Source organism: Frankia sp. CpI1-P (assembly GCF_001421075.1).
In the GTDB taxonomy this organism is placed as follows: domain Bacteria; phylum Actinomycetota; class Actinomycetes; order Frankiales; family Frankiaceae; genus Frankia; species Frankia torreyi.
Genome location: NZ_LJJX01000003.1, coordinates 99,844 through 267,509, shown reverse-complemented (window position 1 = coordinate 267,509; position 167,666 = coordinate 99,844). Strand labels below are relative to the sequence as shown.

Annotated in this window: 101 protein-coding genes, 67 pseudogenes and 1 riboswitch; of the genes and pseudogenes, 81 read left to right on the top strand and 87 right to left on the bottom strand. The window is 74.0% G+C overall.

Going from position 1 to position 167,666, the window contains the following annotated elements:
- Nucleotides 1-383, bottom strand: a 383-nt coding sequence (locus FF86_RS03700; protein WP_304438094.1) for a TCP-1/cpn60 chaperonin family protein, incomplete at its 3' end; no start/stop codon positions are given.
- 179 nt (nucleotides 384-562) lie between these two features.
- Entirely contained in the window at nucleotides 563-787 is a 225-nt protein-coding gene (locus FF86_RS34600) for a hypothetical protein (RefSeq protein WP_173667250.1), read from the bottom strand.
- Between the two features lie 157 nt (nucleotides 788-944).
- Here FF86_RS34600 and FF86_RS03695 point away from each other — a divergent pair.
- A partial coding sequence (locus FF86_RS03695) for a cation diffusion facilitator family transporter (RefSeq protein ID WP_396229746.1) occupies nucleotides 945-1,765 on the top strand: 821 nt, incomplete at its 5' end.
- A 598-nt stretch (nucleotides 1,766-2,363) separates the two neighbouring features.
- Here FF86_RS03695 and FF86_RS03685 read toward each other — a convergent pair.
- Both FF86_RS03685 and FF86_RS03680 read right to left on the bottom strand, forming a co-directional pair.
- Complete coding sequence (locus FF86_RS03685) at nucleotides 2,364-2,831, bottom strand: universal stress protein (RefSeq protein WP_044888222.1); 468 nt, start codon at nucleotides 2,829-2,831, stop codon at nucleotides 2,364-2,366.
- Nucleotides 2,832-2,937: 106 nt separating this feature from the next.
- Entirely contained in the window at nucleotides 2,938-3,807 is an 870-nt protein-coding gene (locus tag FF86_RS03680; RefSeq protein WP_199865534.1) for an SAM-dependent methyltransferase, read from the bottom strand.
- Between the two features lie 1,262 nt (nucleotides 3,808-5,069).
- Between FF86_RS03680 and FF86_RS39615 the strand changes: the two are divergent.
- The 3 pseudogenes from FF86_RS39615 to FF86_RS39610 form a co-directional block, all read left to right on the top strand.
- A pseudogene (locus FF86_RS39615) lies at nucleotides 5,070-5,288 on the top strand (6-phosphofructokinase); the annotation flags it as partial.
- Nucleotides 5,289-5,318: 30 nt separating this feature from the next.
- Nucleotides 5,319-5,988 (top strand): annotated as a pseudogene (locus FF86_RS03670) (TetR/AcrR family transcriptional regulator); the annotation flags it as partial.
- 1 nt (nucleotide 5,989) lies between these two features.
- Nucleotides 5,990-6,095: pseudogene (locus tag FF86_RS39610) on the top strand (TetR family transcriptional regulator); the annotation flags it as partial.
- A gap of 42 nt (nucleotides 6,096-6,137) precedes the next feature.
- Here FF86_RS39610 and FF86_RS03665 read toward each other — a convergent pair.
- Nucleotides 6,138-7,244: epoxide hydrolase family protein (locus tag FF86_RS03665; RefSeq protein ID WP_242418104.1), on the bottom strand; the 1,107-nt coding region annotated here is incomplete at its 3' end.
- Nucleotides 7,245-7,862: 618 nt separating this feature from the next.
- On the opposite strand from FF86_RS03665, the pseudogene FF86_RS03660 reads away from it, so the two are divergent.
- The 5 genes and pseudogenes from FF86_RS03660 to FF86_RS03645 form a co-directional block, all read left to right on the top strand.
- Nucleotides 7,863-8,851: pseudogene (locus FF86_RS03660) on the top strand (phosphotransferase family protein); the annotation flags it as partial.
- A gap of 541 nt (nucleotides 8,852-9,392) precedes the next feature.
- Nucleotides 9,393-9,674 (top strand): annotated as a pseudogene (locus FF86_RS64950) (nonspecific lipid-transfer protein); the annotation flags it as partial.
- Nucleotide 9,675: 1 nt separating this feature from the next.
- On the top strand, nucleotides 9,676-10,154 hold a 479-nt coding region (locus FF86_RS64945; RefSeq protein WP_396229745.1), incomplete at its 5' end, for a thiolase C-terminal domain-containing protein.
- Nucleotides 10,151-10,612: a Zn-ribbon domain-containing OB-fold protein gene (locus FF86_RS03650; protein ID WP_044888218.1), complete on the top strand. Its 462-nt coding sequence runs from the start codon at nucleotides 10,151-10,153 to the stop codon at nucleotides 10,610-10,612. The genes FF86_RS64945 and FF86_RS03650, both read left to right, overlap by 4 nt.
- A 75-nt stretch (nucleotides 10,613-10,687) precedes the next feature.
- Nucleotides 10,688-11,809, top strand: a complete 1,122-nt coding sequence (locus FF86_RS03645) for a hypothetical protein (protein ID WP_055864163.1) — start codon at nucleotides 10,688-10,690, stop codon at nucleotides 11,807-11,809.
- A gap of 3,682 nt (nucleotides 11,810-15,491) precedes the next feature.
- Here the strand turns inward: FF86_RS03645 and FF86_RS39605 are convergent.
- The 3 genes and pseudogenes from FF86_RS39605 to FF86_RS03630 all read right to left on the bottom strand — a co-directional run.
- A pseudogene (locus FF86_RS39605) lies at nucleotides 15,492-17,798 on the bottom strand (hypothetical protein); the annotation flags it as partial.
- Between the two features lie 552 nt (nucleotides 17,799-18,350).
- Nucleotides 18,351-19,972 (bottom strand): CHAT domain-containing protein (locus FF86_RS03635; protein ID WP_242418103.1); only part of this gene is annotated, 1,622 nt, incomplete at its 3' end.
- 694 nt (nucleotides 19,973-20,666) lie between these two features.
- On the bottom strand, nucleotides 20,667-22,229 hold the full coding sequence (locus tag FF86_RS03630) for a hypothetical protein (RefSeq protein WP_044888214.1): 1,563 nt from the start codon (nucleotides 22,227-22,229) through the stop codon (nucleotides 20,667-20,669).
- A gap of 161 nt (nucleotides 22,230-22,390) precedes the next feature.
- Here FF86_RS03630 and FF86_RS03625 point away from each other — a divergent pair, with 161 nt between their 5' ends.
- The 6 genes and pseudogenes from FF86_RS03625 to FF86_RS03605 all read left to right on the top strand — a co-directional run bounded on the left by FF86_RS03625 (nucleotide 22,391) and on the right by FF86_RS03605 (nucleotide 30,132).
- Complete coding sequence (locus FF86_RS03625; RefSeq protein WP_044888213.1) at nucleotides 22,391-23,329, top strand: NADP-dependent oxidoreductase; 939 nt, start codon at nucleotides 22,391-22,393, stop codon at nucleotides 23,327-23,329.
- A 1,323-nt stretch (nucleotides 23,330-24,652) separates the two neighbouring features.
- Nucleotides 24,653-25,036 (top strand): hypothetical protein (locus tag FF86_RS03620; protein WP_206778887.1); only part of this gene is annotated, 384 nt, incomplete at its 5' end.
- 705 nt (nucleotides 25,037-25,741) lie between these two features.
- Nucleotides 25,742-26,518: an ABC transporter ATP-binding protein gene (locus tag FF86_RS03615; RefSeq protein ID WP_063870326.1), complete on the top strand. Its 777-nt coding sequence runs from the start codon at nucleotides 25,742-25,744 to the stop codon at nucleotides 26,516-26,518.
- Between the two features lie 1,007 nt (nucleotides 26,519-27,525).
- Nucleotides 27,526-28,488 (top strand): annotated as a pseudogene (locus FF86_RS39600) (FtsX-like permease family protein); the annotation flags it as partial.
- A gap of 288 nt (nucleotides 28,489-28,776) precedes the next feature.
- A complete protein-coding gene (locus FF86_RS39595) occupies nucleotides 28,777-29,118 on the top strand; it encodes an ABC transporter permease (RefSeq protein WP_313954299.1) in 342 nt (113 codons plus the stop codon).
- A 129-nt stretch (nucleotides 29,119-29,247) separates the two neighbouring features.
- Complete coding sequence (locus FF86_RS03605) at nucleotides 29,248-30,132, top strand: YhjD/YihY/BrkB family envelope integrity protein (RefSeq protein ID WP_044886817.1); 885 nt, start codon at nucleotides 29,248-29,250, stop codon at nucleotides 30,130-30,132.
- Nucleotides 30,133-30,414: 282 nt separating this feature from the next.
- Here FF86_RS03605 and FF86_RS03600 read toward each other — a convergent pair whose 3' ends face one another.
- Nucleotides 30,415-30,636 carry a hypothetical protein gene (locus tag FF86_RS03600; protein WP_152989835.1) on the bottom strand — a complete coding sequence of 74 codons (222 nt, stop codon included), beginning with the start codon at nucleotides 30,634-30,636 and terminating at the stop codon, nucleotides 30,415-30,417.
- A gap of 392 nt (nucleotides 30,637-31,028) precedes the next feature.
- On the opposite strand from FF86_RS03600, the gene FF86_RS03595 reads away from it, so the two are divergent.
- Nucleotides 31,029-31,592 carry an SRPBCC domain-containing protein gene (locus FF86_RS03595; RefSeq protein ID WP_199865452.1) on the top strand — a complete coding sequence of 188 codons (564 nt, stop codon included), beginning with the start codon at nucleotides 31,029-31,031 and terminating at the stop codon, nucleotides 31,590-31,592.
- Nucleotides 31,593-31,655: 63 nt separating this feature from the next.
- Here the strand turns inward: FF86_RS03595 and FF86_RS34125 are convergent, their stop codons facing one another.
- The 7 genes and pseudogenes from FF86_RS34125 to FF86_RS03570 form a co-directional block, all read right to left on the bottom strand.
- On the bottom strand, nucleotides 31,656-31,811 hold the full coding sequence (locus FF86_RS34125; protein WP_157866927.1) for a hypothetical protein: 156 nt from the start codon (nucleotides 31,809-31,811) through the stop codon (nucleotides 31,656-31,658).
- A 52-nt stretch (nucleotides 31,812-31,863) separates the two neighbouring features.
- Complete coding sequence (locus FF86_RS03590; RefSeq protein WP_242418102.1) at nucleotides 31,864-33,297, bottom strand: ATP-binding protein; 1,434 nt, start codon at nucleotides 33,295-33,297, stop codon at nucleotides 31,864-31,866.
- Nucleotides 33,298-34,486: 1,189 nt separating this feature from the next.
- The coding region (locus FF86_RS03585; RefSeq protein WP_242418101.1) for a type I polyketide synthase at nucleotides 34,487-40,450 on the bottom strand (5,964 nt) is incomplete at its 3' end.
- A 57-nt stretch (nucleotides 40,451-40,507) separates the two neighbouring features.
- Nucleotides 40,508-40,672, bottom strand: a pseudogene (locus FF86_RS39585) (2-nitropropane dioxygenase); the annotation flags it as partial.
- Nucleotide 40,673: 1 nt separating this feature from the next.
- A partial coding sequence (locus FF86_RS03580) for a PfaD family polyunsaturated fatty acid/polyketide biosynthesis protein (RefSeq protein WP_242418100.1) occupies nucleotides 40,674-42,232 on the bottom strand: 1,559 nt, incomplete at its 3' end.
- Nucleotides 42,229-43,572, bottom strand: coding sequence for an SDR family oxidoreductase (locus tag FF86_RS03575; protein WP_236705663.1), 1,344 nt, complete (start codon nucleotides 43,570-43,572; stop codon nucleotides 42,229-42,231). The genes FF86_RS03580 and FF86_RS03575, both read right to left, overlap by 4 nt.
- Nucleotides 43,573-44,075: 503 nt before the next feature.
- A pseudogene (locus tag FF86_RS03570) lies at nucleotides 44,076-44,455 on the bottom strand (molybdopterin-binding protein); the annotation flags it as partial.
- Nucleotides 44,456-45,061: 606 nt separating this feature from the next.
- Between FF86_RS03570 and FF86_RS03565 the strand changes: the two are divergent.
- Both FF86_RS03565 and FF86_RS39580 read left to right on the top strand, forming a co-directional pair.
- A pseudogene (locus tag FF86_RS03565) lies at nucleotides 45,062-46,126 on the top strand (acyl-CoA dehydrogenase family protein); the annotation flags it as partial.
- A gap of 1 nt (nucleotide 46,127) precedes the next feature.
- A pseudogene (locus tag FF86_RS39580) lies at nucleotides 46,128-46,378 on the top strand (acyl-CoA dehydrogenase); the annotation flags it as partial.
- Nucleotides 46,379-46,693: 315 nt separating this feature from the next.
- Here FF86_RS39580 and FF86_RS03560 read toward each other — a convergent pair.
- From FF86_RS03560 to FF86_RS39565, 4 genes and pseudogenes are all read right to left on the bottom strand, one after another.
- A complete protein-coding gene (locus FF86_RS03560; protein ID WP_044886810.1) occupies nucleotides 46,694-47,173 on the bottom strand; it encodes a helix-turn-helix domain-containing protein in 480 nt (159 codons plus the stop codon).
- A gap of 62 nt (nucleotides 47,174-47,235) precedes the next feature.
- Nucleotides 47,236-47,395 (bottom strand): annotated as a pseudogene (locus FF86_RS39575) (RNA-guided endonuclease TnpB family protein); the annotation flags it as partial.
- A 1-nt stretch (nucleotide 47,396) separates the two neighbouring features.
- Nucleotides 47,397-48,092, bottom strand: a pseudogene (locus FF86_RS39570) (RNA-guided endonuclease InsQ/TnpB family protein); the annotation flags it as partial.
- A 1-nt stretch (nucleotide 48,093) separates the two neighbouring features.
- A pseudogene (locus FF86_RS39565) lies at nucleotides 48,094-48,440 on the bottom strand (helix-turn-helix domain-containing protein); the annotation flags it as partial.
- Nucleotides 48,441-48,610: 170 nt separating this feature from the next.
- Between FF86_RS39565 and FF86_RS03550 the strand changes: the two are divergent.
- The 7 genes and pseudogenes from FF86_RS03550 to FF86_RS64940 form a co-directional block, all read left to right on the top strand.
- Nucleotides 48,611-49,115: nuclear transport factor 2 family protein (locus FF86_RS03550; protein ID WP_255355688.1), on the top strand; the 505-nt coding region annotated here is incomplete at its 5' end.
- A gap of 173 nt (nucleotides 49,116-49,288) precedes the next feature.
- Nucleotides 49,289-49,777, top strand: a pseudogene (locus FF86_RS39560) (cytochrome P450); the annotation flags it as partial.
- Nucleotide 49,778: 1 nt separating this feature from the next.
- Nucleotides 49,779-50,641: cytochrome P450 (locus FF86_RS39555; protein ID WP_242418099.1), on the top strand; the 863-nt coding region annotated here is incomplete at its 5' end.
- Nucleotides 50,642-50,706: 65 nt separating this feature from the next.
- Nucleotides 50,707-51,084, top strand: a pseudogene (locus tag FF86_RS39550) (TIGR01458 family HAD-type hydrolase); the annotation flags it as partial.
- A 1-nt stretch (nucleotide 51,085) separates the two neighbouring features.
- Nucleotides 51,086-51,224: pseudogene (locus FF86_RS39545) on the top strand (TIGR01458 family HAD-type hydrolase); the annotation flags it as partial.
- 1 nt (nucleotide 51,225) lies between these two features.
- Nucleotides 51,226-51,492, top strand: a 267-nt coding sequence (locus FF86_RS39540; RefSeq protein WP_242418098.1) for an HAD hydrolase-like protein, incomplete at its 5' end; no start/stop codon positions are given.
- A gap of 446 nt (nucleotides 51,493-51,938) precedes the next feature.
- Nucleotides 51,939-52,331 (top strand): annotated as a pseudogene (locus FF86_RS64940) (arsenate reductase ArsC); the annotation flags it as partial.
- A gap of 241 nt (nucleotides 52,332-52,572) precedes the next feature.
- On the opposite strand, the gene FF86_RS03525 reads toward FF86_RS64940, so the two are convergent.
- Together FF86_RS03525 and FF86_RS03515 are read right to left on the bottom strand one after the other, a co-directional pair.
- Nucleotides 52,573-53,055, bottom strand: a complete 483-nt coding sequence (locus FF86_RS03525) for a polyketide cyclase (protein WP_044886805.1) — start codon at nucleotides 53,053-53,055, stop codon at nucleotides 52,573-52,575.
- Between the two features lie 735 nt (nucleotides 53,056-53,790).
- The gene (locus FF86_RS03515) at nucleotides 53,791-54,270 is read right to left on the bottom strand and encodes an MOSC domain-containing protein (protein WP_044886803.1); all 480 of its coding nucleotides are present in this window, start codon (nucleotides 54,268-54,270) and stop codon (nucleotides 53,791-53,793) included.
- A gap of 124 nt (nucleotides 54,271-54,394) precedes the next feature.
- On the opposite strand from FF86_RS03515, the gene FF86_RS03510 reads away from it, so the two are divergent.
- Nucleotides 54,395-55,174 (top strand): enoyl-CoA hydratase, encoded by a 780-nt coding sequence (locus FF86_RS03510; RefSeq protein WP_044886802.1) that lies wholly within the window; start codon nucleotides 54,395-54,397, stop codon nucleotides 55,172-55,174.
- A 10-nt stretch (nucleotides 55,175-55,184) separates the two neighbouring features.
- Here the strand turns inward: FF86_RS03510 and FF86_RS03505 are convergent.
- The 11 genes and pseudogenes from FF86_RS03505 to FF86_RS03475 form a co-directional block, all read right to left on the bottom strand.
- Nucleotides 55,185-56,358: pseudogene (locus tag FF86_RS03505) on the bottom strand (AMP-binding protein); the annotation flags it as partial.
- Between the two features lies 1 nt (nucleotide 56,359).
- Nucleotides 56,360-56,732: AMP-binding protein (locus tag FF86_RS39530; protein ID WP_242418097.1), on the bottom strand; the 373-nt coding region annotated here is incomplete at its 3' end.
- Between the two features lie 105 nt (nucleotides 56,733-56,837).
- Nucleotides 56,838-57,769: pseudogene (locus FF86_RS39525) on the bottom strand (putative bifunctional diguanylate cyclase/phosphodiesterase); the annotation flags it as partial.
- A gap of 1 nt (nucleotide 57,770) precedes the next feature.
- Nucleotides 57,771-59,051, bottom strand: a 1,281-nt coding sequence (locus tag FF86_RS39520) for a GGDEF domain-containing protein (protein ID WP_242418096.1), incomplete at its 3' end; no start/stop codon positions are given.
- 56 nt (nucleotides 59,052-59,107) lie between these two features.
- Nucleotides 59,108-59,786: pseudogene (locus tag FF86_RS03495) on the bottom strand (SAM-dependent methyltransferase); the annotation flags it as partial.
- Nucleotide 59,787: 1 nt separating this feature from the next.
- The coding region (locus tag FF86_RS61820; protein WP_396229754.1) for an SAM-dependent methyltransferase at nucleotides 59,788-59,926 on the bottom strand (139 nt) is incomplete at its 3' end.
- A gap of 726 nt (nucleotides 59,927-60,652) precedes the next feature.
- On the bottom strand, nucleotides 60,653-60,778 hold the full coding sequence (locus FF86_RS61815) for a hypothetical protein (RefSeq protein WP_255355687.1): 126 nt from the start codon (nucleotides 60,776-60,778) through the stop codon (nucleotides 60,653-60,655).
- A gap of 995 nt (nucleotides 60,779-61,773) precedes the next feature.
- A pseudogene (locus FF86_RS03490) lies at nucleotides 61,774-62,785 on the bottom strand (NAD(P)-dependent alcohol dehydrogenase); the annotation flags it as partial.
- A 205-nt stretch (nucleotides 62,786-62,990) separates the two neighbouring features.
- Nucleotides 62,991-63,791, bottom strand: a complete 801-nt coding sequence (locus FF86_RS63580; RefSeq protein WP_044886798.1) for a DUF1918 domain-containing protein — start codon at nucleotides 63,789-63,791, stop codon at nucleotides 62,991-62,993.
- A gap of 84 nt (nucleotides 63,792-63,875) precedes the next feature.
- The gene (locus FF86_RS03480) at nucleotides 63,876-64,592 is read right to left on the bottom strand and encodes a TetR/AcrR family transcriptional regulator (RefSeq protein ID WP_044886797.1); all 717 of its coding nucleotides are present in this window, start codon (nucleotides 64,590-64,592) and stop codon (nucleotides 63,876-63,878) included.
- Nucleotides 64,593-64,601: 9 nt separating this feature from the next.
- Nucleotides 64,602-66,116 (bottom strand): glycosyltransferase 87 family protein, encoded by a 1,515-nt coding sequence (locus FF86_RS03475; protein WP_044886796.1) that lies wholly within the window; start codon nucleotides 66,114-66,116, stop codon nucleotides 64,602-64,604.
- A 147-nt stretch (nucleotides 66,117-66,263) separates the two neighbouring features.
- Between FF86_RS03475 and FF86_RS03470 the strand changes: the two genes are divergently transcribed.
- The gene (locus FF86_RS03470) at nucleotides 66,264-67,472 is read left to right on the top strand and encodes a molybdopterin-dependent oxidoreductase (RefSeq protein WP_199865454.1); all 1,209 of its coding nucleotides are present in this window, start codon (nucleotides 66,264-66,266) and stop codon (nucleotides 67,470-67,472) included.
- Nucleotides 67,469-68,035: a hypothetical protein gene (locus FF86_RS31435; protein WP_095211974.1), complete on the top strand. Its 567-nt coding sequence runs from the start codon at nucleotides 67,469-67,471 to the stop codon at nucleotides 68,033-68,035. The genes FF86_RS03470 and FF86_RS31435 overlap by 4 nt, the downstream gene beginning before the upstream one ends.
- A 684-nt stretch (nucleotides 68,036-68,719) precedes the next feature.
- On the opposite strand, the gene FF86_RS03460 is transcribed toward FF86_RS31435, so the two are convergent.
- Together FF86_RS03460 and FF86_RS03455 are read right to left on the bottom strand one after the other, a co-directional pair.
- On the bottom strand, nucleotides 68,720-69,409 hold the full coding sequence (locus FF86_RS03460; protein WP_044886825.1) for a DUF2064 domain-containing protein: 690 nt from the start codon (nucleotides 69,407-69,409) through the stop codon (nucleotides 68,720-68,722).
- 11 nt (nucleotides 69,410-69,420) lie between these two features.
- The gene (locus tag FF86_RS03455) at nucleotides 69,421-70,122 is read right to left on the bottom strand and encodes a glycosyltransferase family 2 protein (protein WP_044886795.1); all 702 of its coding nucleotides are present in this window, start codon (nucleotides 70,120-70,122) and stop codon (nucleotides 69,421-69,423) included.
- A gap of 244 nt (nucleotides 70,123-70,366) precedes the next feature.
- Between FF86_RS03455 and FF86_RS03450 the strand changes: the two genes are divergently transcribed.
- From FF86_RS03450 to FF86_RS03440, 3 genes are all read left to right on the top strand, one after another.
- Nucleotides 70,367-71,128, top strand: a complete 762-nt coding sequence (locus FF86_RS03450) for a response regulator transcription factor (protein WP_044886794.1) — start codon at nucleotides 70,367-70,369, stop codon at nucleotides 71,126-71,128.
- A 31-nt stretch (nucleotides 71,129-71,159) separates the two neighbouring features.
- The gene (locus FF86_RS03445) at nucleotides 71,160-72,299 is read left to right on the top strand and encodes a sensor histidine kinase KdpD (RefSeq protein ID WP_044886793.1); all 1,140 of its coding nucleotides are present in this window, start codon (nucleotides 71,160-71,162) and stop codon (nucleotides 72,297-72,299) included.
- Nucleotides 72,300-72,374: 75 nt separating this feature from the next.
- The gene (locus FF86_RS03440) at nucleotides 72,375-73,418 is read left to right on the top strand and encodes an NAD-dependent epimerase/dehydratase family protein (protein ID WP_044886792.1); all 1,044 of its coding nucleotides are present in this window, start codon (nucleotides 72,375-72,377) and stop codon (nucleotides 73,416-73,418) included.
- Here the strand turns inward: FF86_RS03440 and FF86_RS03435 are convergent.
- Together FF86_RS03435 and FF86_RS03430 are read right to left on the bottom strand one after the other, a co-directional pair.
- Entirely contained in the window at nucleotides 73,323-74,489 is a 1,167-nt protein-coding gene (locus tag FF86_RS03435) for a sulfite exporter TauE/SafE family protein (RefSeq protein ID WP_044886791.1), read from the bottom strand. The genes FF86_RS03440 and FF86_RS03435 overlap by 96 nt on opposite strands.
- 149 nt (nucleotides 74,490-74,638) lie before the next feature.
- On the bottom strand, nucleotides 74,639-75,253 hold the full coding sequence (locus FF86_RS03430; RefSeq protein WP_044886790.1) for a pentapeptide repeat-containing protein: 615 nt from the start codon (nucleotides 75,251-75,253) through the stop codon (nucleotides 74,639-74,641).
- Between the two features lie 325 nt (nucleotides 75,254-75,578).
- On the opposite strand from FF86_RS03430, the pseudogene FF86_RS39500 reads away from it, so the two are divergent.
- The 3 genes and pseudogenes from FF86_RS39500 to FF86_RS39490 all read left to right on the top strand — a co-directional run.
- Nucleotides 75,579-75,704, top strand: a pseudogene (locus FF86_RS39500) (FAD-dependent oxidoreductase); the annotation flags it as partial.
- A 1-nt stretch (nucleotide 75,705) separates the two neighbouring features.
- Nucleotides 75,706-76,051, top strand: a pseudogene (locus FF86_RS39495) (NAD(P)/FAD-dependent oxidoreductase); the annotation flags it as partial.
- A 1-nt stretch (nucleotide 76,052) separates the two neighbouring features.
- On the top strand, nucleotides 76,053-76,997 hold a 945-nt coding region (locus FF86_RS39490), incomplete at its 5' end, for an NAD(P)/FAD-dependent oxidoreductase (RefSeq protein ID WP_242418095.1).
- A gap of 158 nt (nucleotides 76,998-77,155) precedes the next feature.
- On the opposite strand, the gene FF86_RS03420 is transcribed toward FF86_RS39490, so the two are convergent.
- On the bottom strand, nucleotides 77,156-77,617 hold the full coding sequence (locus FF86_RS03420; RefSeq protein ID WP_063870330.1) for a MarR family winged helix-turn-helix transcriptional regulator: 462 nt from the start codon (nucleotides 77,615-77,617) through the stop codon (nucleotides 77,156-77,158).
- Nucleotides 77,618-78,155: 538 nt separating this feature from the next.
- Between FF86_RS03420 and FF86_RS39485 the strand changes: the two genes are divergently transcribed.
- The 3 genes and pseudogenes from FF86_RS39485 to FF86_RS03410 all read left to right on the top strand — a co-directional run.
- On the top strand, nucleotides 78,156-78,518 hold a 363-nt coding region (locus tag FF86_RS39485), incomplete at its 5' end, for a protein-tyrosine phosphatase family protein (RefSeq protein ID WP_304438093.1).
- Between the two features lie 444 nt (nucleotides 78,519-78,962).
- Nucleotides 78,963-79,015, top strand: a pseudogene (locus FF86_RS61805) (PPOX class F420-dependent oxidoreductase); the annotation flags it as partial.
- Between the two features lies 1 nt (nucleotide 79,016).
- On the top strand, nucleotides 79,017-79,352 hold a 336-nt coding region (locus FF86_RS03410), incomplete at its 5' end, for a PPOX class F420-dependent oxidoreductase (protein WP_242418094.1).
- Between the two features lie 62 nt (nucleotides 79,353-79,414).
- Here the strand turns inward: FF86_RS03410 and FF86_RS64935 are convergent.
- The 4 pseudogenes from FF86_RS64935 to FF86_RS64920 all read right to left on the bottom strand — a co-directional run.
- Nucleotides 79,415-79,861, bottom strand: a pseudogene (locus tag FF86_RS64935) (aldo/keto reductase); the annotation flags it as partial.
- A gap of 1 nt (nucleotide 79,862) precedes the next feature.
- Nucleotides 79,863-80,185: pseudogene (locus tag FF86_RS64930) on the bottom strand (aldo/keto reductase); the annotation flags it as partial.
- A 1-nt stretch (nucleotide 80,186) separates the two neighbouring features.
- A pseudogene (locus FF86_RS64925) lies at nucleotides 80,187-80,329 on the bottom strand (aldo/keto reductase); the annotation flags it as partial.
- A gap of 1 nt (nucleotide 80,330) precedes the next feature.
- A pseudogene (locus FF86_RS64920) lies at nucleotides 80,331-80,485 on the bottom strand (aldo/keto reductase); the annotation flags it as partial.
- A gap of 169 nt (nucleotides 80,486-80,654) precedes the next feature.
- Here FF86_RS64920 and FF86_RS03400 point away from each other — a divergent pair.
- From FF86_RS03400 to FF86_RS03380, 5 genes are all read left to right on the top strand, one after another.
- On the top strand, nucleotides 80,655-81,575 hold the full coding sequence (locus tag FF86_RS03400) for a helix-turn-helix domain-containing protein (protein WP_199865647.1): 921 nt from the start codon (nucleotides 80,655-80,657) through the stop codon (nucleotides 81,573-81,575).
- 163 nt (nucleotides 81,576-81,738) lie between these two features.
- Nucleotides 81,739-82,251: a hypothetical protein gene (locus FF86_RS03395; protein ID WP_044886784.1), complete on the top strand. Its 513-nt coding sequence runs from the start codon at nucleotides 81,739-81,741 to the stop codon at nucleotides 82,249-82,251.
- A 969-nt stretch (nucleotides 82,252-83,220) separates the two neighbouring features.
- Nucleotides 83,221-84,060, top strand: coding sequence for a class I SAM-dependent methyltransferase (locus FF86_RS03390; protein WP_044886783.1), 840 nt, complete (start codon nucleotides 83,221-83,223; stop codon nucleotides 84,058-84,060).
- A complete protein-coding gene (locus tag FF86_RS34120) occupies nucleotides 84,027-85,118 on the top strand; it encodes a phosphotransferase family protein (protein ID WP_157866926.1) in 1,092 nt (363 codons plus the stop codon). The genes FF86_RS03390 and FF86_RS34120 overlap by 34 nt, the downstream gene beginning before the upstream one ends.
- Before the next feature lie 68 nt (nucleotides 85,119-85,186).
- On the top strand, nucleotides 85,187-85,507 hold the full coding sequence (locus FF86_RS03380; RefSeq protein WP_199865451.1) for a zf-TFIIB domain-containing protein: 321 nt from the start codon (nucleotides 85,187-85,189) through the stop codon (nucleotides 85,505-85,507).
- A 47-nt stretch (nucleotides 85,508-85,554) separates the two neighbouring features.
- On the opposite strand, the gene FF86_RS03375 is transcribed toward FF86_RS03380, so the two are convergent.
- Nucleotides 85,555-86,625 carry a winged helix DNA-binding domain-containing protein gene (locus FF86_RS03375; RefSeq protein ID WP_044886781.1) on the bottom strand — a complete coding sequence of 357 codons (1,071 nt, stop codon included), beginning with the start codon at nucleotides 86,623-86,625 and terminating at the stop codon, nucleotides 85,555-85,557.
- Nucleotides 86,626-86,691: 66 nt separating this feature from the next.
- Here FF86_RS03375 and FF86_RS39480 point away from each other — a divergent pair.
- The 3 genes and pseudogenes from FF86_RS39480 to FF86_RS39470 all read left to right on the top strand — a co-directional run.
- Nucleotides 86,692-86,777 (top strand): annotated as a pseudogene (locus FF86_RS39480) (nitroreductase family deazaflavin-dependent oxidoreductase); the annotation flags it as partial.
- Between the two features lies 1 nt (nucleotide 86,778).
- Nucleotides 86,779-86,953, top strand: a pseudogene (locus FF86_RS39475) (nitroreductase/quinone reductase family protein); the annotation flags it as partial.
- Nucleotide 86,954: 1 nt separating this feature from the next.
- The coding region (locus FF86_RS39470) for a nitroreductase/quinone reductase family protein (protein ID WP_242418117.1) at nucleotides 86,955-87,132 on the top strand (178 nt) is incomplete at its 5' end.
- Between the two features lie 27 nt (nucleotides 87,133-87,159).
- Here FF86_RS39470 and FF86_RS03365 read toward each other — a convergent pair.
- The 3 genes and pseudogenes from FF86_RS03365 to FF86_RS03360 form a co-directional block, all read right to left on the bottom strand.
- Nucleotides 87,160-88,005, bottom strand: a complete 846-nt coding sequence (locus FF86_RS03365; protein WP_044886779.1) for an ABC transporter permease — start codon at nucleotides 88,003-88,005, stop codon at nucleotides 87,160-87,162.
- 95 nt (nucleotides 88,006-88,100) lie between these two features.
- A pseudogene (locus tag FF86_RS61800) lies at nucleotides 88,101-88,208 on the bottom strand (hypothetical protein); the annotation flags it as partial.
- Between the two features lies 1 nt (nucleotide 88,209).
- A partial coding sequence (locus tag FF86_RS03360; RefSeq protein WP_242418093.1) for a TIGR03564 family F420-dependent LLM class oxidoreductase occupies nucleotides 88,210-89,036 on the bottom strand: 827 nt, incomplete at its 3' end.
- 58 nt (nucleotides 89,037-89,094) lie between these two features.
- Here FF86_RS03360 and FF86_RS63935 point away from each other — a divergent pair.
- The 11 genes and pseudogenes from FF86_RS63935 to FF86_RS39440 form a co-directional block, all read left to right on the top strand.
- A pseudogene (locus tag FF86_RS63935) lies at nucleotides 89,095-89,201 on the top strand (transcriptional regulator); the annotation flags it as partial.
- Between the two features lies 1 nt (nucleotide 89,202).
- A partial coding sequence (locus FF86_RS31100; protein WP_242418092.1) for a helix-turn-helix domain-containing protein occupies nucleotides 89,203-89,850 on the top strand: 648 nt, incomplete at its 5' end.
- A gap of 800 nt (nucleotides 89,851-90,650) precedes the next feature.
- Nucleotides 90,651-91,026 (top strand): hypothetical protein (locus FF86_RS64915; RefSeq protein ID WP_396229744.1); only part of this gene is annotated, 376 nt, incomplete at its 5' end.
- A gap of 56 nt (nucleotides 91,027-91,082) precedes the next feature.
- Nucleotides 91,083-91,581: pseudogene (locus FF86_RS39465) on the top strand (aminopeptidase N); the annotation flags it as partial.
- A 1-nt stretch (nucleotide 91,582) separates the two neighbouring features.
- Nucleotides 91,583-93,267, top strand: a pseudogene (locus FF86_RS39460) (M1 family aminopeptidase); the annotation flags it as partial.
- Nucleotide 93,268: 1 nt separating this feature from the next.
- Nucleotides 93,269-93,344: pseudogene (locus FF86_RS39455) on the top strand (hypothetical protein); the annotation flags it as partial.
- Nucleotide 93,345: 1 nt separating this feature from the next.
- Nucleotides 93,346-93,731 (top strand): ERAP1-like C-terminal domain-containing protein (locus tag FF86_RS39450; RefSeq protein ID WP_242418091.1); only part of this gene is annotated, 386 nt, incomplete at its 5' end.
- A 130-nt stretch (nucleotides 93,732-93,861) separates the two neighbouring features.
- Nucleotides 93,862-94,434 (top strand): DUF6529 family protein, encoded by a 573-nt coding sequence (locus tag FF86_RS03335; protein ID WP_044886775.1) that lies wholly within the window; start codon nucleotides 93,862-93,864, stop codon nucleotides 94,432-94,434.
- 36 nt (nucleotides 94,435-94,470) lie between these two features.
- Nucleotides 94,471-94,958 (top strand): annotated as a pseudogene (locus FF86_RS03330) (Rieske (2Fe-2S) protein); the annotation flags it as partial.
- A gap of 1 nt (nucleotide 94,959) precedes the next feature.
- Nucleotides 94,960-95,028: pseudogene (locus tag FF86_RS39445) on the top strand (Rieske (2Fe-2S) protein); the annotation flags it as partial.
- Between the two features lie 147 nt (nucleotides 95,029-95,175).
- Nucleotides 95,176-95,468, top strand: a pseudogene (locus FF86_RS39440) (FHA domain-containing protein); the annotation flags it as partial.
- A 752-nt stretch (nucleotides 95,469-96,220) separates the two neighbouring features.
- Here FF86_RS39440 and FF86_RS64910 read toward each other — a convergent pair.
- The 17 genes and pseudogenes from FF86_RS64910 to FF86_RS39400 all read right to left on the bottom strand — a co-directional run.
- Nucleotides 96,221-96,354 (bottom strand): annotated as a pseudogene (locus FF86_RS64910) (type II toxin-antitoxin system RelE/ParE family toxin); the annotation flags it as partial.
- 1 nt (nucleotide 96,355) lies between these two features.
- Nucleotides 96,356-96,475: pseudogene (locus FF86_RS64905) on the bottom strand (type II toxin-antitoxin system RelE/ParE family toxin); the annotation flags it as partial.
- A 14-nt stretch (nucleotides 96,476-96,489) separates the two neighbouring features.
- On the bottom strand, nucleotides 96,490-96,759 hold the full coding sequence (locus tag FF86_RS31425; RefSeq protein WP_201784165.1) for a type II toxin-antitoxin system Phd/YefM family antitoxin: 270 nt from the start codon (nucleotides 96,757-96,759) through the stop codon (nucleotides 96,490-96,492).
- 1,764 nt (nucleotides 96,760-98,523) lie between these two features.
- Nucleotides 98,524-99,843, bottom strand: coding sequence for a glycosyltransferase family 2 protein (locus FF86_RS03310; protein ID WP_242418116.1), 1,320 nt, complete (start codon nucleotides 99,841-99,843; stop codon nucleotides 98,524-98,526).
- An 873-nt stretch (nucleotides 99,844-100,716) separates the two neighbouring features.
- Nucleotides 100,717-101,439: an SCO family protein gene (locus FF86_RS03305; RefSeq protein WP_236705657.1), complete on the bottom strand. Its 723-nt coding sequence runs from the start codon at nucleotides 101,437-101,439 to the stop codon at nucleotides 100,717-100,719.
- The gene (locus FF86_RS03300) at nucleotides 101,429-101,956 is read right to left on the bottom strand and encodes a hypothetical protein (RefSeq protein ID WP_236705674.1); all 528 of its coding nucleotides are present in this window, start codon (nucleotides 101,954-101,956) and stop codon (nucleotides 101,429-101,431) included. Before FF86_RS03300 ends, FF86_RS03305 begins: the two co-directional genes overlap by 11 nt.
- A 2-nt stretch (nucleotides 101,957-101,958) precedes the next feature.
- Nucleotides 101,959-102,091, bottom strand: a pseudogene (locus tag FF86_RS39435) (galactose oxidase-like domain-containing protein); the annotation flags it as partial.
- A 1-nt stretch (nucleotide 102,092) separates the two neighbouring features.
- The coding region (locus FF86_RS39430; RefSeq protein WP_242418115.1) for a galactose oxidase-like domain-containing protein at nucleotides 102,093-102,195 on the bottom strand (103 nt) is incomplete at its 3' end.
- 257 nt (nucleotides 102,196-102,452) lie between these two features.
- Nucleotides 102,453-103,794 (bottom strand): PA14 domain-containing protein (locus tag FF86_RS39425; RefSeq protein WP_255355686.1); only part of this gene is annotated, 1,342 nt, incomplete at its 3' end.
- A 4-nt stretch (nucleotides 103,795-103,798) separates the two neighbouring features.
- Nucleotides 103,799-103,990, bottom strand: a pseudogene (locus tag FF86_RS39420) (PA14 domain-containing protein); the annotation flags it as partial.
- 1 nt (nucleotide 103,991) lies between these two features.
- The coding region (locus FF86_RS39415; protein WP_242418090.1) for a PA14 domain-containing protein at nucleotides 103,992-104,760 on the bottom strand (769 nt) is incomplete at its 3' end.
- A complete protein-coding gene (locus tag FF86_RS03290; protein ID WP_044884326.1) occupies nucleotides 104,747-106,177 on the bottom strand; it encodes a glycosyltransferase family 2 protein in 1,431 nt (476 codons plus the stop codon). The genes FF86_RS03290 and FF86_RS39415, both read right to left, overlap by 14 nt.
- A 558-nt stretch (nucleotides 106,178-106,735) precedes the next feature.
- Nucleotides 106,736-108,963: pseudogene (locus FF86_RS03285) on the bottom strand (FAD-binding and (Fe-S)-binding domain-containing protein); the annotation flags it as partial.
- 1 nt (nucleotide 108,964) lies between these two features.
- A partial coding sequence (locus FF86_RS39410) for an FAD-binding oxidoreductase (protein WP_242418089.1) occupies nucleotides 108,965-109,715 on the bottom strand: 751 nt, incomplete at its 3' end.
- A 123-nt stretch (nucleotides 109,716-109,838) separates the two neighbouring features.
- Nucleotides 109,839-111,836: pseudogene (locus FF86_RS03280) on the bottom strand (HelD family protein); the annotation flags it as partial.
- A 1-nt stretch (nucleotide 111,837) separates the two neighbouring features.
- The coding region (locus FF86_RS39405) for a UvrD-helicase domain-containing protein (RefSeq protein WP_396229743.1) at nucleotides 111,838-112,547 on the bottom strand (710 nt) is incomplete at its 3' end.
- Nucleotides 112,548-113,025: 478 nt separating this feature from the next.
- Nucleotides 113,026-113,519: pseudogene (locus FF86_RS39400) on the bottom strand (hypothetical protein); the annotation flags it as partial.
- 167 nt (nucleotides 113,520-113,686) lie between these two features.
- On the opposite strand from FF86_RS39400, the pseudogene FF86_RS39395 reads away from it, so the two are divergent.
- The 8 genes and pseudogenes from FF86_RS39395 to FF86_RS64890 all read left to right on the top strand — a co-directional run.
- Nucleotides 113,687-114,434, top strand: a pseudogene (locus tag FF86_RS39395) (hypothetical protein); the annotation flags it as partial.
- A 1-nt stretch (nucleotide 114,435) separates the two neighbouring features.
- The coding region (locus FF86_RS39390; RefSeq protein WP_242418088.1) for a nitroreductase family protein at nucleotides 114,436-114,973 on the top strand (538 nt) is incomplete at its 5' end.
- A 10-nt stretch (nucleotides 114,974-114,983) separates the two neighbouring features.
- Entirely contained in the window at nucleotides 114,984-116,201 is a 1,218-nt protein-coding gene (locus tag FF86_RS03265) for an acyl-CoA dehydrogenase family protein (RefSeq protein WP_044884331.1), read from the top strand.
- A gap of 2,091 nt (nucleotides 116,202-118,292) precedes the next feature.
- A pseudogene (locus tag FF86_RS39385) lies at nucleotides 118,293-119,761 on the top strand (serine/threonine-protein kinase); the annotation flags it as partial.
- A gap of 1 nt (nucleotide 119,762) precedes the next feature.
- Nucleotides 119,763-120,397, top strand: a pseudogene (locus FF86_RS64900) (serine/threonine protein kinase); the annotation flags it as partial.
- A gap of 1 nt (nucleotide 120,398) precedes the next feature.
- The coding region (locus tag FF86_RS39375) for a TolB family protein (protein WP_396229742.1) at nucleotides 120,399-120,629 on the top strand (231 nt) is incomplete at its 5' end.
- A 1,126-nt stretch (nucleotides 120,630-121,755) separates the two neighbouring features.
- Nucleotides 121,756-121,832: pseudogene (locus tag FF86_RS64895) on the top strand (hypothetical protein); the annotation flags it as partial.
- Between the two features lies 1 nt (nucleotide 121,833).
- Nucleotides 121,834-122,010 (top strand): annotated as a pseudogene (locus FF86_RS64890) (hypothetical protein); the annotation flags it as partial.
- Between the two features lie 221 nt (nucleotides 122,011-122,231).
- Here the strand turns inward: FF86_RS64890 and FF86_RS39370 are convergent.
- The 7 genes and pseudogenes from FF86_RS39370 to FF86_RS03230 all read right to left on the bottom strand — a co-directional run.
- Nucleotides 122,232-123,515 (bottom strand): annotated as a pseudogene (locus tag FF86_RS39370) (ABC transporter permease); the annotation flags it as partial.
- A gap of 1 nt (nucleotide 123,516) precedes the next feature.
- Nucleotides 123,517-124,667: pseudogene (locus tag FF86_RS39365) on the bottom strand (FHA domain-containing protein); the annotation flags it as partial.
- A 930-nt stretch (nucleotides 124,668-125,597) separates the two neighbouring features.
- Nucleotides 125,598-125,831: pseudogene (locus FF86_RS39360) on the bottom strand (DUF2993 domain-containing protein); the annotation flags it as partial.
- 1 nt (nucleotide 125,832) lies between these two features.
- The coding region (locus tag FF86_RS61785) for a DUF2993 domain-containing protein (RefSeq protein WP_255355692.1) at nucleotides 125,833-126,656 on the bottom strand (824 nt) is incomplete at its 3' end.
- A 712-nt stretch (nucleotides 126,657-127,368) separates the two neighbouring features.
- The gene (locus FF86_RS03235; RefSeq protein ID WP_044884336.1) at nucleotides 127,369-128,103 is read right to left on the bottom strand and encodes an SDR family oxidoreductase; all 735 of its coding nucleotides are present in this window, start codon (nucleotides 128,101-128,103) and stop codon (nucleotides 127,369-127,371) included.
- 68 nt (nucleotides 128,104-128,171) lie between these two features.
- A complete protein-coding gene (locus FF86_RS34595) occupies nucleotides 128,172-128,327 on the bottom strand; it encodes a hypothetical protein (RefSeq protein WP_173667251.1) in 156 nt (51 codons plus the stop codon).
- A 220-nt stretch (nucleotides 128,328-128,547) separates the two neighbouring features.
- Nucleotides 128,548-130,266: an FAD-binding oxidoreductase gene (locus FF86_RS03230; protein WP_044884337.1), complete on the bottom strand. Its 1,719-nt coding sequence runs from the start codon at nucleotides 130,264-130,266 to the stop codon at nucleotides 128,548-128,550.
- A 98-nt stretch (nucleotides 130,267-130,364) separates the two neighbouring features.
- Here FF86_RS03230 and FF86_RS03225 point away from each other — a divergent pair, with 98 nt between their 5' ends.
- Both FF86_RS03225 and FF86_RS31420 read left to right on the top strand, forming a co-directional pair.
- Nucleotides 130,365-131,174 (top strand): TetR/AcrR family transcriptional regulator, encoded by an 810-nt coding sequence (locus FF86_RS03225; protein ID WP_236705654.1) that lies wholly within the window; start codon nucleotides 130,365-130,367, stop codon nucleotides 131,172-131,174.
- Entirely contained in the window at nucleotides 131,171-132,853 is a 1,683-nt protein-coding gene (locus FF86_RS31420) for a glycerol-3-phosphate dehydrogenase/oxidase (protein ID WP_082121758.1), read from the top strand. Before FF86_RS03225 ends, FF86_RS31420 begins: the two co-directional genes overlap by 4 nt.
- Before the next feature lie 932 nt (nucleotides 132,854-133,785).
- On the opposite strand, the gene FF86_RS64885 is transcribed toward FF86_RS31420, so the two are convergent.
- From FF86_RS64885 to FF86_RS64880, 6 genes and pseudogenes are all read right to left on the bottom strand, one after another.
- On the bottom strand, nucleotides 133,786-134,552 hold a 767-nt coding region (locus FF86_RS64885), incomplete at its 3' end, for an ATP-binding protein (RefSeq protein ID WP_396229752.1).
- 1,082 nt (nucleotides 134,553-135,634) lie between these two features.
- A pseudogene (locus FF86_RS39350) lies at nucleotides 135,635-135,795 on the bottom strand (acyl-CoA dehydrogenase); the annotation flags it as partial.
- Nucleotide 135,796: 1 nt separating this feature from the next.
- The coding region (locus tag FF86_RS03215; RefSeq protein WP_242418087.1) for an acyl-CoA dehydrogenase family protein at nucleotides 135,797-136,837 on the bottom strand (1,041 nt) is incomplete at its 3' end.
- 98 nt (nucleotides 136,838-136,935) lie between these two features.
- Nucleotides 136,936-137,284: pseudogene (locus FF86_RS39345) on the bottom strand (acyl-CoA dehydrogenase family protein); the annotation flags it as partial.
- Nucleotide 137,285: 1 nt separating this feature from the next.
- Nucleotides 137,286-137,562, bottom strand: a pseudogene (locus FF86_RS39340) (acyl-CoA dehydrogenase); the annotation flags it as partial.
- Nucleotides 137,563-137,584: 22 nt separating this feature from the next.
- Nucleotides 137,585-138,114, bottom strand: a 530-nt coding sequence (locus FF86_RS64880; RefSeq protein ID WP_396229741.1) for an acyl-CoA dehydrogenase family protein, incomplete at its 3' end; no start/stop codon positions are given.
- 286 nt (nucleotides 138,115-138,400) lie between these two features.
- Here FF86_RS64880 and FF86_RS39325 point away from each other — a divergent pair.
- The 4 genes and pseudogenes from FF86_RS39325 to FF86_RS34590 form a co-directional block, all read left to right on the top strand.
- Nucleotides 138,401-139,476 (top strand): annotated as a pseudogene (locus tag FF86_RS39325) (glycerol-3-phosphate dehydrogenase/oxidase); the annotation flags it as partial.
- Between the two features lies 1 nt (nucleotide 139,477).
- Nucleotides 139,478-139,821: pseudogene (locus tag FF86_RS39320) on the top strand (glycerol-3-phosphate dehydrogenase C-terminal domain-containing protein); the annotation flags it as partial.
- Nucleotide 139,822: 1 nt separating this feature from the next.
- Nucleotides 139,823-140,179, top strand: a 357-nt coding sequence (locus tag FF86_RS39315) for a glycerol-3-phosphate dehydrogenase C-terminal domain-containing protein (RefSeq protein ID WP_304438092.1), incomplete at its 5' end; no start/stop codon positions are given.
- Nucleotides 140,180-140,217: 38 nt separating this feature from the next.
- Nucleotides 140,218-140,361 carry a GPGG-motif small membrane protein gene (locus FF86_RS34590; protein WP_165699166.1) on the top strand — a complete coding sequence of 48 codons (144 nt, stop codon included), beginning with the start codon at nucleotides 140,218-140,220 and terminating at the stop codon, nucleotides 140,359-140,361.
- 51 nt (nucleotides 140,362-140,412) lie between these two features.
- On the opposite strand, the gene FF86_RS03200 is transcribed toward FF86_RS34590, so the two are convergent.
- Entirely contained in the window at nucleotides 140,413-141,942 is a 1,530-nt protein-coding gene (locus tag FF86_RS03200; RefSeq protein WP_044884342.1) for an NAD(P)/FAD-dependent oxidoreductase, read from the bottom strand.
- Nucleotides 141,943-142,252: 310 nt separating this feature from the next.
- Here FF86_RS03200 and FF86_RS39310 point away from each other — a divergent pair.
- From FF86_RS39310 to FF86_RS39295, 3 pseudogenes are all read left to right on the top strand, one after another.
- Nucleotides 142,253-142,610 (top strand): annotated as a pseudogene (locus tag FF86_RS39310) (NAD(P)-binding domain-containing protein); the annotation flags it as partial.
- Nucleotides 142,611-142,639: 29 nt separating this feature from the next.
- Nucleotides 142,640-143,011: pseudogene (locus tag FF86_RS39300) on the top strand (6-phosphogluconate dehydrogenase (decarboxylating)); the annotation flags it as partial.
- 1 nt (nucleotide 143,012) lies between these two features.
- Nucleotides 143,013-143,278 (top strand): annotated as a pseudogene (locus tag FF86_RS39295) (6-phosphogluconate dehydrogenase (decarboxylating)); the annotation flags it as partial.
- 52 nt (nucleotides 143,279-143,330) lie between these two features.
- Here FF86_RS39295 and FF86_RS03190 read toward each other — a convergent pair.
- Nucleotides 143,331-144,107: a L,D-transpeptidase family protein gene (locus FF86_RS03190; protein ID WP_052681010.1), complete on the bottom strand. Its 777-nt coding sequence runs from the start codon at nucleotides 144,105-144,107 to the stop codon at nucleotides 143,331-143,333.
- Between the two features lie 1,976 nt (nucleotides 144,108-146,083).
- On the opposite strand from FF86_RS03190, the gene FF86_RS39285 reads away from it, so the two are divergent.
- The 8 genes and pseudogenes from FF86_RS39285 to tenA form a co-directional block, all read left to right on the top strand.
- Nucleotides 146,084-148,221 (top strand): ATP-binding protein (locus tag FF86_RS39285; protein WP_242418085.1); only part of this gene is annotated, 2,138 nt, incomplete at its 5' end.
- Nucleotides 148,222-148,468: 247 nt separating this feature from the next.
- Complete coding sequence (locus FF86_RS03180) at nucleotides 148,469-150,874, top strand: hypothetical protein (RefSeq protein ID WP_242418126.1); 2,406 nt, start codon at nucleotides 148,469-148,471, stop codon at nucleotides 150,872-150,874.
- A gap of 94 nt (nucleotides 150,875-150,968) precedes the next feature.
- Nucleotides 150,969-151,451, top strand: a pseudogene (locus FF86_RS64875) (type IV toxin-antitoxin system AbiEi family antitoxin domain-containing protein); the annotation flags it as partial.
- Nucleotides 151,452-151,998: 547 nt separating this feature from the next.
- A riboswitch (TPP riboswitch) is annotated at nucleotides 151,999-152,123 on the top strand.
- Nucleotides 152,124-152,562: 439 nt separating this feature from the next.
- A complete protein-coding gene (locus FF86_RS03170) occupies nucleotides 152,563-153,387 on the top strand; it encodes an ABC transporter ATP-binding protein (RefSeq protein WP_055406793.1) in 825 nt (274 codons plus the stop codon).
- Nucleotides 153,384-154,157: an ABC transporter permease gene (locus FF86_RS03165; protein WP_242418084.1), complete on the top strand. Its 774-nt coding sequence runs from the start codon at nucleotides 153,384-153,386 to the stop codon at nucleotides 154,155-154,157. The genes FF86_RS03170 and FF86_RS03165 overlap by 4 nt, the downstream gene beginning before the upstream one ends.
- Nucleotides 154,154-154,496, top strand: a pseudogene (locus FF86_RS39280) (ABC transporter substrate-binding protein); the annotation flags it as partial. The gene FF86_RS03165 and the pseudogene FF86_RS39280, both read left to right, overlap by 4 nt.
- A gap of 18 nt (nucleotides 154,497-154,514) precedes the next feature.
- Nucleotides 154,515-155,071: pseudogene (locus tag FF86_RS39270) on the top strand (ABC transporter substrate-binding protein); the annotation flags it as partial.
- 191 nt (nucleotides 155,072-155,262) lie between these two features.
- A partial coding sequence (gene tenA / locus FF86_RS03155) for a thiaminase II (protein ID WP_206778886.1) occupies nucleotides 155,263-155,948 on the top strand: 686 nt, incomplete at its 5' end.
- Between the two features lie 376 nt (nucleotides 155,949-156,324).
- Here the strand turns inward: tenA and FF86_RS03150 are convergent.
- The 9 genes and pseudogenes from FF86_RS03150 to FF86_RS03125 form a co-directional block, all read right to left on the bottom strand.
- Nucleotides 156,325-158,023: class I SAM-dependent methyltransferase (locus FF86_RS03150; protein ID WP_242418083.1), on the bottom strand; the 1,699-nt coding region annotated here is incomplete at its 3' end.
- A gap of 52 nt (nucleotides 158,024-158,075) precedes the next feature.
- Nucleotides 158,076-159,266, bottom strand: a complete 1,191-nt coding sequence (locus tag FF86_RS03145; protein WP_044884349.1) for a glycosyltransferase — start codon at nucleotides 159,264-159,266, stop codon at nucleotides 158,076-158,078.
- Between the two features lie 10 nt (nucleotides 159,267-159,276).
- A pseudogene (locus tag FF86_RS39265) lies at nucleotides 159,277-159,585 on the bottom strand (alpha/beta fold hydrolase); the annotation flags it as partial.
- Nucleotide 159,586: 1 nt separating this feature from the next.
- Nucleotides 159,587-160,179, bottom strand: a 593-nt coding sequence (locus tag FF86_RS03140; RefSeq protein WP_242418082.1) for an alpha/beta fold hydrolase, incomplete at its 3' end; no start/stop codon positions are given.
- A 113-nt stretch (nucleotides 160,180-160,292) separates the two neighbouring features.
- On the bottom strand, nucleotides 160,293-160,637 hold the full coding sequence (locus tag FF86_RS03135) for a phosphopantetheine-binding protein (protein WP_044884351.1): 345 nt from the start codon (nucleotides 160,635-160,637) through the stop codon (nucleotides 160,293-160,295).
- A gap of 12 nt (nucleotides 160,638-160,649) precedes the next feature.
- On the bottom strand, nucleotides 160,650-161,630 hold the full coding sequence (locus tag FF86_RS39260) for a 4'-phosphopantetheinyl transferase family protein (RefSeq protein WP_396229751.1): 981 nt from the start codon (nucleotides 161,628-161,630) through the stop codon (nucleotides 160,650-160,652).
- Nucleotides 161,631-162,095: 465 nt separating this feature from the next.
- Nucleotides 162,096-163,522, bottom strand: a pseudogene (locus FF86_RS39255) (beta-ketoacyl synthase); the annotation flags it as partial.
- 1 nt (nucleotide 163,523) lies between these two features.
- Nucleotides 163,524-165,851 (bottom strand): beta-ketoacyl synthase N-terminal-like domain-containing protein (locus FF86_RS39250; RefSeq protein ID WP_304438091.1); only part of this gene is annotated, 2,328 nt, incomplete at its 3' end.
- The coding region (locus FF86_RS03125; RefSeq protein WP_044884353.1) for an SDR family NAD(P)-dependent oxidoreductase at nucleotides 165,844-167,666 on the bottom strand (1,823 nt) is incomplete at its 5' end. The genes FF86_RS39250 and FF86_RS03125, both read right to left, overlap by 8 nt.

Genomic DNA, 167,666 nt, shown 5'->3' with positions numbered 1-167,666 from the left:
TCGGAGACCCGCTCGACCGCGACCTCGATGCCCTTCTTCAGGCCCAGCGGGTTCGCGCCGGCGGCCACGTTGCGCAGACCCTCCCGCACCAGCGCCTGAGCCAGGATCGTCGCGGTCGTGGTGCCGTCACCCGCGACGTCGTTGGTCTTCTTCGCGACTTCCTTGACGAGCTCCGCACCGATCTTCTCGTACGGATCCTCGAGCTCGATCTCCTTGGCGATGCTCACACCGTCGTTGGTGATCGTGGGAACGCCCCACTTCTTCTCCAGAACGACGTTGCGACCCTTCGGACCGAGCGTGACCTTGACCGCATCGGCCAGCTGGTTCATGCCGCGCTCCAGGCCGCGCCGAGCCTCCTCATCGAAGGCAATGATCTTTGACATGGGGATAAATCCTCCTGAGGCTCATGCCTGCGGGGAGGAGTGCCGGCCGCCAGCGGGGCCAAGCAACGAAAACGATGGGCCACGTCGTGGCCCAGGCACCCGTCGCGCCAGAGGTTGGCACTCGACCTTACCGAGTGCTAATCCCTGTATAGCCCTCGGCGTCTCGGAAAGCAACGTCGCTACCACACCGCGAGGTCGTTCCACCGCTCAGGGTTGACCCGCCACGGCGGCCGGTGCGATGAGGTGGCAGGTGCGACAGTGCCGCGTTGATCGTTTGCGGTTACGGTACGGGCATGGAATCCGGTCTTGGCCATGACCACGGCGGGCATCGCCACGACCACGGCGGACACCGCCACGATCACGAGCGCCGGAGTGGACACGAGCGCCGGGACGGACACGAGCATGGCGCGATCGGGCGGTGGGCACGGCTTCGCGACGGCATCTCGGACGTGGTCGGTGGACACAGCCATGACAGCGCCGACCAGATCGACGATGCGCTGGAGGCGGACGCCGCCGGCCGGCGCGCTCTGCTGATCAGCCTGGCCGGTCTCGGTGCGACCNCAGGCCTGCAGGCCGTGGTGGTGGCGCTGTCCGGGTCGGTCGCGCTGCTCGGCGACACCCTGCACAACGTCGCCGACGCGCTGACCGCCGTGCCGTTGCTCATCGCGTTCGCCGTCGCACGCCGTCCGGCCACGGCCCGGTTCACCTACGGTTTCGGCCGCGCCGAGGATCTCGCCGGCCTCGCCGTCCTCGCGATGATCACGCTGTCGTGCGCGCTCGCCACCTGGGCATCGATCTACCGTCTGGTCCACCCCGAGCACGTCGACCATCTGGGGGCGGTCGCCGCGGCCGCGGTCGTCGGCTTCGTCGGCAACGAGATCGTGGCCCGCTACCGCATCCGCGTCGGTCACCAGATCGGTTCCGCCGCGCTCGTCGCCGACGGGCTGCACGCCCGCACGGACGGCTTCACCAGCCTCGCGGTCCTGTTCGGTGCCGCCGGGGTCGCCGCGGGGTGGCGCTGGGCCGACCCCGTGGTCGGCCTGGCGATCACCGCGGCGATCCTCGGGGTCCTGCGGTCCGCCGTCCGGGTCGTCGGCGCCCGGCTCATGGACGCCGTCGACCCGGACGTGGTCACCGAGGCGACCGACACCCTGCTGCACACCGAGGGCGTCGAGGCCGTCCGCGAGCTGCGCCTGCGCTGGATCGGGCACACCCTGCGCGCCGAGGCCGACATCACCGTCGACCCCGACCTCACCCTGGCCGCCGCCCATGACGTCGCCCACGCCGCCGAGGCGCACCTGCTGCGCCACATCCGCCGCCTGTCCGCAGCCACGATCCACACCAGCCCCGCCCGCCACCACCCCACGGCCGCCACCGCGTGAGTCCCAAGGACGTTCGTTCAGCAGGAGTCAGGGTTGGCAGGGCCGCGGGGGGGTGAAACGGGCGGCGACGGACCAGCATGGGTCTCCATGCCGAACCACTCGGACGCCAGGCGGCGGGAGTCGTGGTCACCGAGCCATTGCAAGGCGTAGGTCTCACCGACGAACCGGAAGCACCCCGCGTCCCAGTCGTCGAGCTCGTCGGCCAGGTCGTCCGGCGCCACGAAGGTGTCCGTGAACGGTAGGCCCGACTGTGGCAGGGACAGAAACAGCAGTGCCCCATGGCGGCCCTCGGACCAGCGGCGCCACNACAGAGCGCCGCCCGTCTGCGTCCGATAGACCTCGGGAAGGACGAGCAGCAACCCGACTTCGTCCTGGGCAAGCCAGATCCGCGCCACCCGATGCCTGAACCGTTCCAGCCTCGGGTCAGCCGGGATCGGCTCGCGCCGCGGGCGCCACGGCACGGTCAGCCGAACCTCCTCTCCGGAAGACCCACATCGTGCCCCAGTATCTTCCGCACCGGAGGCCTGGAAGGGGGTTCCGCCGAACCGCGCCAAGGGACTCACACCAACCATCCCCTGATCACCACCGGATACGCGCCCTAGTCATCGACGTCTGTGGGGACCACCAGGACGGGCCGGCGAGTCCAGTGGAGCGTCCGGTGGGAGACCGAGCCGGTGAGCAGCCGTTCCAGGGCGACGCTGACGCCGCCGTGACGGGTGCCGATGACGATCGCGTAGGCATCGACACTGTCGGCAACGGCAAGCAGCTCGGTCGCGGGATCGCCGGCCCGGACGTGGAACCGCCAGTGCACGGGGGTCGCCGCGAGCGTGCGGTCCGCCAGCGCGCGGGTCACCCTGGTCTGGGCGTCCTCCTCGGCTCTGAGGAACTGCTCGCACGCGTGCCGACCGGGCACGGTGGAGACCATCGTGCGGATCTGCGCAGGGCTGAGGGGCTGGACGTGGACGACGTCGAGCTCGGCGTCCAGCCGCGCGGCGAGGTCGGCCGCCGAGCCGAGCGCGGCGGGAGCGGCATCCCCGGTGTCGACCCCGACCACGACGTGCTGCATACCTACAGGGTTTCCCCCAGCGGTGTGGCTCAGGCCCCCGCGGCTCCATCAATCGCCACCGAGCGCCATGGAGTGCCTCCGAGCGCCGTCGAAGTCCGCGGGGAGGCTACGGCTTCCGGGCGATTCCGCCGTACACGCTGACCTGGGCGTCGGTGAGGCCGGGCGGGTCGGGGGCGGCCGGGCGCCAGCGGTGGACCAGCTCGACGCCCGGATCGATCAGCTCCAGCCCGCCGAACAGACCTTCGACCTCGGTGCGGCTGCGCAGCCGCACGGTGATCCCCTGTTTCTCGTAGGCGACGGCGAGGTCCTGCGTGGCCGGGTCGTGGTCGGCGGTGCCGTTGGTGAGGATCAGGTAACTGCCCGACGGCAGCGCGTCGACGAGACTGCGGATGATGCCATGCGGATCGTCCGAGTCCGGAACGAAGTGGAACACCGCGATCATCGACAGGGCGACGGGCTGGCTCAGATCGAGGGTCTCGCGCAGCTCGGGAGCGGCCAGGATGCTCTGTGGGTCGTGGAGATCGGCGTCGAGGTAGGCGGTCCGGCCCTGGGGGGTACTGGCCAGCAGCGCGCGGGCGTGGGCCAGGACGATCGGATCATTGTCCGTGTAGACGACCCGCGCCTGTGGGGTGACGGCCTGGGCGATCTCGTGCACGTTCGGGCTGGTGGGGATGCCGGTGCCGACGTCGAGGAACTGCCGGATCCCGGCCTCGCCGGCGAGGTGGCGGATCGCCCGCACCATGAACGCGCGGTTCTGCCGGGCCGCGAGGGAGGCGTTCGGGAAGGCGGCGCTCGCCTGCTCCGCAGCCACCCGGTCGGCGGGGAAGTTGTCCTTCCCGCCGAGGAAGTAGTCGTAGATGCGGGCCGTATGCGGCTGGTCCGTCTTCAGATCGATCGACGGATGCTCCTCGGCCAGGGACCTCCACCACGGCCCGACCTCGGACTCCCCGCCACCCTCGTCCGGTTCCACCGTCACCAGCCCAGCCCTCCCGAATCGGGATGATCCTCGCGAATCACCCTAGCTTCAACGGGTTACGCCCGCATCCGAGGTCGGGCGGGATCCACGTCGGAGGTCTCAGCGGTCCCATGCGCTCCCAGGCGCTCCCAGCGGCCCGGGGGGCACATCGGCGGCCCAACCGGTGACGGACATCTGTCATGGTGCCATCCCGTTGTGTGATCGCCAGCCCCGAAACCGGCACGGAAGTGCCACCGGAGCACGACAACGAGTCAGCCGGGTCGACCCGCGCGCCGGTCGACCTCACCCGAGGTCCCAGGGCTCGCACGAACGGAATCTGGCAGTCTTCTGCCAGAATTCGCAGGACTCCGCTGCGGCGAACGGATAGCGTGCGGACGCGTGGCCACCACACCTCCGTCGGCGCCCCGCGCTTCCACCCGAGGTTCCCGATGAGCACCCTGCGCGGCGAGCCGCGCGTCGCCGATCTGTCNGCCGATCTGTCCGCCGGCCTGCCGCCGGAGCGCGAGCAGGTCGTCGCGTCCTGCCCACCCGTGCCGGCCTGGACCGAGAACCTGTTGTTCACCCCCTACGACCCGACCCACAACATCGGCATGTGGCTGCATCTGGGCACCGTGGCCGACGCCTNGGAGCTGTGGGAGGACCGCGCGCTCGTCACGTTGCCGGACGGCGAGGGCGTGCTGTCGATGTGGGCGTACCACCGCACCGATCCGGCCCGCCGCCCGGCCGGTGCCAACCTGCGCTTCGAGTGCCTGCAGCCGTTCCGGCGCTGGCGGGTCACCTTCGACGGCTTCTGCCTGCGCACGCCGCAGGAGAGCATGCGCACCGGCCTCGTCCGCGACGGCGAGAAGGTCCGCCTGCAGCTCGACCTGGAGATCGAGTGCGCGACACCCGTCTGGGACGCGCACACCGCGGCCGCGGCGGCGACCGGCCGCGGCGGCATGGACCAGCAGCAGTGGGCGAAGGAGCACTACGAGCAGCTCTACCGGGCCCGCGGCACGGTGCGGTGGGGCCGGCGCGAGGTCGCCTTCGACGGCACCGGCTGGCGCGACCACTCCCGCGGCCCCCGCGGGGACGACTCGGTCAACGGCTGGGGCGGGCACGTCATCGCCGGCTGCCTGTTCCCGGGCAGCGGCCGCGCGTTCGGGCTGTCCCGCTACTGGTCGACCAATGGGACGGTGACGCTGGAGGGCGGCTACGTCGTCGAGGCCGGCGCACTGACACATGTCCGGGTGGTCGACGTGCCCCGGCTCGACGGGCTGGTNGCCAGCGGGGAGGTGCTGCCCTTCGGCCTCGCCTGGCAGGATCGGCGCCTGGAGCTGACCGCCACCACCCGGACCGGGCTGTGGACCACGTTTGCCGGCGGCCTTCCCTACGGCGTTGCCTCCCCCGGGCGGGCGTACGCTATCAACTGGGCGTCCTGCGACTGGGACGGCGACGTGGGCTACGTCTACGTCGAGCGTTCGGACCTGCGGGCCGGCTAGCCCGCCTGCGCGCCGGGCTCCGCGGCCGGGGTGGTGAACGCCGGGCCGGCGGCCACAGGGCAGGCCAGCCCGCCGCTTGCCGGGCATCAGGTCGTCGCCGGTAGCAGGTCGCCGCCTGGTAGAGGTCGCCGCCTGGTAGAGGTCGTCGGAGACGAGGGGGGACGCCCGGTGGACGGCACGCCGGTGCGCGGTAGCGCGCAGCCGGTGCGGGCCCGCCCCGCGGCATGGTCCGAGCACAAGGCCCGGGTTCGGCAGGCGCTCGTCGACGCCGCGCTGGAACTGTTCGCCGAGCAGGGCTACGAGTCCACCTCCACCGAGCAGGTCGCCGCGCGCGCCGGCGTCTCCGCCCGTACCTTCTTCCGCTACTTCGCGACGAAGGAGTCCGTGCTCTTCTTCGGCGAGGACGACTACATCCGTTCCTTCGTCGGCGTGTACCTGGCCCAGCCGGAGTCGCTGAGCGAGTTCCAGGCGATGCGGGCTGCCTTCGTCACGCTCGCGCCCGGCGTGGCCCGCCTGCGGGAGCGGATCAGGCTCTACCACGTCGCCGTCGCCTCGTCGTTCCTGCTGCGCGGCAAGGAACACGACAACCAGCAGGGCAATCGGGCGCTCGTCGCCCGGGCGGTCGCCACGCGGCGCGGCCTCGCGCAGCCCGACGAAAGCTGCGAGCTGCTGGCCGCGATCGGGATCCTGGCCGAACAGCNCGCGATGCAGCGTTGGCTGCAGGGTGCACCGTCCCGCAGCCTCGGGTCCTACGTCACCGCCGAGTTCGCGACGCTAGCCGATCTCATGGGCCCCGTCGCGCAGTAAGCGGAAGAACGCTCGGACGTCCTCGGCGAACAGCTCCGGTTNCTCCAGGGCGGCGAAGTGACCGCCGCGCGGCAGTTCGCTCCAGTAGCGCAGGTCGTAGTGCGCCTCGACGCAGCGCCGGGGCGGCGTCACGATCTCCCGCGGGAAGACCGCGACCCCGGTCGGCACGGTGACCGGCCGGTCCGGGGGGCCGAACAGGCCGGCCCGCATCGACTCGCGGTAGAGGCGCACCGACGAACCGATCGTGCCGGTGACCCAGTAGGTGGTGATGTTGGTGAGCAGATCGTCGCGGCTGATCGCCTTCTCCACGTCGCCGTCGCAGTCGCTCCACGCCCGGAACTTCTCGACGATCCAGCCGGCCAGGCCCGCGGGCGAATCGGCCAGGCCGTGGGCCAGCGTCTGCGGCTTGGTGCCCTGGATGGCCTGATAGCCGGTCTCGGTCTGGGTGAACCGCACGACCCTCTCCAGCGCGGCGCGCTCGGCGGCGCTCAGCGCCGCCATCATGGCCTCGTCGGGCGGCGGCGCCAGGACCAGGTTGAGATGGATGGCCAGCAGCCGGTCCGGATGGTGCGCGCCCAGGAGGCTGGCGGCGATCCCACCCCAGTCGCCGCCTTGGGCGGCGAAACGCGGATAGCCCAGTCGGGCCATCAGCTCGACGAGTGCGTCGGCCACCCGACGGATGTGCCAGCCACCCTCGCGGGTCGGCCCGGACCAGCCGTATCCCGGCAGGGACGGGCAGACCACGTGGAACGCCTCGGCCGGGTCGCCGCCGTAGGCCGGCGGGTCCGCCAACCGGTCGATGACGTCGAGGAACTCGATGACCGATCCGGGCCAGCCGTGGATGAGCAGCAGCGGAACGGCGCCGGGATGCGGCGACCGGGCGTGAATGGCATGGATGGGCGTCCCGTCGACCGTGGTCAGAACGTGCGGCCACCGATTGATCCGGGCCTCGGCGGCCCGCCAGTCGAAACCGTCTCCCCAGTATTCACACAGGTCCCGCAGGTAGGCCAGATCGGTGCCGTACTCCCAGCCCGTCCCGGGAATCTGATCGGTCCAGCGGGTGCGCCGCAACCGGTCACCCAGATCGTCGAGAACGGCCTGATCCGTGCGGACCGTGAACGGCTGCGGCGAGGAATCGACCGGCGGCATCGCGGCGCACCTCCTGTTTCCCCAATACTGACCGACAGGCACCACTGGCCAGCCGTGAAGGCGTGCCGGATCACCACCCGTCGATCTCTTTCTGGCATTTGACTGCCATGGTCGACGAGAGGACCGGACTCGGACTGACCAGACTATGGATCATCCCAACCCGTCGCGCAAGGGTTCGGATCAGCAGCCCTCTGCCGAGGTCAGGGCCGGGTAACCCGAGCCCCGACGCATCGACGATCAGGCATTGACTCTGACAGTTCACTGCCATACAGTGCGTCGGCATCATCGCCGACCGTCGGGTCCGCCGCGATCCCGCCGCCCGCCGGTCGGCGCAGGTGATGACCGTTCCCGCGACCAGTCGAACGGCGGACGTTCCGCGTCCGGCGCGACATCCGCGGGCGCCGGTGGCTCCTTTGTGGTGCTCGGCGAGAAATCCCGCCGGGCACGTATTCGTCCCGCCGCGAGGAGGACACGTTGCCGGAGTTGACGAACGCCAGCTACATCGAATCCGGGCTGCCGACCCGGGACCGTCAGCGCGATCCGGAAAAGACGCGGCAGGCGCTGGAGTCCTGGTTTTCGACGGCCCTGCCGCACCGGTCCGATCTGCACGTCACCGAGGTGACGCTACCCAGGACCGCCGGGGTGGCCAACGAGACGTTGCTGTGCGAGACGAGCTGGACCGAGGCCGGGGTGGCCCGCTCGGCGGGCTACGTCGTGCGGGTCAACTCCCCCGACTTCCTCTACAAGGACGCCGACCTCACCGTCCACGCCGAGATGTACCGGGTGCTGGGCCGCGAGCCGGGCATTCCGGTCCCCGCGGTCGTCGGCCTGGAGACGGACACCGGCGTCCTCGGCGAGGCCTTCTTCGTCATGGAACGCGTCGAGGGTCGCGTGCCCGGGGACACCCCGCCGTTCCACACCACCGGCTGGGTGCACGACCTGGTCCCCAGCGAGCGCGCCGTGCTGTGGCGCAATGCGGTCGAGGTCATGGCCCGACTGCACCAGGTCGATCCGGCGAAGGTGGCGTTCCTCGACCGTCCGCACCTCGGCCCCGACGGCCTGCGGCAGGATCTCGCGCACTGGTTCGACGTGGCGGCCTGGGTGGCACGGGGGCGCGTCGATCCGGTGATCGCCGCGGCCGAGCGGTGGCTGCGCGCGCACCTCCCCCCCACCGGCATCACCGCCCTGGCCTGGGGCGACTCCCGGCTGCCGAACCTGATGTTCAGCGGGCTCGACGTGGCGGCGGTGTTCGACTGGGACATGGTGTGCCTGGCCGGCGCCGAATCGGACCTCGCCTGGTGGACGGTCATGGACTACAGCAGCACGGAGTCGGTCGGCGTCGAGCGATTACCGGGCATCGGCAGCCCGGCGCAGACCGTGCGCCGATGGCAGGAGCTCGTCGGCCGCGACGCCGCGAATCTGGACTTCCACCTCGTCTACGCGTCGTACCGGCTGGCGGTGATCCTGCGGCGACTGGGCGACCTGTACGGGGCGACGGGTGCGATGGCGCCGGAGACGATCGAGGAGCTGCGCAGCAACAACTTCGGGCAGCAGTACCTCGTTCAGATCCTCGACCTTCCCCACCCGCACTCGATCACGATGACCTGNCCGGGCCTGGAGATCTGAGCCCAGCGCGGCGACACCAGGGCTGGACCCCGCCGGCACACGCGGCTACNATTCTGGCAGTCCAATGTCAGAAACTCGCGGCGAGGCAGCGGCCTCGGCGTTGCGTCGGGACGCGGGAACGCGGCGGGAGGGACAGTGAGTCGTTCATTAGGGGGCGCGGCCGTCGTCGGGATCGGGCGGTCGCCGTTCGTGCGCTCCTCGGGGCGCACCACGCTGTCGATGGCCGCGCAGGCCGCCCGGGAGGCGCTCGCCGACTGTGGGCTCACCGCCGCGGACGTCGACGGCTTCACCTGTTACTCGACGGGCGACAGCGCCGGCCCGAGTCAGGTCGCCCACGCCATCGGGGTCGACGACCTCGGGTGGAGCCTGAGCGTCCTGGGCGGCGGCAACATCGTCACCTCGACCGTCGCGGGGGCCGCCGCAGCGGTGCTGACCGGCCAGGCGGAGGTGGTCGTCGTCTACCGGGTGCTCGGCTCGCAGACCCGGTACGGCCGGGCGCTGGAACGGGTCGAGGTCGACGGNGAGGGGCAGTTCGCGGGGCCGCACGGCTACCTCGTGCCGCCCCAGTGGTTCGCGATGTTCTGCCGTCGCCACCAGTACGAGTACGGATCCACCGCGGCGGACCTGGGCGCCATCGCGGTGCAGGAACGCGACCACGCGGTGCGCAACCCGCACGCGGTGGCCCGCTCCCCCATCACCCTCGACGACTACCTGAACAGCCGGTGGATCAGCGAGCCGTTCCGGCTGTTCGACTGCTGTTACGAGATCGACGGCGCGGTGGCGATCGTGGTGACCAGCGCCGAGNGGGCCGCGGACCTGCCGCACCGTCCCGTCCACCTGCTCGGCGCGGCCGACAGCAATCGCTTCGGCGGCTCGGTCGACCAGTGGGACGACCTGAGCTGCATGTACTCCCGGGACACCGCGCCCCGGCTGTGGTCGCGCACCGGCCTGCGCCCCGCCGACATCGACGTCGCCTGCATGTACGACTGCTTCACGTTCACCGTGATGGCGACCTTCGAGGACTTCGGGTTCTGCGCCAAGGGCGAGGTCGGCGACTACTTCCGGGCCGGCCGGGCCACCTACGGCGGCGACGTCGTCGTCAACCCGCACGGCGGCCTGCTGTCCGAGGGCTACATCCACGGCCTGAACCACCATTACGAGGCGGTCCTGCAACTGCGCGGGGACGCCGGGGACCGCCAGGTGAGCGGCGCCGAGACGGCGCTGGTCACCTCCGGGGCGGGCCCCTTCGGTGGCGCCCTCGTCTACGGAACGGCGGCGGCATGACCACGACGCACGAGGAGCGCCCGAGCGTGGGGGCCGATCCGCTCAGCCTTCCGCCGCAGCCGGTGCCGGACGCGGTGACCGCGCCCTTCTGGGCGGCCCTGGCCGAGGGCCGGCTGGCCATGTGCCGCTGCGAGCACTGCGGGCTGTGGCTGCAACCACCGCTCGAACGGTGCCGGCGGTGCGCGGGGCCGACCCGGTTCACCGACGTCGCCGGCACCGGCGCCGTCTACTCGTTCATCGTCCAGCACCGGGCGACCGTGCCCGGCTATCTCGACAACCTGCCCTACGTGGTGGCTCTCGTCGAACTCGACGAGCAGGCCGGCCTGCGCCTGCCCGCCCGGATCGTCGGCATCGACCCCGCGGAGGTGCGCTGCGGCCTGCGGGTGCGGGCGGAGTTCACCGAGCTGCCCGGCGGGGACTTCACCGTCGCCGTCTTCCGCCCGGTGGACGGCCCCTGACCACGGGCGGCCCGGCTCATCACGCCGATTCCGGCACCGGGCCGCGGGATTTCCGCCCACGGTAGGCTGCGCGATGTGGCGGGGGGATTGTGGGCACGGATAAAAAGCGGCTTCGCCGCGGACGCCGAGCATGTGACGACGTGTTTTCTACCCGCGCCGGGATCGGCGCCGATCTGGCCGGCGCAGGGCTATCTGCGGCTGTGGCTCGCCGAAGGTTTCCTCGCGAAGGCACGGAGCTGGGAAAACGACCGCTTTCCGGTGCTGCATGCCGGCGCGTCGCTGACGTTCGGCGCCGGCGCGCCGGTTGCGTTCACGACGTTCTCGCGGCCGGCCGCCGCCTGGGCGGTGCCCGGCGACCAGCTTGATTTCCCCATCACCCCGCTGCTGCCGTTCAACGGCGGCACCGTGGAGATCGAGGCGGCGGTCTACCAGGCGACCCAGACGGGTCCGCTGGGCACGGCCGCCTCGTTCGTCGCCGGTTTCGCCGAGCTGCTCGGGCCGCCCCTGGCGACCGCGGCGTCGGTGGCGAACGCGATCTCCACCGGCCTGGACTCGCTGATCGGCGCGGCCGGCGACAAACCGGTCCTCGGCGTCCACTACGCGATGATCAGCCCAGGTGGCGGCGGCCAGCCGGTGCAGGCGGGCCACCTCGCGGTCGTGAACGCCCCGCCGGGCTCGCTGCCCGGTGAGCTCACGATCGGCGCCGACGGCCGCCTCGCCGTCCGCGGCGGGCCAGGCGGTTCCGGCGGGCCAGGCGGTTCCGGCGGGCCAGGCGGTTCCGGCGGGCCAGGCGGTTCCGGCGGGCCAGGCGGTTCCGGCGGCGGGGAGCGGCGGCTGACCGGGGTCGACTACCTGGTCGTGCGGGTCGAGACCCGCGCCGAGCATGACGTCTGGCTGTCGCCGGCGATGACGGCGCTGATCGCCCAGGCCCGGCTGGCGCGGACACACGGGCGGGCGGGGGCGTTCGCCGACCACCGCGCCGAGGCCGTCACCCTGGCCTGGACGTCCGCCGACTACGTCGAGTCCGACCGCCCCCGGATCGCCGCCGCGATCGCCGCCGCCCTGGACGCCGGCCCCGAGCAGGCCGCCTTCGGCGACCCGGACGCCACCGTCGCCGACGAGGTCATCGCCCTGCTGCCCGCCCGCGACGACCCCGCCCTCGCCGCCCTCACCCTCGCCGACCTGCTCGCCGTCTGACGGCGCCGGCCCGACCCGGCGGAAGGGGAGCCGGCGCCATCCCCTGATCCGAGTCGCGGAATGCCACTCGCAGGGTGCCACTCGCAGGATGCCGATCGCGGGATGCCGATCGCGGGTGCCCTCAGCGCAGGAACAGCAGGACGTCATCGCCGGGGCGGGAATCGTCGGTGGCAATGGCGATCGAGACGCCCGGGCCGATCCGGGACGCCGCGGACCCACCTGGATCGTCGGAGGTGACGGCGTCGCCGGGGGTGGCAGCGTCGTTGGGGGTGACGGCGTCGCCGGCGGCCGCCTCGTAGATCAGGTCCTTGACCCGACGGGCCGCGAAGGCCGGTGCCAGGAGCCGGCCGTCGCGGCCGAGCCTGCCCTGCAGCGCGAGGTCGACCGTCTCGCGCACGGCCGCGCCGACCGCGGCCGCGAGCTCGTCGGGCAGCGGCGGAATCACGAGCACCGCCGAGGTCCCCGCGTCGAGCGCGGCGATGGCCAGGTCGACGAAGCCGGCCCGGTCCTCGCCCAGCGGCGCCGCCGCGCCGTCCACCGGGTCGGCCTGCAGCACGGTGAGAGGGATGCCGGCGACATCGAGATCCTCGATCCCCACCAGCGTCTCGTCACCTGCCGCGGACAGGCCGGCTCCGTCGTCGTCGCTCACCCGCAGCCGCAGCCCGGACATGGTGTGCACCGGGGTACCGATCGCCTGCGCGATGACGGTCGAGGCGGGTCCAGCATCGTCGGGCCGCAGATGGCGCGGGCCGCGGAAGGCACCCACCGACGTCGGCAGGCTGGGCCGGCCGGCAGCCGACCGAAGGCTTCCCGACCCGAAGCGCGCGAAGACGAGCGTGCGGGCGGACTGCGGCGGCGCGGCCGCGGCGAGCCGCCGCTCCCAGTCCACACCCCGCGCCTCGTCCTCGACCACGAGCGGGATCAGCCACAGACTTCGCCGCTCCCGGGCACGCCAGCGACGCCGGCGCACGAACGTCGCCCGCTGCCCGTCGAACCGCCACAACGGCCGGGCGGGCAGGACGCGGTCGATCAGCGGCCGCGGCCGGCCCGACCAGGACGACCAGAGCCAGGCCGGAACTGTGGTGACGAGGAACTTCGTCTGGCGTGGGGGCACGGGAATGGCCGTGTAACGGCCTTCCCGGACCTCGATCGGCGCGTCGACCCGCAGGCGGAGGCGATCCGGCGCAGCGGGGCCGTCGTTGCGGCGCCGACGCCCACCCGAACGGCGGCGCCCCGGGCGCAGCGACACACGCATTGCCGAGAGCCTGCCGGGAGCCCGAGCGGATATCGTCGCCACCGACGCCAGTGCGAGCAGGATGCCGGGGATCAGCAGGGCGGGCAGCACCACGTCCCCGTCCCACCATGAGGTGCCCTCGCCCGTCCGGACCGTGTGCCCGGACCGCGAGAACACGACGATCAGTCCCGTCACGGCCACGACCAGCAGCACCGCCGCGACCGCCCCGACCACGATGCGCGCCCGTCGCCGGGGACTACGGCTCGCCACCGCCGATTCGGACGGCCGTAGCGGAATGGCCGACCTGTCGGGCTCGAGATCCTCGAGATCGACCATGTCGACCGCGTCGTTCCCGTCGACCGCGTCGTCCCCGTCGACCGCGTCAACCGCGTCGTCACGGACGGCAGCGGCGACCGGGTCGCGCCAAGGGAGCGGCTGCACCACGGTCGCGGACAGTTCGAGCGGCAGGGACAGTCGAAACGCATCCCCCGAGCCGGCCGTGGGTCGGCGCTCCCACCGGGCCGGCCCCGGAGTCAACCCAGCCTGCACCGGCTCGAAGCGTTCGAACCAACCCGGCCAGGCGACCAGCCGCGAGGGGACCGTCTGCGGGGCGCTTGCCAGCCCAGCACGCTGGCGCAGACGGGCGCCGAGCACGGCCGCGGCCTGGGCGCCGAACTCGTCGCCGGTGTCCCGCAGCCAGTCCGCCACGGAACGCGGCTCAAGATCGGACGGACGTTCCAGTAGCGCGACGGCGTGCGCGGGCAGCCGCGGGCCGAGGACCTCGGCGACCGCCATCGCCGCGCGGGCGCCGGCCAGCGGCGGCAGCGCGGACAGCGCCCGGGCGACCGGGTCGCCGACCGTAGGCGGCTGGCGGGTGCGCTGGGGCGAGGACGGCGGGCCTTGCGAGTCCCGGACCAACGCGGCACCGCATAGCCGCGTCTGCGGGTCGGTGAGCCGGTCAAGCTCCCGGCGGACTTCGTCGGTCAACCCGNCCGCTCCGAAGCCCAGCGTCCCCCACTCGATGCGATCCACGACGCTCGTGCCCGAGGGTAGACCCGGTTCGTCGACCGACGGCGGAGCAGCCAAGACGACGGGCGAACCCGACCGCGCCCGGCGCGTCAACGACTCGTGGTCCTGGCAGCGCCACCAGGCGTGCCAGCTACCCGCCTCCGCGGGACTGTCCGGCAGTTGCCCATTGACCAGGGCCAGCACCAGCCACGCCTCGGCCCGCACTGATACGGAACCCGCCCGCGCGAGCTGGCGGATCGACGGGCTGAACTCGGTGGTCCGGTAACGGCGGCACAGCGCCAGCAGAGCCAACTCGCACTGCTCGACGGCGGCGAGGTCGTCGCCCTCCGCCCGGGCCGCCTCGCGATACTCTGCGATGATCTCGGCGGCCCGGTGCGGCTCGTCGAGCAGCGCCCACGCGTCGGCGACCTCGACCGCGAGCGGGCGGATCTGACGATGCAGCCAGCTCGTCGGGTGCCGCCCGGCCACGTACCCGAGACGGTCGTCGAAGCGTTCGAGCGTGCCGCGAGGGATCACCCGATGCTCGAGGGTCAGGTGGACGGCCGCGGCGACGCGCCGCTCAGCATCGATGTCCCCGGTGCGCCCGAGGATCTCGGCCAGCCAGTGGNCAGGCAGGTCGGGCGGCTCGGCCGGTGGAACCCCGCGGGCGCGCAGCAGCAGCACGGCGAGATGGGCGCGGTCGACGAGGCCGGGAGGGGCCGCCCAGTCGGCCCACTGCCGGGCGGCTGCGGGCTCGAACCGCTCGATCGCCGCGAGCAGTCCGTCCGGCGACCCGCCAGCGGTGGCGGACAGGCGTAACGTCAGGATGGTCTCGACCAGTTCGGTGACAAGCTCGACCGTGGGATCGCCCGCTTCCGGTGCGCTGCGCGCAGCGCCGAGCAGTGCCCCGACAGCCGGATCGCCGGGGCCGGCGTGGCCGGTGCCGAACCGGTCCCAGTTCCCCACCGGGCCGACGTCGGGCAGCTCGCCTTCCGCGACCGCTTCCGCAGCCGCGAGCAGTGACCCGACCGGAACGGCGTCGAGGGCGTCCACGACAAACCCACCGGGAGACTCGCGGGGATCGGTGGACCGGGTCGCCCGGCTGTCTGCGGGCCGGGCGAGGATCGCGGCGGTGGTCGTCACTGCGGTCGTGTCGATCGGCGAGGACGCGCTCCCGGCAGTCAACAGCCCGAGCACGGCCCTGGCTCGCAGGACGCGTCCCTGCTCGGCGAAGGGGTGGCGGGGTGCCTGGTCGAGCACCCCGGCCCAGAGGGCCCGGGACCCGGTGCGCTGCCCCGTGTGGATGCGTGCAGCGGCCTGGGTGGCGAGGACCGCTGCCAGGATCGTCGGGTTGGACGGGCTCGGGGCCGGCGCGTCAGAAGGGCGCGGCGTCGGGGATGGCGCGGGGCCGTCGGCGCGCAGGCGTTCGACGGCGGCGGNACGCACGCAGACCTGGCCGGCCCAGCCCCATTCGCCGGACGCGACGATACGCTCCTCCAGGGCGGCCCAGAAGAGACCGGCGTCCGCGACCGGTAGCAGCCGCACCGCGGTCTCGACGGCCTCGGCGGTGACCGCCGCCAGCGGGCCGGCGGTGACCAGGGCGGCCGCGTCCCGGCCGAGCCCGGCACGGTCGAGCGGGTAGCGGTCGGGCTCGGCGGCGACGGCGACCCGGATGCGGTCGCGCAGGTGCTCGTCGACCTCGATCACCAGCGGTTCGCCCCGGGAACCCAGCGCGCGGACGTGGGTCCACTCCTGAGCGGCGAGGCCGTCGAACGCGGCCTGCGGGTCGAGGCCGGCCCGGCGCAATGCGGGGCTGATCATGCCGAGGTCGAAGCGGCCGAGCTCGGCGGCGATGGCGAGGGCGCCGCGGGCGTTGTCGTCGGCGAGGCGGGCGATGATGCGCCGTTCCACCAGCGGGTCACCGGCGGCACGCAGCACGGCCGGGTCGAGGTCGGGCTCGCGGGCGATCCACTCCCGGTAGGCGGCGAGCTCGAACGGGTTGTAACGGACCTCGCCCGCCGGCGTGGGAGGCATCCGGGCCCGTTCCAGTAGCGCGGCGCGCAACGCGCTCCCGCGCCGGCGACCGGGCAGGACGGTTGCCTGGGAGGGCAGGACGGTTGCCTGGGAGGTCGAGTCCAGGTTCATGTCGTCGAGTCCGGCGTCCGGCTCGGAGCGCGGCGCGTCGAGGTAGCGGTGGGCCTCGACCGCGGTGAAACCGGCGACCGGGACCACCCGGACGTACTCGCGGGCCAGCAGGACGGGTCCGCCGGCACGTTGCCTCTCGTCGGGCGGGAGGACGAGCGGGCGGCGACCGGCGAGGACGACCCGGACGCCAGGGAGTTCGGCGTGCAGGCGTTCCAGCAGGTCGAAGGTGCGGTCGATGGCGGGGGCCGCGGTGCCCGGGGCGTAGAGCTTGGCGAGTTCCTCGCAGGTGTCGAGCACGAGGACGACGCGCGGCCGGCCCAGTTCTCGCAGCACCCGGGCGAACGCGCGGACGACTTCGTCGAACAGCGCCCGGATCGTCTGCGCGGCGGCGGCCCGCAGCGCGCCCGCGGTCGACCGGACCGGGCCGTGGTCCGGGTAGACCGCCGAACCATAGACCTGCTCCGCGGCCCGATCTGCGGCCTGCTCGGCGGGCGAGGGGTCGGGGCCGGCGCGGCCGAGCTGCTCGTGCAGTGCGTTCGCCGCGTCGCGGAAGCGCCGGTACGAGTGGTACCAGCCGCGGCTGGGTCCGTAGCCGGCGAGCTCGTCGGCGAGGGCGAGCAGCACCTCCGCGGGCCGCTGCTCGGGGTAGCGAGGATCGAGATGGTCGAAGTCGACGCGCGCGACGGGGAACGACGCGAGGCCCCGCGCGGCCGCGTACGCGCCCGAGGCGAGGTAGCGCAGCACCATCGTCTTGCCGATGCCACCGGTGCCGAGCAGGTGGACCGCCCACTGCGTGCCCGGCCCGTCCTCGGCGAGCAGCTCGCCGAGCGCGTCCTCGGCTTCGGCCCGGTTCTGGTAATCGCGCAGGTATTCGGCGTCCTGGGCGTCGCGGTGGGCGCGGTCGAGCCGCCAGCCGGCGCGGCGGGCCGCCTCGGCGAGCGTGCCCCCGCAGACCGCGCCGATCGTCCGCGCCGCGGCCACGAGGCGGGTTGCGGCGGCCAGCCCCGCGGCCGGGTCGACGCGGGCACCGGCCGGGCGGGCGGGTGCGGCGACGGTGACGAGACCGTCGACCCGCTGGAACAGGCTGGACCCGGAGCGGTCGCGGCGGTGCTGGACGGCGACCTCCAGCCAGGGCGCGAACTCGCGGGCGAGCTCTCCCGCGGACGCCTCGGTCGCCGCCGCGATGACGTCGCTGAGCGCGTCGACCTCAGCGTCGACGTCGAGACCGAGGCCGCGCAGGTGGCGGCCGACCTCGTCGCGCCGGGAGGCTCGCAGCCAGAACACCTGGCGGATCGTCCGGCGTGGGCCGAGGGCACGCCGCCGCTCGATCAGGCCGGCCTCGTCGAGCTGCGCGAGCAGCGCCGCCAGCTCGTCGGCGGCCACGAGGCCGAACAGGGTGGCGGTGGCGTCCGTCCACTCGGGCACCAGCGCCAACCGGCACAGCCGGGTCGACTCGAACGCTGTCAGGGTCGCCGCGCGCGCCCGCGCGAGCAGTGCGCCGACGTCGGGCGGCCCGCTCTCGGTGGGATCGCCGTCATGGCCGGTCGCCCCGGCGGGGCGACCGGGCAACGGGGATGGCGGAGGCGGCGACGACGACCTCACCGGAACTGCTCCTCGTAGGCGCGCATGGCTCCCTCGTCGTCGGCGGCGACGAAGGTTTCGAGGGTCGTGAGAATCTCGGCGAGCAGGTACAGGTCCTTGCGGACAGCGGTGGGTATGCCGTTCAAGTGAGCGAGGCTTTCTTCGATTTTCACCCGTGACGCGTTCCGCGCGGCCGTGTAGACGAATGGATACCGCCGTTGCCACGGGTGGAGGAGCACCCACTGATAGCCCAGTATGGCGCTCGCCCGAGGCATCGGGGCCAGCTCCGGAAAGACGAAGCCGGGCTGCCCGGCCTGCCCGTCCCGGAACTGCTTGAGAAAAATTCCCTCCTCCGCCAGCAGGGAGGCGGTGACGACCACGGGGATCGGCCGGTCCGGGCTACCCAGCCCGTCGCGGCGGATCATCGCCAGCAGCGGCCGTAGCGCNCCGACCCACCGATGCACCTCGTCACCGAGCACGACCACCCGCGTCGTCGCGCCGAACGGCTCGCCGGCGGCCGCGGCCGCGTCGGCGAGCGCGCCCAGGTCTCGGGCGAGGCGGTGACGCAGCCCNGGTCCGCGCAGCGGGGCCGTCCCGGCGGCGAACTCCGCGACCGCATCGTTGAGCAGGTCGAACCGTTCCTCGACGTTGACGCCGAGGAACGCCTGCGGGCTGACGGTGGCCGCGAGCCGCGAGTCCGGATCGGCGTCGAGGACGGTCAGCGGCGGCGGATCGATGCCCAGCACCTCGGCGATCATGATTGCCTTCTCGAGCACCTGGCTGACGACCGCACGCAGGTCCGTCGGCGCAGCGCCGTCACCGAAGGGCCCGACGAGCAGCGGCAGATGCCCCGTCCGCAGCAGGCGCAGCCCGACCTCACGCAGCAGCCGGCTGCCGCCCAGGCCGCTGATCGGGCCCTCGGCCACCACGGCGACGAACCCGGGGCAGGTTTCGGCTGCCGGGGCGGCCAACGCCTCGGTCGCGGCGAGCACCGTGTCGTGACCGATGAACACCGGCGCCTGGCGCAGCCCCAGGCTCTCGGCGGCCCGGCGCAGCCCGAGCACCGGCGCCGGGTCGACCACCCGCAGGTCCGGGGGCACGTTCTCGGCGAGGACGAGGGTCGGCATCGCCCAGTCGAGGTACCGGCTCGGTGGGTCACCCCGCAGCAGCGCCGCGCGCCGGCCAGCCGCGGCCGCGTCGACCACCGACGCGCCCTGCTGCACCGCCCGCACGAACCGGCGGGTGAACATCCGGCTCGCCTGCTCGCTGACCTCACCGGACATCGCGACGACGATCGGCACGCCACGCAGGGCGAGCTCGGCCGCGAGCGACCGCCCGGCGGCCCGAGCCGCGTCCGGAAGCGCGTCGGTGATTCCAGCCGGCCCGTCGCCGGGACCGCCCGCGTCCTGGCCGCCCGCGTCCTGGCCGGCGGGGCGGGCGCTGCCGCAGGCGCTCAGGATGACCGCCACCGGCATCCCCGCCGGGCCGCGCAGCGCGAGCGCCAGGGTCTCGCCGTCGACGAAGCGGAACCCGTCCGGTTCGCCGGAGTCAGCGACGCGCAGGACCCCGCGGTGCTCGTCAACGTCGCCGTGCGCGACCAGGTGGACGACGTCCGGCGCGAACCGCGCACACGCCTCGCCGAGGTCGGCGAGCGTCGCGTTCGTCATCGCCCGCGAGACGCACAGGCCCTCCGCCTCGAAGGCGCGCATCAGGCCCATGAACATCGCCCCCGGGCGGATCACCGCGTCATCGAGGGCGGAGCCGGCGACGAACAGCACCCTCGGCACCCGCCGGATCGTCACCGGGGCCGGGGTCGCCGCGGGCACCACCCGGGTGACGGCGACGAGCGCCCGGGGATGCCCGGCGAGCGGCGCCTCCCCGTCGTGCATCGCCTCCCACACCAGGCCGGCCAGCGCCGTGTCGTCCGCCGGCCAGCGCAACGCGAGCTCCACCCCCCGGGCGGCGCGCACGGCGGGCGCGGCGAGCAGGCGTTGCCACACCGGCGCGAGCAGGCACTCGAACAGCCACCGGCCGTAGAGCTCGGCGTCGCCGTCGCGCAGGTCCCGGCCGGCGATCCGGGCCAGCAGGCCGGAGATCTCGCCCTGGTCGCCGGCGCACACCGCCGCCAGTGCCGGGTCCGCCCCGTCCGGTCCGGACGGCGGGCCCGCACCGAGCGCGGACCGTGGCGGGGGCATCCAGCCGCCCGAACGGTCGGGGTGACCCGCAAGGTGGACGTGACCGGGACGAGGATCCTGGTGCGCGCCCGCCCTCGGCCCCCTCTCCCGGCCCCGCCACGGAGCCGGACGAGACGGCACGGGCCCAGGCCGCGGCCCCGCGGCGAGCTGCGACCCCGAAACGACACCGACGCCGGGCAACGGATCCCACGCGGCGGCCCCATCGGGCGCGATGGCCCCGTCGGCCTCATCGGGCGTGGCGGTCCCGTCGGCCCCGCCGGGCACGGCGGTCCCGTCGGGCGTAGCGGTCCCGTCGGGCGTAGCGGTCCCGCCGGGCGTAGCGGGCACGGCGGGCGTAGCGGGCACGGCGGGCGTAGCGGGCACGGCGGGCACGGGCAGCGCAGGCGGACCCGGTGGTTCCACCCCCCGCCAGGCAGGCACCCGCCGCGGCAGCCCGTCGACGTCGGTGACCACCACTGCGGCCATCTCGTACCGCGCGGTGATCCCCGCGCCCCGCACGTGCACGGTCCAACCGTCCCCACGGTCCTCGACGTCGACGAGGACCCGGGGGATTCTCACCGCGCCCCGGCCAGGGGTGAGGGTTCCAGGGCCGTCACGCACGCACCTCCGACCGGGAATCCGCCGTCCGCCGGGGTCCCGGGCGGCGCGGCGGATCCCCCGTCCGTCAGTTCACCCCGCCGGAATCCCGTCATCGTCAACGAACCTTCATCTCGGCCTCGACGGACAGGGCCTCGCCGCGGGCGAGCAACCACGTGGTCAGACGGATGGCGAGGGCGGCCACGTCGCCGGGCGGGGGCGGGGCGGCGAGGACCCCCGGTTCGCCGCAGGTGCGCAGCAACGCGGCGAGCCGGCGGTGCAGGGCGTCGAGTTGCCCGTCGGCGGCGACGAGGTGCCCGTCGGCGGCCAGGAGGTGCCCGGCGGCGGCGGCGAGGTGCGCGGCGACGCCGGCCTGCACGGCCAGGCGCGCGGCTGGGCGGGACTGGCGGGCGTGCGGGCTGATCGACACCGGGTCGCTGCGCAGGGCCCTCGTCCAGCTCGCGATCCGGCCACCGGGGTCGAACCAGGCCGGGTCGTTGCCGGCGGCAGCGAGCAGCGTGGTGGCGCCGATCGGCAGGGCGAGCAGGGCGTCGGCGGCGGCGGGCACGACGGCCAGGTGCCGGCGGAGCTCGGCCGCGGCCGGCGCGGCGGCGTCCGTGCCCGCCGCCAGCCATGCCTCGGCATCGGCGACCGCCGTCAGCACGCCCATGGGCTTGCCAGCCGGCGGTGCGGGGGCGGCCGGAGCCGAGACGGCCATGGGGGCGGGCTGGTGTGCGGCCGGGTGCTCGCCGCGGACGCGGCGGACGAGTTCGCCGAGCAGCGCGCGGCGGACCAGCGGCGGCGGGTACGGGTGGCCGGGTGGGGACAGCCCGGCCAGGCGGGCGGGCGCGGCGTGTTCGAGCTCGTCGACCGCCCACGCCGCCGCGTCGGCGATCATGACGGCGGAGAAGGCGTCGGCGAAGAGCTCCGCCTGCCAGCCCGACCACCGGGCGGCGAGCTCCGCGTCGCCGCCCGAGGCTGCGCGCACCGCGTGGTCCAGCGCGGCGCGGGTCAGGTCGGGCAGGCCCGGCACCAGGTCCCGCTGGACGTGGTGGCCGGTCTCGTGGGCCGCCGGGGCCAGCCACCACGCCTGGCGCGTGGCCCATTCCGGCAGGGCGATCGCCGGGATCGGCAGCTCGCGCAGCAGGGCGCGGACGGCCTCGTCCACCGCGTCGGTGCGGGCCGGCGGACGCAGCGACGCCGGCACGCTCGACCGGGTGACGGCGAAGGCGTTGAAACGCGGGTCGACGTAGGCGAGCGGCCCGGTCGGCGCGGGCCGCCCCATCGCCGCGAACGGCTGCGACCAGCACGAGCGGACGAGTTCGTCGGCGGCCAGCAGAATCGGGCCCAGCCGCTCGTCGAGCCGCTGGTCATATCGTTCGCGATACCAGTCGAACGTGCGCCGCACGACGGTCAGCATCGTCTCCACCGACCGGCAGCCGTCGTAGCGCGCGCCACTGTCGCCCAGCTCCCGCAGGGAAACGACCCGGCCGGCCAGGGCGGCGAGCATCCCGCCCAGCACCCCGTCGAGTATCCGGAAATGATTTCCAAAGCGGAGGAACCGGTCATCTCCGCGGCGGACGTCCAGCCATCCGGAGATATCCCGCTGCGCCTGCAGCACCGCTCCCGCGGTCCGGTCGATCCGGAGCCGCGACCGATCGGAGCCGAGATCCACCCCCATGTCGGCAAGAGTACCGAGTCGACCATAATGCGTCCTGCCTGGGCTGTTCATCCGCCCCCTTCGGCGGCAGAATGCGTCGACCCGACTGCGCCGCCGCACGCGGGTCGTCCGCGCACATTCCAGGCGCGGCGAGGGGGAGGGCGGCGTTAGTGTCATCTGTCATGAGAGCCGTGGGAGTGGTCGAGTTCGGCGGGCCGGAGGCCCTGCGCATCGTGGACGTGCCCGAGCGGCATGCCGGGCCGGGCGAGGTCCGGATCCGGTCCGCCGCCGCCACCGTGAGTCCAACGGACACCTTCACCCGCAGCGGTGACCGGGCGAAATGGCTGTCGAAATGGGCGCCGCCCTACGTGCCGGGGATGGACGTCGCCGGCGTCCTCGACGAGATCGGCGAGGGGGTGTCGACGGATCTCGCGATCGGCGACCACGTGATGGCGATCGTCGTTCCCGCCGCGTCGAACGGCGGTTACGCCGAGCAGGTGGTGGTGCCGGCCGAGTCCGTCGCGCGGGTCCCCGCGGGCGTCGGCGACGTGGCCGCGTCGACGCTGCCGATGAACGGGCTCACCGCGCGGCTGGCGCTCGACCTGCTGGGCCTCACTCCCGGCCAGACGCTGGCGGTGACGGGAGCGGCCGGCTGCTTCGGCGGCTACACCGTCCAGCTCGCCAAGGCCGACGGGCTGCGGGTCGTCGCCGACGCCTCCGAGGCGGACACCGAGCTAGTGCGGGGGCTCGGCGCCGACATCGTGGTGCGCCGCGGCGACGACGTCGCGCAGCGGATCCGGGCGGCGGTACCCGGTGGGGTGGACGGGCTGGCGGACGGTTCGATCCAGAACGACGCCCTGCTCGGCGCGATCCGCGACGGCGGCGGGTTCGCCGCCGTCCGCCCGTTCCAGGGCGAGACCGAGCGTGGCATCACGGTTCACCAGGTGTGGGTGCGTTCCTACGCGCGCGAGCAGGCCAAGCTCGACCGGCTGCGCCAGCTCGTCGAGGAGGGCGCCCTCACCCTGCGGGTGGCGAAGGCCATTCCGGCCGAGCAGGCCGCCGAGGCCCATCGCCTCCTGGAGAAGGGCGGCGTCCGCGGCCGGCTCGTGCTGACCTGGTGAACCTCCGGGTCCGGCGCGAAACCGCCGGACCCGTCCAGCCTGCCCGCCGACTCTCTTTCTTTCGCTCTACTCGGGATGGCGCCCTACTCGGGGATGGCGCCGAACCGCCGGATGACGCCGAGCTGCCGTGACGGCGATTCAGCGCCCCGGAAGTGGCCGTCCTTTCGAGGTAAGGTTTCGGCAAGCCACGCCACCGGCGGTCGGGCGCCGCAGGTGGGGCGTCGGCGGCGGGCCGTCGAGGGCGGGCGCGGAGGTCAGACACGTTCCGGCGGGCGGTCACCGGAACGACGGCAGGGGCGGTTTTCCCAATATCACACCGGTCGGACTACAGCCCAACCGCCACCCACGCCGGAATCTTCCGACAGTCAAGCCACATTGATATCCACTGCCCACGCACAACGGCAGCGGCACAGGTAGTCAATTCTCGCCCGACAACAAAACAGACCATCTTTGATCAATGCCAATTGCGCGGAACTTTCGTAGGCTGGATATGCGCAGGCAGGCATCAGCATTGCCGCCACAGNTAGACGGAGCTGGTCGGCGATCCTCGCCACTCGCGGCGAGAGAACCCCGACGGCGGTCGGCCCGNCAACGACGGTGTGTAATCACCCGCCNGACACGGCGTTCCNGTCTCCGGCGAAGACCGAAGCCGCCGATCAGGCGCAACGAATATGCGTGCGGCCGCAACGGCTCGTTGCACTCTGTCCCAGATACGCCCAGCACGGTGTGATGTGTCCACCGGCGGACGCGCAGCCCGCTTCCCAGCTACCGNGGCGAGGAGGACACCTGATGATGTCAACGGGATCCTCCTCCTGGGATGTCGGATTCCGCCGAGGGTGGCTGCCCCGCCCGCACTCGATCACCCACTGCGATGGGCGGATCGCCGCGCGGGTCTTCATGGGCGGTGAGGCACACCGGGAGAGGGCCACGGGCACCGCACGCACCGGTCCTCTCCCGGACCCTGCCCGCACGCCGGGCACCAGCACCGAGCGCACACACCGGGTCTGCGTACGCCGGTCCTCCACCGGCACGGGCCCGACCACCACATCTCCCACCCCCACAGCGGGCTCCCGATGGGCCGCGTGCGGCCCCCGGTGGACCGTTGCCGCGGGCGGACTGGCCAGGACGGGAGACGAACCCATGGACGGGCGGGTGGGCCAGGGCGACTGTACGGGCAGGACCGCGGGGGAACCGCNGCNGCGTTGGCGGCGGCCGGCCTGCGCCCCCGGGCTGAAGTTCGCCAGCCAGCATACGGACGTGGTCGTCCGGTACCGCTACGCCGGGCGGATCCGCGAGGTCCGGATTCCCGTCGCGCTGTGGGCNCCGTTTGTCCACGACGTCCGCACCGGCGTGTTCGACCGGTTGACCCCACACGACGGGCCCCTCGGCTGGACCTCCTGGGGAGCCGGCAGCGGCCAGGTCGCCCGCGGCCTGCCGGACGAGGTGATCGTCCGATTCCGCCATCTCGGGACCATGCGGGAGAACCGGCTGCCGCAGACGATCTGGGACCAGATCCTGGTGGCCGTCCGCGCCCACGCCATCGATGACCTGGACGCCGGCGTGGACGATGCAGCCACCGACCGGCGCCCGACCGGCTTCCGCACGGTGCACGGCAGCGCCCTGCCGCTGGTCCGCCAGCGCGAGGGCGGCTCCGAACGGTTCCGCGGCACGCAACCGCGTCCCCACCACAGCCACCCCGCCCGCTAGCCGGGCCCGCCGCGGTCCGCGGAGGGCGGACCGCGGCGGGCTCGCACGACGGCCGCGCGGGCCGGACCAACGCCGGTCCCACCGCGTCGGACCTGCGGGCTGCCCGCCGCACCCCTCACGGCGGGCAGCCCGCCAGATCCCCGCGCCGGAGGCACCACCCCCACCGGAACGGCTCACCCACCAGACCCGCCTCCCCCGCAGGACCCGCCTCACCCACCAGACCCGCCTCCCCCGCAGGACCGGCCGCCCACCACCGGATCGGCCGCCCCTCAGACTGGCTGCCCGCCGACATCCCAGCGCCGGCGTCCGACCCCCCGGAACCCCCACCGGCGAGCGGGTCCGCCATGGCGCCCACCGGCGGGCAGCCACCCTTTCCCTCACCCCGACGACCCTCGCCCCCCGACAGCCCCCGCCCTGACCATCCCCGTCCGCCGACCACTCCCCCACCGGTGGCGGCCGCCGCATCACCCCCATCCGCCAGGGGCGCCGGCGGATGCGCGGCGCCGCCGCCGGACCACCATCCACCGGGGTCCGCCGTGCCCGACGGCGGGCCCCGGTGGATGCCACCGCATTCGTGGGGCGTTGCCCGGCGGCGCGCGCAATCCGGCCGCCGGCCGGTTCCCCCGACGCCGTGCCGGCCGCGCCGATACTGGCTCGAGCCCGGCGCGACCGGAGCCCGGGGATCGCGACGACAGGGGGCCGAGCGTGGCGTTGCCCGGCGGCCCGGCGGATCGGGAAACCGGGTCGGCCGACGAGACCGGGACGGCCGAGGCGGTGCGCATCGACCTGGTCGGCGTCGGAAAGCGGTACGACGGCGCGGCGACCGGCGTCACGGCGCTCGCGGACGTCACCCTGCGGGTCGGCGCCCGCGGCCTGCTGGTGATCCTCGGGCCGTCGGGCTGCGGCAAGACGACGCTGCTCAACCTGATCGGCACGTTGGACACCCCCACCACCGGGACGGTGCGGCTCGACGGCGTCGATGTCACCCGCGCGTCCCGGCGGACTCGGCGGGAGGTCCGCCGCCGGGCGGTCAGCTTCGTGTTCCAGTCGTTCAACCTGTTCCCGGCGCTCACCGCGCGGGAGAACGTCCGCTTCGGCGCGGACGTCGCCGGGCGGGACCGAGCCGGCGAGGTCACCGACGAGGTGCTGGCCGGGGTGGGACTCGCCGAGCGCGCTGCACACTTCCCCCACCAGCTCTCCGGCGGGGAGCAGCAGCGGGTGGCGATCGCCCGCGCCATCGCCACCGGCAACCCGATCCTGCTGGCCGACGAGCCGACCGGCGAGTTGGACGTCACCACCGGCGTGCGCATCCTGGAGCTGCTGCGCGACCAGTCCGCCCAGGGCCGGACCGTTCTCGTCGTCACCCACAACCGGGAGATCGCCCGGATTGCGGACCGGGTGATCGAACTGTCCGGCGGGCGCATCGTCCACGACGGCCCGCCGCCCGGCGGCCAGGTGCCGGTCGCGGAGCTGCGCTGGTGACCGGGTACGCGCTGGTGACCGGGTACGCGCTGGTGACCGGGTACGCGCTGGTGACCGGGTACGCGCTGGTGACCGGGTACGCGCTGGTGACCGGGTAGTCGGGCGGCGGACGGATGGCATCGACGGGGCTGTGGTGGCGCTGGTCGCTGCGCGAGCTGCGTCAGCGCCTGCTGCTCGTGGTCGCGATCGCCGTGATGATCGGCCTCGGCACGGGGCTCTACGCCGGTCTGACCAGCTCCTCGCACTGGCGGCGGCAGTCCTACGACGCCAGCTACGCCCGGCTGAACGTGCACGATCTGCGGGTCGCCGTCGGGGCCGGGGCCACGGTGGCGCAGGGGCGGCTCGCGGCGGTGGTCCGGTCGCTGCCGGCCGCGGCGGCCGTCACCGCCGACGCCGAACGGCTGGTGCTGCCGACCGAGATCGACGCCTCCCGCCCCGGGCACACCGTGCTCTCCCGCGGCGAACTGGTCGGCATCGACCTGACCGCCCGGCCGCCGGTCGACGGGGTGTCGGTGGCCCGGGGGCGCGCGCTCGTGCCCGCCGACTCCGGGCGCGACGTCGGCGTCCTGGACCGCACCTTCGCCAACGCGAACCACCTCCCGCCGACCGGCACCGTGCGGACCAGCGGCGGCGGCGAGGTGCACTACGTCGGGCAGGGCCAGTCGCCGGAGTACTTCATCCTGCCCGGCGAGCAGCCGGGCCTGGTCACCCAGTCCGGCTTCGGGGTGCTCTACACGTCGCTACCGACCGCGCAGCGGCTCACCGGGCAGCCCGGCGCCGTCAACGACCTGGTGCTCACTCTGCGGCCGGGCACGGACACCGGCGCGTTCGCCGCCGAGCTGTCCCGGGCCCTGGCCGCGGCGCTGCCGGGCACCAGCGTGACGGTGACCGACCGGGACGACATCCAGACCCGGCAGATCCTCTACGACGATGTGAACAGCGATCAGCGGCTGTGGGACGTCTTGGCCGTCCTCGTCCTGGTCGGGGCGGTGTTCNCCGCGTTCAACCTGGTCGGACGGGTCGTCGACGCGCAGCGCCGGGAGATCGGCATCGGGATGGCGCTCGGGGTGGCACCGCGCCGGCTCGCGCTGCGCCCGTTGCTGCTGGGCGCCCAGGTCGGGGTGCTCGGCGTGGTCGCCGGTGTCCTGGTGGGCCTCGTCGTGGGCGCCGCGATGGGCGCGCTGCTGCGCGGGGTGTGGCCGCTGCCGGTGTGGCACACGAACTTCCAGGTCGGCGTGTTCGCCCGGGCCGCGGCCGTGGGCCTGGTCCTGCCGGTGCTCGCCGCCCTGCCGCCGGTGTGGCGGGCGGTGCGGGTGGAGCCGGTGCGGGCGATCCGGGCGAGCGCCGTGGCCGGGGGGACGGGACCGCTGGTCCGGCTGCTGGGCCGGGCCCGGCTGCCGGGGGGCAGCCTCGCCCAGATGCCGCTGCGCAACCTGGCGCGTGCCCCGCGCCGGCTGCTGCTCACCGCCGTCGCGATCGCCGCGGTGATCACTGCCCTGGTGGTCTTCACCGGCGAGCTGGACACGTTCACCCGCACCACGGACCGGGCCGAAGCGGACCTGACGACCAGCGCCCCCGACCGGCTGCGGGTGATGCTGCCCCGGGTCGAACCGGTGAACTCCCCGACGGTGAACGCCGTGCGCCGCTCCCCCGCCGTCACCGAGACCGACCCCACGCTGGCGCTGCCCAGCCGCCTCTCCCCCACCGTCGGTGCCGGGACCGGCACCCGGACCGGCCCGAGGACCGGCGGCGACGCCTCGGCCGCACCGATCGACGTGCTCACCTACATCCTCGACATCGGGCACGGGCTGTGGTCGCCGTCGGTCGTCTCCGGGTCCCCCACCGGCGGGCTGCTGATCTCCGAGAAGGCCGCCCACGACCTGGGCGTCCACCCCGGCGACACGATCACGCTGCGCCATCCGCAGCGGGTCGGCACCGGCTACCGGACCGTGGACACACCGCAGCGGATCNCCGGCATCCACGCCTTCCCGGTTCGCTCGGTGGTGTTCCTCGACAACGCCGACGCCGGCGCGTTCCGGCTCGCCGGAACCACCAACGTGGTCGTCGTGCAGCCGGCGGCCGGGTACGGGCGGGACGCGGCCACCCGCACGCTGGCCGCCATCCCGGGAGTGGCGTCGGTGGTCTCGGCGACGGCGAGCATCGAGGAGATCCGGGCCCTGCTGCGCACCTTCGTCGGGATCCTGCGCATCGGCGAGGTGGTGGTGCTCCTGCTGGCCGTGCTCATCGCCTACAACGCGATGAGCATCGCCGTGGACGAGCGGCGCCGCGAGCACGCGACGATGCTCGCCTACGGGTTGTCCACCCGCACCGTGCTCGGCCTGACCGTCGCCGAGAGCGCGGTGATGGGCCTGGTCGGGACGCTGCTGGGGATCGCCGCCGGCTACTGGGCGCTGCGCTACACCGTGGAGGTGCTGCTCGCCGAGACGCTGCCCGACCTCGGCGTGCAGGCGATCCTGTCGGGCCGCACCCTGGTCGTCATCCTGCTGCTCGGCGTCGGCGCGGTGGCGGTCGCACCGCTGGCCGCGGCCCGCCGGGTCCGCCGGATGGACGTCCCCTCCACCCTTCGGGTCATCGAGTAACCACCGCGCAGCGCCGGTGCGGGCAGGATGAGGACCGCCGGCTGACTGCGGGGACGTGACGAGGCGGCGCTGGTTGACGAGGTTGCGCTGGCTCGTGAGGCTGCGCTGGCTGGTGAGGTGCGCTGGTTGATGAGGCTGCGCTGGTTGACGGTGCTGGGGCGGGACGTGGTCGGCGCGCTGCGCGGCCACGACCTGGCCCTGCTCGCGGCGGGCGTCACCTACTATGCGGCGATCTCGGTCGTTCCCGGGGTGCTGGTGGCCGTCAACCTGCTCGGCCTGCTGCTGGGGCGGCCGCGCACGGCGGAGCTCGGCCGTTCCCTGGCCGGCGCGCTGCCGGGTGGTCTCGGCGCCCCGGCGGTCGTGCTCGCCGCGTTCGACGCGGCGCTGACGATGTCGCCGCTGGTCGTCGTGGCCGCCGCGGTGCCCGCCTCGTTCTACGGCGAGGGGCTGCGGCGGGCCTTCGTCCGGCTCGCCGGAACGACCGAGGGTCTCGTCGGGTGGCGGGGTCGCCTCGGCGTCCTGCCGCTGCTCGCCGCCGCCCCGGTACTGCTGCTGCCGGTGCTGCTCGTGACGCCGACCCTGGCCCGGCTGTTCGCCGAGAGCGACGCCTCGGCGGGGCTGGGGGTGGTCGTCGCGTTCATGGCCGACTGGCTGGCGCTGACCGCGACGCTCGTGATCGTCTACCGGGTGGTGGGGCCGGGGCGGCCGGGCTGGGCGGCGACGTTATGGGCGGCGGCGGCGACCGGGTCGTTCGTCGCCGGCTTCGTGCAGGGGTTCGTGCTGTTCCTGTCGTTTCACCTGGACCTGGGCCTGCCGTTCGGCGGCTTCCGCGCCATCGGTGGGGCCGTCGCGGTCGGCTTCTGGCTGTTCCTGCTGCACCTGATCGTGCTCGTCGGCTACAGCCTCGCCCAACGCCTCGACGAACGCGGCGGCGTCCCGTGGACAGACCCGCGGCGCGGGCGGCTGCACCCCCGAGCCGCCGGCCACGGGCACGGGCACGGGCGTCCTGACTGAGTCTCCGCCGACGTCGGCCGCGGCGGCCGGCCGGCGGCGTTCGTGCTGACCGCGGGGCAGTCCGCCGGCAGTTCATCCCTGTGATGGAGAAGGGTAGGCATTCCTGGGCCGGTGGGTCGCTCCCAACCCAACTCCGACGATCATGATGTTCCCGAGGGACCGCGCCACGCCGTCCGGGCACGCCCTACCTTCAACGACCACAGCCGGTCCCCACCCGCCACGCCCTGACGATCCGGATCAAGGAGCACAACCGAGCCCCATGATCCGGATCAGCTACGCACCCTAATGCCCGTGGTCCACGCCGTTACCGTGGTCGACCCCGTTTCCGTTGTCGATACCGTTGCCGCCGCCGGCGAAGATATTCACGGCTCCGTGGTTCGCGTGCGACTGACCGATGGGTGCGGAGATCCCCCCTGGGGCGATGCCGCCGATCCCGAAAGCGAGAACGAGCAGACCGGCGGCCGCCACGGCCAACTGGATCCTTCGCAAAGCCATGATATGCATCCTCACACATTTCCGTCGATGGATAATCACAGACGGCAGAACGCCCAGATCAGATGGACAAGCAGTCGGCAACCCGGAAAGCAACCAGAAATGCTTGCCGTCGCGATTCGGTGACGACACGAAGACTAGCGCCGCCGCTTCCCGCCGGGTGCTACCAGAAAGTGCCGAAACGAAGACATAAATCCCCGCCTGGAAGGACCGTCTGCCGGCGGTCGAGGGCGCCGTCCAACACATTTCAACACCCCTGACCAGCCGAAATCAGGTGGGCATCTCCGCAGCGCGTTCTCGTTCACCATCGCGACGGAGATATCAATCACACCGCGGACGGGCAAGCTGGCGGCACGACCCAGTGATGGGCCTCGTGCGGGATCGGTCCGTGGGACGATGAGCCGGTGCTGATCGATCGCCCGTCCGGGGACTCGGCGGACAGCGCCACTGTCCCCGCCGAAGCGGGTTCCCCCCTGCTTCACGGGTCGTTCAGGCTGTCGCGCGTCCTGGCGGCACCACCAGGTCACGTCTTCACCGCCTTCGCCGACATCGCGCTGCGCAGGCGCTGGTTCCGCATCCCGGGCGAGCCGGGGACGAGCCGGCACGAGCTGGACTTCCGCATCGGCGGACACGAACTCGCCGGCGGTACCTTCGCCGTCTCCGGGGTGCCGGAGCGGATCGAGTACCACGCGCAGTTCCTCGACATCGTTCCCGACGAACGCATCGTCTTCACGTACACGGGCATTCTCGACGGCCAGCCCCGCTGGGCATCGCTCACCACCGTCGAGCTGGCCGCCGACGCCGCCGGCACCCGCCTGACCCGTACGGAACAGTACGTCTTCCTCGCCCTCACCGGCGACGGCCGGGACGACGTCGCCCACCTCGAAGGCACAACGCGGCTGCAGTTCAATGCCCTGGAGTCCGTGGTCGTGGGGCGGCCGGCGCGGTCAGGCGGATTCACGGCCTGACCGCGGGTCCCTTCGCTGTTCGCTCTCACGCGCGACCATCCGCTCGGCCCCCATCGTGAGGGGTCAGGGCGGGGGCATCCAGTCTGGGCGGCGGACCAGCTCCACGCCGATCAGCTCGATCCGGGCAGCGTCGTCGTCCAGGACCACCACGTCGCACAGGGCGTGGATGTTGTCGATCTCCCGGGCGGTGACGACGCCGCGGGCCTCACCGGCACCCACGATCCGGGAAACGGCAACATGGGTGGAACGGGTCTTCCGCTGGTGGCCTTGATTACACGCCGTCGGGTCTCCGCTGGTAGGTGGTGGTTCTCCCGCGGCCGCCGAGTTGGATGACCAGTCCGCGGCCGCGCAGGTTGCGCAGCGACCTGCGAATGTTCGGCGCGGACAGACCGAGTTCCTCGGCGAGTTCGCGGGCCGTTCTTCCCTGGCTGGTCAGGGCTTGGTAGACGCGACGCTCCGTGGCGCCCAGCTTGGGTTCGGCGGTCACTGCGGGCGTGGCGGTTGCGAACTGGTGGAGGACGACGGTGAACCGGATGCCGCTGTCGACGTAGTGGGCCGGTGGCAGACCGTGGTCTGCGAGCGCCTCGGTGACGGTGGGAATCCCGCTTGCGAGAGCTTCGATGACCCGAGCTCCGGTCTGCGGGGTACGGACGTGCTGACAGATCGCGACGAGCCTGGCGTTACGGGCCGAGGTCACGGCGTCGCGGCCAAGCCGGTCGACAGTGATGCCGTACAGGCCGCCGGGGTTGGCCACCACCAGACGGTCCCGGAGGAGCCGTACCTCGACGGCGAGCCCGGCGGACCAGTGGTCGAGGTCGCGGTGGATCAGAGCATTGGCGACCAGCTCGCGGAAGGCGACGAGAGGATAGCTGGGGCGGTCGTGGACCGTGCCGTCCGACTCGGCGACGATCGCGGTATCGAAGGTGCGCCGGGCCCACAGCAGCGCTGCGTCAAGCATCCGCGGGACAGGCCCGCTGATGGTCACCTGGTTGCGGGCCCGCGTGGCGGCGGAGTCCGTGGGAAGGGGCGCTGCGGCCGCTTGGATCACGTATCGGGGGAACCATTGCTGGGGGTGGGCCCCGAGGGCGAGGAGACCCGCGACGGTGGGCTGTCCGCCATCGATCGTCACTCCGCCGCGGCGCAGGAGCTCGGCATCATCGGCAAATCGGCCGAGTCCGGCCGGGTCGCGTTCGCGAACGGCGCCGAGGAATGCGTCGACGAGTTCGGTGTCCAGATCGTCGATGGTGGCGTCCTCGACGGGTGACCGATCGAACAGTGGTGCCTGGCGGGCAGCCAGGAATCCCTGTTCCTCCACCTCGGACAGGGCGTAGTCCCCGTCGTAGCTACGGAGGTATGCCGTGCCGGTCGCGGTGACGCGGCAGGGCTTGGACGACCGGTCGCACTCGTGCACCCGAGCAACCACAACCGCGGCGCCATCCACCTCCCCGTCGTCGACCGTGAGCCGGACCGGCGGTGTGAACGCCCGAGCCTTGGCGGCCAGACCCTGCTTGAGAACCTGCGGGTCGACGAGCCCGACCGGGCGGAATCCCGCCTGCTCGTCGAGCCCCAGGATGATGGTCCCGCCGCCAGGCTGGTTCGCCAACGCGCTCAACGTCGCGGTGAGTGAGACGGGCAACCCGCCCGCAGCGGACTTGACCTCCACCTCGGTGGTGTCGCCTCCCGCCACCCGCAGGCGATTGATCATTTCGGTCACGTCATGCGACACGGCCCAAATGTAACCACAGTGGAGTTACATTTCGCGGTAGCGGTTACATTTGAGTAGGCGGCATGTGGGCCCGGGGCGAAAAGCGGCCCCGGGCCGGTAGGCGCCGCCGGTCCGGGGGGCCTCGTGCGTTCAGACGCGACCCTTCCCCGATCGCCCCTGGGGGTCAGGATGAGGGCATCCAGTCGGGGCGGCGGACCAGCTCCACCCCGATCAGCTCGATCCGGGCGGCGTCGTCGTCCAGGACCACCACGTCGCACAGGGCGTGGATGTTGTCGATCTCCCGGGCGGTGACGACGCCGCGGGCCTGCCCGGTCATCAGGCCCGGCCGGTGAATGCGACACTCGCGAACGGCGACGGGCAACGCGCCACCGAGCACCCGCCAGGCCCACAGCCCGGCGAGCTGCATCCCGCCGTCGAGGCCGGCGACGTCGAAGTACCAGTCGTCGAGCCCCCAGGCCAGCTCCCGCACACCGACGACGGACCCCTCGGCGCCATGCTCCGACATCCCCTTGAGCCACTGGATCGCCTGGAAACGCGGGCCGTGGAACAGCGCGTCGCTGCGGTAGATCAGGTCCCGGCACGTCGACACCTCGGCCGCCTTCTCGGCGAGGCCGTCCGGGGTCGGCCAGGCTGACGACGGCACGGGCGCTGGCTGTGCGGCGTCGAGTTTGGCCTGGTAGTGGGGCATGCCGTCGGCGTCGTCGAGGCGCAGCACGGGTAGCGGCGCCGCGCCGGCACCGGCGGCGGACAGGTCACCGCCGCCCGGGGCCCCGGCCTCGGTCACGCTGACGTACAGCTCGTGCCCGGTGTCGGCCAGGTGCGGGAAGGCGATCTTGCGCAGGACCCGCAGGTCGCGCAGCACCATCCCGGCCTCGCCGTCGCCGCGCAGCGCGCGGGCCCCGCGGGCGAGCCAGTCCAGCGCCATCGCGAGCGGGAGCACGGCGATGTCGGCCGGGCTGTGGTCGGTCAGCCAGGGATGGGTGCGTTCGTGCACCGAGAGCTGGCCGAGAACTCGCCGGGCGGACGGTGCCTGCTCGCCGTCGGCCGAGGCGCCGAGTGCCTCCGGGCCGCCCGCGCCGAGCAGGATCCGCGGTTGCGTCCCGGCGCTGCGCGCACCCGTGATCTCGTCGACGAACGCCGCCGCGCCCTGGGCGACCGGGAGCGCCNNCACTCCGCGGCTGGCGAAGACCTCGGCGAGCAGCGGTCCGACCATCCCTCCGGCCCAGGGGCCCCAGGCGATCGATCGCACCAGACAGTCCGGATGCGTGGCCCGGTAGGTGCCCGCGACATGGTCCAGGGTCGCGTTCGCCATGGCGTAGTCGGCCTGGCCGGCGTTGCCGAACCAGCCCGCCACCGAGGAGAACAGGCACAGCAGCTCCACGGGGTCGTCGGCGAGCGCGTCCAGCATCGTCCACAGACCCCGCGCCTTCGTGTCGAACACCCGGTCGAAGGCGTCGTCGGTCTTGTCGACGAGCAGCTTGTCGGCGAGGGTGCCGGCACCGTGGACGAGCCCGCTGACCGGCCCCCAGTCCGCCCGGACCTCCTCCAGGGCACGGGCGACCGCGTCGGGGTCGCGGACGTCCACCGGCAGGTAGCGGGCCTGCGAACCGGCGCGCCGGAGGGCGGCGAGGGTGGCGTGCACCTCCCGCGCGGCCAGGATCTCGCGCGCCTGCGCCCGCAGCCGGGCCGGGCCGGCTGCCGCGTCGTCGCGGTCGGCCAGCAGCCGCACCAGCGACGGCTCGTCGGTCGCGGCCGCGAGCCCGGCCGGCTCGTCGAGCAGGGGCGTGCGGCCCAGCAGGACCAGCCGCGGCTGGCAGGTCCGGGCCAGCTCGATCAGGGATGCGGCCGTCACGCCGCGGGCGCCGCCCGTCGCGACGATCACCGCGCCGGGCGCGAGCCGAAGCGGGTGCGCGTCCGCCGGTTCCGGCGGGGCCGGCGCCACCCCCGCAACGAGGCGGGTGCCGTCGGCGCGCAGGCCGACGACCGGGGTCATCCCGCCCTGCCGCAGCTCGTGGGCGATGGCGGCGGCGAGCCGGGCCGGGTCGCGCCCGGCCCGTTCGCAGTCGATCGCCCGGACCGCGGCGTCCGGCCATTCCGCGGCCGCGGTGCTGGCCAGCGCGGCCAGCCCGCCGAGCCAGGCCCGCGTCCCCTGCCGACCGTCGAGGCCGAGATCGCCGCCGGTGTCCTGCACGGTGACGAACAGCCCACCGTGCACGGCCGGCGACGAGGCCATGGCCCGCGCCCAGCGGAAGGCGTCCCGCTGCCGGTCGAGGGCCTGCTCGACGGAGTCGACGCCCGCCAGCCCGCCGAGCAGGATCACCCCGCCGGCGTCGGCGGCCAGCCCGCCCGGTGCCCCGTCCGGCCCGGCGTCCGGCGGGCCGTCGGTGACGACCGCGCGGAGGCCATGCCGGTCGAGCTCGGCGGCGAGCGCGGACCCGAGGCCGCTGCCGCCGTCGACGATCGTCAGCGGACGCGCGCCCAGCCCGAGAGGAGCAAGCCCCGGGGCCATGACGGGCCTGACCTCCGGCACGAGCCGGGTCAGCGGCGGCCAGCCGGCGGCCCCTCCCGAGGAACCGGCCGGAAAGGGGGCATCGGCCGCCACGCCCGTCGAGCCCTGTGCCGAGGTGGCCGCCGCAGCCCCCGCCGGATCCCCGGCGGGGCGCTCGGCGAGGTCCGGGATGGCCGCGGCCGCCGCCGTGCCGGGGCCGGTCGGATCCAGCCCGGTCAGCCCGGTCAGCCCGGTCGACCCGCTCGCTCCGGTCGCTCCGGTCGCTCCGGTCGCCGCCGGTTGCGGCTCGTCGGCCCGGTTGCGCATGAGATCGACGACCTCGCCGAGGGTGCGCAGCGCGGTGAGCTGAGCCAGGGCGTCGCCCTCGCTGACGTCGACCGCGATCTCGCCGACGTGCTGACGCAGCGCGGAGAGGATCTCGACCTTCTTCAGCGAGTCGATGCCGAGGTCGCCCTCCAGCTCCATGTCCATCGCCAGCGCGGAGGCGGGGTATCCGGTGCGCTCCGCGACGACGTCGAGCAGCAACGCCTCCAGCTCCTCGACGCTGCGCGGGGGCGCCGGCGCCCCCGCGGCCTCGCCACCGGCCGGTGCCGGGGCGACGGCGGGCGAGCCACCGACCGGCTGATCAGCGGCAATGCCAGGTGCTGCGGCAACGGGCGAGACGGTGCCCTGCGCCACCACCGGCGGCACGGCGACCGCGGCGGAGGTGGGTGGCGCGATCGTCGAGTCGGCCACCGGCACCGCGGGCGGCGCCGCCATGGCCTGACCGGCCTGGGCCGGTTCGGCCGGCCGGGGCGTGGTGCTCGTCGGCGCCGCCGGCGCCGGGGGCATGGCCGACGCAGGCATCGCCGCCGCCGGCATCGCCGTGGCCGGCACCGCCGCCGCAGGTGGCGCAGGCGGGGCCGACGCTGGCAGCGCCGCGGGGTTCACCGTCGGCACGGCCGGCAGGTATCCGGGCGCCGGGGGCACGTCCATGGCGGGTGCACCGGCCAGCCGTGCGCACATGGCCTCCGTCGTGCGCAGGAACTCCACCTGTGCCTCGGTCATCAGGTGCTGGTAGGCGGCCTGGACCTGGGCGGTCTGCCGGTGTGCCTCGACGAAGGCGGCCCACCAGCCCGGCCCGGCGACGACATCGCCCACCAGCGCCGCATCGGGCGACGACGCCACCGCCGGCATCTCCGCAGTGGTGACCAGCCCGCCGGGGGACGGCGCCCTGGGCATCGGCTCCGCGGCCGGGGGAGCCGGCATGGGCTCCGCGGCCTGCGCAGCCGGCATCGGCTCGGCGGGCATCGGCTCGGCGGGCGGCGGTGCCGGTGTCGATGTCGATGTCGGTGTCGGTGTCGGTGTCGGTGTCGGTGTCGGACCGGCGACCGGCGGCGCGGCCGCCGGCGGTGCCGCCAGGGATTCCGCGGCCCGCGATGGTGCGCCGGGCTGCGTCGGCGGTCCGACGGTCGGTGCCGTCGGTGCTGTCGGGATCGCGCTGTCGACCGGAACCGGAACCGGGGCCGGCTGTGCGGCGGGGGCGACGGAACGCGGCGGGACGGCGACGTCGTCGGCTGGGGCCGGGGCCGGCACGGCCGGCGCGGCCACTGCGGCGGCGGACGCCGGGGAGGCGGGCGCGGGAGGCACGGACGCCGGGGAGGCGGTCGCGGCGGACCGGGCTGGGTGATCGCCGTTGGGCGATGGCTCGTCCAGCGGCGGCGGGTAGTTGCGGCCGTAGTTGGATCCGTCGATCCGCATCGTCATCACCGGCTTCCGGTGCCGCACGCCGGCGGGGGCGGGCGGCGGGTCGTCGAAGGTCAGCCGCACGCCCTGGACGGCGAGCTGGCCGAGCGCGGACTGCAGCGTGGCGTCGCCGTCCTGGCCGCGGCGGTCCAGGCTGATCGCGAGGTGCTCCCGGCCGTCGAGGATCTGGTTGACCAGGCCGGTGAGGGCCCCGCCGGGGCCCACCTCGACGAAGGTCCGCACGCCGTCGGCGTACATGGTCTCGATCTGGTCGACGAACAGCACCTGCGCGGTGAGCTGGTCGACGATCCGCTCCCGGATCAGCGCCGGGTCGGACGGGTAGGGCCGGCCGTCGGAGCCCGCGATGACCTCGCAGTGCGCCGGATGGATCTCGATGCCCTCGAGCACCTCGCGCAGCGGGTCGCGGGCCGCCGCGACCAGGGGGCAGTGGAAGGCGGTGGCCGTCTCCAGCCACCGCGTGGCGATGCCCTCGGCGGCGAGCTTGCCCTGCACGGTCTCCAGGGCCGCCGCCGTGCCGGACAGCACGAGCTGCCTCGGGGCGTTGTGGTTGGCCACCCAGACGTCCCGGTCGGGCAGCCCGTCGAGGGCTGCCGCAACGTCGTCGTGGGCGGCGACGGCGGCGAGCATCCGCCCGCCCGCCCGCTCGGTGGTGTTGCGCAGCAGCTCGCCGCGCCGGCGGGCGAGGATGACCAGCGATTCGGCGTCGAGGACGCCGGCGGCGCACAGGGCCGTCAGCTCACCGAAGCTGTGTCCGGCCACGCAGGGTGGGCGGACCCCGTAGCCGTCGAGGACGGCGAGCAGGGCCAGCGAGTGCAGCGCGATCGCCGGCTGCGCCCATTCGGCGGCGGTCAGCGTGCTCTGCCGGGCGGCGCGCTCGGCCTCGTCGAAGGTCGGCGGCGGGAACACCACCTCGTGCAGCGGTGTGCCGCCGAAACGCAGGCCGCCGAGGCGGTCCCAGACCTCCTGCGCGGCGGGGTAGCGCAGCGCCACGTCCGTGCCCATCCCGACGTACTGGCTGCCCTGGCCGGGGAAGAGGAACGCCGGCGGGGCCGCCGCCGGCGGCGGCACGGGCGGGATGCCGGTGCCGGCGGCGTCGGTCGGGGCCGCGTCGGTCGGGGCCGCGTAGTTCGGGACCGCGTAGTGCAGCCCACGGGGGTTGGTGAACGGCTCCCGCGGCCGCTGGCCGATCAGGTTGGCGGCCTGGTCGATCCGGGTGCCGAGCTGCTCGGCGGAGCCCGCGACCAGGGCGAGGCGGACCGGGCGGCGGGAGTCGAACTCGCGCCGGCTCGCCCGCGCGATCCCCGCGGTGGGTCGGGAGGTGTCGATCGCCCGCAGCGCGGCGACGATCTGCTCGGGCGTGTCGGCGCCGAACAGGACCAGCTCGCTGCCGGCGGCCCGCGGCAGGCGATGCCGCCGGACGAGGCCGTCGCCGGACTCGCCGGACTCGCCGGCCGCTCGGGACCCGCCGGCGGGGGCGGGTGCCTCCTCCAACGCGATGTGGAAGTTGATGCCACCGAAGCCGAAGCTGGACACCGAGGCCCGCCGCGGGTGGTCCGCCGGGCGCACCCAGGGGCGGCAGACGGTGTTGAGGTAGAAGGGGCTGGAATCGAGCGAGAGATCGGCGTTCGGCTCCGTCACCTTGATCGTCGGTGGCAGGGTGTGGTGGTGCAGGGCGAGCACGGCCTTGAGTAGCCCGGCCGCGCCGGCCGCCGACTTCGTGTGCCCGATCTGCGACTTGACCGAACCCAGCGCGCACCAGCGGTCGCCGGTGCGCTCGGCGTCGCCGAACACCTCGGTCAGCGCGGTGACCTCGGTGCGGTCCCCGACGACGGTGCCGGTGCCGTGCGCCTCGACGAGCCCGACCGTCTCCGGGCCGTAGCCGGCGTCGGCGTAGGCGGCCCGCACCGCCCTGACCTGCCCGCCCGGCGCCGGGGCGTAGATCGCCGCGCCCCGGCCGTCCGACGACGAGCCGATCCCGCGGATCACGGCGTAGATCTTGTTGCCGTCCCGGCGGGCGTCGTCGAGGCGCTTGAGCGCGACCATCGCGACGCCCTCGCCGAGCAGCGTGCCGTCGGCCTGCGCGGAGAAGGGCCGGCAGTCCTCTGTCGGCGACAGCGCCGGCGTCTTGCAGAAACTCACGAACGTGCACGGGTTGTTCAGGGCGTCGACACCACCACTGATGATCATGTCGGCGCGGCCGAGGACGAGTTCGTTCACGCCGGCCGACACCGCCGCCAGGGAGCTCGCGCAGGCGGCGTCCACGGTGTAGTTCACCGCGTGCAGGTTGAGCCGGTTCGCGACCCGGCCGGCGACGATGTTGCCCAGGCCGCCGGGCAGCGTGGCCTCCTGCCACTGCGGATAGTCCTTGAGGACGTGGTCGCAGGTCCGCCGGGCATCGGCGTCGGAGTAGCCGAGTTCACGCAGCGCCTTCAACCACATCGGACGACCCAGGCGCAGGTCGATCTCGCTGAGCAGCTCCAGGTTGCCGCTGCCGAGGATGCAGCCGATGCCGCCGCGGTCGGCGGTGTCGTACTCGTCGCCCAGGGCGTCGCGCAGCGTCTGGTCGGCGACCTGCAGCGCGAACAACTGCGCGGTGTCGGTGGCCGGGACGGTGCTCGGCGGGATGCCGAACTCGGCCGGGTCGAAGTCGATCGTCGGCAGGAACGAGCCGCGCCGCACGTAGGTCTTGTCGATCGCGGCCGGGTCCGGGTCGTAGTAGTCCTCGACCAGCCAGTGGGAACGCGGCACCTCGGTGATCAGATCCTCGCCGCGGACGATGGAGTTCCAGAACCCGGCGGCATCGATCGAGCCCGGCATGATGGCGCCCACTCCGACGACCGCGATCGGCGGTTGGGGCGGGGAGTCGGTTCGTCGCATTGTGTCCGTGTCTCCTTCCGGACCGGCCGGCCCTTTCGAGACCGACCGGCCGCGAGGTCAGCCGTCGGCGCCGAGCACCAGCCGGCGCGGCGGGAACTGAGCGACACCCACCGGCACCCCGAAGCTGCGCACCTGATGAGCGCGGGTGACCACCGCCGCTCCTTCGAGGAGGTTCAGGGCGATCTGGACGACGCTGCGCTCCGCCGCCTGTGCGAGGAAGCTNCCGCTGATCCACCGGTTGAACGCGCCCATCGCCGGACCGCACCAGATCTGGTAGTCGGTGCGCCGGCTCTGCTCGCCGGCGAGCGCCCACCGGCCGGAGTTCCCCAGATACCACCGGAACACCAGCGCCATCCGGTGCTTGGCATCGTGCAACGCCCGCTCCACCTGGCCGGGGTCGCGTTCGACCCAGTACGCGGCGGTGCGGGTCCACACGTCGTCCAGGGACATGCCGAACAGGTCGCGCTCCAGCTTCGCGCGCAGTTCGGGGGCGAGCTGTTCCAGGCTGTCGTGCCGGCGGTACGCCTCGAACAGCAGCCCGGCACGCGGCGCGAACATCGATCCGCGGCGCAGCACCTGCACCTTGGCGCCGAGTTCGAACATGTCCGCGGCCGGCGCCAGCGCCACGTCGGCCAGGTCGGCACCGGCGAGCATCGCCTTGGCGTCCTCGGACTGGCCGGACTCGACGCTGACCTGGTTCACCGAACCGGTGAGCACGTAGGCCGCGCCGAGCGCGAAGGCCGCCGCGACCGCCTGCGGCGTGCCCAGGCCGCCGGCGGCGCCCACCCGCACTGGCCGCGGGTAGTCGAAGCGGGCGACGACCCGGTCCCGCACGGCCTGCACGGCCGGGACCACGATGGCCATCGGCCGCCCGTCGGTATGCCCGGCGCTGTCGGCCTCGACCGTGATGTCCTCGGCGATCGGCAGGCCCGCCGCGAGCTCCGCCTCCGCCGCGGTGATCTGCCCGGCGTCGACCAGGGCACGCAGGATCTCCCCCGGCGGCGGCGACATGAACTGCTCGGCGACCTCGGGCCGGGAGATCTTCGCGAACACCCGGGTTCGGCGCTCCACCCGGCCGTCGGGCGTGCGGCGCAACCCCGCCGCCGCGCAGCGGACCACCGCCGGCGTGATCGACATGAACGCCGACGCCGAGACGCACGGAACCCCGTGGCGCAGCAGCAGGGCGGCGGTGGTGTTCTCCAGCGCCGGGTCGCCCGGCGAGTGCAGCAGGTTGACCCCCCAGTTCGGCTGGCCGGCGAGCGCGTCGGCCAGGGTGACGACGGCCTTCTCGATCCGGTCGAGTCCCAGCCCGCCCGAGCCGAAGAAGCCGAGCATCCGGGCGCGGGCCATCGCGGTCACCATCGCGGTCGTCGCGATGCCGGTCGCCATCTCCCCGGCGATGTAGGGGAAACGCACCCCGTGCGCCGCCGCGAACGAGCGGTCGCCAAGCCACTCCGGGTACAGGGCGGGCAGGATGCCCACCACCACCGGGGCGGCGGGGTCCCCGGCGCCGACGTCGCCGCCGAGACCGAGGCCGACGCCCCGGCCGGGCACGGCCAGCAGGTGCACCGGCTCCCGCACCGCGCGCACGCAGGCGGCAAGCTCCGGTCCGGTGAAGGCCGCCGGGTGCGGGCCCGGCCGCCAGGTCGGTGCCGTCACCGGCCGGCTGTCGGATCCATCCGGGTGGGGCCGACGCGCAGGCGGCCGGCGCAGCGCCGGCGCAGGACGGCTCCGGCGCTCCGGCGGGCCCGCGATGCGGGGCGGTCGAGGGGTGACGGTCATCGGCTGCTCCCACCCGGGGCGGATTTGATCTGGGCGGATTCGACCCGCGGCGCCGGGTCTGTCCGTGCGGCCGGGTAGGTCCGCGCGGCGGGGTCGAGAGGCGCGGCGGGATCGGCTCGTGCGGCGGGATCGGCCCTGGTCGTCGGGTCGTAGGCGGACAGGGCGCGGGCCAGCAGGTCGGAGGCGAGCAGGTCGCCCGGAGCCAGGTCCATCTCCGCGACGCCCAGGCCGGAGAGCAGGTAGTCCCGGTCCACCAGCGTCTCGGCGAGCCGCTCGCCCAGCGCCGTGCGGGTGCGGGTGTCGTCGAAGACGTGGCGATGGCGCAGGTACATGAGGAACCCGGGCACCATGCCGATGATCCGTTCCAGCGGCGTCGGGTCGGTCGGGGGCTGCTCGACGAGCTCCACGCGGACCGGCAGGAGGCTCTCCAGCAGGTCGATGGGCAGCGACACGGGCAGGTCGCGGCTGCTGACGATGTGATAGGTGGTCGTCGCGCCGGCCGGTGGGCGCCCGGCGAGGCGCACCATGTCCCGCACGGCGTCATCGACGGCCATCATGTTCCAGCGTGCCTGCGGGTCGCCGACGACCCGCACGGTCTGCACGGCCGGCTCCTCGGCGTCGACCAGGCCGCCTTCCACCGCCATCGAGGCGATCGTGAGCATGAAGCGGGCGACCGCCTCCAGGGTGTCCGACGGCAGGTCCGGATGCGGCGGGCGGTGGCTGACCAGGACGCTCGGCCGGAACACCACGACCGGCCGGCCGCTGTCGGCCGACCAGTCCCGGACCACGACCTCCGCCTCGTACTTCGATTGCTCGTACGGGCTGGCAAATCCCCACGAGGCGTCGAGCTGGTCCTCGTAGACGACCGGGTCGGGCCGCAGGCCGGCCACGAACGCCGTGCTCACGTGGTAGAAACGCGGCCGTCGCCCGCCCGCCGCCGCCAGCGCCAGCATGTTCCGGGTGCCGCCGACGTTGACGTGCTGCAGCTCGGTGAGGTCGCCGGCGAGCTTCGTCTGGGCGGCGCTGTGCCAGATGGCGTCGACGCCGTCCGCCACCCGCCGAAAATCGGCACGAGCGAGGCCGAGGAACGGCTCGGCCACGTCCACGTCGACCACCGAGACCCGGTGCGGGAGCTCGTCGACCAGCCGCGGGCTGGCCCCGGTGACCTGCAGGAACCTGGCGAGCCGGGCCGCGGCGTCCCCGGAGCCCGCATGGGCCAGAACCGTCAGCGACGCATTCCGCTCGAGAAGTTCCCGCACCAGATGCACACCCAGAAATCCGGTTGCCCCGGTGATTGCGATCTCCACGAGAATTCCCGCCTCCTGGTCGACGGCGGCCATCCGGCTTGTCCGCGGAAGCACTGCGGCCGAGCCGGGAAACCGCGCATTCTCCGCATACGTCGGGCCACTGATGGAATATGGGATGCGAAAGCGGTCACCCGGATTCGGTGACAGTACGTCGACGTCAGGGACGCGTATCGCGACCGCCGGGGGGGCATGCCGGTGCGATCCCCCGCACAGCGGGTGGTCAGGCCCTGCGTTACGGGGTACCCACCCTGGGTCGCAATAACAGTGCGTCCTTTTCCGAACCGCACCCGGACACCCGGATCGGGTGACTTCGCCAGGCGGCCAGGCGGCCAGGCGGCCAGGCGCGGGCCGCGGGCGGGCACCGCAGCCGAGCTGGCGGCAAGCGGCGGCGCGAGGGCAAGGGCTGCGGCGGCAGGCGGCAGGCGGCAGGCGGCAGGCGGCAGGCGGCAGGCGGCAGGCGGCAGGCGGACGCTACGGGCTGCCGAGGAGGCGCCGCGCGCCGACCGGCGGATGCGCCGGTCGGCGCGGAGGGCGCGTCAGACTGCGGAGAAGGAGACCTCGGTGGACTTGATCAGTGCGGTGACCGGCGTACCGGGCTCGAGCTTGAGCTCCTCGGCCGCCGCCCGGGTGATCGCCGCCGTGAGCTCCACATCCTTGCCGACCTTGATCCTCGCGACTGACATCGCACCGCCGGAGTCGAGTCCGACGAGCGTGCCCGCCAGCTTGTTCCGGATACTCAGTCCGGACACCTCGGTGGTCGCCACCGCGATGTCGGTCGACTTGATGAGCGCCTCCACGGCGGTGCCGATGCCGATACCGAGATCCTTGATCGCGTCCATCGTGACCGTGGCCGCGAGTGACTGGCCGCCGGGAATCTCCATGGTGACGGTTCCCATGACCGAGCCGCTAACTATCTNGGTAATAATTCCGGTGAATCGGTTACGAATACTAAGGATCATGAATCGACCTTATCTAGCTCATGTATCGGACGAGTTGCATGACGACGGTGTTACCCGAGTCACGCGGCCNTCTTCCGGCCGTTCGAGCAACGCTGCGACCGGCGAATACCCCCGGGCAGTCGGGTCACACTGGGGCCTATCGGACCGTCCGACCCGGCCAACTGGACCGCACCCACGGACCCTTCTTCCTACATCAGACCGCATCTGCGTTTAAATTGCTAGGATCTAACCGTAGATGCGGCTGAACGCCGGGCCGCAAGGTGGCCGCAACCCGCGGTCGCCTGCCCCGATGAGGAAGGGGCGGCGGATGTCCGCGCAGCTCAGCGCCACTACGACCGCGGCGCACCGCCTCGTCGCGCGTCCCGCTCCGGTGGGCGGCCCCTGGCATCCACCACCTACGGGCCACCCGGCGCCGGCGCGTATCGAGCTGTCAACAACAATGGCAACCGGCCGCCCGTCCCCGCAAAGAGCCGGAAACCTGCCGGTCAAGAGCCTACCGGCACTTCCGTTCCGGCCTTTGCCTGCAGACCCGACGCGAATTCCGAGCAGAGTAGGTATCTGACGTGTCCTGGAGCGGCTCCGCACACTCCCACGAAGAGACGACCGAGTGGCTCTCGCGAGTCGAGAAGGTCACTCCCGTCCTGGTCCGCCATCGCGAGCAGGCCGAACGGGAAAGGGTGACGCCGCCCGCCGTCATCGCCGCGCTGCGGGATCAGAATATTCACCGCATGTGGGTGTCCCCGTCCTTCGGTGGCGGCGGAGTCAGCGTCCGGACCGGTTCCGCCGTCCTGCAGGCCCTCGCCCGCGTCGACGCCTCGGTCGCCTGGCAGATGGGGGTGCAGGGAGTTATCTCCCGGATGTCGGACTACCTGCCGGAGCAGGTCGCCTGCCAGCTCTTCCAGGACAGCGACGGGCTCGTGGTCGGTGGGATCAACCCGTCTGGTCAGGCCGAGCCGGTGCCCGGCGGCTACCGACTACGGGGCCGCTGGTCGTTCGCGAGCGGATCCACGCACGCCGACTGGCTCGTCTGTGCCTCCCTGGTCACGGAGGTCGACCCCGCCGCGGAGGAAGGCCTCGTCCTGGCGCCCGACAGTGCGGGAGGCGGCCCCGCGGGAGGCGGCCCCTCGGGAGGCAGCCCCTCGGGAGGCAGCCCCGCAGCGGGCGGCCCCCCGGGCGGCGATCCCGCGGGTGGCGATCCCGCGACGGCGGCGACCGCGCGGACCCGGATGCTGTTCGTCCCCGCCGACGCGGTCCGCTTCGACGACGACTGGTTCACGACGGGCCTGCGGGGGACGGGAAGTGTCAGCTTCACCGTCGACGACCAGTTCGTGCCCGAGGAGTTCACCGTCGACGGCGGCCTGCTGCGCCGCCCACCGGCCGCCCGTCCCTCCCGCGGCTATCCCATCGCCTACTACGACTTCGGGCCGTTCACCACGGCGTCGACGATCCTCGGCATCGCCCAGGATGCGTTGAGCGCCTTCCCGGGCATCGCCGTGGGCACGGTCCCCGCCCGGGGGACGCAGACCCTGGGCTCCAGCCACACCGTCCAGGCCGGCCTCGCCCGCGCCGCCGCGCTGGTCCGCTCCGCCGAGCTGCTGCTGGAAGACGCCGCCAACCATGCCAGCCTGNGCTGCCTGATCGGCGGCGAGGAGCTGTCCGCGCTGATCAGGCTGGCCGCCGCCACCGTCGGCGAGAACACGGTCAAGGCCGTGGACAGCCTGCACAGCATGGCCGGCACCCGCGCGCTGGGCTCGGGCGGGCGGCTCGACCGCTGCCTGCGCGACGTCCACAGCGCGGCCGCGCACATCACCCTGTCGCCGATGAACTTCGAGATGGTCGGCGCCTACCTGCTGGGCGGCTCGCTGCTGATGCGGCGTTGACCGCGAGCCCGCCGGCCGGCGCGGCCTCCGGGTCGGGACGCGGCCGGCACCGGTTCCCGTGGCCGCCGTCCGTCCCGGGGCGCTCCGCCGGCCGGAACCGGCGAGCCGCGCCGAGGCGGCGCCGGCCGTACCCCCGGCGTCCGTCCACTGCGCCGCGGCCACCGTCCCGGCCGGGAGCCTCGCCGCGCCGGCCGGCCCGCGCCCGCGTGGCGCGGGCGGCTCAACCCGGCAGGAGCCTGGCCGGCACGTCGACAAGCCGCGAGCGGACGTCCTCGCCGGGCCCCTTCGCCTGCGGGTCCGACCGGGTCAGCCGGGTCAGTCGGGACGATCGGCGAGGAGGTCGGGGAGCACCATCGTCCCCGGCGCGCGCCGGCCGCCGAGGCCGGGCCGGGGGCGCACAGCGTCGGCGGTGACGGGCTCGCCGCAGGCGGAGCAGTGCACCGTGGGGATGAACTCCCGGCCGCAGCGGTCGTGCTCGAACCGGATCGGCGGGCCGCCTTCGGGCGTCGCCCAGCGATCCCCCCAGGCGGTCATCCCGAGGAGCACCGGGACGAGGTCGCGACCGGCGTCGGTCAGTTCGTACTCGAACCGCGGTGGACGATCGGCATACCGGACCCGCCGGACCACTCCGCCGGCGACCAGGTCGGCCAGCCTGGAGGTCAGCAGGTTGCGGGAGATCCCCAGGTCCGTGACCAGCTCGTCGAAGCGGCGGATGCCCAGGTAGAGGTCGCGCAGCACCAGTGGCGACCACCAGTCGCCCACCACCTCCAGAGTCCGGGCGAGGGAGCAGTGCATAGCCGCGAAGCTCGTCTGGCGCTTGNCATCCTCCCTCGCGTGAACACGGGGGATTCCAACTTCTACACATCCACCGGAGGGGGCGCGCAGTGTTGAGGTTCGCGGTTCACAGGCCGCCCATTGGCGTCGCCTCCCCGCGCAGTCACCCACGTGGTTGCCCACTGATGCCCCAGGGCGATGTTCCGTGCCGCGTTCACGTCGGCGTTCGCCTGACATCCGCAGNCCCGACAGCGGAAGACGGCTTGGTTCTCACGCGCCTCCCGATCCCGGGTCCCGCAGGTGTTACAGGTCTGCGACGTGTACGCAGGATTGATTTTCTCGACCCGGCCGGGGGCTTTCTGTTCCAACCGCCGGACCAGCAGCCCCCAGCCGTGGGCGAGAATGCTCCGGTTCAGCCCGGCTTTCTGCCGCACGTTCCGCCCCGGCGCGGCGACGGTGCCCCGCGCCGAGCGGGTCATGGTCCCGACCGGCAGAGCCTCGACCCGGATCAGGTCGTACCGGCGGGCAAGACCGGTGCTGGTCTTCTCGACCCAGTCCTTGCGCCGGTCGACCTCCCGGGCCTTCACCCGGGCGATCCGCGCGCGGAGCCGGGCCCGCCGGTTCGATCCACGTTTCGCTTTCACGAGCCGGCGTTGCAGGCGGACCAGCCGAGCCTGTTCCCCGGGCCGCAACCCGGGACAGTGCAGCGACTCCCCGCTGCTCAGCGCGGCCGACACGGTCACGCCCCGGTCCGCCCCGACAATCGTGCCGGTACCCGGCGCCGGGATCGGATCGGGCACGACCGCGAACGCGACATGCCAGCGGCCCGCCCGGTCCCGCGTCACCCGGTAGGAACGTGCATCCGGGACCGTCCGGGACCGGCGGAACCGCACCCAGCCCACCTTCGGGATCCGGACCTCGGACCAGCGGCGGTTCAGGGNACGCACATCCGCGGGTTTCACCGCGACAATCCGGAAACCCTCCGACCGGCCACGTTTCCGCCACGACGGCCTACGATGCGAACCCCGGAAAAATTCGCCATGGCCGTGGCGAAATCCCGCAACGCCTACTGCTGGACAATATGCGAACCAGCCGCCAGCCACGGATTCTCCCGACGCGCCTCGGTCAACTGGCGCGACTGCTCATTGTAGCCGGGGGCCGGGCCGCGGCGCAGATTCCACGACGACTGTTGCTCCGCGGCGAGGTTCCACACGTACCGCGCATGCCCGCAATGGTCCTCCAGCACAGCCGCCTGTTCGACAGTCGGACAAAGTCGGTAGCGGGACATGCCTCCATTCTACGACAAGGATATCGACCAATGACCCGAGCCTAGCGGGTTGCACTATTGAACTTACTGCCGCTAGCGTGGATCTCGCCGCGGCCGGCGCCACCGCCGGGACCCGCAGGTCCAGCGAAAGCAGGAGGGCCGATGTACCACCGCATCGTGGCGGGCAGGGNGCGCGCCGCCTTCGCCGCCATCAGCGCCGGCGACTGGGAGTCGATGATCGCCGGAATGGCGCCGACGTTCACCTACCGCTTCTACGGGGAACACGCGCTGTCCGGCGAGCGCCACACCGCGGCCGCGCTACGGCTGTGGTGGCAACGCACCGAGCGGCTGCTGCCCGGCACGACCTTCCAGGTCGACGACGTGCTCGTCGCCGGATGGCCCTGGTCGACCCGCATCGCCACCCGCGTCACGGTCGACGCCGGCCTGCCGGACGGCTCCCGCTACGACAACGTCGTTATGCAGTTCATGCGGATGCGCTGGGGGAAGATCACCGAGGTCAGGACCCTGGAGGACACCGCGGTCCTGGCCCGGACCCTCGACCGGCTCGCCGCCGCCGGCATCGCCGAGGCACATGCGGCCCCGATCACCGACGCGGCAATCACCGACGCGGCCGCCGCCACCCCGGCGGTGGCGACGCCGGCTGTGGCCACGCCGGCCCGCCCCCGGCCGAGGTGACGTCCCGCTCACATCTGCCTCGCATCCCGGCGGGCCACCCTGACGAGGGTCGGGACGTCCGAGGAGGTAGCGAAGTGACCGTGTCAACTGAGCATCCGGCTGTGCGGGTGGCACCACGCCCGGCGGCGGAGGTGCCCGGGCCGGCCGGCAATGGGCTGGCGGCCCTGCGCCGGATGCGGTCCGATCCCCTCACCCGGTTCCTCGACCTGCGCCGCGCCTACGGCCCGGTGGTGCATCTCGCCGCCTGGCCCGTGTCGGCCTACCTGGTCAGCGACCCGGAGGCGATCGCCGACGCCCTGGTCGGCGGCCACCGTGCCTACGCCAAGGGGGCGGCGCGGCGCGGTCGCGGCGGGCGCCTGACGGTCGTCCAACCGCTGTCGCTCCTGCTTGGCCGGGGGCTGTTGACCAGCTCCGGGCAGACCCACCGCACGAACCGGCGGCTCATGCAGCCGCTGTTCCACCGCCAGCGGATCGCCGGCTACGGCGCGGCGTTCGCCGCGATCGCCGACTCCACCGCCCGCCGTTGGCGCGACGGCCAGCGCCTCGACGTCCACGCCGAGATGTCCGAGATGACGCTGGAGATCGTCGCGCGCACCCTGTTCGACGTGCCGCTCGACGACGCCCTGATCGAGGTCGTCCGCACCGCGCTGCACGAGAACATGNCGGCGGCGGGTCGCCGCGTCCTGCCCGGCTTCACCGCCGCCGAGCGGCTGCCGCTGCCCGCCTCCCGCCGCCGGCGGGCCTCCCGCGACGCCCTCGACCGCATGGTCTACGGCCTGATCGCCCGGCGGCGGGCGGCCGGCGCCACCGGCGACGACCTGCTCTCCCTGCTGCTGTTCACCCAGGACGCCGAGACCGGTGCGCGGATGGACGACACCCAGGTCCGCGACGAGGCGTTGACGCTGCTGCTCGCTGGGCACGAGACCACGGCAAACGCGCTGTCCTGGACGTTCCATCTCCTCGGCGCCGACCCACAGGCCGAGCGGGCGTTGCAGGCCGAGCTCGACACGGTGCTGGGCGGGCGGCCCCCGACGATCGACGATCTGCCCCGGTTGGAGTACACCCAGGCGGTGCTGCAGGAAGCCATGCGGCTCTACCCGCCGGTCTGGGCGATGGGCCGGCACCTCACCGAGGACCGCGAGGTCGGCGGGCACCTGCTGCCGGCCGGTTCCACGCTGCTGTTCAGCCAGTGGGTGGTGCACCGCGACGAGCGCTGGTGGCCGGACCCGGACCGGTTCGATCCGACCCGCTGGCTGCGCCCCTGCGCGGCGACAACCGACACCGACACCGACACCGAGGCGGTGCCCGAGCGTCCACGGTTCGCCTACTTCCCGTTCGGTGGCGGTCCCCGCCAGTGCATCGGCAACACGTTCGCGCTGGCCGAGGGGGCGCTGGCGCTCGCCGCGATCGCCCGGCACCGGTCGCTGCGGCCCGTGCCCGGCCTCGATGTCGTCCCCCATCCGCTGGTCACGCTGCGCCCGCGGGACGGGCTGCCGATGACCGCACATTCCCGGCGGCCGAGCTGACCGGACCGGTGCGCGCCGCCCCCGCCGGCCGGCGGGGGCGGCGGACTCGGTAGCGTCTCGGCGGCATGGAGCGCATCCGGACCGTGCTCATCGACATCGACGGCGTGCTGACGGTGTCCTGGCAGGCGCTGCCCGGCGCGCCCCAGGCGCTGGACCGGCTGCGGGCGGTGGGGCTCGGCGTCGCGTTCGTCACGAACACCACCTCCCGCGACCGGGCGTCGATCGCGGCGACGCTCGCGGCCGCGGGCTTCACGGTCGACCCCGGCGAGGTGTTCACCGCGCCCGCCATGGCCGCGTCCTACCTGCGCCAGCACCACCCGGCCGCCCGCTGCCACGTGCTCACCAGCGGGGACATCCGCGCCGATCTCGAGGGGGTGGCGCTCAGCGTGCCCGGCGAACGGCCGGATGTCATCGTGCTGGGCGGTGCCGGGCCGGAGTTCAGCNACGAGGCGATCAACCAGGTCTTCGCCTGGGCGACGGACGGCGTGCCCCTTGTCGCGCTGCACCGCAACCTGTTCTGGCGCACCAGCGGCGGCCTCCAGCTTGACACCGGCGCCTACCTGCACGGTCTGGAGCAGGCGCTNGGCCGGCCGGCGGTCGTCGTCGGCAAGCCGGCGGCGGAGTTCTTCGCCACCGCGCTGCGCGCGCTCGGTTCGCGGCCCGCGGAGGCGGTCATGATCGGCGATGACGTCGAGCACGACGTGCTCGCGGCCGCCCGCCATGGACTGACCGGGGTGCTGGTCCGCACCGGCAAGTTCCGGTCCGACACCCTCGCGGCGGCCTCCGGGCGTCCCGACCACGTCATCGACTCGTTCGCCGATCTCCCCGCGCTGCTCGACGGTCTCGGCTGAGACCGGCCGGCGCGGTCGTCGGCCGGTCTCCGCCGCTGCTGCGGGTTTCACCCATGACAGCCCGGCACGTCCCTGTAAGATGGGATGAATGCCTGAAATTCATGCGTGGACACCACGGACCGGCGACAGCGCGCGGACGCCTTCGGGCAGCGCGGGTCAGCACCGGGCGAGACACCCGTCCATGCGGCCGGCGGCAGGGGCGCCGTCACCGTCGGGTCAGCCTGCGGGGGGTTCCGCTGGTCCGATCGGNGGCGCCGTTCCTGGCGCGCCCCGCATCTTCTGACGCCGTGGCCCCGATGACCGGGCGCTCGCCGTCCGACTCGATGTCCATCAATTCGACGTCCATCAATTCGACGCCCGTCGACTCGTTGTCCGTCGACTCGTTGTCCGTCGACTCGTTGTCCGTCGACACCGCCCCGCTGCGACCCGCCCAGCCCATGGTGCCCATGCAGCGCCCGCCCGAGGTGCTGTTCGTGTGCGTGCACAACGCGGGACGCTCACAGATGGGTGCCGCGCTGCTCGACCAGCACGGCCGCGGCCGGGTTCAGGCCCGCTCCGCCGGCCCCGCGCCCGCGGCGACCCTGCATCTGCCGGTGGTCGCGGCCATGGCCGAGGTCGGCATCGACCTGTCCGGAGCCTGCCCGACCCGGCTCACCGACGACGCCGTGCGCGCCGCGTCGGTCGTCATCACCATGGGCTGTGGCGACACCGTCCCGATCTACCCGCACACCCGGTACCTCACCTGGGAGCTCGACGACCCGGCGGAGAAGCCCCTCGAGGACGTCCGGCCGATCCGGGACGAGATCGACTCCCGGGTGCGCTCCCTGCTGTACAGCCTCGGGGTCGCCGCCCGGGTCGGCCTGCTGCGCGACCGGCCCGACCTTGACCAGCCGGGCAGTGATCGGCTCGACCTTGACCAGCCGGGCCGCGACCAGCCGGGTCGGGGTGCGTACCAGCCGTCCGGCGGCCCGACCGGCCCACGCCGCCTGCCCGCCGCCCCGCCCCGGCCGCGCCCGCACCGGACCGCCTCGACCACCGGTCAGCCGACATCGCCCGGTCCTGACCGCGCGGCGCCGGGGGTCAGCCGGCCGACGCCGCGACGACGCGGGCCAGGTTCTCCAGCGACTTCTCCAGGGACGCCACCGGGACGACCGGCCAGGTGATCCGGGCCTTCCACCGCTCGGGCGACCCACTCCAGTCGCAGTAGGACGTCACGTCGGTGGTGGTCGCGTCGACGGGGTCGAGCAGGTAGCCGTAGACGTGACCGACGTTCGGCATGCCGACCCCCGCGACGCCCCATTCGAGCTGCGCGTCCCGGCTGAACCTGGTGACCGTGTTGATCACCTTGTAGCGGCCGAGGGGGACGTCGCCGAGCGGCTCGCGGTCCATGTCCATCTCGAAGGTGTCGCCGACCTGCTCGAGGCGCTTAGCGTCGACCGGGGCGACGAGCATCCCGGAGCCGTCGATGCGCACATGGCCGTGCGGATCCGTGATGAGCGCGAAGATCTCGCTCGCGGCGGCCGGCACCCGCCGCTGGACGGACACACGCTCGGAGTCGGACATCGGCATCCTCCACGGATCACCCGGGCCAGCGACTGCTCGCTGCTGGTGACGCTGGTCCAGCGCCGATCCCTGTGTATGCCGCCTTGGTACCCGGGGACAAGCGATTGCCGGCGCCCCGGCTCGGCCCTTCGGCCCGCGCCACCGCGGCCCGTCCGGCCGCTATTCGGCGGCGATCCGCCCGACGTGGGCGACGGTGCAGGTCAGCTTGGTGTCGCTGGGGACGTCCGCGCCCACCGGCCGGACCGTGAACGTCTTGCGGGCGCCGGAGTCCACCTTGAACAGCGACGCCAACCCGCTTTCGATCTTGCTGTCGTTGGCCTTGACGTCGACCTGGATGACGTAGTTCGACCGCTTGGACGAGCCGTTGTTCACCTCGCCCGTCACCACCGCCCGGTGGTTGTCGGGGTCGCGCTCGCAGCCGGTGATCCGGACGTCCGCCGCCGCGCCGGACCCGTCGGAGGAGCACCCCGCCGCAACCGCCCCGAACCCGACGGCACACCCGAGCACAAGGCCACCCGCGAGGAGCCGCCCGGGCCGCCCGGNGGGCCGCGCACGGCCGGACGGCGGGACGGCCCGCGATCTCAAAGCGCCGGAAGCACGCGAAGACGACACCGCCTCAGCCTACGGTCTCGCTCCGCGACGAACACGACGCTGTAGGTTTCGGTCCTGTCGCCTCCCCGACTGCCCGGCACCGACTTCCCGGCGTCCNCGGCATCGACGACTGATCCGGGCTGTTCAGCCGGTGAACAGCGGGACGATGGCGGCGCCGAGCTCGACCGTGCCTCCGCGCATGACGTCCGCCCGCAGGCCGCCCCGCTCGGCGAGGGCCCGCCACAGGCCCGGGCGGTCGAGCAGGCGTTCGAGATAGCCGCACGGCGGGCACGGCCGCGCGCCGTACAGCACCACATCCCCGACGCGGAACGCCCTGCCGATCAGATCCGGCAGGTCGATCCCCTCGGTCACCAGGTTGCGCCGCGTCTCGTGTTCGGCGAGCGTGACCCGACCGTCGTCGACCACGGCACGGATCGCCTCCCGGGCGATCAGCGTCACCGCCCGCCCGGAACCGCCCCACGCGGAGTAGGTCCCGGTGCCCGCCGCGTAGCGGTCACCGTCCAGGCCCTGGCCCTCGATCACCCGCACCCGGGAGCGGGCCCGCATCGCCGCGCCGCGGCCGGCCGCGGTGTAGATGCCGACCAGGCGACCGCCACGGTCCATGCGGGCGACGCTACCCTCCCACGGACACCCGCGCGGTCGCCTGTCGCGGCGGCCACCGCCGCCACCGGCAGCACCGCAGGTGGGAAGGGTCGCGGCTGCGACACCGCTGGGAAATACTCCTCGAATGAGTGAGATCCTGATCGCCGAGACGCTCGGCACCACGCGCCTGATCACCCTGAACCGGCCCCAGGCCCGCAACGCGCTCGGCGGCGGGCTCGTCACCGCGCTGTATTCGGCGTTAGTCGCCGCGGACGAGGACCCGGACGTGCACGTGGTCGTCCTGACCGGCGCGGACCCGGCGTTCTGCGCCGGCGTCGACCTCAAGGAGGCCGCGCGGGATGGCAAGAAGTACTTCGACCAGTTCGAGGGCACCAACTGCGTCGGCCAGGTCGCGCGGATGCGGACCCCGGTCATCGGCGCCGTCAACGGGCCGGCGTTCACCGGCGGCCTGGAGATCGCGCTGGGCTGCGACTTCCTCATCGCCTCCGAGCGCGCCGTGTTCGCCGACACGCACGTGCGCGTCGGGGTGCTGCCCGGCGGCGGGCTGACCGCGCACCTGCCGTTGTTCGTCGGCGTCGGCAACGCCCGGCGGATGTCGATGACCGGCGCGCTCGTCGACGCCGCCGAAGCGCTGCGCATGGGGCTGGTCACCGAGGTCGTGCCGCACGGGGAGCTGCGCGATCGGGCGCTGGCGGTGGCCGCGTCCGTGGGCGAGGTCGACCCGCGGATGATGCGCGGGCTGAAGAAGGTCTACGCCGACGGCATCGCCACCTACACCGGCCCGGCGAGCGCCGCCGAGGCGCGCGGCACGATCGAGACCCCGCCGGCGTTCGGCGAGATCGAGCAGCGCCGGGTCGAGGTGATGGCCGGCAACCGGGCGCGCCTGGGCGCCGACCACGGCTGAGGGGCGCCCCTCAGCCGGCGTAGCGCTCGCGCAGCCGGATGCGCTGCAGCTTGCCGGTGGGCAGCCGCGGCAGCTCCTCGACGAACTCGACCGTGCGCGGCACCTTGAAGCCGGCGAGCCGCTCGCGGCCGAACGCCTGCAGCTCGGCCGCGAGCTCCGCCCCGACGACCGCCTCGGCGGTCGGTTGGACCACGGCGAGCAGCCGCTGCCCCATCTCCGCGTCCGGCACGCCGATCACCGCGACGTCGGCGACGGCGGGGTGCAGGATCAGCACGTTCTCGATCTCCTGCGGATAGAGGTTGACCCCACCGGAGATGACCAGGTCGGTTCGGCGATCGGCCAGGTAGAGGTAGCCGTCGGCGTCGAGGTGGCCGAGGTCGCCGAGGGTGAGCCAGCCACGGTCGTTGTAGGCGGCGGCGGTCTTCTCCGGGTCGTTGTGGTACTCCATCCGGGTCGGGCTGTCGAAGTAGACCCGGCCGATCTCGCCCACGGGCAGCTCCGCGCCGTCCTCGCCGACGATGTGCACGACCCCGATGACGGGCCGCCCCACCGAGCCGCGGTGGGTGAGCCACTCCTGCGAGGTCAGCGCGCACATGCCGCCGCCCTCGCTACCGGCGTAGTACTCGAAGACGATCGGCCCGAGCCAGTCGATCACCTGCTGCTTGACCTCCGGCGGGCAGGGCGCGGCGGCGTGCACGACCAGGCGCAGGCTGGACAGGTCGAAGGCGGTGCGCTGCGCGGCGGGCAGCTTGAGCAGGCGGACGAACATCGTCGGCACGACCTGGACGTGGGTGACCCGGTAGCGCTCGATCGCCCGCAACGCCTCGACCGGATCGAAGCGCTCCATGAGGACGACCGTGCCGCCGAGGCGCTGGGTCGCGGTGCTCCAGCCCGTCGGCGCCGCATGGTAGAGCGGCGCCGGGCACAGGTAGACGCTGTCGGGGCCGAATCCGAACGAGCCGACCATCGCGCGGTCGATGGCCAGGCCGGTGCCGAACGGGTCGAGCGGCAACGCCGGCTCGATGCCCTTGGGGCGGCCCGTCGTGCCCGACGAGTAGAACATGTAGATGCCCTCGACCTGGCCGGCGGGCTCGCCATCCGGCTGGCCGGCGAGGGCGGTGCGGTGGTCGAGGATGCCCTCGGCGAGCTCGGCCGGCCCGGCATCGATCATGACGATGTGCTCCNGCCGGGCGGCGGACTCCCGGACCCGCTTGACGATCGGGGCCAGCTCGGCGGAGGTGAACAGCACCCGTGCCCCGCAGTCGTCGACGATGTGGGCGGTCTCCTCGGCGGTGAGGTGCCAGTTGACCGGCGTCCAGTACAGGCCGCTGCGCTGCGCGCCCCAGGAGACCTCGAAGTACTCGGGCCGGTTCGGCAGCAGGATCGCCACGTGGTCGCCGGGGCGCAGACCGTAGCCCGCGAGCAGGTGCGCGACCTGCCGGCTGCGACGTTCCAGCTCACCGAAGGTGAGCTGCGCGCTGCCGTCAGCCATCACGACGGCCAGCCGGTCCGCCGGATGCTGGGACGGCTCGCCGAGCATCGCCGCGACCTGGGGCATATGACCCTCCCTGTCGGGCCGCACCCGCCGGCATCGGCCCCGCAATGCGCCGTTTACGTAGTAAACGATGTTAGGGCGGCCACATGCCACGTCAAGAGCATGTGCTCACGAGACAAAACGGGAGGTGGGGGCCCCGATCGCCCGAGGCGTGGGCAGCATCGAGACGGTCGAGGACCCGGCACGCAGCCGGCGGGTGATCTCATCGGGCGGTAGCGGCGGCGCGAACAGGTAGCCCTGGGCGCTGTCGCACTCGACCTGACACAACCGCTCCGCCTGGGCGGCGGTCTCGACACCCTCGGCCGTCACCGTCAGGCGCAGCGAATGGGCGAGCTCGACGAGCATCCGCACGATCTTCTCGCCATCCGGATCGTGCTGGCGAGCGGAGCCGAAGCCGTCGACGAACGGCCCGGCGAGCTTGAGGGTGTGCACCGGCAGCCGGCGCAGGTAGGCGAGGTTGGAGAAACCGGTGCCGAAGTCGTCGATGGCGATCCGCACACCCATCGCGGCGAGGCTGTCCAGGGCCCGCATCGGCTCGCCGGCCGTGCCCATCATCGCACTCTCCGTGAGTTCGAGCTGAAGCAGCTCCGCCGGCAGTCCGGTCTCGTCGAGGATCCGCGCGACCTGGTCGACCAGGTCGGCCTCGCGGGTCTGGCGGGCGGCGAGGTTCACGCTGACGTACGGCGCGCCCGGGCCGTCCGAGCGCAGCTCGCGCCAGCGGGCCGCCTGCCGGCAGGCCAGCTCGAGCACCCGGCGACCCAGCGGAACGATCTGGCCCGTCTCCTCGGCCAGGCCGATGAACGCCTCCGGGCTGAGCAGCCCGAACCGGGGATGCCGCCAGCGGACCAGCGCCTCCACCCCGATCATCAACCCATCAGCCCCATCAGCCCCGTCAGACCCATCAGCCCCGGACTGCTCGCCGAGGGTGACGATCGGCTGATAGACGACGATGAACTGATCCCGCTCGACGGCGCCGGGCAGCATGGTCGACAGGGTGTGCCGGGTCACCTGGCGGGCGTTGCGCTCCGCGTCGAAGACGGNCCACCGCCCCCTTCCGGCGTCCTTGGCCTGATAGAGGGTGATGTCGGCGGCGCGCAGCAGGTCGGCGAGGTCGCCGTCGGCCACGGGTCGCTCGACCAGACCCATGCTGGCGCCGATCGACAACGCCTGGTCGCCGACCCGGACGGGCTCCGCCAGCGCCGCGAGCACGGCCCGGGCGGTGGCGGTGACGTCGTCGATGCCGGACGTGTCGGCGAGGAGGATGACGAACTCATCCCCGCCCATCCGGACCAGGAGTTGACCCGCGGGCAGCGCGCCGGTGATCCGCCCGGCGACCGCGACGAGCAGCCGGTCACCGGCGTCGTGCCCGAGGCTGTCGTTGACCGCCTTGAATCCGTCGAGGTCGATGAAGCACAGCCCGAGGCGCCGGTCCGGCTCCGCGGCCATCAGCTCGGTGACTCGTTCGACGAGCACCGTCCGGTTGGGCAGCCCGGTCAGCGGGTCGTGGCGGGCCTGCTGGCGCAACTGGCTCTGTAACCGGTGGCGCTCGGTGACATTCACGATCATCGAGAGCTGGACCTCGCCGCGCCCGTCGGCCCGGCGCAGGCAGGACGTGGTCAGCTCCGCCCGCACCGGGTCGCCGGCAGACCCGGCGAAGCGCAGCTCCGTGCGCAGGTGCGCCGGTCCGGTGAGGCGCTGAGCGGCGTGGGCGTCGCGCAGGCCGGCGGCGTCCTCGGGATGGGCGAACTCGTGCAGCCCCCGGCCGCGCACGCGGTGCGGGGCGACGTCGAGCATCCGCAGGAAGGCATCGTTGGCATCGACGATCCGTCCGGCGGCGTCGGCGAGCACGATCCCGATCGCCGCCCCGTTGAAGATCATCTGGAACCGGGCATCGGTGGCCTGGTGGGCGGCGCGGTGGATCGAGTCCTGACCGGCGAGGATCCGCTCGCGCAGGGCGCGGGTGTATCCGTGGGCCAGGGCTCCCTGCAGGGCGGCGACGCGGCCGGTGAGCTCGTCGTCCGCGTCGAGGCCCAGCTCGGCGAGCAGCTGGGCGCCGCAGACACGGATCGTGGCGGCCAGTGCGTCCGCGGCGCCGTAGGTGTAGTCCGCGACGGCGGCCCCGACCGCGGCCGGTTCCCCGGCGAGCGGCTCCACGCCGAAGGGCTCGTCAGCCAACGGCTCGTCAGCCAACGGCTCGTCGAGCAGGGCGTCGACGAGCCGTTCGGTCAGGCCGAGCAGCCGCTCCTCGACGGCGAGCAGACCGGTGGCCGGGTAGCTCGCACCGACGATGGCACGCGCCCAGACCTGCGCGAAACGCGCCACCCCGCGCCTGCGGGCAGCCGGGGACAGGTACCTGTTCTCCACGCCTGTCGGATGGACTATCGACGGCCGACGGCGGCCAGCGCCACGGCCCGGCTCGGGTCGGCCGCCAGCGGGTCGAGCCCGCCGTGCGCCTCGTCCGGCCGCCAGGACGGCAGGTAGACCAGCCCCGGCTCGACCAGGTCGTAGCCGGCGAGCAGGCCGGCGATCGTGGCCCGGGATCGCGGGGTGACCCCGGTCGGCGTCGACTCGTACACCTTGCCCGCGCCGTGCACCTGCTCGGCCCGCTCGTCGGCGGTCACGTGGGACACCGCCAGGTAGCTGCCGGGCACCGTCGCCGCCCGGAAGGCCCCGATGATCCCGGCCGGGTCGTCCCCGTCGGCGACGAAGTGCAGCACGGTGACCATCAGCACCGCGACCGGCCGAGAGAGGTCGAGCAACCTCGTGACCTCGCTCGATCCGAGGATGGAGGCCGGCTCACGGATGTCCGCCTGCAGCACCGCGGCCAGCGGGTTGTCGGCGAGCAGCATCCGTGAGTGGACGACGGCCACCGGGTCGATGTCCACGTAGACGACCCGCGCCTGCGGGTTGACCCCCTGGGCGACCTCGTGCACGTTGCCGACGGTCGGCACGCCCGAGCCGAGGTCGAGGAACTGGGTGATCCCCGCCTCGGCGGCGAGGAAGCGGACCGCCCGGTGCAGGAACAGCCGGTTCGACCGCGCCACCAGCGGCCCGTCCNGGAACGCCGCGATCACCGCCTGGGTGGCCTCGCGGTCCGCGGCGAAGTTGTGCGAGCCACCGAGCGCGTAGTCGTACATCCGCGCGGCGCTCGGCCGATCGACGTCGACACCCGCGGCCCACCCGGGCATTTCATCCATCATCCACTCATCCCCTGCGCGGTCCGATCGACGACCTACCGTGAGTGGATTGTCCACCCCCGCAACCTTCGTCACCGCACGGGGTACCCATGACTACGCAGAACGGACGCCCCGCGTCCGGATCGCCCGGCCCGTCACCCCACCCACAGGTGCACTCACCTGCGCCGGACCGAGCGGGAGCCCGTCAGGGCCTGTCTTTACTTGTGAAGCGTCAGGGGTTGGTGTGTGGGCGCTCCGTGGTGGCCCGTTCCTGTCGCGCAGGACGGTGATCGCGGTGAGGCCACCGCGGCCGCATTGCGGTGCGTTCTGCACGGCCTGGGCCCGCAGACCGTACATTCCGTACAGCACTGCGCCCCGTCTCCGACCTGGATGATCTTCGCGCCTGTGGAACCCTGCCCCACGGCACGACCTGCCACCGCGAGAGCCTGGCCCGGTCCCGACGGTTCCGCGGAACCGCGCCAGCGCCGTCGGTGGCCAGCCCGACGTCACCGACGACCCTGACGCCCACGATGTGCGCACTCGTTCCGAGCATCGAGGGTTCGGCTTCGGTCAGCCGGACGTCGCGGAAGCCGGCGAGGTCGAGCTCCACGCGCAGCTCGTCGGGACGGTGGAAGTACGCCCAGAATCCGCCATCGAACCTGCGGGCCGGGTCCTGGCTGAGGCCGGTGCTGAGGTGGCGGTCGAAGTCGGACCAGGCTTCACCACTTCCCAGCAGGCGCTCAATGGTCATTTCTCAAGGAGTTCGATACGCCAGGCGACGACGCGTTCGCGTAGATCAGCGACGTAGGTGGGGGTCACCCCGTAGGGGGCGAAGTCGTCGGCATCGTCGAGCCGGGCGATCTGCCCGAGCATGGCGGCGAAATGGCCGCGGTCGAAGCCCGGATCCGCCAGTTGGCGACCAGTTCCACCCGGTGGACCTCGTCAGGCTTGCTCGGGTCGGTCACGTGGAGCCGCGCGATCAGCTCGGTCCGGAGTTCGGTCGCGACCTCGAGACCGTCTGCCCGCTAGGCCACGATGACCGCGTCGACGGCGGCTGGGAAGTCCGCGCGTCGGTCCCAGCCAGCGGGACAGATCCGCAGTCCTGGACGCCTCCCGGAGCACCGTCTCGTACATCCGTGCGAGACGGCCGGGGTTCGTCAGGTCGTACCGAGCTGAGCCCGACCAGTCCAGCCACCGGTCCAGAACCACCACTCCCGATGTCGGACCCTCCAGTTCGTCCAAAGAGTTCGCGACCGCGTAGGGACGCACGTCGTCGTACCGCGAGCCCGGGGGCGGCCCGCCGGATGGCATACCACTCATCCTCGACACCAACCTCCCAGACAGGTCCTCGCGTCGAAGAGTGCTCTTCCCCTCTCCACAGTAGACCAGGCCCAGGCTTACCCTCATCGGCGCCGCCGGGTAGATCACCGCGTGGTACGAGAGGGGCCCTTCGCATCCCATCCAGGCGCGCGATGAGGTTGTTGCCCCCACGGACTCGGAGGAGGCTCGAGCGGCCTGCCAGGGTCGACCTCGCTCCGCTGGTTGACCGACGTGAGGGAACGCCTGGTCAGGNTTGATAGGTCAACTGGGATTGACGTCGACCAGAAGAACGTCATAACCCTGCTCGNCAAGGTGCGCGGCGTGCGTTCCCGGCCCGCCGCCGACATCGACGAGATTGCCGCGCCCAGGCAGGAACCGGGCGAAGATGTCCCAGGTCCGAAGCCGGACGAGGTCACCGATGCCCGGCTTCCACAGCCGCGGTCCTCGTCGGCCACCTCGTACCGGGCCACCACGCGACCATCAATCTGCACCCGGCAGAGTTTAGGAAGACCCGCGCTGTCCTTCGATTCCTTTTGTCGTCGCCCGCATCAGGTCGTGGGGACCATGACGACGCGGCCGGAGATCTCGCCCGCGCGCAGGCGGTCATAGGCGGCCGGCATGTCGGCCAGCGGGACGGTCTCGACGTGGGCCCGGATCAGACCGGCGCGGGCGAGGTCGAGGACCTCGAACAGTTCGCCGCGGGTGCCCCAGTACGGCAGCGAGACGTCAACGTCGAACGGCACCGTCCCGAACCGGAACGGCAGAGCCCCGCCGGCCAGGCCCACGACGGTGACCCGTCCCTCGGCCCCGACGGCAGCCGCGGCGGTGGCCATCGTCGCGTCACTGCCGACCATGTCGAACACGGCCTGCGCGCCCAGGCCGCCGGCGGTCTGCGCCCGGATCGCGGCGGCCGCGTCCTCGCCCGCCGGCACCGCCGCGTGCGCGCCGAGCTCCAGCGCCTGGACGAGCTTGCCCGGGGCGACGTCGACGGCCACGACGCGGGCCGGGGTGATCGCCCGAAGGATCTGGATGCCAAGGTGGCCGAGGCCGCCGGCCCCGATCACCACCGCGGTCGAGCCCGGCCCGAGCAGCGGCAGGGCCTTGCGGATCGCGTGATACGGGGTGAGCCCGGCGTCGGTGAGCGGCGCGGCGGCCACCGGGTCGAGGTCGCCGAGCGGGACGAGGTGGCGCACGTCGTCGACGAGCAGGTACTCGGCCATACCGCCGTCCCCACCGAGGCCCGGGCCACCCATCCCGTGGGTGACCTCGCAGTACTGTTCGGCGCCGCGGGCACACGCTCGGCAGTGCCCGCAGCCCCAGGGCCCGTAGACGGCGCAGGCGTCACCCACCCGTACCGCGCTGACCCCGGGGCCCACGGCGTCGACCCAGCCGGCGGACTCGTGGCCGAGGGTGAACGGCAGGCGCAGGCCCTGCCCGACCATCTGCTCCGCCGGCCATTCCATCAGGTGCAGGTCACTGTGGCAGGCGCCGGCGGCGGCCACCCGCAGCCGCACCTGGCCTGGCCCCGGAACGGGGTCGGGCAGCTCGACGAGTTCGGGCNCCGACTGGTACTTGGTGATCTGAAGCGCGCGCATGATCTCTCCCCCTCGTCGTAGCCCGTGCTCCTGCGCGGACCAGGCCCATCCTCGTTCCCCGCCGCCTGGCGGATCACCGCGGGTCGATCGCGGGTCGGTGGCCCACCGTCACCAGCCCCGCGACCACCGTCACCGGCCAACCGGCCAGNCGCGGCCGACGACCGCGGCCATCAGACCGGCGCCACCGGGCCGGTGCTGCTGCGCCGGTGTTCCACCTCGGCGTCCGGACCCGGGTAGACGAAGGTGGCATGACCGCCGTCGCCCCATCGGACCAGGTAGGGCGGGTCGCCGGCGGGCGAGTGGACCTCCAGGATCTCCCCGCCGCACGGCGGCCGGTCGGGGTTCGGCGGCGCCACGACCAGCCGATCGCCGACGGATGCTCGCCAGCGGCCGAGCCGGGGCTCGGGTAGCCAGGTGACGGTCTTCGGGCCGGGCAGCCCGCCCTCGTGCGAGGAACGCGGGGTCTCGGCGGCCACCGCCGCGGCGAGATCGGCCAGCCCCGGCAGGTCGGCGAGCTCGGCGGTGGACCCCCGGCCGGCCGGGGCGGCTGCCGCGGCCGCGTCCGCCCCGGAGCCACCGGTGGCCCGACCGGCCGGCACCGCGGCCGACGCCGGGGCCGCGACGACGTCGTCGAGCGCGATCAGGCCGACCACCCGGCCGTTGTCGGTGAGCGGCAGCCGCCGGACGGTGTGCTCGCGGAACATGCGGACCACGTCGGCGGGGTCGGCGTCCACGTCCAGGGTGACGACGCCGCGGGTCATCACGGCTTCGACCCGGCCGTCGAAGGGGATGCGCCGCCGCAGCGACCGCAGCGCCAGGTCCCGATCGGTGACGATCCCGACGAGGTCCTCGCCGTCCATGACCAGCAGTGATCCCACTCCCTGCACGTCCATCCACCGGGCCGCCTCGACGATGGTCATCTCGCGGGGCACCGTGACGGGCTTGTGACGGGGAAACCGCACACCGGCCATTGCTCCTCCTCCGCCCTGCGCGCCTATGCGCAGTCGTGTTCGGCTGTTGGCGGTTTCCAGCCTCCGGCATGAACAACGCCCAGGTCAGTGCCGTTCGACCCGAACCGGGACGCCGGAGGTCACCACGACCGAGGCCGACCCGACCGGATACGGACGGACGACGTCGGAAACGAGGGAGCGGATGTGGTCCAGCACGGTGTCGAGGGCGATCCGCAGCGGCGCCACCTCGCGGCGGGTCTGGGCGAGCAGCAGGCCACCCTGCACCGCGGCGAGCAGGGTGAGGGCGAGGCGCTCCGGGTCCGCCTCGCTGCGCAGCTCGCCCCGGGCATGCATGGCCGCCAGTCCCTGGCGGATGGCCGCCTCCCAGCGGGCGAACGCCGCCGCCAGGGCCTCGCGGGCGACCGGATCCACATCGGCGAGCTCGCTGGCGAGCGACCCCAGCGGGCAGCCGCCGCGCAGGTGCCGACCGAGGTGGAAGTCGACGAGCGTGTCCGCCCAGGCCGCCAGCCCCGCCAGGCTGTCCAGCCGGCTGAACAGGGGCTGCTGGAAGGCCAGCACGGCCTCGGTCTGGTAGGCGACCACGGCGCGGACCAGCGCGTTCTTGTCCGCGAAGTAGTGATAGAGCTGCGAGCTGCTCACCGAGGCGGCGACGCGGACATCCTCGGTGCTGGTGCCGGCGACGCCCTGCGCGTACATCAGCCCGGCGGCGGCCTCGACGATCCGCGCCCGGGTGGCCTGGCCCTTGCGGGTGATCCGGCGACCGTCCTGGCCGCCGGCGCCGCCGGGGACGGGTGGGCTCATCGACGAACCCTACCTCTTTGGAGCCGTCACTCCAGAATCCAGCGGCAGCGCGGGCCAGTTCGGTTCCGCGTCCCGGTGCACCCGCGGGCCGGCGCCGGCGAGCCGGTGGCGCAGGCCGGTCACGGCGAGGACGACGGCGGCGGCCACCGCGTAGGAGGCCACCCGCAGGGTCCAGGCATCGCCGGGTAGATCGGTGAACAGGGAGACATAGACGGGATGGGCGGCGGCCGCCACGGCGAGCCACTCCAGCCGCCCGGCGACGACGGCGAGCGCCGCCAGCAGCACGCCGTACCAGGGCTGCACCGGCGTGGCGACGAGGAACGCCGCGCCCACCAGCCACAGCGCCGCCCGTTCGGGGGGTACCCGGCCGGGGTCGGTCCGCCACACGGCCACCGTCACCGCCGCGAGCACCGCCACCGCGACCGCCTTCGCCGCCGACCCGCCGAGGTGCAGCACGCCGGCGAGCAGCAGGAACCGCGCGCCCTGGCCGTAACCCTCGACGTCGAGGTACTGCGGGAGGAACCCGAGCACGCCGGTGCCGACGGCGAGCAGGTGCGGCAGGTACGCCAGCCCGACGACCCCGGCCGCGGCACCGACCAGCGCCGCCGGGCGACGCCGGGCGGCGGCCGGCAGCAGCAGCGCCGGGTACAGCTTCACCGCCACCGCGGCGCCGAGCAGCGCCCCGGCCGCCGCCGCCCGCCGCCGTGACGGCGACGCCGGCTGCGACGGGGTCGGCTGCGACGGGGTCGACGGTGCCGCCGACGGGCGGACGGAGCGGCGGGTGAGCACGGCGAGGCCGGCCATCGCGAGCAGGGCCCCGAGGACGTCGACGTGCGCGTCCGAGCCGACCTCCAGGCCGGCGAGAGGCGACAGCGCGTAGAACGCCGCGTACCGGGGGTCCCGCCCGCGGGTGGTGAGCATCCGCATCAGCAGGCCGGTCAGCGCCAGCGACAGCAGCGAGCCGTAGAGCTGGAGCTTGTGCTCCCGCGGCGGGCCGGGCAGGTAGTGCACGGCGGTGAAGTACGCCTGCGCCACCGGCGGGTAGATGGTGTGCGCCCGCGGGTAGTTGAGGCGGATGCAGTGCGGGCCCCGCTCGATCGCCGCGCAGCCGGCGGCATCGGGGAACAGCCACTGGTCGCGCAGCCCGGTCAGGTGCGGGTCCAGCGGGCCGTAGCGGTAGGGGTCGATGCCGGCGGCCTGCACCCGGCCGTCCCAGGCGTAGCGGTACAGGTCGTCGGAGAGCTGGGGCGGTCCGGTCGCCGCGACCGCGTGCACGGCGAGGATCCCGGCCAGCAGCATGCCGGCGGCGGCCCGCCGGTTCGCCGACCGCACCAGTGACGCGGCCGTCGCGACCCCGAGGACCCACCACACCAGCACCCCGGGCAACACGCCGGCCCGGCCGGGCAGGTAGCCGGGGGCCGCGCGGACGGCGAGCTGCGTGGCGAGCACCCCCGCCAGCCCGATGCCCGCACCGATCAGGGCGCGGTCCGGACGGCTGCGCGGCACGGCGGCGGCTGACGGCATGCGCCAAGCCTCGCAGGACAGCGGCGGGACGCCCGGGTATCGAGGCCCGACTTCCTCGTTCCGTAAGGCGACGATCAGGCCGGATTCCGGTTGCGGCGGCCTACGTTTCCTCTCGTGCAACGGTTTCCCCGCGTGTTCACCGGCCGGCTGACCAAGGGGGCCCGCCTGCTTTCCGCAAGACTGCCTGAACCACCGGCGGCGGCGCGCCGCGGTCCGCTGCGGGCTGGGGCTTTCCCGAGCACGCTGCATGATCCGCGAGTGGCGTCGCTGCTGGGCATCGCGCTCGGGATCGCCTTCGGAACCTGTTTCCTGACCGGGCTCGTGTCACATTTCATGCAACACCCGCCGGACTGGCTGCAATGGCCCTCCCGGCCGGTCTGGCTGTACCGGGTCACGCAGGGTCTGCACGTCATGACCGGTCTGGCCAGCGTCCCGCTGCTGCTGGTGAAGCTGTGGACGGTGTATCCACGGCTGTGGGGATGGCCGCCGCTGCGATCCGTCGGGCATGCCCTTGAACGGCTCACGATCGTGCCGCTGATCGCCGGTTCTCTCTTCCAGCTCGCGACCGGAATCGCGAACATCGCACAGTGGTACCGGTTCCGTTTCTTCTTCACCGTGACCCATTACTGGATCGCCTGGATCACCATCGGCGCCCTGGTCGTGCATATAGCCGCGAAACTGACCGTCGTGCGCGCGAACGTGGGCCGAAATCGATACGAAGACCTTTCCCGCACAGACCCGCAGGACGCCGGCCCGCCGACCGGCGGGCTCACCCGCCGCGGGCTGGCGGTGGCGACCGGCACCGCGGCCGCCGTCATCGTCGTGACGACGGCCGGCCAGTCGGTTCCGGCGCTGGCACCGCTCGACCTGCTCGCGCCCCGCCGGCCCGACCTCGGCCCGCAGGGGCTCCCGGTGAACCGGACCGCGCGGGCCGCCCGGGTCGCCGCCGCGGCCCGCGATCCGGAGTACCGGCTGGAGGTCATCGGCGCCCGGCGGGTCGTCTACCGCCTCGCCGAGGTGCACGCGCTGCCCCGCCACACCGTGCGGCTGCCGATCACCTGTGTCGAGGGCTGGTCGGCGGACGCTACCTGGCACGGTCCCCGGCTGCGCGACCTGCTCGACGCGGCGCTCATCCCCGCCGACGCCACCGTCCGGGTCGAGTCGCTGGAGGCGCGCGGCGGCTACCGGGCCAGCGAGGTGCGCCCCGCCCATGCCCGGGATCCACTGACCCTGCTGGCCACCGGTCTCGACGGTGCCGATCTCGACCTCGACCACGGCTACCCGGTCCGGCTCATCGCACCCGACCGGCCCGGCGTCCTGCAGACGAAGTGGGTGCACCGGGTGGTGATGCTGTGACGAACGGCGGTGTGGGCAGGAGCGGGCCGAGCGTCGGCGGGCTCGCCCTACGGGTAGTGCTGGCGGCGGCGGGGCTCGCGGCCCTGGGCTACGGCGTCGACGGCCTGCTGTCGATGTCCCGGGCGACGCGCCCGACGAACGCCGGCGCCTGGCTGATCGGCGGGATCGTCGTCCACGACGCGCTGCTGGTGCCAGCGACGATGATCGTGGGCTTCGCGCTCAGCCGCCTCGTCCCGGCGCCCTACCGTGCCGTCGTGCAGGGCGCGCTTCTCGTCAGCGGGTCGGTGGCGCTGGCGTCGCTACCGCTGTGGCGCGGCTACGGCGGGTCCGCGGACAACCCCTCGGTGAACCCGCTGGCCTACGGCCGCAACCTCGCCATCGTCCTCGGCGCGGTCTGGGCCGGCGCCGCGCTCATCATGGCAGGCCGGGCGGTGGCGGCGCGGCGCGGGCGTCCGGGCGCCGGTCGCGGCCCAGGGCGGCAAAGTGGCGGCCGGCGCTTTGCCAGGACCCGGCGACGAGCAGGCCGGCGGCCGGCGCGAGAACAGCCAGCTCGTTCAGGCTGACCAGACACCAGGCGAACGGCTTGGAGATGCGGCCGGTGGCGTCCTCCAGCCGGAGCCGGACGGGCCCGGTCGGAGTCCCCGGCGGCTCGACCTCGACGAGCACCTGGCCGGTCGGGGCGAGCAACTGCCCGGCGCGGCGCAGCAGGCGCACCGGATCCCCGCCGATGCCGATGTTTCCGTCGGCCAGCAGCAGCGCGACCCAGCGACCCTCGGCCGGCAGCCGGCCGAACACGTCACGCCGCAGCGCGACGGCCCCGGCCTGCCGGCTCAGCCGCACGGCGAGCGGCGCGACGTCGATGCCGAGCGCCGGCACCCCGCGGGCGGCGAGCGCCGCAGCCAGCCGCCCGGGCCCGCAGCCCACGTCGAGGGTCGGCCCCGCGCAGTGCCACAGCAGAGACAGATCCCCGGCCGCCAGCGCCCCACCACCAGCGGCGCCGGCGTCGGCACCCGCACCGGCAGCACCCTCGACAGTGACACCGCTCAGGGCGGCCGCTGCCTCGGGCTCGGAATGCGGCGGGGAGGTTCCCCGCCACCGGTGCACCGGCAGCGGGATGCGCCGCCCGTCCGGATGGTGCGCCCACAGGCGGCCGGCGGTGGAGCGCAGTCCCGCCTCGTAGATGTCAGTCGGTTCCCATCCGTCGCCCGCCGCCGCGATCGCCTGTCCCGCGGTCGCCTGTCCCGCGGTCACCGCGTCGCGGCAGCGGTCGCGGACGCACCGGGCGCGCGCCGAGCGTCCAGGCCGGCGCGGGTGTCCGCCGCGCGCCACGCTGCGGCGAACCGGCCGCCGGGGACGAGCCGGGCGACCGCCGTCGCGTCGGCCGCGGTGTCGACGTCCCGCAGCGTCGGCAGCACCGTCACGTCGAGTCCGGCGGCGCCGAGTCGGGCACGCTGGCGGGCGCCGGTGTCGGGGCGGGACGTGGGCACGCCGCGCAGAAGGTCGCCGTCGGGTCGGGCGAGGCCCAGGGCCCACCAGCCGCCGTCGGTCGCGGGGCCGAACACCGCGTCGGCCGAACGCAGTGCCTGGCAGGAGGCGGCCAGCAGGTCGGCGGTGAGCTGCGGCGTGTCCATGCCGATGAGCAGCGCCGGACCGGTCTCGGCAGCGAAGGCGGCGGCCAGGCGGGCATCGAACGGGCCGGCCGTCTGGGCCGCCACCGCCAGCCCGCCGAAGCCGCCGGCCGTGGCCAGCCACGGGCCGGCGGCGCCATCGAGGACGAGCACGGGACGCAGGTCGGCGAATCCGGGCCGGGCGGTGAGGGCCGCGACGGCGGCGAGGGTGTCGGCGAGCGCCGCCGCCGCGACGGCCGCGGCCTGCTCCGGGCGCAGCGGCGGGGTGAGCCGGGTCTTCACCCGGCCGGGCACCGGCTCCTTCGCCATCACGAGCAGCCTCACGGCAGGCGCGCCAGCAGCGTCGACATGTCCCGGACGGCGCGGGCGGCACCGAGCGGCGTCCCGGTGACCTTGGACCGGCCGATCCGGGGGGTGTAGGCGACGTCCGTCTCGGCGATGCGCCAGCCCGCCTGGGCGGCGCGCAGCAGCAGCTCCAGCGGGTAGCCGAAGCGGCGGTCCGCGATCGACAGGGCGAGCAGGTCGGCGCGCCGGGCGGCCCGCATCGGCCCCAGGTCGCGCACCGGCACGCCGCGTCGGCGCAGGCGGCGGGCGACGGCGGCATTGCCGAGCCGGGCGGGCGGCGGCCAGGCCCGCAGCGAGGTCGGGCGGCGCCGGCCGAGGACCAGGTCGGCGCGGCCGGCGGTGGGGTCGACCAGGTCGGTGGCGAGCAGGGCCACGAGGTCGGGCAGCCGCGCCGGGTCGAGCGAGGCGTCGGCGTCGCACACGCAGACGACGTCGGCGTCCGCGGCCAGCAGGCCGGCGTGCACGGCCGCCCCGTAGCCGCGCTCGGGCACGGCGACGACCGTCGCGCCCCGGCCACGGGCAACCTCGGCGGATCCGTCGCGCGACCCGTTGTCGGCCACGATCGCCCGGTAGCCCGCCGGGATCCGGTCGAGCACCCAGGGCAGCGCCCCGGCCTCGTCCAGGCAGGGCAGGACGACGTCCACCGGCGTCCGGCCGTCATCACTTTCCGTCAACATGATCGGGACTGTAGTGCCGGGCAACCATGATCGATCATTACGGAACGAGGACGGCCCTCGCCGAGTATCGGCCCGCTGACCTGGCTCGTCGGTGCGGCGGAGGCGGTCGGGCGCGCCGCCGACCGCGACCGGTCGGCCCCCGGGCGGGCACCCGGCGATCCCCGCCGTCCGCAGGACATTACGAAGCGGGGAACATCCGCGCCGGGCGGGGCGCAGGCGGGCCGGGGGTGCCTATCGTGGCCGTATGGCCCGCGTCCTCGTCGTCGACGACGACGCCCTCGTCGCCGAGGTCGTCGACCGCTACCTGCGCAACGCCGGTTTCGACGTCGACCGCGCCGCGGACGGTCCGGCCGCCCTGCGCGCCGCCGAGGCCCGCCCGCCCGACCTCGTCGTCCTCGACCTGATGCTGCCCGGTATCGACGGCCTCGAGGTTTTCCGCCGGCTCACGGCGCGCCAACCCGTTCCCGTCATCATGCTGACCGCGCGGGCCGACGAGGCGGACCGGATCACCGGCCTGGAGGTCGGTGCCGACGACTACGTGACGAAGCCGTTCTCCCCGCGGGAGCTGACCCTGCGGGTGCGGTCGGTGCTGCGGCGGGCGGCCGAGTCCGCCGCCGCCCCGGAGCCCGGCGTCCTGCGGGCCGGCCCCCTGGTCATCGACCCGGCGGCGCGGACCGCGACCCGCCACGGGGTGCCACTCGGCCTCACCGTGCGCGAGTTCGACCTGCTGGCCTTCCTGCTACGCCGGCCCGGCCACGCCTTCACCCGCGTCGAGCTGCTCGAGCAGGTGTGGGGCTGGAGCTACGGCGACCCGTCGACGGTGACCGTGCACATCCGCCGGCTACGGGAGAAGATCGAGGACGATCCGACCGCCCCCCGCCTGCTCGTCACCGTGTGGGGCGTCGGCTACCGCTACGACGCCCCACCGGCGGTGCCCGGCGCGGAGACGTCGCCGGCGGTGGCCGGCGCAGAGGCGTCGCCGGGCGACCCGCGGCAGGCGGGATGAGCGGCGGCGGGCCAGGGAGCGCGGGGATGCGATGATCGCCGAGTTGGAGGTCGCCGGGATCGCGCTGGGCTGCTCGACGGCCGGCGCCATCAGCGGCGTACCGCTGCTGCTCGCGCTGCGCCGCCGGCCGCTGTGGGCGATGGCCGCGGCGCTGTGCGTATGGCCGATCGTCGCGGTCGTCGTGGGCGTCGCCGTCACGGCGCGGATGATGTTCCTTTCCGCGCACGACCTGCGACTGGTAATGATCATCGTCACGGTCTCGGCGACGGTCGCCTCCGCCTTCGCGCTGCGCGTCGGGCGTCCGGTCGTGGCCGGGACCGGTGCCCTCACCCGGGCGGCGGCGACCCTCGGTGACCCCGGCTACCGGGGCGCCGGGCGCGTCCCGACGACGGAGCTCGCCACGCTCGCCGCCACGCTGGACGCGACGAACACCCGGCTGGTCGAGTCGTTCGCCCGCGAACGGGCCCTGGAGGCAAGCCGGCGGGAGCTGGTCGCGTGGATCAGCCACGATCTGCGGACCCCGCTGGCGGGGATCCGGGCGATGGCCGAGGCGTTCGAGGACGGCCTGATCACCGATGCCGAGACGACCGACCGCTACCACCGCCGGATGCTCACCGAGACCGAGCGACTCACCGGGATGGTCGACGACCTGTTCGAGCTGGCCCGGTTGCAGGCCGGGGCGCTGCGGCTGAGCCTGGCGAAGGTGCGCGTCGCGGACGTGGTGTCGGATGCGGTCGCGGCCGTCGATCCGATCGCGCGGGCGCGCGGCGTCGTCGTCCGCGGCGAGGCCGACGATCTCGGCTTCGTCGACGCCGATGCCGCCGAGGTCGGACGGGCCCTGACGAACCTTCTGGTCAACGCCATCCGGCACACCCCGGACGACGGGACGGTGGAGGTCACCGCCACCATGGCCGCGGATCAGGCGCTGTTCTCGGTGGCGGACCGCTGCGGCGGCATCCCGCCGCAGGACCTCCTCCGGGTGTTCGACCTGGGTTTCCGCGGGGAGCCCGCGCGGACCCCGGCCGGCGACGACGGCCCGGGGCAGCCGCGGACGCGCTCGGGCATCGGCCTGGCGATCGTGCGTGGGATCATCGAGGCGCACGGCGGCGCCGTCAGCGTGCACAACCAGCCGGGAGGTTGCCGCTTCGTCGTGGCCCTCCCGACGTCCTGACGCCGGGGCGGGCGGCGCGCCACCGTCCGCGGTTCGTAAGATCCGGCGGCGCTCGGCGCGGATAGCGTCGGCGACATGCGGGTTCTTGTCACCGGCGGCGCCGGTTTCATCGGTTCCCATGTCGTGGACGCGCTGGTCGCGGCCGGCGACGAGGTCAGGATCCTCGACGCCCTGCTGCCGGCGGTGCACCGGAACGTCCCCGCGGTGAACGACCGCGCCGAACTCGTCGTCGGCGACGTCACCGACCGCGGCCAGGTCGAGGCCGCGCTCGACGGGGTCGACGTCGTGTGCCACCAGGCCGCCATGGTGGGCCTGGGGGTGGACCTCGACGACCTGCCGGCGTACGCCACGAACAACGATCTCGGCACGGCCGTGCTGCTCGCCGCGATGGCCCGCGTCGGGATCGGGCGCCTCGTGCTGGCCAGCTCCATGGTCGTCTACGGCGAGGGCGGCTACCGCTGCGCCGAGCACGGGGCGCTGCGCCCCGGCCCGCGGGTGCGCGCCGACCTGGACGCCGGGCGGTTCGAGCCACCCTGCCCGCGCTGCCACCGGCAGCTCGCGTCCATCCCCGTCCGCGAGGACGCCCCGATCGATCCCCGCAACGTCTACGCGGCGACCAAGGTGGCCCAGGAGCACCTGGCCGCCGCCTGGGCCGCCGCGACCGGGAGCACCGTCATGGCCCTGCGCTACCACAATGTGTACGGTCCGCGGATGCCGCGGGACACCCCGTACGCCGGGGTCGCGTCGATCTTCCGCAGCGCCCTGGCGGCCGGGCGCGCACCCCAGGTGTTCGAGGACGGCGGCCAACTGCGGGACTTCGTTCACGTCCACGACGTCGCGCGCGCCAACCTGCTGGCGGCACGCGGCCCGGACCTGCCCGGCCGGCTCACGCCCCTGAACGTCGGCTCGGGAGCACCGCACACCGTCGGGGACATGGCGGACGCGCTGGCCCACGCCGTCGGCGGACCGCCACCCGTCGTGACCGGTGGATACCGGATCGGTGACGTGCGGCACATCGTCGCCTCATCGGTCGGCGCCGCCGAGCTGCTCGGCTACCGGGCGCAGGTCGGCTTCGCCGCGGGGATGGCGGCGTTCGCCCGCGACCCGCTGCGCGGCTGAGATCCCCACCGCCACCCCGGCCGGAATCCCCGCCGTGGACGCGGTGAGCACCCGCACGTCGGCGATTTCCCACCGATCCCGGGCGACGCCCACGGCCGTAGGCGGCCCGACCGACCGCGCGCCGAGCCCGACCGACCGCGCGCCGAGCCCGATCGTCGCGACCGCGGCCCTCCCGGTCGGGTCTTCGGCCAGGCCGGCCCCGGCAGCGGCCCGGCGGCGATGCTGCATCGCTACGACGACCACCGCCGTACCGAGCATCGCGAACAGGATCCCGCCGAGCCAGACCGTCGGCACGCCGACCAGCCTCAGACCGCTGAGCGAGATCACGACGACGAGCGCGGGGCGGATGATCCGGCTCGTCGCCGGGCCGGCGGAGACCCGCGCCCCCAGGTAGACCCCGGGCAGGGAGCCGAGCAGCAGCGAACCGGTCAGGCCGAGCTGGAAGTCGCCGAACAGCAGGTGCCCCAGCGAGGCGGCGGCCACCAGGGGCACCGCCTGGGCGAGGTCGGTGCCGACGAGCTGAGAGGACCGGATGCGCGGGTAGAGACCGAGCAGCATCACGACGATGAGCGAGCCGGAACCCACCGAGGTCAGCCCGACGACCAGCCCGCCGATGGCGCCGATCAGGACGGTCGGCAGCGGGCGTGGCCGGATGCCGACCTCGCCCGCAGGCGCCGGCGGCCGGCCGCGGTCGACCAGGGACTTCGCGAGCATCCCCGCCGCCGCGAGGACGAGCAGCGCCCCCATGGTGACCTTGATCCGTTCCTGGACGGCGTCCCCGTCGCCGAGCGCCCGCAGGATGAGCACGCCGCAGAAGCCGGCCGGCACGGAGCCCAGGCACAGCCAGCCGACCAGGCGCCGGTGGACCGTGCCGCGGCGCAGGTGCACGGTGGCACCGACCGGCTTCATCACCGCCGAGGCGACCAGATCGCTGGACACGGCGGCGAGCGGCTGGACGCCGAACAGCAACACCAGCACCGGCGTCATCAGCGCGCCGCCGCCCATGCCGGTCATCCCGACGACGGTTCCGACGACGAACCCCGCGAGCGTGACCAGGGGATCGAGATCCATACACCGCCCACCTTCCCTATCCGCACGATAGGCATCGTGAGCAATTCCCGCGAGGGGGGACGACGGCTGCCAGCAGGCCGCCGACCTGCGCAGACCTGCACAGACCTGCGCCGACGGCGCGCGACCAGGCGCTCGGGGCGACGCGCTGGTCAGTCCACCGCGAGGCCGAGCGCGGTCGCGACGACGATGGCCTGCCAGGGATCGATGCGGGCGCCCCGCAGCGTGACGGCCAGTGGATCCAGCGCGGACAGGTCACTGCCGCGCAGGTCGGCGCCGGACAGGTCGGCCCCGTCCCACAACGCACCGGAGAGATCGTTGTCACGCAGCGTGGCGCCATCACAGCGCGAACCGGTCAGGTCGGCCTCCCGCATCCGGACCCCGACGAAGGACGTACGACTCAGTTTTGCCCGCGACAGACCAACAAAGGACCAATCCCCGCCGCTGACCTTCATGAGGTCGTGCGTGCATCCGTCGAACAGGCTGCCGGTGAACTTGCACGCGTCGAAGCTCGTGTCGAAGAAGGAGCACCGGACGAACACGCAGTTGATGAAAGCGGTATCTGAATAACCCGATGCGTTGAACCGGACCCCGCGGAAGGTGCACGAGTCCAGAACCGCGCCCGTGGTCGGCACCTCGGTCAGGTCGAGGTCGACGAAGGCGACGTGATCATGCGCCTGCCCCGACAGATCCCCGTCGACCTCGGCCAGGCTGCGGACGGTATGGTCGACTGCGGGCGCCGTCGGGCCGTATTTCCGAGCCGGCACGCGGCGCCTCCCCAGCGACCGGTAGTGGGACCGGCCGCACTCGTCGATCAAGGTCCGGGCTAAGCCTACCGCCCGCCGCCGGAAGTGTGTTCCACGCCACATAGTCCGTAGTCGATGTTTCGGACTCGGGGGTGACGATGAACACGATCCGGCAGCCGGTATACGGCGGAAANTAGTTAGTGGAGACCGACGTGCTATCGGGGATAAGGTCTCCGCGGCGCCAACGGGCACCGCTGGGAGTCAAGAGGTTGAGCGGAGAAGGATCGTGAGCACGGACAGCGCCCGCACAGGGCATGCCGACGAACCGGAACGGCTCGAGGGGCGNCAGAGCTCCCCGCACCGCGTAGTGATCATTGGCTCGGGCTTCGGGGGCCTGTTCACCGCGCAGGCTCTTCGCAAGGCGCCCGTCGAGATCACCCTCGTCGCAAAGACCACCCATCACCTGTTCCAGNCGCTGCTCTACCAGGTGGCGACCGGCATCCTGTCGGAGGGCGAGATCGCCCCGACCACCCGCGAGGTGCTCAGCCGCCAGGAGAACGCCCACGTCGTCCTGGGCGACGTGACCACCATCGACGTGCAGGCGAAGACCGTCACGTCGCAGTTGCTCGGCCGGACGACGGTCCACCCCTACGACAGCCTCGTCGTCGCTGCCGGCGCCGGGCAGTCGTACTTCGGCAACGACCAGTTCGCCACCCACGCCCCGGGCATGAAGAGCATCGACGACGCCCTCGAGCTGCGCGGCCGGATCTTCGGCATGTTCGAGCTCGCCGAGGGCTCGACCGACCCGGCCGACATCGANCGGCTACTGACCTTTGTCGTCGTCGGCGCCGGCCCCACCGGCGTGGAGATGGCCGGCCAGATCGCCGAGCTGTCGCGACGCACGCTGCGGCGCGACTTCCGCAGCATCGACCCCACCAAGGCCCGGGTGATCCTGCTCGACGCCGCGCCCGCCGTGCTCCCGCCCTTCGGGGAGCGGCTCGGCGCGAAGGCCGCCGACAAGCTGGAGAAGATCGGCGTCGAGGTGCAGCTCGGCGCCAAGGTCATCGACGTCGACGCCACCGGCATCGAGGTCGAGGACAGCGACGGCACCCGCCGGCGGATCGACTCGGTCTGCAAGGTCTGGGCCGCCGGCGTCGCCGCAAGCCCGCTCGGCAAGCAGCTCGCCGAGCAGACCGGCGCCGGCATCGACCGCGCCGGCCGCGTCGAGGTGCTCCCCGACCTCACTCTCCCGGGCCACCCGGAGATCTACGTCATCGGCGACATGATGAGCCTCAACCGGCTGCCGGGTGTCGCCCAGGTCGCGATCCAGGGCGGCCGGCACGCGGCCAAGGAGATCCAGGCCTGGGTCGCCGGCAAGCAGACCGGACACCCGTTCAAGTACAACGACAAGGGCAGCATGGCCACCATCTCGCGGTTCAGCGCGGTGGCCAAGATCGGCAACATCCAGTTCAGCGGCTTCTTCGCCTGGCTGGTCTGGCTGGCCGTGCACCTCGTCTACATCATCGGCTTCAAGCACCGCCTGACCACCCTGCTGCACTGGACGGTGAGCTTCATCGGCCGGGGCCGGTCGGAGCGCACGGTCACCCAGCAGCAGATCTTCGCCCGCGCGGCGTTGGAGCGGCTCGGGGAGAACTTCGCCCCGTCGCTGCCGCCACAGGCCGGCGAGGCACCGTCCTGGACGGGCGCGGCCCGCACCCAGGTACCGCCGCAGGGCACGGAGAGCCGGGAACCCACCCGGGTCTAGACCACGCCGTCGCACGGCACAGGCCGCGTAGGCCGCAGCCGCCCGCACCACCACACGACCGCCCGGTCGGGACGAGCTCCCGCCGGGCGGTCGTCGGCTGTGCCGCGAGGCGGATGTCCGTGCCGCGAGGCGGGATGCCGGCGCCGCGAGGCGGGATGTCAGCCGGCTGCGGCCGGGGCCGGGATCGCCTCGGCCGCCCGGACGAGCAGCTCCCGCAGAGTAACGAGCTCGGCGTCGCTGAACGCGGCGGCGAGCCGTTCCTCGACCGCGAGTGCCGCCGCGTCGGCGCGCCGGAACAGCGCATGGCCGACCCGGGTCAGGCGGGTGACGAGGACCTGCGCGTGGTCGTCGGACGGCTGCCGCTCGATCAGCCCCTTCGCCTCCAGAGCGGCCAGCACGACGGCCATCGTCTGCGGCGTGACGTGGCATTGCCGGGCGGCCCTCGCGCCGGAGATGCCCGGAGTGGCGGCGATCGCGACCATCGCCGCGTACTGCGGCACGGTGAGGCCGAACGGCCGCAGCACCCTGGTCTTCTCCGCGATCAGCACCTGTTCGGCCCGCTTGATCGCCAGGCCGAGCCGCTCGGCTCCCGCGTCGACCGGGCGGGATCTGGCTGCCACGGTCCTCACTGCGCCCGCTCGACTCGGCTGGGGTGGGCGACCCACGGATGGCCGGGAGGGCCACACTGATCCGAGGCTACCGCGGATCGGAGGACCCATGACCGGCATCGTGCCCGGTGGCACCCCCAACGCCCTCGGCACTCCCAGCGCCCCAGACACATCCGGCACTCCAGGCGCCGACCCGATCGGCGTGGATGCGGCGCCGGGCACCGTCGGGCCGGCCACCATCCGGCGGCCCGAACCCCCGGCCACCACCTCCAGGGGAGCCGGCGCACCCCCCGGCGGTGCCAATGTTCCGCCGGCCCATCCAACCGACGCCGGCCCGGAGTCCTCCGCAGCGGCCTCGCCCGCACGCGCGTCGTCCGGACCGATCCGATCCGCCGATGCATCCGCCCGCCCCGACGAGGGCAGCGCCGAGCCACCCGGCGCCATCGCACTGCCCGGGGCGAGCGGGTCGTCGAGGGCGAGCGAGCTGCCCGGGGCGATCCGGCTGCCGGACGGTGGCTGGATCCGGCCCCGCGGGCTGCGTCNCCCCCCNCCACCGGGACCACTCCCCGATCGCGGCCTCTATCTGGGCGGCGCCCGCCTGCGACGGCGGCATGACGGTCAGCTGACCTGGCAGCACGAGTGGATCGACTGGCCGGACTTCCTCCTCCCGCGCCATCCCGCGACGGCCGCCGCCCGCATCCGCGCGCTGCACGCGCACACGCGGACGTCCGACCGGACCGAGCTCGCCTGCGGCGGTGGGGTCGGCCGCACCGGGACCGCCCTCGCCTGTCTCGCCGTGCTGGCCGGCCTGTCCCCCACCGACGCCGTCGCCTGGACCCGCGCGCACCATCACCCGCGTGCTGTCGAGACCCCCTGGCAGCGCCGCTGGATCGAGCGGTTCCCCAACCTCTGACNGATCCCGCAGTCACGCCCCCACCCCCGCGCGTCACGATCCCTCCAGGAATGATCACGGGCGGCCCGCTCACCCCGGGGCGCTACTCACCATCGGCACGCGGCCAGCCAGCGCGAGACGCCGGGGTTGCGATCCCTCCAGGGATGATCACGGACCCCATGGTAAAGCTGCAGGTCAGTGGTGCCGNCTGAGCGGTGTGCACCTTGATCATTGCAGCGGTCCGGCGGTGATGCAACTGCGCAGGTCAGGGCGTTGATCATTGCGTGGCGGGNGGCACCCTCTCCCGGCCCGCGTCTTTGGCTGGGAGTGCGGCGGCGATGGACCCGTTCGGCCAGCACGGGCCCAGGATGACTCACCTCCCGAGAGGTTTCCGCGTCCGATTCCTCTCTTCGGGCGGGCGGGGGCCACGGACAGACCATCAGAGTACTGATATATCTTCGAGTCATGACAGTCATCCCCGCGAGCCATCGCGATCTGCTGGAGCGCCCGCTGTTCGGNCACCTCGCCACGATCCGGCCGGATGGCACCCCTCAGGTGAACCCGATGTGGGTGCTCTGGGACGGCACGTTCCTGTGGTTCACGAACACCACGACCCGGCAGAAGTACCGCAACGTCACGGCGACGCCGCAAGTGGCGGTGTCCGTCAACGATCCGGAGGCGCCCTACCGGTACCTGGAGATCCGCGGTGTCGTCGAGCGGATCGACCCCGATCCGAACGCCGAGTTCTTCATGCGGCTCGCCGACCGCTATGCGATGAAGCTCGACGGGCCGCCCGCGGACGCGCCGCACCGGGTGGCCTACGCGGTCCGGCCGACCGCGGTCAGTTTCCAGTAACCCGTCCATCGGGAAGGCCGGCGCAGGGTCTGCGGCCTCCCGACGGACGGCTCGGCGCGCAGTCAGGCGGTGACGCCCTCGATCTGGATCCCGTCGAACATGACGGCTCTGGTCATCGGGAGCGTCAGGAAGGCGTGCGGGAAACCGAGCTCGACCGCGCTGGCCTGGTCGAGGCGGGTGAGCTGATCGTCGGTGAACACAACGTCGAGCGCACCCAGGTTGTCGGTGAGCTGGTCGAGGGTGCGGGCACCGATGATCGGCGCGGTCACCGCCGGCCGCCGCAGCGCCCAGGCCAGGGCCACCTGCGACGACGTCACGCCCAGCTCACCGGCGACCCCCGCGACGACGTCGGCGATGCCGAGAGAGCGTTCGGTCAGCGCGCCGCTCGCGGCGGCGACGTTACGGCGTGTTCCTGCCGCGGACGCCTCCCCGGCGCCCACCTCCAGGTCGGCCCGGGAGTACTTGCCGGTGAGCACTCCGCTGGCCAGCGGCGACCACGGGACGACTCCNAGGCCCATCTCCGCGGCCATCGGGATGAGATCGCGTTCTCCGGTCCGCTCGACCAAGCTGTACTCGATCTGCAGGGCGATCAGCGGCGACCAACCGCGTAGATCGGCGATCGCCTGCATCCGGGCCACCTGCCAGGCGGGGGTGTCCGAGATCCCGACGTAGAGCACCTTGCCGGCGCGAACGAGGTCGTCCATCGCCCGCAACACCTCCTCGACGGGAGTGGAACCGTCCCACGCGTGCAGGTAGAGCAGGTCCAGATGATCGGTACGCAGCCGGCGCAGGCTCGCCTCGACCGAGCCGACCATGCTCTTGCGGTGGTTCCCNCCGGAGTTCGGGTCGCCGGGACGCCGGGTGACCGTGTACTTGGTGGCCAGGACGAGTTGTTCTCGCCGGCCGGCCGCGAACTCGCCGAGCAGGTGCTCCGCGGTGCCGTCGGTGTACTGGTTCGCGGTGTCGACGAAGTTGCCNCCGCGGTCGACGTAGGCGTCGAAGATCCGGCGTGCCTCGTCGGTGTCCGCCCCCCAGCCCCAGTCGGCGCCGAAGGTCATCGTGCCGAGGGCCAGCGGCGAGACGCGCAGGCCGGAGCGGCCGAGTAGGCGATAGTGATCGAGAGCCAGGGGCACAGTGAATTCCTCCGTCTGGGCGGGTTCACGGCCACGGACGTCATCGTTCGCGGCCGCTGTCCACGTTGCGCCCGAGCGGGGACGGCGGGAAGGGAAGATGTTTCCTGGGAAGGTCTCTCCCAGGAAACCGGCGGCCTGGATCCCGGAGATCGCGGAGGTCACGACGAGGATGGACGCTGCACGCGACACGACGAGGATGGACGCTGCACGCGAACTGGCCGTCTTCCTGCGCGACCGCCGCGAGCGGACGTCGCCCGTCGAGGCGGCCGGGCCCGCCGGCCGGCGCCGCTCGCGGCGCACCCCCGGGCTGCGTCGCGAGGAGCTCGCCGAACTGGCCGGCGTCAGCGTCGACTACGTCACCCGCGTGGAGCAGGGCCGCCTGCACCCCTCCCCCGAGGTGCTCGACGCGCTGGCCCTCGCCCTGCGGCTCAGCCCGGACGAGCGGGCCTACCTGTTCGATCTGGCCCGGCTGCGCCCGACTGCGGCGGCGGCCCGAGCACGGGTCGACCACGGTTCCGTCGACGGCACAGGCAACGCGCATCCACTGGCCCGCCTCGTGCACGACCTGTCCCCGCTGCCGGCCATGCTGTTCGACCACCGTTTCGACATCCTCGCCTGGAACCCCGAGATGGCCGGGCTGATGCAGCTCGACTTCGGCGCGCTGCCGGACCGGCAGCGCAACACCCTGTGGCTGTGCGTGCTGCATCCCGCCCTGCTGGAGTTCTACCGGGACCGGGAGCAGATCCTGCGCGAGGGGATCGCGGACCTGCGCGCCGCGTGGGGTGCTCATCCCGATGATCCATCGCTGATCCGTCTGGTCGACGACCTGACGACGGGCAGCGCCGAGTTCGCCCGGCTGTGGGCCATGCGTGACGTCCGGGTCAACGGACGCGGGCGCAAGCGGCTGCGGCACGGCCGGTTGGGACCCGTCTGCGTCGAGTTCGAGGTCCTCTGTCCGATGCAGGATCCCGACCAGCGCCTGGTCATCTACCGGGCGGGCGATGCGCCGTCCCGGTCCGCCCTGGAGACGATCGCCCGCGAGGCCGCCCTGGAGCGGGAGGCCTCCCCGGCGCTGGTTCCCGCCGACTGAGATTCGTTCCCGACCGCGTTCGCATCCCGCTCACATGCGGCCGTCGCATCGTGGGTCTGCCAGCGCGCCGCAGCGGCGCGCGACGCCGGATCGGTCGGCGACCGAGTGCTGGTCGCCAGGTCCGAGCACGGCGTGCGGGCGCCACCGGGAAAGGACGGCAGAGATGGGCAAATTCCTGACGGGACGGCGGGGTGCGGGTGTGGCGGCGGCGGGGCTACTCGGGCTCGGCCTGGGGGTTGGTCTCGGGTTCAGCGGTACGGCCGCGTCCGCCGCGCCGGTGCCGGTAGCGCAGACCGCCGCGGCGGCACCGACCTCCGCGGCGGTGCCGCCGTCCACCGAGGACCGCCCGAAGCCGGCCGAGGCACGCCGGCTGCGGCGCGAGCACCGCCTGGCCGAGCGCGGCCTGCACGGCGAGGCGACCATCAAGACGGCCAAGGGCTTCCAGGTCGTCGACGGGCAGCGTGGCAAGGTGACCGCGATCAGCGCGACCTCGATCAGTGTGACCAGCGAGGACGGTTACGCGGCCAGCTACGTCATCGACGGCGACACGAGGTTCCGCGCCGACGGGAAGTCCGCGAAGGTCACCGACATCCACCAGGGCGCGACCGTCACCGTCCGCGCCACGGTCGCCGGCAACACGCGCACCGCGACAGCCGTCGCCGACCCCAAGGGCTGACACTCGGGCGGCCCGCTCCGCCCGCTCACGCCGACGGGGCCGGGCCGCCGTCCGCCGGGTGTCCGGGCTTGCCCGGCCGGTCGCCCGAGCCGGGCGGGTCCGGCGCTCGCACCATGCGGCACCGCGGACATTCCGCACCGGGCCGCAGCATCGTCTTCAGGCCCTGGCGAGGCTGACGACCCCGGTGTTCCGGGCACCGAAGGTAGATGAAATCCGCCTGTACCGGCACCGACCTTTTCATCGCGGCGGGACCTTTCCGCTACCCCCGCATTCCCGACATTTAATGTTGGCATCACCGTCGAAAAGTCCGTCCTCGTCGACCTCGGCCTGCGGACGGGTCTGGTACCGGGTCCCGTTGCAGGACGGGCAGGTCATGAGGCCCAGGACGAGCTGCTCATCAGGCGGCCGGAAGTACCGGCTGGATCTCTTGCGCTCTCTCGCCACGCGATCGAGCGTGCCCGACGCACCGAATTCCGTCCAGGCTGTCCGGATACCGGCAGACGCATGAGACAACACGCCTTCCGACCGTCCGACGCCGATCATGCGATGCCGGATCGGCGCGGTTTGAACCATTCCCGAAGGGGCCGGTCCGCGGTTTCTCGGCACGGGGCGGCCACGGCCCGCGGGCCTCAAACCGCCATCCGGGCAGCGAAGGATGGACCGCAGCCACGGCGNCGAGGCACGCCACGGCGGGCAGATCGACTCCTTCGCCGCCATCCCCGGATCACCAGTCGGACTGGCGGCCAGAAGGGCCCCGCTCGGGCGCGGCGGGACACCGGACGTCCGCGTTCGTCCCGGTCTCATACGATGACCGATCGAGCGATCTGATCCATCACGACAGCCGCCGATCGGGATGATCCCCGCCCGGCGACCCGGCATCCCGGTCCGCCCCGTCCTGACCCGAGCCCGCCCTGNGGCGGCGCGGGTGGAACGCCGAGCCGCGTCCGCCGGGAGAAGGACGAGGCCAGGATGATCGACGGCAACGCCCATGTACGCACCAACCGGGCTCGGTGGAACGAAATCTCCGACGACTACCAGCGCCTGAACGCCCCGCAGATCCGCCGGCAGGCGTTCACCGGCGACATCTCCTGGGGGTTGTGGGCGATCCCGGAGTCCAGCCTGGGCGTGCTGGGCGAGGTCGCCGGGCGGGACGTGCTGGAGATGGGGTGTGGCGGGGGGCAGTGGTCGACGGCGCTGGTCCGCCGGGGCGCCCGCGCGGTCGGGCTCGACCTGTCGGAGCGGCAGCTCCTGCACAGCCGCAAGCTCGCCGCGGACACCGGGCTGACCTTCCCGCTGGTACAGGCGAGCGCGGAGTCGGTGCCCTTCGCCGACGAGTCGTTCGACATCGTCTTCGCCGATCACGGCGCGTTCTGCTTCGCCGACCCGCTGCGGGCGATGCCGGAGGCGGCGCGGGTGCTGCGCCCGGGTGGCCTGCTGGCCTTCAGCCACGTCAGCCCGATCTACGAGATCACCGTGCGGCCGGGCCGGGACACCCCCGGCACCCGCCTGATCCGGGACTACTTCGCGCTTCGCCTGCTGCCCGAGGCGGACGGCCTGGTCAGCGCGAACCTGCCCTACGGCGCGTGGATCAGGCTGTTCCGGGACTGCGGTCTCGTCATCGAGGACCTGCTGGAGCCGCGCCCGTCGGCGCCGGCCCACGACGGCCGCGACGGGCAGCAGGTGTACGACGTGGAGGCTGCGGGCGGGTCGACCCGGGAGCGGGCCGAGCAACCCGAGCGGGGTGACGAGGCGTGGGCCCGGCGGTGGCCGTCCGAGTGCATCTGGCGCCTGCGCAAGCCAGCCCGCTGAGCCCGACCGAGGTGAACGGCCCGACCGAGGTGAGCGGCCCGGACGTCGCGGAGGCCGCGCTGCTGGCGGGCATGGCGCGGCTCGCCGACCGGCTGCGCCCGGACCAGGCCGGCGGCCCGCCCGCCGTGGTGTCGCGGCGCGACGACCGGCTGATCGTGCGCTGCGGCGAGGTGGTTCTCAAGGCACACGCCGACACCGCCGATCCGGACCATCTCGCGGCCCGGTTGCGCTTCGCCGCCCGGCCAGCCCTGCGCCCCGTGCTGCTCACCCCGCTGGAGCTGGCGCCCGCGCCGGGAACGTACGCGGTTCGCCTCGGCGCGCACCAGGTCAGCGCCTGGCCGGCCGGGGCGAACCTGGGGACCGAAGACGCCGACGACGCTCCCTGGGAGCAGGCCGCGGCGTTGCTGGCCCGGCTGCACCGCGTCCCGGTGAGCCCGACGGACCTGACCGAGCTGCCGCCGGCCACGGTGCTGCGCCGACTCACCGACCGGGTGACCCGGTTACGCCGCCATGTCGGCCACCCGCTCGTCGATCCCGTCCTCGCCGCCTGGGCCACACTGACCGAGCCCTCGCCGTCGACGCCCCCGCCCGCGCTCGCCTCGACGACGCCGCCGTCCCCGCCCGCGATCCGGGCCGGGCGGCCCACCACTGTGATCCACGGCGACTGGCACTTCGGGCAGCTCGTCGCCCTGCCCGCGGCCGGTTGGCGGATCATCGACGTGGACGACCTCGGACTCGGGGATCCGGCCTGGGACCTGGCCCGGCCCGCGGCCTGGTTCGCGACCGGCCTGTTGCCGGTGGAGATGTGGGCGCGCTTCCTTGATGCCTACGCGGCGTGCGACGGCCCGGCGGTGGCGGACCCGGACGATCCCTGGGCGGCGCTCGACCTGCCCGCGCGGGCTCTCACGGTCGAGTACGCCGCCACCGCCGTCGCCGCCCACCTCGCCGCCGACCCGGAGACCGGGCCGGACGAGGTCGGTCTGGCCTTCGTCGACGCCTGCGCGCGCATCGCGGGGACGGTCGGCGACGCGTCGCGATCCCGACTGCGCAACGGATGATCTGACGGNGGTCGGTACGCTACCGGCGACGTCGGATGTCTCCCGCATCGAACGGCAGGTTGTGCCCCGTGAGCTACACGCTTCAGTGTCCCAAGTGCCACGCGATGATGCGGACCTACAACCGCAACGGCATCCAGATCGAGCAGTGCGACGGCTGCCGCGGCATCTTCCTGGACTACGGCGAGCTGGAGGCCCTCACCCGGCTCGAGGCGCAGTGGTCCCAGCCCGCGCCTCCCCCGCCGCCCGCGCCGGCGCCGTACGCACAGCCGGGGCACTACGCACAGCCCGGCTACGCCCAGCCCGCGTGGGGCCACGGCGGCCATGGCGGCCACGGCCACGGCGGCCATTACAAGCATGGCGGCTTCGCCCGGATGCTGTTCTCCTCCTGAACGTCTCCGCCTGAGCGCCGGCCTCCCCAGCGCCGGCCCGCCTGGGCTCAGCCGGGGCGGGGCGCCAGGAAGCGCCGGACGTCCGCGGCCTCGGCGCGCAGCGCCTCCGCCACCGCCGGCCCCCAGTCCGGCGGGTCGGTGAACGGCGCGAGCTCGACGCGGCCGGCGGGCATCGACCAGGTTCCCGCCGCCCGCCCGTCGACGAGGATCACCGGTCGGAAGATGCCGTTGACCGTGACGGCCCGCCCGGCCGCGCCCAACCAGTCCCGCCCGTCCCAGCCGTGCAGGACCGGGTCGAACGGGCCGAGCAGGCGCGGCGCCGGCAGGCCCGGCGCCGGCCCGTCGCCACGGGGCAGGTCGAGCCGGCCGTCGGCGCGCGTCACCAGGTCGGCGGCGACGGCGGCGAGGCCGCGGCGGGCGTCCCGCAGCGGCAGGCCCACCCAGCGCGCCAGGTCGCGCTCGTCGGCCGGGCCGTGTCCGGCGAGGTAGCGGCGGGCCAGCTCGGCGAGGGCGGCGTCCCGGTCGAACTCCCGCAGCGGCGCGCCGAGCCAGTCGCGGACCAGCACGTAGTTCTGCTCGGTGCCGACGACGGGTCCGCGCACCACGAGGCCGCGCGTCGCGGCGACGATGAGCAGATAGATCATGGCCTGCCCGGCAGTCGGAACCCCGGCCGCCTCGACCCGTTCCCGCAGCTCGCCGCGCGACAGGGGGCCGTCGTCGGTCAGCGCACGTTCGATCCGGGCCACGCCCCGCTCCGCGGCGTCCGGCGAGACGCCCTCCTGCGCCAGCCGGCGCCGGATCTGCGCGGCCATGGCCGGCGCGGTCAGCTCCCGCAGCCACCAGTGATCCTCGGCCCGCACGAGGTGCAGGGTGCCGCGGTTGAGCCAGGTCACGACGAGCGACCGGTCGTCGGACAGCGCCCGGTCGACGTCGGCGGCATGCAACCCGCGGGTCCGGGACCGGATCGCCAGCCGCAGGCCGCGGGGATCCTGGCCCTGCACGGCGAGCAGGCGTCCGACGACGTCGACGGGGTCCCGGGCCGGTGTCCCCGTCAATCCCTGAGCCGCCAGCCGGGCCGCGGCGAGGGCGCCCCCGTCCGTCGCCTGCGCACCCGTCATCCATCCAGCCTGCCAGCCGGCCTGTCCACCCGACCGCGCGGTACCCGGTGGTGTTGACTGGTACGCATGCCACTCACCGGAGAGTATGAGCCGAGTCCCGCGCAGTGGGTCCGTGACCAGGTCGAGGAGTACGAGAGCTCCGGCGGTACCCGNGGCACCGTCCTGCAGGGCCTGCCCGTCATCGTCCTGACCACCCGCGGGGCGAAGTCCGGCAAGATCCGCAAGACGCCGCTGATGCGGGTCGAGCACGACGGCGCCTACGCGGCGGTCGCCTCCCTCGGCGGCGCGCCCAAGCACCCCGTCTGGTACTTCAACATCCTCGGCGACCNGCACGTCGAGCTCCAGGACGGCCCGGTCCGGCGCGACTACGTCGCCCGCGAGGTCACCGGCGACGAGAAGGCGCAGTGGTGGGAGCGCGCCGTCGCCGCCTTCCCGAACTACGCCGAGTACCAGCGCAAGACCGAGCGCGAGATCCCGGTCTTCGTGCTCGAGCCCACCGCGGACTGACCCGCGCCGGCCGGCGCACCCGGCGGCTCACGGCGGCTCACGCCGCGGCGCACCTGGCCGGCGGGGCCATCGGGGTAGGTACGTGCCCAGGCCGCCGCGGCCCCCGGCCGGGGGCCGCGGCGGCGGTTCCGCCGCCACCGGCGGGAGCTGCGCCGGCGCGCCGAGCAAGTAGGACAACGACACCGCCGCGATGCTCTGCGCGGTCAGCATGGCGACCAGGATGATCACCTGGAACCGGGCCGCGGCGGCCGGGGAGGCGCCGCCGAGCAGCGCGCCGACGAACGTCCCGGGCAGCGAGACGAGCCCGACGGTGCGGGTCTGGTCGAGCGGCGGGACGAGCGCCTCGGCGACGCTCTCGCGGGCGATGTCGACGACGGCCCGCCGCGGCGTCGCGCCGAGCGCCAGCCACGCCTCCACCTCGTCGCGGCGGCGGCGCAGCCCGTCGGCGAGCCGGCGGCCGGTCAGCGTGCAGGCCGTCATCGTCCCGCCGACCACGCTGCCGGCGAGAGCGACGAGGTTGCGCACGGTCGCCTCCACCGCGCCGGCGGCGAAGACCAGGCCCAGGGCGACCGTCGCGCCCAGCAGGCAGGACACGCCGACCCGGCGGACGACCGCCGGGAAGCCGGCCAGCCGGCGCGACGCGGTCCCCACGGCCGCCGCCAGCATGACGGCGAGCACGGCAGCCGCGGCCGGCGGCGCGGCGAACACCCCTCGCAGCGCGAGGCCGATCACGGCGAGCTGGACCACCGCGCGGGCCGACGCGGTCAGCACGTCCCGGCGCCGCGGCACCCGCGCCCAGGTCAGGCAGGCGACGGCCGCGGCGAGCAGCAACCCGAGGCCCACGACGAGCCGCAGGTTCGCCTCGACATCCACGCCGGCCCCCTCGCGCCGACGCTACCGCACCGGCCGGCCCGTTTCCGCGTCCCGGGCGTCGTTCGAGGTCGTCCGGGGAAGGCTGCGAGTCGGCCTCATCCGGCACTCGGGGACAGCGCGCCGAGTAGCTCGACCGTGCGGGCCCGCTCCGCCACGCCGGCGATCTGCAGGTTGGCCAGGACGTGGGTCGCACCCGCGGCGGCNAGGCGGCCGAGTTCCCGCTCGACCTGCCGTTCGTCGCCGATGATCGCGACCTCGGCCGCGGAGGCGACCCCTTCCCGGTCCAGCATCGCCCGGTAGGAGGGGATGGACTCGAACAGCGCCAGCGACCCGGCCGCGCGCTCGCGCACCTCGTCCGGCTGGTCGGTGACGCAGACGGGCAGGCCGACGGCGACCTCGGGAGCGGCTCGCCCCGCGGCGGCGTCGATGATCGCCGGGACGATGTGCTCGCCGATGGTCCGCACGCCCGCCAGCCAGGTCACCGTGCCATCCGCCACCTCGCCGGCGACGCGCAGCATGGCGGGGCCGAGCGCGGCGACCAGGACCGGCGGTGGCGGCACGGCCCCGGCCACCCGCGCGCCCACGCCGCCGATGACCGCGGTGGCGGTCTCGCCGCGGACGTCGGCGGCGCCGTCGCGCAGCAGCGGGAGCAGCGCGGCCAGGTACTCCCGCATCCGCAGCGCCGGCCGGTCGAAGGGCAGCCCGAAGCGCTGCTCGACGGACGCGCGATGCCCGACGCCGAGGCCGAGCCGCAGCCGGCCGCCGGTCGCCGCCTGCGTCGTCTGGGCCTGGCTGGACATCGCGATCGGATGCCGCCCCGGAATGATTGTCACCGCGGTGCCCAGCGTGATCGCCGGGATCTCCCGGCCGAGCAGGGCGAGCGCGGTCAACGCGTCGAGGCCGTAGCCCTGCCCCAGCCAGAGCGACGCCAGGCCGGTGCCGGCCGCCCACCGGGCCCGTGCGACGAGGTCGTCGACGGCATTGGGGACGTCGAGAGCGGGGGGCTCGAGGACCAGACCGATAGGGATCATGACAGAAAGATAGTTCGAGATTTCCGAACTATCAAACCGTCTGCCGTATGNTGACGCCGTGCGACGCCTGCCCCATCCGGCCACCGCGGATCTCGACCTGGCGGTGATCCTGCATGCGCTGGGCGACCCGGTCCGGCTCGAGATCGTCCGCCGCCTGCGCGCCCANCCCGACGTCACCTGCGCCCCGGCGGGCCTGGACATCCCGAAGTCGACGCTGTCGAACCACTGGCGGGTCCTGCGCGAGGCCGGCCTGACCTCGACGACCGTGGATGGCCGGCAGCGGCGGATGCGCCTGCGCGCCGCCGACGTCGACAGCCGCTTCCCCGGCCTGCTCGACGCCCTCACCGACCGCGCGGCCCTCACCGACCGCGACGCCCCCACCGACCGCGCGGCCCTCGCCGACCGCGTGGTCCACGGCACCGCCCTGACCTGCCAGGAGGTGATGAATCAGTTGCTGGCCGGTGCCGGCGACGGCCGTTGGCTCGAGCTCACGGCGTTGTTCGACCCGGATGCGGTCGCGGCCTTCCCCTTCGCCGACCCGGCCGGCCCGCTGCCGCGCCTGCTGCGCGGGCGCGACGAGATCGCCGACCGGCTGCGGAGTCTCAGCGAGCTGGGGTTGCAGGTCGTCGCCGGCGACGCTCGGATGCATGCCGCCGGAGCCGGGTGCGTCGTCACCGAATGCACGCTGCTGGGCCGTCTCCCGGGCGGGTCGACCTGGCCTGCCCTGCCGGCCGCGCTCGTCACCGACGTGCGGGACGGGTTCATCGCCGCCATCCGCGGCTATTTTCTGGATCACCCCCGCTACCCAGACTGACTCTCTGATTCTCACCTCTCACCGAAAGAGAGCTCGGTCGCCGCTCCTCGTGACCGCCGTTCCCTGCATCGCCGAGGCCGGAGGCGACAAGCATGGCGCGGTTCCGCGGTTCCGCGGAACCGCAACGATCGCCGGGGCTCAGGCCGCGCCGGCGTGGCAACCTGCCGNGCGAGGTGTCCCGTCTGACGGGTTCGGCCGCAACCTTCTACCATCCGTCGTAGACAGGGGCACGGACGACCGCGCGGCGGGACGCGCGGCGAACCCGGAAGGGGCGGACGGATGCGGGCGGACGGCGGGTCGGGGCACGGCCGATGATCGACGGACTGGCGGCCGCGTCCATCGCCTGCGCGCTCGTGGCCGGGGTGGCCTGTCTGCTGCAGACCTGGCGGGACCGGGCCGTCGGGGTGGGGCTGCTGGCCGCGGCCGGGGTGGTCGAGGCCGTCCTGCTCGCCCAGGTGATCGCCGCGATCGTCGTCGTGGCCCGGGGGTCGCACGCCGACCAGCCGGTGAACTTCGTGCTGTACCTGATCGCCTCGGTCGTGGCGCTGCCCGTGGGCGTGTGGTGGTCCCTGGGTGATCGGTCCCGGTGGGGCAGCGGGGTGCTGGGCATCGCGTGCCTCGCCGTCGCCATCATCGTCGTCCGGCTGGGTCAGGTCTGGGAGANCACAGGTGGAAGCACAGGTGGATGAGACAAGGTCGGTGGATGAGACAAGGCCGGCAGGCCCGGCGGAGCGCGGCCGCGGCGGCTCGCGGACGGCGGGCGGGCCCGGGCGGATCCTCGTCACGGTCTACGCGATCTNCGCGGTGGCCGCCTGCTCGCGGTCGGCTGTGCAGATCTCCACCGAGTTCGACCACGCCCGGCTGGCCTACCTGCTCTCGGCGTTCGCGGCCGTGGTCTACGTCGTCGCGACGGTGGCGCTGGCCCGTCCCGGCGCGGCCTGGCATCGGGTCGCCGTCGCCGCCTGCGCGACCGAGCTGGCCGGGGTGCTCGCCGTGGGGACCGCGAGCGTCGTGGACTCGGCGGCGTTCCCCGACCAGGCGGTCTGGTCGAACTACGGCAGCGGCTACCTGTTCATCCCGGTCATCCTGCCCGTTCTGGGCCTGACCTGGCTGCGCAGGTCCGCGGCGCGGGAGCGGGTCGCGGATCGACCGGCCCGGGAGTCGGCCAACCCCTGACCGGACGTCCGGCGGGACCACCATCCCCGGGGCCGGCCATCTCGTAGGTTCGCGGTATGCACACCCTTACCCGGGACGAGGCCGTGACCCGCGCGAATCTGGTGCGCGTCGACGGCTACGACATCGAGCTGGACCTGACGGCGGCCCGCGCGTCGACGGAGTTCGGCTCGACGACCAGGGTGCGCTTCAGCCTGCGCGACCCGGCGATCGGTGCCGGGACGGCGACGTTCGCCGAGCTCAAGCCGGTCACCGCGCACCTCCTGCGGCTCAACGGCCGGCTCCTGGACCCGGCGGCGCTCGACGGCAACCGGCTGCCACTCACCGACCTCGTCTCGTCGAACGAGCTCACGGTGACGGCGACGATGCGCTACTCGAACACGGGTGAGGGGCTGCACCGGTTCACCGATCCCGAGGACGGCGAGGTGTACCTGTACGCCCAGACGTTCCTCGACGACGCCCAGCGGATGTTCGCCTGCTTCGACCAGCCCGATCTCAAGGCGCCGGTGCGGCTGACGGTCCTGGCGCCCCCCGACTGGGTGGTGCGGGCCAACGGGGNGGGCCGGCAGACCGCCCCGGGCCGCTGGGAGTTCACCGAGACCCCGCCGCTGGCCACCTACTTCGTGACGGTGGTCGCCGGGCCGTACCACGTCGTCGAGGACAGCCACGACGGCATCCCGCTCGGCCTGGTCTGCCGCCGCTCGCTCGCGCCCTACCTGGACGCCGACGCGGCGGAGATCTTCGACGTCACCCGGGCGTGCCTCGACCGCTACCACGAGTTGTTCGCCGACCGCTACCCGTTCGGCACCTACGACCAGGCGTTCGTGCCGGAGTTCAACGCCGGCGCGATGGAGAACCCGGGCTGCGTGACGTTCCGCGACGAGTTCGTCTACCGCTCGGCGGTGACCGACACCGAGCGCGAGCTGCGCGCCGTCGTGATCGCCCACGAGATGGCGCACATGTGGTTCGGCGACCTGGTCACCATGCGCTGGTGGGACGACCTGTGGCTGAACGAGTCGTTCGCCGAGTACATGGGCTACCGGGTGACCGCCGAGGCGACCCGGTTCACCGAGGCGTGGACCAGCTTCGCCGTCGGCCGCAAGGGCTGGGGCTACGCCGCCGACCAGCGGCCCTCCACCCATCCGGTCGCGCCGGCGAACGTCGACGACACCGCGCTGGCACTGCTGAACTTCGACGGGATCTCCTACGCCAAGGGCGCCTCCGTGCTGCGCCAGCTCGTCGCCTGGGTGGGTGACGAGGCGTTCCTGACGGGACTGCGTGCCTACTTCACCCGCAACGCCTACGGCAACGCCACCCTGGCCGACCTGCTGGCCGCGCTGACCGAGGCGAGCGGGCGCGACCTCACCGGCTGGGCGGAGCTGTGGCTACGCCGAGAGCAGGTCAACACCCTGCGCCCGCAGGTCACCGTCGACGCCCAGGGCCGCTACCAGCAGGTCACGGTCGTCCAGACGGCGCCGGAGGCGTACCCGACGCTGCGCCCGCACCGCCTCGGCATCGGCGTCTACGGCCCAGCGGACGGCGCCGGCCGTGACGGCGGCAGTGTCGTCGGCAGCGGCAACGCCCTCGACGGCACCGGCACCGGCACGGGCAACGGCGACGGCGGCGAGACCGACGAGGGCGACGCCGCGCCGATCGAGCTGCTGCGCCGGGTCGAGGTCGACATCGACCCGGCCGCGGCGGACGGGCGGACCACGGTCACCGCGCTGGCCGGCACCGCGGCCGGCCGGCTGCTGCTGGTCAACGACGGCGACCTGACCTACGCGAAGGTGCGGTTCACCCCGGCGGACCTGGCGGCCCTGCCGGCCGTGCTGCCTCGGGTGGCCGATCCGCTGGCCCGCGCGATGATCTGGGCGGCGACGGCCGACGCGACCCGCGACGCGCAGTGGCCCGCGGCCGACTACCTGGCGCTCGCCGCCTCCGCGCTGCCCTCGGAGACCCAGCTCGCCGTCTTCGAGGACGCCCTGCGCTTCGCCCGCGCCACCGCGCTCACCCGCTACCTCGCCCCGTCCGCCCGGCCGGCCGCGGCCGCGCGACTGCACGCCGCGTGTCTGCGGGCGCTGGCGGACGCCGCCCCCGGCAGCGGCCGGCAGCTCTCGGCCGCGCGCGGCGTCATCGGCTGCAGCGGACCCGGCGAGGTCGACGGACTCGCCGCCTGGCTCGCCGGGCAGGACGTGCCCGCCGGGCTGCTCATCGACCCGGAGCTGCGCTGGACGCTGCTGCACCNCCTGGTCGTGCTCGGCCGCGCCGGCGAGACCGAGATCGCAGCGGAGGGCCGGCGCGACCGCAGCGCCCGCGCCGCCNAACACGCGGCGCGAGCCCGCGCGGCCATCGCGGACGCCGCGGCCAAGGCGCGCGCCTGGGAGCTGATCGTGGCCGACGACAGCGCGTCCGCGCGGCTGATCGGGGCGACCGCCGAGGGCTTCTGGCAGCCCGAGCAGGACGACCTCACCGCCGACTACGTCGCCCGCTACTTCGAGCAGATGCCGGCGATGAGCGCGCGGCGCACCCCGCACGCCGCCCGCCAGATCGCCACCTTCGCCTACCCGCAGTACGCCGTGTCTGCCGGGACGCTGCGGGACGCCGACGCCCTGCTCGACCGGGGCGGCCTCGACCCGGTGCTGCGCCGGGTCGTCATCGACGCGACCGACGAACTCCGCCGCGCCGTCCGCGCCCGCGCCCGCACCTGAGCCGATCGGCGCCATAAGCGGACCCGAAAGGTCCGCAACAAATTTGTCATCCCGCCGACGATCGCCTGCGCGAACCGAATCCTTCGGGCATAGTTGCCGCAGAAACAATCGTTGGCGGGATGGGGGCGGCATGGCAGTCGGCGCACAGGCGCCCAAACAATCGACCGGCCATGGCGTGACGGCGGCCGGTGTTCTTCTGCTCGGCGCCGCCGTCGCCGTGTCGCTGGGCGTGTATGCGAAAGTCCATGACCCGGTCGGCCGGCCCGTGTTCACCCTCGGCTTTTCCGGAATGCTGCCGATGAAGGCGTGGCTGACGACGGCGGCCGCGCTTCTGCTGATCGTCCAGCTCATCACGGCGCTGTGGATGTGGGGCCGGCTGCCCGGCGCGGGACCGGCCCCTTCCTGGGCCGGTGGGCTGCACCGATGGAGCGGCACGGCCGCGTTCGTCCTGACCCTGCCGGTCGCCTTCCACTGCATCTGGGCGCTCGGTTTCGCCGACACCGATGCCCGCGTTCTGGTGCACAGTGTGGTCGGCTGCCTCTTCTACGGCGCCTATGCGGCGAAAATGCTCGGCCTGCGGGTGCGCGGCCTGCCCGGGTGGGCGCTGCCGGTGCTCGGTTCCACGGTGCTGGCGTCGCTCGTCGTGCTCTGGCTGAGCGCTTCGCTGTGGTTCTTCACCCAGTCCGGAATTCCCCATGTCTGAGCCGATGCTCCCGGGCCCGATATCGAGGAAGCGACGATGACCCAGGAAGCACCGAGCCGGCGAACCATTGTTCCGGGAATCGCGGTGACCGTGGCCGCCGGGGCAGTCGGCTACGTCGTGGCAGATCACAGTGACGCGGCGAAATCGTCGTCCGGCCGGTCCGGCGACCACGGCCGGACGTCGGCCGCCGCCGGCAGTTCCGGAAGCTCAGGCGGCTCAGGCGGCTCAGGCGGCTCAGGCGGCTCAGGCGGCTCGGGAAGCTCCGACGCTTCGGGCGGTTCGGGCGCGGGCGGTTCGAGGGGCAAGGGGGCGCCGCTGGCCCGGGTCGGCGACGTGCCGGCGGACGGCGGGCTCATCCTCGACGACGCCGGCATCGTCCTGACCAGGGACGCCGCCGGCAAGGTCCAGGGCTTCTCGAACGTCTGCACCCACCAGGGCTGCTCGGTGAACGCGGTGTCGAAGGGCCGGATCCGCTGCCCCTGCCACGGCAGCGCCTTCGACACCCGCACCGGCCAACCCGTCGCNGGCCCGGCCAAGGCACCCCTGCCCCCCGTCGCGGTGACCGTCCGCGGCGACGAGATCTTCCCCGCCTGACAGTGAGGATGTAAGCGAACCCCGCACCAGCCGACCAACCGCACCAATGCGCCCGGCCAACCTGTCCCGGCCCGGCCTGTCCCGGCCGACACCCGCCCAGCCGACCCCAGCCCCGCCACCGGCCGGGCCGCTTCGAGAGGACCAGCAGTGGACCCGACAGGGCTGCGGATCGTCACCCCGGCCGGCGAGACCGTCCTACCGCCCGACCGCGAGCACGTCGTCGGCCGCGGCCGGGACTGCGACGTCGTCCTCGCCGACGGCCGGGTCTCCCGCCGCCACCTGCGGCTCGAACCCGGCGGCGACGGCTGGCTCGCCCGCGACATCAGCTCCAACGGCATCTGGGTCAACGGCACCCGCAGGGTCAGCGTCCCCCTCACCGGCGGCGAGGTCCGGGTGCACCTCGGCGCCGCGAACGGCCCACTCGTCGTTCTGATCCCCCCNCCCCCAGCGCCCCGCCCGCCCGCCCCACCCGCCGCCCCTGACGTCGCCGACCAGGAGACCGTCCTCGCCGGCCAAGGCACCCCCCAACCCCCACCCGCTTCCCTCCCCCGCCCCGCAGCCTCGCCACCGGGAACACCGGCGGCAGGCCGTGCCCCGGTGCCCAGCCAGCCGCCGACGTACGGACAGCCGGTGCCCGCCCAGCCGGGACCGCCGGACGGGGCTGCCGGAACGTCCGGACGGCGACCACTCGCGCGCTGGCTGCACGCGCTACCGACCCTCGTCTGGCTCGCCGCGGTCGNCTTCGCCCTCGGCGCACTGCTCGCGCTTACCTGAAGCTGTGATTCCTCCACCAAGGACGGTCAGCGAGATTTCGCCCACAGAACGCCGCGAACACCTCCCACCGCCCATTTATTTCAATCAGTCGAGCCGCATTCTTATGATCTGACGGGCGTGGACGGCGTAAATCAGCGCTGCCCAGCCCAGTCGGGCAGTGTCGGCCAGCCAGGTGACATCCTGGGCGAGGCACTGCGATGCACCCGAGGCCGCGATCGACAAAAACATTCGGCGCGGTGCGGACGTGGACTCATTATGGGTGCAGATCTTCCGGCAACACAAGGCAGCGAGGGTCACGTCGGAACATCGGGAGCGCCGCGACCTGGGAAAACGGACANGGCACGGCAAGTGGCGTACTGGAACCAGATCGCCGGCTCGCCCCCTGGGGCACGCTGTCCACCAGGGTCTTTCACCCGCGTCACGGACGGTAGGAGTGCCGCCGGCGCTTGACCATCTCGATCATGACGAGACGTTTGTCGTCGTCGATGCTATAGATCACCCGGTAGGTGGCCCGGCGCGCCGACCACAGGCCGTCGAAGGGCTCGTGCAGCGNCTTGCCCACCCGACGCGGCTCCTCCCGCAGCGGGCCGGTGGCGAGTTTCAGCACCGCGGACGCCACCGACTCCGGCAGCTCCTCGGCGATCGCCCGACGTGCCGAACGCGACCACTGCACGTCGTAGAGATCGCTCACGCGCTCTGTTGACCTCGTTCACGGAACGCCGCGAGCACCTCGTCGGTCGTGTAGACCCCGCCTCGGGCGATCTCCTCACGGGCCACCCGGAGAGAGGACACCGTCTCGGCGTCGGAGAGGATCTCCAGAGTCTCGTGCAGACTCTCCCACTCCTCCACCGAGACGACCACTGCCGCCGGCCGGCCGTTGCGCGTCACCGTCACCTGGTCGTGCTGCTCCTGAACCCGGGTCACCAACTCGGACAACCGGGCCTTGACCTCCGCCAACGGGAGCGTATCCATGGTCAGAATTATAGTCACCTGCCCCGGCGGACGGAGACAACCGCTGGGACGCGTCAGGGCCGCAGTGGGCGGGCGGGATGTCGGGGCGGCAGCCGGGAGGGAGGACACGGCGGATCTCGATCTCGCCGTTGCCGAAGGACTTCAGCACCACCGAGTGGTGCAGGGCTTCGGCGACGATCGGGACCTCGGCAAGCACCGAGTCCGGGGGCTTGCCCATCATCAGGTAGTCGACGTCTTTCCAGCCGTGCGGGAAGTGGCCGCGGACCTCCGGATCGAGGTCGAGCTTGTAGAACCACACCGGCAGCGGTCGGCGNCCGNCGACCACGAGATCGGTCCAGGCGATGTCGTCGGTGATGACCGTGCCATTGTCGTGGATGTGGGCAAGGAACCAGCGGGTGGCGTCTCGGCTCGGGGCGCTCGCGTCCACCGTCAGCGCCGTGTGGATCTTCGGCGTCCAGTCCCAGGCCAGCGTCACCACCGAGCCGACCACGGCCACGGCCACCGCACCTCGACGCAGTCCGGTCCACACCGCCGTCAACCATCCCGGCACGCCCCGCGCGCCGCCGTCGCCGTCGCGTTCGCCGTCAGCACCGGCGACTCGCAGCGGGGTGCGGGGCAGCGCGGCGTCGAGGAGGCCGGCGGCGCACAGGGCCGCGAACGGCAGCATCGCGGTGACGTACGGGTTGGGCAGGTAGCCGTTGCGGAAGATGAAGCCGAACTGGAGCAGCAGCAGCGCCGAGACCACCCGTAGGCGGCGCAGGGCGAGCAGCGGCACGGCCGCGGCGATGCCCGCCAGCACCAGGTACGGATCCAGGTCCAGCCAGGAGCGGACCACGTTGTAGGTGTCGCTGCCGGTGTCGAGCACGCTGCCGCTCGGCGCCCGGTCGAACAACTGCCAGCGCACCGCCCATTCCAGCGAGACGTGGCCGGGCCCCTCGAACAGCTCGTTCTTCGCCGCCGCGTACAGGATGTAGATGCCGCAGATCCCGAGCAGGCAGCCGAGGAAGTTGCGCCGCACGAACCGCCAGTTCCGCGAGTCCCGGTGTTGCCAGAGCAGCACGTACAGCCCGGGCAGGAACAGCAGCGTCGTCTCCTTGGACCAGAACGAGAACGCCATGAACGTCCCGGCGAGCGCCGCCGCGGCCACGCTGCGCCGCGGGGAGGCCGCGCAGACGAAGGCGGCGAGCAGCCACATCACCGCGATGTTGTCCAGGAACGCCATCCGCTGGTACCACAGCGCGAGTGGCGACAGCGAGAAGACCAGCAGCGCGAGGCCGGCGAAGAACCGGCGCAGGCCCAGCAGCCGGCCGAGCCGGTACAGCAGCACACAGCTCACCAGGTGCAGCAGGAACATCAGCTCGCGGGCGGCGGTGACCGCCGTCGCCGCCCGGTGGAAGCCGTCGGTCAGCTTCGTGTAGATCGCGATGAGCAGCCAGCCGCCGAAGGGGTGGTCGTACCAGTAGGTGTAGTGGGCGATGCGGTTCCAGTACTGCATCGAGTAGGCCTGGGCGGCGTAGGTGCCCTCGTCGTCGGTGACCCGCCCGGGCCAGCCGTCGAAGTTGACCCCGTGTACCACCGCGACGATCGGCAGGAGCACTGCGAGCAGGGCGAGGCTGCGCCGGTGGGCTCGCGCGCCGTCCGCCACCCGCGCGCTCAGCAGCCGGGCCCGGTCGGCGGCCCAGGCGGCGGGGCTCGACGCCACCGGCCGTGGCAGGGTCTCGTCGAGAGCGTCGAACACGTCGGGGACGGTCACGATGCCGCCTCCAGCCCGAAGCGACCCGTGCCGGCCCCGGCACCGTGATGGGCACCGGAATGCGACGTCTTCTCCCACTCCAGTCGGCCGCGCACCAGGCGGGCGGTGGCCCGCACCGCGGCGATCGACAGCGCGAGCTGGTAGAACGGCGCGCTGAGGATGAGCCGGACGCTGTCCCACCGGCCGACGGCGAGCTCGTAGGCGTCGGTGAACTCCCGGAAAGCGGCCTGTTCCGAGAAGACGGTCATCACGGAGGCGGCCAGCGGCAGCCAGAACACGATGACGAGGCCCGTCGGCGCCGCGAGGAACAGCGTGAGGACTCCCGAGACGGGTAGCAGCACCCCGGCCATCGCCTGGAAGAACGGCATGGCCAGCATCTCCGCCGCCATCATCCGCTGGCGGCCCCCCGGCAGCAGGCGCCAGTCCCCCTTGAACAGGACCTGCATGAACCCCATCATCCAGCGGGTGCGCTGGACGATGAGCTTCGTCAGGCTCTCCGGCGTCTCCTCCCGGGTCGTCAGGTCCGGGTGGTAGAACACCGTCGTGCGGATGCCCGCGACCGAGGCCCGCACGCCCAGGTCGCAGTCCTCGGTGAGGCAGGCGACGTCCCAGCCGCCGAGCCGCTCCAGCACGGACCGGCGGATGAACACGGTGTTCCCCCCGAGGGGGATGAAGCGCGCCCGTGCCTGGAAGCGCAGGCGGGACATGAACCAGATGTAGTACTCCAGGCAGTTGCGGGCCCGCCACCAGGAGGTCCCGGTGTTCCACCGGCGCAGCGCCGCGCGCAGCCGGCCGACGCCGGCGGGCCGCGGCTGGCGTCCCGGGCCGCGCACGTTCATGAGCTGGACGCCGCCCTGGAAGATGCCGACGTCGGCCTGGCGCAACGCGAGGGTGTTGACGTAGGTGAGCAGGCCGCCGGCGATGAGCGACTCGGCGTCGACGATGCCGACGATGTCCCCGGTGCAGTGCCGGCGGGCGTCCTCCAGGGACAGCGGCTTGCTGCGCTGGCTGCCCTGCGGCGCGATGACGCGGACGTTGGGATGGCGGGCGGCGATCTGCTCGGCGATGCGCCGGGTCGGCCGGTCGACCTCGTCGTGGGAGACCATCACGACCAGTTCCAGCAGGTCGGCCGGGTAGTCACCGGCGAGGATCTGGGTCAGGGTCCGGCCGAGGATCGGCTCGTCGCGGGCGGGAATGATCAGCGAGAACCGGTGGCGCGGCGCCTGGACGTCGGCGAGGTCGACGTGGTGCACCCGCTCGGGTAGCTGCCAGCTGTACTGGCCGCGGACCAGGGTGAGGATGGCGACGAGCAGCATCAGCAGCGACACCCCCGTCCACGCGGCGAGCAGCACCGCGTGGTGATGCTGTGCCGCGCGGACCGCCAGCGCCGCGGCGAGCGGCGCGGCGGCCAGGACGGACAGCGCGCGACGGCGGTGGCGCGCCGCGGGCACGGGCGGCTCGTGCCGGGACAGCAGCAGCGTGCCACCCATCGCCNCCGCCGCCCCCAGCGTCGCGGCGAGCCAGCCGGGCAGGTCGGGGCCGTCGACCGAGGCGACCCGCAGGTCCGGGGAGCCGGCGACCGTGAACACGTACCAGCCGACGGACTCGCAGGCGAGCTGGACGATCCGCGGCAGCCGGGCGCCGCGGTGATCGACCCGCCCGGCGGCGCGGACGACGGCGAGACCGCCGCCGGCACCACCCGGTCTCGGCCAACCCGCGGCCGGGCGGCGGGGGCCGGCGCGACCGAACGTGCGGGGCGCGAGGACGGCGAGCGCGGCCGGAACCAGGTAGGCCAGGCCGTCCTCGACCGCCAACGGGCCGGCGAACAGGGCGGCGAGCGCAACGTGCAGCGCGATCCCCCAGGCCGCCGTCGCCAGCCGCCGGCGACGGGCGGACACCCGCGGGTCGCGGTGGTTGTGCGCCGATGAGAGCCGGGCCGCGCCGGACGGAACCGCGCGGGGCCGCGGTGCTTCGAAGTCGGATGTCACTGGAGTACCTGCCTGACGGGAAGGGGACGCGGCGGCATGACGCCGGGAGGCCGAAGCGCCGGGATGCCGGAGCGGCGGAGATGCCGGACTGGCGGAGATGCCGGACTGGCCGGGTGCCGGCCTGGCGGGTCGCAACGGCGGGATGCCGCCGCGGGCGGCGCGTGCGCTCCGGGATTGCGCGCCGTGGAGGCTGGGGTCGGATCAGAGGGCGGCGACGAGCCTCGGCAGGTCGGCGACGTAGTCGGCGACCGTCGTGTCGGCGAAGTAGCGCACGCGGACGCGGTCGTCCGGACCGATTCCGAGGACCTGCGAGGCGTGGCTGACCAGGTACGCCGGGCCGCCGGCACCGGCACCGGCACCGGCACCGGCGGCCGGGTCGGCGAGGGCCACCGGCACGCCGACCGCCTGCTGCGCCGCGTCGATCTGCGCCGGGGTGCCGGTCAGCCCGACGAACCCGGCGTCGAACTGGGCGAGCCAGCGGCGCAGCACCGCCGGGGTGTCCCGCGCCGGGTCGGTGGTGACGAAGACGACCGTCACCTTCGCCGCGATCGCGGGCCCGGCGACCTGTCGGGCCGCCGCAAGGTCCGCCATCGTCGTCGGGCACACGTCGGGGCAGTGCGTGTACCCGAAGAACAGCAGCGTGGCGCGGTCGGCGGTGGCGCGGGCGAAGTCGTAACGATGCCCGGCGGTGTCGGTCAGGACGAACGACGGGCGGGGCACGGCAACCCCGGGCACGGTGCCATGCCAGCCACCGCCGGCCGTGGCCGCCGCACCGGAACCGGACGGCGGCCCGTCGGCCATCCCCGCGGACGCGCCGCCCGCGGAACCGGCCCCGCCGCAGCCGGTGAGCGCACCGATCCCGACGGCGGCGACCAGCGCCACCATCCCCCGCCGCGCCATCACCGGCACGTCGTCACGGCGCACAGAGCACCGTGCCCCGTGCGGCCGCGGGCGCCGCGCCGGCGAGCCGCCGGGTGTCCTGACCGGTGACCCGGACGGACCCGATTCCCTGTTCTCGCAGGTAGGCGCAGTCGAGGCGCCGGCCGGGCGGCGGGGTGCGGGGCACGCAGATCCGCCGGCCGGTGTCGGCCGCGACGTAGTTGTAGTCGCAGCCGTCCAAGCCGACCGGGACCGGGGAGGGCCTACCGTTACCTCGGGGCACGACCCGACCGGACAGCCCGGCGGCCGGCGCGACGGCAGCGACGATGCCCTGTCCAGCGGAGTCATGGCCAGCAGAGTCATGGCCGGCGGAGTCCTGTCCGGCGGGACGGGGATGGCCGGAGCCGCCGCCGGGCCAACCACCATGGCCGATCACCCCGGCGGCGCCGTTGACGAGCGCCACCGCGAGGGCGATCGTCACCAGCACCCGCCGCCGCCCCCCGGCCGCGGGAACGGGCGGGATGGGCGGGACGGGCCGGATGGGCGGCCCTCCCAGGTGCACGCTCAACCGACCCGCACCCATCGGGCGACCGAGGGAACCCCGGCGGTGTTCTGGGCGAACATCATGTAGTACCCCGGCGGAAGCAGGTTCGGATTATCGGGGACGTCGACCGAGATCTGGCCGCCCTGGCTGCCGNCCGAGACCGGCAGGTCGACGCTGCGCTGGTTGGGATCGGCCTGGTGGGTGACCGACGCGGGCCGCAGCAGCGTGACCCGGCCGATGTCGCCGTCGACCGTCAGCGCCTGCCGCGAGCCGTAGCCGAACGTGTCGGCCGCCTGGGTGATCGCGGGCCGTTGCNGGTCCATGTACCACGGCCGGTAGACGGAGATCGCCTGGCTGAACGACCCGTCGAGCGGGTTGTTCCCCACCGCCGCGACACTGCCGTCGGGCAGCAGGAACGCCTGCGAGTGGTAGGTCCGGTCCTGGGGGTCCGGCGGGACGGAGGTGAAGGTGTTCGCGACCGGATCGTAGATCGACGCCTCGTGCACCGGGTCGNAGCGCAGGTGCCGTCCGCCGCCGGTCTCCAGGACCTTCCCGTCGGGCAGGATCACGGCGCTGACGTACATCTTCGCCGCGGGCAGATCCGGGCCGGCCTGCCAGTGCGGGTCGGGCTGGCGCAGGTCGATGAGGTCGGTGGCGTCAATGGCGTCGGCCCCGGCGTCGCCGTTGCCACCGCCCAGGGTCAGCACCCGCCCGGCCTGGGCCGGCGGGAGCAGCACCGAGGCGCCCTGGTCGCGCAGGTTCACGTGGCGCAGGCCCGGCACGTCGTTGACCGTCGCCGTGGCCGGGTCGTAGATGTTCGAGCCGGCCTCGGTCGGCGCGTTGCCGAAGGTGTGGACGCCGGCGTAGAACAGCCGCCCGTCCGTCATCAGCTTCAGCTCCGGGTAAAGGCCCCAGAAGAAGTACGTCTGCGGCACCTGGGCGTCGGGGAGCCAGGTCTGCCGGGAGCTGTCGAACATCTCGGTCGCGACGCTGCCGGCCGCGTTCTGGTCCAGGCCGCCCACGGCGAGGACGTTGCCGTCGCCCAGTTCGGTCAGGCTAGGATACCAGTGGCCGCCGCCAGGCAGGTCGTTCGTCGCCGTGTACGTGTCGGCCACGGGATCGAAGACGTAGCTCTTCTCCAGGCCCTTGTAGTTGGCCGTCGCGGTGGAGTAGGCGGCCGTTCCGCCAGCCAGCAGGATTCGACCGTCCGGGAGCTGGACATGGCCGGAGCAGAAAAGGTCATCCGCAACAGGAACATCTTTGAACTGACCCGTATTCGGATTCCAGACGGTGGACTTGAAGGTGTGCGCGTCGAAGGCGGACAGGTCGTTTCCGGAACCGGCGACCAGCAGCACGTTCCCGGTGTGCAGGACGCTGGCGTGGACCGATCGGACGGAGCTCGGATAGCTGAGCGTCTGCCAGGATCCGCCGCAGTCGGAGGCGCAACCACCCGGCGGCGGGGGCGGGACGGGACCGGGGTCGCCGCCGCCGGTGTAGTCGACGCGGATCTGCGCCCCGCCGGCCCGGTCGTAGTACTCGGTGACGATCGTGTGGACGCCCGCGGTCACCGTCGGGGTGGCGGTGAAGGTGGTCGGGCCCTGGTCGTTCCAGCCGTCGATCACCCGGGTGTCGTCGACGTAGACACGCACCCCGTCGTCGGCGGTCGCGGTGATCGTGATCGGGCCGGCGGCGAAGCGGTCGACCCGAGTCCAGCGGGCGGAGAAGGCGTCCGGGCCGATGCCGGCCACGCCCGGACCGCCGTCGCCGTAGTCGTGGTGCAGGCCGGTCTCGCAACGCGCCGGCGTCGGCGTGCCGGCGAGCGTGACGTTGCCGAAGTACTGGGCCGACCATTGCAGGCCNTGGCAGGCGGCCGCGGGTGTGAGGGTGTAGCCGACCCGCGCGGTCGCACCTCCGGTGTGCTCGTAGTACTCGACCCGGATGGCATGGCTGCCGGCGGTGACCTCCGTGCTCGCCGTGTACGTGGTGGGGCCCTGATCACGCCACCGGTCGATGATCGGCTGGTCGTCGAGGTAGACCCGGATCCCGTCGTCGNCGGTGACGGTGAACGCCAGAGTGCCGGCGGCGAAGGTCGCCGTCCGCGTCCACCGGGCGGAGAAGTTGTCGGCGCCGATGCCGGTCAGGCCGGGACCGTCGTCGCCCCAGGCGTAGTCGACGCCCGCCGAGCAGCGGGGCACCCCGGTGCCGCTCAGCGCCCGGTTCGGGAAGTAGGTGCCCGCCCACTCGTCCGCCGCGCAGTCGGGCCCGGCGCCGCCCGGCGCCGCCGGCCCGCCGGTGAGGTCGAACTCGACCATGGCGCCGCCGGCGTTCTGGTAGTACTCGACGACGATCGTGTGGACGCCCGCGGTCAGGGTGCGGGTGCCGGTGAACGTCTGCGGGCCGTGGTCACCCCAGCCGTCGGCGACGGACTGCCCGTCGATGAGCACCCGGACGCCGTCGTCGCCGGTCACGCTCGCCGTGTAGGAGCCGGCGGCGAGGGTGAACTGACGGGTCCAGCGCACCGAGTAGCCGGTGGTGCCGATGCCGGTGACGCCGGGGCCGTTCGCCGACCAGTCGAAGTCGATGGCGGCGTCGCAGCGCTGCCCGGCCGGGTCGCCCCCCAGATCGGTCCCGGAGTGGAACTCGGCGTTCCACTGGTCGTCCAAGCAGGTCTGCGCCGACGCCGCCGGCGAGCCCGCGACCAGCAGGACGAGCTGCCCGACGGCCGAGGCCAGCACCACGGCGACCAGGGCCCGGCCGGACCGGGTCGGGCGGGCGAGCCGGCGCGACCGCAGATCACGTGGCCGCAGATCACGTGGCCGCATCGGTGGCCTCCTCTCCCGGTGCGCCCGCCGGCCAGGACAGGCCACCCGGCCGACTCCCGCCCCGGGCCCGGCCGGACCGGAATGCCCGTGACGGTCCCGCGGTCCCACTCGGGGTCGGCGTGGGTGATCCCGCCGGCCGGCGACGGTAGACCAGTCGCTCCACCACCAGGTAGCGGATGATCACCGCGGCGGCCAGCGACAGCAGGGTCGCCGTGCCGACGCCGAACCCCCACCGGCCGACGAGCAGCGCGAGCAGCGGCAGCCGGACGACGAGGTCGAGGTTGTTGATGATCGCGAACGCCGGGTAGCGGCGGAGCCGGGAGCCGGCCAGGCGGTCCCAGACCAGCAGCTCGCAACCCGCGAAGTTCCAGGCGATCGCGACCTGCGTGGCGAGGATCGCCGCGGCCAGGTAGTGCAGGCCAAGGTGGTGCAGGACGGCGGTGCCGAACAGGTTCGGGACGGTGCCGGACGCCCCGACCAGGGCGAACCGCGCCGGGCGGGGCACCCGCAGCGAGAACAGCCGTCGGACGAACCGCACCCCCTCGGACATCGAGGCGTTCGAGGCACCGGCGTGCCGTTCGGCGAAGGCGTAGCCGACCTCCCGGATGCGCAGCGGGCCGGCGGTGGCCAGCAGCTCCAGCAGGATCTTGTAGCCGTCGGGACGCAGTCCCGCCCGGTCGACCGCGGCCACCCGGACGAGGAAGAAGCCGCTCATCACGTCGGACACCCCGCGCAGCCGCCGCGGGAACGCCAGCCGGCAGAGCAGGTTCGAGCCGGTGGAGACGAGGTGACGGGTGGTGCCGGCGAGACCTGAGGCGCTGCCGCCGGGCGCGTAACGGCTGCCGATGACCACGTCGGCGGCGTCGTGCAGAGCCGCGGCGAGCAGGGCGGGGATCGTCTCCGGCGGATGCTGCAGGTCGCCGTCGATGATCACGGCGTAGGGCGCCGCGCACAGGGCGAATCCCTCGCTGACCGCGCCACCGAGACCGCCCACCCGGTCCCGCGGCGCGCGGTGGTGCACCCGCACCGGCAGGCTCACCGTCGGCCGGACCCGGGCGATCGCCTCGGGTGTTCCGTCGTCGGAGTCGTCGACGAAGATGACCTCGCCGGCGAGGCCCCGCAGCGCCTCATCGAGCCGGCGCAGCAGGGGCTCGATGTTGTGCGCCTCGTTGCGGGTCGGCACCACGACGGACAGCCGCGGGGCCACCGGCACGAGGCGGTGGGCGGTCGTCGGCGGGTCGAGGTCGAGGTCGGGGATGGCGTCGGCGGGCAGGGGCAGGGGCAGGTCAGCCCTGGCTCCGCCCGCCGCCGCCGCGCCGGCCAGGCCGTCCGGTGGGGTGCGGGGTTGGGGCAGGACCGGCCCGCGCAGGAGGCCGGTGAGGTCGTCGGGAAGATCCCCGGTACTCGTCGGCGTCATCGCGGCTGGCCTCCGCCCGGTCCGCACGCCATCAGTCGGTGGATTCTCAGGAGGCGAACCGGCGCCGGCTGGTTCCCGTTCCCGGGGGCGGNCGCCGGCAATGCGACACAGCGTCTGTCGGGCATGGTTGTGGCAAGGAGCATGACGAATTTCCCCCAGCTGGAGCCGAAAAAGAAACAGCGAATCGGNCCATTTTCGTGACACCCCCGGCCCGAATCCGGCCTGACAACTCCCGAGGCCGAGCGAAAAATTACCGTACNGTCGCGACAGGTGGGCACAAGCTCCCACCAGGCACACTCCGAGACACAACCGGCGTCGCTACGAAGCCCGTCGAGCGGCCCAACCAGCACGGAAATCCGCGACATTCTCCGCAGTAATCCTGCGCATCTTTACCGGGTTCGACGACCGCCTTCTCCCGCGACCACGACGGGAACGAAGAACGCTGTTCATCGCATACGTCCGATGCCCGACAAGCAAGCCTATAGCCCGGATAGGGCGAGTCCGGACCGCCGCGTCAGGTGGCGGCGGTCCGGGGCGCGACGGCCGAGGGCGCGACGNCCGAGGGCGCGGCGAGCAGCTCGGCGAGATGGCGGCCGTGCCGGGTGGTGATGTGCGCGGCCTGGGTGCGGCAGGAGAACCCGTCGGCGAGCAGCACCGCGTCGGCGGGTGCTGCCGCGGCCGCTCGGCCGATGCCCCGCTCCGCGATGGCGACGGAGACGTCGTAGTGCCCGGCCTCCATCCCGAAGTTGCCGGCAAGGCCGCAGCAGCCGGCCAGCACCTCCAGCCGGGCGCCGGCCGCTGAGAGCAGGTCGCGGTCGACCGTGAAACCCATCACCGCGTGCTGGTGGCAGTGCGGTTGGGCGAGCACCCGCACCCCGTCGAGGCGCGGCGGCGTCCAGCCGGGGGTGGCCGCCAGCAGCTCGGCGAGCGTGCGGACCCCGCCCGCCAGCAGGGCCGCGGCCGGGTCGTCGGGAAGCAGCTCGGTCAGGTCGCCACGCAGCACCGCGGTGCAGGACGGTTCCAGGCCGACGATGGGCGTGCCCGCTCGGGCGTACGGCGCCAGGCTCGCCACGGTCGCCCGCAGCCGTCGGCGCGCCCCGTCGAGCTGGCCGGTGGTGATCCAGGTCAGCCCGCAGCACGCCGGGCCGGGCGGCACGATCACCCGGTAGCCGGCCGCGGTCAGCACCTCGACCGCCGCTCGGCCGACCTCGGGCGAGAACGACTCGGTGAACGAGTCGATCCAGAGCACCACGTCCCGGTCCCCGCCGTCCGCCGGCGCCGCCCGCCGCCACCAGCGGCTGAACGGTTCGTCCGCGAACGCGGGGACGTCGCGGCGGGGATCCATGCCGCCGAGGCGCAGCAGGGTCCGCCGCGCCGCGGGCCGGGACAACACCGCGTTGACCAGCGCGGGCGCCCGGCTGACGAGGCGGGCCCAGCGCGGCAGCCAGCCGAGGACGTAGTGGCCGACCGGCCGGATCCGGCGGCGGTGCGCCCGGTACAGCACCTCGGACTTGTAGGTCGCCATGTCCACCCCGGCCGCGCAGTCGTGGGCACAGGCCTTGCAAGACAGGCACAGGTCCAGCGCCTCGGCGACCTCCCGGGACGCGGGGCCGCCGCGGACCAGCGTCCCGTTCGCCATCTCCTGCAGCACCCGGGCCCGCCCGCGGGTGGAGTCCTTCTCGTCCCGGGTGGCCAGGAACGACGGGCACATGAACCCGCCGGCCGCCGACGTGTCCGCCCGGCAGGTCCCGAGCCCCACGCAGCGGTGCACGGCCCGCCCGAAGTCCCCCGCGTCGGCGGCGAAGGCGAAGCCACCGGCGCGGGGCAACGGGCGGGCGGCGGGCAGGCGCAGGTCGGCGTCTACGGGCCGGGGCCGGACCAGCACGCCCGGGTTGAGCAGGTCCGCGGGGTCGAAAAGGTGCTTGAACCCGGCGAAGGCGGCGATCGCGGCCGGCGAGTACATCCGCGGCAGCAGCTCGCTGCGGGCGCGGCCGTCGCCGTGCTCGCCCGACAGCGACCCACCGTGCGCGGCGACCAGGTCGGCGGCCTCGCCGAGGAAGGCACGCACCCGGCCGGGCGCTGCCCCGAGCGGCAGGTCGAGCCGGACGTGAACGCAGCCGTCGCCGAAATGACCGTAGGGCACCCCCGCCAGCCGGTGGGCGCGCAGCAGCTCCTCGAAGTCGCGCAGGTAGGCGCCGAGCCGCTCGGGCGGCACGGCGGCGTCCTCCCAGCCGGGCCAGGCCGGCTCGCCGTCGGCGGTCCGCCCGGCCAGCCCCGCGCCGTCCTCCCTGATCCGCCACAACGCGCGGCTCTCGGGCCCGGTCGCCAGCACGCGGACCGCCGCCGTCCCCGCGTCGGCCGCCAACGCCCGGCCGGCCGCCAGGGCCTGCTGTGGAGTGTCCCCACCGACCTCGACGAACAGCCAGCCGGTGCCGGCCGGCAACGCCGGCACCGCGCCCGCCCCCCGGTGGCGGCGGACGATGTCGACCAGCCGGGCGTCCATCCCCTCCATCGCCAGCGGCCCGTGCGCCCGCAGGGGCGGCACCGCGTCCGCGGCGGCCGGCATGTCGGGATAGCCGAGCACCACCATGGCGGTCGCCGGCGGGGGTGCCACCAGCCGCACCGTCGCGCCGAGTACGACCACGCAGGTCCCCTCGGTGCCCACCAGCGCTTTGGCCAGGTCCGCGCCCCGCTCCGGGAGCAGGTGCTCCAGGGAGTAGCCGGACACCTGGCGGCCGAACCGCCCGAGCTCCGTGCGCAGGGTTGCCAGGTTGGCCCGGACGAACNCGTCGAGCCCGGGGACCTCGTCGCGCTCGCCGACGCCGGCACCCGCGCCGACGCGCAGCCGGCGGCCGGTGCCGTCGAGCACATCGAGAGACAGCACGTTGTCCGCGGTGCGACCGTAGGCGATCGCGCGCGAACCGCAGGCGTTGTTGCCGATCATCCCGCCGAGGGTGCAGCGGGCGTGGGTGGACGGGTCCGGGCCGAAGCGCAGGCCATGGCGACCGGCGGCGGCCTGCAGCCGATCGAGGACGACCCCGGGTTGCACGGTGGCGGTGCGTGCGACGGGGTCCAGCGCGACAATGCGGTCGAGGTGCCGGCTGACGTCCACCACGACGCCGGGGCCGACCGCGTTGCCGGCGATCGAGGTGCCGGCGCCGCGGGTCGTCAGCGGGGTGCCGGTGGCCCGGCAGACCTCGGCGACCGTCGCGATGTCGTCGACCTCCCGCGGGAACACCACCACCGCGGGCGGCACCCGGTAGTTCGACGCGTCCGACGAGTACTCCGCCCGCCGCCGCGCGGAGGCGTCGACGATCGACGCGCCCGGCCGCTCGCCCAGCGCCGCCCGCAGCCGGGCGACCAGCTCGGCCCGGTCCGCGCCGCCGGGGTCGGTGGCCGCCGCACGGCCGGCGGCCCGAAACTGTCGGACCCGGGCGAGACGATGCCCCCGTCCCGCCCCTGGCAGCGCCCGATCCCGCGCCCTGTCCCCGTCCCGTGTCACCCCACCATCCTTGCTGCCGGACGGCGCCTCCCGCACGGGATCGGCCCGTTCGCCCGGACCAGCCGATCCGTCCCAGCCACACCGACCCCGGAGGTCACGATTCGCCGGCGGTCCGGACCGGCCGTCCGGACACCGGCGGTCCGGACACCGGCCGTCCGGTCATTCCAGGTCGAGGCCGCCCAGCACCGGCGGGAGCTCGCCGGAGTAGACGACGCTGAGGGAGCGGGTGGCCCGGGTCAGCGCGACGTACAGGTCGGCGAGGCCCCGCGTCGGCTCGGTGAGCAGCGCGGCCGGTTCGACGAGCACCACCGCGTCGAACTCCAGCCCCTTGGTCTCCGCCACGCTGAGCACCGCGACCGGCGCATCCAACGCGTTGCCGGCGGCGCTCGCCGGATCAACCGAGTCCGGGACGACGGCCAGGTCCGGCAGCAGGGCCATCAGCGCGGCCCGCAGGACCAGCACGTCGCGGGGCCGGGCGATCACGGCCACGCGGCCGGTGTCGGCCGCCGCCGCCTCCCGCCTGGCGGCGTGTGCGACGGCGGCCAGCAGCGACGCGGACGGCTCGTTCGCGGGGGACGGCGCGTCCCCCAGCAGCCGCGCGAGCCCGGGGACGTCTTCGACGGCGACCTCGCCGACCCGCACCGCCGTGGGGCGGTGGCCCACCGCGCGGACCGACACCGGCGCGGTCAGGCTCGGGTTCTGCGCGCGCAGGACCTCCGCGGCCACATCCATGATCTCCTGCGGGGTGCGGTAGTTGACGCTGAGCCGCTCCACCGTGAACCGCTCGTCGACCACCGGTGCCAGCAGCTCCGCCCAGCTCGTCGGCGCGCCCGGCCGGGCGGTCTGGGCCAGGTCACCGACGAGGGTGGCCGTCCGCCCGGGGCAGCGGCGCCACAGCAGCCGCCACAGCATCGGGGAGACCTCCTGGGCCTCGTCGACGATCAGATGGCCGAACGCCCAGCCACGGTCGGCGCGGGCGTGCTCGGCGGCGCTGCGCCGCACCCGCGGACCGGACCAGCGGTCGGCGAGCGCCGCCGCGTCGACCTGCCCGTCCAGGCCCAGCATGTCGACCACGCCGCGGGCGTACTCGCGTTCCTCCGCCCGTTCCCGCTCGGCGCGCCGGGCGGCCTCGAGGCCCGCCTCCTCCTCGGGGTCACCGAGCAGTTCGGCCGCCTCGTCGAGCAGCGGCACGTCCGCCGGCGTCCAGCGGCGCTCCCCGCCGGCGCCCCGCCGAGCGGCCGCCAGGTCGGCGCCGACGGTCGGGTCACCGGTCCGTGGGGCCGGAATCCGGCCCGCGTGACCGGCGGGATCCACGCCCGCCCGATCGCCCGCCCGATCGCCCGCCCGATCGCCCGCCCGATCGCCCGCCCGATCGCCCGCCCGGCCACGATCGTCCGGAGGGGCGCCGTTCGGGCCGGCGCCGGCGGCGGTCGGGAGCAGGTTCGCCGCGGCGAACAGGTCGTCGGCATCGTCCTCGTCCGCCGCCCGCGGGCCGGCGACCCCGCCGGACCGGATCATCCGCGGCGCGTCGGCACCGGACAGCGCCCGGCCGGGTCGGGCCAGATCGACGGCCGGGGGCAGATCCTGCAGCAGGGCACGCTCGCCCGGCGTGAGGCGGTTGCCCGCCGCCCGGGCCAGCGCGGCCGAGTCGCTGAACAGGTCGCCGATGAGCTGCTGCGGCGTCAGCAGCGGCCACAGCCCGTCGAGGACCGCCCGGATCTCCTCCTCCGCCCACAGGTCGCGGGTGATCTGCCCGCGCTCGTCGGCGTCGAGCAGGCCGCCGCGGATCTGACGGACCACCTGCGTGGTGAGCTCGGCCAGCAGCTCGCGCAGGAAGACCCGCCGGGCCGAGTTGTGCGGACGGCGGCTGCGGCGGGCCCGGGTGCGGGCACGGGCGACGGTCTCCTGGCCGAGCCGCAGCACGTGGTCGTCATAGTTGATCACCAGCTCCTGCCGGGGCAGGCGCTGGCGGTCCCGCACCGCCCCGGCGACGACCTCGGCCATCCGCGGGTCGCCCTTGAGAGTGGCGACCTCGACCGGTTCGTCGGCGGTGGCGTCGACCCCGGGAAACAGCCGCCCGGGGGTCGCGAAGACCACGCCGGTCTCGCCGAGGGACGGCAGCACCTGGTCGATGTACCGCAGGAACACCGGGCTCGGNCCGACGATCAGCACGCCGGACTGGTCGAGTCGGGCCCGGTCGTTGTAGAGCAGGTAGGCCGCGCGGTGCAGCGCCACCGCCGTCTTGCCGGTCCCCGGACCACCGTCGACGACGAGGATGCCGTTCGCCCGGGCGCGGATGATGCGGTCCTGCTCGGCCTGCAGGGTCGCGATGATGTCGTGCATGCGCCCGGTGCGCGGCGCCGCGAGAGTCTCCAGCAGCATCGAGTCGCCGGACGGCGCCACCGCGCCGTCCGGCGCCGCCCCGAGCGGCCCCAACGGGTCGTCCGCGATCCCGGTGACCTCCCGCCCCCGGGTGCGCAGGTGCCGGCGGCGGACGAGGCCCTGCGGGTCGGCGAGGGTCGCCCGGTAGAAGGCCGTGGCGACGGGGGCGCGCCAGTCGACGAGGATGGGCTCCTGCTCGCTGTCGGACAGGCCGATGCGCCCGATGTAGGTGCGCCGGCCGTCGTCGTGGTCCATCGCGCCGAAGCAGAGCCGGCCCTCGGCGGCGTCGAGGCGGGCGAGCCGGTCGGCGTGCGCCGCGGCGAACACGTCCCGCTCGACGATCGACTGCGGGGTGCCGGTGCCGACGTCGAGCAGCACCCCGCGTAGCTGCTCCCGGGTGATCTCCCGGACCTCGTCCAGGCGGGTGTACAGCGTGTCCAGGTATGCCTGTTCGCGGGCGCGCTCGACATCCTGCATGGTCTGCACCGGCGCTCCTCCCGGTCGGAATCGGGTTCGATGGCTGGTCGGCTCGGGGGCCCCGCCGGCGGGTCGGCCCGCGGCGGCACACCGCTGCGCCGACCTGCCCGCGGCGTCCCGGCGAGGCTCGACGCCCGGTGCGGGGACCGCCCCGGCAGCCGATCCGGCCACGCCGCCGCGGACGGCGACCGCCGGTCGGCCGACCGCTGACCGCGGCCCGACCTGGCTACCTGCCGGGCGCGGACCGGTGATCCAGGAAGGTAACAGCACCTTCCCCGCGAACCTTCCCGGCCCGCCGCGGAGCCCACTCGAACACGACCGGGCGGATCGGGCGGATCGGGCGGGCAGACGACCACGACGGCGACAGCGTCCCGAAACCGTACCCGGGCCACGGTGGCTGCAACGCCGCGCCGACGCGTGTTCCAGGTTACGGACGTCGGCCCCGGACGTCCCGCCACCCATCCGTCTGGGCTGCGCCAAACGGGGGTCAGGAGTGGTCGGAGGCCGACTCGCGCAGGTCGCCGATGTCGCGCTCCTGCCGCACCCGGACCAGCGCGGCGACCAGCCGGGGCAGGTCGCCGCGGTCGGCCAGGTCCAGGAACAGCTGCGGGCTGGTCGGCAGCCCGAGCTCGCCGGCGGTGCGGCGCACCCGTTCGTCGAGGTAGGGGACGAGCTCGTCCCAGCCGGCCTGGGCCTCGCTCAGGAAGATGTCGGCCCCCACCGGGCCGATGCCCTTGATCTTCTGTAGCAGCGCGCGCTCGCGGTCCGGGGAGTGGTCCGCGGCCTCGCGCAGGTGCCGGATGTCGCCGTCGTAGGTGTCCGACAGGTAGCCGCTGGCGTCCCCGAGCTGACGGGAGGCGCTCTCGTCGTAGCGGGCGTAGCCGTTGCGGTGCAGGACCCCCGTGCGTTCCTCCCGGGTCGCCTCGGCCATCGACGCGGCATCGGTCCAGCCCGCGTCCATGAGCGCGCAGGTGGCCTGGANCGCCGCCGCGGTCCGGATGCGGGCGCTGGCGAGCAGGGCGAAGACGGTCAGCCGGAACATCGCCTCGGCGGTGTCGGCCGGCACGTCGGCGCCGATCTCGTCGGCGTACGTCCGCCCGTGGCGGGCGAGCAGCTCGGCGACCACCGCCTCAGGGTCAGTTCCAACCATGCACAGGAACTACCCGTGCTCCCCCGCGCCCACTCCGGCGCTGCCGGCCGGTGGCCACCCGCTGCCACCTGGGGGAACGATTCGTCGGCTTTCTGTCGGTACCAGCAGTGCAGGTGAGGTGCGGGACACGTGCCACTCGACTCCCTCGGCCCGGCCGTCGGTCCCGACCCGTGGGTTCCGGTCGGCGCATGCCCCGAACGCGACCGTCCCTCAGGCTGGGGGTAGATACTTGAGGAGAAGGGAGGCTGACATGCCCACCGATGCAGAGCGGTCCGCATCGCTGCCGTTGTCGCCCGGCCTGGCCCGAGAGGTGGTCGCGGCGGCCGCTGCGGCGCCCTCCATCCACAACACCCAGCCCTGGCTGTGGCGGCTCGAAGCGGACGGGCTCACCCTCCTCGCCGACAGCTCCCGCCAGCTCGACATCGCCGACCCCGAGGGGCGGCAGCTCCTGCTGAGCTGTGGCGCGGCGCTGTGCAACGCCCTGCTGGCGCTGCGGGTCCGCGGCCTGGAACCGGCCGTCGAGCTCCTACCGGACGGCGACGACTTCCGCTCGAAGCCCCTGGCCACCGTCACGGTCGTCGGGCAGCGGCCAGCGGACGACACCGAGCGGGCCCTCGTCGAGGCCATCCCCCGCCGGCACACCGACCGCCGCCCCTTCGCCGAGCGCCCGTTGTCCGACGAGGCCGTCGCCCGGCTGCGCGAGGCGGCCGAGGCGCACGGCGCCTGGCTCACCGCGCCGACCGATCNGGACCTGCGGGTCCAGGTCAGCGTCCTGCTCTCGCGGGCGGACTGGATCGAGGTGCACAACGACGACTACCGCAAGGAGCTGGCGTCGTGGAGCCGGACGGCGCCGGCCGCCGACGGCATTCCCCGCAGCGCGGTCGTCCACTCCGACGCGCCTCGCCAGTCCGAGTTCCCGATGCGTGACCTCGACGTGGTCGGCCAGGCCGGCACGCTGCTGCAGGAGCACGACGTGGAGCGTCCCGGCATCCTGCTGATCGGCACCGAGGCGGACACCACCGCCGACCGGCTGCGGGCCGGCGAGGCGATGCAGCGGGTGCTGCTCACCGCGACGGCGCTCAACCTCGCGACGTCGCCCATGTCGCAGGCGATCGACGTCGAGGGCATGCGCGAGCAGTTCCGCGCGGCCACCGGCGGGCTGGGGCACGTCCAGATGATCCTGCGAGCCGGCTACCTGGCATCGGGTACCGAGCCGCTCGACCCGACCCCGCGGCGGCGGGTCGACGACGTCCTCGACGTCGCCGGCTCCGACGAGCGCACCTGACGCGGCGCCGATGAGCGGGGGGTTCGGGCTCGACCTGAGCGACGAGCAGCGGGAGCTGCGTTCCTGGGTGCACGGCTTCGCCGCCGACGTGGTCCGCCCCGCGGCGTCGGACTGGGACGAGCGCGAGCAGACGCCGTGGCCGATCATCCAGGAGGCGGCGAAGATCGGTCTGTACGACTTCGACGCCCTGGCCACGCTGTGGGCGGATCCCACCGGTCTGTCGCTGCCGCTGCTGTCCGAGGAGCTGTTCTGGGGCGACGCCGGGATCGGCATGTCGATCATGGGCACGACGCTCGGTGTCGCCGGCATCGTCTCCGCCGGCACCCCGGAGCAGATCGGCGAGTGGGCGCCGCAGTGCTTCGGCGACGCGAGCGACCCGAAGGTGGCGGCGTTCTGCGTCTCGGAGCCGGGCGCCGGCTCGGACGTGTCGGCCATGCGGGTGCGGGCCCGCCACGACCCCGCCACCGACGAATGGATCCTGAGCGGCCAGAAGGCGTGGATCACCAACGGCGGCATCGCCGCTGTCCACGTCGTCGTCGCCTCGGTGGACCCGGAGCTGGGCTCGCGCGGCCAGGCGGCGTTCGTCGTCCCGCCGGGCACGCCCGGGCTCACCGCGTCCCGCAAGATCCGCAAGCTGGGCCTGCGGGCCTCGCATACCGCGGACGTGTTCCTCGACGACGTGCGCGTCCCGGGGCGCTGCCTGCTCGGTGGCCGGGAGCGGCTCGACGAGCGCCTCGCCGCCGCCCGTGCCGGCCGGCGCGCCTCCGGCCAGGCGGCGCTGGCGACCTTCGAGGTCACCCGGCCGATCGTCGGCGCCCAGGCCATCGGCATCGCGCGCGCCGCGTACGAGTACGCCCTGGACTATGCCCGCGGGCGTGAGCAGTTCGGCCGGCCGATCATCACCAACCAGGCGATCGCCTTCGCGCTCGCCGACATGCGGATGGAGATCGACGCGGCCCGGCTGCTCATCTGGCGGGCCGCCTGGATGGGCCACAGCGGCCGGCCGTTCGAGGCCGGCGAGGGCTCGATGAGCAAGCTGAAGGCCAGCGAGGTCGCGGTGTGGGCGACGGAGAAGGCGGTGCAGATCCTCGGTGGCGCCGGCTACAGCCGCGACCATCCCGTCGAGCGGATGTTCCGCGACTCCAAGATCTACACGATCTTCGAGGGCACGTCGGAGATCCAGCGGCTCGTCATCGCCCGGGCGATCTCCGGCCTGCACATCGCCTGACCTCGCATCGGGGTCATTTCTCCGAAAGCCGCCGAGATACGGGGTCTGCACGGTCACGTGGCGGTTTGATCGGACCAGACCGGGTCGCTCACGGCGGCGCCCGACGTTCGGGGGCGTCACTGGCCCGCCGGCGGCGGCCCGGTCCCGACTCGGGGGGTCCCGGGGGCGCCGACCACCGCGGTGTCCCCGGGGACACCGGGGAGATCGGGGGCCACCGCCGCCCGGGAACATCGCTGCCCGGGAACATCGCCGCCCGGGGACATCGCCTCCCGGGGACATCGCCGCCCGGGATCGTCATCGTGCTCCGCCTTGTCCGGCTCATCCGGAGGCTTTCGTGTCGGGTTTATCCCTCTGGACAGGCAGGGCGGACGGCCGCTGCGGCTTCGGCCTGGGCTTCGCGGTTTGAGCAGGGTGGTCAGGGAGTCGTGGGGCCGGGGGCGCTGACGTAGGCGACACTGGCGTAGCTGTCGGCGGGGCGCCCGGCGGCGTCGACGCAGCGCACGGCCACCGTGACGGCCGTGGGCGCGCCGGCGGCGACCGGGAGTTCGTTCGCAGCGCAGCGAGCGGTGGGCTCGCCGTAGGGGGTCACCTGAAGCGCATGCGGGGTCCGCGAGACTCCGGGGAAGATCACCCGGTAGCGGCCGACCCCGACCCGACTGATCTGGTTCGTGGCCCCGGTGCTGTTCGCCGAGTACCAGGCCCAGGCGTTCACCGGCGGGCCCGGCGGGACCTGTTGGATCGGCCCGCCCGGGCGGAGGACACCGGTGAACGCGTGGCCGAAGCTGGCCGCGCCGGTCGGGATGAGCGCGTGGCCGCTGGTGTAGAGCAGCACGAACGGGCTGTCCGTCCAGACCGACCCACGCGCGCAGCCGACGAACACCGACTGGCGGTCCTTCTTCACCACCCGGCCAAGGGCGTTGCACCCGACGGGACCATCGCCAATCGCGTTGACCTGGAGGTTGTTGCCGTTCTTCGCGAACGCAGGCCCGGTCAGGTCGATCGTGTAGTGCCCGGCGCCGACCCGGTGGACCTCGATCGTGCCCGGCCCGCTGACGCTGTAGGCGTTCGTCGGGCGGGAGGTGGCGGCCGACGCGGCGTCGGACCGGAGGTAGGCGTACGCCCCGCCCGACGACGGCGACGGGGACGCGGTGACCGGGGACGCGGTGACCGGGGACAGGGTGCCCGGGGACGCGGGCGGGGTCGAGGTCAGGGACGCGGTGTCCGGCACCTGGGTGAACAGCGCGCTGAAGGCGGAGTCGACCGGCGCCCCCGCGGCGTCGCGGCAGGTCAGGTCGACCTGCTCGTCCCGGCCAGCGGCGCCCCAGCCCACGACGTGGCAGGAGACGACCGGCGCGGTGGTCTCGACAACGGCCGCGGCCGGGTCCAGCGCGGTCACGATCGCGGCGCCGCGCCCGGCGGCCACGGCGATGCCGGGGAAGGTGACACGGTAGCCGCCCGGCTGCCGCCGCACGACCGTGACCTGCGCGGCAGCGCTGCTCGACCCGCCGGCGGTGTGCCAGCTCCCCGCACTCTGCGCCGCCGGGATCGCCGTGGGAGCGCTCCCTGAGCTGCCGGTCGCGGTGACGCTGGCGAATCCCCACACCGGCGCCGCCGTCGCCCCGGGGCCGCCGGTCGGCGTGGCCGAGCGGGCGGCCCCGCCGTCGCCGCGGTGGTCGCCGTCCGAGCAGGCGGCCAGGGCCAGCAGCGCCGCCGCGCAGCCCAGCGCGCCGGTAACCCGGGCGANGCGGCCGGCCATCCTCGCCATACGGTGCCTTTCCCTCATGTCCAGATCTCGCCCTCGCGTCAAGATCTCGTTGCCACGACAGTGACACATCCGGGGCGCGGAGAGCCGCCCGAGACCGGTGCGAACCCTGTCAATCCGCTGACAACCGGTCCGTAAGGGGAGTCGGAGCCCCGACAGTCCTGCAACAGGGGACACTCACCTAAGATTTTCCCACGTGATCCGCCGTGCCGGCGGGTCGGGGACACCATGATCGATCAAGGGTCGGTGCGCGACACCGGCGGGCCCGCGCCCAGCGCGTCGCCCCGCCCGGACCGCGGTCGACACGCGGCAGGCAGGGGTACAGGTCGATGGCGTCATCGGATGCTGATGTGGCGGCGCGCGCCGTTCCGCTCGGCCCGGACGACCCCCGCGAGCTCGGCTCGTACACGCTGCTGGGCAAGCTCGGCCAGGGCGGCATGGGCATGGTCTACCTGGGACGCTCGGAGAAGGGCCGGCTTGTCGCGATCAAGGTGATCCGGACGGAGGCGGTCGGCAACCCCGAGTTCCGGGCCCGGTTCCGGCTGGAGGCGGAGACGGCCCGGCGCGTCGCCCGGGTCTGCACCGCCGAGGTCCTCGACGCCGACCCCGACGCCGAATGGCCCTACCTCGTCACCGAGTTCATCGAGGGCGAGACGCTGGCGCGCTACGTCCAGCGCAACGGCCCGCTCGCCGACGCCAACCTGGAGCAGCTCGCGGTCGGCGTCGCCGCGGCGCTGACCGCCATCCACAGCGCCGGGATCGTGCACCGCGACCTCAAGCCGGCCAACGTCATCCTCTCCCCCTTCGGCCCCCGGGTGATCGACTTCGGGATCGCCCGGGCCGTGGACGCCGGCAGCGGCCTGACCGGCGACCTGCAGCAGCTCGGCACGCCCGCGTTCATGTCCCCCGAGCAGATCGAGAGCCAGCCGATCACCTCCGCGGTGGACATCTGGGCGTGGGGCGGCCTGGTCGCCTTCGCCGCCACCGGGCACTACCCGTTCGGCGACGCCTCCGCCCAGGTGCTGCTCTACCGGGCGCTGCACGAGGAGCCGCGCCTCGACGACGTCGACCCGGCCCTGCGCCCGATCGTCTGGCTCGCCATGCGCAAGGACCCGACCACCCGGCCGAGCGCGCAGCAGCTCATGCTGCGCCTGCTCGGCGACCCCGCCGGCACCGGACCGGACGCCGCCGCCGCGGTCGACCCGCAGGACGTCACCAACGTCCTGCAGGGCTGGAACCTGCCCGCCCCCGGCGCCACCGGCCCGGGCACGGGAAACCCGACCGCAGGCGCGGTGGGCACCGGACCGGCGGCGGACGTCGGCGGGCGCGGGGTAGCCGCCGCGGCGGCGAGGGCAGGGACGGCGGGAGCGGGGGCGGGTGCCGCCGGGTACACCGCCGACCCCGACGCCCCGACCCGGCTGCCGACCGGCCTCGGCGCTCCGGCGCAGCCGCGGCCGGCGGGCGACGGGACCGTCGCCGGCCAGTCCCCCACCCGGGTCGGCGCCGAGCCGGGTGGCCCCTCCTGGCCGGGTGGGCCCGGTGGGAGTGGCGGGATCGGCGGGAGCGGCGGTCCTGGTGCGCCGCCCGGTGCGGGCGCCCGCAGCCGTGGGAACCGCGTGCCGCTGCTCGTCGGCGGCGGCGTGGTCGTGGTCGGCGCGATCCTTGCCGGCATCCTCGCCCTGAGCTCCGGCGGCGACGACAAAGCCAACGACTCCGGCGCCCAGGTGAAGCCGGCTACCGGCACGACAGCGCCGGCGCAGCCCGCGGCGTTCACGCTGCCCCGCTCGGCCGAGCCGCTNAGCCGCGACACCCTCGTCTACGCCTCCAACCGCAACGGCAACTACGACCTGTTCCGGGGCGACGTCACCGGCGACGGCGGCCTCCAGAACGACAAGCCGCTGCTCACCGGCCCGGACAACGACATGCTGCCGGCGATCTCCGGTGACCGGAAGACGGTCGTCTTCTTCAAGAAGGGCAGCCCGAACACGCTGCAGGCGATCGCCGCCGACGGCACCGGCAAGCCCGTGCAACTGTTCACCTCCGGCCCGGCAGCGAAGCTGACGATCGCCAACGACGCCCGGCCGTCCCTCTCCCCGGACAGCAACTTCCTGGTCGTCCGCTCGAGCACCGACGGGACCGGCGCGCCGAACCTCGGCCTGTACGTGGTCAAGTTGGACGGCTCGAGCGTCCAACGACTCAACGCGAAGCCGCAGGCGACCGACCCGGCCTGGTCGCCGGACAGCGAGCGGATCGCCTACTGGTCCAACAAGACCGGCGGCGACCGCGGGTTCATCGTGGTGATCCCGGTCCAGCCCAACGCCGAGGCGACGCCGGTCATCAACGACACGCTCACCACGGACTCCGACCCGGTCTGGTCACCGGACAGCGACAAGATCGCGTTCACCCGGCGGCAGAACGGCGACCTGGAGATCTTNGAGATGAACTCGGACGGCTCCGACGTCCGCCAGCTCACCCACGCGCGCGGCGACGACCAGGACCCCGCCTTCGGCCCCGACGGCCGCATCGTCTTCTCCGGCCAGCGCGACCCCACCAACCCCAACGCCCGCCAGCTCTTCATCCTCAACCCGAACGACCCCACCGCCGGCGACCGCCAGCTCACCACCCTCGGCGGCTTCAACGGCCACGCCCGCTGGAACGCCGGCTGACCGACGCCGGCCTGACCCAGTCCCACTTGCCGGACGGCAAGGTCGCGCCGGCGTAGTCGGCGGCAGGGGCCTGGGCGCGGGCCTGCCGGCCGGCGTCAGGCCCGGCGTCAGGCCCGGCGTCAGGCCCGGCGTCAGGACGCGACCGGCGAGTGGCCGCGCACCGTCCCATCAGGTGACTGCCAGGTGGGGCGCGGCCAGCGAAGAACCACGGCGTCCTCGAAGCGCCGGCTGCCGTCGAGAGCGAACCGCACCCGCCCCGGCGAGGCCAGATCGTCGACCTCGCCACCGGACTCCATTCGACACAAGCCACCGCNGAAAGCACCCCAGGGGCGAGACAGGCCGGCCGGACACCGAAGTTGTCCACACCGGCCATCGGTTGTCCACACCGGCCGTTTCAGACCATCGCGGTCGGGTAATCCGGGTCGAGACTCGAGAGATGGTTCAGGCGTACGAGAAGTACGAGAAGGTTGTCGAACTCGCCCGGCGGCAGGATGATGTCGTCACTCGGGAGCAGGCTCGCCAGCTCGGCATGTCGCATGGCGCGATCGCGCTGCGACGAAGTCAGCACGGTTGGACGTCACCGATCCGCGGAGCCCTGGTCGTCCCACCCGTCCGCGACGAACTACGAGCCCACGCGCGGGCGCTTGTCGCCGTCGGCGGCGGCACGATCTGCGGGCTGACCGCCGCCCGACTACACGGTCTGCCCGGGCTCCTCCTGCGCCGGCCGGAGGAACCGGTGGACGTCGCCCTGCCCGGTGCCGACGGGTACCGCCAGCGGCGCGGTTACCGCCGGCACCGGATGACACTGGGCGACTCGGAGGCCGTCGATCTCGCTGGTCTGCGTGTCAGCTCGGTCCCTCGGACGCTCGAGGATCTCGCGCTTCTGTGCGAGCGGGAGGTGTTCGTCTGCGTGCTCGACGCCATGCTGCAAGGGCGACTGATGACCGAGGGCGACCTGCTCGGCCTACGAGGCCGGGTGGAGGCTCGCCGACATGGTGGCCGCGCCCGGCACTGGTGGACGCTGATCGACGGGCGGGCGGAATCTCCGNTCGAGACACGCCTGCGGCTTCTGCTNGGCGATGCCGGGCTGCTGCCCGAGGAACTGCAGTGGCCGGTCCACGACCCGATGACTCGCCGTCTCGTCGCCCGGCTCGACTTCGCTTGGCCGTCAGCCCGGCTGGCGATCGAGGCTGATGGCGTCGGNCCCCATGGTGAGCCGGAGGCCCTGCATCGCGACCGTTCTCGCCAGAACGAGCTGGTGCGGCTTGGCTGGGAGGTCCTACGGTTCACCTGGCGGGATGTGACCGTCGGGTCGCGGCGCCTGACGGCGACCGTCACCGCCGCGCTGCGCGACGCCGCCCGCCGCGGCGGCACCGCCTAGGGCGCGAGCCACCCGGCCGGCGAGCCACCCGGGCGCGAGCGGCTCCGGACCGGCCGCGGAGGGGGCGTCGGCGGCGGATGCGTGGGAGAGCGCCTCCATGGTTCTTCTGTAGGGTTCGGCACCCGATTTATCCCTACAGAAGAGACAGGTGGCGCCGCTCCCATGCACACCGCCCCAGGGAGGCGGGGCGGGGCGGGGCGCGGCACCGCAGCGGCGACGGGCTAGCGCGGGGGGCCGCTGACGGGGGTGGCGGGGGCGCGCTTGACGGTCTTGGGGTCCATGCGGCGGATCAGCATCGAGACGATGATGATGAAGAGGATGCCGATCGCGGCGCCGGCGATGATGTCGGTGAGGTAGGCCGACGCGGTGTGGTCGTAGAACGGGTCGACGACGGCCTTCGGATTGATCAGCTTCTTGGAGCCGTCCGGGCGCAGCACTCCGGCGAGGGTGATGCGGTTCATGTCGGCGATCGACGACATCGACGCGAACCCCCAGCGCGCCGGCGCGATGTAGGCGACCTGCTCCAGACCGGCGGTGCCCTTGACCGGCACGATGCCACCACTGAAGATCAACTGGGCCATCGTGATCAGGACGAGCAGGGGCATCGTCTTGTCGGCGTTGTCGACCAGCGCCGAGATCACCAGACCGAGCATCGCCGAGGCCAGCGACACCACGATCACTGCGATGAGCATCTCCAGCAGCGAGTTGCCGAGGATGAGCCCCGCCTTGGGTGTTCGCCCGGCCAGCCCGATCAACGTGAACGGGATCGACTGCGCCACCGTGATCAGGATCAGGACGAGGACCTTCGACCCGATGTACGCCGTACGGGACAGGCCGATGGCTCTCTCCCGGCGATAGATCGCCCGTTCCTTGACGATCTCGCGAACCGAGTTCGCCATGCCCATGAAACAGGCACAGAGCACCATGATCAGCAGAATCGTCGGGCCGTCGGAGTTCGGCGAGAACTGTTTGGCCTGCTCGGCGGTCAGCTCGAAGTTCCCGCCGATGGCTCTGGGTATCAGCCCCAGCAGGAACGGGAACGCGATGATCAACCGCAGGTAGGACTTGTCCGACGCCACGACGGCCAAGGTTCGACGACTCAGCGTGACGAGCTGGGAAGCCACCGACTGCTGGCGCAGCGAGGGCAGTTCCTCGGGCGCCGGCCGCGCCGACGGGGCGGTGATCGACGCCGGAACGTAGTACCGCGAGTTACGGAAACGAGCCGCCGACTCGGCGCCCGGCGTCGCCTCCAGGGTGAGGAAGACGTCCGGGTAGTCGCGCTTACCGAAGAAGGACAGCGCGTCCTGGGGCGGCCCGAAGTAGGCGACGTACCCACCCGGAGCCAGGACCAGGATGTAGTCGCACAGATCGAGCTGGGCGACGCTGTGGGTGACCACGATGACCGTCCGGCCGTCGTCCGCCAGGCTGCGCAGCGACTCCATGACGTTCTTGTCCATGCCCGGATCGAGACCGGAGGTCGGCTCGTCCAAGTACAGCAGGGTCGGNCGGGTCAGCAGCTCCAGCGCCACCGACGTCCGCTTGCGCTGGCCACCGGACAGCCGCGACACCTGGGTGTTCGCGTGCTGGGTGAGGCCGAGCTCGGCGAGGACCTCGTCGACGCGGGTGCGCCGCTCCACCTTCGTGACGTCCGGCGGGAAGCGCAGCTCGGCGCCGTACTCCAGGGCCTTGCGGACGGTGAGCGAGGTGTGCAGCAGGTCCTCCTGCGGCACGTAGCCGATGCGGCGCCGCAGCTCGTCGTACTCGGAGTACAGATCACGGCCGGCGTAGCGGACGGTCCCCTTGTCCGCGGGCCGGAACCCGGTCAGGGCGTTGAGCAGGGTCGACTTGCCGGCGCCCGAGGGCCCGACGACGCCGAGCAGCGCCCGACCGGGCAGCTTGAACGTCATGTCGTGCATGAGCTGCTTCTGGCCGGCCCAGACGTTCAGGGCGTCGGCCTCGAAGCTGACGTCGCCGGAGTCGATGTACTCGACGAGCTGGTCGCCCTCGAGCTGGAAGACGTGGTGACCGACGGCGATGACGTCGCCCTGGCCGACCTCTGTCCGGTTGATCCGGCGGCCGTTGACGAACACGCCGTTCGCCGAGTCGAGGTCGGCGATCTGCAGGCCCGACCGGCCGATGTAGAGCTCGGCGTGCCGGCGGGAGGCGAGCAGGTCGGTGATGACGATGTCGTTGTCCCGAGCACGGCCGATCGACATCGTGCCCTGGCGCAGGCGGTAGGTGGTGCGCCGCTCGTGCTCCTGCTCGAGGCTGGTGGAGCCGCCGGCGCGCTCGTCGCGGCGGCGGTCGTCGTAGTCGTCGTAGTCGCGCCCGCGCTGCGCCGGGCTCGTCGGCCCCTGGTGGCCCCGGCTGCCCCGCCCCGAGGTGGGCCGCGGCGGACTGTAGCCGGCGGCGTTGGGCAGCATCGTCTGCATGTCGTAGCCGGGGTCGTAGGCCGGCTCGTCGACCGGGCCGCGACCCTGCGGGAACTCGGGGTGGACGACGACCTCGGGGCCCGTGGGGGTCCCCAGCCGCAGCCGCACCTCGTCGTGCACCGGGACGGACTCGGGCATCCGCTGCCCGTCGATCCAGGTGCCGTTGGAGCTGATGTCGCGGACGACCCAACCGCTGCCGGCCTGTTCGAGGAGGAGGTGACGGCGNGAGACCCGGCTGTCGGCGATGACGTAGTCGGCGGTCCGGGCACGGCCGATGATGAACTGGGCCTCGGCGGGCACGGTGGCCNCACCGGCCTCGGTGACGACTCTCAGGAAGGTCGTCTGCACGTGTTTCCCCCTTCGCGACGGGACGCTGGCCGGGTTGTCCCGCCGAACTCCACCTTGTAACTACGCCAGGTCGTGTCACCAAGCCGAGCGATGCCACCGCTTCGAGCGGCGCCACCGGGGTGACCGGTGATGCCACGCCGAGCGGTCACGCGGGCTGACCGATCATGCCGGAAGTCCGATCGTAGCGTCGAGGGATGACCTTGATCCACCCCGGGTGACGGTTGACCGGCCAGCCGAACGGCGTTCCCGCCGTCGCATTCGACCTCTGGACATCTCTCGGTTTCCTGCCGCCTCTTGATCCTTCGATATGCCGGCTGTCCTGCACGGACCTTCTCCGCCGTCGGCCCAGTCGGGCCGCCACCGCGGCGACCGTGCCACGGGGGCGACAGTGACGACGCGCGACTCCCGTGCGGCACCCTATGAGAATGCCGGCTGGTGGTCCTCGGGAGTGGTATCTGTCGCCGATCCGACCGAGGGGGGACCCGGACGGCTCCCAGCACCTGACCGTCCGCGCACAACCGGTTCACATGACGGCCCCACCGCGATCGCAGCCACTCGCTTCGCGTCCAGAAAATACCTGGGTGCGTGCCCTGCGACGGCGGCAGGCCGGCCCGCGCCCACCCGGCCTGGGCGGGCAGCCGGACGGCCGCGGACGGACCGGGTCCACGCCCGCGGCGGCGACCACGCGGCGGGCGCCCGCGCACTCGGGCCGGTGACGCCGCCCGGGACGGCACCGGGAATGTGGCCGGAATCATGCCCGCCCGGGGAAGATCGGGTTCCGGGCGGGCATGGTCATCGGCAGGCCGGTCAGGATGCCGGAAGAACGACGTCCTTGGCCGTCGCGGTGAGCGACAGCCCGGTGGCGTTCGTCGACGCCTTGACTATCCGCAGGTGGAACGGCAGCCCGGACACCGGGATCGGGATCGGGACCTTGAACTGGAAGGGGATGCTGAAGTTCAGGCCGCCCTTGATCGACAGCTCGGACGGCACCAGGGTGAGCTGGTTGTCGTTGACCTCGAACGTGGTGATACCGCCGATCTGNGTGCTACCCAGCCCGAAGAGGGCGTCGGTGGTGCCGCTCAGCTCGACCTTCTTCCCGCCGTCCACCGGCTTGACCTGGAAGTTGACCGCCTGCTTCGCGAGGAAGGCGTTCAGGTCGGCGTAGGTGATACCGACGGTGGCCCGCACGTCGTCGACGGGGACCTTCCCCACGTTGTCGGTGAGGGCGTCCCCGAGCGGCACGTGCACGCCCTTGAGATGCGCCTTCACCGAGGAGATCTTCGGCCCGGGGGTGGGGATGCCGTCGATCCCGACGCCGATGTCGGTGAACTTGCCGAACAGCACCTGGGTGAGGAAGGGGAACCCGCCGATGCTCACGCTCGTCACCTTCGGCACCGGGTCGCCGGGCTTGAGGTTCTCGGCGACGGACGCCTCGACCTGCTTGCGCATCTGCCCCTTGGCGATCACCACGCCGACCCGGTCGCCCACGACGAACAACACGACCAGCGCGACCAGCACGATCGCCAGCAGCCGACCTCGCCGACGCCGCCGTGGCGGCTTCGCGGCGGCTGCGGTGGCACCGGCCGGCGGCCCGCCGGCGCCGAACCCGTCTCGGGAGGCCCCGCCGGCGCCGGCTGGCCCGTCCTGGCCGATCGCCGCCCCGGAGCCCGGGTCATGGGCAAGCTGCTGTCCGTAGCCGGACTGGTCATAGGCGGTCTGGGCATAGCCGGGCTGCGCGTACCCGGACTGCTGATGCCCGGAGTGCTGATGCCCGGTCTGTGGGTACCCGGACTGGGGATCCTCAGGTCGGGTCGAACCCGGCTGCGGCTGGCCGGCGGCCGCGATGCCGCTCCGACCGATGATCATCGTGCCGTCGGCAGCGTCCTCCGGGTCGGACCAACCAGGCCCGGCCTCACCTCGACGGCGCACGGCCGCCGTGCTCGTCGTCGGCGCGGCGGCGGGCTGATCGCCCCCCGGCCGGGAGCCGACGCCCGATCGCGGGTCAGCGCCCGGCCGCGAGCTGGCGCCCGATCGGGAGTCGGCGTCTCGACCGGCGGCAGCGGTGGGTCCGGCGGCGGCGGTGGGTCCGGCGGCGGGAACGGGCCGGGCGTGGGGTCCGGAGGCGGCGGCGTCCATCGGGCGTACCGGCCGGAACGAGTCGGCCGGCGGAGGCGGGCCCGACGGCCGGAACGACTCGGCGGGCGGCGGCGGCCCGGACGGCGCCCCCGGTCGGGCAGCGCGCTGCCCCGCCGCCGGCGCCGCGCCCGCCGACCGCGTCCCCTTACCGTCGGCGGGCATCACGTGCGTGCTGTCCGCCGCCTGCCCGTCACCGTCGCGTCCGTCGTTCACCGGACCATCTCCTGCCAGTACCGCGCCGGAGCACGCCGTCGCTGTGTGGTCTTCCGCCTGGCGGCTGTCATGCACCAAGCTCTGCCGGATCGTCGCACGTTACGCGCGTCCGGCAGGCCCGCGGGTCCGATCATTCCCGGATCAGGCTTGTCGGATTACCGACCTTCACCCGAAGCGAGCCGGAACAGGCGCCTTCAGCGCTGGTCCGGTACGGTCCGGTACCCACAGCTCACACCTCCAGCGGGAGCTGCGCCACCGCGGTGTCCCGTCTGACCGGTGCCAGGCGGAACACGTCGCCGCGCGGCGCCGCGAACGCCTGCCAGAAGTGGTCCGCGACCTCGGCGGGACGAAGCGGGCCCGTCGGGCTCACCCGCCCGTCGAGGACGACCGTGCGCAGCCGGATCCCGCGGGCGGCCAGCGTCGGGCGCAGCGCCTCGGCGAGCGCGGTCAGCCCCGCCTTGCCGACGGCCAGAGCGAAGCGGCCGGCCACCGGTTCGGTGCGCGGGCTCGCCGTGGTGAGCAGGATCGTCGCTGCCACCCGGTCGTCGAGCAGCCCGGCGGCCACCTGCACGGCGGCAAGCGCCCCGGTGACGTTCACCGCCAGCGTCTGGTTCACCGTCTCGGCCGCCACCGTGAGCGCGGCCCCGCGGATGCTGAGCTTGGCGTTGTAGACGAGCACGGTGAGCCCGCCGATCTCGGCGGACACCCGCTCGACCGCGCCGGCGAGCGCGGTGGAGTCGGTGACGTCCGCGACCGCGCCGGCCACCATAAGCCCCTCCTCCGCCAGCGCGTCGCGCACCCGGTTGAGGGTGTCGGCGGAGCGGGAGACGACCCCGAGCGCGAAGCCCTCCCGCCCGTACCGGCGCACCAGCTCGACGCCGAAGCTCGTCCCCGGCCCGATCACGACGAGGCCGCGCGTCGGCGGCTCGGACGCATCCGGCTCGCGCGGCGCGGTACTGCTCATGCCCACATCCTGGCCGAGGCGGCGCCGCGAGATGTCGGGGATGGCCAGATCGGCCGCGGCGGGACGGCTCAGGTTCGGGCGCGCTCGTCCCGGGCGGCCGAAGCCGCGTTGGCGGCCCGCAGGGGCGCGCTGCGCGCGTAGGCCCACCCGAGCGCGGCACTGACGATGATCATGGGGATGAGCAGGAGAAGCAGAGCGATGACGACCGCGCCAAAGGTCTCCATGCTGTCTGCCTACCCACGATCCGGGGTAGCCCAGCCGGGTGTGACGCACGAGTCGCTCCAGGCCCCGCTGCTTAGCCGGAGGGCCCGGAGGGTTTAGTCGGACGGTGCGGCCTCCGGACAAGCAGGGGAGCCTCCGGACAGGTAGGAGAGCCTCCGGACAGACAGGAGAGCCTGTCCACAGGCCGGCGGCCGGGCGAGCCGGCGGGCCGCGCGGCCGCGGTCAGACGAGGATCCCCGGGTTGAGAATTCCGGCGGGGTCGAGGGTGCGCTTCACCGCGCGCAGCACGTCGACGCCGAGGCCGCCGATCTCGGCGCCGAGCCAGGGGCGGTGCTCGGTGCCGACGGCGTGGTGATGGGTGATCGTGCCGCCCGCGGCGACGATCGCATTGCCGGCCGCCGCCTTCGCCGCCCGCCAGCTCCCGATCGGGTCCGCACCCTGCGCGCACACCACGGTGAAGTAGAGCGAGGCCCCGGTCTCGTACAGGTGGGAGATATGGCACATCACCACCGGCGACAGCCCCGCCGCGCCGAGCGAGCCGATCAGCGCCTCGCGCACGCCCGCATAGAGCGCCGGCAGGGTGGCCCAGAACCCGGCGGTCTCCAGCGTCTCGGCGAAGATCCCCAGATCGAGCAGGGCATCGCGCAGATAGGGCGCCCGGAACCGACCCCGTTCCCAGTCGGGGCCGGCCGCGGCATCCAGCCGCCGCGCGCCACCGGCCAGCAGCACCCCCGCGACCTCGGCGGTGTGACGCTCGACCGCCGGCCCGGACCCCTCGTACCCGGTGACGAGGTGGCAGCCGCCCGGGGGGCCGTCCGCCGCGACGGCCCCGGTCACTGCCACCGGACCCGTCTCCGCCGCCGGACCCGTCTCCGCCGCAGGCCTCGTCTCCGCCGCCGGACCCGTCGCTGCCGCCCGGCCGGTCGGGCGCGGCGGACGGGCGAGGCCGCCGACGGTCTCGGTCTCGTCCGACAGGCGGCATACGGTGGGCCGCAGGTCACCCGCCGCGAGGGTGCGTAGCAGCCGCGTCCCGGTCGCGAAGTCCGGCACTGACCAGCCCTCGAAGATCCGCCGCGCCGGCAACGGCCGCACCCGCGCCACCACCTGGGTGATGACGCCGAAGGCACCCTCGGATCCGAGCAGCAGCTCGCGCAGGTCCGGCCCGGCCGCCGAGGCCGGCGCCCGGCCGAGCTCCCAGGAGCCGACCGGGGTCGCCACCCGCAGCCCGACGACCAGGTCGTCGAAGCGGCCGTAGCCCGCGGAGGCCTGGCCGCTGGACCGGGTGGCGGCGAAGCCGCCGATGGTGGCGTACTCCCAGGACTGCGGGATGTGCCCGAGGGTCAGACCGTGCTCGGCGAGCAGCGCCTCGGCGCGCGGGCCGCGCAGCCCGGCGCCGAGCTCGGCGGTGCCGGACTCCCGGTCCACCCGGCCCAACGCGTCCAGCCTGGCCAGATCGAGGGCGACCACCGGCCGTTCGGCGGGCCCGGCGGGTTCGAGGCCGCCGACGACGGAGGTGCCCCCACCGAACGGCACGACGACGATGCGCTCCCGGCTCGCGAGCCGCAGCACCGCGAGCACCTCGTCGTGGTCCGCAGGCAGCACGATCGCGTCGGGCGCGGCCCAGGCGTCGCCGGCGCGCAGGCGCAGCAGGTCGGTCGTGGACCTCCCGCGGCAGTGGCGGATGCGCGCCTCGTCGTGCATATGGACGTGGCCCGAGCCGACGATCGTCGCCAGCGCGTCCCGGACCGCCGCGGGCAGCCGGGCCGGCGGCAGGCGCACCTCGTCGAGCGGGACCGGCGCGGTGGGCCGCGCCGGGATGCCCAATCGGGCCAGCAGCTCACGAACCTCGTCGGGCAGTGGCTCGTGCGCGGACGCGGGCCCCCAGCCCCACCAGACGGGTTCGGTCGAGCCGATCCTGCGCGCTTCGTCGGTGCTTGTCATCGCCCACCTCGGTTCGCCTGCTCGATCCGGCTCACTGGACTTCGACGCGAGACAGTGTGACAGTCGAAGTAACACTGTCACAAGACCCCGACTCCACGATGGCACAGCCGCAGCGGGTGCGCCCCCGCGACGCCCGGTGCACGATCGCGGCAGTCGACCAGGAGGGTGGCCGCACGATGCTCGACACCGACCGGCACCCCGCCACCGACCGGCACCCCGGCACCGACCGGCGACCCGACACCGCCGTGGCCCCGGGTCGTCCGGTCCGCTGGTCCGGCGAGGACGCCGTCCTCGACGCGGCGAAGGCGTCGCTGCTGGCGGTCGGGGTCCGCCGCACCACGCTGACCGAGGTCGCCCGCCGTGCCGGGGTGAGCCGGATGACCCTCTACCGGCGCTGGCCGGACCTGCGCTCGCTGGTCGGCGACGTGATGACCCGGGAGTGGACACGGGTGGTCACGGCGGCGACGCGGCCGACTGCCTCCGATCGGTCCGGCGGCGACCTGGACGACCTCGTCGACCACGTCATCGCGACCGTGGAGGCGTTCCGGACGAACCCGATCTACCTGCGGATCATCGAGACCGACCCGGAGCTGCTGCTGCCGTACCTGACCGAGCGGCGCGGCGCCACCCAGCAGATGATCATCGACCTGCTGGCCGGGCAGCTCGACGCCGCCGCGCGGAACGGCACGGTGCGCCCGGTGGACCCGGCGGCGCTGGCGGTCATGGTGCTGCTCGTCGTGCAGTCGTTCGTGCTGTCTGCGGGCGCCCTCGCCGGGCCGGTGTCGGCCGCGACGCTGGCGACCGAGCTGCGGCGCCTGCTGCGCGGCTACCTCGCTCCCGACGCCGCAGGTACGCCACCCGTGCGCGCCGCAAGCGTCGGCGGGCCGACCCGGGGCGCGACGCCTTGACGGGTGCCGGCTGGCCGGCCCCGCCGGGGAACACCTCCCTCAACGCGCGGCGGCGCGACCGGGAACTGGCCGCCACCGTCGACGGCGATCCGGTCGACGTGCTGGTGGTCGGCGGCGGCGTCACCGGCGCCGGGGTCGCCCTGGACGCCGCGTCGCGCGGCCTGTCGGTTGCGCTCGCCGAGGCCCACGACCTCGCCTTCGGCACCAGCCGGTGGAGCTCCAAGCTCGTCCACGGCGGGCTGCGTTATCTCGCCGGCGGCGACGTCGCGGTGGCATGGGAGAGCGCGGTGGAGCGCGACATCCTGATGCGGCACACCGCGCCCCACCTCGTCCGGGCACTGCCGATCGTGACCCCGCTGACACCACAGGTGTCCCGCTCGGCGGCCGCGCTGGTGCACACCGGGCTGCGGATCGGCGATGTGCTGCGCCGCGCTGCCGGCACCCCGCACACCGTGCTGCCGAGGCCGCGCCGGCTGACGGCGGTGGAGACCCTCGGCCTCGCCCCCGCGCTGCGGGAGACCGGGCTGCGCGGCGGCCTGGTGTACTGGGACGGCCAGCTCGTCGACGACGCGCGGCTCGTCGTCGCCCTGGCCCGCACCGCCGCCGGCCACGGCGCCCGAATCCTCACCCGCCTTCGGGTCGAACACATCGACGGGCCCGGCGCGGCGGGCGGCGGCGCACCGGCGGCCGCCCGGCACCGCGGCTTCGAGGTGACCGCCCGCGACCAGCGCACCGGGGACGAGATCCGGCTGCGCGCCCGGACTGTCGTGAACGCCACCGGCGTCTGGGCCCCGGCCCTGACGCCCGGCATCCGGCTGCGACCAAGCCGCGGCACGCACCTGGTACTGCGCTCGGACGCCCTGGCGGGAGCCCGCGGGGCGCTGTCCGTGCCGATGCCGGGTGAGCACAACCGGTTCGCGCTGGTGCTCCCGCAGGGTGACGGCCGGGTCTATGTCGGACTGACCGACGTCCCGGTCGATCGGATCACCGACGTCCCCGAGCCCGACGACAGCGAGATCGCCGAGCTCGTCGACGTCGTGTCGACCGTGCTCGCCGCGCCCCTGGACCGCGCCGACCTGCTCGGCGCGTTCGCCGGGCTGCGCCCCCTTCTCGACGACCACCCCCGGCCCGACGACCACCCTCGACCCGACGACCACCCCCGACCCGGCGGCTCTCCCCGACCCGACATCGCCCACCCGGGGCGCACCGCGGACCTGTCCCGGCGCCATCTCGTCCGCACCGATCCGGGCGGTCTGGTCACCGTCGTCGGCGGGAAGCTCACGACCTACCGGCGGATGGCCGCCGATGCCGTGGACGCGGCCATCACAGCCGGCGAGCTGCCCGCCGGCCCCTGCCGGACCCGGCGGCTCGGGCTCGTCGGCGCCGCACCGCGATCGGTGCTCGCCGCGGTCGCGGCACCGCGCCGGCTGGTTGAGCGGTACGGCACGGAGGCGCCGCGGGTGCTCGCGGTCGCCGACGACGACCCTGGACTGCTCGCGCCGATCGTCGATGGGGTGCCGGTCACGGGGGCGGAGCTGCTGTTCGCGGTGTGCCATGAGGGAGCGCTCGATCCGGCGGACCTGCTGGACCGCCGTTCGCGGATCGGCCTCGTTCCCGCCGAGCGGCGCGCGGCGCTCGCCGCCGCCACCCGGCTGTTCGACCATGCGATGACACGCTGACCGTCTCCCCACCGGGTTCACCGAGGCCCTCCACTGGGCCGGACCCGCCAGAAGAGCCGATCCGCTCGGAGGCAGCCGTCGCCTGGTCGTCCGGGCCGGCGGGGCCGGCCGGACTGGCGGGGCCGGCCGGATCGGCAGGGCCGGCCTCGATGGTCGCGGACCAGTGCATCTCGATGCAGGCGACGCCCTCGCCGATCGTCCCGCCGGCGCGGACCAGCCCCGAGCCGCCGGGGCCGAACTCGCTCGCCCGGCCGAACTCGGCCAGGGTCGGCCCGGCGAGAACGGGTCGTCCTGGCGTCGCCGGCACCCCGGCCCGCCGCCCTTCGAGCCGCCCGACAACCCGCGCGTCAGCCGCTGCCGCTCCCTGCACTGGCAGGACAGGCGGGGCCGGCAGGACAGGCGGGGCCGGGGCACGGCGGGCCGGATAGGTGAGGTAGACGCTCGCCTGCGCGGTGCCGAGGTAGCCGGTGAGCACCACGGGCCCCTCCCGGACGGCGGCCAGCACCGCCGAGACCCGGGCAAGGAACTCCCGGCGCACCGGCTCGGGCAGCATCAGCAGGTCGCCGTCCGTCTGGACGGTGACGGCGATGCCCCGCGCCTCGGCCTGTTCGATCGTACCGGCCAGGTCACGCAGCGCAGCGAGGCCGGCACCGCCGAGATCCCGACGCAGCGCCCGGGCACGCGCCATGCACAGGGCACGCACCTCCGGCCGGCCTGGATCGATCCGACCGGCGGCGATGTCGCGCAGCAGCGGCAGGAACCGCGCGTCCAGCTCGTCGAGCCGCCGACGCCGGTCCCGGCGGACGGTGCGGTCCAGCACCCGCCGGCTGGTCAGGTCGGCCTCCAGGTCGTCGGCCCGCGCCCGCTCCTGCGCGCTGGCCCGCAGGACCGGCCCGAACATGGTGACCAGCACCTGCATGATCCACTGCGCNTACACCGCGGCGGCCAGCCTGGCGAGGACCAGCGGGTCGTATCTGCAGCCGAGGCCGAGGCCGATGACGATGCCGACCATGGCCACCGTCGCGAACCCGGCGGCAGCGTAGCGCTCCCGCGGCGGCCGGGACAGCACCGCCAGCGCCACGAGCAGCGGGTTGATCATGGTGGTGCCCCAGCTCACGACCAGTTCACCGGGAGGTTCCACCGTGTTGACCGCGCCGGCGACCGCCGAGGCGACGGCCACCAGCAGCACGGCGGCCGACTCGCGGCGGACCAGCGGCCGGCGGGCGACGACCCGGGCCGTCAGCCCGATGACCACGGCCGTCGTCAGCCAGATCGCCACGCCGGCCGGCATCGACCGGGCCTGGTCCCGGTGCACGATGACCGGGATGAGCGCGGCGAGCCAGCCCACGACCACCGCGAGGGCGAACGCCCGGCGCGCCGCCGCGGCGAACTGCTCCTCCAGCCGGTCGGCGCACGCCGTTTCCGCGGCGACCGGCTGCGGCAGCTCCCACCGCAGCGTGATCCGGGTGCCCTGCCCGGGTTCGGACCAGATGTCGGCGGAGCCACCCACGGCCGCCATCCGGGCGGAGACCGAGTGCCGCAACCCGAGACGGCGGCTGTCCGCGGCCAGCTCCGCCGTCCGGAACCCGCGTCCCCGGTCGATGACGGACACCTCCAGCCGGCCGGGGCCGACCTGGGCGAGGACCCGGGCGTCGCCGGTGCCGGCGTGGGATCGGACGTTGCGCAACGCCTCGCCCATCGCGGCGGCGATGGCGGCGCCGACCTCGTCGGGCACCCACTCGCCCGCCGGCTCCGGCCCGTCTCCCGGCGCGTCGGCCTCCAGCACGACCCGTAGACCGGCGCCGCGCGCGCTGCCGACGGCCTGGTTGATGCGTTCACTGAGGGTGGGACCCGCGTCCGGCCGGCTGGCCAGGTGCTCCTCGACCACGCGCACGCTGTCCGCGCACTGCCGGCGCAGGTCGGCGGCCGGCTGGTCCTCGCTCATGCCCAGGCCGGTGAGCGTGTTGAGGATCGTGTCGTGCAGGAGCCGCTCCTGCTCACGGGAGTCCTGCTCGCGCCCCTCGGCGACGAGCTGNCGGCGCCGCCGGGCGGTCACGTCGCGGTGCTGCCGGTCGGCCTCGACCGCGACCCGACGCAGCCGCCCGGCGGCGTGATGCAGCAGGGCGCCGACAACGAGGAGGATCGCCGTCGCGGCGAACACCTGGGGCCGATGGTGGGCGGCGCCGGCGAGCTGGGCGACCGCCAGCACCGCCGTGGCCACGGCGAACTTCCGGGCCGGCAGGGCGAACGCCGCCGCCACCACGGCGGTGAGCAGGCCGACGAAGGCAAACGAGGCGGGGTCGCCCCGCGACGCGTCAGGCGTCAGCCAGCCCGTGGCCAGCGCGACAAGGGCCGCCAAGGCCACGTCGGCGACCGCCATGGCCCGGCGCGGGCGACGGCGCAGGTGCACGACGAACAGCACACCCCACGCCAGTACGACGACCGGGCCGGCCAGCGCCGCCGGGTGCGCGCGGTACCAGCCGGCCCAGGCGGCGACGAAGACCAGCAGGTAGCCCACCTGGGCGAGCCGCAGCCGGGCGGTGCAGCGAAGCATCACTGTGGACAGCGCCTGCACCGAGCGTCCGTTCATGTCGCACAAGTGTGGACGATAAGGCCGTCGCCCCCTGCCCAAGGGGCAGGTATCCCGCGCGTGGTATCGGGGGTCGCGGGGCGGCCCGCAATCGGAATTTCGCTATTCCCGGCTTCCGCCGCCCTGGCTTCCGCGGCCCCGGCCTTCGCGGATCCCGGCCTTCGCGAGACGCCCGATGGGAGAAGCACCGCTCACCCCACGGTGTCGACGGTGAGCCGGGCGAGGTGTTCCAGGTGCTGGCGGCTGTCGCCGAAGGCGGCGACGAGGCGTTTCGCGCGCTTGTAGAAGAAATGGGTGTCGTGCTCCCAGGTATAGCCGATCCCGCCGTGGTACTGGACCATCGCGGCGGTGGNGTCGCCGGCGGCCTGGTTCGCCTTGCTCTTCGCCACGGCGACGGCGAGGTCGGCGTCCGGCCGGCCCTCGTCGAGGGCGTGCGCCGCGTACAGCACGGCATGCTCGGCCATGGTCACGGCGACGTGCAGGTCGGCGAGATGGTGGGCCAGCGCCTGGAACGACCCGACCGGCCGGCCGAACTGGACCCGCTCGGTGTCGTAGGCGACGGTGCGGGTCAGCGCCGCCCGGGCGACGCCGGCGAGGTCCGCGGCGGCCAGCACCGCGCCGCGGCGCAGCAGGTCCGCCAGCGCCGCGGCGTCCGAGCCCGGCAGGCGGACGGCCGGCGCCCCGGTCAACGTCAACGCGGCGAGCCGGGTGGTGCCGTCGATGCTCGCCTGCCGTTCGATCCGCACGCCGTCGCCCCCGCGTTCCAGCAGGTACAGACCCACGCCGCCATCGCCACGGCCGGAACCGCCACCCGTCGGCACCGCGACCGGCTCGGTGGCCGGCTCGGTGGCCGGCTCGGTGGCCGGCTCGGTGGCCGCGACCGGCTCGGTGGCCGCGACCACGATGACGTCGGCCACGTGGGCGTACTCGACGCCGGAGGCGGCGCCGTCGAGCCGGCCCGCGGCGTCGGCGCGCACGGCGATCCCGCTGCGGCCGAAGCGCCCACCCGGGCCACGCAGCGCCACGGTGGCGACGAGCTCGCCCGCGCCGAGCGGCCCGAGCACGGCCGCGGCCTGCTCGGGCGAGCCGACCCGCCGGACGGCCGCCCCGGCCAGCACGGTCGTCGCCCACGGTCCGGGGACCACCCCGGCGCCGAACTCCCGCGCGATCACCTGGGCGTCGAGGAGGCCGAGACCGAGGCCGCCGTGCTCCGGCGGCACGCACACCGACAGCCAGCCCTGCTCCCCGATCGCGCGCCACAGGTCGGCGGGATGGCCGTCGCCCCGCTCGTCGTCGACGACCGCCCGCACCGCCCGAAGGTCGAAGCGGTCAGCCAGGAAGGCGCGGACGGTCTCGGCGAGGGCACGCTGCTCGTCGGTGAGGGCGAAGTACACAGGCGCGGTTCTCCTGAGGGCCGGGCGGGGCGGGCGAGGGCGGGGCGGGCGAGGGCGGGGCGGGCGAGGGCGGGGCGGGCGAGGGCGGGGCGGGCAGCCTACGACCCTCGGGGCAGGCCCAGCACGCGTTCGGCGACGATCGTGCGCTGTACCTGCGACGATCCTCCCCAGATCGTGACCGAGCGGGTCCAGAAGCTCTCCTGGCGCAGCGCGGTCAGGTCGAGGTCCGCGGTGGGCCGCAGCAGGGCGACGTCGGCGCCGAGCAACTCGTCGAACGTCTCGAACAGGCCCTGGTAGGCCTGCGACCACTGCAGCTTCGTCACCGACGACGACGCTCCCAGATCGCGGCCCTGCTCGACCTCGGTGAGCACGTGCATCGCCTGGTAGTGCAGGCACTCCAGCTCGACCCGGCGCCGGGCGAGCTCCTGGCGCAGCACCGGGTCGCCGNCACGGCCCAGCGCCCGCGCCACCCGCACGATCTCGTCGTAGGCCTGCCGATAGGCGGTGTACTGGCTGATCCCGGCCGCGCCGCGCTCGAACGACAGCAGCAGCATCGCGGTCGCCCAGCCGTTGCCGATCCCGCCCAGGCACTGCGACGCCGGCACCCGCACGTCGGTGAGGAAGACCTCGCCGAACTCGCTGACCCCGCTCATCTGACGGATCGGACGCACCTCGACCCCGGGGGCGTGCATGTCGATGAGCAGCAGCGACAGGCCGCGATGACGNCTGCTGCCGGGCTCCGTGCGNACCATCGTGAAGATCCGGTCGCCACGGCCGGCGAACGTCGTCCACACCTTCTGGCCGTTGACGACGAACTCGTCACCGTCGAGCACCCCGCGGGTGCGCAGGGCGGCGAGGTCGGACCCCGCGTCCGGCTCCGAGAAGCCCTGACACCAGATGACCTCGTTGCGCAGCATCGGCCCGATGATGTCGGCCTTCTGCTCCGGGGTGCCCACCGCCATGACGGTCGGGGCGAGGAAGACCAGGCCGAGGCTGTTCACCGAACGGGGGGCGCGGGCGCGCACCAGCTCGGAGTCGTGGATCGCCCGCATCGCGGGGGTGCCGCCGCGCCCGCCGTACTCGACCGGCCAGTCGATCCCGGCGAACCCGGCCAGCGCCTTGCGCCGCTCCCAGTCCCGGCGCAGGTCGAACGCCTCGTCCTCGCCGACGGTGGCCCAGAAGCCGGGTTCGGTCCAGGCGGCGGGGATGTTCGCGGTCAGCCAGGCGCGCAGCTCGGCGCGGAACTCCTCCGCCTCCGGGGGATAGCTCAGATCCACGTGGTCTAACCCATCTTGTCGGCGTGTGCCCGCCACGGGAGCCGGGCTCAGTCCAGACCGTAGTACTCGATAACCGCGTGGTGTGCCGGTCGCCGACCCCGCCGACCCCGGCGACGCCTCGGCGCCCCCCGCCGGACGCCCGCCGTTCACCCGCGCACAGGCGCCGGTCACCGCCAGCCGGCACGATGGGGATGCGGTCGCCGCGGCACCGCCCGGACCCGCCCACCTGAACCCGGACCCGCCCACCTGAACCGGGACCCGCCCGCCCGAAGGAGGACAGCCGCCCATGACGCCGACCAGGCACGCAGCGCCGACCGCGGGCCTCGATCCTGCCCGCCGCGCCGAGGCGCTGCGCAGGATGCGCACCGAGATGATGGACGTCGCCGTGATCGGCGGTGGGGTGACCGGCGCGGGAGTCGCGCTGGACGCCGCCACCCGCGGACTGTCGGTGGCCCTCGTCGAGGCCCGCGACCTCGCCGCCGGCACCTCCAGCCGCTCCAGCAAGCTGATCCACGGAGGGCTTCGCTACCTCGAACAGCTCAACGCCCCGCTGGTCCGCGAGGCCCTGCGGGAACGATCCCTCATGCTGGACACCCTCGCCCCGCACCTCGTCCACAGCGTCCCGTTCCTGCTGCCGCTGACCCACCACGGCTGGGAACGCGCCTACATCGGCAGCGGCGTGCTGCTGTACGACACCCTCGGCCAGGGCCTGGCCCGCATCGCGCCGGGCGGCGACGGGACCATGCCCCACCACCGGCATCTGAGCCGCAAGGCGGCGCTGCGGGTCTTTCCGTCCCTGCGCTCCGACGCCCTCGTCGGCGCCATCCAGTACTGGGACGGCCAGGTCGACGACGCCCGGCACACCCTGTTCGTGGCGCGGACCGCGGTGCGCTACGGGGCGCTCCTCGCGACCAGCGCACGGGTCACCGGCCTGCTCCGGGAGGGCGACCGGGTCGCCGGCGTCACGGTGCTCGACCTGGAGTCCGGCGACGAGATCGCGCTGCGCGCCCGGCAGACCATCAACGCCGCCGGGGTGTGGACCGACGAGATCCAGTCGATGGTGGGCGGGCGGGGGCGGCTGTCGGTCCGGGCGTCGAAGGGGGTGCACATCGTCGTCCCCCGCGACCGCATCCACGGCGAGACGGGGCTGATCCTGCGCACCGAGAAGAGCGTGCTGTTCGTCATCCCCTGGGGCAGCCACTGGATCATCGGCACCACCGACACCGACTGGAACCTCGATCTCGCCCACCCGGCGGCGAGCAGCGCCGACATCGACTACCTGCTCACCACCGTCAACCGGGTGCTGCGCACCCCGCTGACCGCGGACGACATCATCGGCGTGTACGCGGGCCTGCGGCCGCTNCTGGCCGGCGAGTCCGAGGACACCTCGCAGCTCTCCCGCGAGCACGCCGTCGTCACCCCCGTGCCGGGCCTGACGATGGTCGCCGGCGGCAAGTACACGACCTACCGGGTGATGGCCGCCGACGCGGTCGACGCGGCGGTGAGCGGGATGAACCGGGCGGTGCCGGCGTCGTGCACGGAGAAGATCCCGCTGCTCGGGGCCGACGGCTTCCCCGCCCTGTGGAACGCCCGGGAGAGCCTCGCCCGGCGCGCCGGGCTGCACGTCGGGTGGATCGAACACCTGCTGCACCGCTACGGCACCCTCGCGGAGGAGGTGCTGGAGCTCGCCGCGTCCCGCGCGGAGCTNTCCCGGCCGCTGCCCGGGGCGTCGACCTACCTGGCCGCCGAGGCGGTGTACGCGGTCACCCACGAGGGGGCGCTGCACCTGGAGGACGTGCTGACCCGGCGGACCCGCATCTCGATCGAGACCCCCGACCGCGGGGTGGAGGCGGCCCGCCACGTCGCCGAGCTCATCGCCCCCACGCTCGGCTGGGACGCCACCGCCCGCGACCGCGAGGTCGAGCACTACCTGGCCCGGGTGCAGGCCGAACGGGCCTCGCAGCGGCAGGCCGACGACGCCACCGCGGACGCGGCCCGACTCGGCGCGCCCGACGTGCGCCTGGGTCGGGCCGAACGCCGCACCCCCGCCCCGGCCGCCGGCTGAACGGGTTTTAGTAGGCCGGCGCGAGGAACGACGCCTCCATGGACACCATTCTCTGGATCATCGCGGCGATCTTCGTCATCGCGGGGGTTGTCACGATCGTCCGCGGGGGTCTCATCTACGGCATCGTGCTCATCGTCGTCGGCCTGCTCATCGGCCCGGGCGGTGTTTCGGTGTTCAGTTGACGCCCGTGGTTCCGCCCTTTGCCGAGAATGAAGGCCGGGCGAAAGACGGGATTACAGGCCGTATTCCTCCAGCAGGCGGAGCCACACCTCGCTCACCGTCGGAAACGAGGGCACCGCGTGCCACAGCCGCTCGACGGGCACCGCGGCGACGATCGCGATCGTCGCCGCGTGGACCATCTCCTGGGTGTCCGGGCCGGTGAACGTCGCGCCCACCAGGACCCGCCGGGACTCGTCGACGACGATCTTCGAAGTGCCGGTGATCCCTTCGCCGCGCACCGACGCCCCGGCCACCCCACCGGTCGCGACGCTGACCGCCCGGACCGCCAGGCCCGCCTCCCGCGCGGCCCGCTCGGTCAGCCCGACCGCACTGACCTGGGGATCGGTGAAGGTCACCCGTGGGATGGCGAGGCCGTCCGCCACGTCACGGGCAGGCTCGCCCGCGGCGTCCCGGCGGCCGGTGATGACGTCGGCGACGATCCGCGCCTGGTACTTGCCCATGTGGGTGAGCAGGGCGCGGCCGCAGACGTCGCCGACCGCGTACAGCCAGCCGCCGTCCACCCCGACCGCCAGGAGACGGTCGTCGACCTCGATGAACTTCCCGGGCGGCAGCCCGACGGCGGCCAGGCCCAGGTCGCCGGTCGCCGGGGTGCGTCCGACCGCCACCAGGATCTCGTCCGCCACGACGGCCTCGCCCCCGGCGTCGTCGCCCCTGGCGTCGTCGCCCCTGGCGTCCGGCCCCGCCGCGTCGGCGAGGGTGACGGTCACCGGGCCGCGCGGGGTCGCGGAGTCGGGGCGGCTGCGACGCACCTCGACGGCCCGGGTGCCGAGGCGCACCGTGATGCCGTCCGCCTCGAACGCCGCGCGTACCTGCTCCCCGGCGAACTCCTCCTCCCGGGCGAGCAGCCGCGGCGAGCCCTCGACGAGCGTGACCTCGGCGCTGCCGAGCCGGCGGAACGCCTGGGCGAGCTCCGCGCCGACGGCGCCGCCGCCGAGTACCACGAGGCGGCGCGGCACCGAGCGGGCGGCGGTCGCGGAACGGTTGTCCCAGGGGTCGGCCTCGGCGAGACCCGGGATCGGCGGGACCGTCGCCCGGCTGCCGGTGGCCACGACCACCGCCCGCGACGCGATCAGCACCCGGCGGTCGCCGTCGGCGGCGGTGACCTCGACGTGGCGGGGCCGGCCGGTCAGCCGGCCGGTTCCACGAACGAGCGTCACGCCCTTGTCGGTCAGCCACGGCACCTGGGAGTCGTCCGAGAAGCCGCCGACCAGCCGGTCGCGGCGCGTGAACACCGCCGCGGGGTCCAGCGCGCCGGTGACCGCCGCCGCGGCGCCGGGCACTCGGCGCGCCGCGGCGAGCACCTCCCCCGGCCGGATGAGGGTCTTGCTCGGGATGCAGCCCCAGTAGCTGCACTCGCCGCCGACGAGCTCCCGTTCGACGATCGTCACGGCGAGCCCCGCGTCGGCGCACCGGCCGGCGACGTTCTCTCCGGCGGGGCCCGCGCCGATCACGATCACATCCACCTGCGCGCCCTGTGCCCGGGCGCCCTGTGCCCGTGTGTCCGCCTGTGTGTCCGGGGCCATGCCCGTGCCTCCCCACCGTCGCCGCCAGATCACCGCAGCCGGGGGGCTGGCCGGGCGGTGGTAAGGGATCCGCTGCTTTCTCGACCCCGAACCGTCATCTGCCGCCGGCAGCATGGCGGGGGACGGCCCGGTCGTACCGTNCGCGCGGGAACGGTGACGAGAAGCACCCGGCCCGAACGGACGGCGCGCCGCCCGTGACCGGGAGACGCGGGGTGTCAAGGGAACAATGGCGTCGTAGCGCGAAGCAGGGCCCGGTGCGCGCGTAGCCGCCCGCACCGGGCCGCCGTGACGAAACGAGCGGGGAGACAAGATGCAGCTCGGGATGGTGGGCCTCGGCCGGATGGGCGCCAACCTGGTTCGCCGGCTGATCCGCGACGGCCACGAGTGCGTGGTCTACGACGTGAACGCCGAGGCCATCAAGGCCCTGGAGGCCGAGGGCGCCACGGGGGCGGGCACGCTCGCCGAGTTCGCCGCGGCGCTGCGTCCCCCGCGGACCGCCTGGATCATGGTGCCGGCCGGGCTGACCGGGCAGACCGTCGACGCGGTCGCCGAGCACTTCGCACCGGACGACGTCATCATCGACGGCGGCAACTCGTACTACCGCGACGACATCCACAAGGCGAAGGAGCTTGCCACCAAGGGCATCCACTACGTCGACGTCGGCACCTNTGGCGGCGTGTTCGGCCTGGAACGCGGNTACTGCCTGATGATCGGCGGCGAGCCGGAGGCCGTGGCCCGGCTGGAGCCGTTGTTCGAGACGATCGCCCCCGGCGTCGGCGCCATCCCCCGCACCCCCGGCCGCGACGGCGAGCCGGTGCAGGCCGAGAAGGGCTACCTGTACTGCGGGCCGAACGGCGCCGGGCACTTCGTCAAGATGGTCCACAACGGCATCGAGTACGGGATGATGGCCGCGTTCGCCGAGGGTCTCGCCATCCTCGACAAGGCGAACATCGGCCGGGAGGCCCTGGAGCACAACGCCGAGACGGCCCCGCTGGGCGACCCGCAGTTCTACCAGTACGACTTCGACACCGCCGCGATCGCGGAGGTCTGGCGGCGGGGCAGCGTCGTCNGCTCCTGGCTGCTCGACCTCACCGCCGCCGCCCTGCAGGAGGACCCCGAACTCGCCGAGTTCAGCGGCCGGGTCTCCGACTCGGGTGAGGGCCGCTGGACGGTGCTCGCCGCGGTGGAGGAGGGCGTGCCCGCGCACGTGCTGACCGCCTCCCTGTACGAGCGGTTCAGCTCCCGTGGCGAGAGCCTGTTCGCGGACAAGCTGCTCTCCGCGATGCGCAAGCAGTTCGGCGGCCACGCGGAGCAGCACGCCCCGAAGGCCGGCTGAGCTCGGCCGGCCTTCAGGTCGGCGGCTCGGGCGGGTCGGTGGCTCGGGCGGGTCAGATGTCGGCGCCGAGATCACCCACGTCACCCATGACGATCATGGGATGGGCGGTGGGCTTCAGCCAGCGCAGGATGGACGTCAGCGCGTCCTGCTCGACGGCGACGCAGCCCCGGGTCGGCGACCTGTGGTCGACGTGCAGCCAGATGTCGCCGCCGACCTGGTCGCCCAGCGGCCGGGTCGGGTCCGACGGGGGACGCCCGGGCAGCCGGTTGTAGTCGATGGCGACGACGTAGTTGAACGCGTCGGCCATCGGCTGCCCCTGCGGCGCCGCCGTCCGGTAGAACGCCGGCCGGTACTCGTAGGGCATGCCGGTACCCGGATCCGGCAACCGGCCGCCGGCCGCCGTCAGGCTGAACACCCCGATGGGGCTGCGCAGGTCGCCCTCGTGGTGGGTGAAGGTCCACCCGTTGGCGCCGTTGCGCCCGGTCAGCGGGGCACCGAACGGCTCCCAGGGGGCGTCCGGGTTCGCGCGCTGCCACAGCGTCACGTTGTTGGTGTTCGTATCCCGGTCGGCGCCGCTCGCGACGATCACCTGGAGGGCGTCCCGGGGAATCTTCGCCGACATCACCGCCCCGATGCCAGGCACAGCGCCCGAGGCCCCGGCCGTGCCGTCCGCGCCCACGACCCGGTTCGGCCGCACCCGCTCCGCGCCCGCCGCCGATGGGGCCGACCCGGCCGAGGCTGCGCCGACCGATGCCGACGGCCTCGGGTCCCGCTCCGAGCCGGGACCGCTGAAGTGGACGGCGCTCGCGGCGCCCACGACCAGAGTCACGCCGGCAGCCGCGACACCGACGGCGACCGACCGGCCCCGCGCGGCGCCCGCGCGGCGAGGTCTGTTGCGGTGATCGGCCATGTCTGCGGCCTCCGGGACGACGCCGCGGGCGGGGCGGCGTCGCGCTGTCGAGGGCCGACGCTCCCGGCGGCGACCGCGCCCGCGCCACCGGGGTGCGACCACGGCGCACCGGTCACGACGATACGGATCGCCTCCCGCTCTTCGGTGGGATACCCCAGCGCGATGCCCGTGCCATGCGGTCACAGCATCCGAACGCTGGGTGACATTGAGGAATGCCTCCCCGGGCGGATCATCATCGTCCGCGGCGCACTCCTCATCACCTCCCCCACAGGGCGGTTCCGAACCTGCCCGGAACGCCCGCAGAGCACCGGAAAGACCCGCCGATCAGCACGATCAGGATTTTTTGCCGTGCGGAGGGTGACAGATTGCCGCTGCGGATCGATTGCTCGGCGGCCCGCCGTCGGCACGGAACCAGGCGAGGTCCGGCGAGGACGAACGCACGGTCGGCTGCCGACCCCGGCCCATCCAGCGCCCCCGCGGCCGCGACGAGGGTGGGATCACGCCCGACCGGGTTACGCCTGTCGCCGGCACCCACGGCGCGAGATGCATGGAGTCGATTGCGGTACGTTCTGGTCAATCTGCGGCGACAAAGCGTGCACACCGCACCGCATGCGCACACCGCACCGCAGTGCGCTCACCGCACCGCAATCGGCCGCCACCGACCCGGCCCGTCACCGCTCGGGCCCCCACCGAATCAGGCCCGACGACCGTGCTCGACGGCTTCCAGTTCCACCGCATCCTGGCCACCCCGCGGCGCCCGGAGGGGACCGACCGTCCCGACCCCGTCCCGCCCGCGCTGTTCGCCGCGCTCGTGGGTGCGCACGCCGAGCTGACCTCGCTCGACGCCGGCCCGGCCGCGCCGGGCGTCGCTGTCGCCTGGCTGCGCGGGCCGGGCGAGTCCCACATCCGCTTCCTCGCCGGCGGCCGGCCCTACTTCCCCCCGGGCACCATCCCTGCGGCCGAGGCCGAGGCCGCGGCCGCCCCGCCGCCCCCGACCATCCCACCGGGCCCGACGTCCCCGCCACCGGGCGGCGGGTGGCCGGATTCCGAGGGCGGAGGGCTGCCGGCGCTCCCGCCCTTTCCCGGGCCGCCCCGCCCCGNCCGGCCCCGGCCCGCGTCGGCGCCGCGGGCGGCCGGACCGGCCCCGCTGCTCTACCCGCCCGGATCGACGGCCGTCGCGCTGGCGCCCGGCGCCGTCCTCGACGACCTCGCCCGTTTCCCGTACTGGCTGCGCTGCGGTGGCGCCCCGGACGCGCTGTGGGCGCCCGGACCAGGCGGGGAGGGCGGCAACCAACCCCCGGCCGGCGCGCGGCGCGGCTCGTTCGACGACTACGCCGCCCACCTCGTCGGCCCGTTCGCTTGGCTGGTGCTGGCCTGGCCGGTTGCGCCGCGTCGCCTCACCGAGGAACGCGACGCCCTCGCCCGCAGCATCCCCGCGCTGCGCCTGCGCGAGCACGACCAGGACGCCCGGCTCGACCTGGAACGGGCCGAGCGCCGCCACCGGGAGCTTGGCCGCGCCGCGGCCAGCGGGATGTGGGACGTCGAGATCCTCGTCGGCGGGGCCAGCAGGGCCGGCGCGTTCTCTCTGGCGGCGCTGCTGTGCAGCTCCAGCGATCTCGACGAGCTGCCCTACACGCTGCGCCCGTTGGGCCCCGCGACGTCGTTCGCCGGTGTCCGGGCGCCGCGGCCGGCGGATCCCGCGGACGGGGCGGAGCGCAGCCCGTTCCGGGCCGGCGCCGAGCTGCTCGCGGCGCTGGCCCGCCCGCCCGGCCGGGAACTTCCTGGCATCACGCTCATCACCCCGCACACGTTCGACGTGACGCCGGAGGGCCCGGACGGCAACGGGCCCGCGGATCCCCGCGGCGCCCCCGGGGCGGTGCGGCTCGGCGACGTCNTCGACGCCGGCTGGTCGCCGGCCGGCACGCTCGCCGTCCCCCGGTCCACGCTCAACCGACATGCGTTCGTCTGCGGCGCCACCGGCTCCGGGAAGTCGCAGACCGTGCGGTCGCTGCTGGAGTCGCTGGCGCGCGCCCCGGCGCCGGTGCCGTGGCTGGTGCTGGAGCCGGCGAAGGCGGAGTACGCGCGGATGGCGGGTCGGCTGGCCGACCTCACCGGACCGCTCACCGGACCGCCGGAGGGCGGGGACGCGGGAGCCGACTGCGCGGGCGGGCTCGGCGCGGGCGGGCTCGGCGCGGGGAGCGTCGGGGATGCCGTGCGGCCCGGTGAGGTGCTTGTCATCCGGCCTGGCCGGCTTGACGCGGCGCCGGCGTCACTGAACCCGTTGGAGCCGGAGGCCGGCTTCCCCTTGCAGAGCCACCTCGACCTGGTCCGCGCGCTGTTCCTCGCCGCGTTCGAGGCGCATGAGCCGTTCCCCCAGGTCCTGGCCCGGGCACTCACCGTCTGCTACCGGGATCTGGGCTGGAACCTGGTGCTCGACCGGCCCGAGCCGCCGCACCGGCCGCGGTTCCGCGTCCGCGGGCCGGACGCGGACGCGCCGGTCGAGGCGCGGCGGCGCTACCCGACCCTCGGCGACCTGCAGCGAACCGCCGCCAGGGTGGTGGAGAACATCGGCTACGGGGCGGAGGTCACCGCCGACGTCCGCGGGTTCGTCGACGTGCGCATCGGCAGCCTGCGGGAGGGCAGCCCGGGACGGTTCTTCGAGGGTGGCCATCCCATCGACATCGGCGCCCTGCTGACCCGCAACGTCGTCATCGAGCTCGAGGACATCACCAGCGACCAGGACAAGGCGTTCCTGCTCGGGGCGGTTCTCATCCGCATCGTGGAGCACCTGCGGGTCCGGTTCGGGGCCGCCGGCGCCGGCGGGCTACGGCACGTCCTCGTCGTCGAGGAGGCGCACCGGCTGCTCAAGAACGTCACCGACGGGCCGGCCGCGGCCGCGGTGGAGCTGTTCGCCTCCCTGCTCGCCGAGATCCGCGCCTACGGCGAGGGCCTCGTCGTCGTGGAGCAGATCCCGGCGAAGATCCTGCCCGACGTCATCAAGAACACCGCGCTGAAGGTGATGCATCGCCTGCCGGCCGCTGACGACCGGGAGGCCGTCGGCGCCACGATGAACCTGCGCCCGGAGCAGTCCGAGGCCGTCGTGGCGCTGCCCGCCGGGGTGGCCGCCGTCAGCGTGGACGGCATGGACCGTCCGGTGCTGGCCCGGATGGTCGCCGGTGACGCACGGGAGTCCCCGCATCTCGCCCGCTACGACCGGGTTCCGCTGGCCGGCCGGCGCAGCCTGCACTGCGGCGCGGCGTGCGCCCTCGGGCGGGCCTGCACCCTGGAGGAGACCGAGACGGCGGCGCTGGCCGCCCACGACGCCCGGCTGGTGCTCTGGGTCGAGGCGGTCGCGGCCCACCAGGTGATGGGCTTCGCCCACGTGCTGGGCCTCGCGCCGTTCGCCCCCTCGCCAGCGCTGCGCGCGATGCTGGCCGCGCAGCCGCCGCGGCGGCTCGACTGCCTGCTCGCGCACGCCACCGACCGGGCCACCGACGCCCGAGCCCGGCTGCTGCGCCCGTCCGTCGATCCGGACGACTTCGCCGCCGCGCTGCGCGCCACGCTGCGCCGGTTGCTGGTCGGGCCGCCCGCCGACGCGCCGGTGGACTCCCGGCGGTTCACCGCGGGCGTCTACCGCTGGCAGGACGTCCGGCTGGCGCTCGGCGAGGCCGTGCGCCGGCAGGGTCCGGACGCGGGCCCCCACCCGCTCACCTCGTCCTGGCACGACCGCGGCCTGGCCGTCGCCGGCGGCACGATCGGCGAGCAGCTCGCCTGGCTGCGCGCCAGCCCGATCTACACGGGCGGCGAGGACCAGGTCAGCGTCGGCGACGTGACGGCGAGCGGGCTGGTCGACGCGGTGCGGGAGCTCGCCGGCGGGACGGCTGCCGGGGCCGTCGGGATCGCGCTGGAGCACGCCTGCACCGGGCCTGGCCTGGCGGACCTGGTCGACCAGATCGCCAACCTCGTCGAGACGGGCACGGGCGGCCCGCTGGCCGGACCCGAGGCGCCGGAGTCGGCCGCGGCCGGCCGGTGAGAGCGTTGCCCGGTGAGGAGTCGGGGAAGTTCCCCGCCGGGACCGGCACGCTGGTGGCGTTGGCTCCCGGCCACGTCGAACAGGGTGACGGAACGGCGGCCGCGGTCGCGGGCGTCAGAACGCGACAGAACGGACACTCGACGCCATACTGGAGACGGAGGGATTTGGTCTCGCCACGGGGCGTGCTCGCCAGCAACGGCGGCGCGGTGGGCCGGGCGATGCACAGGCTGGCGGGCCAGGTCCTGCCGTGACGCGACTGGCGGGGGTCACGATGGGAGGCGCAGCCCTGACGGCGGCGGAGGCCCAGCTCATCCAGGGACTGTTCGTCCCTCGGGAACGCTGGGGGTGGGAGTTCGTCGACGGCGGCCCGCCGACGCCGAGCCCGCTCGCCGACGAACGCCCCGTCTGGACGCCACCGGCGCTGCCCGACCTGACCGAGCTGGCCGCCCGGCGGGACCGGTCGCTGCGGTCGCTGTGGAAACGGCTGCCGGTACCCGCGGCCTTCGTCGTCTTCGGGGTGCTGCTGGCGTCCGAGGGCGGGCTGTTCTTCGTGCCGGCCGGGTTGGTCCTCGCGCTGCTCGCCGGCCTGCCCCCGCTGGTGCGCCACCGGCGGCTGGTGCGCGCCCGGCGCCGGACGGCGACGGCGACGGCGACCGCCCGCGCCGCCCACGAGCAGGCGGTGGTGTCCTGGCGGGCCGAGATCGACGCGCACATCCGGGCCGACGAGCGGCGCCGGGAGGCCGCCAGCAGCTTCTTCCCCATCGTGACGCCGGCCGCGACCCCGCGGGTCGACGTCTTCGGCGGCGACGGCAACGGCTGGGCCAGCCTGTTGGCCACCGCCGGCTGCTCGGTGCTCACCGGCGGCACCGGCATCCTGCTGGTGGACCTGAGCGAGCGGACGGTCGGCGGCGGGTTGGCGCGGCTGGCCGGGCAGGCCCGCTGGCCCGTCGAGTCCTGGGACCTGCCCCGCCAGCTCGACGAGGTCGCGCTGCTCGACGGGCTCGGCCCGCGGGAGACCGGCGAGCTCGTGGCGGACGCCTTCGGCCCGACCCGCGAGGGCGATCAGGACCATCACCGCCGGGCGCTGCACGCCGACCTGGTGAGCACGGTCGGTCAGGTCCTCGGCGAGCGGCTGACCTTCCGCCGGCTCGCCGAGGGCCTGCGCGTGCTGGAGGGTCTCGACGACGGCACGGCGGCCGCGGCGTTGTCGACGGCCGAGGCCGGTGCGCTCGTCGGCCGGATGAACGCCTTCGGCCGCGGCGAGCGGATCCCCGACGAGCTGCGTTACCTGCGTTCCTCGCTGGAGGCCCTCTGCCCGCCGGACGCCTCGGCCGTGGCCGCGCAACGGGCGGCGATCGCCGGCGGGCCGGGCGCCGGCGGCCTGCGGCGGCTGGCGACATGGTGGCCCGTCCAGGGGCTGCGGGTGATGGCGACCTCCAGCCGCACGTCGTCGACGCATCACAAGGAGCTCGCCGACCGGCTGGTCATCCAGGCGGTCCTCCACCAGCTTCGTCGCCGCGAGCTCGCCCCCGCCGCCGGGCGGGACATGCTGGTCGTCGCCGGAGCGGACCATCTCGGCCGACCCGTGCTGGGCGGCCTCGCCCGGCACGCCGAGATCGCCGGGGTACGCCTCGTGCTGCTCTTCGAACGGCTCGCCGACGACGCCGAGCGGGTCCTGGGCAGCCAGGGCGGATCGACGATCATCATGCGGCTCGGCAACGGCAAGGACGCGACAACCGCGGCGGAGTTCATCGGCCGCGGTCACAGGTTCGTCATGTCCCAGGTGACCACGCAGGTCGGGCGGAGCTTCACGACGGGCGACAGCGACAGCGTCGGCTACTCCGACGGCACCTCCGACACCACCGGCACCAGCGGCGGGTCGAGTCGGACCTACGACCGCACCCGCCTGCTGCCCTGGCTGCAGAACACCTCCACGAACACCGGCTGGCAGGAATCCGTGACGACGTCACGCTCGCAGACCTGGCAGCGCACGACGAACACCTCGGTCAGCGACTCGACGAACGACGGCAGCACCACCCAGCGGGTGTATGAGTTCCTCATTGAGCCCACCACCGTGCAGACCCTGCCGACCACCGCCTTCCTGCTGGTCAGCCCGGTCGACGGGCCGGGTCGGGTGATCTCGGGCGACTGTAACCCCGGCACCGTGCTGCTGCCCCGGGTCTCGCCGGTGGACCGCTGGTCGGCGGCCCGGGGTGCCGCCGGGGCCGCGGGGGCGCAGGCGGCACCCCGGGCGCCGGGCGCCACCCCCCTCGCCGAGCCTCCCGCACCGTCGGCGCAGCTCCCGGTCGGTGGGGCGGCGGGCCGGCGGGATGGGGCCCGACCGCGTCCGATCGGCACCGCGGCGCCCGACGCCTACCCGAGCCTCGCCGTGGCCGCGGAGGAGCTGGCCTACCGGCTGGCCCCACCGCCGCCACGGCCCGGCCACCCTGCCGGCCCCGTCCCCGGCCCCGGCCGGGTGGCCGGCGGCTGGGTGCCGACCGGAGTGCAGCCGGCGTCGGGCCCGGGCCCGCAGGCCGGGGGCTCCGGGCGGCCCGTGGAGGACTCCCCGGCCGACGGGCGGCCACGCGAGGAGGGGAGGCCGCCGCGCAGGGGCCGGCGCCGCCTCAGCGGGCAGCCGCCGAACCCGGCGTGACCGGCGCGCACCGTCCAACCGGCGCGCCCCGTCCAACCGGCGAACACTGCGTGGCCGGCGAACACGGCACGCAGTTATCCACAACCAAAAAAAGATGCTGGCCCAACGGAAGAACAACCGTCATCGTCTTCTCATGGCCCATAACCCTGGCCGACTCTCCTGGCAGGAGATCGCCACCCCCCAGGCCGGCGTGATCACAATCCGCGACGCGGTCGCCGCCGGCATCACCCGTACCGAGATCCGCCGACGCCTCGATGACGGCCGCTGGCGGCAGCCCGTCCGCGGCGTCCTGATCACCGACCTCAACCCCGCCACCGGCCCGCAGCACCTGTGGGTCGCAGTGCAGGCCATCGGGCCGGATGCAGTGCTCGCGGGCGGATGTGCGGCGGCGCTCGCCGGGCTGGTCGGCCACGACCCTCAGCCGGTGACCGTGCTCATCCCGGCCGACCGCCGTGTCAGCGCTCCGCCGGGGGTACTGCTACGGCACAGCGCGCGCCTGGAATCCAGCGAGATCGACCCGCTCCGGCTGCCCCGGCGGACCACACCGGCCCGGTCCCTGATCGACATGGCGGAGTGGNCGGCGTCCCGGGCCCTGGCGCAGGACGTCCTCTGCGACGCAGTGCGCCAACAGATCGTCACCGTCCGCGGCCTGCGCGAGGCGTTGTCCCGCCGCGGCCCGATCAGCCGGCGCACGCTGATCGCCGAGACGCTGGATCGGCTCGGCGCGGACGCGCCGCACCTCACCGAGATCATGTTCCGCCGGATCGAGCGGCGGCGCGAGCTGCCCCCGGCGGGCTATCGGGTCGAGGGTCCGGCGGACGAGCCGACCTCGCGGCTGACCGTGCGCTACGAGCCGTGGCGGGTGCGGGTCGAGGTCGCGGTCGAACCGACCGCGAACCGGCTGATCACCCAACGTGATCCCAGTCAGGACATCCTGGTCCGGTTGCCGGCGCACCTGCTGCGGACCGCGCCGGACGACGCCGCCGACATCGTCGCCGAGGCCCTGCGCGAACGGGGCTGGGTGCCGCCGACGGATCACCCCCAGCGGGCCCTGGCCTCCTGACGAGGAGGCCACCGCAGGTGGCCGGAGGGGTTGGCGGCGGCCTGATCTTGCCGTAACTTTGAGCGAACGTTGCGGGAGCTTCCACCCGAGGAGGCTGAGAGGGCGGCTGGGCAGAAGCCCGGTGCCGCCGACCGCCTGAACCTGTCCGGGTAATTCCGGCGTAGGGAGTGATGGCCGTGGCGCGTCCGGCTCCCATCGGCTCCATCGGCCGCTCGCGGGCGCTGCTGTGCCCGCCGGCACCGGGCCGTCCGGCGGCGCCCTACCGCCCGCCGGCACCGCCACCAGGTGCGACGGACCCGGGCGGCGGGACGGCGCGCTAGCGTCCCGCGCGGCCGGCCGCCGCGGTCCCGCGGCCGATCGGCCAGTCCCACTCGGCCGGGCAAGCACCCGGCCGGGGTCTCATGCGGCCGGCCGCCGAACCAGTCGCCGCCGAACCAGTCGCCGCCGGACCGGTCGCCACCCGGCGGGACCTCGTCCGGCGCTCATGACCCGGCGTTCGTCCCCCGACGACGGCCCACGCCGGCCGGTCGCNCACCATCGCGCGTCCGTCGTCCACATGCTCGTAGCCGCCGTAGGACCGCAGTAGCTCAGGGAGACGGCAGTAGCTCAGGGAGGAGGAGAAGTCGTGTTCGCACGCCGATCGAGCCGGCCGACGGCCCTGCCGCCCGCCGATCCCCGCCGGTCGGCCGGAACGGGTCTGGAGCTCCGTGGGGTCGCGAAGCGGTTCGGCGACATCACCGCGGTGGCCGGCGCGGACCTGTCCGTCCCCCCGGACAGCCGCCTGGGCGTCGTCGGCCCGAGCGGGTGCGGCAAGTCGACCCTGCTGTCGATGATCTGCGGGCTGACCGACCCGGACGCCGGCACCATCGACGTCCTCGGCGCCGCAGACGCGCCGGGGCGGCTGGCCCGCTGCGCCTGGATGCCCCAGCGCGACCTGTTGCTGCCCTGGCGCGGCGTGCTCGCCAACGCCCGCATCCCGCTGGAGAACCAGGGCCTGACCCGCCGGGAGGCGTCGCGGCGCGTCCGGCCGCTGCTCGACCGGTTCGGCCTCGCCGAGTTCGCCGACCACCGGCCGGCGCAGCTCTCCGGCGGGATGCGCCAGCGGGTCTCGTTCCTGCGCACGGTGGCCGCGGACAAGCCGGTCCTGCTGCTCGACGAGCCGTTCGGCGCCCTCGACTCGATCACTCGGGCGGACCTGCAGGACTGGCTGCGCGCGATGCTCGCCGACGAGCCCCGCACCGTCGTGCTCGTCACCCATGACGTCGAGGAGGCGCTGCTGCTGTGCGACCGGGTGGTGGTGATGTCGGCCCGCCCCGGCCGGATCGTCGCGTCCGTCGACGTGCCGCCCTACGCCGGCACCGGCGCCGCGGCGCGGCGGGCGCGGCTCGCCGACCCCGACTTCGTCGCGCTGCGCGACACCGTCCTCGCCCACCTGGAGAGCGCCCGTTGACCGCGACGCGGTTGTGGCCGAGCGTCCTCGTCGGCATCGCGCTGCTCGGCGCCTGGGAGTTCGTCACCCGAGTGCTGCACGTCGAGGAGTACATCCTGCCGGCACCGGACCAGGTGGCGACGACGCTGGCCGACCGGTGGGACAGCACCCTGCGCAGCGCCACCTGGGTCACCGGCACGGAGATCGTCCTCGGCTTCGCCATCTCGGTCGCCGGCGGACTCGCGCTCGGCTGCGCGCTGCACTTCTCCGCCGCGGCCCGCCGAGCGCTGTACCCGCTGCTCATCGGCTCCCAGACGGTCCCGGTCGTCGTCCTCGCCCCGATCCTGGCGATCATCTTCGGCTACAGCATCACCCCGAAGCTCATCCTGGTGGCGCTCATCTGCTTCTTCCCGGTGGTGGTCGGCACCCTCGACGGCCTCGCCTCGGTCGATCCGGAGCTCGTCCGGATGATGCGGACGCTGCACGGTCGACGGGTCGCCATCTTCACCCGGGTGGAGTTCCCGGCGGCGCTGCCCTCGGTGTTCACCGGCCTGCGGCTGGCCGCCGCCTACGCCGCGACCGGCGCGGTGTTCGGCGAGTACTCGGGCGCCTCCGACGGACTCGGCCACGTGATGCGCCAGGGCGTCCCCCAGCTCCAGTCCGCGCTGGTGTTCGCCGCGATCGTGCTGCTCACCGCGATGTCCGTGGTCCTGTTCGTACTCGTGAGCTGCGCCGAACGGCTGCTCGTCCCCTGGCACCGCAATCCCACCCGAGAAGGGACCAACCAATGATCGCGCCGCGCTCCCGCCGGCTGACCATCACGGCGGCCGCCCTCGCCGCCGTCACGCTCGCGGCCGTCACCGCCTGCGGCTCCGGCGGCTCGTCCGGCGCCGAGCGCCGGGCCGCCACGGTGCTGCTCGACTGGGAGCCCAACCCGGACCATCTCGCGCTCTACTCGGCGCAGGACGGCGGCGACTACGCCGCCGCCGGGCTGAACGTCACCCTGCGTTCGCCGTCGGACCCGTCCGACCCGCTCAAGCTCGTCAGCACCGGCACCGTCGACCTGGGCATCTCCTACGAACCCGAGGTGGTCATCGCCGGGGTCGAGAAGCTCGACGTCGTCGCCGTCGNCGCCCTCATCCCCACCNCCCTGAACTCGATCATGGCCGTGGGCTCCGCCGGCATCACGAAGCCCGCCGACCTCGCCGGGGCCACGGTCGGCACCTCGGGGCTGCGCACCGACGAGGCCTTCCTCGACGCGATCGCGAAGGCCAACCACTTCGACGGCACTTCGATTCACCGCGTCGACGTCGGCGCCGACCTGCTGCCCGCCATGATCTCCAAGAAGGTGACCGCCACCCTCGGCGCCTACCGCAACGTCGAGGGCGTCACCCTCGCCGACCGCGGCCTCGCGCCGAAGGTGATTCCGGTGACCGAGGCCGGGGTGCCGCAGTACGACGAACTGGTCATCGTCGCCCGGCGCAGCCGGCTCGCCAAGGACCCCGCCTATGCCGCGCTCGTCCGCGACTTCCTGCGCGCCACGGCGGCCGGCAACGCGCGGGCGCTCGACGACCCGGCGAAGGCCACGACGACGCTCACCGGCGTCGCCGACGGCTACGACCCCAAGCTGCTGCCGAAGATGGTCGAGGCGACGGCCCCGCTGCTGCGCAACCCGGCCGGTTTCGGCCGGATGGACACGGGTGCCNGGACGTCGTTCATCGCCTGGATGCGCGCCGAAGACCTGATCAAGGCGACCGTCCCGACGGCGGACGTCGTCACCAACGCCTACCTACCCAAGCCATGACCATCGCGGATGCCGCTGCCCGACCATCCACGTTCCGAGACCAGTGAGCACGATGACGCCCGATGCCATCCCGGCCGCCGCGGCGCAGTCCNTCAGCGCGCGGCTGTGGGCCTCCACCGAGCACGTGTACGAGGCGATCCTGCGCCATCCGTTCCTCACCGGGCTCACCGATGGCAGCCTGCCGCGGGCCGCGTTCGGCCATTTCGTCGTCCAGGACGCGCACTACCTGCGGGACTACGCGCGGGCCCTGGCCGTGTGCGCGGCGAAGGCGCCCACCGAGGACGACGTGCGGGCGCTCGCGAGTGACGCCGCCGACGCGGTCGCCGCCGAGCAGGCCATGCACGCCGACCTCCTCGACGCTCTCGGCGGCCCCACGCCCACCGGCCCCACTCCCACGGGCGGGGTGGCAGCGGGCGGGGTGGCGACGGTCGCGCCGACGACCCGCGCCTACACCAGTTACCTGCTCGCGACCGTCTACGGCGGCTCCTTCCTGGAGGGGCTCGCCGCGGTGCTGCCGTGCTACTGGATCTACGCCCGGGTCGGCGCGTGGCTGCTCGCCGACTCCTCCCCCGACCCGGTGTATGCCCGGTGGATCGCCGCCTACGGCGACCCGGCATTCCAGGCGGTGGCCGACCGGGTCGTCGCCCTCACCGACCGGGTGGGCGCGGACGCATCGGCGCCGGAGCTGTCGCGAGCCGCCGAACACTTCGCGGTGACGGCGCGCTACGAGTGGATGTTCTGGGACGCCGCCTGGCGCCGCGAGACCTGGCCGATCTGACAGATCTACTACCCGTGTCTCGCGGCGTCAGATGCGGACGATGGTGATGGTTCGTCCGCTGGGGCCGGTGGCGGACTGGACCGTGGCTGAGGTGCGCCGACGACGCCCTCGAAAAGGCCGTCGGCCAGAACTCGTGTGATCACCGTTCCGAGAGCTGGGAGTCCACGTATGACGCAGCGCTGATCGCCACTCCACGGAACCGCTCGGGAGGCTCAGACCTCCTTGCGGGCGATCACCAGGTAGGTGCCCGCGAAGCCGGCGCCGTGGACGTAGCGCCGGGCGAGCCGGTCGAGGAGCCGGGCCGTGATCAGCAGGGGGCTGACCACCGCCATCATGGCGCCCCAGGCCACCAGGTGGGCGGGGCCGGCAGCCTGGNGCAGCCAGGGCATGGGGCGCGGCGCGATGGCGGTGACGACGAGCAGCAGGGCGGCGGTGAGATCGCCGAGGCCGCGGCTGGCGGCGAACCGCACCAGGACGGGCCGCAGCCCCCGGTCCTCCAGCGCCGCTAGCAGGTTGTCGACGGGGATGAGATGCGCCCGCTCCGGCACCGCCCAGCCGGACCAGAACCGGCCGAGCCAGCGCGCCTGGTGGCATTCGGCGTTCGCCAGCTCGCACAGCACGTGGCCGCCGGGTGGTAACGCCTTGGCGACGGCGTCGAGCTCCGCGGACGGGTCGTCGGCGCGTTCCAGATAGCCGAACATGCTGATGACGTCGTAGCGACCGGCGACCGCCTCGACGACATCGGGCAGCCGGCCGTGGTGGGCATGGTCGAGCCAGCCGCGCCGCAGGCCCTCGTCCAGCCCAGCGAACGTGTCGACCCCGTCGAACACCGTCGCCGGCCACACCTCGCGGGCCGCGTTCGGGAAGTGGCCGTAGCGGGAGCCGACGTCCAGCCACGCGCGCGGGACCGTGAACGGACGCACGGCGGCGGCCTGTCCACGGCGGTCGCGGGCGATCACCGCCAACGCCTGCTCGGCGATCCCGGCGCGCAGGCCGTCGTAACGGTCCCGGTCGTAGAACTCGCGGCCGGCGGGGCTCAGCGCCGGGTTGAGGAACACGTGCCCGCAGCGCCGGCAGCCGTCGAGACGGAACCGGCCGGGTTTGCGCAGGAACATGTCGGGCGAGTCGAGCCGGGTGGCCAGCTCCGCCGAACCGCACCACGGACAGTCCGCGCGGGCGCGGCGCAGAAACCGGGCCAGGCCGGCGCGGACGTCACGGCCGTAGGAGGCCCGGCTGGCCGCCGTCCGCTGCTTCTTCGCGTGCTTGACCGGGTCGGCGGGCAGCCCGGCGGCCTTGGCCTCGGCGGCCCGCGCGGCCTGCGCGCGACCGGCGCGCACCGAGTCGATGACGAACAGCAGCCCGCTGAGGATGCGCACGATCGGGGAGCGGATCAGGTCGCGGGGGGACAGCGGCACCCGGCCGGCGCAGACGAAGAACGGCTGGAACCAGAACAACGCCGTGGCCGCGAGTCCCCACGGCCGGTTGACGTGCACGCCGATGGCGGTGGCGAGCTGCGGCACGAACGGGAAAAGCTGGTTGCGCCGGGTGAATCGGTACGCGCGCTGCTGGACCCGCACGCGCATCGCCGCGTCCTCCCGGTCGGCACGCAGCCCCGGCAGCACGGCGAGGTCGGTCGATCCGGACGCGAAGGTCTTCAGCCGCTCGGTGATGTCGACGAGCTCCACCGGGTCGAAGCCGTCGCGGCGGGTGATACCGGCCCGGTCGAGGATCTCCGAGCGAACCAGCAGCGCCTGGAAGGCGCCGCGGCCGGGCACGCACCGGTCGGTGCGGTAGGTGCGGGTGTCGACCATGCGGGCCAGGTCGAGGGCGCGTTCGACGGTCAGGTCCGCGGGCACGAGATCGAGGACGTCGAGCTTGTCCCGGCTGGCGTGGTAGCTGGCCGCGCGCCGCCCGCTGTCGGTCAGCCGCACCCCGTCGGCGACGAGGAACTCGTGCGACGGATCCACCGGCCGGCCGGAGGCGGGCAGGGTCTCCAGGCGGCGCAGCCGGCCGCGCAGCCGCACCCCGTTGATGAGCAGGCCGACGCAGACCAGGACCGGCAGCCAGTCGAGCACGGCGGTCAGCCCCGTACCGGCCCGACCGCGGCGCGACCGCGCCGGCGAAACGTCATGCGGCGAGTTTCTCAAGCCGGTCCGCGGCGGCCGCAACCCCTCCCGCCGCGGCGAAGGCGTCGCGCAGCCGCCCGGCGGCCTGGCGGTGGCCGGGATCGTCGAGCAGGGACGTCACCGCGGCGCGCACGGCCGCCGGTCCGGCTCGGCCGAACTTGATCCGTAAACCCGCGCCGCTGCGCACGACCTGCTCGCCGATGATCGGTTGATCGTCGCGGACCGGGGCGACGACCAGCGGGACACCGCGGGACAGCGCCTCGCAGACCGTGTTGTTGCCGGCGTGGCAGACCACCGCGGACAGCTTCGGCATCAGCTCGACCTGCGGCACGAACGGGGCGACGAGCAGGTCGTCGGGGGCGGCGTCGGCCAGGTCGTCGACGAGGCCGGGCGGGGCGACGATGACGGCCTGCACCCGTCCCGCCAGGCCCAGCAGGCCCTCCGCGGCGGCCCGCAGGAACCGCCCGCCGGCCTCCCGGGTCACCGTGCCGAGGGAGACGAGCACCGCCTCGCGGTCCGGGTCGAGCCACTCCCAGGGGAAGGAGGCGGTCTGCGCCCGCCGGCCGACCGCGCTGCCGACGAAGGCGACATGGCGGGGCACGTCGGGGTTGCGCAGCAGCTCCCGCACGGACGTGACGAGGGTGAGCTCATCGGAGAACCGCAGGTCGCCGGCGGCGGCCTCGTCGGCGGACACGCCGCGGGCGAGTTGGAAGTCCCGCAGCAGGTCGGCGACCCACTGCCCGAGCCCGGCCAGCACCCCGTACGGGTCGTCGAACTCGGCCGACGTCGTGGCGAGAGTGGCCCAGTGCAGCCGCCGGCGACGGGCGACCAGAGCCGCACCGACCGCCTGCTGGTCGATGACCATTACATCCGGGCGGAACTCGTCGACGACCGCGTCCACCGCCGGCTCCATCGCTGCGGCCAGCGGCAGCAGGAAGTCCTCCCACAGGAACTTCAGCGACGCCGGGCCGCGCAGCGCCCGGGAGCGGGCGACGATGTCGGCGCGATCGGCCTCGCTGAGTGTCTCCGGCAGCGCCAGCAGCGGCAGCCCCGGCGGGACCAGCCCGCCGATCACCCCCGCGTGGCCGGCGACGGCCACATTGTGACCGCGGTCGGCGAGCTCCCCGGCGATCCCCACGGCCGGGTTCACGTGCCCGGTCAGCGGCGGCACGACAAACAGGACGCGGCTCACGGCCGGCTCCTCAGCCCACCGCCGGGCGGCGCCCGGTGTTCAGGTCGGGCGGCGGCACCATCTGCGTCACCCACTCGGGGGTGACGAAGCGTCGCTCGGTCGGGCGCACGTAGGGCGGGGGTGGCGTGCGCCGGTCGAACAGCCACCAGCGCAGCAGGTCGCGCAGGTAGCCGGTGGCCTCGCGCAGCACCATGTGGGTGTGGTGCTCCAGCACGATCAGGGTGCACTCGGGGACGAGGGCGGCGAGCCCGGCGGCCTGCCCGATGATGTCGGAGTTCTCCCCGTAGACGGCGAGCACCGGAATCGGCAGCGCGGCGAGNGCCTCGGCGGAGAACGCCGGCGTCGCCAGCATGTCGGTGGCGATCGTCGTGTCGGACAGCAGCCGCTGGGCGGCCCGGGTGGCCTTGGTGATCGCCCGGCCGGCGCCGTTGTCCAGCCACTCCTCGACCTCGTCGTCGGTCATCGCGACGAGGATCTGGCTCAGCGAGCGGGCCATCTCCTCGCCCAGGCCCTCGATGAGGAACGGCGGCTCGATGAGCGTCAGGCTCGCGACCCGAGCGGTGAACTCCAACCCGAACGCCAGGGCCAGCGTCGCACCGTAGCTGTTGCCGACGACGTGCACCGGGCGGTCCACCCCGAGGGCGTCGAGCAGCCCGGCGAGGTCGGCCATCGAGTCGGCGAGGCGGTAGCCGCCGCGGGTGCGCTCGCTGCGGCCGTGGCCGCGCAGGTCGTAGCAGATGACGTCGCAGCCGGCGTCGGCCAGGCAGGTACCCAGCGAGAAGTAGAAGCTGGAGATGTTGTCCATCACCATGCCGTGCACCATGACGACGATCGGCGAGTCCGCGGACGCGCCCCCGCGGGGTTCGAGCCGCTGCACATGCAGGCGGACGCCGTTCGCGATGACCTCTGCCACGGGCCTTGCCTCCTTGTCGATATGGATGCCGGGTCGGATGCGGATGCCGGATCGGATGCGGATCGCCGGTCGGATGCGGATCGCCGGTCGAGACCGGATGCNCCGAGCGGCCGTCAGGCCGACCCGGCGGTCGCGGGCGCCGGCAGGCTGTCGACGATGAACTGGACGACCTCACCGACCCGCATGTTGATCACCTGGTCGACGTCCATCCTGGCGAGGAAACCGACGAAGTCGACGGCCTCGCCGTAGCGCTCCCGCAGCCGGTCGGCGAGCGCCACGAACTCGATGCTCTCCAGCTCCAGGTCCTGGCTGAACGTGGTCTCCATGGTGATGTCCATGTCGATCACGTATTCCTCGCCGATGACCTCGCGCAGGTCCTCGGTGACCTCGCCGAGCACCCGCGTCTCGGTCTCCGCCCGGCCCGCGCCGCCCGGTCCCGCCGTCTCCTGAACAGACATGATCGCTACTCCTTACTCGCTGGGAAGGCCGTTTGCCTCGACCTCGGGGGAGGTCCAGGCGACCACATAGGTCGCGGCGCCGGCCCGCCGGGCGGGGGCGCCGTCACGCGCAGCAACCTGACCGATGACGGTGGCGGAACGCACGTCCCTCGCCACGGCCCGGCCGTCGGCGCCGCCCGAGTCCGGCTCGGGGGCCCCGGGTGCGCCGCCTTCCGGCCGGATCCGGCCGGAGGCGTCCACCGTACGCAATGCCACCCACCGGGAGCCCCGCGGGAGCGGCCCGTCCGGACCATCCCCGTAGACGGTGACCCGGACCAGTTCGGGCGGAGCGTGCCCGGCCCAGTCGGCCGCGGCCCAGGCCCGTCCGGGCCGGTGCGGGCCGTCGACGACGAACTGGCGCGGTCGGCCCGCGAGCCCGGTGCCCTCGGCCTTCGCCGCCGCCTCCTTCGCCGCCCACAGCCGGGTGAACCACAGCGCCCGGCGTCCCGGATCGTCGCCAGCGACCCGGTCGAGCAGGTCGCGTTCGACCGGGGCGAGCGCCGCCAGCTCGACGCCGGGCGCCCGAACGACGATCTGCTCGATGTCGATGCCGACCGGCCCGTCCGCGGACACCAGCGCCACCGCCAGCTCCGGCTTGTGCGCGAGGGACACCCGCGGGGGGTCGCCGGCCGGGATGCCCGGCCGCGCCGGCAGGGCGCCGACCAGCGGGGCGCCCAGCCCGTCGTGCTCGATCCGGACCTCGATCCCCCAGACGGGCCCCGCACCGCGCGCCCACAGCCAGCGCCGGACGGCGTCCTGGACGGCGATGCGCCCCAGCAGCCAGCCGCGCGCCGCCCGCGGGTTGAGGCCCGCGAGCCGGGCCCGGTCGGCGGAGTCGGCGTAGTGGCGCACGATCAGCTCGCGCGAGGCCGAATCGGACCAGCGGTCGAGCGCGACCACCCAGCCCTCGCCCGAGGGCTGGGCCACGGTGTGCAGCTCCGGGGCGCGGACCATCGCCCAGAGCACGTCGTCGTTGGCGAAACGCCGATCGGTCCAGGCCGACACGACCGCCCAGAGCGACCCGTCGAGCCGGCGCAGCTCGAGGTCGGCGGTCACCGTCCGTTCCGCGACCTGCCGGATCCGCACGACACAGTCGACCAGGTCGCCCGCCACCGGCGCCGGACCGTAGAAGCGCAGGTCGGACAGGGACTGCGGCAGCAGCAGCGAGTCCGCGGGCAGGTTCTCCATCGCCCAGTAGCCGAAGAGCTGCCCGGCGTTGTCCAGCAGCGCGCCGGACGCGGCCGGCACCCGCAGCCGCCCGCGGATGCCGGCCGCGGCGATCGCCTCGATGCGGTGGATGCCCTGGTATCCGGGGCCGTGGAAGAGGAAGTGACCGCCGTAGAGATCGCTGCCCTGGTGGCGGGATGGCTGCTCGCCGGGCAGGATCGGCCCGGTCGGGCCCGCCGGCAGGTCCGCGGNGGCTGCCGTCGTCTGCGGGGACGGCGGGTAGCCGTCGGCGAACACGACCGTGCCGCGGGCGTAGCCCTCCATGGTCACCCGGACCGCGTCCGGCCCCGCCGGGGTGAGGATGACCGACACCTCCACGGCGGGCTCGATCGCGAGCCAACGCAGCGCCCGGACGTCCCGGATGCCGATCGGCACCCGCCCCGGCATCAGCGCCGCGGCCTGCGCGATCATGAGTTCGAGCACCTCGGTCATCGGCACGACCGGGAACAGGTCGGACAGGTCGCGCCAACCCGGCGGCTGGCGGTAGAAGCAGTGGTCGATGATGTGCGGCATCGACTCCAGCGACAACCGGCGACGGACGGTCCGCGGCCCGAGTGCCAGGCCGCCGCCGGAGGCGGCCGCGTCGCGGCTGGCGGGTTCGGCGTGGCTGGCAGGCTCGGCGTGGCTGGCAGGCTCGGACGCGCCGGGACCCCAGGAGGCGGTGGCGCCCGCTCCGCGGGGCGCCGGCACGCCACCGGACCCACCGGACGCGGGCACGGTGCCCATCCCGCCGGCCGCGGGGCCGCCGCGCCGTCGTGGTGGCGCGCCCCGCGGGGCGGTGGGGCCGAGTGCCCACCGGTCGACGACCGTGGACATCACCGCACCGGCGTCGGCCAGCGCCGCACGCAGCTCGTCGAGAACCGGATGGCTGCCGGCGGCGCCCACAGCCGGGAGAGCCGGATCCAGGTGATCCGGTCCCAGGAGGGCCGGGCCGGGGAGGGCCGGGACAGGGAGATCCGAGCCAGGGAGGGCCGGGACAGGGAGATCCAGGACAGGGAGGGCCGAGCCCAGAAGATCGGCGGCCGCGGGTCCGAGGCGCACCAGCGGCGTGCCGAGGTTCAGCCGGACAGGGGTGCCCCGGCGCCGCGGCAGCTCGATGGCCCTCCCGGCGGAGGGCGTCGGGGTCAGGGCCTGCGCGGGGGACGGGGTCGGCTCGCTGGCCGGCACCGTCACCGGGGTGGCGGGCCGCTCGGGGCGGGTCCGGCAGGGCAGCAGATCGAGCCGCGGGGCCGCGCCCTCCACCCACAGCGCGGCGGCCACGCGGCGCAACTGGTCCAGCCCGGAACGCTTCGGGGAGTTCGTGACCAGCGCGACGTGATCGTGACCGGGCAGCGTGTTGTCGACGAACCCGGCGACGCTGCCCACGCCGACCTGGACGAAGGCGCGCACGCCGGTGTCGTGCAGCCGGCGGACGAGCTCCCGGAACCGCACAGGCTCGACGAGGTGACGCAGGGCGAGCGCCCGGACGGCGTCGTGGTCGCGCGGGTAGGGCGCGACCGTCGTCGCCGACCAGATCGGGATCGTCGCCTCGGCGAGGGTGACGTCGGCGAGGTTGGTCCGCAGCCGGTCCAGGTAGGGCTCCAGGAACGGGGAGTGGAAGCCGGAACGGAACGGCAGGANCTGCCCGAGCACGCCGTCGCGGCGCAGCCGCTCGAGCGCGGTGCGCACGCTCTCCTCGCGCCCGCAGATGATCGACTGGTGCGGGCAGTTGTCGTGGGAGACGACGACGTCGCCGAGATCGGCGATGACCTCGGCGGCCCGCCCGGCGCCGCAGCCCAGTGCCCCGAAGACGACCCCGGGCACCTCCAGTGCGGCCGGGTCGAAGCCGGCGATGAAGGCGTCGGTGGACTCGCCGGTGATGAGCCCACCGCTGATCATCGCGTTCCACTCGCCGATGCTGTGCCCGCCGACGAGGTCCGGGACGATCCCGAGGCGTCGCAGCGCCTCGTCGAGGATCCGCCCCACCTCGACGCTCGCGACGCCGTGCCGGCCGAGCAGCCCGGTGTCGTCGAGGGCCGGGCGGACGAGCCCGAAGTGCGCGCAGACGTCGTCGATGCGCGGGGAGAACTTGTCCTCCAGGCCGCAGAACAGGAACGCCGTCCGCCCGGCGGGCGTCCCGTCGGGCCGGGCGGGGTCGAGCAGGCCGGCCGGGGTGAACCACAGGTCGTTGCGGCCCCGCCACGGGTTGCCCCGCCCCACGACCGTCCGGGCCAGGGCGAGCCGGCGCGGGGTCGGCGCGACCAGGGCGAGCCGCCAGGGGCCGCCGGCCGGCGGGCTCGCCGCGTCGTCCCGGTCGAGCAGCTCCGCGTCGTCGACGTCGAGCTGGGCGAGCAGCTCCGCCGGGCTGCTCCCGGCGAGCAACAGGACCGCCTCCGCGTCCGGATCGGCCACCCGCGCAGGGTCAGCCGGCGGGGGGGCGGGGAAGGTGTGGGCCAGGGTCACCGGGGCGGTCGGCGGTGCCTCCTCGACGACGAGATGGGCGTTGATGCCGCCGAAACCGAAGGCGTTGACGCCGGCGCGCCGGGGACCGCCGCCCGCCGGGGTGTCCCAGTCGGTCGCCGCCCGCACTGGCGCGAACCGGCTGCCGGCGAAGGCGGCGTGCGGCTCGTCGCAGTGCAGCGTCGGCGGCAGCACCCGGTGGTGCAGGGCGAGCGCGGTCTTGATCAGCCCGGCCGCGCCCGCCGCCGGCATCGCATGGCCGATCATGGACTTGACCGAGCCGATGCCGATGTCCGCGCGTCCCGCGCCGCCCGTACCGGCTGCGGCCGCCGTGCCGAAGATCCGGCCCAGGGTCGCGAGCTCCACGGCGTCGCCGGTCGGGGTGGCCGTGCCGTGCGCCTCGACCAGGCCGATCGCGCCGGGTGCCGTCGGGTCGAGCCCGGCGTCCGCCCAGGCGCGCCGCACGGCGAGGGTCTGCCCGTCGGCGGCGGGGGCCATCAGGGAGGCGGAGCGGCCGTCGCTCGACGTGCCGGCCCCGCGCAACACCGCGTAGATCCGGTCGCCGTCGCGGCGGGCGTCGGCGAGCCGGCGCAGCACCAGCATGCCGACGCCCTCGCCGATGAGGATGCCGTCCGCCCGCCGGTCGAACGGGCGGATCGCCTCGCTCGGCGACAGCGCCCGCAGCAGGGAGAACACGCTCCAGAACGACGGTTCGTGGACGAGGTGGGCACCGCCGACGATCATCGTGTCGGTGCGGCCGGAGCCGAGATCACGCATCGCCATCTCGACGGCGATGAGCGACGACGCGCAGGCCGCGTCCACCGTGTAGGCGGGACCGCGCAGGTCGAGCCGGTTCGCGATGCGGGACGCGGCGAGGTTGGGCACCAGGCCGATCGACGCCTCCGGGCGGGCCGGACCGAGCTGCGCGACGAACGCCTCGCGGACGCGTTCGACCGCGTCGGCGGGCAGGTCCGGCAGGACCTCGCGCAGGGTGGTGACGAGCTGGCGGGAGGTGCGTACCCGCTGCTCGAGCCGGGCCACCCCGGACCCCACGTAGCCGCCGCGGCCGAGGACGACGCCCACCCGCTCGGCGTCGCCGAGCCCGTTGGGCCCACCGGCGTCCGTGATCGCCTCGGCGGCGAGCCGCAGCGCCAGCAGCTGGTCCGGCTCGGCCCAGTCGACGGCGTTGGGGACGATGCCGAACGCCGTCGGGTCGAACGTCGCGAACTCGTCGACGAAACCGCCGCGCCGGCAGTAGAAGCCGTCCGCCGCACCGGCCGGAGCCGCGTCGGTACCCGCGCCCCGCCGCGTGCCCGGCGCGGCGAGCGGCCGCTCGGGCGGGAAGTAGTCGTCGACGTCGAAGCGATCCCGCGGGAGCGCCCGGATCGCGTCGACCCCGCCAACGATGTTGCGCCAGAACGTGTCGAGGTCGCCGGCGCCCGGGAACAGCGCGGACATCCCCACCACGGCGATCGGCGGCGCCCCGGACCCGCCCCCGGGGTCACGCATCGAACGCCTCCGCCTCGGCGCACATGTAGACGACCTGCGCCGGACCGTCGGGCGGGCCCGCCAGCTCGCTCAGCAGCGCGGCGACGCCGTCGGCCGGGTCGATCAGGCCGATGCCGCGGCGGGCGTACTCGCGGGCGAGCTCCGCGGAGACCATCCCGCCGCCCGCGGCGGCCGGCGACGCCCAGGGGCCCCAGTCGACGCTGACGATCCGGCCGGCGAAGCGCCCCGCCGCCGCACCCGCGAGCGTGTCGAGGGCGTCGTTCGCGGCGGCGTAGTCGGCCTGACCCCGGTTGCCGAACACCCCCGCGACGCTGCCGAACAGGGCGACGAAGCCGACGTCGTCGCGGACCGCGGCGAGCAGGGCCCGGGCGCCGTCGACCTTCGTTCGGTAGACCCGGTCGAACGACTCGGGCGTCTTGTCGCGCAACAGCCGGTCGGCGAGGACGCCCGCGCCGTGCACGAGCCCGTCGAGGCGACCGTGGCGGGCGTAGACGTCGGCCACCACCGCGGCGACGGCCGCGCCGTCGCGCACGTCCACCGCGTGGTAACGCACCGAGGACGCCAGCCCGCGCAGGGTCGCCAGCGTCGCCCGCACCTCCCGCTCGGCGAGCAGTCGGGAGACCCGAGCCTCGATCTCGGCCGGGCGGCGGACGCCGGTCTCGATCAGCGCGCGGCGCAGCGCCGGGGCGTCGGCCGCGCCCGCGGTGGCGGGATCCTCGGGCCCCGCGGGCGGCAGGGTGCGCCCGATCAGCTCGACGGTGCAGCCGCTGCGCCGGGCGAGCTCGACGGCGACCGCCGCGGTGATGCCCCGGGCGCCGCCGGTGAGCAGCACGACCGAGGACGGGCCCAGCCCGGCCGGCAGGCTGCCGGCCCCCCCGGCACCCGCGGGCCGTACCCGCAGGGTGGCTCGCGCCCCCTCCCGGTAGCCGACGACCAGCGGCCCACCCGGGGTGAGCAGCTCGGCGAGCAGGCTGTCCGCGATCCGGCGGGGCTCGTCCTTCGGCTCGACGTCGACGAGGCGCAGCGCCAGGCCGGGCACCTCCCGGGCGATCGTGCGGACGAGGCCGGCGAGCCCCGCGCCCGGGGTCGGGCGGACGACGAACTCCCCGGCGTCAGCGCGTCGGGCGTGCTCCAGGGCGTCGACCGCGCTCGGGTCGGCCGGCGCGCCGGTGGCGGTGGCGGTGGCGCGGGCACGGCCGAACCGCCCGCCGTTGCCGGTGGCGATGAGCACCCGCCGGCTGCCGCCCAGGGCCGCGGCCCGCAGGGCTGGGAACGCACCGGGCAGGATCGCGTGCTCGTCCGCGCCCGGGTCGGCGGAGGCGATCCAGACGAGACCGTCGGCGCCGGCCCCAGCCCGGATCTGGTCGACGAGGCCGGCGTCGTCGGCGGCGAGGATCCGCGCCTCGGCGCCCGCCTGCTCCAGCCGGGTGGCGAGCGCCAGGCCGACCCCGAGACCGCCCTCCACCAGCAGGAAGCGGGAGCCGGCGAGGTCGGTCGGCGCCGCGCCGGCCGGCGCGGGCAGGATCTCCGGCTCGACGACGAAGCGCCGCAGCGGAATCGCCCCGACCGGATCGCCGACCACAGCGGACCCGAGGTCCGGGGAAGACCCGACGGCTGGGGAAGACCCGACGGCTACGGGCGACCCGACGGCTACGGGCGACCCGCCGGTCAGCGCCGCCGCGGCGGTGGAAGCGCTGGGCTCGGTCCCGCCGGCGGTCGAACCGACGATCCAGTCGACGATGCCGCGGACGGTCTTGATCGCCGCCAGCTCCTCGACGACCTCCTCGTCCAACTCCCCCGAACCCGCCTCCACCA

Coding starts and splice junctions, on each gene's coding strand:
- FF86_RS34590 (WP_165699166.1), top strand. CDS start 140,218: ATGGACACCATTCTCTGGATCATCGCGGCGATCTTCGTCATCGCGGGG.
- FF86_RS03390 (WP_044886783.1), top strand. CDS start 83,221: ATGATCGACGGCAACGCCCATGTACGCACCAACCGGGCTCGGTGGAAC.
- FF86_RS03200 (WP_044884342.1), bottom strand. CDS start 141,942: ATGGCCCCGGACACACAGGCGGACACACGGGCACAGGGCGCCCGGGCA.
- FF86_RS03460 (WP_044886825.1), bottom strand. CDS start 69,409: ATGGCGAAGGAGCCGGTGCCCGGCCGGGTGAAGACCCGGCTCACCCCG.
- FF86_RS03510 (WP_044886802.1), top strand. CDS start 54,395: ATGAGTGAGATCCTGATCGCCGAGACGCTCGGCACCACGCGCCTGATC.
- FF86_RS03590 (WP_242418102.1), bottom strand. CDS start 33,297: ATGATCAATCGCCTGCGGGTGGCGGGAGGCGACACCACCGAGGTGGAG.
- FF86_RS03290 (WP_044884326.1), bottom strand. CDS start 106,177: ATGACGCCGACGAGTACCGGGGATCTTCCCGACGACCTCACCGGCCTC.
- FF86_RS03605 (WP_044886817.1), top strand. CDS start 29,248: ATGAGGCTGCGCTGGTTGACGGTGCTGGGGCGGGACGTGGTCGGCGCG.
- FF86_RS03310 (WP_242418116.1), bottom strand. CDS start 99,843: ATGCTGCTCGTCGCCATCCTCACCCTGGTCCGCGGCCAGTACAGCTGG.
- FF86_RS03475 (WP_044886796.1), bottom strand. CDS start 66,116: ATGCCGTCAGCCGCCGCCGTGCCGCGCAGCCGTCCGGACCGCGCCCTG.
- FF86_RS03230 (WP_044884337.1), bottom strand. CDS start 130,266: ATGACAAGCACCGACGAAGCGCGCAGGATCGGCTCGACCGAACCCGTC.
- FF86_RS03440 (WP_044886792.1), top strand. CDS start 72,375: ATGCGGGTTCTTGTCACCGGCGGCGCCGGTTTCATCGGTTCCCATGTC.
- FF86_RS03685 (WP_044888222.1), bottom strand. CDS start 2,831: ATGCAGCACGTCGTGGTCGGGGTCGACACCGGGGATGCCGCTCCCGCC.
- FF86_RS03435 (WP_044886791.1), bottom strand. CDS start 74,489: ATGGATCTCGATCCCCTGGTCACGCTCGCGGGGTTCGTCGTCGGAACC.
- FF86_RS34595 (WP_173667251.1), bottom strand. CDS start 128,327: ATGGAGACCTTTGGCGCGGTCGTCATCGCTCTGCTTCTCCTGCTCATC.
- FF86_RS39260 (WP_396229751.1), bottom strand. CDS start 161,630: ATGGTCCGCGCCCCGGAGCTGCACACCGTGGCCCAGCCCTCGGGCGAG.
- FF86_RS03265 (WP_044884331.1), top strand. CDS start 114,984: ATGAGCGGGGGGTTCGGGCTCGACCTGAGCGACGAGCAGCGGGAGCTG.
- FF86_RS03525 (WP_044886805.1), bottom strand. CDS start 53,055: ATGTCCGACTCCGAGCGTGTGTCCGTCCAGCGGCGGGTGCCGGCCGCC.
- FF86_RS61815 (WP_255355687.1), bottom strand. CDS start 60,778: ATGCTCGGGCAGATCGCCCGGCTCGACGATGCCGACGACTTCGCCCCC.
- FF86_RS03395 (WP_044886784.1), top strand. CDS start 81,739: ATGGGCAAATTCCTGACGGGACGGCGGGGTGCGGGTGTGGCGGCGGCG.
- FF86_RS03450 (WP_044886794.1), top strand. CDS start 70,367: ATGGCCCGCGTCCTCGTCGTCGACGACGACGCCCTCGTCGCCGAGGTC.
- FF86_RS03600 (WP_152989835.1), bottom strand. CDS start 30,636: ATGCATATCATGGCTTTGCGAAGGATCCAGTTGGCCGTGGCGGCCGCC.
- FF86_RS03480 (WP_044886797.1), bottom strand. CDS start 64,592: ATGAGCCCACCCGTCCCCGGCGGCGCCGGCGGCCAGGACGGTCGCCGG.
- FF86_RS03575 (WP_236705663.1), bottom strand. CDS start 43,572: ATGGCCGCCGTCGACCAGGAGGCGGGAATTCTCGTGGAGATCGCAATC.
- FF86_RS03375 (WP_044886781.1), bottom strand. CDS start 86,625: ATGACGGGTGCGCAGGCGACGGACGGGGGCGCCCTCGCCGCGGCCCGG.
- FF86_RS03225 (WP_236705654.1), top strand. CDS start 130,365: ATGGCACAGCCGCAGCGGGTGCGCCCCCGCGACGCCCGGTGCACGATC.
- FF86_RS34600 (WP_173667250.1), bottom strand. CDS start 787: ATGCTCGTGTCCGTCCCGGCGCTCGTGTCCACTCCGGCGCTCGTGATC.
- FF86_RS03625 (WP_044888213.1), top strand. CDS start 22,391: ATGAGAGCCGTGGGAGTGGTCGAGTTCGGCGGGCCGGAGGCCCTGCGC.
- FF86_RS03400 (WP_199865647.1), top strand. CDS start 80,655: ATGGACGCTGCACGCGACACGACGAGGATGGACGCTGCACGCGAACTG.
- FF86_RS03445 (WP_044886793.1), top strand. CDS start 71,160: ATGATCGCCGAGTTGGAGGTCGCCGGGATCGCGCTGGGCTGCTCGACG.
- FF86_RS03455 (WP_044886795.1), bottom strand. CDS start 70,122: ATGTTGACGGAAAGTGATGACGGCCGGACGCCGGTGGACGTCGTCCTG.
- FF86_RS03335 (WP_044886775.1), top strand. CDS start 93,862: ATGGCAGTCGGCGCACAGGCGCCCAAACAATCGACCGGCCATGGCGTG.
- FF86_RS39595 (WP_313954299.1), top strand. CDS start 28,777: ATGAGCATCGCCGTGGACGAGCGGCGCCGCGAGCACGCGACGATGCTC.
- FF86_RS03560 (WP_044886810.1), bottom strand. CDS start 47,173: ATGCACTGCTCCCTCGCCCGGACTCTGGAGGTGGTGGGCGACTGGTGG.
- FF86_RS03650 (WP_044888218.1), top strand. CDS start 10,151: ATGACCACGACGCACGAGGAGCGCCCGAGCGTGGGGGCCGATCCGCTC.
- FF86_RS63580 (WP_044886798.1), bottom strand. CDS start 63,791: ATGGCCGGTGTGCGGTTTCCCCGTCACAAGCCCGTCACGGTGCCCCGC.
- FF86_RS03515 (WP_044886803.1), bottom strand. CDS start 54,270: ATGGACCGTGGCGGTCGCCTGGTCGGCATCTACACCGCGGCCGGCCGC.
- FF86_RS03235 (WP_044884336.1), bottom strand. CDS start 128,103: ATGAGCAGTACCGCGCCGCGCGAGCCGGATGCGTCCGAGCCGCCGACG.
- FF86_RS03630 (WP_044888214.1), bottom strand. CDS start 22,229: ATGGGGGTGGATCTCGGCTCCGATCGGTCGCGGCTCCGGATCGACCGG.
- FF86_RS03135 (WP_044884351.1), bottom strand. CDS start 160,637: ATGTCTGTTCAGGAGACGGCGGGACCGGGCGGCGCGGGCCGGGCGGAG.